Origin of the sequence: Micromonospora sp. NPDC047740 (genome assembly GCF_043204735.1) — a bacterium.
Classification (GTDB): Bacteria; Actinomycetota; Actinomycetes; order Mycobacteriales; family Micromonosporaceae; genus Micromonospora.
In genome coordinates this window covers 1-225,831 of the sequence record NZ_JBIDCT010000005.1, presented here as the reverse complement: position 1 = coordinate 225,831, position 225,831 = coordinate 1, and the positions used below count along the sequence as shown (strand labels likewise).

The window sequence follows — 225,831 nt, the reverse complement described above, 5'->3', positions numbered from 1 at the left end:
GACCGGCGCCTCCAGCAGCAGCCCGGCCACCCGCTCGGGGTGGTCGACCAGCAGCCGCATCGCCACCCCGCCGCCCAGCGAGTGCCCGACCACCACCGGCCGCGCGCCAGGGGCGAACAGCCCGGGGGCATCGAGCAGGGCGGCCACGTCGTCGGCGAAGTCGGCGAGGCCCCGGGTCGCGTCGACCGGGGCGGTGGCGGTGTCGCCGTACCCGCGCAGGTCGGGCGCGATCACGCGGAGCGTCTCCGGCAGCCGGCGCAGCAGCGGCTCCCAGAACGCCGACGACGAGACGTTGCCGTGGACCAGCAGCACCGGTACGCCGTCCGGCGGACCGGCCACCCGCACCGACTGGGTGATGCCGTTGGCCTGGACGGTGTGCCGTGTGCTCCGCATCCGCGCATGCTGGCACACCGGCCCGACCCGGTCCATGTGCCCGCTCCCCATCCCGGGCCGCTCCCCGGTGTGGACGGGCCCGGTGGTCAGGAGTGCGCGTCGACCGGCAGCGACCGGGCCTCGCGCGGCACGGGCACCCGTGGGGCCGACGGCCGGGGCAGCGGCACGGTCGGCCGGTGGCTCGGGACCGGGAGGCCGAAGCTCATCCCGACCGGGTCGGTCCGGGCCACGCCCGGGTCGAAGTAGCGCAGGTCGGTACGGCCGAGCCGGACCACGTCACCGTCGGAGAGCGGCACGCTACCGCTGATCCGCTGGTCGTTGAGCCAGGTGCCGTTGGTCGAGCCGAGGTCGGTCAGCCAGGCCCCCTCGGGGGTCAGCTGCACCGTGGCGTGCCGCCGGCTCAGATGCGCGTCGGCGAGCACGATGTGGGCGCTCGGCGCCCGGCCGATCACCAGCGGGTCCCGACCGACGCGGAAGCTGAGTCCGCGCATCGCCCCACCCGACACCGTCAAAAGCGGCATCAGCTCCGGATGTTCCTCCATTGACAGTCGCCCCTCCGGTCGCCCTGCGGCGTCAGCCTGCCAGCTCACCGTAATCGCCGTCACCACCGGGTGGTCACCCCCGCGACCCCGGCCGGTCAACTTCCGTTCGCCGTTTCGGCTTCATTCACCAGTCACGTCCGTCGATCCCCCGGACTTCCGGCGTCGCAGCCAGGGGCAGGTCACGCGGGACGCCGGACCTACCGGCGAGTAACGTTCGGGTCTAGACTTCGGCCATGACGGCTGTGCATGTCCCGGGGACCCCGATCATCGAGGACGGTCGGCTGGTGTCCACCAGCCCGGCCACCGGCGCTGAGGCCGGACGGCTCCCGGTGGCGACCGCGGCGGACGTACGGGACGCGGTCGAACAGGCGCGCGCCGCCAGTCAGTGGTGGGCCGGGCTGGGCTTCACCGGCCGCCGGCAGCGGCTGCTGCGCTGGCGCGGCGTCCTCGCCGGACGGATCGAGGAACTGGCCGAACTGGTGCACGCCGAGGGCGGCAAGCCGGTCGGCGACGCGGTCGTCGAGATCCTCACCGCGCTGGAGCACATCGACTGGGCCGCCCGCAACGCCCGCCGGGTGCTCGGGCCACGCCGGGTGCGCACCCGGCTGATCCTCGCCGAGTTCGCCGGACACCTCGAATACCAGCCGTACGGGGTGGTCGGGGTGATCGGCCCGTGGAACTACCCCGTCTTCACCCCGATCGGCTCCGCCGCGTACGCCCTCGCCGCCGGCAACGCGGTGGTGTTCAAGCCGAGCGAGTACACCCCGACCGTCGGGCAGTGGCTGGTGGACCGCTTCGCCGAGGTGGTGCCGGAGCAGCCCGTCCTCACCGCCGTGCACGGGCTCGGCGACGTGGGTGCCGCGCTGTGCCGCTCCGGGGTCGGCAAGCTCGCCTTCACCGGCTCCACCGCCACCGCCAAGAAGGTGATGGCGGCCTGTGCCGAAACCCTCACCCCGGTGCTGCTCGAGGCGGGCGGCAAGGACGCGATGATCGTGGACGCCGACGCCGACCTAAACGCCGCCGCCGAGGCATGCGTCTGGGGCGCGCTGACCAACGCCGGCCAGACCTGCATCGGCATCGAGCGGGTCTACGCCGTCGACCCGGTCTACGACGCCTTCCTCGACAAGGTGGTGGCGAAGGCCGGCCGGCTCACCGTCGGCCCGGAGGGTGCCGACATCGGCCCGATCACCATGCCCGCCCAGCTCGACATCATCCGCCGGCACATCGACGACGCGGTCGCCCGCGGCGGCCGGGCGGTGCTCGGCGGCCCCGAGGCGGTGCGACCGCCGTACGTGCACCCGACCGTGCTGGTGGACGTACCGGAGGACTCGGCCGCCGTCCGCGAGGAGACCTTCGGCCCGACCCTGACGGTCAACCGGGTCCGCGACGTCGACGAGGCCGTCGAGCGGGCCAACGCCCTCCCGTACGGTCTCGGGGGTTCGGTCTTCGGCCGGAAGCGGGCGGTGGCGGTCGCGCGGCGGCTGCGCTCCGGGATGGCCGCGATCAACTCGACGCTCACCTTCGCCGGCATGTCCACCCTGCCGTTCGGCGGGGTCGGCGACTCCGGCTTCGGCCGGATCCACGGTGAGGACGGGCTGCGCGAGTTCGGCCGGGCCAAGGCGATCACCCGCCGCCGGGGGCCCTCCCTGCTGCCGTCGATGACCTTCGAACGCACCCCGGCCGACGTCGCCCGCCTGGTCAAGGCCGCCAAGCTGAGGTACGGCCGGGGCCGCTGACGGTCGGCGGACCCGGAATCAGAACAGGGTCAGCTCGTCGCGCTCGATGCCGCGCAGCTTGTCGTAGTCGACCACGACGCAGCGGATCCCGCGGTCGGTGGCGAGCACCCGGGCCTGCGGCTTGATCTCCTGGGCGGCGAACACACCGGCGACCGGGGCCAGCAGCGGATCGCGGTTCATCAGCTCCAGGTAGCGGGTGAGTTGCTCCACGCCGTCGATCTCGCCGCGCCGCTTCACCTCGACCGCGACCGCACCCTGGTTGGCGTCCCGGCAGAGCAGGTCGACCGGGCCGATCGCGGTCATGTACTCCCGCCGGACCAGCGTGAAGCCCTCGCCCAGGGTCTCCGGGTTGGCGGCCAGCAGCTCCTGCAGGTGGGCCTCCACACCGTCCTTACGCAGGCCCGGGTCGACACCCAGCTCGTACGAGGTGTCCTGGAAGATCTCCTCCAGGGTGATGCGCAGCTCCTCGCCGGCCTTGTTGACCACCCGCCAGACGCCGGGGGCCTCCTCCAACCGGCACGGCGGGCTCATCCAGTTCAACGGCTTGTACGCCCGGTCGTCCGCGTGGATCGACACCGAGCCGTCCGCCTTCACCATGAGCAGCCGGGTGGCCGGCGGCAGGTGTGCCGAGAGCCGTCCGACGTAGTCCACCGAGCACTTCGCAATCACCAACCGCACCCGACGAGGGTAGCCGAGCACCCGACGCCCGCCGGCGAGCGCCACTGGCGTACCGGTGCGATATTGAGATCGTGCTCGAAGTCCTCACCGGTTCCGGCCTCGCCGCCTCGGCCGGCCTGAACGCCTACATCCCGCTCCTCCTCATGGGTCTGCTGGCGCGCTACACCGACCTGGTCGACCTGCCCGGCGGGTGGCAGTGGCTGGGCAACGGCTGGGTCATCCTGATCCTCGCCGTGCTGCTCACCATCGAGGTGGTCGCCGACAAGGTGCCGGTGGTCGACCACGTCAACGACGTGGTGCAGACGGTGGTCCGGCCGACCGCCGGCGGCCTGGCCTTCGGCGCCGGCTCCAGCTCGGAGACCGTCACGGTCAGCGACCCGGACACCTTCTTCTCCTCGCACCAGTGGGTGCCGGTGGTGGTCGGCGTCCTCATCGCGCTCGGCGTGCACCTGCTCAAGTCGGCGGCCCGCCCGGTCATCAACGCGACCACCGCTGGCTTCGGCGCCCCGGTTGCCAGCACCGCCGAGGACGCCACGAGCGCGGTGATGTCGGTGGTGGCGATCCTGCTGCCGGTGCTGGTGCTGGCGTTCCTGCTCGGGTTCGTGCTGTTCTTCGGCTGGTTCCTGCGGCGGCGCAAGGATCGGCGTCGGGAACGCGCGGCAGCCCGCGCGGCTGGGTTCCGGGTCTGATCCTTCCTGCGGCGGGCGCCAGCCAGGACTCGGGTATTCACACCAGATCGCGCAACCGGCGGTATCCGGCACGCTGCGATACCGCTATATCGCCGACACGGCGTCGATCACGGCCCGGCTGAGGAGGTGCCCGAGGCGTTGACCAGGGGCTCTCTCAGCTCAGGCCGTTGGCCTCGCGGATCACGGTGACGAGGTCGTCGATGATGCCGGTCAGCGCGAAATCCTTCGGGGTGAAGACTCGGGCCACACCGGCCGACCGCAGCGCCGCCGCGTCACCGCCGGGGATGATGCCGCCGACCACCACGGGCAGGTCGCCCCGCCCGGCGACGCGTAGCCCGTCCAGCACCGCCGGCACGGCGGCGAGGTGCGAGCCGGAGAGCACCGACAGGCCGACCAGGTCCACGTCCTCCTCGACCGCGGCGGCGACGATCTGCCCGGCGGTCAGCCGGATGCCCTGATAGATCACCTCGAAGCCGGCGTCGCGGGCGCGTACCGCGATCTGCTCGGCGCCGTTGGAGTGCCCGTCCAGGCCGGGCTTGCCGACCAGCAGCCGCAGCCGGCCGCTGCCCAGTTCGCGTGCCGTCGCGGCGACCCGCTCGCGGACCCCCGCCAGCCCCGCGTCCCCGCCCGACCCGGCGGCGCCGGAGAGGCCGGTCGGGGCCCGGTACTCGCCGAAAACCTCGCGCAGCGCGCCGGCCCACTCGCCGGTGGTCACCCCGGCCCGCACGCACGCCAGCGTCGCCGGCATCAGGTTCGTCGTGGTCGCGGCGTCCGCGCGCAGCCGAGCCAGTGCCGCGGCCGCCGCGGCCGCGTCCCGGCCGGCCCGCCATGCGCGTACGGCGGTCGCGGCGGCATCCTCGACGGCGGGATCGACCTGTTCGATCGCCTCGGCGCCGGCCGCGGTCAGCGGCGACGGCTCGGTCTCGGTGAACGTGTTGACGCCGACCACCACGTCGGTGCCGGCCTCCATCCGCCGCCACCGGTCGGCGAGCGAGGCCACCAGCGCGCTCTTCAGGTAGCCGGTCTCCACGGCGGCCACCACGCCGCCCATCTCCAGCACCTTCGCCAGCTCGACCCGGGCGCCGGCGACGATGTCGTCGACCAGCGCGGTCATCACGTGCGAGCCGGCGAAGAGGTCCGGGTATTCCAGCAGGTCCGACTCGTACGCCAGCACCTGCTGCATCCGCAGCGACCACTGCTGGTCCCAGGGGCGGGGCAGGCCGAGCGCCTCGTTCCAGGCGGGCAGCTGTACCGCGCGGGCCCGGGCGTCCCGGGAGAGCGTGACGCCGAGCATCTCCAGCACGATGCGCTGGACGTTGTTCTCCGGCTGGGCCTCGGTGAGGCCGAGGGAGTTGACCTGGACGCCGTACCGGAAGCGGCGCTGCGTCGGGTTCGCCACGCCGTACCGGTCGCGGGTGATCTCGTCCCAGAGCGCGCCGAACGCGCGCATCTTGGCGATCTCCTCGACGAAGCGCACCCCGGCGTTGACGAAGAAGGAGATCCGCTGCACCACCTCGCCCATCCGGTCGGCGGGCACCTGGCCGGCGTCGCGCACCGCATCGAGCACGGCGACCGCGGTGGCCAAAGCGAAGCCGACCTCCTGGACCGGCGTCGCCCCGGCCTCCTGCAGGTGGTACGAGCAGATGTTGACCGGGTTCCACCTCGGCATCTCGCGCAGCGTGTAGGCGATGACGTCCGCGGTCAGCCGCAGCGACGCCGCCGGCGGGAAGATGTACGTCCCGCGGGACAGGTACTCCTTGATGATGTCGTTCTGGGTGGTGCCGGCGCAGCGGGCCAACTCCGCGCCCTGCTCGGCGGCGACCGTACCGTAGAGGCCGAGCAGCCACATGGCCGGCGCGTTGATGGTCATCGAGGTGTTCAGCTCGGCCAGCGGGAGGCCCTCGAAGAGCGCCCGCATGTCGCCGAGGTGCGCCACGGGCACCCCCACCCGGCCCACCTCACCGGCGGCGAGCTCGTGGTCGGGGTCGTACCCGGTCTGGGTGGGCAGGTCGAAGGCGACGGAGAGACCGGTCTGCCCCTTCGCCAGGTTGCGGCGGAAGAGCGCGTTGGTGGCCGCGGCGGAGGAGTGCCCGGCGTAGGTGCGCATCACCCAGGGCCGGTCGCGCTCCGGCAACCGCCCCGAGGGAGCCTTCTCGTCCATGGCCGGAGTCTAAGTTACCGTTCAGTAAAACGGGCTGTGGAAAACCACACAGGTCCATGGAGCGGACCACCGGGCACGAGCGGCGCGACATGTCCGAGACCACCACCCCCCGCGCCGCCGGTGGGTGTGCCGGAGTCGCACACTGGACGTCATGGAAGACGAGCTGGCGATCTCGGTCCGGGGGCTGCGCAAGGCGTACGGCGACAACGTCGCGGTGGCCGGCGTGGACCTGGACGTCCACCGGGGCGAGGTGTTCGCCCTGCTCGGCCCGAACGGCGCCGGCAAGACCACCACCGTGGAGATCCTGGAGGGCTACCGGCAGCGCGACGCCGGCGAGGTGCGGGTGCTCGGCGTCGACCCTGAGCTCGTCTCCGGGTCGCGACTGCGGGGCTCGCAAGCTCGCTCCTCGCGCGCCCCGCGACACCCGGCCCGCGACTGGCGCTCGCGGGTCGGCATCGTGCTCCAGGGCACCGGCGAGTTCGACGAGTTGACCGTCGCCGAGGTGGTCCGGCACTTCGCCGGCTTCTACCCCGGCGCGGACGACCCGGACAAGGTCATCGAGCGGGTCGGGCTGGGCGCCAAGGCCAAGGCCCGTACGCACACCCTCTCCGGCGGGCAGAAGCGCCGACTGGACGTGGCGCTGGGCATCATCGGCCGCCCCGAACTGCTGTTCCTGGACGAGCCCACCACCGGCTTCGACCCGGAGGCCCGGCGCGAGTTCTGGGAGCTGATCCGGGACCTCGCCGCCGCCGGCACCACCATCGTGCTGACCACGCACTACCTGGACGAGGCCGAGGCCCTCGCGGACCGGGTCGGCGTGATCGCCGCCGGTCGGGTGGTCGAGGTGGCCCCGCCGAACCGGCTCGGCAACCGGCAGGAGGCCCTGACCACCGTCTCCTGGCGTACCCCGGAGGGAACGCTGGAGACCGCGGCGACCGCGACGCCGACGGCGCTGGTCGCGGAGCTGGCCGCGCGCTTCGGCGGCGAGGTCCCCGGGCTCACGGTGACCCGGCCGACCCTGGAAGACGTCTACCTGCGGATGATCGGACACTGATGACGACCACCACGAAGCCGGCGACCCCGGTCGCCGCCGCCCCCGGAGCGCGTCGGCCGGGTGCGGGCACCCTGGCGCTGCGGCAGGGCCGGCTGGAGATCACCCAGTTCCTGCGCAGCCGGGAGTCCGTGGTCTTCACCATGCTCTTCCCGGTCGTGATGATTGCCATCTTCGCCTCGATCTTCACCTGGGAGATCACACCCGGAGTGCGGTTCACCCAGTACTTCGTCACCGGCATGATCGCGACCGGGCTGATGACGGTGAGCTTCCAGAACCTCGGCATCTGGATCCCGATCGAGCGGGACCGGGGCGTGCTCAAGCGCTACCGGGGCACCCCGATGCCGAAATGGGTCTACTTCGCCGGCAAGGTGCTCATGGTGGTGGCGATCGGCGTCGCCGAGACCGTGCTGCTGCTCGCCGTCTCGGCCGTCTTCTTCGATCTGCACCTGCCCAGCACGGCGGGCAGGTGGCTGACCTTCGGCTGGGTCGCCGCCCTCGGGGTCACCGCCTGCACCCTGTGCGGCATCGCCATCTCGTCGCTGGCGCGGACCGCCCGCAGCGGCTCGGCGGTGGTCACCCCCGTGGCGCTGATCCTGCAGTTCATCTCCGGCGTGTTCTTCGTCTTCACCGGCCTGCCGGGCTGGATGCAGCAGGTCGCGGCGCTCTTCCCGCTCAAGTGGATGTGCCAGGGGCTGCGCGCCGTCTTCCTGCCGGACAGCTTCGGCGCCCAGGAGCCGGCCGGCTCGTTCGAGCTGGGCCGGGTCGCCCTGGTGCTGGCGCTGTGGTGCGTGATCGGCCTGGTCCTCTGCCTGACCACCTTCCGGTGGACCACCAAGCGCGACGGCTGAGCGGGACGCCCCCGGCCGCCTCGGCCGGGGGCGCCCTCCGCCCGACTCAGTACGGGTAGAAGCCCTGGCCGGTCTTGCGGCCCAGGTCGCCGGCGGTCGCCATGCGCTGGAGCAGCTCCGGCGGGAAGAACTTCTCGTCCGCGGTGTCGGTGTAGATGTTCTTCGTGGCGTTGAGCAGCACGTCCACCCCGGTCAGGTCGACCGTGGCCAGCGGGCCCATGGCATGACCGAAGCCCAGCTTGCAGGCGGTGTCCAGGTCCTCGGCGGAAATCACGCCGGACTCGACCAGCTTGACCGCCTCCATGGCCAGCGCGCAGATCAGCCGGGTGGTGACGAAGCCGGCGATGTCCCGGTTGACCACCACCACCGTCTTGCCCACCCCCTCGGCGAACGCCTTCGCGGTCGCCAGGGTCTCGTCGCTGGTCTTGTAGCCGCGGACCAGCTCGCAGAGCTTCATCATCGGCACCGGCGAGAAGAAGTGGGTGCCCACGACCGACTCCGGGCGCTCGGTGGCGGTGGCGATCTGGGTGACCGGGATGGCCGAGGTGTTGGTGGCCAGCACCGCGTCCGCCTTGCAGATCTTGTCCAGCGCGCGGAACACCTCGTGCTTGATCTCGATCTTCTCGAAGACCGCCTCGACCACGATGTCCGCGTCGGCCGCCGCCTCCAGATCGGTGGTCGGGGTGATCCGGGCCAGGGTGGCCTCGACCTCGGACGCCTCGATCTTCCCCTTCTCGGCGAACTTCTCCAGCGACTTCCGGATGCCGTCGACACCCCGCTTGGTGGCCGCGTCGTCCAGGTCCCGCAGCGTCACCTGCCAGCCCGCCTGCGCCGCGACCTGGGCGATGCCCGAACCCATCAGCCCAGCACCGACGACCGCGAGTCGACCCGCCATCTGCTTCTCCCTCGCCTGATTGAGTGTCTGCCAGCACCCTAGTCGGCGAGCCTGAACGAGTGCTAAGGCACGTCTTCGGGGCCGGGGCGAGGCGGTCGGTCTCGCGGGCGCCGCCGAGCGAGCGCCGTGCGAGCCGTCAGATGGCGAGATCCGGCTCCTCGGGCGCGGTGCCGCGGTCCACCTCCACGCCGAGCGCCCGCAGGTCGGCGACGAAGTCCGGATAGCCGCGGTCGACGTGGTGCACGTGGGAGACCTCGGTGACCCCCTCGGCGCAGAGCCCGGCGATGATCAGGCCGGCGCCGGCCCGGATGTCCGTGGCGCGGACCGGGGCGCCGGAGAGCCGCTCGCGGCCGCACACCAGGGCGTGGTGGCCGTCGGTCTTGATGTCCGCGCCCAGCCGCATCATCTCGTTGGCGAACATGAACCGGCCGTCGAAGATGTTCTCGGTGATCAGGGACGCCCCGTCGCTCACCGCGGCCAGCCCGATCGCCATCGGCAGCAGGTCGGTGGCGAAACCCGGGAACGGCAGGGTCACCACGTCGACGGCCGCGGGGCGGTCGTCGACGCGCACCCGGAAGGCGTCGGCCCGGGTCTCCACCAGGCCGCCGGCCGAGACCAACTTGTCCAGCGCGACCTCCAGGAAAGCCGGGTCGATGCCGGTCACCGTCACGTCCCCGCGGGTCATCGCGGCGGCGAACGCCCAGGTGCCGGCGACGATCCGGTCGCCCACCGTGGCGTGCCGCACCGGCTGCAGCTCGGGCACCCCGACGATGTGCAGGGTCGAACTGCCGGCCCCCTCGATCCGGGCGCCCATGCAGTTCAGCATGGTGCAGATGTCGACGATCTCCGGCTCCCGGGCGGCGTTGTCGATCGTCGTCGTGCCGCCGGCCAGCACCGCCGCCATCACCAAATTCTCGGTGGCGCCGACGCTCGGGAAGTCCAGCACGATGTCCGCGCCGTGCAGGCCGTCCGGGGCCTCGGCGATGACGAAGCCGTGCTCGCCGGAGATGTCGGCACCCATCCGGGTCAGGCCGGAGATGTGCATGTCCAGGCCGCGCGAGCCGATGGCGTCCCCGCCGGGATGGGCCACCCGCACGTACCCCCGCCGGGCCAGCAGCGGGCCGAGCACGCAGATCGACGCACGCAGCCGGCGGACCAGGTCGTAGTCGGCCTCCGCGCCGGGCTGCTCCGGCACGTCGATGACCACCGACCGGGAGCGCTCCACCCCGCCCCGCGCCACCATCGGGTCGACCGGGTCGTCCTCGGCGAACCGGACACCGCAGCCCAGCCGGCGCAACACCTCCCCCATGATGGCGATGTCGGTGATCCGGGGCACGTTCGTGATCACGCTGCGTCCGGGGGCGAGCAGCGCGGCGGCCATCAGCTTCAGCGCCGAGTTCTTCGCACCGACCACGTGCACCGTGCCCGCCAGCCGGGCCTCACCGAGCACCCGGATGACGTCGACGTCGTTGACCGCCGGGTCACCGGCGTCGCCCGGCCCGACCCCGGCCGGCCAGCCGGCCTGGCCTGGCCGCGCCGGGATGGTCAGGTCCGGTATCCGTAGGCTGTGCGTCATGGCCGTCCACCTCACGCGCATCTACACAAAGGCCGGCGACGCCGGCATGACCAGGCTGAGCAACAACGAGCAGGTGCCGAAGACCGATCCGCGGATCGCCGCGTACGCGGACGTGGACGAGTGCAACGCCGCGATCGGCGTCGCGCTCGCCCTCGGGCAGCTCGACGACGAGCTGCGGGCGGTGCTCGGGTCGATCCAGAACGACATGTTCGACGTCGGGGCGGACCTGGCGACCCCCGTGGAGCCGGAGCCGGCGTACCCGCCGCTGCGGGTGACCGAGGCGTACGTCGAGCGCCTCGAGGGCTGGTGCGACGAGTACAACGCGCGCCTGAGCAAGCTCGACTCCTTCATCCTCCCCGGTGGCACCGCTGGCGCGGCGCTGCTGCACGTGGCACGGACCATCGCCCGGCGCGCCGAGCGGGCGGCCTGGGCCCTGATCGCGCATGATCCGGACCGGACCAGCACGCTCCCGGCAAAGTATCTCAACCGGCTCTCCGATCTGCTCTTTATCCTGTCAAGAACGGCAAATCCGAACGGAGATGTGCTATGGGTGCCGGGCGGGAAGCGCTGACCGCCGGGACCCTGCACCACGTGGAGGTCTGGGTACCCGACCTCGCCGCCGCCAGACACAGCTGGGGCTGGCTCCTTGGCGAGTTGGGCTGGACGTCGTACCAGGACTGGCCGGCCGGCTGCTCCTGGCGGCTCGGCCCGACGTACCTGGTGATCGAGGAGTCTCCCGCGCTCTCCGGACGGGTGCACGACCGGCTCGCGCCGGGCCTCAACCACCTGGCCTTCCACGCCGGCCCGCCGGCCGCGGTGGAGCGGCTGGTCGCGGCCGCACCCGGGCACGGGTGGGAGCTGCTCTTCCCGGATCGCCACCCGCACGCCGGCGGCCCCGGAACGTACGCCGCCTACCTGGCCGACGGGCAGGGGTACGAGGTGGAGCTGGTCGCCGCACCCGACTGACCGGTCACCCCGGCCCGGCGTTCAGAACAGGGCACCCCGGCGGGCCGGCGCGCTGTGGCCGGCGCCGGGCCGGCGGGAACCACCCCGCCGGCCGCCGCGTTGGCGACTTCCCCGGACCGGACCGGAACAGGCCCGCCCGGCCGGGCGGCGCGCCCGGCGTACCCGGTGGCCGACCGCGGCGGCGACCGTCGCCGCGACCAGCACCCCCGCGGCGGCCGGCAGCGCCGTCGGCGCCGCGCCGACCGCCCAGCCGAGCAGCACCGTCCCCGGCACCCAGACCGCCACCGCCAGGCCGTCGAAGAGCACGAACCGGCGGTACGGCAGCCCGGCCGCCCCGGCGACCCGGGGCACCAGGGTACGGACGAACGCGGTCCATCGTCCGAGCAGCACCGCCGGGCCGCCCCGCGCGGCGACCAGGGTCTCGGCGCGCTGCCAGCGGCGCTCCCCCACCCAGCGGCCCAGCCGGCCGCGCCGCAGCCGGGGCCCGAGCAGCCGCCCCTCCAGGTAGCCGAGCTGGTCCCCGGCGAACGCGGCGAGCGTGGTGACGGCGAGCGCGAGGCCCAGGTCGAGACGACCGGCCCGGGCCAGCAGGCCGACCGTCAGCATGGTGGTGGCGGCCGGCAGCACCAGGCCGACCAGCAGGCCCACCTCGGCGGCGAGCACCGCCGCGGCGGCCAGCAACACGTAACCCGGCGGCAGGGTGTCGAGCCGGTCCAGCAGGGAATCCAGGAGGGTCACGTCAACCAGCGTGCCGCGCCGGGGCGGCCCCGCCGTCCTCCCACCGGCCGGCCCGGATCCTCCAGGTGGCCGGCGACCCCCTTACGGGCTGTTTCCCGAGGCACCCGGGAGGGGGTTGAAGTCGTCGTCGACCAGGCCGAGCCGGTGCGCCAGCACCGCCGCCTGCACCCGGTTACGCAGCTCCAGCTTCTCCATGGCGGCCGACACGTGCGTCTTCACCGTGGTCACCCCCAGGTGCAGCCGCACGCCGATCTCCGCGTTCGACAGCCCGGCACCGACCAGCGCCAGCACCTCCCGCTCCCGGGGGCTGAGCAGCCGCAGGCCCGCCGCGCGCGGGTCCGGGTGCGGCCGCCGGTCCCGGTCGTGGGCGGCGAGCGCCCGACGCAGTACGCGGGCCAGCACCGGCGGCGCCAGCAGGGTCTCCCCCCGCGCCGCCCGGCGTACCGAGTCGATCAGCTCCTCCGGGGCGCCGTCCTTCACCAGATAGCCGATCGCCCCAGCGCCGAGCGCCCCGTACACGTTGACGTCGTCGGCGAAGGTGGTCAGCACCAGTACCCGGGCGGACGGCTGCCGGTCCAGGATCCGCCGGGTCGCCTCGATGCCGTCCATCCGGGGCATCCGCAGGTCCATGAGGATCACGTCCGGCCGCAGCCGCTCGGCGAGGCGTACCGCGTCGTGGCCGTTCCCCGCCTCGCCCACCACCTCGAAACCACCGGCCGTCCGCAGCAGCAGGCCGACCCCGGCCCGGACGAGCGTCTGGTCGTCGACCACGAGCACCCTGATCATGCGTTCGCCCTGATCGGCAGCCGGGCCTGCACCCGCCAGCCACCACCCTCCGTGCCCGTCGCGGTGAGCGTGCCACCGAGCAGGCCGACCCGCTCCCGCATCCCGCTCAACCCGTACCCGGACACCGGCAGCGCCGGCCCCGGCCGGCCGCGGTCCGGCTCGACGAGCTGGTGCCGCACCGGCCCGCTGTCCAGCACCTCGAGCAGCAGCGCACCGTCGACGCCCCGGACGTCCACCGAGGCGATCGCCCCGGGCCCGGCGTGCTTGAGGGTGTTGGTCAGTGCCTCCTGCACCACCCGCGCGGCCGTCGTCCCCACCACCAGCGGCACCCCGGCCAGCGCGGACGACACGGTCACCTGGACCGCCACGCCCGCCTCGCGGACCCGCCGGGCGGCGTCCCGGATCAGCTGCTCCGGCTCCACCTGCGGGTCGGTCGGCTCGACCGCCTCCGGGTCCCGGAGCACCTCCAGCAGCTCCCGCAGCTCGTCCAGCACCTGCCCGGCCGTGTCGCGCAGCTCGCCGAAGGCGGACACCGCCTCGTCGGTGCGGCCGGTGTGCTGCACGGCGTACCGGGCCGCGCCGGCGCGCAGGGCGATCGCCGCGATGTGGTGGGCCACGATGTCGTGCAGGTCCCGGGCGATACCCGCCCGCTCGGCGAGGCGGGCCGCCCGGGTCTCCGCCGCGCGGCGCTCCTCCACCTCCCGGGCCCGCTCCTCGGCCGCCGCTGCGGCCTGCCGCACCCCGCGCAGGTACCGGCCGAACGCCACCGGCGCGGCGACGACCGCGGCCAGGATGACCAGGCGGATCACCCCCGTGCCGCCGGAGAGGACGCCCGCGTTTCCCCGGTACAGGACGTCGACCAGCGTCGCCCCGAGGTAGAGGGCGTACGCCGCCACCGTCGCCGACCGGCCGCACCAGTACGCGACGTAGCCCAGCGCGACCGCCCCGGCGAGCTGCGGGACGCCGCCACCGGCCAGCGTCACCGCGCCGCCGACGACCATCAGCGCCGACTCCGCGAGCAGCACCGGCCAGGGCCACCGCCGTACGGCCACCAGGGCGAGCCCGGCGAGGACCGCGAAGACCGCCGCCCACTCCTCGCGGGCCACCCCGGCCCGGGCCATCCAGCTGCCGGCCAGGCCCAGTCCGGCTGCGACCAACCCGAGCAGCAGCTCCCGCCACCAGCCGCGCCACCCACCCGTCACCTGGCCAACCATACGGAGGAGCAGTCCCGCCGGCGGCCCTCCCATCGGCCGCCGCACCTCCTCCAGGTGGCCGGTAAGCCGGCCGCCGGCACGAGGGTTGCCCCGCCGTCCCACGCCTAGCGTCGACCAGCGTGATCAGCGACGCGCCGACCTTCCTCACCCAGTTCGCCCGGCACCCACTCGCCACCGGCGCGGTGCTGCCCAGCGGGCCGACGCTGGCCCGGGACATCACGGCCGCGGTGCCGCGGGCGGGACATCCGCTGGTGGTCGAGCTCGGCCCCGGGACCGGAGTGTTCACCCGGGCGATCCAGCGACGGCTGGCCGGCCGCGGCCACCACCTGGCGGTCGAACTCAACCCGACGTTCGCCACCGGCCTGGCCCGCCGGCACCCCGCCGTCGAAGTGGTCCGCGCCGACGCCGCCGCGCTCGGAAAACTGCTGGCGGAACGCCGGCTGGTGTCGGCCGACGTGGTGGTCAGCGGGCTGCCCTGGGCCGCCTTTCCGGCCGGACGGCAACGGGCGATCCTCGACGCGGTGGTCGGGGCGCTCAACGTTGGCGGGGTGTTCACCACCTTCGCGTACCGCCACGCCCTGCCGACCCGCCCGGCCCGGCGCTTCCACCGGCTGCTGACCGGTGTCTTCGACGAGGTGACCGTGGGCCGGACCGTCTGGGCCAACCTGCCGCCGGCCCTGGTCTACCACTGCCGCCGCCCGCTCCGCCGTGAACTCTGACCGGCCGGGTGCTGCGCGTCTCGCGGTTGCTTCTTGGTTGCTGTTGGGGGCTGGGGGCGAGGGTGAGGGGCTTCGGGTTTGACCCCTGCTCTCCGCTGAGGCTGGGGGCGACCGTGCCCGGCTGGCTTGATCCCTGCTCTCCGCTTGGGGGCTGGGGGCGACCGTGCCCGGCTCCGGGCGGTCAGGCTTGATCCCTCCGCCGGTCACGGTCGCCCCCAGCCCCGTCGTGGGCCCTGCCCGCCCGTGCGTCGCGGTCTTCCAGGCGCCAGCATCCAGAGACACTGCTGGCCGGCACCCGTCTTGGGGTGCCGGCCAGCGGCGTGTTCACGTTCTTTCGGTTGTCAGCTGTGGTGCTCGGCTGTGTTGTCAGCTGTTCCAGTGCTGGGCGACGAGGTCGGCGGCCTGCTGTTCCCACTGGGCGTAGGCGTCCGGGTAGGCCGACACCTGCACCGTCTGGGCGGCCTTGGTCAGCGGCATGTCCTGCCAGCCGTCGACCTGCTTCAGACCCTTCTCGAACGCCAGGGTCGCGTACTCGGGGTTCGTGATCTGCTCCGGCGTACCCCAACCCGAGCTCGGGCGCTGCTGGAACAGGCCCAGCGAGTCATGGTCATTGGCGTCACCCAGGTGGCCCAGGTTCTCCAGCTTCGACTCCTGCAGACTCGTGGCGATCGAGATCACCGCGGCCCGCTCCGGCAGGCCCGCCTTCTTGGTGGCGGCGATGATCGCCTTCGCGTTCGCGGTCTGCTCGTCGTTCAGGGTGATCTTCGACTGGGCGCCCTGCACACCATGCGGCACCAGCTTGCCCATGTCCGGCTTGTCGGCCTGCACCGCCGCCACCGGCTTCCCAACAGCGGTGGCCGGGGCATCGGCGTGAGCGGCGATCGGACCGGCGAACACACCACCGGTGAAAGCCAGACCAGCAACACCAAGAACACTCTTACGCAGCATCGAGTTCATGACCAAAGCTCCATTCGGGGGATTGGCGCACACACCGATGGGGGTCGGCTACATGTGCGCAAGCACCGTCAGGCGCTCAAACAAGAGGGGGAAAAGTCTGTCGACCAGCGGCTCGCGGGGCGAGGGGGGTTCGCCTCTTCGCGGCGCCGGGACCATGTACAACGACCGGCGGCCCGCCAACATTCCGGGCCCGACCACCCCGCCACACGCGGGGGCGGCTTCCTCGGTCGCGAGTCATCTGCAACGACCGGCGGGCCACCAACATTCCGATCCGGGCCCACCCGGGCGACCCCGGCTCGCGGGGCACCTTCCTCGGCCGTGCACCCGTGTTCAACGCCCCCGAGCCGGCCGGCATTCCGGGCCGGGGATGCCCACCGGCCGCCCGCAAAACCGGACACCGCGCACCGCAATCCGGGACGGGCGGGAGTAGACGTGCTCCACGTCGCGGAAACGGCGGTATCGGACACCGCCCGATACCGCCACATCCCCGACCCGAAGTCGATCACGACCCCTACGCAACAACCGAGGCCGACACTTTTCGGGGAACGCGGCCCTTCGGACACCTTCGGGGAAAGTGGCCCTTCGACGCGCCAGGAGACCCCACTTTCGGCGAAACTGCGCCCCTGAACACACACGCGGCGAACCGAGGACAGGCCAGCCAGGCCCAACCAAGGGGAGCCGCCCGCAGCAGAGGCACGCACTACGCACCCCGACAATCCGGACGGCGGATGCCACGACGTACACCGGACACGGACCACGCAGGCCGCACAGCCGGACGGCGCAGGACCACGACGCGGGTGTGGCCCGCCGTGACCGGCGCAGGGATCAAGCCTGACCGCCCGGAGCCGGGCACGGCGGGCCACACCCCACACCGCAACCAAAGCCGCGGGGGTGCACGGCGGACCACACCCCCACACCGCAACCACAGTCGGCAGCGACCCATGACGGCGCAACGCGGGCCACACCCCGCTACACCGCAACCAAAGTCAGCAGCCACTCACGACGGGTGCACGGCGGGCCGCAACCCAGGAGCGACCAGAATCGGACCCGCCACGACCACCCGAGGCGGCGGCTCAGGCGGCGGGCCAGTCCTGGGAGGCCAGACGCGGCGAGACCGCCCCGGGCGGGGCGGCCTCGAGCCAGGAGAGGAAGCCGGTGACCGTGGATCGCGCCATGGCGATCTCCACCGGTGCGTGGTTGCTGGTACAGCGCAGGATCACCCAGTCGGCCGGCATGGAGAACCGTTCCTGCCCCTCGGGCAGCCGGCGGCGCTCCACGGCGAGCCGCTTACGGGAGAGCACCCGCTTGGGCCGCAGGGCGAAGCTGAACATGCGGTACCAGCGAAGTTCGTCACCGACGAAACGGCCGAAGCCGGGTGACCAGCCTCGGCCGTCAAGGATCGTGGAGACCCGGACACTGAGCCGGATGATGCCTCCGCTGCGGGTGAACAGGGCCCGCCGAACGAAGAGGATCAGAAGCGCGGCGAGCACGACCGCGAGGCCGATTCCGATCCCTTCCACGATCTCCATCGGCGGGTCGGCTCAGCGCGCCGGGGTGGCGGGGGTTGCGCTCTCGGCGAGGACGGTGACGCCCGCACCGGTCACCGACAGGAATCCGCCGGCGACGTCGTAGGCGAGCTGCTGGCCGCCGGCCTGCTTGATGCGTACCTGGCTGGGCTCCGCGAGCTGGCCGAGCAGGGGCGCGTGCCCCGCCAGCACACCCAGCTCACCTTCGGTCGTCCGGGCGACGACCATCTCGGCCTCGCCGGACCAGACCTTCTCCTCGACGGCTACGAGCTCGACGTGAAGCTGCTGTGCCACGCTGTCTCCTTGCTGCGGCGGCGGATTTCCGAAAGTCTAGTCGCGGCTCCGAGCCCCACCCAACGCGGGTGGCGAGAGCTGCGCCACGGTCACGTCAAACTGGACCCCGGCACCCGCCGGGGTCCGTTGGCGCTCAGGTTAGCTAGTCTTCTGCTTGAACTCGGGGTGCTCCAGCATGAACGCGTCGACCTGTTCGTTGCCGATCGCCGCGAAGAAGTCGTCGGCCGCCGGGAGCAGCCGCTCCCCCTTGTACGCCGAGCCGGTGCCGATGTTCGCGCCGGGCAGCTTGATCATCTCGATCGAGTCGGCGCGGATGCCCTTCAGGGCGAGCGCGAAGTCGACCACGCTGTTGCCGCGGCCGTTGAAGATGAGGGATTCGCCGGCGGCGCGGAGCACCCGGTCCAGCTTCACCGGGTTGGTCACCACGTCGGCGCTGAACGCCTGGCTCACCATCGCCTTGATGAACTGCTGCTGGTGCCGCTGCCGGCCGTAGTCGGCGTCCGGCACGCCGTTCTTCGGGTAGCGCTGCCGCACGTAGTCCAGCGCCTCCCAGCCCTTGAGGTGGGCGTTGCCCTTCTTGTACTCGGCCTGTGGGCCGAGGTAGCCGCCGCCGCCCGGCTTGAGCTGGCGCATGCTGCCGTCGGGCTGGCGGTGCTCCGACCTCACGTCCCGCTCGATGTACATGTCGACGCCGCCCATGGCGTCGACGATCTTCCGGAAACCGGTGAAGTCGATGATCGCGCCGGCGTCGAAGCGCTTGACCCCGGTGACCTGCTGGACGGTCAGCGCGAGCAGCTCGAAGCCCTGTACGGGGTCCGGGTTCCGCCCCGGAACCACGCTGCCCCGCGACATCGCCGCGTTCAGCCGGTCGGTGCCGCCCGAGTAGTCCGCCTTGGCGAAGGCCGGGATGTCGACCCGCAGGTCGCGTGGCAGCGAGAAGAGATAGCCCCGGTCCAGGCTGGCCGGCACGTGCAGGACCATGATCGAGTCGGACAGCGGCCGGTCCTCCGGCTTCCGGGTGTCGACGCCGACCAGCAGGATGTTCAGCGGGCCTTTGATGTCGCTCTTCTTCTCGGTGGCGCCGGCCGCCTGGTCGCCGAAGAGGTCCCCCTTGCCGACCGCGCCCTCGTAGCGGGCCACCAGCGCGTGGTAGCCGACCAGCACGCTGCCGCTGAGCACCATGAGGACCACACCGAAGATGGTGCACACCCGGGCCCACCGGGGCACGCCCCGCCACACGGACCGCTTGCCGCCGCGCGTGCCGGCCTTAGCCACGAGCTTCTCCAATCGTCGCGCCCACGACTGGTAGACGGGCGGGCGGATCCGTTTCGTTGCGAGAGATCAACGTTGATGACGTGAAGTCGTGTCACGAACGGTACCGCGCGGTCGAGCGAACCGCTTGCCGGGCAACCGGACAGCTGGTATGGGCCGGGCCTGAACAGGCGGAGGCCGCCCCGACATCTGTCGGGACGGCCTCCGTGGACTGCGGCAAGGGTCTCAGCCCTCCATCAGCTCCTTGGCCTTGTGCTCCAGGTCCTCAAGACCGCCGCACATGAAGAAGGCCTGCTCGGGGAAGTGGTCGTACTCGCCCTCGCTGATCTTCTTGAACGCCTCGATGGTCTCCTTGATCGGGACCGTCGAGCCCGGCACGCCGGTGAACTGCTCGGCGGCGTAGGTGTTCTGCGACAGGAAGCGCTCGATCCGCCGGGCACGCTGCACGGTGATCTTGTCTTCCTCGGAGAGCTCCTCGATACCGAGGATGGCGATGATGTCCTGCAGGTCCTTGTAGCGCTGCAGGATCCGCTTCACCTCGGTGGCCACCTGGAAGTGCTCCTGGCCGACGAACTCCGGGGCGAGGATCCGGGACGAGGACGCCAGCGGGTCCACGGCCGGGTAGATGCCCTTGTCGGAGATCGACCGCTCCAGGTTGGTGGTCGCGTCCAGGTGGGCGAACGTGGTGGCCGGCGCCGGGTCGGTGTAGTCGTCGGCGGGCACGTAGATCGCCTGCATCGAGGTGATGGCCTGGCCCCGGACGGAGGTGATCCGCTCCTGGAGCTCGCCCATCTCGTCGGCCAGGGTCGGCTGGTAACCCACGGCGCTCGGCATGCGGCCGAGCAGCGTGGAGACCTCGGAACCGGCCTGCGTGAAGCGGAAGATGTTGTCGATGAAGAGCAGCACCTCCTGCTTCTGCACGTCGCGGAAGTACTCCGCCATGGTGAGCGCGGAGAGGGCGACGCGCAGCCGGGTGCCCGGCGGCTCGTCCATCTGGCCGTAGACCAGCGCGGTCTTGTCGATGACGCCGGACTCGGTCATCTCGGCGATGAGGTCGTTGCCCTCACGGGTGCGCTCACCCACGCCGGCGAAGACCGAGGTACCACCGAAGTTCCGGGCAACGCGGGTGATCATCTCCTGGATGAGCACCGTCTTGCCCACGCCGGCACCGCCGAACAGGCCGATCTTGCCGCCCTTCACGTACGGGGCGAGCAGGTCGATGACCTTGATGCCGGTCTCCAGCATCTCGGTCTTCGGCTCCAGGTCCGCGAAGGCCGGGGCCTTGCGGTGGATCTGCCAGTGGTCGTCCGGGTTGAGCGTCTCGCCCTCGGTGAGGTTGAGGCACTCGCCGATCGCGTTGAACACGTGGCCCTTGACCGCGTCGCCGACCGGCACGCTGATCGGCGAGCCGGTGTCCCGCACCTCGGTGCCGCGGACCAGGCCGTCGGTCGGCTGCATCGAGATGGCGCGGACCAGGTTGTCACCCAGGTGCTGGGCGACCTCCAGGGTCAGCGTCTTCTCGCCGCCGGACAGGGTCACGTCGACGTGCAGGGCGTTGAACAGATCCGGCATGGCGTCGCGCGGGAACTCGGCGTCGACGACCGGGCCGATGACCCGGACCACGCGACCGGTGGCCGTCTTGGTCTCTACTGGGGCAGTCATCACACTTCACTTCCCGACGCGGCGAGCGCGTTCGCGCCGCCGACGATCTCACTGATCTCCTGGGTGATCCCGGCCTGGCGGGCCGTGTTCATCTCACGCGTGTACTTCTCGATCATCTCTTCGGCGTTGTCGGTGGCGCTCTTCATCGCCCGCCGACGGGCCGCCGACTCGCTGGCCGCCGACTCCAGCAACGCCGCGTAGATCCGCGTGTTGATGTACTTCGGCAGCAGCGCGTCGAGCAGCGCCTCCGCCTCCGGCTCGAACTCGTACGCCGGGAGCAGACCCTCGGACCGCGGCCGGTCCTCGACCTGCATCGGGCCGATGATCCGCGTGACCGGCGTCTGGGTCATCAGGGACTTGAACTCGGTGTAGACGATGTGCAGCTCGTCGATGCCGACAACCCCGTCCGGCCCGGCCCCGCCGTCCACGTCGTCCGCGCCGGCCGTGAACGCCTTGATCAGCGTCTCGCCCACCTCGCGGGCGTCGGAGAACGCCGGCTGCTCCGAGAAGCCGGTCCAGCTCGCCGCGATGTCCCGGTTGCGGAACCGGTAGAAGGTCACGCCCTTACGACCGATGACGTAGAGCACGGGCTCCTTGCCGTCGGCCGCGAGCCGGGCGATCAGCGACTCCGCGGTCCTGATCGCGTTGGAGCTGTAGCCGCCGGCCAGACCGCGGTCGCTGGTGACCAGCAGGACGCCCGCCCGCCGCACCCGCTCGCGCGGGGTGAGCAGCGGGTGGTCGATCCGCGCGTTGGACGCCAGCGCCGTGAGCACGTCCGTGATCGCCTTGGCGTACGGCAGGGACGCTTCCACCCGCGCCTGGGCCTTGGCGATACGGCTCGTCGCGACGAGCTCCATCGCCTTGGTGATCTTCTTCATCGACTTCGCCGAGCGGATCCGTTGACGAAGAACGCGAACCTGGGCGGCCATCGTCAGCTCTCAGCCGGGCGGTCGGTCGAGCCCTCGCGGAAGCGGGTCACCGTCTCGCGGGTCTCCTCGCCCTCCAGCGGCTTGGCCGGGGCCTCGTTGATCCGGACCTCGTCCTCCTTGCCGAGGAAGAGCTGCTTGAACTCGGTGATGGCCGAGTCCAGCGAGCCGATGATCTCGTCGTCCCACTTGTTGTCGGCGATCGCGGCCAGGACGCCCTCGTGCTTGTGCCGGAGGTACTGCAGGAACTCCGACTCGAAGCGCTTGATCTCGCCGACCGGGATGTCGTCCAGCTTGCCCTCGGTGCCGGCCCAGACCGAGACGACCTGCTCCTGCACCGGGTACGGCGAGTAGTTCGCCTGCTTGAGCAGCTCGACCAGGCGGGAGCCGCGCTCCAGCTGGGCGCGGGAGGCCTTGTCCAGGTCGGAGGCGAAGGCGGCGAACGCCTCCAGCTCGCGGAACTGGGCCAGGTTGAGCCGGAGCGAACCGGCGACCTTCTTCATCGGCTTCACCTGGGCGGCGCCACCCACCCGGGAGACCGAGGTGCCGACGTTGATGGCCGGCCGGACGCCCTGGTTGAACAGGTCGGTCTCGAGGAAGATCTGGCCGTCGGTGATCGAGATGACGTTGGTCGGGATGAACGCCGAGATGTCGTTCGCCTTGGTCTCGATGATCGGCAGACCGGTCATCGAGCCGCCGCCCAGCTCGTCGGAGAGCTTGGCGCAGCGCTCCAGCAGCCGGGAGTGCAGGTAGAAGACGTCACCCGGGTACGCCTCGCGGCCCGGCGGGCGGCGCAGCAGCAGCGACACGGCCCGGTACGCCTCGGCCTGCTTGCTCAGGTCGTCGAAGACGATCAGGACGTGCTTGCCGCCGTACATCCAGTGCTGGCCGATGGACGAGCCGGTGTACGGGGCGAGGTACTTGAAGCCGGCCGGGTCCGAGGCCGGGGAGGCGACGATGGTGGTGTATTCCATCGCGCCCGCCTCCTCCAGCGTCCCCTTGATGGAGGCGATGGTGGAAGCCTTCTGGCCGACGGCGACGTAGATGCAGCGGACCTGCTTCTTCGGGTCGCCGGAGCGCCAGTTGTCCCGCTGGTTGAGGATGGTGTCGAGGGCGACCGTGGTCTTGCCGGTCTTCCGGTCACCGATGATCAGCTGGCGCTGGCCACGGCCGATCGGGGTCATCGCGTCGACGGCCTTGAGACCGGTCTGCAGCGGCTCGTCGACCGACTTACGGGCCATCACGTTCGGGGCCTGGAGCTCCAGCTCGCGGTAGCCCTCGTTCGGGATGTCGCCGAGGCCGTCGATCGGCTGGCCGAGCGCGTTGACCACGCGGCCGAGGAAGGCGTCGCCGACCGGGACGGAGAGCACCCGGCCGGTGCGCTTGACGCGCTGCCCCTCCTCGATACCGCCGAAGTCACCGAGGACGACGACACCGATCTCCCGGACGTCGAGGTTCAGCGCCACGCCGAGCGTGCCGTCCTCGAACTCCAGGAGCTCGTTGGTCATGGTCGAGGGCAGACCCTCGACGTGGGCGATGCCGTCGCCGGCGTCGGCGACGGTGCCGACCTCCTCGCGGGAGACGTCGGCCGTGTAGGAGGAGACGTAGCGCTCCAGGGCGCCGCGGATCTCCTCCGTCGAGATGGTCAGCTCGGCCATCCTCTGCTTCCTTCAAGTATCAGGGGCCCGGGATACCTAGTACCGACCGGTCCGATGGCGTCGAATCAGGGCTGCGGAGACGCTGGTCAGCGCTTCGCGAGCGCGTTACGGGTCTCGTTGAGGCGGCGCAGGACGGTGCCGTCGTACAGGTCGGAGCCGACCCGCACGCTCACCCCACCGAGCACCTCCGGGTTCACCGTCTGCTTGACGGAAACCTCTCGACCGTACATCGCGGAGAGGCGGGCACCCAGGCGTCGCTCCTCCTCGTCACTCAGCGGGGCCGCCACGGTCACGTACGCGACCTGACGGTCCCGCCGGTCGGCGGCCAGCTCGACCAGCCGGGTGAGCGCCCCGATGAAGGAGCGCCCCCCGAAGCCGGCCAGCGCGGCCTCGACGAGACGGACGGTGACCGGCCGGGCCTTGCCGGCGAGCAGCTCGCGGGCCAGGGTGGCCCGCCGCTCGGCCGGGGCCATCGGATCGGAGAGCGCGTTGGACAGCTCGGCGGAAGCGGAGACGACCTGGCCGAAACGGAACAGCTCGTCCTCGACCTCGCCCAGCTCGCCGGCCTTGTCGGCGCCCGCCAGGAGCGCCTCGACGCCGAGCCGCTCGGTGCCGTCGAGCAGTTCCGACGGCGCCGACCAGCGGCCGGAGACCAGCGCGGTGAGCAGGTCGAGCGCATCGGCGCCGACCTTGCCGCTCAGGATGCCCGTGAGCAGGCCGGAGCGGTCCTCACCCGGACGCGCCGGGTCCGACAGCGCCCGGCGCAGCCGCGGCTCGCGCCGCAGCAGGGCGGCCACGGAGAGGATGTCGTCGGCGGTGGAGGCCACCGCCGACGGCTCCGTGCCGCGGGCGTACGCGTCGAGGCGCTCGGCCGCGACCTTGTACGACTCCCGGCTGGCGGCCTGCATCAGCGGGCCCCCGCGCTCTCGAGACCGCTCAGGAACCGGTCGACGGTGCCCTTGCGACGCGCCTCGTCGGCGAGCGACTCACCGACGATCTTGCTGGCCAGGTCCACCGCGATCGTGCCGACCTCGGCGCGGAGCTCGCGCACGATGGTGGCCCGCTCGGCGGCGAGCTGCTCCTTGCCGGCCGCGATGATCCGGTCGGACTCCTCCCGCGCCTTGGCGAGGATGTCCTGGCGGATCCCCTCGGCGTCGGCCCGGGCGTCGTCGCGGATCTTGGCGGCGTCGGTCCGGGCCTCGGCCAGCTGCGCGCGGTACTGCTCGAGCAGCTTGTTGGCCTCGGCCTGGGCGGCCTCGGCCCGCTTGATGCCACCCTCGATCGCGTCGACCCGGGCCTGGAACGTCTGCTCCATGCGGGGGAAGACGAACTTCATCAGCACGACGCAGAGCAGGATGAAGGCGATACCACCAACCACGAGCTCCTGCCAGGCAGGAAGGATCGGGTTGTGGTCCGCCGCACCACCACCCTCAGCGGCGAGGTAGAACATGGAAAACCTCCCGGTCTAAGGGCGGGATCAGGAGAGGGTGCCCTGCCAGATGAAGCCGAAGGCGATGCCCAGCAGCGCGAGCGCCTCGATGACGGCGAAGCCGATCCAGACGTACGGCAGGGTCATCCGGGACGACTCCGGCTGCCGGGCGGTCGACTGGATGTAGGCGCTGAAGACCAGGCCGACGCCGATACCGGGACCGATGGCGGCGAGGCCGTAGCCGATGGCGGCGGTGCTGCCGGAAACCGCGGCGAGAACGTCCATGGGTTTGGTTCCTCCTGGATATCACGCGTGACGATCACGCGGGACGACAACGGTTGGTGCGGTGGATCAGTGCTCTTCGGCGAGCGCGCCCTGCACGTAGCTGGCGGTCAGCACGGTGAAGACGTAGGCCTGCAGGACGATCACCAGGAATTCGAGGAAGGTGAGCGCGATGGTCATCACCCAGGACAGCACCGAGACCGGCGCCAGCCAGGCGTTCGCGCTGATCATCGCGAAACCGCCCAGCGTGAAGACCAGCAGGAGCATGTGGCCCGCGAACATGTTCGCGAAAAGACGGACGGCCAGCGAGAAGGGCCGGACCAGGAAAGTCGAGAAGAACTCGATCGGGATCAGCAGCGGCAGGATGTACCAGGGCGCCGGCGGGACGAGCGAGTTCTTGAAGTACTTCACGAAGCCGTGGTGCCGGATGCCGACGTAGTTGAACATCACGTAGGTGATCGCGGCGAGAAGCGCCGGGAACGCGATGTGCGAGTTCGGCGAGATCTGGAAGAACGGGACGATCGCGAAGAAGTTCGTCAGCAGGATGAAGCAGAACAGGGTGGTGAAGTACGGCGCGAACCGGACCCCCGCGTGCCCGATCATGTCGACCGCGATGTTGTTCCGCACGAAGCCGTAGATCGACTCGGCGAACCACTGCTTCTTCGTCGGGACGAGCTGCGGGTTCCGGTAGCTCGCCAGGAAGAAGATGATCAGGACGCCGACGGCGATCCAGACCATCGCGGTGATCTTCGTGAACCAGAAATTGTTCTCCGCACCCCAGGGCAGGATGCTGGGCAGGTAGAAATCCGACACGCTGGGTGGGAATTCCGCCTGGCCCTGAGCCAGGACGTTCGCCTGTCCGAACACCGCGTCCCTTCCTAAGTAGGTGTACCGAGTCGACGGACGACCAGGATGATGCCCCCGGCCATGCCGAGCACGACACCGATCCCGGTGGCGATGCCCCCGGTGTCGAGCCAGTGGTCGACCAGCCAGCCGATGAAACCCCAGACGAGCATGCCCCCGATGAGGTACGAGAGCGCCGTCCAACCCTGACCGGCACCGGACGGATAGTCGCCCGGGCCGCCAGCGCTGGGGGGTTTCTGGTCACCGGCCATGACGGGGCGAACGATATCAGTCGAGAAGACGAGGCTGTGCCTCACCCCCCGCACAACCTGGTTGTGTGGGACACGGGTGGGCGAAGTCGTCTGGAGGCACGCTACTCCCCTTCCGCCACTGAGAGAATGACCGATCGCGGACACATCGGCGCGCCGTCCGAAGGGTGGGACGGCGCGCCGGATCTCCGCAGGTCAGCGCCGGGAACGCCGGGCGTGCACAGTGGTCAACCACCAGATGTGCACCCCGGTCCAGACCAGCACGCCGGCGGCGATGCCGAGGCAGAACGGGATCAGCCCCGGCCAGCCGGTCGAGGCGACTCCCACCATCACCGCCCCGAGCAGGGTCACCTTGGCGACGTACGCGCCGAGCCCGAAGGGCAGCACGAGCTGCGGGTCACGGGCGTCGGCCCAGGCCAACGCGACCGTGGTGAGCGTGTAGCTGAGCGCGGTGACGGCCACCCCGGCCGCCGCACCGAGCGCGCCGTCCGCGCCCCGGGTCACCCCGCCGACCACGCCGGCCACCGCCGCCAGCACCGCCGTCGAGATCAGCAGGACCGGGAGGTGGCGCAGCCGCCAGCCGCGGTCCTCGAGCGCCTCCGCCGCGCGGGTCCCCGGCTCAGCCATGAGGGTACGCCGGGAACGCGGTGACCAGCTCGGTCACGTCGGTGGCGGTCCGGGCCAGCTCGTCCGCGCCGCCCGGGGCCGCCGGATCGGTGCGGACCGCCCGGGCGATCAGCGTGGCGATCCGCCGCATCTCGCCCTCCCGCATGCCCTGGGTGGTGACGCTCGGGGTGCCCACCCGGATGCCGGAGGCGACCATCGGCTTCTGCGGGTCGTACGGGACGGCGTTCTTGTTCAAGGTGATGTTGGCGGCGTCGCAGCGCGCCTCGGCGTCCGCCCCGGTCACCCCGACCTCGCGCAGGTCGATCAGCGCGAGGTGGGTGTCGGTGCCGCCGGAGACCGGCCGCATCCCCTCGGCGGCCAGCCCGTCGGCGAGCGCCTGGGCGTTGCTCACCACCTGAGCGGCGTACGCCCGGAACTCGGGCTGGGCGGCCTCGCGCAGCGCGACCGCCTTGGCGGCGACGGCGTGCATCAACGGGCCGCCCTGGGTGAACGGGAAGACCGCCTTGTCGATCCGGGCGGCCAGCGACTCCCGGCAGAGGATCATGCCGCCGCGCGGGCCGCGCAGCGTCTTGTGGGTGGTGGCGCAGACGACGTCGGCGTACGGCACCGGGGACGGGACCGCCCGGCCGGCGACCAGCCCGACGAAGTGCGCCGCATCCACCATCAGGTAGGCGTCGACCTCGTCGGCGATCTCCCGGAACCGGGCGAAGTCGATCAGCCGCGGGTACGCCGTCGCGCCGCAAATGATCATCTTCGGCCGGTGCGCCCGGGCCAGGTCGCGTACCTCGTCGTAGTCGATCAGCTCGGTGTCCCGCCGGACCGTGTAGCTGACCGGGTGGAACCACTTGCCGGAGAAGTTCACCCGGCTGCCGTGGGTGAGGTGGCCGCCGTGCGGCAGGTCCATCGCCAGCACGGTGTCGCCCGGCTGCACCAGGGCGGCGTACGCGGCCAGGTTGGCGCCGGCCCCGGAGTGCGGCTGGAGGTTGGCGTGCTCGGCCCCGAAGAGCTCCTGGGCCCGGGCGATGCCGATCTCCTCGGCCCGGTCCACCTCGGCGCAGCCGCCGTAGTAGCGCCGGCCCGGGTAGCCCTCGGCGTACTTGTTGGTCAGCGTGGAGCCGAGGGCCGCCAGCACCGCCGGGGAGGTGAGGTTCTCGCTGGCGATGAGTTGCAGGCCGCCGCGCAGCCGTGCCAACTCCCCCAGCACCACCCCGGCGATCTCCGGGTCCTCGGTGCTGAGCTGCTGGAAGTCCGGCCCCCAGAACGTGTCTCTGGTGTTCTCCACAGCGTAGGAGTCTACGGAGCCCCGCACCGGGAGCTGTGCCATGCCTCGGCACCGGCGCCACGGGCCACCCGGTCAGTTCCCCGAGCGGGGGCTGGTGCGCTCGAAGGCGACGGTCTGGCTGGGCGGGACGAAGTCGCGTACCGGCTGGTCGCGCAGCGCGTACGCCAGCACCCGGCCCACCGCGGCGATCTGCCGGGTCTGCACCCCACCGCCAACGGCGTCCCGGGGATTGTCCGGGTTCGCCGCGATGGTGGCGACGGCGAGCTGCGGGGTGAAGGCGACCACCGTCTCGGTCTCGTTCCGCTCCGCGCTGCCGGTCTTGCCGGCCACCGGCCGGCTCAGCCCGGGCGCCAACTCCTCGGCGGTGCCGCCGTCGCAACGGCGGTACATCGACTGGTCGCCGACCGGGCAGCGGGCCGCGTCCGCCGCCGCCCGGGCCACCTCCGTGTCGAGCGCCTGCCGGCAGTCCGGGTTTCCGGCGGCCAGCTTCCGTCCCGAGCTGTCGGTGATCGAGGCGACCGGGGTGGGCCGGCACCAGACGCCCTCGGCCGCCACCGTCGCGTAGGCGTTGGCCAGGTCCAGCGGCGTGGTGGCGACGACGCCCAGGGTGAACGGACCCCAGCTCTTCGCCCCCTCGCGAGCCAGCCGGGCGTCGTCGGCCGCGCGCAGCACGATGCCGAGCCGCTCGGCCATCTCCACCACCCGGTCCGCGCCCACCTGCTCGGTCAGCCAGGCGAAGTAGGTGTTCACCGACCGGCCGAACGCGCTCCACATGGTGCGCCGGCCGTCCATCCAGTCCGGGTTGGCGTTCGCCGGGCACCAGTGGCCGCCGCACGCCGCCGGTCCCGGTCCGGTGGCGTAGCGGGTGACGTAGACCGACGGGGCGTCGAACTCGGTGTCCAGCGGCAGCCCGGACTCCAGCGCGGCGAGCATCGTGAAGAGCTTGAACGTCGACCCGGCCTGGTAGCCGACGATGCCGCCGCCACCGGCGATGAGCTGGTTGACCGTGTTCGGGTAGTTCTCCTGCCCCTCCGGGTTGGCGGCCACGCTATAGTTCCGGTTCACCGCCATGGCCAGCACCCGACCGGTGCCCGGCTGGACCACGGCGGTCGGCGCGGCCCGTTTGTTGGTGACCGGGTAGATCTCCAGCACCTGCTCGGTCGTCTTGCGCTGCACGTTCGGGTCGAGCGAGGAGACGATCGAGAAGCCGCCGCGCCGGAGGGTGCGCTGCCGCTCCTCCGCGGACGCCCCGAAGGACGGCTGGCTGTTCCACCACTGGGTGAACCAGTCGCAGAAGAAGCCCCAGTCGTTGTGGTCCTTCGAGATCGCCGCGCAGTCGTTCGGGGTGGCGCTGGGCTTCAGGGCGAGCTGCTCGGCCTTCGCCCGGGCGGCGTCCTCGGCCGACACCTGGCCGGTCTCCACCATCCGGTCCAGCACGTACGCCCGGCGGTCCAGGGCCGCGTCGGCGTCCCCGTTGATCGGGTCGTCGGTGTCCGGCGAACGGACCAGCCCGGCGAGCAGTGCCGCCTGGGCCAGCGTCAGCTTGGCCGGGGTGGTGGAGAAGTAGCGCTTGCTGGCCGCGCCGACGCCGTACGCCCCGGCGCCGAAGTACGCGATGTTCAGGTAGCGGCTGAGGATCTCGTCCTTGCTCAGCTCCCGCTCCAGGGCCAGCGCGTACCGCATCTCGCGGATCTTGCGGCCCGCGGTGACCTCGGTGGCCCGGGCCCGCTGCGCCTCGGTCAGCCGGGGATCGCTGGCCAGCGCGTTGCGGACGTACTGCATGGTCAGCGTCGAGGCGCCCTGCCGGGTCCCGCCCTCCCGCTGGTTGACGGTGAAGGCCCGCACCACGCCGCGCACGTCGACGCCGTGGTGCTGGTAGAACCGGACGTCCTCGGCGGCCACGATGGCCTGCCGCATCACCGGCGCCACCTCGGCGGCCGGCACGTCCATCCGGTCCTCGACGTAGAACGAGGTGATCAGGGTACGGCCGTCGTTGGCGTAGAGGTTGGAGCGCTGGGCCGGTTCCGGCGTCCGCAGCGACTGCGGCAGCTCGGCGTAGGGCACCAGCCCCTTGAAGCCGAGCCCGAAGACCAGCGCGGCCGGCAACGCGGCCGCCGCCAGGGCCAACCCGGCGAGCACGCCGGCGAGCAGGATGGTGAACAGCTTGTCGAGATGGGCCCGGTTCATCAGCTCTCCCCGCAGGAGCCGGCTGTACGAGACCCATTCAGAATGACGCGAACAGGGCTTTTCTCCGCCACCTTCCCCAAAACACGCAGGAATTTCGCGAGGAAGGATGAAGGTGGACAGAAACCCCTACACGGAGCGGGTGGGGGGACTCAGGGCAGCAGCGCGGTGGCCAGCGGGTGGACCGTCTCCTCGATCTCGTCGGCCACCCGGCTGAAGCACTGGTCGCCCCGGCCCCACGGGTCGTCGAGGTCGTCGCCGGGCAGCGGTGCCGCGCCCTGCCGGGCCGCCTCCGCCGCCGCCACCAGGGCCACCCCGCGGGCGTACACCGCGTCCGGGGTGGCCGCGGCCGGAGGCAGGACGGACGCGTCCACCCCACCCAGCAGCCGGCCGAACTCCCCCAGCACGAAGGTGCGCGCGGCAGCGTCCGGGCGCAGCGCCACCACGTACTCCTGCTGGTCGGCGGTGGCGGTGAGGACCAGATCGGCGGCGTCGATCAGGTCGGAGCGGAGCTTGCGGGCGGCGAAGCCGGCCACGTCGCCGCCGCGGGAGATCACCTGCCGGGCCGCCGGCGGGTTCATCTCCTCGCCGGCGTGCCAGCCGCCGGTGCCGGCGCTGTGGCTGTGCAGCAGCTCGTCGGAGCGCTCCGGGTCGGCACCGAGCCGGCCCAGCCGCTCGCGGACGGCGAGCACCAGCAGCCGCTCCGCCATCGGCGACCGGCAGATGTTGCCCATGCAGACGTGCAGGACGGTAAACGGGGGCACTCAGAACCCCCGCTCGTCGAGCATGTCCGGCACCACGTCGCGCAGCTTCTCCAGCGACACGGCGCCCTGGCGCAGCACCCGGGGCACCTCGCCGGTGAGGTCGACGACGGTGCTCGGCACCGGGTCCAGGGCCGGGCCCGCCTCCAGATAGGCCCGCACGCCGTAGCCGAGCTGGTCGCGGGCCTCCTCGGCGGTGAGCGCGGCCGGCTGGCCGACCTTGTTGGCCGAAGCCACCGCCATCGGGCCGGTCTCCCGCAGCACCTCGAGGGCCACCGGGTGCAGCGGCATGCGTACGGCCACCGTGCCGCTGCTGTCGCCCAGGTCCCAGGACAGGCTCGGCGAGTGCTCCACCACGATGGTCAGCGCGCCCGGCCAGAACGCCTCGACCAGGTCGCGCGCCGCGCGCGGCAGCGAGAAGACCAGGCCGTCGAGGGTGTGCCGGGAGCCGATCAGCACCGGGGGCGCCTGCCGGGCGCCGCCCTTGGCGTCGGCGAGCGCCTTCACCGCGTACGGGGTGAAGGCGTCGGCGCCGATGCCGTAGACCGTATCGGTCGGCAGGACGACGAGTTCCCCGTTCTTGACCGCCTCGATGGCAGCGGCGATGCCGCGGTCCCGGTCGGCGAGCGACCGACAGTCGTAGAGCATCACGAGGAGCCAGTCTGCCACGCCGCGTCGGGCTCGGCGTGCTGGCCGTCCGCGCGGCGGGACGCGGTGGCGAACCGGGGCCGGCCGACCAGGTCCCGATGCTCCTCGACCCGCTCGTACCGGCCGTCCGCGGCGAGCAGCGCCGGCACCGCCGCGCCGTGGGTGTCGTCGTGCTCCACGCCGAGCGCGCCGCCGGGCCGGAGCAGCGCGGCGGCCCGGGCGACCACCGGCCGGATCACGTCCAGCCCGTCCGCGCCGCCGAAGACCGCCTCGTCCGGGTCGTACCCGGCTACCTCCGGGGACACGGCCACCGACCGCGGCACGTACGGCGGGTTGCAGAGCAGCACGTCGACCCGGCCCACCAGGTCGGCGAGGAGCTGCGGGTCGATGACGTCGGCGGCCACCACCTCGATCGGGGTGTCCCCGGCGGCGGCCCGGTCGGCGGCGTTCCGGCGCAGCCAGGCCAGCGCCGCCGGGGACCGCTCCACCGCCACCACCCGGGCCTGCGGCAGCTCCTGGGCCACCGCCAGGGCGATCGCGCCGGAGCCGCTGCACAGGTCCACCACCAGCGGCGAGCGGCGATCCCGGCCCTGGGCCACGCCCCAGCCGGCGAGCAACTCGGTCTCCGGCCGCGGTACGAAGACCCCGGGGCCGACCGCCAGCTCCAGGTGCCGGAACCCGGCGGTGCCGGTGAGGTGCTGGAGGGGTTCCCGGGCCACCCGGCGCGCCACCAGCGCGTCGAACCGGTCCCGTTGCCCGGGGGTGAGGCCCTCGGCCAGGGCCAGCCGGCCGCGCGGCACGTCCAGCACGTACGCGGCCAGCTGCTCGGCCTCCGCCCGGGGCGCCTCGACCCCCGCCGCCGCGAGGGTTCGGGCCGCCCGGGCGACCGCCGACGAAGGCCGCTCGCGTTCCGTCCCTTCGGACGGGTGTTGCGGGAGGTGGGTCACGACATAATCATGAAGCGTCGCGGGTCACATCACGAGCGGGTGCGTTCGGGCGCACACCACAGGGAGGTTTCGAGTGGGCTGGCTCGACCGGGTCGACGACCAGGTTGACGCCCTCCGGCGCGCCCGGGCGTTGCAGGAGGCGAGCCGCTCGGCGGAGGCGGTCGTCCTGCTCGACCGGGTCGTCCGCACCACGAACGATCCCTGCGCCCGCGCGGACGCGCTGGTCCAGCGCCTCTGTGCGGTGATCAATCTCGGTCGGACGGCGGAATACACCCGAGCCATCGAGGACGCCTCCGCCGCCGTCCGGGACCTCGCCGAGCCGTACCTGCACGGGCACCTCAACGCCCTGGCGGCGCTCGCCGCGCACCACCAGGGGGCGCTGGACCGTTGCGTCACCCACCTGGTCAAGGCCTCCCGCTGGCTGACCGCCGACGACGACCCGGACCGGGACACCGCCTGGGGCTGGCACGACCTGGCGATGGCCTACTCCTACCTCAGCTTCCACGGGCACGCCCTCGGCGCGATCGAGCGCGCCCGTCAGGTGGGGCTCGCCGCCGGCATCCCCGAGGAGACCTTCGCCGCCCCGGGCATCCGGCTGCGCAACGCGGTGGCCCTGGACCACACCGGCGACAGCGACGGCTGCCTGCGGGTGCTGCGCGACGTGGCCGGGGACTTCAACCGCTTCCTGCACAGCGGTCGGGCCGGCAACCTCCGGCCGAGCAGCCTGGCCGCGTACGGTTACGCCGTCGCCCGGCGGGCCGCCCTAGGCGACCAACTGGATCCCGGCGGCGACGCCGACCCCGACCGGCTGCTCGGGCACGGCGGCGACAGTGCCCGCGCGCGGGACATGCGCCAGCTCGGCCAGGTCTGCCTGGCCATCGCCGACGGCCGCCCGATCGAGGCGGTGACCCGGCTGGACACCTCCCGGGTCTCCGTCGAGACGCTGGGCGCGGCCGAGCCGCCCCGGCTGCGCAGCATCGCGCTGGCCCGGGCCGGCGACCACGCCGCCGCGCACCGGGCCGACCGGTACGCGTTCCGGCTGGCCGCGCAGCGCAACGACCGGCTGCGGGACGTCTACATCGAGGGCATCGCCGCCCGGATCGACCACGAAGAGGTGCGCCGCGAGGCCGCCCGGTACGAGGGCGAGGCGCTCACCGACCCACTCACCGGGCTGCCCAACCGGCGCCGGCTGGAGCGCTACATCGGCGCCGTGGTGTCCCGGGGCGAGCGGGTGGTGATCGGCGTCTGCGACCTGGACGGCTTCAAGGCGGTGAACACCCGGCACGGCCACCACTCCGGGGACCTGGTGCTGCAACGGATCGCCGGGGTGATCAACCGGGTGATGCGCCGTGGGGACTTCGTGGCCCGGTACGGCGGGGACGAGTTCGTCGTGGTGCTGCCCGAGGCGGGCATGTCCGAGGCGGCCGAGGTGGCCCGCCGCATCCAGGCGGCCGTCCGCACCGAGGACTGGGAGTCCCTGGTCCCCGGCACCCCGGTCGGGGTGAGCATCGGCTTCGCCGAGGTGAGCGGGGGCTCCGGGGCGAGCGTCCGGGAGGCGCTGGGCGCCGCGTTCGAGCTGGCCGACCGGGAGATGCTGCGCGCCAAGGACCGCCTCCGCGCCTCCTGACCCCACCCGCCCGCGCGGGCCGTGCGCCCGCGCCGGGCCCGTGGGGCCTAGTTCACGGAAGGAGTGGCCATCCGGCGCGGAATGGCCACTCCTTCCGTGAAACTGGCCCCAAGTCCGGGCGGCGCGGGCGAGCAGGGCGTCAGCGGCGGGTCAGTTCGGTTTCGCCGGCCAGGCGGGCGGCGCGGTCGGCCTCGGTGAGGGCGTCCAGGACCCCGTCCAGCTCACCGGCCAGGGCGAGATCCAGGTTGTACGCGGTGTAGCCGATCCGGTGATCGGTGATCCGGTTCTGCGGGAAGTTGTAGGTGCGGATCCGCTCCGACCGGTCCACGGTGCGGACCTGCGCCTTCCGGGCGTCCGAGGCGGCCGCGTCGGCCTGCTCCTGGGCGGCGGCGAGCAGCCGGGCGCGCAGGATGCGCATCGCCTGCTCCCGGTTCTGCAGCTGCGACTTCTCGTTCTGGCAGGAGACCACGATCCCGGTGGGCACGTGGGTGATCCGGACCGCCGAGTCGGTGGTGTTGACCGACTGGCCGCCGGGCCCGGACGAGCGGAACACGTCGATCCGCAGGTCGTTCGGGTCGATGGTGAGGTCGACCTCCTCGGCCTCCGGCAGCACCAGCACGCCGGCCGCGCTGGTGTGGATCCGGCCCTGCGACTCGGTGACCGGGACGCGCTGCACCCGGTGCACGCCGCCCTCCCACTTGAGCCGGGACCAGACGCCGTTGCCCCCCTCGGGCACGCCCTTGGTCTTGATCGCCAGGGAGACGTCCTTCACGCCGCCGAGGTCGGAGTCCTGCGAGTCGATCACCTCGGTGACCCAGCCGTGCCGCTCGGCGTACCGGGTGTACATCCGGAGCAGGTCGCCGGCGAAGAGGGCCGACTCCTCGCCGCCCTCCCCCGCCTTGATCTCGACGATGACGTCCTTGGCGTCGTGCGGGTCCCGAGGGATCAGCAGCTCCGCCAGCCTCTCCTCGAGCGCCGGCAGGGACGCGGCGATCGCCTCGGCCTCGGCGGCGAACGCCGGCTCCTCGGCGGCCAGCTCGCGGGCGGCGGCCAGGTCGGCCCGGGCCTGCTCCAGCTCGCCGGCGGCCTTGTGCAGCGGGACCAGCTCCGCGTAGCGCCGGCCGACCCGCCGGGCGGTGCCCTGGTCGGCGTGGATCGCGGGGTCGGCCAGCCGCTTCTCCAACTCGGCGTACTCGTCGAGGAGGGCGGCCAGGCGCTCACTGCTCATGCTGCGGATGCTCCTTGGACGACCGGATGGGGACAGGGACAAGCGGGCGGAAACGGACGAACGCCCGCGCCCGGCACGGAGCCGGACACGGGCGTCGTCGGAGCAGCTACTTGGCCTTCTTGGCCTGAACCTTGGCGTACTTCTGCTGGAACTTGGCGACCCGACCGGCGGTGTCGAGGACGCGCTGCTTACCGGTGTAGAACGGGTGGCAGGCGCTGCAGGTCTCGACGCTGATCTGACCGCCCTTGGCGGTGCTGCGGGTCGTGAACGTGTTGCCGCAGGAGCAGCGGACCTCGGTGGTCACGTACTCCGGGTGGATGTTGGGCTTCATCTCGCCTCGGTCCTTTCGTGGGTGGTCGCCGGGTCGCCGTCGTCGCTCCCCGCCGTCCGCGAGAGGCTCGGGCGTGAACCGGAACCGGTGGCCGATTGACCAGTGTGCCATGGGCCTCCGCCGACTCGGCGAGCGGGCCGCACCGGTGGTCCGGCAGGCGCAACGCTCACCACCCGGTACGCATTCCCGCGCGGCTCGCGGGCATTCGTGAACCGGTCCGGGGATGGACCGGGACGAACGGGAGGTGCGGGATGTTCTGCCTGATCGCGACCCGTGGGCTGCCCGCCTCCGGCAAGACCACCTTCGCCCGCCGGCTCCAACCCGGCGTGGTCCGGGTCAACCGGGACGACCTGCGCCGGATGATGCACGGCGAGCGGCTCTTCACCCAGTGGGCCGAGGGGCAGGTCACCCGGGCCCAGCGGGCCCAGGTGGAGGCGCTGCTGGCGGCGCGGGTGAGCGTCTGCGTGGACGACACCAACCTCCGCTCGCGCACGTTGCGGGACTGGGCCGAGTTGGCCGAGCGGTTCGGCGCCGCGTTCGAGGTGCACGACTTCACCGACGTGCCGCTGGAGGAGTGCCTGCGCCGGGACGCGGCCCGGCCGGAGGCCGACCGGGTCGGCGAGGCGGCGATCCGCCGGCTGCACGAGCGCTACCTTGCCAACCGGCCGTTACCGCTGCCGGTGCCGACCGCCCGCACCGGCACCCCGGCCCGGGTCCACCCGCCCCACCCCGAGCCGCCCGCGATCGTGCTGGTGGACATCGACGGCACGGTGGCGTTGACCGTCTCCCGCAGCCCGTACGACATGACCCGGGTCGGCGAGGACGCCCCGAACGAGGCGGTGATCGCGGCGGTCCGGGCGATGCACGCGGCCGGGCACGGGGTGGTCTTCTGCTCTGGCCGGGACGCGACCGCACGGCCGGCCACCGAGGCCTGGCTGGACCGGCACGTCAAGGTGCCCTACCTGGCGCTGCACCTGCGGGCGGTCGGCGACCACCGCAAGGACGCCGTGGTCAAGCAGGAGATCTACGAGCGGGAGATCCGGGACCGGTACCGGGTGGTCGGCGTCTTCGACGACCGGCAGCAGGTGGTCCGGATGTGGCGCTCGCTCGGCCTGACCGTCTTCCAGGTGGCCGAGGGCGACTTCTGACCGAGCACCCGCCGACGGGCTCCTCCCCCAGGTCACAGGGCCCGTCGGCGGGTGGCGGCCGGCCTCCGGGGACGCGGACCATGGCCGCGCCCCCGGGGGCGGCTCAGGCGGCGGGCGCCTCCGCCGCCGTCAAGTTGACCGTCGCCTGGGCGGGTACGCCGTTGACGGTGACCGCGAGCACCACCTGACCGCCGGGGCGCAGCGCGGTCAACTGCCCCGTCGCCGGGTCGAACCGGGCCACGTGCCAGGGCTTCACCCCGTCGGCCCCGCCGACGTGCAGGTTCGGCGACCCGGACCAGTCGGCGCTGACCGGTGCGGCGACCGGGACGGTACGGCCGCCGGGCTGGGTGAGCGTGGCCGTGACGGTCGCCGGGGCGCCCACCGCGACGCTGGCCGGAGCCGCCAGGGCGAGCCGGTCGACGTGGGCGTGGAACTCCGCCTCGACCCAGCGCGGCCCCTCGGCCAGCGGGTCACGCCGGGCCCGCTCCGCCTCCTGCGGGGTTACCGGGTCGACGCCGAACTCGGTCCAGCCGGTGAAGCCGCCGAGCTGCGGTGGAGTGGACGGGTTCTTGCCCGAGTTGCCGTTGATCACGTACGGGACGCCGTCCACCCGCTCGGCGTGGAACGTGCCGACGTGCCCGTTGACCAGGAGCGCGCCCTTGCCCGTGCGGTGCTGGAAGTCGGCCAGCCACTGCTCCACCAGGGCGGCCTCCTTCCGGTCGCCGAGCTGGCTGGCCTTGGCCGGGCTGGGGTCGCGGGGCGGGTGGTGGAAGAACACCGCGACCGAGCCGACGGCCGGGTCGGCGGCGGCCCGGTCCAGCGTGTCCCGCAGCAGCTTCACCTGGTCGAAGCCGCCGCCGCGCAGCGAGCCGCTGGCGGTGTTCAGCGTGACGAACCGGGTGCCCTCGTGGTCGAAGACCCGCGAGGTGTCGCCGAAGACGGCCTTGAAGTTGTCGATCGGGGCGCCCATGATCTCGTGATTGCCCGGGACGTAGTAGTAGGGCAGCTCGCCGCCCAGTTCCTCGTCGAGGATCCGCTTGGCCAGCGCGAAGTCCGCCGGGTACGCGGTGTCCACGAGGTCGCCGTCGATGATCACGAAGTCGGGCTTCGCCGCCTTGATCTCGCGGAGCGTACGGCGGGCCTGGGCGACCAGGTCACTGTCCGGGTCGGCGGCGACGAACTGGGCGTCGGACATCACCGCGAAGCGCCAGGGCGCGCCGTCCACCGTGCCGTCGCGCAGCACCACCCGGTCGGTCAGCGGTGACTCGGCCGGCGCGTCCAGGGTGGGTGGCACCTTGGCCACCAGGTCGTCGATGACCACCTCGCTCCGGTACTGCTTGGCCGGGTCCGTCTCCGCCACGTAGAACCGGCGCACCCGGACCGGATACTGCACGCCCGGCGGGACGGCGAACTCGACGTACCGCCACCCGGTCCAGGTGACGTACGGGCCGCGGAGCACGAACTGGGTGTCCTGGGCGTCGTGCAGGTGCAGGCTGGGCCACTCCCCGGCGCCGTTGCCCTTGATCCACATGCCGAAGGCCTGCGGCTGGCCGGGCACCGGGATCCAGGCCGGCGGGTCGGCGTACGCGGCGCGGGTGCCGGTGGACTGGCTGAAGTCGTACGACAGCTTCAGGCCGGTGCCGGTGTGGCCCGGCGCCGGCGCGACCGACCCGCTGGCCCGGGCCTGGCTGAACTTCCAGGAGGCGGCGTCGTCGAAGCCGGCCACCGGCGCGTCGGCCAGCCCGACGGTCACCGGCAGCACGGTGGTCCGCGCTCCGACGTGGACGGTGACCAGGGCGGAACCGGTGTCGTTGAGCGCCTTGACGGAGAGGTTGCCGTCGCCGGTCGGGGTGACCGCGAGGAGGTCGTGGTCGTAGTCCAGGCGCAGGTCGGCCGGCTCGATCGGCGCGGTGTTGCCCTCGGCGTCGTAGCCGACCACGCCGAACAGGCCGGTGTCACCCTGCCGGTTGAGGCCAAGCCGGTCCACGGTTGAGTCGATCCGCTCCAGGGGACCGAGCACGGTCAGGTCGAGGGTGCCCCGGGCCGCCTCGTGCCAGGCGGTGACGGTGCTGCGGCCGGGCCGACCGGCCCGGAACACGCCCTCGTCGTCGACCGTGCCCTGGGCGGCCGGGTTGGCCCGCCACTGCGGCGCGCCGGCCGCCGGCCCGTACGTCTCGTCGTAGCCGGCCGCGGTGAGCCGGCGGGTGAGCCCGGGGAAAACCCGGTCCGGCCGCCCGCCGCGGACCGGGGCGACCCCCGGCGCGGCGGTCGGGTCGCTCGCCGTCTCCAGCCAGTACCCGGTGAGCCGGCCGCTGCCCGGCGGGGCGTAGATGGCCAGGCCGTTCGGCACCGGCCGCTCGCTGCCGTCCGAGGGGCTGTTCTCCACCTGCACGGTGGCCGCGCCGGGCTCGCGGGCCAGCAGGGTCGAGGAGCCGCCGCCGTCGAGGTTCAGCGCGGTCCACGCGCCGAGCTCGCGCATCATCCGGCCCAGCTCGGTCTGCGTGACGCCCCGGCTGTCCACCTGCCGGCCGTCCACGGTCAGCATGATCATCCTGCGCCCGTCGGCGGAGAAGCCGACCGAGGTACGCGGGGCCAGGCTCTGGTCGGCGATCTGCTGCACCACGCCATCCCGGATCAGCACGTTGCCGCCGCCGACCGCGGCGCGCAGGCTGCTCCCGTCGGAGGCCTTCGGCCGCCAGCTCAGGTCGACCGGATCGCCCGGCCGCAGCACCGCGAGCGCGTCCGCGCCCGCCTCCCGGCCCAGCAGCACGGTGGTGCCGGCCGGGATCGGGCCCTCGCCCGCCGCGGTGGCCACGGCGGCCACCTTGCCGCCGGTCACCGTCACCTCGACCACCCGGGCGGCGCCCTCCACCGGGCGCTTGCGGGAGTACGTCCCCCAGAGCGGGGTGAAGACGCCGACGCCGTCGCGCTGCACCATGTTGTTGAACTGGGTCAGCGGCACCGACCCGGCCGGCAGGGTGGCGCTGCCCTCGAAGCCGACCTGGATCACCCGGCCCAGCCCCTCGGCGCTGATCGCGGCGGCGTTGGTGTGCCCGGCGATCGGCGACTGGACCAGTTCACCGAAGCGGATGCCGATGCCCTGCGCGGCACCGGAGTTGTTGATGTCGAAAAAGTCGCCGTTGACCGCGGCCACCGCCCGGGAACGGTCCACCGCGGCGCGCAGCGGCTCGTCCCGGGTCACCGCACCGGAGTTGACGTAGTCCACGGTGACGCCGCCGGACAGGTCGGCGGTGAGCGCGTCGGCGCGCAGCCAGCCGTCGGCGTCGTACCGGTCGAAGGAGGTCAGGTCGAGTCCGGGGGCGACCGGACGGGTGGTCTTCGCGGTCTCCAGGCCGCCGGCCGGTTCCAGGCCGGGGGCGTCGCCGGCGAGGGCGACGGCGGAGTCAGGGCGGGAGGAGGCGGCCGGGGCGTCCTCGGCCGCGGTGTGCGGCTCGCCTGCGGGCGCCGCGACCCCGGGTGGGACGGGACCGGCCAGGGTGAGCAGCGGCGTCAGCAGCAGGACGCCGGCGAGACGGGCAGATCGACTGCGGATACGCATGGACGACAGTCAACCGGAAACTGAATAGAAGTTTCAATACCTCTAGGCTTAACCGTAGAAAAACTTCAAGCCGGCTGTTCGGTGCGAGATCTCCCCGCTGATCGTGGCCCGCTTCGCGCCCGGCCCGGAACGCGGAAGAGGGGCACGACCCGCAGGCCGTACCCCTCTTCGCTCCGCCCCTGGCGGGATCACTCGCCCGGCGTGGACTTCGCGATCTGCATCAGGAACTCGATGTTCGTCCGGGACTGCTTGAGCCGGTCCAGCAGGAGGTCGAGCGCCGCCTGCGAGTCCAGCGAGTGCAGCACCTTCCGGAGCTTGTGGACGATCGCCAGCTCCTCCGGCGCGAGCAGGACCTCCTCCTTGCGCGTACCGGAGGGGTTGATGTCGATCGCCGGGAAGACCCGCTTGTCGGCGATCTTCCGGTCCAGCTTGAGCTCGGCGTTGCCGGTGCCCTTGAACTCCTCGAAGATGACCGTGTCGGCCATCGACCCGGTCTCCACCAGCGCGGTGGCGAGGATGGTCAGGGAGCCGCCGTTCTCGATGTTCCGCGCCGCACCCAGGAAGCGCTTCGGCGGGTAGAGCGCGGTGGAGTCGATACCACCCGACATGATCCGGCCGCTGGCCGGCGCCGCCAGGTTGTACGACCGACCGAGCCGGGTCACCGAGTCGAGCAGCACGACCACGTCGTGCCCCAGCTCGACCAGGCGCTTCGCCCGCTCGATCGCCAGCTCCGCCACCGTGGTGTGGTCCTGCGGCGGACGGTCGAACGTGGCCGCGATGACCTCGCCCTTCACCGACCGCTGCATGTCGGTGACCTCTTCCGGCCGCTCGTCGACCAGCACCACCATCAGGTGGCACTCCGGGTTGTTGCGGGTGATCGCGTTCGCGATCGCCTGCAGCACCATCGTCTTACCGGCCTTCGGCGGCGAGACGATCAACGCCCGCTGACCCTTGCCGATCGGCATCACCAGGTCGATCACCCGGGTGGTCAGGATGTGCGGCTCGGTCTCCAGCCGCAGCCGCTCCTGCGGGTACAGCGGAGTGAGCTTGTAGAACTCCGGCCGGCGCTTCGCCTCGTCCGGCTCCATCCCGTTGATGGTGTCCAGCCGGACCAGTGGGTTGTACTTGTCGCGCCGCTGCTCGCCGTCCCGCGCGGCCCGCACGGCGCCGGTGATGGCGTCACCGCGGCGCAGGCCGTACTTCTTGATCTGGGACATCGAGACGTACACGTCGTTCGGGCCGGCCAGGTAGCCGGTGGTCCGGACGAAGGCGTAGTTGTCGAGCACGTCGATGATGCCGGCGACCGGGACGAGCACGTCGTCCTCGCCGACCTGCGGCTCGCGGCCGCCGCCCTCGCCGCCCTCGGCCCGCTCACCGCGGCCCCGCCGGCGGTCACGGAACCGGCTGCGCCGGCCGCGCCGGCCGCCGCCCTCGCCGTCCTCGTCGCCGTCGTTGTCGCGCTCAGCGCGCTCGGCGCGCTGGCCACGGTCGTTGCGCTCGCCACGCTCGGCCCGCTCGCCCCGCTCGGCACGCTCGCCGCGCTCGGCACGCTCGCCGCGCTCAGCCCGCTCGGCCCGCTCGCCACGCTCGGCACGCTCAGTGCGCTCGCCCCGCTCGGCACGCTCAGTGCGCTCGCCCCGCTCGGCACGCTCGGTGCGCTCTGCCCGCTCGGCGCCACGCTCCCGGCCGCGGCTCTCGCCGCGCTCGGCCCGCTCACCGGTCTCGGCCGGGGCCTCCTCGGCACGCGGCTCGGCCGGACGCGCCTCGGCGGTCGCGGCGGCCCGGCCACGCCGGCTCCGGGTACGACCCTCGGTCACCTCGGCGGCCGGCGCCTGCTCGGCCGGGCGGCGCTCGGTCTCGGCCCGCTCCTCACGGACCTCGGCGTGCACCTCTTCCCGGGCCGGAGCGGCCGCGGCCGCGACCTCGGCCCGCGGTCGAGGGGTGCCGGCGGCGGCGCCGCCCTGCCGCTCGGTGATCGCGCTGATCAGCTCGCCCTTGCGCATGCGAGCCGTACCGGAGATGCCGAGCGACGCGGCCAGGCTCTGAAGCTCAGGCAGCAGCATCGCCGACAGGCCGGTACCGCTGCGCCGACGGCGCGTGGGAGCGGCGGCGGTGGCATCGCCAGCGACGTTGGAAACATCCGACGTCACGTCGGTGGTGTCGCTCAATGGATTCCTTCCCTCGATAGGCCGGGGCTGCCCGGAGTCGAAACCAGGTGGCCGGGCGGCCTCGGTGCACCCGCCTCGCATGGACGCGTCGCGGGAGTCTGTGACACAGCAGCCGGTCGGTTTCCCGACTCACCAGCGTCGGTGAGCAGGTCTCGCCGTCTGCGGCGACCTGTGGAAACTGCGGTGCGGCGTAGGCCTTTGGCAGGGGTGACGGGCTGACCGCCGAGAGCTTCGGGGGTGCGCCGCCCCGCAGGAGATCGCGTGCTTCGCGGCTGTGCTGAGTCTAGAGCGTAATCAACTCTTCCGACCTGCGGCAACAGGGTCCCGCTCGGCGTGTCCAAGTCTACCCCGGCTGACCCGGGCACCGCTGACATCTATGGGCAACTCCCAGCGCTGCCAATCTGTTCCCGCGTCGAACCCCGCCGGCACCTCGGTCAACGCCAGGACGGTCGGGCCCGCCCCACTGACCACAGCGGCCACATCCGCCTCACGCAGGGCGGCGACCAGGGCTGCCGTCCCCGGCATCCCCTCGGCGCGGTAGTCCTGGTGCAGCCGGTCGACCGTGGCCGGCAGCAGCAGCGCCGGATCGGTGGTCAGCGCGTGCACCAGCAGGGCCGCGCGTCCGGCGGTCAGGGCCGCGTCGGCGTGCGGCACGGTGGTCGGCAGCGCGGCCCGGGCGACGGCGGTCAGGCCGCGCTCGCCGGGCACGAAGACGGTCGGGCGGACGCCCTCCGCCACGGGCAGCGACACCGCCCGGGCACCGGCCGGCTCGGTCCAGGCGACGGTGAAGCCACCGAGCAGGCAGGGCGCGACGTTGTCGGGGTGGCCCTCGATCTCGGCGGCCAGCCGGAGCGCGGCGACGTCGTCCAGCAGCGCCGCGCCGTCGTCGGCCAGCGCCCGGGCCAGCAGCACCCCGGCGACGATGGCCGCCGAGGACGAACCGAGGCCCCGGGCCTGCGGGATCCGGTTGACGCACTCCAGGGCCAGCCCCGGCGGCTGCGTGCCCAGCACGTCGAAGGTGGCCCGCATGGCCACCACCACCAGGTGCTGGTCGCCGTCCGGCAGCTCGCCGGCGCCCTCGCCGGTCACCGCAACCCGGACCCCACCGGCGGTCACCTCGGCCGCCACGTCGTCGTACAGCCCCAGGGCCAGCCCGAGCGAGTCGAAGCCCGGCCCCAGGTTCGCGCTGGTCGCGGGCACCCGGACCCGCACGGGACCGGAGGCGAGAGTCATCGGCACCGGCTCATGCTAGGACCCGACACCGACAGCCCGCCGATTCGCCCGGACCGTGGGATGCGTGCCCACGCGCTCGGCGAAGCCCGCGTCGGTCGTGGGCGCCTCGCAGCCCCGATGGCGGGTGGGCGACGCCGCCGCGCGCACCGTGCGGGCCGGCGCGGGTCAGGACGCCCGGCTGGCACAGGGCTCCTCCGCCGGATCGGTGAGCGAGAGCCGCCGGGTGGCCAGCCGCCAGCCCAGCGCGTAGACCACGGTGACCAGACCGCAGCCGGCCAGCACGCTCCGCTCGCTCACCGTGTCGACCACCAGGGCGACGGCCAGCTGGCTGACCGAGATGGCCAGCGTCGCCAGCATCATGTCGGTGGCGAAGACCCGCCCCCGCAGGTGGTCCGGCACCTCGCCCTGCAGGGCGTAGTTGGACAGCACCCAGTTGCTGCCGCCGCCGAGGTGGGCCAGGAAGACCAACACCAGCACCAGCGGGAACCAGGCGACCACCGACACCCCGAGGTAGGCCAGGCCGTAGAGGGACATGGACAGCGCCAGGCCGGTGAGCAGCCAGGCCCGGTTGGCGAGCACCCGGCGCATCAGGATCGGGCCGACCAGCGCCCCGGCGCCCCGGGCGGCGAAGAGCAGTCCGGTGCCGACCGCCCCGACCCCGTACACCCCGGCGAGCAGCGGGAAGACGGTCAGCACGCCGTTGCCCAGGCCGACCGCCGACTTGACGGTGACCAGGCCGAGCACGCGCGGCTGGTGCGCGATGTAGCGCAGCGCCTCGCGGATCGCCGCCCAGGTGCGGGTGGGTGCCAGCGCCGGGTCGCGGGGGGCCTGCAGCGGCCGGCGGATCAGCGCGGCCAGGCCCGCCGCCACCACCAGGCTCCCCGCCGCCACCCAGAAGCTGACGTACGCGCCGGCGGCCGCGCTGAGCATGCCCCCGAGCGAGGCGCCGACGACCGTCATGGTGCCCCAGGCGGAGCCGGCCACGGCGTTGCCAGCGGCCAGGTCCGCCGGGTCGAGCACGTTGGGCAGGGCGGCCTGGGCGGCCGGCGAGTAGAACGCCTTCGCCACCGCCACGGCCGCGATCGCCACCAGGGCCAGCCAGGCCGTCCGGGAGCTGCGGACGCCGAGCAGCAGCAGGACCCCGGCCAGCGCGGCGAGGTTGGCCGCGATCATGGTCTTCCGCCGGTCGAACCGGTCGGCGATGGTGCCGGTGTACGGCAGCAGCAGCGCCAGCGTGCCGGTGTCCACGGCGAGCACCAGCGCCCCCCACACCCCGCTGCCGGTCAGCTTCGGCAGGAGCACCAGCAGCGGCACCATGACGAACCAGTCGGCGCCGAACACCACCAGCTCGGCGAGGAAGAGGTTGCGGAAGTCGCGATTGCGGACCAGGACCGAGACGGTGGGTGACACGCCGGCACACTACCGGGCCGGTCAGACCACGGCGGCGTGGCGGAGCATCTGGGAGACGGTCACGAAGGTGTAGCCGCGGGCCCGCAGCCCGGTGATCATGTCGGGCAGGCCGCGCAGCGCGACCAGCCGCCGCTCCGTGCCCACGTCATGGCCGAGCAGGATGGTGCCGGGCTGCACGTCGGCGACGATTCGCCGGGCGTGCCCGGCCGGGTCGTCGGGAAACTCACCCTCGACCATCTGCAACGTCCACAGCACCAGCCGGTAGTCCAGCCGAGCGGCGGCGTGCAGCACCGCCCCACCCAGGTGCCCCCAGGGCGGGCGGATCAGGCGGGGCGCGACCCCGGTGGCCTCGGTGATGGCCTCGTGGCTGCGCCGGAGGTCGTCGTACGCGGCGTGGGCGTCCATCCGGGCCAGGTCGTGGTGGGCCCAACTGTGATTGCCCACCTCGTGCCGCCCCAGCCGGCCCCGGACCAGGGCGGCGTGCTCCCGGGCCCGGACACCGACCAGGAAGAAGGTGGCCGGGACGGCGTACTTATCCAGGGTGTCCAGCACCATCGGCGTCCACTGTGGCAGCGGCCCGTCGTCGAAGGTGAGGGCGAGCAGGCGCTCCGTGGTGCGTACGCCCCAGACGACCTCGACCGTGCCCGAGCCGACCTCCTGGTGGCGGCTGCCCACGGTGGCACTGGCCGGCCCGCCGGCGATCGGGAGCCGGCGGTCGGCGATCCAGGTGCTCTGCGAGGTCGCGGCGGCGCCCAGCGCGGCACCCCCGGCCAGCAGCGCGGTGCGACGCAGCACCGCCCGCCTGTCCCACCGGCCCACGCCGTCCGCCATGGCCCCGCCCCCGCTCCGGCCGGCCATCCGCGACAGCGAGCCGACGACGCGCAGTAGGTGTCAACTCACCCACGGTACAGCCTGGCGTCGCCGTCCACGGTCCCCTCGCGCCGCCGTCCGCCACGAAGCGCCCGCTTCCCCGAAAAGAGTGGTCCCTCCTCCCTCCGCCCGGGGATGCTGGAGGGCCCTTTTCGCGGAAAGAGTGGCCAGCCGAGGCGGAATGGCCACTCTTTCCGGGCATTTGCCCGCAACCCGCCGGGGCGGCGGTGGCGGGTGGGGGTCAGTCGGCTGGTGGGAGGGGGGAACGCCGGCTCTTCGGGAGCCGGAGCACCTCGAACTGGTCCGTACCGTCGAGCAGCGCGGCCGAGGGGGCCGGCCGGGCCGGCGCCGGTGCGGCGGGCTCGACCGGCGGCTCGCCACCGCCGACGGTCGCCGGGACCGGCACCGGTGCGCCCCGGCGGCGGGCCCGAAGTGCACGCAGCGACTCCTTGGCGCGTTCCACCATGGTGTAGAGGGTCGGCACCAGGATCAGCGTCAGCAGCGTCGAGCTGATCAGGCCGCCGATCACCACGACCGCCAGCGGCCGGGAGATGAAGCCACCCTCGCCGGTGAGGCCGAAGGCCATCGGGAGCAGCGCGAACACCGTGGCGACCGCGGTCATCAGGATCGGGCGCAGCCGCCGGCGGCCGCCCTCGACCACCGCCTCGGTCACGCCCATCCCCCGGGCCCGGTACTGGTTGATCAGGTCGAGCAGCACGATCGCGTTGGTCACCACGATGCCGACCAGCATGAGCACGCCGATCAGCGCCGGTACGCCCAGCGGCGTCCCGGTGGCCAGCAGCAGCGCGATCGCCCCGGTGGCCGCGAACGGGACGGAGACCAGCAGGATCAGCGCCTGGGTCAGGCTGCGGAACGTACCGACCATGATCAGAAAGACGATCGCGATCGCGGCCAGCACGGCCAGCCCCAGGTCGGCGAAGGCGTCCTTCTGGTCGGCGCTCACCCCGCCGATGGCGAACGTCGCCCCCGGCACCTCCAGCGCGTCCAGCCGTTTCTGCAACTCCTGGGTGGTGGCGCCGAGGTCCGAGCCGGTTGCCGTGCCGGTGACCGAGACGCTCCGCTCGCCGTCGATCCGGGTCACCTGCTGCGGGCCCTCGACCTGGTTGACGTCGGCGATGTCGTCCAGCTTGACCGGGCCCACCGGCAGCGCCCGCAGGTCCGCCACGCTCAGCGGCGGCCGGGTCCCGGTGCTGAGCACCACGTTCAGCGGCCGGCCGTCCAGCGTGACCTGGCCCAGCGGGGCACCCCGGTACGCCTGCGCGACGAGCTGACCGACGGCCGCCTCGGTGAGCCCGGCCCGCGCCGCGGCGACCCGGTCCACGGTCACCTCGACCCGGGGCACCCGGGCGGCGAGGCCGGTGGCGACGTCGTCGACACCCGGCGTACCGGCCATCGCGTCCCGGACGGCCTCGGCGGCCCGGGTCAGGGTCTCCTGATCGGCGGCCTGCACGACCACCTCGAGCTGGCTGGCGGAGGCGCCGCTCTGTCCGGCGCCGAAGCTCAGCTCACCCACCTCCGGGCCGAGGGCGTCGAACTCCTCGCGGAGCGTGCGCCGGACCTTCGCGGCGTCGGTGTCCTCGGTGAGCGCCACCGAGTAGGAGGCGGTGTTGTTGCCACCGCCACCCGCCCACGGACTGTCCGTGCCGCCCGCGCTGACCTGGTATGTCTTCACCCCCGGCGTACCCCGGAGCACCTCCTCGACCCGCGCGGCGGCCTGGTCGGTGCCGGTCAGCCCGGTGCCCGCCGGCAGCTCCTGCCGGATGGCCAGTATGTCCTGGCCGGAGTCGTCCAGGAAGTTGGTCTCCAGCTTCTGGGCCAGGCCGAACGTGCCGAGCAGCACCAGCAGGCCCAGCCCCACGGTGGCCCAGCGGGTGCCCCAGGAGCGGGTGGCGAACCCGATGGCCGGTAGGTACGCCCGCTGCAGCGGGCTGCGCAGCTCCTTCTCCTCGGCCGCCCGCCGGGCTGCGGCGTCGTCCGCCCCGCTGCGGCCCGGCTTCAGGAACCAGTACGCCAGCACCGGGATCACGGTCAGCGAGACCAGCAGCGAGGCGAGCAGGGCCACCGTCACGGTGATCGCGAACGGTGCGAAGAGCTGCCCGACGAAGCCGCCCACCAGCGCGATCGGCGCGAAGACGGCGACCGTGGTGAGCGTCGAGGCGGTCACCGCGCCGGCCACCTCGCGGACCGCACCGAGGATGGCCTCCCGCTTCGGCTCGCCGTACTCCAGGTGCCGCTTGATGTTCTCGAGCACCACGATGGAGTCGTCGACGACCCGACCGACGGCGATGGTCAGCGCGCCGAGGGTGAGCAGGTTGAGCGAGTGGTCGCCGGCCAAGAGCACGATCAGCGCGACCAGCACCGACAGCGGGATGGAGACCGCGGTGACCACGGTGGAGCGGATCGAGAGCAGGAAGACCAGGATCACCACCACCGCCATCAGCAGGCCGAGCAGGCCCTCGGTGGTGAGGCTCTCGATGGACCGCTCGACGAACGGGGCCTGGTCGAAGACCACGGTGAGCGCGGCGCCGGAGGCGGCCGAGAGCGCGTCGAGCCGGTCCCGGATCTCGTGCGAGATCCGCACCGCGTTGCCGTCCGGGGTGGCGGTGACGGCGATGCCGAGACTGGGCTTGCCGTTGGTCCGGGTGAAACCGGTGGCCGGGGCGAGCTGCTGCTCCACCCGGGCCACGTCGCCGAGGCGTACCGGGGCGGCGGGGGCGGTGGTGAGCACGATGCCACGCAGGTCGTCCACGGTCCGGATCGGGGTGCCGACCTGGACCGGCAGCGATCGGCTGCCGTCGGCCACCGCGCCGGCCGGCACCGCGACGCCGTTGGTCTTGAGCGCCTGGCCGATCGCGGTGGGGGCCAGCCGCGCCGCGGCCAGCTTCACCGGGTCGGGGGTGACCAGCACGACCGGGTCGCGGGTGCCGGTCACCGCGACCGTCCGGACCCCGTCCAGTCCCTCCAGCTCGGGTACGACGTTGCGGCGCAGCTGCTCCGCCAGCGCCTGCTCGTCGTCGCCGCCGGTCGCGGCCACCACCACGGCGGGCAGATCGTCGGTGCTGCCGGCGATGACCTGCGGATCCACCCCCTGGGGCAGCTGCCCGTCGATGCGGTTCAACGCGGTCTGCATCTTGTTGACCACGTCGTCCAGATCGGTGCCGAACGCGTACTGCACCTGGACCGTGGTGGAGCCCTCGCGGGAGGTCGAGGTGATCTTCTCCAGCCCCGGGATGCCCTGCAGGCTGTTCTCGATCGGCTCGGTGACCTGGGACTCGACGATCTCCGGCGCGGCGCCCGGGTACGCCGCCACGATGAACGCGGCGGGGAACTCCAGCGACGGCAGGAGCTGCTGCTTCAGCGATGGTACGGCGAACGCCCCGAACGCCGCGGTCACCAGCGCGATGAGGGCGATCAGCCCTCGGTTGGCGAGGCTGAATCTGGCGAGCAGCGACATCGGCGTGGCTCACTCCTGGAATGGGGTCTGCGGGTGCCCAAAGTCTGCCCCACCCCGTCTGTCCACTCCGCACCCACCCACCCCTGCCCATCCCCGCCCCCCCTTCCGTTGATCATGAGGTTAGCGGCGAATGGGAGCGCTCCCCCTGCCGCTAATCTCATGATCGCCAGGCGGGACCGGCAGGGCGGCGGGGCCGGCGGGGCAGGAGGGGGTGGCGGTCAGGCCAGGTCTAGGGAGCGGGCGGCGGACAGGGGGTCGTTGGCGATGGTCACCGGGGCGGGGGCGGTGGAGATGGCCCACTCCGGGTCCTTGAGGCCGTGGCCGGTGACCGTGCAGACCACGGTGGACCCGGCCGGCACCCGGCCCGCGGCGCCCTGCTGGAGCAGACCGGCCACGCTGGCCGCGCTGCCCAGCTCGACGAACACGCCCACCTCGCGGGCCAGCAGCCGGTACGCCGAGAGGATCTCCCGGTCGGTGACCGCCGAGATCAGGCCGCCGGAGGCGTCCCGGGCGTCGACCGCCTTGGTCCAGCTCGCCGGGTTGCCGATCCGGATGGCGGTGGCGATGGTCGAGGGCTCCGGCACCACCTGCCCGGTGACGATGGGGGCGGCACCGGCCGCCTGGAAGCCATACATCTTCGGCGCCTTCGTGGCGTTGCCGGCCGCCACGTCCTCCGAGTAGCCCATCCAGTAGGCGGAGATGTTGCCGGCGTTGCCGACCGGCAGGCAGTGGATGTCCGGCGCGTCGCCCAGCGCCTCGACGATCTCGAACGCGGCGGTCTTCTGCCCGTGCAGCCGGTCGATGTTGACCGAGTTGACCAGGGCGACCGGGTAGTCCTGGGCGAGCTTGCCGGCCAGCGCCAGGCAGTCGTCGAAGTTGCCCTGCACCTGGAGCAGCCTGGCGCCGTGCACCAGCGCCTGGGCCAGCTTGCCCAGCGCGATCTTGCCCTGCGGCACCAGCACCGCGCAGGTGATCCCCGCGCGGGCCGCGTACGCTGCGGCGGAGGCGCTGGTGTTGCCGGTGGAGGCGCAGATGATCGCCTTGTCACCGGCCTCGACGGCCTTGGAGACGGCGACCGTCATGCCCCGGTCCTTGAAGGAGCCGGTGGGGTTGGCCCCCTCCACCTTCAGCCAGACGTCGGCGCCGATCCGGGCGGAGAGCACCGGCGCCGGCAGCAGCGGGGTGTTCCCCTCGTGCAGGGTGACGACCGGGGTGGCGTCGGTGACCGGCAGTCGGTCCCGGTACGTCTCGATCAGACCCCGCCACATGTCGCTCTCCTCGCCTCGACCGCCCCGGCCACATCGGGGCTTCTACCAGCGTGAACCAGCCTTTCGGACCGGCCGCCGGCACACCTGGGGTTAACCATCAGGCGGGACGGGAGCTACGCCCCGCCCTCGACCCGCAGCACGCTGGTCACCGAGCGGACGATCGCCAGCCCACGCAGCTCCCGGACGGTGGCCGCGAGCGCGGCGTCCGGCGCGACGTGGGTGACGATGACCAACTCGGCGTCCGCGCCCCCGCCGGCCGCGCCGCCACTCGCCGGGCCCTGCCGGACGGTGGCGATGGAGACCTCGTGCCCGGCGAACACCCCGGCCACCGCCGCCAGCACACCCGGCCGGTCGGTCACGTCGAGGCTGATGTGGTAGCGGGTGAGCGCCTCCCCCATCGGCCGCACCGACAGGTCGGCGTACGCCGACTCGCTGGGCGCGTGCACCCCGGCGAGGCGGTTGCGGGCCACCGCCACCACGTCGCCGAGCACGGCGCTGGCGGTCGGCGCGCCGCCGGCGCCGCGGCCGTAGAACATCAGCTGCCCGGCCGCCTCCGCCTCGACGAAGACCGCGTTGAACGCGTCGCCGACGCTGGCCAGGGGATGGGTCAGCGGAATCATCGCCGGGTGCACCCGGACACTGACCGTCTCGCGGCCCTGCGCGTCGGAGCCCCGGGCGGCGATGCAGAGCAGCTTGATGGTGCAGCCCATCGCCTTGGCGCTGGCGACGTCGGCGGCGGTCACCTCGGTGATGCCCTCCCGGTGCACGTCGGCCGCGGTGACCCGGGTGTGGAACGCCAGGGAGGCGAGGATGGCGGCCTTGGCGGCGGCGTCGAAGCCCTCCACGTCGGCCGTCGGGTCCGCCTCCGCGTACCCCAGCTCGGTGGCCTCCTCCAGCGCCTCGGCGAAACCGGCGCCGGTGGCGTCCATGGCGGAGAGGATGAAGTTGGTGGTGCCGTTGACGATGCCGGTGACCCGGTTGATCCGGTCCCCGTGCAGCGACTCGCGCAGCGGGCGCAGCAGCGGGATGGCCCCGGCGACGCTCGCCTCGTAGTAGAGGTCGGCGCCGCCCTCGGCGGCGGCGTCGTGCAGCGCGGCGCCGTCCTCGGCGAGCAGCGCCTTGTTGGCCGTGACCACGCTCTTGCCCGCGCGCAGCGCCTCGACGAGCCAGCTCCGGGCCGGCTCGATGCCGCCGACGACCTCCACCACGACGTCCACGTCGTCCCGCTTGATCAGCCCGAGCGGGTCGGTGGTGAACAGGGCGGGGTCGACCGGCAGGTCACCTCGGTCCCGGCCGAGCCGGCGTACGGCGATGCCGGCGATCTCCAGCGGGGCACCGATCCGGGCGGCGAGGTCGGCCGACTGCTCGTGCAGCAGCCGCACCACGTCGCTGCCGACCGTGCCGCAGCCGAGCAGCGCCAAGCGAACGGGTGAGGTCATCCGACATCCAATGCGAGCAGGTCCGCTTCGGTCTCCCGGCGGACGATCAGCCGGGCCCGACCGTCGCGGACGGCGACGACCGGGGGCCGCGGGACATGGTTGTAGTTGCTGGCCATGCTCCGGCAGTACGCCCCGGTGCCGGGCACCGCGACAAGATCTCCGGGCTGCACGTCAGCGGGCAGGAATTCATCCTTCACCACGATGTCCCCGGACTCACAATGCTTTCCCACCACGCGGGCGAGCAGCGGTTCCGCCGCCGAGGCCCGGTTCGCCACCGTCGCCGAGTAGGACGCGTCGTAGAGCGCGGTGCGGATGTTGTCGCTCATCCCGCCGTCCACGCTCACGTAGGCACGATGACCGTCGCCGCCGCCAGTGCCCAGCGGCACGGACTTGACCGTGCCGACCTCGTAGAGGGTGAACACGGCGGGACCGACGATGGCCCGGCCCGGCTCGATGGACAGGTGCGGCACCCGCAGCTTCTCGGCGAAGCACTCGGCGTCGACGATCTTGCGCAGCCGCTTGGCCAGGTCGCTCGGCGCGGCCGGGTCGTCCTGCGTGGTGTACGCGATGCCGAACCCGCCGCCCAGGTCCAGCTCGGGCAGTTCCACCCCGCGGGCGTCGCGGATCTGCGCCTGCAGGCCGAGCACCCGACGGGCGGAGACCTCGAAGCCGCTGGCGTCGAAGATCTGCGACCCGATGTGCGAGTGCAGCCCGCGCAGCTCCAGCACGCCCTCGTCGAGGATCTTGAAGGCGGCCGCCGCAGCCGCCCCGCCGGCTAGCGAGAAGCCGAACTTCTGGTCCTCGTGCGCGGTGGCGATGAACTCGTGGGTGTGCGCCTCCACGCCGACGGTGACCCGGACCAGCACCTTGGGGCGTACCCCACGCTCGCGGGCGAGCGCGGTGAGCCGGTCGATCTCGGCGAACGAGTCGACGATGATCCGGCCCACCCCGGCGTCCACCGCCCGGGTCAGCTCGGCCACCGACTTGTTGTTGCCGTGGAAGCCGATCCGCTCCGCCGGCATCCCCGCCGACAGCGCGGTGGCCAGCTCGCCGCCGGTGCAGACGTCGAGGAAGAGGCCCTCCTCGGCGATCATGCGGACCACTGCCCGGCAGAGGAAGGCCTTGCCGGCGTAGTAGACGTCGGCGTCCGGGAAGGCGTCCCGGAACTCGCGGCAGCGCGAGCGCAGGTCGTCCTCGTCCAGCACGTACACCGCGGTGCCGAACTCGGCGGCCAGCTCGCGGACGTCCAGGCCGGCGACCTCCAGCGCGCCGCCCGCCCCGCGCGCCACGTGGCGCGGCCACAGCTGCGGCACCAGGGCGTTGACGTCGACCGGGGTACGCAGCCAGGCCGGCCCGCGGTTGCCGATGTCGCCGTGCAGGGCACCGGCCTCGTGCGCGCGCATGGGACTACATCCTTTCCGGGGCGGAGACGCCGAGCAGCTGCAGGCCGTTGGCGATGACCACGCGGGTGGCGTCGTTGAGCCAGAGCCGGGCCCGGTGGGTGTCGGTGATCTCCTCCTCGCCCTGCGGGGTGACCCGGCACTGGTCGTAGAACCGGTGGAACGCCGGGGCCACCTCGCGCTCCAGGTAGTGCGCGAGCCGGTGCGGCTGGCGCAGCTCCGCGGCGGTGGCCACCACGGCCGGGAACCCGGCGAGGGCCTTGAGCAGCTCGTGCTCCTTCTCGTGGCTGAGCAGCTCGGGGCGGAAGTCCGCCGCCGCGCCCCGGGTCAACCCCGCCTCGGCGGCCTGCCGCGAGATGCCGGCGGTCCGCGCGCCCACGTACTGCACGTAGTAGACCGGGTTGTCGTTCTTGGCCCGGGTCCACAGCTCCACGTCGATGTCGATGGGCGAGTCGGCCGAGTAGCGGGCCAGCGCGTATCGGGCGGCGTCCACGCCGATCGCGTCGACCAGGTCCTCCAGGGTGACCACGGTGCCGGCCCGCTTGCTCATCCGCACCGGCTGCCCGTCGCGGACCAGGTTGACCAGCTGACCGATGAGGATCTCCAGGTTGCGGTCCGGATCATCGCCGAAACAGGCGGCCATGGCCTTCATCCGGCCGATGTAGCCGTGGTGGTCGGCGCCCAGCATGATCACCACGCGCTCGAAGCCGCGCTCGCGCTTGTCCAGGTAGTAGGCGCAGTCGGCGGCGAAGTAGGTCCACTCGCCGTTGGACTTGCGCAGCACCCGGTCCTTGTCGTCGCCGAAGTCGGTGGTGCGCAGCCAGGTGGCGCCCGCGGCCTCGTAGACGTGCCCCTGCTCGCGCAGCCGGGCCAGCGCCTTGTCCAGCTCGCCCCGGTCGTGCAGGTCCTTCTCGTTGAAGTAGGTGTCGAACTCGACGCCGAAGTCGCGCAGCGACGCCTTGATCTCTTCGAACATCAGCTGGACGCCCTCGACCCGGAACATCTCCTGGGCGGCGGCGTCGTCCAACTCCCGGACCTCCGGCCGGCGCCGGCACACCTCGTCCGCGATCTCGGCGAGGTACGCCCCGCCGTAGCCGTCCTCCGGGGTCGGCTCGCCCTTGGCGGCGGCGAGCAGCGAGCGGGCGAACCGGTCGATCTGGGAGCCGGCGTCATTGAAGTAGTACTCGGTGCCGACGTCGGCGCCGGTGGCGCGGAGCAGCCGGCTCAGCGCGTCGCCGACGGCCGCCCAGCGGACCCCGCCGATGTGCACCGGGCCGGTCGGGTTCGCCGAGACGAACTCCAGGTTGATCTTCTGGCCGGCGAGGGTCTCACTGCGGCCGTACTCCGGGCCGGCCTCGACGATGACCTTGGCCAGCTGGCCGGCGGCGGCCGAGTCGAGCCGGATGTTCAGGAAGCCCGGGCCGGCGATCTCCACCGACTTGATCCCGGGCGCCCGACCGAGCTGCTCGGCCAGGGCGGCGGCCAGCTCCCGCGGGGGTACGCCGACCTTCTTGCTCAGCTGCAGCGCCAGCGTCGAGGCGTAGTCGCCGTGCTCGGGGTTTCGGGGTCGCTCGACGGTGGTCTGCGCGGGCAGCGCGGAGCCGTCCAGGCGCCGGTCCTCGAAGACGGCGCGGGCTGCGGCAAGGACTACGTCGGCGAGTTCTGCGGGAGTCACCGAACCATGTTATCGGGGGTAGACTCGGGCACCGCGGCGGCGACCAGCATGTGAACCGGCCCGCCGGGCTCCCTGACCGACCGACCTGACGAGGCACGATGAGCATCAGCACCCCGGGCGGCCCGGAGCGCCGTCCGACCGTGGTCAGCACCGGCAAGAAGCCGGCCGCCGGCCGGCCGGCCGCTGCCGACAAGCCCGCCGGCGGCAAGGCCGGGTCCGGCAAGGGCAACCCGCGGCCGGCCGCGGGCGGCAAGGGCCGCAAGCCGGTCGCCCCGGTGAAGGTCAGCCAGGGTCGGTCCTGGGGCCCGATCGCCCTCTTCGTCGCGGTCGGCGTGCTCGCCGCCGGCATCATCGGCTACGGCGCCTACGCCGCCTTCCAGGGCTCGCAGCCGTGGCAGAAGCGGGCCGACGCCATCAAGGGCATCGTCGACTACCGCAAGAAGGACCCGGACCTGGTCAAGGGTGGCAACCACCAGCCGGGCCCGATCAAGTACGACATCCTCCCGCCGGTCGCCGGCCCGCACAACCAGGCCTGGCAGAACTGCATGGGCGACGTCTACGACGCCCCGATCGCCAACGAGCACGCGGTGCACAGCCTGGAGCACGGCACGGTCTGGATCACCTACCGCCCGGACCTGCCGGCCGACCAGGTGGCCAAGCTCAAGGCCAAGGTCGAGGGCAAGGAGAAGCTGATGCTCAGCCCGTTCGAGGGGCTGGACAAGCCGATCTCGCTGCAGGCCTGGGGCTTCCAGCTCAAGGTCGACAACGCCGACGACAGCCGGATCGACGACTTCATCAAGACGCTGAAGGTCAACGCCTCCATCGAGGGGCCGACCGCGCTCTGCGACCAGGGCGTCACCGCCACCGGCACCACGCCCCGGGACAACCTGAACAACCAGATGCCCGAGCAGCCGACCCAGTGAGGACGCCGCGATGACCGCCGCCGTGACGACGGACGCCGACCTCGACGAGGCCCCGGTCACCGGTGACGGTGCCCGGGGGGCCGCGCGTCGCTTCGGCGTCCTGGCGCTGGCCGCCGCCGTCGTGGTCGGTCTCCTGCTCGGGTACGCGGGCGGCCTGCTCACCCCGACGCTCACCCGTCCGGGTGACAACTCCGCCGAGGCGGGCTTTGCCCGGGACATGACCACCCATCACGCGCAGGCGGTGGCGATGGGGTTGCTGGCCTTCCAGCAGGGCCAGGACCCGGAGGTACGGCAGCTGGGCGTCGACATCGCCACGGGCCAGCAGGGCGAGATCGGCACCATGCAGACCTGGCTGCGCTCGTGGCACCTGGACCCGACCGGCGGCCAGCCGCCGATGGCCTGGATGCCGGACGGCGCCGGGCTGGTCAAGAACGGCCTGATGCCGGGCATGGCCACGTCGGAGGAGATGGCGAAGCTGCGGGCCGCCAAGGGCCGGGAGTTCGACGTGCTCTTCCTCACCATGATGCGGCAGCACCACCTGGGCGGGATCCACATGATCCAGGGGATCCTCGACCAGGGGCACGACGAGGACGTGCTGGCGGTCGCGCAGACCATGAAGAACACCCAGCAGACGGATCTGACCAACATCCAGGCCGCGCTCAAGCGGCTCGGTGGCTGAGCCACCGGCACGCCTGCTCTGGATGGGCCCGCGTCGTTCCCGACGCGGGCCCTTCCGCGTACCCGCCTCCCTGCCAGCCCGTTATGCCCGTTTATAACTTTTTGATGGAGTTCAACCCATAGTGCTCCTTGGAGACTTTTCTACCTACATATCGTGACCAGTTGCGATTCGGGCTCGTTGCGCAAGACGTGGGGGTTGCACTCAGAGACGCAGGCAGGTCGGTGACCAGTTGGTGCCGACGCCACACCATCGGCGGTGACGGGGCGGTGGCAGCCGTCCGTCGCGGACAGCGGCCGGGCGAGTCGGGAACGCTCAGCCGCGAACAGGAACTCGAACTGATCGACGTGCTGCGGGGCGTTCACCCCGACGGGTTCGGCCTGGACGAGGAGCTCTGGACGCGACAGAGCCTGACCACTCTCATCCAGCGCCGGTTCGACCTGACGATGGACCCCGGCACGGTCGGGGCGTACCTGCGGGCCTGGGGGTTGGGCCCGCGGGAGCCCCGGGAGCGGGCCTGCGGGCTCTGCGTGGGCGCGGTCGAGCGCTGGGTGCGCAGCGAGTACCCGGCGATCACCGGGGCCGCCCAGGAGCACGCCGCGGAGGTCTACTGGATCGGCCGGATACGCCTGCGCGGCACCATGCCGGCGGCCGACGTGATCTCCGCGGTCTCCTCCCGGGGCCGGGTCCGCTTCATGATCACCACACCGTCGGTCGACCCGCCGCTCCCGCGCGACTTCGTGCTGCGGCTCAGCGGCGCCGAGGAGCGCACCGTGCACCTGATCGTCGACGGCTCGTGGCCCCGCAACGAGTGGCCGCGCCGCCTGCCGCGCCGCATCGTCCTGCACCCGCTCCCCAGCTGCGGCCGCCCCCTGGCCGCCGCCTGACCCCGGCCGCCTTTCCGGTGATCATGAGGTTGACGGCGATGACGATCTCCGTCGCTGCCGCCAACCTCATGATCAGCGGCAACGGTGGACCTGGGGCGGCGCGCGGGATACCGATTGGGTGATCCGGAGGCGGGTTTGCTACTCTTCTCGGGTCGCTGAGCCCCCGTAGCTCAGGGGATAGAGCACCGCCCTCCGGAGGCGGGGGCGCAGGTTCGAATCCTGCCGGGGGCACAGACACAAGAAGCCCGGGCCGTCGGTCCGGGCTTCTTCGTATCTCCGGCGGGCACCTGCGGAAGCCACACCCGGACCGGTCAACCGGCCTCGCGGCGGGCCTTCGCGCGGCGCTTGCCCTCGTGCATGGCCTGCACCCGGGCCACCGGGATGGTCCGCCCCTCGGCGACCAGGTCGGCCGGGAGCCGTTGCGGGGCCGGCAGCGCCGCCGCCCACGGGTCCCGCTCGGCGACCAGCGCCGGCACGGTCCGCACGGTGAAGTCGGCGGGCATCGCCGACTCCAGGTCGTCCCAGCCAACCGGGTACGACACCGGCGTGCCCGGCCGCACCCGGGGGCTGTACGCCGCCACCACCGTCGCCCCGTACGCCCGGGTCGAGTCGACGAACACCCGGCCGCCCCGGTCCTCGACGATGAACGCGGTGGTGGCCAGCGCAGGGTCGAGGCGTTCGGCGCGGGCGGCGACGGCCCGGGTCGCGGCGGCCGCCTCCTCGGCCGTGGTCTCGGCGGCCACCGGCACGATCACGTGCACACCCTTGGCGCCGCTGGTCTTCACCGCGCCGGCCAGCCCGACGTCGGTCAGCGCCTGCCGGACCAGCAGCGCGGCCCGGACCGCCATCCCGAACGAGTCGCCCGGGGGCGGGTCGAGGTCGAGCACCAGCTGGGTGGGGTGCTCCGGCCGGCCCGCCAGGCCCAGCGTCGGGTGGTACTCCACCGCCCGCTGGTTGGCGAACCAGAGCAGCGTCCGCCGGTCGTCGCAGAGGGCGTACGAGATCCGCCGGCGGGACGCCTCCGCCCAGACCGAGGTGCGGCGCACCCAGTCGGGGGTGTACTTCGGCAGGTTCTTCTGCATGAACGGGTCCTGCCCGGGCCGCACCCGGACGACCGAGAGCGGCCGGTCGCGCAACTCCGGCAGGATCCGCTCATGGACGGCGTCCAGGTAGTCGACCAGATCGCGCTTGGTCGCCCCGGCCCCGTCGAACAGCGGCTGGTCCAGATTGGTCAGCGACACCCCGTCCCGGGTCTCGTCAGCGGCACCCATCCGCTCACCTTCCCGGGCCGAAGCCGTGCCGGCAACCCCGACACGGCCGCCGAGGGGGTCAGACCCAGAACGTGTCGTGCCGCAGAAAGAACTCCGTCCGTTCCTCCTCGGTCCGGCCGGCCAGGTCCAGCAGGCCCTCGAAGTAGCCCTCCCGGGGCGCGCCGGGGGCGAAGTGCAGCAGCATCGAGGCGGGCTCGCCGGACTCGTTGCGGAACGCGTGGACGCCACCCTCCGGGACGTGCACGAAGTCGCCGGGCACCGCATCGATCCACCGCCGGCCGTCGTAGATGCGGACCGTCCCGGACAGGATGTAGAACGACTCCGAGATGGATCGGTGGAAGTGCGGATCCGGGCCGCTCGGCTGCGGGCCCATCTCCCAGCGGTAGAGCCCGAACTGCCCGTTGGTCGACGCGCCGGTGGCCAGGTAGTGCGCCGTGCCGCCGCTGGGGTAGACCAGCTCGGGCGGCTGGTCGGCCGGGCGGTAGGTGGCGGTCGGCTCGCCCCAGTCTCCTGAGTAACGCGGCGGTGGGTAGGTCACCGTGCCTCCTCTCCGGTCGGGAACACCTCGTCGCCCGCCCGGATCGCGGCGAGCATCTCGACGGTACGGGCGCGGGCGGCCGCGTACAGCCCCTCACCGAAGCTGACCCGGGCCACGCCGAGCCCGGCCAGCTCGGCCACGGCCGGGGCGCCGGGGCGGGCCAGCACGTTGACCGGGGCGTCCACCTCGGCCACCAGGCTCCGGATGTCGGCGAGGACGATCGGGTAGACACAGTCCACCCCGGCGGCCCGATAGCGGCGGGCCCGGCGGACCGCCTCGGCGAGCCGCCCCTCCGGCGGCCCGTACGCCCGCAGGTCTCGCCGGGCTCGTGGCCGGCGCCTGAGCTCCAATTCCGCGCCGATGGACTGGGCCGATTTCGGCGTCGACCTGCACCTGGAACTGGACGCGAGCGGCGGCCGGCGGGCCGGGCTGGACGGGGCGCTGCGGGCGGCCATCCGCGACGGCCGGCTACCGCCGTCGGCCCGCCTGCCGGCCACCCGCACCCTCGGTGTCCGTCGGCGCCGGCACGCGAGGAGGCCAGCTCAGCGGACCGGGCAGGTCGCTGAGCGCCGGCCTGCCGGAGCCGTCGGGCGGGCTTCCTGGCGACGGGGCCGCCGGGCGGTGCGGAGGGCGACCAGCAGGGCGGCGACGACCAGCGCGGCGGCCACGGCGAAGGCGTACCGGTAGCCGGCGGCGAGGGCGCCGACCTGGTCGGCGCCGGCGGCGCGCGCCGCGTCGGTGCGGGCCGCGGCCAGGGTGGCGAGGGTGGCCAGCCCGAGCGCCCCGCCCACCTGCTGGGTGGTGTTGGCCAGCCCGGAGGCGAGCCCGGCGTCGACGGGCGCGGCACCGGCCATGGCGAGGGTGGTGACCGCCGGCAGGGTCAGCCCGCCCGCGACGCCGAAAACCAGCATGGCCGGGAGCAGGTCCCGCGCGTAGCCGGCGTCCACCGGGAGGCGGGCCAGCAGCAGGAAGCCCGCCACGGCGAGCGCCAGCCCGCCGACCAGCACCGTCCGGGCGCCGTACCGGGCCACCAGCCGGCCGGCCAGGCCCAGCGAGACCGCCGCGATCACCAGCGGGGTGGGCAGGAAGGCGAAGCCGGTGGTCGCCGGGTCCAGCCCGAGGACGAGTTGCAGGTGCAGCGCGAGCAGGAACTGGAAGCCGAAGTACGCGGCCACCATGAGGAACTGCACGGCGTTGGCGGCGACCAGGCCGGGCGCCCGCAGCACCCGGGGTGGCAGCAGCGGGGTCGGGGCGACCCGCTGCCGGGCCGCGAAGCCGGCCAGGAGCGCGATGGCCAGCCCGGCGGCGGTGAGGGTGCGCGCCGAGGTCCAGCCGTGTTCGCCGGCACCGACGATGGCCAGCACGGCGGCCATCAGGCCGGCGGTGGCCAGCACCGCGCCGAGCAGGTCCAGACCGGCCCGCAGGCCGACGCCGGGGTCCGGCGCGATCAGCCGTACGGCGGCGGCCAGGATCAGCGCGCCGATCGGCAGGTTGATCAGGAAGATCGACCGCCAGCCCGCCAGGTCGGTGAGCACTCCCCCGACCAGCAGGCCGATCGAGGCGCCGGCCGCGCCGGTGAAGCTGAACACGGCGATCGCCCGGGCCCGCTCGGCCGGCTCGGGGAAGAGCCGGACGATCATGCCGAGGCTGACCGCGGTGGTGAGCGCGCCCCCGACGCCCTGCGCGAAGCGGGCGGCGACCAGGATCGCCGGGCCGGCGGCCACGGCGCAGAGCAGCGAGGCGAGGGTGAACAGGGCCACCCCGGCCAGGAAGACCTGGCGCCGGCCGAGCAGGTCGCCGAGCCGCCCGGCCAGCAGGAGCAGGCCGCCGAACGCGACCAGGTAGGCGTTCACCACCCAGGCCAGCCCGGCGCCGTGGAAGCCCAGGTCGGCCTGGATGGCCGGGAGCGCCACGGCGACGATGCTGCCGTCCAGGATGATGATCAGGCTGCCGGCGCAGAGCACGAGCAGCGCCGGCCAGCGGTTGGTCCCCGTCATCGGGTACGACCTCCTTGGTGCATGGTTTGTTACCGAGGCCATCGTCTGTGACCATCAGACCGAGCGGAAGGAGGCACTTTCGTGTCCCAGGGGAACAGCTGTGTGTCCGTGACCGCCCAGCAGGCACGGGCCTGCACCGTCCGGGAGGCGCTGGATCGGGTCGGCGGCAAGTGGAGCATCGGCATCCTGATCGCCGCGTCACAGGGGCCGATCCGGTTCACCGAGTTGGAGCGGCAGGTCGAGGGCATCAGCCGGCGGATGCTCACGCTGACCCTGCGCAACCTGGAGCGGGACGGCCTGCTGCACCGGCACGTCTTCCCGACCGTCCCGCCGAAGGTGGAGTACACCGCCACCCCGATGGCCCTGGAGCTCTACGAATCACTGGTCGCGTTGACCGCGTGGGCGGAGCGGCACCGGACCGCGATCACGACGGCCCGGGCGGCGTACGACCAGGAGCACGGCGCTCCGGTCGGCTGAGGCTGTGGCGAAGACCACGCAATCCGTCTGACCGATCGGTCAGGTGCTGACCGATCGGTCAGGCATCCTGGAGGACATGGCACGGGCGGTACCGGAGACCCATGACGAGATCCTCGCGGCGGCGGCGCGACGCTTCGCCGTCACCGGCTACAAGGGCACCTCGCTGCAGGACATCGCCCGCGAGGTGGGCTGTTCCAAGGCCACCGTGCTCTACCACTTCGCCAACAAGGAAGCCCTGCTCAGCGAGCTGATGGCACCCGCCATCACGGTGCTGGAGGCGCTCGACGCCCGGATCGCCGCGCACCCCGGCGCGGACGCCCAGCGGGTCGCCGGCGAGGGCTTCGTCGACCTCGCGGTCCGCTTCCGGCGGGAGATCGCGCTGCTTCGCGGCGAGTTTCCCGACCTGCTCCAGCAGCCCGCGTTCGCGCACGTCCAGCAGATCTCCGAACGGCTGGTCGACGCGTTCGCCGGCCGGTCCGACCGCCCGTCCGCGCGGATCGCCGCGCTGGTCGTGCTCGCCGGGATCGCGGAGACGTGCGCCGAGTTCATCGCCATCCCCGACGAGGAGCTGCGGCCCGCGCTGCTGGCCGTCGTCCGGCGGGCCCTCGAGCCCGCCACCTGATCCCAGTTCACGACCCCGAGGACAAGGAAACCTCATGGCGACCCTGCTCTACCGGCTCGGCCGGGCATCCTTGCGCCGCCGGCGACTCGTCGCCGTCGTCTGGCTCGTCGTACTCGTCGGCCTCGGGGCCGCCGCGCTGACCCTCAAGGGCTCGACGGCGAGCAACTTCAGCATGCCGGGCACCGAGTCGCAGCGCGCGATCGACCTGCTCGCCGAGCGGTTCCCGGCGGCCAGCGGGGCCACCGGCACCATCGCCGTCAAGGCACCCCAGGCCGGCCAACTCGGCACGCCCGACGGGCAGGCCGTGGTCAAGCAGGTCACCGAGGAGGCGGCCGCCCTGCCCGGCGTGGTCGGCGCGGTCGACCCGTATCAGGTGCAGGCGCTGAGCCCGGACGGTCGGTACGCGCTGATCCAGGTGCAGTTCAAGGGCCGGGCGGACGAGGTGACCGACGCCCAGCGCACCGCGTACGAGCAGGTCGGCGCGCAGGCCGAGGCGCAAGGGTGGCAGGTCGCCCCGGGCGGTGAGGTGCTCAACGGCGAGCCGGAGGTCGGCTCGACCGAGGCGCTCGGTGTGCTGGTCGCGGCAATCGTCCTGATCGTCACCTTCGGCTCGCTGGTGGCGGCCGGCATGACCATGCTGAACGCGCTGATCGGCGTCGGCGTCGGCATGGCCGGCCTGTACGCGCTCAGCGGCGCGGTCGAGCTGACCAGCACCGCGCCGATCCTGGCGCTGATGCTCGGCCTCGCGGTCGGCATCGACTACTCACTGTTCATCACCTCCCGACACCGGCAGAACCTGCTCGACGGGCACTCCCCCGAGGAGGCGGTCGGTCGGGCCGTCGGCACCGCCGGCTCCGCCGTGGTCTTCGCGGGCGCCACCGTCGTCATCGCGCTCGCCGGCCTGGCGGTGGTGAACATCCCGTTCCTCACCGTGATGGGCCTGGCCGCCGCCGGCACGGTCACGGTGGCCGTCCTGGTCGCGATCACCCTGGCCCCGGCGCTGCTCGGCTTCGCCGGCCGCAAGGTACTGCCGCGCAAGCTGCGCAACCGCGAGGTGGTCGCCTCAAGTGCCGGCGAGAACCGCTCGGGCTTCGGGTTCCGCTGGGCGCGCTGGGTGACGAAGCTGCGGATCCCGGTCATCCTGGTCGGCCTGATCGGCCTCGGCCTGCTCGCGCTCCCCGCCCAGCACATGCGCCTGTCCCTGCCGGACGCCGCCACCGCGGCCGAGGGCACCCCGGCCCGGGTCAACAACGACCTGATCCAGGAGGGCTTCGGCCTCGGCTTCACCGGGCGCCTCGCGGTGGTCGTCACCGCCGACTCGCCGCAGGCCACCCAGGCCGCCGTGCCGCAGGTCACCGCGCTGGTCCAGAAGACGCGCGGCGTCCTGGCCGTGGCCCCGCCGCAGCTCGACCCGACCGGCCAAACCGCGTTGCTCGGCGTCATCCCGAAGACCGGCCCGACCGACGAGGCCACCGAGACCCTGGTGCACGACATCCGCGACCAGGTCAGCGGCATCCGGAACGCGGACGTGCTGCTGACCGGCGCGACCGCGATCGGCATCGACGTGTCCGAGAAGCTCTCCGCCGCCCTCCCGGTCTATCTGCTGCTGGTCGTCGGGCTGTCGGTGCTGCTGCTGATGCTGGTGTTCCGCTCGGTCCTGGTGCCGGTGAAGGCGGCGCTCGGCTTCCTGCTCACCGTGGCGGCCACCTTCGGCATCACGGTCACGGTGTTCCAGCAGGGCCACCTGGCCGGCCTGCTCGGGCTGGACACCCCCGGTCCGCTGGTCAGCTTCCTGCCGATCCTGCTCATCGGCATCCTGTTCGGCCTGGCCATGGACTACGAGGTATTCCTGGTCTCCCGGATGCGCGAGGACTTCGTGCACGGAGACAGCGCACGGCAGGCGACCATCAACGGGATGGGCCACGGCGCGCGGGTGGTCACCGCCGCCGCGCTGATCATGATCTCGGTGTTCGGCGGCTTCGTCTTCCTCGACGACCCGGTGATCAAGTCGATGGGCTTCGCGCTCGCGATCGGGGTCGCGATCGACGCGTTCGTGGTCCGGATGGCCGTCGTCCCGGCGGTGATGTCGCTGCTCGACACCGCCGCCTGGTGGATCCCCCGCTGGCTGGACCGGATCCTGCCGAACGTGGACGTCGAGGGCGAGGGCCTGCGCGCCCACCTCGCCGAGCGCGAGCCCGCCGGCGTGTGAGGAACGGGCCGTTGTCGCCCCGGCGACAACGAGGGGCGCCTACCTACCCGGCCGGTCAGACCCCGGCCGGGTAGGTCTCCATCTCGCCCGGTGCGCTCAGCGCCGGCAGCGGGTGCAGGGCGGTGGCCTCGTCGCACCAGATGAACGCGTCGTAGCGCTCGCCGAGCCGGGTGGGCACGTAGTTGCCCCAGGACTCGAAGCTCGGGTCGTAGACCACCCCGATGGCCCGGTGGTCGGCCGTCCCGGTCACCCACTCCGGCTGGTCGGGGCCGCCGAAGACCAGCACCGCCCGCTCCGGCATCAGCTCGTGCAGCCGCCGCTCCACCGAGCCCTCCCGGGCCGGCGGCACCACCATGGCCTCCGCCGGTGAGCCCCAGCGCGGCGCGGCGATCACCGTGCCCCGGTAGCTGCCGCAGCCGACCAGCGTCACCGCGTCCCCGCCGTGCCGCTCGCGGGCGAGTTGGCCGATGTTGACCATCCCGTCCGCCGCCATGTCGGTTGCCCGGGCGTCGCCGATGTGGGTGTTGTGCGCCCAGACGATGCCCCGGGAGGCCGGGCCGTAGTGGTCGAGCAGCCGGTCGAGGGTGTCAGCCATGTGGATGTCGCGGACGTTCCACGACTCCGGGCCGCCGCCGACCATCGCCCGGTAGTAACGCTCCGCGCCGGCCACCACCTCCGCGTTCTGCCAGGCCGAGAAGCGGTCCGCGCCGTCCGCGGCGGCGTGTTCCCGGGTACGCGCCAGCAGCCGGACGACCTCCTCCTCGCAGCGGGCGGAGACGAACCGGCTGGCCGTGCCGTACTCCTCGACCCGCTTGCCGTACGGCTCGAAGCAGCGGTACGCCTCCTGCGCCGCCTCCAGCGAGGTCGGCTCCTCCTCGCCCAGGTAGTCGAAGATCGCCTGCATCGACTCCCACAGGCTGTAGACGTCCAGCCCGTGGAAGCCGGCCCGGTCCCCCTCGGCGCGCTCCAGGTTCCAGGCCCGCAGCCAGCGGCAGAAGCGGGCCACCTCGGCATTGGCCCACATCCAGGTGGGCCAGCGTTCGAAGCGCTCCAGCGCGGTCTGCGGATCGGCCAGCCCGCCGGGGGCGGCCACCACCGAGCGGTGCACCCGGTCGCAGTCGGGCCAGTCCCCCTCCACCGCGACGAAGTCGAAGCCCTGCTCGGCGATGAGCCGCCGGGTCAGTTGCTCACGCAGCCGGTAGTAGTCGTAACTGCCGTGCGTCGCCTCCCCGATCATGACGATCCGGGCGTCCCGGACGCTGTCCACCAGCGGGTCGAAGTCGCTCGGCGCGCCGAGTCGCTGTACCAGCATGCCCGCGGCTACCCGGGGACCCGGTCGGGCAAACCGGCATGCCTGCCGGTGGAGCGGGTAGCCGCGGACATGACCGTGACCGGGGTGCAGTTGCAGGAGTTCCTGGCCGGGCTCGACTACCCGGTTTCCCGCGAGGACCTGGTCCGCTGGTGCCAGGAGAACGGCGCCAGCACCGAGACGTTGCAGCTGATCAAGGCCCTGCCGGCGGAGGAGTTCGACTCCCCCGCCGAGCTGGCCGACGCGCTGAAAACGCTCACCTGAGCCGGGTCAGACCCGCAGCAGCCGGAACAGGGTGAGCCACTGCTCCGGCCAGACCGCCCCGACCAGCGTCTCGGGCGGCAGCCGGAGAGCACGCAGCGCGCCGTCCACCCGGGTCCGGGGGTGGTGCCGGCGCAGCGAGGCGGCCAGCGAGCCGCCCACCCCGCCGAAACCGACCTCCACCAGCCGCCGATAGGCCGGCAGTTCGGCGGGGGACAGCAGCGGCTCCGGTCGCCGCTCGATCCGCAGGATGCCGGCGTCGACCCGCGGCACCGGGCGGAACGCCGTCCGGGGCACCGTGCCGACCGACCGCCAGGCGTACTCGGGCCAGGTCAGGATGGTCAGCCGGGTCCACCGGCCGCCGTGGCCGGTGCGCCGGCGGGCGTACTCCCGCTGGGTGAGCAGGGTGGCCGCGCGGAGCCGGTCGGCGGCCAGGCACCAGCGGACCACCGCGGCGGTCAGCGACCACGGGATGTTGCCGACCAGGTCGAAGGGCTCGGCGGGCGGCGCGGCGGCGAGGAAGTCGGCCCGGCGCAGCACCACCCGGGGCAGGCCGGCGCAGGCCGCCGCCAGGTCCGCGGCGGCCACCGGGTCGATCTCGTACGCGACCAGCCGCCCGCACCGGGTGGCCAGCGGCACGGTCAGCCGGCCCCGGCCGGCGCCCACCTCGACGAGGAGGACGTCCGGGTCGGGCCGGGCCGCCCGGACGATCCGCGCGACGGCGGCCGGGTCGGCGAGGAAGTTCTGGGAGAGCACGCGACGGGACCGGTCGCGTTCGGTGGGTCGGGGCGCCATGGCGTCGTCGTCCTGTCTGTCGCCGATCGGCGACGGGACGGACAGGCGGCCGGCGGGCAGCCGGCGATCGGGCCTGTCCGAGCGGATGGGGACTCGGACGGCCCACGGCACGGGCGGTACGCGGTCAGCACCCACCTCCCGACCGGCGGTTCCCGGCGCCGGGCACGGCGCGGGGCGGGTCGGTAGGGCGGGGTGAGGTCATCGCCGGCGGCCCTCGAGGGAGTCGCCGGCGAGCGGTCAGCAGCGGATCGCGTTCCGGCCGGCCGGGGCCGGACGCCGGGTCCGCGGACGGGCCACCAGCATCGGGGCCCAGGCGGCCGGCGTGCCGGCCACGTTGATCAGGGCGTGCGCCATGCGGCGAGGGTAGCCAGGGCAAGCCACCCGGTCGACCGGGTTTCGCCGCGTGCCCGGTCAGGCGGGCAGTTCGACGGTGCGCCCCTCGGTGCGGGCCCGCTCGGCGGCCGCCAGCACCGCCACCACCTCGCGGCCGAACCGGACGTCACAGCGGTGGTCCCGGGTGCCCGCCTCGACCTCCTCCAGCAGCTGGTCGATCGCCGTGCCGTACGCCTGCAGCGCGCTCCCGTCGCCGGGCGGGACGGTCTCGGTGCCGTTCTCGCCGAAGAAGACGAAATCCCGGGTCACCGCCTCGGCCGGCGCCTCCAGGGTGAGCGAGAGCGAGCTGGTGGCGCCGCCGTCGTGGGTGAGCAGCAGGTGCACCAGGCCGCTCGGGCCGTCCATCGCGGCGACTCGGGCGACCCGGCCGAGCACCGGCAGGATCAGCGACAACGCGTGCGGCCCGATGTCCCACAGCGCACCCCGGTCCCGCCGCCACTGCGAGTTCCCGTACGGGTTCCCCGGCTGGTAGATGGACGCGAACATGGTGGCCCGGGCGTGCTGCCAGCCGCCGGCCGCCGCGGTGGCGGCGAGGAAGCCGGTGACGTTCGGGTGGAACCGCTGGGTGAAGAAGACCACCGAGGCCACGCCGGACGCCTGCGCGGCGGCGACCACCCGGTCCGCCTCCGCGAGGCTCAGCGCCAGCGGCTTGTCGAGCAGCAGGTGCCGCCCGGCGGCGGCGGCCCGGACGGCGATCTCGGCCTGGATGTCCGGCGGCAGCGCGACGGCGATCGCGTCGCAGGCGCCGAGCAGCGCGTCGACGTCGTCGAAGGCCGGTACGCCGTGCCGGTCGGCCAGCGCCGCGACCTTCGCCGGGTCCCGGCCCCAGACCCCGGCCAGCTCGGCCCGTGGGTGCGCGTCGATGGCCGCGGCGTGCGTCTCCGCCGCCCAGTGACCGGTGCCGAACAAGCCGAACCGCACCACGGGTCCCCCTGCCCTCGTCGTCCGCCACGGCGTACGCCCGTGGCCGTGATCCACGCTAGTCGTCCGGCGGAGTCGGCGGGCCCCCGACCGGATGGGAGAGCCGGGCGACGGTGGTTACTACGACGCTTAGTAGTCTGTGCCGGTGACTCGGACTGCGCCGGGAGGGCGCCGATGACCAGCGCCGCGGCGGCCGGCTCGCCGGTGGACGGGATCCTCGCGACGGCCGCGATCGTGCTGTCGCTCGTTGTCGCGGCCTGGGCGCTGGTGGCCGCGCTGCGCCACCGGGCGCCGGACCGGCTCCAGTTCGTCGGCCTGGCGGTGCTGGAGGTGGCGCTGCTCGCGCTCGCCGTGCTGGCGCTGGTGGCGCTCGGCGGCGGTGAGCGGCCGGGCGAGCCGGGCGCCTTCTTCGGCTACCTGGTGACGCTGGTCTGCCTGCCGCCGCTGGCCTGGGTGCTGGCCCGGATGGAGCCGACCCGCTGGGGCTCGGCGATCGTCTGCGCGGTCTGTCTGGTCACCCCGGTGGTCGTGGTCCGGTTGCAGCAGACCTGGGAGGTCGTCGGTGGCTGAGACCCAGGTGCCCGAGCGCACCACCAACCGGGGGCCGGGGCGGCTGCTGATCGCCGTCTACATCCTCTTCGCCATCGCCGCGACCTCGCGGGCGGGCCTGCAGATCGCCACCAAGTTCGACCAGGCGCCGGTGGCGTACCTGCTCTCCGCGGTGGCCGCGCTGATCTACATCGTGGCCGCGGTCGGGCTGGCCCGGGCCGGGCACGCCGGCCGCCGGGTCGCGCTGGCCTGCTGCTCGGTGGAGCTGGTCGGGGTGGTCGCGGTCGGCATCCTCAGCCTGGCCGACCGGGCACTCTTCCCCGACGAGACGGTCTGGTCGGGGTTCGGCAGCGGCTACGGCTACATCCCGCTGGTCCTGCCGATCGTCGGCCTGTACTGGCTCTGGCGCACCCGCCGCGACGCGTCCCGCCCCTGATCGGGCGGGACGCGTCGGAGGGTCAGTCCTTGGGACCGCCGGCGACGTAGATGACCTGACCGGAGACGAACGACGCGCCCTCGCTGACCAGGAACGAGATGGTGTGCGCGACGTCCTCCGGCCGGCCGGTGCGGCGGACCGGGATCTCGGCGGCGGCATGCTGCTGCAGAGCCGCGAAGTCGACCTTCATCCGGGCCGCGGTGGCCGCGGTCATGTCGGTGACGATGAAACCGGGTGCGACCGCGTTGACGGTCACCCCGAACGGGCCCAGCTCGATGGCGAGGGTCTTGGTGAAGCCCTGCAGGCCCGCCTTGGCCGCGGCGTAGTTCGCCTGGCCCCGGTTGCCCAGGGCCGAGGTGCTGGAGAGGTTGACGATCCGGCCCCACTTCCGCTCGACCATGTGCTTCTGGGCGGCCTGGCTGAAGAGGAAAGCGCCCCGCAGGTGCACGCCCATGACCGTGTCCCAGTCGGCGTCGGTCATCTTGAACAGCAGGTTGTCCCGGAGCACCCCGGCGTTGTTGACCAGTACGGTCGGCGCCCCCAGCTCGACGGCGACCCGCTCGACGGCGGCCTCCACCTGGGCCCGGTCGGAGACGTCGGCGCCCACCCCCAGCGCCCGGCCGCCGGCGGCGACGATGGCGTCCACCGTCTCCTTGGTCGCCGACTCCTCGATGTCGACCACCGCGACGGTCATGCCGTCGGCAGCCAGCCGACGGGCGGTGGCCGCGCCGATGCCGCGCGCGGCTCCGGTCACGATGGCGACGCGGGGCTCCTCCGACATGATTACCTCCCGGTAACTTGGGCTCGATCGAAGGAGCTTAACCCAGGGGTATGCGGCGCCGGTCCGGCCGTCACAGGCCCCTGCCGCGGCAGATCCGGATCCACCGGTAGCCGTAGCCGGCGAGCTTGAGCCGGTCCAGCTTGCCGACCTCCTCGTAGTTGCGGTCGGCGAGCACGTCGATCGGCAGGTCCGCCTCGGGGGCGAGCATGCTCAGGTCGACCTCGACGTCCTCGGTGCCGAGGTTGTGCAGGAACACCATGGTCCCAGTCGAACCGTCGGCGCGGTGCGCGAGCACCCCGGGTGGCATCGGCACGTCGATGTGGGTGGTGCTGCCCGAGCCGATCTCGGGAGCCTCCCGGAGGGTGCGGATCATCCGCTCGAACCAGCCCAGCAGCGACCTCGGGTCCCTGCGCTGGGCGGTCACGTTGACCTTCTGGTAGCCGTACTCGCCCTTGTCGACCACCGGGCGGACCAGCTTCTCCGGGTCGGCCGTGGAGAAGCCGGCGTTCTCCTTGTACGACCACTGCATCGGGGTACGGATCGCCTCCCGGCCGGGCAGCGACAGGTCCTCGCCCATGCCGATCTCCTCGCCGTAGCGCAGCACCGGCGTGCCGCGCAGCGAGAACTGGAGCGCGTACGCCAACTCGATGCGCCGGCGGTCGTTGCCGAGCATCGGGGCGAGGCGGCGGCGGATACCCCGGCCGTAGAGGCGCATGTCCTCGTCGGGGCCGAACTGCTCGTACACCTGGTTGCGCTGCTCGGCGGTGAGTCGGGACAGGTCGATCTCGTCGTGGTTGCGCAGGAAGGTCGCCCACTGCCCGCCCTCGGGCAGGGCCGGGGTGTCCCGCAGCGCCTCGATCACCGGCTCCGGGTCCTGCCGGGCCAGGGCGAGCATCAGCCGACCGTTGAGCATGAAGTCGAAGAGCATGTGGATCCGGTTGGCCGAGCCGCCGCTGTCCCCGAAGTACGTCGGCAGCTGGTCGGGTTCGACGTTCGCCTCGGCCAGCAGGATCGCGTCGCCCCGCCGCCACTGCACGTGCTGGCGCAGCTCGGTGAGGAAGTCCATGTCCTTGGGCGAGTCCGGGTTGCCCGGCTCGGTCAGCTCGATGATGAACGGGACGGCGTCCATCCGGAATCCGGAGACGCCGAGCTGGAGCCAGAACGACACGATCTTCTTGATCTCGGCGCGGACCTCCGGGTTGGCGATGTTGAGGTCCGGCTGGAACTTGTAGAACCGGTGGTAGTACCAGGCCTTGGCGGTCCGGTCGTAGCTCCACGTCTCGTTCTGCTCACCCGGGAAGACCATGCCCTGGTAGCGGTCCGGCGGCTCCTTGTCCGACCAGACGTACCAGTCCCGGTACGGCGAGTCGGGCGACGAGCGGGCGGACTGGAACCAGGGATGCTCGTCCGAGGTGTGGTTGACCACCAGGTCGATGATCACCTGGATGCCCCGGTTCTGCGCCTGGTGCAGCAGTTCGGCGAAGTCGCCCAGGGTGCCCAGGCCCGGGTCCACGTTGTAGAAGTCGGTGACGTCGTAGCCGCCGTCCCGACGCGGGGACGGGTGGATCGGGTGCAGCCAGAGGCAGGTCACGCCGAGCCGGGCCAGGTAGTCCAGGCGGCCGAGGAGGCCCCGGATGTCGCCCACCCCGTCACCGTTGGAGTCCGCGAACGTGTCGATGTCGAGGCAGTAGACGACCGCCTCCTGATACCACCTGTCGCCCATGCCCGGCTTACTTCTCCGCTCCGCCGGTCCGGCAAACCCGGGTCCCGCCGGGCTCGCCCCGCCGGTACGGTGCCGGCATGAGCGCCGACACCCACCCCGTCGACTGGTCCGCCGGCACCTGGCTGAACCCGCCCGTCCGGGCCGCGGAGTCGGCCGACGGGCTGCTGGTCGAGCCGCGCGCGGGCAGCGACTTCTGGCGGCGGACCAGCTACGGATTCGTGCACGACGACGGCCCGGCGCTGCTCGCACCGTTCCCGGTGGACAGTGCGGTGGAGGTGAGCTTCCGGCTCGACTACGCCGCGCAGTTCGACCAGGCGGGGGTGCTGGTCCGGGTGGACGAGCGGCGGTGGGCCAAGGCGGGAGTGGAGGTCAGCGACGGCCAGCCGCAGGTCGGCGCGGTGGTCACCGACGAGCGGTCGGACTGGTCCGTCGCCCCGGTGCCGGAGTGGTCGGGGCGGGAGGTGACGGTCCGGGTCAGCCGGGCCGGGGACGCGCTGACCGTACGGGCCCGGGTGGCGCGGGAGCCGTGGCGGCTGGTCCGGGTGGCCCCGCTGGACCCGGTGGCCGAGGCGTCGGCCGGGCCGTACTGCTGCTCGCCGAGCCGGGGCGGCCTGGTGGTCCGCTTCACCGGATGGCGGCGGGGCCCGGCGGACGCCGCCCTGCACCCGGAGGGCTGAGCCCGGCCGCCGGTGGGGCAGGTCACCGGCAGGTGTGACGGACGGCCGCCGGGGTACCAACCTCGGATCCCCCGGCACCCGGCGAAAGGACGGCGATGGCTCTCGCCCGGAACGTCGACCCGAACCAGTTCACCGGGCTGACCGGGTGGGTGGCGGGCGTGCTCGACTCGATGGGCGCGCTGGGGGTGGCGCTGCTGGTCGCCCTGGAGAACGTCGTCCCGCCGATCCCGAGCGAGATCGTGCTGGCGATGGCCGGTTACCTCTGCGCCGAGGGCCGGTTCAACGTGGTGCTGATCGTGCTCGCCGCGACCGCCGGGTCGCTGCTCGGCGCGGTGCTGCTGTACTGGCTCGGCGCGGCGCTCGGCGAGGAACGGCTGAAGCGCTGGCTGGACCACGTCCCGCTGGTGGACCGGGACGACCTGGAGAAGGCCGACCGCTGGTTCGAGCGGTACGGCAGGTGGGCGGTGCTGGTCGGCCGGCTGGTGCCGGTGGTGCGCAGCCTGGTGTCCGTCCCGGCCGGGGCCAACCGGCTGCCCCTGGGCGAGTTCCTGCTGCTCACCACGCTGGGCAGCGGGGTGTGGAACGCCTTGATCGTCGGGCTCGGCTTCGCCCTCGGCTCCCGCTGGCAGCAGGTCGACCGGTACAGCAGCTGGTTCAACTACGCGATCTTCGCGGTCTTCGGCATCATGATCGCGAGCTGGGCGACGAAGCGGATCCGTCGTCGCCGCCGCCGCGCGCGGCGCGGCCGGCAGTCGGTGACCGCCGGCCGCTGACCGCGGCTCAGTACCTCGCGGTGATCGAGGTGAACTCCCAGGTGTTCTGGGCGATGCCGGAGCAGTTGGAGACCACGCCGCCGCCCGGGCAGGCCCGGTCCCGGTTCACCGACCAGAAGGTGAACCGGGACAGCCCGCGGGCCTTGGCCCAGTCCCGGATCTGGGTCCAGGTGGCCGGGGAGGTCAGCTCCTGCTGGTCGGAGAGGCCGTTCATGCCGGAGATGCCCATGTGGGCGTACGCGGTGGCGTCGGACCAACCGAACGCCGTCTTCAGCGCGTTCTTCAGCCCCTCGGCCGCGTTGACCGTGTTCTGGTACATGTTCGCCCCGCCGCCGAAGTCGAACGGCATGATCGTGAAGGTGTCGATGTTGGCACCGAGCGCGGCGGCCTGGTTGATCAGGCGGGTGCCCCACCAGGACGGCCCGGAGGTGGTGGTGCCAAAGGTGACGATCGTCTTGATGCCGGGGTTGTTCTGCTTGACGATCTTCAGCGCGCCGAGGATCCGGTCCTGCACCACCTCGTTCTCGAACTCGTCGCTGTTCTCGATGTCGATGTCGATCGCCTTCAGCCCGTACGCGTTGATCACCTGCTGGTAGGCGCCGGCCAGCGCGCTGGCCGAGGAGCAGTTCGGGCCGAGCTTGTTGCCGCTCCACCCGCCGAAGGACGGGATGACGTCACCGCCGGCCGCCCGGATCGCGGCGATGGTGCTGGCGTGCGTGCCGCCGGTGAGCGGGCCGTTGCCGTCCCAGGCCGGTGTGCAGCCGCCGCCGGAGAGCACGAACGCGATGGTGAACCACTTGATCCCGGTCGCGCCCATCACCGTCGACGGGGCGGGCGGGTCACCCCAGCCCGGGTAGAGGTAGGGCGCGGCGGCCATCGCGCCGCCCCCGCCGGTGCAGCCGGTGGTGCTGGCCGACACGGCCGCCGACTTCGCCGACTCCCCGTTGGCGTTGTAGGCGGTCACCGTGTAGCTGTGCGCCGAGCAGGCGGCCAGGCCGGAGACGGTGGCCGAGGTGCCGGTGACGGTGGCCTTCACGCTGGTGCCCTCGTACACCCGGTAGCCGGTGACCGTGCCGGAGACCGCGTTCCAGGCCAGCGAGACCGACGTGTTGGTGGTGCCGGTGACCCGCAGGCCGCCCGGTGTGGCCGGGGCTCCCGGGTTGCCGCCGCCACCGGTGCACGGACCGCCGTTGACGGTGCAGTTGGTCGGGTCACCGTTGCCGTTGACGTTGAAGCCGAAGGTGGTGCTGGCCCCCGGGGCGAGGGTGCCGTTCCAGGACTGGTTGACGGCGGTGACGTGCTGGCCGGAGGTGGTCATCAGGGCGTCCCAGAACGCGCCGACGGTGCTGCCGGCGGGCAGGTCGAACTGGACGTTCCACGAGGAGATGCTGGCCGAACTGTCGTTCTTGACGGTGAACTTCGCCTCGTACCCGCTGCCCCAGCTGGTGACGCGGACGAAGGCGGCGGTGGCGGCGGAGGCGGGTGGCGCGGCCACGACGGTGGCCGCTACCAGAGCGGCGGCGAGCGCGGCGGCGAACGTCGCCACCCGGGCGGAACGGAGTCTCACGGCGTCCTCCAGGGACCGTTGTGGTGGAGGGTGCCGGCCTGCGCGGACCGGCGTGGAGGGTATCCATGACCGTCGACGTCTGCGCCCATTATTAAGACTGTTAACTGTTTCTGTCCAGAGGAAATCCGGGACGTCGGGAGGGGCCCCCTCCGACGCGTGCGGCGTGCGGACGGGGCCCCTGCTTCCGGTCAGCGACGGAAGGTGAACCAGTTGACGTTGACGAAGTCGGCGGGCTGGCCGCTGCTGAACGTCAGGTAGACGGTGTGCCGGCCGGTCACCGGGCCGACGTTGCCCGGCACCGAGCGCCAGCTCTGCCAGCCGCCGGTGTTGGCGACCGCGAAGCTGCCGATCGGCGCGCTGGTCGGGCTGTCCACCCGGACCTCGACGAGTCCGCTGACCCCGGCCGGCGCGCCGGAGGCGATCCGGGCCACGAAGTCCCGCGGCGGCGTGGCGCCGAAGTCCACGTTGTCGTAGCGGGCCCAGTCACCGTTGCTCAGCCAGCCGATGTCCTGGCCACCCTCGGCGCACGCCTCCACCTGCACCCCGTTCTGGGCGTTGAAGGCCTCGGCCTGGATGGTCGAGTACGCGTCCACCGTGCCGCCCGGCGGCGGGGTGGTCGGTGGCGGGTTGCCACCGCCCCGGGTGTAGACGGCCACGTAGTCGACCAGCATCGGCCGGCCGGAGACGGTGGCCGAGGTGGGCGTGGCGTAGCCCGCCACCCCGTTCGGGAAGCCGCCCCCCATCGCCACGTTCAGCAGCAGGAAGTAGCCGCCGTGATTGGTCATCTGCCCCCAGTACGGTTCGCCGACCTGGGTCTGGGTGACGGTGTGGAAGAGCTGGCCGTCGACGTACCAGCGGAGCTGCTGGGGGCTGACCGAGGCGTCCCACTCGAAGCGGTACGTGTGGAACGCCGACTGGCAGGTGCTGCCCGGGCAGGCCCGGGAGCCGCCGATGCCGTTGAACTCGTTGCACGGCCCGCCGGGGGCGACGCCGCAGTGCAGCACCCCCCAGACCGAGTTAATCCCGTTGACGTTCTCCATCACGTCGAACTCGCCGACACCCGGCCAGTTCTGGTAGTTGCCCCGGTACGGCGAGCCGAGGGCCCAGAACGCGGGCCAGTAGCCGGCCGCCTCCGCGCCGGTGACGTTCGGCATCTGGATCCGCCCCTCCAGGGCGAGGACTCCCCCGGCCGGCGGCTTGAAGTTGGTCCGGACCGTCTCGATCCGGGCCGAGGTCCACCGGCCGGCGCCGTCCCGGAGCGGGGTGATCCGCAGGTTGCCGGCGCCATCCTGGCTGAGGTTGGCGGTGTTCGAGGTGTAGGTCTGGATCTCGCCGGTGCCCCAGTTGGCCGGACCGCCGGGGTAGCTGGTGCCGGTGTCGATGATCCAGTTGGCGGACGAGGGCAGGGTGCCGGCCGCACCGGTGAAGTCGTCGCTCCACACCAGGCTCCAGCCGGACGGGGGCGGCGGGACGGCGGCCTGGGCGGTCAGCGAGACGGTGGCCAGCGCGGTGGTGGTGGCGAGCACGGCCGCCAGGGCGAGCCGTCGGCGCGACGGGCGCACGGCGGAGGGGGCGGCGGACGCCGCCGGGACTGGGTTCATCGGGGTGCCTCTCTGCGGGGACGGGTGCCAGAGAGCGCTCTCTGAGTGCGATTTCTACGCGCCCGTCCCCGCATTTGTCAATGCACGTCGATGCCTGCCGGCTGCGGCCGGCGCAGCACCGCCTGCTCCAGCGCGGTCCAGCCGGTGGTGGTGACCAGGTAGAGCACCGCAGCCAACGGCACCACCAGCGCCACCAGCACCGTCGTGTAGGGCAACAACGGCAGCAGCCGACCCAGCACGGCGCCGGGCCCCTCGGTTGGCGTACCGGCGACCGTGGCCGCCCGCCGGGCCCGCCGCGAGGACCACCAGGCCAGCGCGAGCAGCGCCGCCAGCAGCACCCCGAAGACCGCCACCACCGGAGCGGAGAGCCCGTCCCCGAGGTGCCAGCCCAGGGGTACGCCGGCCAGTCGCTCGTGGAGCAACGTGGTGCTGCCGTCGCCGGTGGCGAAGAGGCGGTACATCACCAGGAAGAACGGCGCCTGCAACAGCGCCGGGAGGCAGCCCGCGACGGGGCTGGCCCCGGCCCGCCGGTAGAGCGCGAAGAGTTCGCTCTGCAGGCGGGCGGGGTCGTCGGCGTACCGCCGCTGGAGGTCGCGGACCTCGGGGGCGAGCGCCGCGCGGCGCCGCTCCCCGCGGACCTGTGCCACGGTGAGCGGCGAGATCAACAGCCGGACCCCGATGGTGAACAGGACGATCGCGGCGGCCGTGGCGGCCCCGCCGGTCAGCGGGACCAGCGTGTCGGCGAGCCAGGTGACGACGGTGGCGGCGGCGGACGCCGCGGTGTGCAGTGGTGCGAAGGCGAGCATGGGGAACCCCTCGGTCCGATTCCGGATGCCCCGACGGGACGACGCGTCCCGGCGGGACGGATGACGACGGAACCGGCCGCGTGACGGATTTCGTGGCCCGCGCCGGTGTCCCGACGCGGTGACGCGCTACGCGGCCGAGGGGCGCAGGCCGGGCGCTCGGGGGCGGGGCCGCCCGGGAGCGTCCGGGTCGACCTGGCGAGGCACCCGGCGGTGCCGGGCGCGGGCCCGCAGGGCGGTGGCGTGCCGTGCGCCGGGCTCGGGCAGCACCCCGACCCGGGCGGCGAGCAGGACGGCCAGCAGCAGCGCGGCGGCCACCGCCGCACCGGCGAGCAGTGCCGCCGGCCGGTCCGCGAGCACGGTGAGCTGGGCGAGCGCGTACGCCCACGCCCCCGTCACCGCCACCAGAATCCCCGGCACGCCGACCACCCTAGAACCCGGTGTCACGCCCCCGGCCGTGTCGCCGGCCACCCGGCGCGACCCACGCCCCACCAGGTCGGCGAAATGGCGGCATCCCACCGGCCCGACCCCACCAGGTCGGCGAAATGGCGGCATCCGGCCCCGGCGGGTCAGGAGGATTCGCGGACCAGGGGGAACGGGAGGGTCTCCCGGATGGAGCGGCCGGTCAGCAGCATGACCAGCCGGTCCACGCCGAGGCCGAGGCCGCCGGTGGGCGGCATGGCGTACTCCAGCGCGGTGAGGAAGTCCTCGTCCAGCTCCATCGCCTCCGGGTCGCCGCCCGCCGCCTTCAGCGACTGCTCGGTGAGCCGGCGGCGCTGCTCGGTCGGGTCCACCAGCTCGGTGTACGCCGTGCCCAGCTCCAGCCCGAACGCCACCAGGTCCCACCGCTCGGCCAGCCGCGGGTCGTGCCGGTGCTGCCGGGTCAGCGGGGACACCTCGGTCGGGAAGTCCAGGTAGAACGTGGGCCGCTCGGTACGCGCCTCGACCAGCCGCTCGTAGAGCTCCAGCAGCACCGCGCCGCGCCCCCAGCGCGGGTCGTACGACACCCCGGCGGAGTCGCAGAGCTTGCGCAGGCCGGCCAGGTCGGTGTCGGCGGTGACCTCCTCGCCCAGCGCGGCGGAGATCGCCTCGTTGACCGTCCGCACCGGCCACTCGCCGCCGATGTCCACCGGTTCGCCGCTGCCGGGCGGGCGGACCACCGGCGTGCCGTGCACCGCCACCGCCGCCGCCACGATCAGCTCCCGGGCCAGCTCCCGCATCACGTGATAGTCGGCGTACGCCTGATACGCCTCCAGCACGGTGAACTCCGGGTTGTGGCTGTGGTCGACGCCCTCGTTGCGGAACGCCCGGCCCAGCTCGTACACCCGCTCGACGCCGCCCACGGCCAGCCGCTTCAGGTACAGCTCGGGCGCGATCCGCAGGCTCAGCCGCAGGTCGTACGCGTTGCTGTGAGTGACGAACGGGCGGGCGTTGGCCCCGCCGTGCACCCGCTGGAGGATCGGCGTCTCCACCTCCAGGAAGCCCCGCCCGGCCAGCGTGGAACGCAGGGCGTGCAGGGTGGTGCCGCGGGCCCGCAGCAGGTCCCGCGCGTCGGGGTTGATGGCGAGGTCGAGGTAGCGCTGCCGGACCCGGGCCTCCGGGTCGGCCAGCCCGTGGTGCTTGTCCGGCAGCGGCCGCAGGCACTTGGCGGTGAGCCGCCAGTCGGCGACCCGCACCGACACCTCGCCGTGCCGGGTGGCGTACACCTCGCCGGTGGCCCCGACGTGGTCGCCGATGTCGACGGTGTTCCGCCACGGGTCCAGGTCGTGCTCGAGCATGAGCTGGAGGTCGCCGCTGCCGTCCCGGACCGTGGCGAAGAGCACCCCGCCATGGTCGCGGACCAGCATCACCCGGCCGGCCACCGCCACGGTCTCCCCGGTCCCGGTGTCCGGCGCCAGCCCGGCGTGCCGCTCCCGCACCGCCGCGCAGCTCACCGTGCGGGGATAGCCCACCGGGTACGGGTCGATCCCCTCGGCACGCAGCCGGTCGAGCTTGGCCACGCGTACCCGGACCTGCTCCGGCTGCTGCACCGGGGCCGGCTCCGGCGGGACGGCCCGGACCGTCGCGGCGGCCGGCGGCACGAAGCGGACGGCGCCCCCGGCCGGCGGCACCCCGTACAGCGGGGTGGGCCGCCCGCCGGGGAGGGCGAGGAAGCCCTCGGCGGCCACCGCGGCGAGACCCACCCGGGCCAGTTCCCGGCGCTCCCCGAAGCAGAGGTAGCGGGGCGTCCAGTGCGGCTGGTACTTGGCGTTCGACAGGTAGAGCGACTCCAGCTGCCACCAGCGGGAGAAGAAGAGCAACGTACGCCGCCAGAGCTGGATGATCGGGCCGGCGCCGATCCGCGCGCCCTGCTCGAACGCCGACCGGAACGCCGCGAAGTTCAGCGACACCCGCTCGACGCCGAGGCGCGGGCCCGCCTCCAGCAGCGCGGCCACCATGAACTCGATGACCCCGTTCTCGGCGGTGCGGTCCCGGCGCATCAGGTCCAGCGACAGCCCGTGCGCGCCCCACGGGCTCAGCGACAGCAGCGCCCGCACCCGGCCGCTGCCGTCCCGGGCCTCGGCCAGCACGGAGTCGCCGTCCGCCGGGTCGCCGAGCCGGCCCAGCGCCATCGAGAAGCCCCGCTCGTGCTCGGTGTCCCGCCAGGTGGTGGCCAGGCGCGCCAGCCGGGCCAGCTCCTCTGGAGGGATCTCCGCGTGCCGGCGTACCTGGGCGGTGTAGCCGGCCCGCTCCACCCGGTGCACCGCCTGGCGCACCGGGCGCATGTCGCGCCCGTTGAGGTCGAACTCGCGGGTCAGCAGGATCGCCTCGTCGCCGAGCTGCAGCACCTTGAGGCCGTGCCGCTGGTACGCCCGTGCCCCGGCCTCGCTGGCGCCGATCACCGCCGGGGTCCAGGCGTACTCGCGGGCCTGGCCGAGCCACGCCTCGATGACCGGGCCCCACGCCTCCGGATCGCCGATCGGGTCCGCGCTGGCCAGGCTGACCCCGTTGACCACCCGGTAGGTGATCGCCGCCTTGCCGCTGGGCGAGAAGAGCGCCGCCTTGTCCCGCCGGGTGGCGAAGTAGCCGAGCGAGTCCCGCTCGCCGTACCGGGCGAGCAGCTCGCGGATCCGCTCCTCCTCGCCGGGGTGCAGCACCGCGTTCGCCCGCTGGGAGCGGACCAGGGTGAACAGGCCGGAGACGAAGGAGATCGCGCCGAACCCGCCGAGCAGCAGGTTGACCCAGCCGGGGGCCTGGCCCTTCCGGGTCACGTCGACCATGACCGCGCCACCGAAGACCTTCTCGACCGCGTACCCGAGCCGGTCCGACCAGGTGTGCAGGCTGCCCGGCTCGAGCAGGAGCAGCAGGTAGCCGAGCCCGACGGAGACCGCCGCCAGGCCGAGGAGGACGCCGAGGGCCCGCCAGACGCTGCCGCTGCGCACCTTGGCGTAGAACTCCCGCCGGGCGGCGAGCAGCAGGGCGAGCGCGCTGGCGGCGAAGGCCAGGCCGACCCACACCCCGACCGTCTCCAGGGTGCCGAAGATCCGCTCACCCGCGTCGTTGGTGAGGTCGTTGCTGCCCACGGTCAGCAGCAGCCCCCCGGCCACCAGGCTGAACGTCAGGGTGAGGCTGAAGTACGCGACCAGCACCCAGTACGCGAGCCGCTTGCGGCGCAGCACCGCGGAGGCCAGGGTGCCGAGGAAGACGGCGTACGCCAGGTTGGCCGGCGCGGGCACCAGCAGGGCGTCGATCGCGGTGCGGACCGGCTGGATGCCGGTGCGGAAGGCACTGCTCACCGCAGCGAGCGCGCAGACCACCGCGACCACCCAGAGCAGGGTGGCGAAGCCCCGCGGCACCTGGCCGCGCCAGTCCCGGCCGGCGCGCCGGGCGTCGGTCACCGTCCGCGACGTGGTGCTCGGGGTCAACGTGGCCTCCCTCGCTGCCGGCGATGGGCGTCGAGCGGCCTCATCGTAGGCCCCCGAACCCGTTCCCCCGCCCCGTCCACGTCGGCCAGCCGGGCCGGGGATGCGCGCAGATTCCCGGAAAGACTGCCCATTCCGCCGGCCGAGGCCATGCTTTCCGGGAAATCGGTCGCACCCTCCGGCGCGCACCCCGCGACACGCCGGAGGGTGCGTTTCCGGCCGCCGACACGTTGGGTAACAGGGCGTCGACGGCGCGGCGCCAGGCCGCGGCCCGACGGATGGCGGTGGTGGCGATGGGTGGTTCGGTGGCGGAGCGGGAACCGAGCACCGCCGCGGGCGGGACCGACCTGCTGACGGTCGGCGTCGAGGAGGAGTTCCTGCTCGTCGACCCGCACACCGGCGCCGCCGTGCCCGCCGTCGACCTGGTGATGGAGCAGGTGCCGCCGGAGTTGCGCGGCCAGGTGGAACGGGAGTTCCAGACCAGCCAGATCGAGATCGGCAGCCCGCCCGGGCTGGAGCTGTCCTCCCTCCGGCACTCCCTCGGGATGCTCCGCGCCGAACTGGCCGACGCCGCCGAGCGGGCCGGCGTACGGCTGCTCGCCATCGGCACCGGGCCGGTGGACGGGCCGGTGCCGCCGGTGGTGGACAAGCCCCGCTTCGACCGGATGGTCGAGCGGTTCCAGCTGCTGGTGCCCGGCCCCGGCAACAACGGCATGCACGTGCACGTCGGCATCCCCGACCCGGAGGCCGGGGTGCAGGTGCTCAACCGCGTCCGCCCCTGGCTGCCGATCCTGCACGCGGTGACCGCCAACTCCCCGTTCGCCAGGGGCGCGGACACCGGGTACGCGAGCTGGCGCTCGGTCGAGTGGGAACGCTGGCCGTCGGTGGCGCCCACGCCCTACCTGGACTCGCACGAGCACTACGAGCGGCTGATCCGGCAGCTCATCGCCAGTGGCGTGATGCTGGACGAGGGGATGCTCTACTGGTACGCCCGGCTGTCCGCGAAGTATCCGACGGTGGAGCTGCGGATCGGCGACGTCTGCCCGTCGGTGGACGACGCGGTGCTGGTCGCCGCCCTGGTGCGGGCCCTGGTGGCGACCGCGCTGGCGGCGGTCGCCGAGGGACGGCCGGCCATCCGCACCGACCACCACCTGCTGGTCGCCGCGCACTGGCGGGCGGCCCACGACGGGCTGGAGGGCGACGGCGTCGACCTGACCGACGGCGAGCTGCGCCCGGCCTGGGAACTGCTGGACCGGCTCGTCGACCGGGTCCGCCCGGAGCTGGCGCGGCACGGGGACCTCGACCAGGTGACCGAACTGCTGGGCGGACTGCGCCGGCACGGCAGCGGCGCGGCGCGGCAGCGGGCGGTGTTCGCGCGTACCGGTCAGTTGGTCGACGTGGTGGCGGACGTGGCCCGGCAGACCCGGGGCTGACCGGCCCCGCCCCGGATCTTCGCATGACAGGATGGGCCCGTGGCGGAACGGCTGATCGTCGTCGGCGGGGACGCGGCCGGGATGGCGGCCGCCTCCCAGGCCCGACGCCGTCGCGACGGAGCCGACCTGGAGATCGTCGCCTTCGAACGCGGCCACTTCACCTCGTACTCCGCCTGCGGCATCCCGTACTGGATCAGCGGGCTGGTGCCGGACCGGGACGCGCTCATCGCCCGCGATGCGGTCACCTTCCGCGAGCAGTTCGACATCGACGTGCGGCTACGGCACGCGGTCACCGCCATCGACCTGGACCGCCGCGAGGTGGTCGCCCGCGACCTGGACGGCGGCGGCGAGGTCCGCGCCGGTTTCGACAGCCTGGTGTACGCCACCGGCGCGGTTCCGGTGCAGCCCGAATGGGCGCGCGGCGGCATCGCCGGGGTCTTCGGCGTGCAGACCCTCGACGACGGCGCGGCCCTGCTGGACTGGCTGGACCGCGAGCCGCGGCCCCGGCGCGCGGTGGTGGTCGGCGGCGGCTACATCGGCGTGGAGATGGCCGAGGCGCTGCTCCAGCACGGGCTCTCGGTCGACCTGGTCGAGCAGGGCGCCCAGCCGATGTCCACGGTGGACCCCGACATGGGTGAGCTGGTCGCCGCCGCCCTACGCAAGGTGGGCATCGACATCCGTAGCGGCCTGACGGTCACCGGCCTGCAGGAGCGGGACGGGCGGATCGCCGCGGTGGTCACCGCCGAGGGGCCGATCCCGGCCGACGTCGTGGTGCTGGGTCTCGGCGTACGCCCGAACACGGCGCTCGCCGCAGCGGCCGGCCTGCCGCTCGGCCCGACCGGCGGGATCCGCACCGACCTGCGGATGCGGGTGCCCGGGGTGCCGGGCGTCTGGGCCGCCGGCGACTGCGTGGAGACCCTGCACCGGGTCAGCGGCCTGCCGGTGCACATCCCGCTGGGCACCCACGCCAACAAGCAGGGCCGGGTCGCCGGGATCAACATCGGCGGCGGGTACGCGACCTTCCCCGGCGTGGTCGGCACGGCGGTGACCAAGGTCTGCGACCTGGAGGTGGGGCGGACCGGCCTGCGGGAGCCGGACGCCGCCGCGGCCGGGTTCGAGTTCGTCACGGTACGGGCCGAGTCGACCAACCGGGCCGGGTACTACCCCGGCGCCCGCCCCATGACGGTGAAGCTGATCGCCGAGCGGCCCGGCGGCCGGCTGCTCGGGGCGCAGATCGTCGGCTGGTCCGAGGCGGCCAAGCGGATCGACGCGCTGGCCGTGGCGTTGTGGAACCGCATGACGGTGGACGAGATGACCGCGCTGGACCTCGGCTACGCCCCGCCGTTCGCGCCGGTCTGGGATCCGGTCCTGATCGCCGCCCGCCGGGCCGTCGACGCGCTCTCCCGCGCCGAACGGTAGGGCGGCTGTCGGTTTCGGTGCAGTTGTTGTCGTCCCAGCGACAACAACTGCACCCAAAGTTTCTTGTCAGGGGGCGCGGTTAGCGTGTGCGCGCTGTCGCGGTGCCGGGTCCGGCGCCTTTTCCCCTCGGAGGCATCCCATGTCGCAGGAGACGACCTACCTCGAACTGTCCGAAGTGGACGGAGGAGCGCACAAGTTCTACGAGGTCGTGGTGGCGGACACCGCGATGACCGTGCGCTACGGCCGGATCGGCGACGATGGCCAGGTGAAGACGACCACCTTCCCGGACAACGCCCGTGCCCGGGCCGCCGCCGCGAAGAAGATCGGCGAGAAGGTCCGCAAGGGGTACGCCCCGGCGGTGCGGGGCGTACGCCAGAAGCGGGCGGTCTCCCGCCGGCAGATCGTGAGCACCCGCTCCACCGCCCGCACCGCCCCGGTCCTCTGGCGGTACGACTCGGGCGCGCCCGCGTTCGGCATCTTCATCGACGGGCAGAGCTGCATGGTGGGCAACGAGCGCGGGGTGATCACCACCCTGGGTCACGACGCCCGGGTGTTGAACCAGGTCCGGCTCCCCGACGGGGTGAAGTGCATCGTCGCCGACGACGCCTGGATCTACGCGGGTTGCGACGACGGCAACGTCTACGACCTCTCCGGCAAGGTGCCCCGGGTGGCGTACGCGATCGCCCCGGACATCGACATCTACTGGCTGGACATCCACGACGGCGTCCTGGGCGTCTCCGACCGCGAGGGCGGCATCGCCGCGATCGACCACGAGGACGAGTTCCTCTGGCGCCGGCCGGGGCGGGGCCGGTCCGCCTGGATGGTGCGCTGTGACACCGACGCGCTCTACCACGGCCACTCGCAGGGGGTGACCGGCTACGACTGGCGTACCGGGCGGGAGCTGTGGCACACCCGGACCGGGGCGGTGCTCTTCGGCTGGCAGGAGCGGGACAGCGTGTTCGCGGGCACGGGCACCCGCGAGGTGGTGCGGCTGCGCAAGGACGGGCGCGCCGAGCGGACGTACCGGTGCGACGCCGCGGTCTTCTCCTGCGCCACCGCCGAGGGCGGCCGGTACGTCTTCGCCGGCGACAGCGCGTCCTCGATCTACTGCTTCGACGCGGCCGGCAACCGGCTGTGGAAGCTCGGCACCGGCTGTGGCTCGGCGTACTCGATGCAGTACCACGAGGAGCGGCTCTACGTGGTCACCACCAGCGGCTACCTGGCCTGCATCGACGCCAGCGAGCCGGCCATCCGGGCCGCCGAGGCGGGCAGCGTGCCCGAGGTGGTCGACGTGAAGGCCCCGACCCGGCTGCCCGAGCCGGCCGCCTGGACCACGGTGGAGGTCACCACCGACGACCGGGCCGGCGTGGTGGTGGAGTGCGTCGAGGCAGGTGGCCGACTGCGCATCCACGTGCTGTCGGACGGCTACCGCCGGGACTGGTCGGTGCAGTTCCCCAAGGGCATCCGGGAGCCGGGCGCCCGCTACCTGGTCACCGACGTGCGGGAGGCCGGTCGGGGCGGCTTCTACCGGGCGTACGGCGACATCCGCCGCCTCCGCTGAGGGCTCCGGTCCGGGGGCGGGGCGGGACCGCTCCCGGACCGGTCATCGGCAGGTCCGACGCACCGCCCGCCTCCGCCCTGCCAGCCCGTTTCGGAGTCGGTTGTACGCGACCCGCCGACGTGGTCCAGGATGGCCGGATGGCCGGGTACCTGGAGATCCCCGAGGGGCTGGGCTGGGTCCGGCGGCTGCCGGCGGGCCGGGACTGGCTGGCCGAGCTGCCGGACCTGCTGGCCGAGTGCGTACGGCGGTGGGAGCTGCGGGTCGGGCCGCCCTACCCGTACGCGTTCGCCTCGCTGGCGATGCCGGCGGAGCTGCCCGACGGCACCGCGGCGGTGCTGAAGCTCCAGTACCCGGACGCGGACAGTGCGCACGAGGCGACCGCGCTGGCCCGCTGGGCCGGTGCCGGCGCGATCCGGTTGCTGGCCCACGACCCGCCACGGCGGGCGCTGCTGGTGGAGCGCTGCGTGCCCGGCACCCCGCTGCACGAGCTGCCCCTCGATGCGGCGCTGGACGTGGTGCTCGAACTGCTCCCCCGGCTCGGCGTGCCGGCCGGCCCGCCGTTCACCCCGCTCGCCGAGGAGGCGGCCGGCTGGGCGGAGCAGCTACCGGCGAACTGGGAGCGGGCCAACCGCCCGTACGAGCGGCGGCTGCTGGACGCCGCGCTCGGGCTGCTCGCCGACCTGGTGCCCAGCCAGGGCGAGCAGGTGCTGGTCAACCAGGACCTGCACGCCGGCAACGTGCTCCGGGCGACCCGGGCACCCTGGTTGGTCATCGACCCGAAGCCGTTGGTCGGCGAGCGGGAGTTCGCGCCGGTGCCGATGGTGCGCGGCGGGGAGCTGGGGCATTCGCCCGAGGCGGTCCGCTATCGGCTGGACCGGCTCAGCGCCGAGCTGGGCCTCGACCGGGAACGGGTCCGCGGCTGGACGATCGTGCACACCACGGCGTGGAGCATCGGCGGGGATCAGGTCTTCCCGAATCAGGTCGAGGTGATCCGCTGGCTGCTCGGCGAGGAGTGACCGACCCCGGGGAGGGATCGGTCACTCCACGAGGCCTGGCGCTCAGGCCGGGTACGGCGCCGCCTCCCGTGCCGTCCGCAGGGCTCCGGCCCACCAGGCGAGCTGGTCCAGCAGGGTCTTGGCGTATCCGGAAGCCTGGGGATCCAGCGGCCGGCCGTCCGCCCATCCGGTGAAGTAGTTCGGGAAGGCCAGGCCGTCGCGGATCGTCACCGCGTGCAGTTCGGTGAGGACGTTCTCCAGGTGCAGCACGGCGTGCCGGCCGCCGGCAGCCCCGCCGTAGCTGACAAAGGCGACCGGCTTGGCCGTCCACTGGGTGAAGTGCCAGTCGATGGCCGCCTTCAGGGCGGCGGGGTAGCTGTGGTTGTACTCCGGGGTGACCAGGATGACGGCGTCCGCGTCCGCGAGCCGGGAGGTCAGGGGCGCCATCCCCGCCGGGCGCGGGTACGCGTCGCCGGCGAACTTCGGCGACACCGCCGGCAACGACAGCGGGATCTCGATCTCAGCGAGGTCGACGACATCGACATCGAACCCGCCGTGCTCGCGCGCCCGCTCGGCGACCCAGGACGCGACGACCGGCCCGAACCGGCCCTCACGGACGCTCCCCACGACGATGACCAACTTGTGCTTCTCGTTCATGCGATCCACGGTCCGCCGTCGCGTCGACGGTAACCAGACCGGGCGCAGGCTGGCCCCCGTAGGGCCACGCTACGACGGCCGCGGCTGCCGGGAGCCGCCCTAGACTCTCGATCCATGAGTACGCCGTTGGGCGACTTCGTCCGGGCGAAGCGCGACAGCATCCAGCCGGAGTCCTTCGGTCTGCCCGATCGTGGCCGACGCCGCTCCCCCGGCCTGCGGCGCTCGGACCTGGCCACCCGTGCCGGGATCAGCGTGGAGTACCTCACCCGGATCGAACAGGGACGGGACCGCAACCCGTCCCCCGCCGTGGTGAACGCTCTCGCGGACGCCCTGAGCCTGGATGCCGGGGAGCGCCACCACCTGCGCTACCTGGCGAAGATCACCGGCGGGGCCTGCTCCGCGCACCGGCGACCGTCGCCACCCAACCGCGAGATCCGGCCCACCGTGCGGGAGACCCTCCGACTGCTCGAACCCGGCGCCGCGTTCGTCACCAACCGGCTGGGCGACGTACTCGCGTACACGAGCGGGTTCGAGCTGGTCATGCGCGACAGCGGGCTGCTCGACACCGAGTCGCCGAACCTGACGCGCTACGTGTTCACCGACCCGCGCGCCCGGACGTTCTTCCCTGACTGGGATCAGGTGGCCGACGAGCAGGCCTTCGACCTGTGGCTCGGGCCGTCCGCCGAGACATCCGAGTGGTTCAAGGCCGAGCTCGCCCCCGTCGCCGGGCAGGAGTTCACCCGACGACTCAACCACCACCTGCCCCCGCCGCAGGTCCCGCTGCGGCTCGACCATCCCGCCACCCGCGAGCTGCGCTGGCACCGGGAGCGGCTGGAGCTGCCCAGCACCGACGCGCAGCAGTTGGTCGTCCTCCTACCCGCCGACGGGACGACGGCGGAGGCCGTCGAGCGGCTCCGTCACCAGACCCGCGTCCTTCGCGCGGTCGGTTGACGCGACCGGCGGGCTGGGCGACACGGCCGGGGGTCGTCGGGCGGCAGCACCCGGGGCGGGCTGGGCACCGGACCCGGCGTCAGCCGGCCTGGCAGGTGGGGCACCAGTAGAGGTTGCGGCCGGCCAGCTCGCCCCGGCTGATCCCGGCACCGCAGACGTGGCAGGGTGCGCCGGGGCGGCGGTAGACGTACACCTCCCCACCGTGCCGGTCGACGCGGGGCGCACGGCCCATCGCCTCCGGCAGGTGCTCGTCCCGCACGGTGTCGATCCGGCCCCGCTCGACGGCCAGGGTCATCAGCGCCACCAGGTCGGCCCAGAGCTCCGCCCAGCCGGCCGGGGTGAGGTCCCGCCCGGGCAGGGTGGGCGGCAGCCCGGCGCGGAACAGCGCCTCGGTCACGAAGATCAGCCCGGTGCCGGCCACCACCGACTGGTCCAGCAGCAGCGCGGCGAGCGGGGTGGGGCTGCGCCGGATCCGCGCGTACGCCCGGTCGGCGTCGGCGTCGGCGCGCAGCGGGTCCGGGCCGAGCCGGCCGCGCAGGGCCGCCACCTCGGGCGGGGTGAGCAGCTCGCAGGCGGTCGGGCCGCGCAGGTCCAGCCAGTGCGTGTCGCTGGCGAGCCGGAGCCGGACCTGCCCGATCGGGGGCGGCGGCTCGCCGGGCCCGTCGGCGAACTTGCCGTACAGCCCGAGGTGCACGTGCAGGGTCAGCTCGCCAGCGTAGTGGTGCAGCAGGTGCTTGCCGTACGCCTCGGTGCCGTCCAGGACGGTGCCGGTGAGCCGCGCCGCACCCTCGGCGAAGCGGCCCTGCGGGCTGGCGGCGTGCACCTTGTCGCCGGCGAAGAGCTCGGCGTGCCGGGCCGCCAGGCGGTGGATGGTGTGTCCCTCTGGCACGCGGCAACGGTAGCCCGGGAGCCCGGCGACGCCGCCGAGGAGTCCGGCCACCCGTCGACAAGTGTCGACTTTCCGGCGGCCGGGTACCTCCTGGGTGTCACGCGTGGCTGCCACTGCGTTTCCCCCGGCCTCCACGCACCAGATCAGGAGGTGTCGAAATGAAGATCCTGTCCCGCCGGACCGGCCCGGCGCGCAATGAGGACGTGAACGGCGACGGCGTCGTGGACGCCCGCGACCGGACGGCCGTCGCGGACCGGGCGGACGCCCGGCCCGAGGTCACCGACCGCGACGAGGAGCGGACCGGGTACCGGAACACCGCGACCGACGGCGAACGGCGGGCGGACCGGGCCACCGCCGACGGGGCGCTCGCCACGAAGGCGCGGCGCACCGGCACGACGGTCGACCCGGAGCCGAGCCTGGAGCGCACCGTCGACCTGGACCGGGACGGCCGGCCGGACCGGCCGCTGGCCGACGCCGACGGCCGGACGGCTCCCGTGGCCCTCGGTCCGAAGCCCCGGGCCAGCCTGCTGGCCACCCTCGGCCTGATCGTCTCGGTGGTCGGCGCGCTGTTCGTGCTGAGCGGCGCCCTCGCCGGGTACGGCATCGGGCTCGCCGCGGTCGGCGCGGTGCTCGCCGTGCTCGGCCTGGTCGCCACCCGCCGGCGGCACGTGGCCGGCACCACCGACGCGCTGATCGGCGTGCTGGTCGGCCTCGCCGCCGTGGTGCTCGGCATCGTCGCCATGACCGGCCAGTTCGACTGGCCGACCACCGACGGCGAGTGGGTCGGCCGGTTCCGGGAGTGGCTTGATTCACAGTTTGCTGCGACGTTCTGACGGGCACTGATCGGCTCGCCGGCGGTGCGCCGGCATGCCTCAGCCTGGTGGTTCACCAGCAGGGCACATCCTTTTCGGGGGCGGCGGTTCGCCGCCCCCGAAGCGTTTCCGGCTCAGTCCGCCGCGACGACGCCCTCGCGCGCGTCGATCAGCTCGTCCCAGTGCTCCCGGGCCCAGGCGCAGGCGACCTCGATCGGGCCGAGCAGGCTGCGCCCCAGCGGGGTCAGCGCGTACTCGACCCGGCGGGTGGGTGCGACGTGGACCGTGCGCCGGATCAGCCCGTCCTGCTCCAGCTTCCGCAGCGACCGGGTGAGCACCTTGGGGGTGACGGCCCGCAGCGGCACCCGCAGCTCCGAAAACCGCCGGGGGCCGCTCTCCAGGCAACGGATGATCATCCCGGCCCACTTGTCTCCGAACCGGATCGGCGTCAGGTCCGTCGGGCAGACTTCGTCGAACATGTCCGGATCGAGCGGCGCACGCATGCCGCCCACCGTAGTCGGTATCCCGGTGGAAACCGGCCGCCCGGATAGCGTCCGCCCCGACCGGCCGGCGACCACGCCGGCCAACGGGTGATGAGGGGTACGTCGATGAGCAGGATCATCGTCTTCGGCGCCGGCGGCCGGGCCGGCCGGGCGGCCGTACGGGAGGCCCGCGACCGGGGGCAACGGGTCACCGCGGTGCTCCGCGACCCGGCCCGCCACCCCGACCTGTCCGCCGACGGGCAGGTGACGGTGGTCACCGGGGACGTCACCGACGCGGACCGGGTCGCCGAACTGGCCGCCGGGCACGACGGGGCGGTCCACGCGGCGGCCGACCTGGCCGCGCCGGCCGACGTCTTCTTCCCGGCGGCGGCGCGGGCGCTGCTGGGCGGGCTCGGCCGGGCCGGGGTGGACCGGCTGCTGGTGGTCGGGCTCGCCTCGGTGCTGCCGACCGTCGCCGGCGTGCCGCTGCTCGACACGCCGGACTACCCGCAGGAGTACCGGGCCTTCTGCCTGGGGCACGCGGCGGGGACCGAGGTGCTGCGGCAGGACGGCACGGCCGTCGACTGGCTGGTGCTCAGCCCGTCCGGGGACTTTGACCACGGCGGCGCGCCGACCGGCCGGTACCGGTTCGCGCCGGCCGAGGCCGCGAGCCGGATCACGTACGCCGACCTGGCGGTGGCGCTGCTTGACGAGATCGAGACGCCCCGGCACCGGCAGCTCCACCTCGGGGTGGAGCGGGCCTGAGCGGCGACGCAACGATCCACCGCGGGATGAGCGCCAGACGCAACGATCCGACGCCGAACGCAACTTCTTGCGGTGGATGTCGCCGGCCCGCGCCACCTAACGTTGGACTACGGCGCCAGCCCGTGGGCCGACCGTGGCCGGGCGCGCCCGACCCCTGGGAGCACGACATGACGATGGACGCCACCCGCCAGCGCTTTCTGATGTGCCGGCCGACGTACTTCGCGGTCGACTACGCGATCAACCCGTGGATGGATCCGACCGCGCCGGTCGACGCCGACCTGGCGATCCGGCAGTGGGAGCAGCTCCGCGAGACCTACCTCGATCTCGGCCACGAGGTCGAGCTGATCGACCCCGTCGCGGGCTTGCCGGACATGGTCTTCGCCGCCAACGGCGGCACCGTGATCGACGGCAAGGCCATGGCGGTGCAGTTCCGTGACCCGCAGCGCGCCGACGAGGCCCCCGCCTACCGGGCCTGGTTCGAGGCCGCCGGCTTCGAGATGTACGACCCGAAGCACGTCAACGAGGGCGAGGGCGACATCCTGCTGGTCGGCGACCACCTGCTCGCCGGCACCGGGTTCCGCACCGCGCACGCCTCGCACGCCCAGCTCCAGGAGGTCTTCGGCTACCCGGTGATCACCATGCAGCTGGTGGACCCGCGCTTCTACCACCTGGACACCGCGCTCACCGTGCTCGATGAGCGGACCGTCGCATACCTGCCGGAGGCGTTCTCGCCGGGCAGCCGGGCGGTGCTGCGCCGGCTCTTCCCGGACGCCGTCCACGCCACCATGGCCGACGCCGAGGTGCTCGGGCTGAACGCGGTCAGCGACGGCCGGTACGTGGTGCTGCCCGCCCAGGCCACCGACCTCGCCGCCAAGCTGCGCGACCGGGGCTACCAGACCATCGGGATCGACCTGTCCGAGCTGCGCAAGGCCGGCGGCGGACCGAAGTGCTGCACGTTGCGACTCCGTCAGGGAAAGGCAGACAAGTGATCATCGACGACATGCTGCGGACGCCATCCGCCGTACGGGACGCGGAGCGCCACACGGCGCACAACTACCACCCGCTGCCCGTGGTGATCTCGTCCGCCGAGGGCGCCTGGCTGACCGACGTGGACGGCCGCCGCTACCTGGACTGCCTGGCCGGCTACTCGGCGCTGAACTTCGGCCACCGGCACCCGAAGCTGATCGAGGCCGCGCACGCGCAGCTCGACCGGCTCACGCTGACCAGCCGGGCGTTCATCCACGACCAGTTCGCCGACTTCTGCCGGGAGCTGGCCGAGCTGTGCGGCAAGGACATGGTCCTGCCGATGAACACCGGCGCGGAGGCGGTGGAGACCGGCATCAAGGTCGCCCGCAAGTGGGGCTACCAGGTCAAGGGCGTGACCCCGGGCCAGGCGAACGTCGTGGTCGCCGAGGGGAACTTCCACGGCCGGACCACCACGATCGTCAGCTTCTCCACGGACGAGGACGCGCGCGCCGACTTCGGGCCGTACACCCCGGGCTTCACGATCGTCCCCTACGGCGACCTGGACGCGCTGACCGCCGCGATCGACGACAACACGGTCGCCGTGCTGCTCGAGCCGATCCAGGGCGAGCAGGGTGTCGTGGTGCCGCCGGAGGGCTACCTGCCGGGCGTCCGCCGGGTCTGCAGCGAGCGGAACGTCCTGTTCATCGCCGACGAGATCCAGTCGGGTCTGGGGCGCACCGGCGCGACGTTCGCCTGCGACCACGAGGGTGTCGTCCCGGACATGTACCTGCTGGGCAAGGCGCTCGGCGGCGGCATCGTGCCGGTCTCCGCGGTGGCCGCGAACACCGACGTGCTCGGCGTGCTCAAGCCGGGCCAGCACGGCTCGACGTTCGGCGGCAACCCGCTGGCCTGCGCCGTCGCCACCGAGGTGGTCCGGCTGCTCGCCACCGGCGAGTTCCAGCGGCGCTCGGCCGAGCTGGGCAAACGGCTGCACGCCGGCCTGCGCGGCCTGATCGGCAAGGGCCTGGTCGCCGTCCGGGGCCGGGGCCTCTGGGCCGGCCTGGACATCGACCCGGCGCTGATGACCGGCCGGCAAGCCTGCGAGCGGCTGATGGAGCGGGGCGTCCTGGCCAAGGACACCCACGGCTCGACCATCCGGCTCGCCCCGCCGCTGGTGATCACCGAGGAGGAGATCGACCACGCGGTGGCCCAGCTCGCCGGAGTGCTGGAGGGCTGACCCCCGTACGCGAAAGGGCGCCGGGACCGCGACGGTCCCGGCGCCCTTCGTCGTCGGCCTCAGGGGCGCGGCAGGCGCATCGCCATGGTGGGGGCCTCCGCCATCACCGAGGTGGGGCTGAACTTCGCGTCGCTGGGCAGCTCGTCGGCGCGGCCGACCTGCACGCCCGGGTAGAGCTCGACGATGTCGCCCGCACCCAGCACCCGGGACTGCTGCGGGGCCAGCGCGATCCGGTCCGACTCGGCCATCGAACCGCCCGGCCGTACGCCCGAGCCGTTGGTGCTGGTGTCGGTGACGATCAGCTCGCCTCGACCAGCCCGCAGCTCGAACCGGACGTGGCTGCGGCTGATCCAGCGCCGCGCCTCGTCGTTGAGCCACTGGCCGAGCACGATCCCGCCGGACGAGTCCGGTGCCCGGCCGACCAGCACCGGCTGGGACTCGGTGAGCACGAACCGCCGCCGGACCAGCCCGCCGATGCGTACCGCCAGCAGCTCCGTCCGCGGCCGCGGCCCGGCGTCGCCGAGCCGGACGCCGTGCCGGGGGCAGGTCGGCACCCCGTTGCGCAGCGTGGGCGGGGGCTGGCCGGCCGGGGCGCGGTCCACCCGGGCCAGGTCGGCGAAGGCCCCGCCGCCCCCACCGCCGCCGAAGAGCGCGCACCCGGGCTCGGGGCAGCGCCACTGCCGGGCCAGCAACTTCGCGCCCACCGGTGAGCGGCTGCCGGAAGCCGGGCTCTGCCCGCCGCCGACGTGCGCGATGAACACCGGGCCACCGGCGCCGGGCACCGGCGCGAGCACCCTTCCGGCCTGCCCGAGCCACGGGTAGCGGCCGCTCAGGCCGTCGAAGCGGCCCCGGCTGAGCACGGGCAGCCCGAGCAGGTCGGCCACCTCCAGCACCCGGTCGCCGGGGTGGTCCAGCACCTCCACCAGACCGTCGTCCGCCCAGCGCCGGACCACCATCCGCTCGTTGGAGGTCAGGTCCGCGTCGGAGAGCAGGGCCCGGTGCACGATGGCGTAGACCGGGACGCTGTCCTCCCCCAACTGCTGGGCCAGGGCGTCGATCACCATGCCGAGCCGCAGCAGGCTGGCCGGTCGGCCGCCGTCCAGGTTCTGCCAGCGGATCACCTCGGCCAGGTCCACCACGGCCCGGGCCAGTGCGGGGTCGGTGCAGACCCGCCCCTCGATGGCGTCGAGCACCTTGCTGATCTCGAATCTCATGCCGCGCTCCGGACGGTGCCGTCGATCCGCCGGGTTGGCACCCGCCCGCCCGGCTCGTTCCGCACCGCCGCCGCGGTGCGCACGTCTGTCATGACCCGACCCTACCGGCAGCGCTGATCGAGGCCGATCCACGCACGGCGGAAATCGACCTTCGCCGGTCGGCGGCGGGGCGCTGGGCCGCCTTCACCGGCGGTTCTTGAGCGGGTACCGGGCGGGGCCGCCGCCTCCGCCCGGCGCGGTCCCGCTCAGCCGGCCCGCAGCGGGCGGCCGACTTCGTGCAGGTGACCCAGGGCCTGCCGGTACGACTCGATCAGCCCGGTCTCGACATACGGGATGCCCTGCTCGGCGCAGTACGCCCGGACGATCGGCTGGGCCCGCCGCAGGTTGGCCCGGGGCATGTTCGGGAAGAGGTGGTGCTCGATCTGGTAGTTGAGCGCCCCCAGCGCCACGTCCACGAACCGGCCGCCCCGCACATTGCGCGAGGTGAGCACCTGCTTGCGCAGGAAGTCGAGGTCGTCGTCGGCGGTGGGCATCGGCATGCCCTTGTGGTTCGGGGCGAACGCGCAGCCCATGTAGAGCCCCCAGAGCCCCTGGTGAACGGCGACGAAGAGCAGCGTCTTGCCCGGCGACATCACCGCGAACAGCAGGCCGAGGTAGCCGACGGCGTGCGCGACGAGCAGCAGGCCCTCGACCGCGCGGTGCCGCACCGGGGTGCGCCACCGGCCGTCCGGCTCCCGGCCGACCAGCGCCTGGACGCTCGCCACGTGCAGCGCCAGCCCTTCCAGCAGCAGCAGCGGGAAGAACAGCCACGCCTGCCGCCGGGCCAGCCACCGACCCAGCCCCCGGGTCGCCGCCGCCTGCTCGTACGTCCAGACCAGCGCGCCCGCCCCGACGTCCGGGTCCTCGTCCTCGTGGTTCGGGTTGGCGTGGTGGCGGTTGTGCTTGTCCACCCACCAGCCGTAGCTCAGCCCGACCGCGAGGTTGCCGGCGATGAGGCCGGCGAACTCGCTCGGGCCGCGCCGGCGGAACATCTGCCGGTGGCCGGCGTCGTGCCCGAGGAACGCCACCTGGGTGGTGGCCACCGCCATCCCGACCGCCAGCAGCAGCTGCACCCAGGAGTCGCCGACCGCGGCCACCACGACCCAACCGGCCACGAAGGCACCCAGGGTGAGCCCGATCCGGGCCGCGTACCAGGCCGGTCGGCGATCGAACAGGCCCGCCTCGGCGACCCGCCGGGACAGCCGCGCGTATTCGCTGCCCCGCCGGGCCGGTGGTGCCGTCACTGCTGAGGTCATGCCGATCCCCGCTCCTCGGTCGGTACGTCACACCGGGCGGCGCGACTCTCCGTAACCAAGCATGCCTTGATCGACTGCGCTGGGTAATCCAGCCAACCCCCCAGCCGCGGGTGGTGCTATCCCTACCCCATCCGGCCCACCGCGGCCCGCAGCCGGGCCAGGTCGCGCCGGCGGCGCTCGTACGTCGCGGCGAGGGCGATCAGCGCCAGACCGCCCAGGCCCAGGTAGATCCACCGGGGCAGCAGGTCCCAGCCCCGCGCCAGCTCGTGCAGCGCCAGCGGGACCAGGGTCACCGCGCCGAGCACGACGGGCGCCTGCCAGCGCCGGGCCGCCCCGCCGAGCACCACGCCGAGCGCGACGACGCCGAGCGCCAGCCGGCGCCACGGCTGCGGGTCCGGCGCGGCCAGCACCGACACCAGGCTGGGCAGCAGCGCCGCCGCCAGCCCCGGGCCGAGCGCCAGCCAGCTGTTCAGGCCCGGCCGGGTGCGCAGCGCCACCAGGCCCGCGCCGAGGGCCAGCGCCGCCGCCGGCACGGTGTACGCCTCCAGCACCGCCACCCCGCCGGCGGCGAGCAGCAGCCAGCCGCCGAGCAACTCGCTGCCGCCCGCGACACCGGCGAGGACCCAGCGCCGGCCGGCCGGCTCGTCCCGCCGGAGCACGCGTACCGCCACGACCGCGCCCCACAGCGCGCAGACCGCCGCCGCGTGCCGCAGCGCACCGTTGGTGAGCAGCAGCGCCAGCAGGGCCACCGCGTGCGCCGCCGCCGCTACCGCAAGCGCGGCCCCTGGGGTCGCCGTCGCGGGGCGGAGCAGCGGGCCGGCGTGCAGGGCCGCCGCCGCCACGGCCAGGACCGCGAAGGCGGCGGTACGCAGCGGCAGCCCGCCGGCCAGCGACGCGGTCACCGCGAACCCGGTGGCCGCCGCCAGGGCCGACAGCCGGCCGGCGAGCCGGATCCCGTCCTCCCGGCCGACCGCGCCCACGACCGCCGCCGCCACGACCAGCGCGCCCAGCCCGGCGAGCGTCCCGGCCCGGGTGGCGAGCAGCCCGCCCAGCCCGGGCACGGTGAGCGCCAGCCCGAGCGGCACGGTGATCGGCAGCAGCGCCCAGCGCGGCCCGGCGAGCGCGGCCACCAGCAGCGCGGCCAGCCCCGCCCCGAACGTCAGCGCGGGGACCACCGGCCAGGGCGCGCCGATCGCCGCCAGCAGTACCGGCAGGGCGACCGCGCCGAACGGGAGCGCGGCCAGCGTGGGCAGCCGCCGCCCGCCAGTCGAAATCCGGCTCGGCGCCTCCGAGGCGGCGCCGCGATCCGGAGCCGTCGCGAGGCGGGCGTACGCGGCGGCGGCCGTGCCGAGCAGCAGCAGCGCCAGGCCGGCGGGCACCGCGCCGGGCACCGGCCCGCCGGCGGGCACTCCGGACCAGGGCCGGACCGGCAACTCCAGGAGCACCCGCAGGACCACCGGGGCGGCCGCGAGCAGCGCCAGGCCGGCCAGTCCGGCGCCGACCACCCGCGGGGCGACCGCCGGCCGGGCCGCCCCACCGGCGGCCACCGCCAGCAGCACGCCCGCCGCGGCGTAGAGCGACACCCGCTCGGTGCCCGGTACGACCAGCGGCGCGACCCCGACCGAGGCGAGCGCGACGGCGAAGCCGGTCGAGGCGTACCCGTGCAGGTCGGGCCAGTGTCGGCGGACCGCGAGGACGGCCACCACCAGCAGCACGACGGCGCCGGACGCACCGCGCAGCCGCCACCAGGGCGCCGCGCCGAAGCCGAGCAGCGCGACCGCCACCGCCGCCGGTCCGGCGAGCAGCGCACCGCCCAGCGCCACCCCGGCGACGGTCGGCTGGGCCCCCTCGCCCCGGCGGCCCCGCGCCGCGACCGCCACGCCGACGATCGCCAGGACCGCGAAGACCGTTCCCGCGCCGGCCGGATCGGCGCAGCCGACCAGCAGGGCGTGGCCGAGGAGGACCGCCGCCGCCAGGGCGGGGACCAGCACCGTCGGGTACCGGCGGCGCGGCCGGTACACCGCGCCGAGCAGCAGCGCGGTGGCCGCCGCCAGATCGAGGGCCACCACCAGCGGCCAGGAGGTGGCCACGGCGGCCGGCCCGGCGAGCACGGCCAGCGCGCCGCCGACGGCCCCCACCACCGGCCGCGCGGACGGGGGCACCAGCAGCGCCACCGCCCCGGCGGTGAGCAGCACGGCCACCGGCAACTGCCAGCCCCACGACGGGGCCGGGACCGGCTCGGCACCCTGCCAGGCCGGGAACGCGGCGAGCACGCCGGCCCCGGCGACGAGCCCGGTGAGGATCGCGGCGACCTGCCCCGCCCCGGCCGCCACCACCAACGCGCCCACCCGCGGCCCGGTACGCAGCCGCTGCGGTACCGCCCGCACGGCCCCGGCCAGCCCGGCCGCCACCAGCCCGGCCGCCACCAGCAGCAGCCCCGGGTGCAGCGCGGCGACCGGCCGGATCAGTGCGGTGCCCAGCACCGGCACCAGCAGCCCGGCGGCGATCGCCCGGTACGTCCGGCCACCGGCCGCCAGCGCGCCGGTCAGCAGGGCGAGCGCCACCACCAGCAACGGACCACCGGCCAGCAGCGGAGTGCCGGCCACCCGCCCCAGCCCGAGCGGGACCAGCGCGCAGCCGGCCGCGACGGCCAGCGCGACCCCGTGCCCGATCCAGCCCAGCACCCAGCCGGCCGCCACCGCCGCCGAGCCACCGGCGGGCACCGGCACGGAACGCGGGCCCACCAGGGGACCGGCCGGCGCCGGGCCGGGCGGAACGGCTCCCGGGGCGACGACGCCGGTGGGCGCGGCGGCCGGCCCCCCGCCGGCCGCCGCTTCCCCGTGCGGGCCGAAGTGGACCGGCCCCCCGCCGGCCACCCCGCCCCGCCCCGGGTCACCGCCACTGGCCGACGTCACGCCGTCCACCCCTGACGGCAGCGCGACGTGGGCCCGCGGGACCCGGTTCCGCAGGGCGATCACCACCACGAGATCGCCCAACGCCACCCCGGTGAACACCAGCGCCCAGCCGGCGGCGGACGGCTCGGCGGCCACCGCGGCCAGCGGCAGCACGGGCTGCGCGGTCAGCAGCGCCGCGAACCACGGCACGGTGAGCCGACTGAGCCGCGCGTACCCGGCCGCGACCGCCGCGCCGATCCCCCCGACCAGCGCCGCGTAGCGGCTTCCGGGCCAGCCCGCCACCCCGAACAGGTCCACCGACCAGGCGGCGTACCCGTCGAGGAGCACCAGCAGCAGCCCCACCGCGGCGAACGTCTCGGCGGTGCCGCGCAACCCGCGCCACCGGGCCACCAGCGGGGCAGCGAGGGCGAGCGCGGTGCAGCCGAGGAGGATCACCGCCCGCCCGGCGACCCCGAACGCGGCCCAGGCGACCGCCGTGAACACCACCGCCGCGGTGCCGAGCAGCAGTCCACCGAGGACGAACAGCAGGCCCTGCACGGTCCGGGTGGAGGTCTCCGCCCCACCGGGTCGTACCGGGACGGCCGGCGGCGCGGGCACCGGTGGCACCGGCCCGACCGGGCGCGGTGGCGGGATCTCCCGACGGATCCGGGCGGCCAGCTCCGCCCGGTGCTGCCGGGCGGCGCCGAGCCGGGCCGCCAGCTCCTGGTACGCGACCCGGGCCCGCTCCACCTGCGGCGTCAGCGCGGCGATCTCCCGGTCCAGCCGCACCACCTCGGCGGCCGGCGGGTACGGCGGACGACCGCAGCCGGGGCAGCCGGAGACGAGATCGGCGGGGGCGCCGCAGCCGGGGCAGGGGTAGCCGGTGTTCTCCACCCGGCCAGCATCATGACCGGCGGGCCGGCCGGACAGAGTAGGCGTACTCAGGGACGGGTGTGTTGGTGCACCCAGGCCGTGTAGTCCGGGTTGCCGCTCTCCACCCGGGTCACCAGGATCTCCGGCACCTCGTACGGGTGGTTGGCGCGGAGCTGGTCGATCAGCGCGTCCACCCGGTCCGGGGCGGTCTTGAGCTGCACCGACCACTCGGCGGTGGTCTGGATCGCGGACTGCCACCAGTAGGTGCTGTCCACCTGTCCGCTCACCTGGGCGCACGCCGCCAGGCGTCCGGCGACGGCCGCGGCCGCCAGGACGTCCGCGACCGCCCGCGCGTCCACCACCGTCGTCACCACGCAGATCTGCTCCACGAGCGCACCATACGTGCCGCCCGCGTCATCGAGGGTCTGGTGCGCCCGCCACCCCGTCCCGGTTGGCCGCGATCCACCGGTCGATCCGCGACCACCAGTCGAAGAGCCAGTCGATACGTTCCTGCCGCCCCACCGGGATGTCCTCCGGCGGCACCGACCAGAACCGCATCACGATCCGCTTGTCCATCGGCAGTTCCCGCCACACGTCGGTCACCGTGAGCATCCGGTCCAGCCCGGTGTGCGCGACGAAGACGACCCCGGCGTCCGGGGCGGCGTCCAGGGCGGCGAGCAGCCCGCCCGGCTGCGGGGCGAGCACGTGCTGCATCCGTTCGGCGCGCGACGCCATCCGGTCCAGTCCGAGCGCCCGCAGCCGGGAGATGGCCCGCAGCCGCCGGCTCGGGGTGAAGTTGCCGCCCTCCGGGAAGATCACGAACGCGTCGTCGTCGTCCAGGTCGGCGGCGAGGTGGCCGATCTGCTCGAGCATCGTCTCCCGGCCGTCCGCCCCGGGCGCGATGAACCGGTTGGGCAGCCGGTTGAGCAGGACGTCGATCGCCGGGTCCCACTGGAGGGTCGCCTTGAGCACGATCCGGGGCTCCCGGTGGAACCAGTTCACCAGCGCGTGGATCAGGATGAACGAGTCGCCGGGCCCGGCGTGCCGGCAGAGCACCAGCTCGGGGCGGCCGGGCAGGGCGGTGTCCGGGTCGGCGCCGACCACGTCGATGCGCAGCCGCAGCGCCCAGCGGGCCTGCCAGAACAGCACCCGCAGGAAGTGGCCGGCGAGCAGGTAGTGCGCCCGCTGGAAGGCCGGCGAGCGCTTGCGCGCCCCGAAGCCGGCGGCCACCCAGAGCACGAACAGGGCGAGCAGCGCGGCCGCGTCCCAGACCAGGTAGACGGTGACGATCCAGAGCAGCCGCAGCGGTCGCAGCCGCCCCGGCACCAGCGGCGAGGCGGCCAGCGCCAGCAACGCCCAGGCCGGCAGCGTGGTCAGCACCGTGACCGCGAGCAGCACCACGCCGGGGGCCAGCAGCAACCGGCGTACCCACCGCGGGGGCAGCGGCATCAGCGCTCCAGTCGGGTGTCCAGGTAGCGACGGGAGGCGGTGTACGCGCGGCTGATCCGCCGCCCCACCGCCGCCATGTCCCGGTACGCCCACGGGGTGTCGTCGCGCGGCTCCAGCCCGCCGGTGGGCAGCACGTGCACCTCCACCCCTTCGGGCAGCGCCGCCATCTCCCGGGCGAACCGGTGCCGGCGGGCGATCTCGAAGGCCACCTGAGCGATCTCCCAGGGCCGTCGGGGCGGGCTGAGCGCCCGCTCGATCCGGCCCACCTGGAGCACGAAGATCTGCTTCGCGCCGAGGGCGACCGCCTCCCCGACCGGGATGGAGTTCACCACCCCGCCGTCGATGTAGTGCTGGCCGTCGATCTCCTTCGGCGGCAGCAGCCCGGGCACCGAGGCGGAGGCGAGCACCGCCGGCACCACCGGCCCGCTGTGGAACCAGTGCTCGGCGGCCCGCTCGATGTTCGCCGCGCAGCAGCGGAAGGGGACCTTGAGGTCGGCGAAGGTGGTGTCCTCGCCGAGTTCGCTCTCCAGCAGCCGGCGCAACGGCCGGGGTGAGTGCAGGTGCCGACGGGCGGCGAAGCGGCGCAGTTGCCGGGCGACCGAGTCCCCGTACACCTCGCTGGCCTCGGGCGAGGCCCAGAGCCGGACCAGCCGGTCGGTGACGGCCTCGCTCGGGTCGGCGGCGACCAGGGCGCCGTTGACCGCGCCGATCGAGGTGCCGAGCACCAGGTCGGGCCGGATCCGGGCACGGAACAGCGCGCGCAGCATGCCGACCTCGACCGCGCCGAGCACTCCGCCACCGCCGAGCACGAACGCCACCGGACCCCCTGCCATGGCGTTCATCCTGGCACGAGGCGGAAAGGCGGCCGGCCGGAGCCGCCCCGCGTGACCCGCGCGGTCACCCGGCGTCAGAAGGGCCGCGCGCCGCGCGACCCGGGACCGGACAGCCGTTGACACGCCGGACACATTCCCGCAACCTGATAGCGCTCCCAAGCCCAGGCAGGTGCGAGGTGAAGGCGTCACTGCACGCCGGCACGATGCTGGCCCGCAGGTATCGGCTCATCGACCAGATCGGGGCCGGTGGCATGTCGGTGATCTGGCGGGCCCGGGACGAGGTGCTCGACCGGATCGTCGCGGTGAAGGTGCTCGCCCCGGCGCTCGCCGCCGACGCCCGGTTCCGGGGCCTGGTCCGCGAGGAGGCCCGGTCCGCCGCCCAGCTCGTGCACCCGCACGTCACCGCCGTGCACGACTACGGCGAGACGGTGGCACCCGACGGTGCCATCACCTCGTTCGTGGTGATGGAGCTGCTCGGCGGCGAGGGGCTGGAGCACCGGCTCACCGCAGGCCCGCTGCCCTGGACCGCGGCGGTGGAGGTCGGCGCCCAGGTGGCCGAGGCGCTGGCGGCGGCGCACCGGCTCGGCATCGTCCACCGGGACATCACCCCGGCGAACGTGATGCTGACCCAGGTCGGCGCGAAGGTGCTCGACTTCGGCATCGCCACCCGGATCGGCGCGCCGGACGAGGACGAGGACGGCGGCACCTTCGGCACCCCCGCGTACGTGGCACCGGAGCGGCTGGACGGCGCCCCGGCCCAACCGGCCACCGACGTCTACTCGCTGGGCGTGCTGCTCTTCGAGACGCTGAGCGGCCAGGTGCCGTACCCGGCGGACACCTGGGAGCAGCTCGGCGCGGCGCTGGCCGAGGACGGCCCGCCGGCGCTGGACGTACCCGGTCTGCCGTCCCCGGTCGCGGAGATCTGCCTGCGGTGCCTGGCCCACGACCCGCGCCGGCGGCCCACCGCGCACCAGGTGGCGGCCGCGCTGCGGGACCAGCTCCGGCCCCCCGGCCCGCAGGCCGCCGCCGTGCTGGCCCCGACCATGGCGCTCCCCACCCCGGCGCAGCCGCGGCCCGACCCGGGCCCCGCCGGGGACGCGAACGCCAGCGACCCGGCCGCGCCCCGCCGGGCGGTCGACCGTCGCCGGTCGAGAAGGCTCCTGGCGGCTGGCGGGGTGGTCCTCGGCGGTGCCGCGCTGCTGGCGCCCGCCCTGGTCCCGGACCGGGAACCCATGCCCCGGGTACTGCCGAGCGCCGGGCCGGTGGTGCCCGCGGCGCCGTCGACCCGCGGCACGGCGGAAACTCCAGCACCCCCGAGCCCGACAAGGCCAGCCCCCGCGACCAGCACCGTGCCCGTGCTGCCACCGGTCGGCGGCCTGGTCGACGTCGCGGGCCGGGTGGACGGGCTGATCGAGGCCGGGCTGGTGGCCGGGCAGATCCGCGACGACGTCGGCGTCGACCTGCGGAACCTGCTGCGCAACGCCACCGCCGCCAGCGGCGAGGGCGCGTTGACCGCCGCGGTGGACCGGCTCCGCGCGAAGATCGGCGAGCGTCAGCGCGAGGGCAGCATCAGCCCGGGGTACGCCCGCCAGCTCGACGCCGCCGCGGCGGAGCTGGTCGCGGCCCGCACCTGACGGCGAGCCCGCCGGCCGGGGCGGGTGCGGGGCCGCTCGCCGCCGACCGACCGGTCATCCCGCGGCGACCCGAGCGGCCTCCGGCTGGCCGGTCCGCCCGGCGGCGGCGATGAACCGGCGGTACACCGACTCGTAGCCGAGCGCCATCCGCTCCGCCGAGAAGTTCTCCGCGACGTGCGCCACACAGTCGGTCGGGTCCAGCCGGATCGAGTCGCGCAGCGCCGCCGGCAGCTCGTCGGGGTGTTCGCAGAGCAGCCCGGTCAGCCCGGGCCGGACCAGTTCCGGCACCGCGCCCCGGCGCAGCGCCACCACCGGCGTACCGGTCGCCATCGCCTCCAGCATGGCCATGCCGAACGGCTCCTCCCACTGGATCGGCATGACCAGGCAGCGGGCGTCCAGCAGCAGTTGCAGGGTGGCCTCCCGGTCGGCGTTCAGCACCAGACTGATGTCGTCGTCCAGCAGCGGCTCCACCACCTGCTCGAAGTAGCGGCGTTCGGCCGGCTCGTTGCACTTGCCGGCCAGGGTGAGCGGCAGCCCGGCCGTCCGGCAGGCGCGAATCGCCACGTCGGGCCCCTTGTCCGGGCTGAACCGGGCCAGCCACAGCACCGGCCCCTCGCCCGGGGTCCGCTTGCGCGGGAAGTCCCGCAGCGGCATCGCGTTGTGCACCGTGCCCACCCAGGGCAGTCCCGGGTTCGCCCGGCGCTGCGCGTGCGAGATCGCCACCAGGCCCACCCCCTCGTCGACGATGCCGAGCATGGTGCCGAACTCCCCCACCGGGTTGCCGTGCACGGTGGCCACAGTGGGCACCGACCGCCGGCCGGCGACCAGCGGGCCGATCGTGGTGTGGTCGTGGACGACGTCGAAGTCCGCCGGGTCCACCAGGCGGTTGACCTGAGCGAGGTGGGCAAGTTCGGGCAGCGACTCGCCCAGCCGGTCGTACTGGAGGTCCTCGCAGGTGGAGACGAACTCGGCGGCGGTGCCGTGGTCCCGGCCGGCGCCGAAGACGGTGACCCGGTGCCCCTGGTCGACCAGGCCGTTCACCAGCCCGGTCACCACCTGCTCCACGCCGCCGTAGCCGGGTGGCGGCAGCGACAGCCACGGCGGCACCACCATCGCGATCCGCAACGGCCGCCCCCGGGCCAGGTCCGGCTGATGATTCACGGCCACGAGTCCTCCCGATGGTCCCTGGCATCCGTGATCGGCGTCGCTTTCCCACCCCGATCGGCGGCAAACGGGCTCAGGCGGCCACCACGATCCGGTCGTGCACCTCGCGTACGCCGGGCATGGTCCACGCCGCGCGTTCCGCCTCCTCCCGCTGCCACCAGGAGCGGACCACCCCGTCGAGCACCACGGTGTCCCCGGTGACCCCGACCCTGATCCGTTCCGTGCCGGTCCGTCGGAGCAGCACCCGTTGCAGGTCCCGCCGGTTCTGCTCGTCGCTGGACGGGGCCGGCGGACGGACCTCGATCAGGTTGGTGACCCCGCGTACGCCACGCAGCCGGCGCAGTTCCCGCTCGGCGGTGCGCCGCTGGAAGCCGTACTCCACCTCGCCACGGAGCATGACCCAGCCGTTGGCGACGGTCACGTCCAGCCGGTCGGCGGGGACGAAGCTGTCCCACTCCAGCGCCCGGCTGGCCGCGATGGCGATGTCGGCGTCGGTACGCTCCTCCGCGGCGGGCAGCCGTACCTCGAGGTCGCTGGCGACCGCCCGGACCCCGCGTACCCGGTGCGCGCAGCGCTCCGCCGCCCAGCGCCGGGCGTAGCTGTCCACGTGACCGGTGAGCGTCACCACCCCGTCAGCGACGGTCACGCCGATCTCGGTCGGCTGGGTCTGCGCGTCCCAGTCCAGCTCCGCGAGCACGTCCCGCTGGATCTCCTGGTCGGTACGGACGGCGGTGGTGGTCGTCATGACGTCCCCTCCCGTGCGGTTCCCGGTGCGTCGAGGGTGCCGCCGGACGGGGTGAGCCCGGCTCACCCGGGGCGGGTGAGCGCAGGAAAATGGGCGGCGGGTGACGGAGCCAACCCCCTTGACTCCGGCACCCGCCGCCCGCGGAGGAGGCAGGTCTGTTGGTTAGGACGACTCGGCGAGCGTCACGGTTGCGTTCTGCGTCGAACCGTTGCGCTTGAACTCCACCTGGACGCGGTCGCCGACCTTGCCCGCCTGGACGGCGCCGACCAGGTCGTTCGAGTCGTTGATCACCTTGTCGCCGAACTTGGTGATCACGTCACCCCGCTGGATCCCGGCCTTCTCGGCCGCGCTGCCCGGGGTGACCGAGGCGACCATCGCGCCACCGGCCTCGGCGGCGTTCACGCTGACGCCGAGCGACGGGTGGCTGACCTTCTCGCCGCGCTGGAGCTTCTCGGCGACATCCTTGGCCTTGTTGCTCGGGATGGCGAAGCCGACACCGATGTTGCCGTTGCTGCCCTGCCCGGCGGTGGCGATGGCGGTGTTGATGCCGATCACCTCGCCCCGGGTGTTGACCAGCGCGCCGCCGGAGTTGCCCGGGTTGATCGGGGCGTCGGTCTGCAGCAGGCCGGAGATCGAGCTGGCGCCCTGCCGCGGGTCCATCTGCTGGCCGCCCTCGCCGGCCTGGATGGTGCGGTCGCGGGCGCTCAGGATGCCGGCGGTCACCGAACCCTGGAGGCCGAGGGGGCTGCCCAGGGCGAGCACCTGGTCACCGACCTGCATGGCGTCGCTGTCGCCGAACTTGGCCGCCTTCAGGTCGCTGACTCCGCTGGCCTTGACCACCGCGAGGTCGGTCTTCGGGTCGGTGCCGACGATCTTCGCCTGTGCGTTCTTGCCGTCGGCGAAGACCACCTTCACCGTGTCGCCACTGGCGGAGGCGACCACGTGGTTGTTGGTCAGCACGTACCCGTCGGCGCTGAGGATCACCCCGGAGCCCTCACCGCTGCCCGTCATGATCGTGACGATACTGTCCTGGACGGAGGCCGCGATCTTCGGCAGGTCGGCGCTGTTGATCACGGGCGCGGCCGAGTAGGTACGGGTGATCGTGTTCCCGTCATTCAGGGCGAGCGCGAGCGCCCCGCCGGCCACCCCGGAGCCGAGCATCAGCGCCAGGCCCAGGGCGGCGGCACCGATGAACTTCCCGGCCCGGCTCGGTCGCGGCGCCGGCTGGGGCGCGCCCCACGGCAGGCCCGGCTGGCCGGCCTGGTGCGGCTGCGCACCCGGGTACGGCTGGTGCTGCTGATATGGGGGAACCGGCCCGGTCATGTGCGGCGGGTAGGCCGGGCCGCCCTGGTGCGCCCCGGCGGACCAGCCGACCTGCTGCTGCCCCCCGGCCCACGGGCTGGGCTGCTGCGGCTGCCCGGAGGTGGGGTACGACGGCGCGTACGGGCTGGCGGGGGCGGCCGGCGCCTCGAAGCGACCGGCGTCGGCGGCCGACGCGTCAAAACGACCAGCGTCGGCAGCCGGTGCGCCGAGACGACCGGCGTCGACGGTCGGCCCGTCAGAGCGACCGGCGTCGGCGGCCGGCGCGTCGGAGCGACCGGCGTCGGCGGCGGCCAGGGTTCCGGCGGCCGGGGAGTCGGCCGGAACCGGCGCGGCGGCCGGGGTGACGGTGGAGTCCGGGTGCCCGCTCTCGGCACGGGGCAGCTCGGCGGTGGGGTGCGACGGCTCGGCGTCGGCGGGAGCCGGCGACCGCTGCGGATCGGTCTCGTGGTCGGTCATGGATCCACCTTCCCCCCTGGCACTGCGACCAGCCTGGAACGTGCCTGAATGTTCTCTGAAAGTCACTCGCCGGACTCGGGTGACTGCGGCAGCAGCGGCAGCTTCACCCGGAAGGTGGCCCCGCCGCCCGGCGTCTCGGCCACCTCGACCGTGCCGTGGTGCGCCGCCACCAGCGCGGCGACGATGGCCAGCCCGAGCCCGGTGCTGATCGGCCCGCCGGCCCGGCGGGTCCGCGCCGCGTCCACCCGGTAGAACCGCTCGAACACCCGCTCGGCCTGCTCCGGGGTGAGCCCCGGACCGGTGTCCGCCACCTCCGCCACGGCCAGGTTGCCCGGCTCGACGCGCAGCCGCAGCGTCACCGAGGCGTCCGTCGGGGTGTGGGTGAGCGCGTTGGTCATCAGGTTGCCGATCACCTGCCGCAGCCGGGCGTCGTCGCCCAGCACCACGAGCGGGCCGGCACCGGGCTCGATCTCCAGCTCGATCCGGCGCTCCGGGTCCACCGCCCGGGCCGCCTGCACCGCGTCGGAGGCCAGCACCGGCAGCTCGACCGGGGCGAGGGCGATCGGCCGCTCCCGGTCCATCCGGGCGAGCAGCAGCAGGTCCTCCACCAGCAGCCCCATCCGGGCCGCCTCGTCCTCGATCCGGCGCAGCAGGCCGGCCGTCTCCTCGGGCTGGCGGGCCGCGCCCTGCCGGTACAGCTCGGCGAAGCCCCGGATGGTGGTCAGCGGGGTACGCAGCTCGTGCGAGGCGTCCGCGATGAACTGCCGCATCCGCTCCTCGGAGCGGCGGGCCCGCGCCTCGGACGCCTGCGCCGCCGCGGCGGCGTCCCGGGCGCTCACCTCGGCACTGCGCGCCGCCGCCTCGGACGCGGCCCGGGCCGTGAAGGCGGCCTCGATCTGGGCGAGCATCGCGTTCAGCGCCCGGGACAGCCGGCCCAGCTCCGAGGTCGGCACGGCCCGGCCCTCCTCCGGGTCCGGCACCCGTCGGGTCAGGTCACCGCCGGCGATGGCCGCCGCGGTCCGCTCGATCTCCACGAGCGGCTTGAGACTGGTACGCACGATCCCCGCACCCACCGACGCCAGAATGATCAGCACCGATCCACCGACCAGCAGGTCGATCCAGATCAGCTGCTTGACGGCCCGGTCGACGGCCGTGAGGTGCTGCCCGAAGGCAATGACCTGACCGTCGCCGACATCCGTGTAGAGCATCCGCCAGCGCGTCCGGCCATCGATCGAGCGGACGGTGAACGGGTCACCTACCTTGGCCTGAAAGCCGGCGTAGTCCGTGGGGAAGGACGGCAGCTCCTCCGGGCTAAGCCCGTCATAGCGCACGGGTTCGGCCAGAACTTCCCCGGGAATGGCCCTGGAAGCCACATAATCCGAGGGGATGCCGACTTTCACCGGGTTCCCGCCGGCCCGTTCCAGCGCCTGGGCCACGCCGGCCGCGCCGCCGCTGAGCTGGTCGTCCACCTGCCCGATGAGGTAGTCGCGGAGGAAGTAGGCGGTGAGCGAGCTGATCACGAGAAGCGCGGCGGCGACCAGGGCCAGGACCGCGGCGACCAGCTTGACCCGCAACGGGACGGCCCGAAGCTGGCCCTTCGCGTCGTGGACGAGGTTCACGCCGCCGGCTTACGCAGCACGTAGCCGACCCCGCGCAGGGTGTGGATGAGCCGGGGCTCGGTGTTGTCGACCTTGCGCCGCAGGTAGGAGATGTAGGACTCGACGATGTTGTCGTCGCCCCGGAAGTCGTAGTTCCAGACGTGGTCGAGGATCTGCGCCTTGGAGAGCACCCGGTTGGCGTTGAGCATCAGGTAGCGCAGCAGCTTGAACTCGGTCGGCGAGAGCTGCACCCGCTGGCCGGCCCGGTGCACCTCGTGGGTCTCCTCGTCCAACTCCAGGTCGGCGAAGGTGAGCCGGGAGGGGGCGTGCTCGCCCGTGGCGGTACGCCGCAGCACGGCCCGGATCCGGGCGGTCAGCTCCTCCAGGCTGAACGGCTTGGTGACGTAGTCGTCGCCGCCCAGAGTCAGCCCCCGGATCTTGTCGTCGGTCGCGTCCCGGGCGGTCAGGAAGACCACCGGGGTACGCGTGCCGCCCTCGCGGAGCATCCGGATCACCTCGAAGCCGTCCAGGTCGGGCAGCATCACGTCGAGCACGACCAGGTCGGGCCGGTGGTCCTTGGCGGCGTTCAGCGCAGCGCTGCCGCTGGTCGCGGTGGCGACGTCGAAGCCCGCGAAGCGCAGGCTCGCGGAGAGCAGTTCGAGGATGTTGGGATCATCCTCGACGACCAGCAGTCGGGCCTCGGTCTGGGTAGCCACCATGCCCCCATCATCCGCGCTCTGCCTGCGGCGGTGCTGGGTGGATGCTGGAAACAACCTGTGAGCCGACCCGCCCCGGTGACGGCTCAGCGGAGCAGCCGGCGCAGCCCGTCCAGTGCACCGTCGAGCAGCCGGATCGCCGTCCGCAGCTGGGTGTCGGTGAGCCGCCCGGCGCGGACCAGCGCGCCGACCTCGACGGTGAACTCCGCCAGCCGCTGGTCGAACTCGGCGAGCAGCGGCGACTCGCCGGGCGCGCGCGGGCCACCGTCGGCGGCGGGCCGGGTGGGCGGCGGCTCCCAGTGCGTGCGCCGGGTCTGCCGGGTCGCCTCGCGCAGCTCCCGCTTGAGGTCGCGCACCGAGCCGCGCACCTCGGTGCGGATCTCGCCGGCCAGGGCGGAGAGGTCCTCGACGGAGGCGCTGATGTCCGATTCCAGGGCGGCCAGCTCGTCGGCGCGCTGCCGCAGCTCGGCGCGACCCGCCTCGGTGATCTCGTACACCTTCCGGCCGCCCGCGGCGGTGTGGGTGACCAGCCCTTCGACCTCCAGCCGTTGCAGGCGGGGGTAGATGGTGCCGGCGCTGGGCGCGTAGAGGCCGAGGAAGCGGTCCTCCAGCAGGCGGATCAGCTCGTAGCCGTGCTTCGGGCCGTCGTCGAGGAGCTTGAGCAGGTAGAGCCGGAGCCGCCCGTGACTGAACACGGCGGTCACGGCAGCTCCTCCAGGTCGTCGGCGTCCTCGACGGGCCGGGCGAGCAGGGCGATGCTGCCGGAGGTCGCGGACGCCCAGAGCTTACCGCCGCCCGTGCCCAGCACCCCGTGGCTGTCCTTCATCGCGCCGAGCCCGCCGCGGCCGCGCACCTGCGGGAAGCCACTGGTGATCCGGCCGGAGACGGTGTGCAGGTCGACGGTGAGGTCGCTGTCCTCGCGGACCCGGACGGTGATGCTGCCGGAGATCGCGCTGAGCCGGATCTCGCTGCCCCGGGGGTTGTCCAGGTCGCAGGTGATCGAGCCGGAGACGGTGTGCGCGTGCACCCGGCCGGGTGCGCTCTCGGCGAGGATCACCTCGCCGGAGACCGTCTCCAGGGAGAGGTCGCCGGCGACGCCGAGCGCCTCCACCGGGCCGGAGGTGACCTTGGCGGTGGTCCGGCCACGCAGCCCCATCAGGGTGATCTGGCCGGAGGTGACGTCGACCTGGGTGTCCCGGCGCAGGCCGGAGGCGACCAGCGAGCCGTCCACCAGCCGCAGGTCGGCCAGCACGTCGGCCGGTACGGCGACGGAGACCTCGGCCCGGAACCGGCGGCCGAGCTGGCCGAGCCACCAGAGGAACCCGGGCCAACGCGGGTGTCGCTCGTGCCCGACGAACAGCCGACCGTCGCGGTGCTCCACGATGACCGGCCGGCGGCTGACCCGGGTGACGTCGATCCGGGCCGGACCGTCGGTGGCGACCACGTTGAGCCGGCCGGTGACCAGCCGTACGTCGAGCCGGGTGACCGGCCCGTCCAGGGTGAGCCGCTGCGGGCTGTCGACCGTCCAGCTGGCCATGGTGTCCTCCCCTCGGTGACGTGCCGACCCGCGGCACGTCGAGCGACAGGAGGAGCATAACGCGATACATCGCGACTGAACAAGATAGTGTCGCGACTGTGTCAGGCAGCCCGGTCCAGCGCCACCTCCCGGGCGTCGAGCCCCGCGCCGGCCGCCACCACGGCCGCCCCGGCCCGGGCGGCGAGACCGGGTCCGGCCGGCACCGCGAGACCGCGGCCGGGCAGCGCCGCCGCTCCGACGGGCGCCGGCAGGAGGCCACCCAACGGGGCGGGCCGGCCGAGGGCCACCGGCCGGGCCGGCGTCAGGTGGACCACCGACTCGGCGGCGCGGGCCAGCAGCCGCCGGTCCGCGTCCTGGGCTGGGTGCAACGCGGCGGCCACCACCACCGACACGGTCAGGTCCCGGGCGGCGAGCACCCGGCACACCGAGGCCCAGAGCGTCTCCTCGCCGAGGAACGCGGCCAGGGTGGTCGGGTCGCCGGCGTACCGGTAGTCGATGCGGAGCGGGACGATCGGCGCGTCGGCGTCCACGGCGGCCTGGAACATGGCCGGCCGGAACCCGCCCCGCGGCCGGCAGTCGGCGGCCTCGCCGCACCAGGTCGTGCCCTCGGGGAAGACCGCCACCGGAGTCCCGGCGCGCAGCGCGGCGGCCACCCGGCCGACGGTGGCGGGCAGGTCGCGCGGTCGCGACCGGTCCACGAAGACCGCGCCGGCCGCGGCGGCCAGCGGGCCCACCACCGGCCAGTCCCGGACCTCCCGCTTGGCGAGCATCCGGGCCGGGGCCACCGCGAGCACCGCGAGGATGTCCAGCCAGGAGACGTGGTTGGCGACCAGCAGAGCCGGCCGGCGCGGCGCCCGGCCGCGGACCACCAGCCGCACGCCGAGGGCGCGCAGCGTCCCCCGGGCCCAGCCGCGCAGCGCGGCCTGGCGATCCCGGGCGGGCAGCACCGGCAGCAGCACGGCCAGCCCGACCCCGGCCAGGAGCATCCCGACCACGCCGAACAGCCGGGCCACCCGGCGCGGGCGCGACACGGTGGACCCGGTGGCGGCGGGCAGGCACCACGACCCGCAGCCCGAGGTCGGCCGCCACAGCTCCGCGGCGGTCACGAGATCCCCCCGCCCAGGAAGTGGCGCAGGTAGCGGGGGTTCATCCGGTCCAGCGAGAGCAGTACGTAGAAGTCGGCGCAGTCGAAGTCCGGGTCGTACGCCGGCTCGCCGCAGATCCAGGCGCCGAGCCGCAGGTATCCGCGGAGCAGCGGCGGGACCAGCGCGTGGCGCTCGGCCGGCGACAACTCCAGCTCGGCGCGCCTGTCGCCGCGCTGCGACCTGGAGCCCTCGGCCGTCAGGGTGGCCGGGTCGACGGCGGCCGGCGCCTCGGCGAACCACGGACGGCGGGGCGCGACCCGCAGCGGCGGCGGGGCGAGGTGGCGGGCGGTGGCCTGGGCCCAGACCTCGGCGACCGCCGTACCGCCGTCGGCCACCGGCACCGAGGCGCAGCCGCCGAGCCAGCGCGACCCGCGCAGGTGCAGGTAGCGGGCGATGCCGGCCCACATCAGGTTGATCACGGCGCCGGAGCGGTGGTCCGGGTGTACGCAGGAGCGGCCCGCCTCGACCAGGTCGTCCCGGAGCGGGGCGAGCGCGGTCAGGTCGAACTCGCCCTCGGCGTACCGGCGGTCCGTGCGGCCGGGCGGCAGCAGGCGGTACGTGCCGATCACCTCGTCGGTGCCCTCCCGCAGCACGACCAGGTGGTCGCAGTGGGCGTCGTACTCGTCGGTGTCGAGTCCGGCGGCCCCCGGCTGCAGGGTCGCGCCGAGTTCGGTGGCGAACACCTCGTGACGGAGGCGTTGGGCGGCCGCGACCAGCGCCGGGTCGTCGGCGATCAGCAGGGTGTATCCGCTGGTCGTGAGGGGTGCGCCAGCGGCGTGCAGAACAGCCATGGCTACCTGTGTAAGGGGCCCGGGTTGCCACCCCCGGGGACGAAGGGTGTCGATCCGGTGAACGCCAGCCCACCGCCTGCCACCAGCCGCACCGATCATGGCGTTGGCCGCACGTTTCGTCCGGTTCGTGACCGCCAACCTCATGATCGACGGGATGTGGCGGTGGGGCGGGTGGGGCGGCGTGGGAGGCTGGCCGGGGCGGGGTGGGCCAGGGGCCTGCGGGCGGGGGCTGGGGCAGGGTTGGAGGAATTGGATGATCATTGAGTCCCGCTTCCACGGGCCGGCCGGTTCGGGCAACGGCGGCTGGAGTGCCGGGGTCTTCGCGGCGGCGGTCGACGACCGGGGGCCGGTGGAGGTCACCCTGCGCAAGCCACCTCCGCTGGAGACCCCGCTGGCCGCGGTGGACGGCGAGGTACGCGCCCCGGACGGCCAGGTGATCGCGCAGGTACGCCGGGTCGAGGAGTTCACCGCCGTGGTCCCGCCGGTGGACCGGCCCACCGCGGCGGCCGCCGCGAAGGCGTACCCGGGGTTGGTGGAGCACCCCTTCCCCGGCTGCTACGTCTGCGGCCCGGAGAACCAGGACGGGCTCCGGATCTTCCCCGGCCGGTTGCCGGACGGCCGGACCGCGGCGCCGTTCCGGGCCCCGGCCGAGGTGGTGCCCGCGACGGTCTGGGCAGCGCTGGACTGCCCCGGCGGCTGGGCGGTGATCGCGCCGGGCCGCCCGTACGTCCTGGGGCGGATCGCGGCGGTGGTCGCGGCGCTGCCGCGTCCCGGCGACGAATGCGTGGTGACCGGGGCGATGGTCGGCGGGGAGGGCCGCAAGGCCGAAGTCCACTCCAGCCTCTACGGCCCGGACGGCGCCCTGCTCGGGTACGCCCGCGCCACCTGGATCGCCCTGCCACCGGCCTGACTCATCCCTGGGGATGATCGCCTCCTGCCCCCGAGGGAGGAGGCCGTACGCATCGCGCCTGATTGACCGGCTTGCACGGGGTTGCCAGGCTGTGCCACGGCGCCCCCGCAACGGCGTCCCCACCGGCGCGCCCGCGCGCCGTGCCAGGAGAGGAGAACGATGTCCGACGGGCAGTGGAGCCCCAGCACCGGGACCGGCCAGATCGTGGTGTCCGGACTGACGAAGCAGTACAAGAACGTCCGGGCGGTCGACAATCTGTCCTTCACCGTCGAGCCGGGGCGGGTGACCGGCTTCCTCGGCCCGAACGGCGCCGGCAAGACGACCACCCTGCGCATGCTGCTCAACCTGGTCACGCCGACCGCCGGCGAGGCCACCATCGGCGGCCAGCGGTACGCCAACCTGGCCGACCCGCTGCGCTCGGTGGGCGCGGTGCTGGAAGCGTCCAGCGCGCACAAGGGCCGCACCGGGATCAACCACCTGCGGGTGATCTGCGCCGCGGCCGGCCTGCCCCGGCACCGGGCCGACGAGGCGCTCGCGCTGGTCGGACTCACCCCGGCGGCGAAACGCAAGTTCAAGGGCTACTCGCTGGGCATGAAGCAGCGACTCGGGATCGCCGCCGCGATGCTCGGCAACCCACAGGTGCTGATCCTCGACGAGCCAGCCAACGGCCTCGACCCGGAGGGGATCCGCTGGATGCGCGGCTTCCTTAAGGGGCTGGCCGCCGAGGGCCGGACCGTGCTGGTCTCCAGCCACCTGCTCTCCGAGATGCAGCTGCTCGCCGACGACGTGGTGATCATCGCGGCCGGCCGGCTCATCCGACAGGGGCCGGTGGATCAGGTGATCGGCTCGATGACCCACGGCGCGCGGGTGCGGGTACGCACCCCGCAGGCCGAGGAGCTGACCGCGGCGCTGCGCGAGCAGTCGGCCACGGTGGACGCCGACGGCCAGGGCGGACTGCTGGTCACCGGGGTGGACGCGCCGACCGTGGGCCGGGTGGCCCTGGCCGCCAAGGTGGAGCTGCACGAGCTGACCACCGAGCGCCCCGACCTGGAGGGGGTCTTCCTCGAACTGACGGCCGGAAAGGCGGAGATCCGATGAACCTGGTCCGATCCGAGCTGCTCAAGATCCGTACGACCAGCACCTGGTGGTTGCTGGGGATCGGGGCGTTTCTCGCCACCGCGGTGGCCTTCGCGGTGAACGCCTGGCTCGCGCACACCACGCTGAGCGGCCGGGGCGAGGAGATCGGGGTCACCGGCGAACAGGCGACCGCAGCGGCGCAGGCGGCAAACGTCTACACCTCCGGCCAGTACCTCGGACTGCTCTTCGTGATGCTCATCGGCATCCTGATGGTCACCAACGAGTTCTTCCACCAGACGGCGACCACCACGTTCCTCACCACGCCACGCCGCACCTCGGTGATCCTCGCCAAGCTCGGCGCGGCGTCGCTGCTCGGCTTCGGCTTCTGGCTGGCCACCACGGTGCTCGACCTGCTCGCCGGGGCGACCTTCCTGTCCCTGGACGGCCACGGCACCCAGCTCGGCGAGTGGGAGGTGCAGCGCGCTCTGCTGCTCAACCTGCTGGCGTACGCGATCTGGACCAGCCTCGGGGTGGGCATCGGGACGCTGATCCCCAACCAGCTCGGCGCGGTGATCACCGCAGCGGTGCTCTACCTGGTCGGCACCCAGATCGTGCAGCTGCTCTTCTTCCTGGTCTCCAACTGGCTCGACAACGAGGCCGTGATCAAGTGGCAGGTCGTCTGGCCGGCCGTCGCCTCCCAGGTGATGATCAGCGGGCAACCCAGCCAGTTCACTCCCGCATGGTGGGTGGGTGCCCTGGTGCTGGTCGGCTACGCCCTGGTCAGCGGGGTCAGCGGCGTCCTGATCACCCGGCGGCGGGACATCGCCTGAGCCGGATCCGGGGAACGGCCCCGGTGGGTGACCAGGCGTCACCGACCGGGGCCGTTCGTCGCATATCAGGAGTCGGTGGGATACGCAGCGTTTGCCAAACTTCTGGCATCTTCTGTGAAACGGAACACCAGCCGGAGGCGAGAATGCCTACGCCATTCGTACGGCGTAGCCTGGGAGCCGTCTTCCGTGCCCGGATTCGGGCCCGGGATGACACCGCGTGACCTTACGAACCCGCGTGAAAGAGGCGATCAGCGGCCGTGTCGACCCAGCAGACTTCGCAGGAGAACCCACTGGCGGGTTTCGGCCCGAATGAGTGGATCGTCGAGGAGATGTACCAGCGCTACCTCTCCGACCCCTCGAGCGTGGACTCGGCCTGGCACGACTTCTTCGCCGACTACAAGCCGGCCCCCGGCGCCGCCACTGCGCGCCCCGACGGCCAGGCCAAGCCGGCCGCGACGCCGGAACCCGCCGAGCAGCAGGAGGCGGTGGCCACGGTGACCCAGCGGCCGGCCGCCGAGCGGCCCGCCGCGAAGCCGGCCGCCGCGGCCAAGGCCGCCCCGGCCCCCGCCAAGCCTGCCGCCGCCAAGCCCGCGCCGGCCGCCAAGGCCGCCCCGGCCAAGCCGGCCGCCAAGGCCCCGACCGTGAGCGCCGCCGGCACCACCCCGCTGCGCGGGGTGGCCGCCAAGATCGTGCAGAACATGGACGCCTCGCTGGCCGTGCCGACCGCCACCAGCGTGCGCGCGGTCCCGGCGAAGCTGCTGGTCGACAACCGCATCGTGATCAACAACCACCTGGCCCGCGGCCGCGGCGGCAAGGTGAGCTTCACCCACCTGATCGGGTACGCGCTGGTCCGGGCGCTGATCGAGCACCCGGAGATGAACAACTCCTACGCCGAGGTCGACGGCAAGCCGGCGATGGTCCGACCGGAGCACGTCAACCTCGGCATCGCCATCGACCTGGCCAAGCCGGACGGCTCCCGCAACCTGGTGGTGCCCTCCATCAAGGCCTGCGAGCAGATGGACTTCCGTCAGTTCTGGCAGGCGTACGAGGACGTGGTCCGGCGCGCCCGCCGCAACGAGCTGACCATGGAGGACTACGCCGGCACGACCATCTCGCTGACCAACCCGGGCGGCATCGGCACGGTCCACTCGATCCCGCGCCTGATGCAGGGGCAGAGCGCCATCATCGGCGTCGGCGCCATGGAATACCCGGCGCCCTACCAGGGCATGAGCGAGGCGACCCTGGCCGAGCTGGCGGTCAGCAAGATCATCACGCTGACCAGCACCTATGACCACCGGATCATCCAGGGCGCCCAGTCCGGCGAGTTCCTCAAGGTGATGCACGAGCTGCTGCTCGGCGAGCTCGGCTTCTACGACGAGATCTTCACCTCGCTGCGCATCCCGTACGAGCCGGTGCGCTGGGTGCGGGACGTGGCCGTCGACAGCGAGGGCCAGATCAACAAGACCGCGCGGGTGCACGAGCTGATCCACGCGTACCGGGTGCGCGGCCACCTGATGGCCGACACCGACCCGCTGGAGTTCAAGATCCGCAAGCACCCGGACCTGGACGTCCTCCAGCACGGGCTGACCCTGTGGGACCTCGACCGGGTGTTCCCGGTCAACGGGTTCGCCGGCAAGCAGCGGATGAAGCTGCGCTCGATCCTCGGCGTGCTGCGCGACTCGTACTGCCGCCGGCTCGGCATCGAGTACATGCACATCCAGGACCCGGAGGAGCGGCGCTGGCTCCAGGAGCGGGTCGAGCGCAAGTACGAGAAGCCGACCCCGGACGAGCAGAAGCACGTGCTCAACCGGCTCAACGCGGCCGAGGCGTTCGAGACCTTCCTGCAGACCAAGTACGTCGGCCAGAAGCGCTTCTCGCTGGAGGGCGGCGAGTCGCTGATCCCGCTCCTCGGCGAGGTGCTGGAGTGCTCCGCCGAGGCCGGGCTGGACGAGGTCGTCATCGGCATGGCCCACCGCGGCCGGCTCAACGTGCTGGCCAACATCGTCGGCAAGCCGTACGAGAAGATCTTCTCCGAGTTCGAGGGGCACCTCGACCCGCGCTCCACGCAGGGCTCGGGCGACGTGAAGTACCACCTCGGCCAGAACGGCAAGTTCACCACCCCGGACGGCGGGCACGCGGTCAAGGTCTCGGTGGTGGCGAACCCGTCGCACCTGGAGGCCGTGGACCCGGTGCTGGAGGGCATCGTCCGGGCCAAGCAGGACCGGATAGACCTCAAGCTGGAGGGCTACACCGTGCTGCCGCTGGCGGTGCACGGTGACGCCGCGTTCGCCGGTCAGGGCGTCGTCGCCGAGACGCTGAACCTGTCCCAGCTGCGCGGCTACCGCACCGGCGGCACCGTGCACGTGGTGGTGAACAACCAGGTCGGCTTCACCACCGCCCCGGAATACAGCCGGTCCAGCCTCTACAGCACCGACGTGGCCCGGATGATCCAGGCGCCGATCTTCCACGTCAACGGCGACGACCCCGAGGCCGTCGTCCGGGTGGCCCGGCTCGCCTTCGAATACCGCCAGGCGTTCAACAAGGACGTCGTGATCGACATGGTCTGCTACCGCCGGCGCGGGCACAACGAGGGCGACGACCCGTCGATGTCCAACCCGCAGATGTACCAGATCATCGACTCGAAGCGGTCGGTCCGGAAGCTCTACACCGAGGAGCTCATCGGGCGGGGTGACATCACCGTGGAGGACGCGGAGGAACTGCTGCGCGACTACCAGGCGCAGCTGGAGCGGGTCTTCAAGGCCACCCGCGACGCCGCCACCACGCCGCGGCAGCTCAGTCGGCCGCCCCGGCTGGTGGAGCCGGAGCCGCAGGTCGAGACCGCGACCGGCGCGGCCGTCGTCAAGGCGATCGGCGAGGCGCACGTCAACCTGCCGGAGGGCTTCACCCCGCACAAGCGGATCCAGCAGCTGCTGGACCGGCGGGCCCGGATGGCGGTCGAGGGTGGCATCGACTGGGGCTTCGGCGAGATCATCGCGTTCGGCTCGCTGCTGCACGACGGGGTCACCGTCCGGCTCGCCGGGCAGGACTCGCGCCGCGGCACCTTCGTCCAGCGGCACGCCTCGATCGTCGACTCGAAGACCGGCGACGACTACCTGCCGCTGAAGTCGCTCACCGGCGACGGCGAGCGGTCCCGCTTCTTCGTGCACGACTCGCTGCTGTCCGAGTACGCCGCGATGGGCTTCGAGTACGGCTACTCGGTGGAGAACGTCAACGCGCTGGTCTGCTGGGAGGCCCAGTTCGGTGACTTCGTCAACGGCGCCCAGTCGGTGATCGACGAGTTCGTCTCCTCCGGCGAGGTGAAGTGGGGCCAGCGCTCCGCAGTGACCCTGCTGCTGCCGCACGGCCACGAGGGCCAGGGCCCGGACCACACCTCCGGCCGCCCGGAGCGGTTCCTCCAGCTGTGCGCCGAGGACAACATGCGGGTGGCCATCCCGAGCACCCCGGCGAGCTACTTCCACCTGCTGCGCCGCCAGGCCCTCTCGCCGAAGCGGAAGCCGCTCGTGGTGTTCACGCCGAAGTCGCTGCTGCGGCACAAGCTCTGCGTGTCGCCGGTGGAGGACTTCACCACGGGCACCTTCCAGCCGGTCCTGCGGGACACCGCCGCCCCGGCGCCCGAGCAGGTGAAGCGGGTGCTGCTCTGCTCGGGCAAGGTCTACTACGACCTGTTCCAGGCCCGGCAGGAGCGGGGCGTCACGGACACCGCGATCATCCGGATGGAGCAGCTCTACCCGCTGCCGGTCGAGGAGATCCGGGCCGCGCTGGCGCAGTACCCGAACGCCGAGGACTTCGCCTGGGTCCAGGAGGAGCCGGCCAACCAGGGTGCCTGGTCGTTCGTCGCGCTCAACCTGCTGGAGCACCTGGACGGCGTCCGGCTGCGCCGCATCTCCCGCCCGGCCGCCGCCGCCCCGGCGGTCGGCTCGGCGAAGATGCACGAGGTGGAGCAGGGCGCGCTGATCGAGGCGGCCCTCCCCCGCCCGTGACCTGACCGCACCGCCAGCACCGGGGCAGCGACCGTACGACGGCCGCTGCCCCGGTCGCGTGGCGACCCTTTTCTTGTGAGAGGACGGATCATGTACTTCACCGACCGCGGCATCGAGGAACTGGTCGAGCGCCGGGGCGACGAGCAGGTCAGCATGGAGTGGCTGGGCGAACGGCTGCGCGACTTCGTCGACCTGAACCCGGAGTTCGAGACCCCGATCGAGCGCTTCGCCACCTGGCTGGCCCGGCTGGACGACGAGGACGAGGACTGACCGTGACGCATTGACGGTGGGCCGTTCCCTGGCGTCCACTGGAGAGCAGCGCGCAGGGTCCGCCGAGGACCCACGCCCCGCCCGACGCCAGGGAGGCGGAGATGGATCCCGAACTCCGCAAACCGCCGCAGGACGCGGTGACCGTACGCCACCTGCGTCTCGGCATCGGATCCGTCGGCATCGCACTGCCAGTCGTGCTGGTGGTCGGTCACCTGGTCGTGGCCCGCCGGCTCACCCTGCTCGACTCGCTCAGCGCCTACTACCACACCGAGATGCGCGACGTCTTCGTCGGCTCGTTGTGCGCCGTCGGGGTGTTCCTGATCGCCTACCGGTACCGCCGGCCGGACGACGCGCTGGGCAGCGTCGCCGGGGTCCTGGCGATCGCGGTGGCGCTCTTTCCCACCACCGTGGGTGCGCCGGCCGGCACCACCAGCCACAGCGATCGAACGGTCGGCGTGGTGCACCAGATCGCCGCCGCCGGGCTCTTTCTGCTCCTCGCGGTCTTCTGTCTCTTCCTGTTCACCCGCCCGGACCGGGTCGGGGTCCCGCCGTCCCGGTCGGCCGTCCGGTTCCACCGCCTCTGCGGCGGGCTCATCCTGCTGGCGATCACGTTCGCGCTGGCGAGCACCCGACTGCCCGCGGACCTGCGGCACACGCTCAAGCCGGTGCTGTGGTGCGAGACGGTCGCCGTGTTCGCCTTCGGGGCCGCCTGGGTGGCGAAGAGCGACGCGCTGTTCCGGGCCGCGGAGTCCATCGACGAGAGCGACGTCCGCCAGGACCCCCAGCCGGCCGCGCCAACCTCGTCCTGAGCGGGAAGGGGCCGTCGGCCCCGGGCACAAGGACCCGGGCGGGGGCCACCACGATCTTGTAGCGTGAGGTCGTGGCACGCAGCGTGTACCTGACCAGCGTGGGCTCGGGCGGGGGCAAGTCGACCGTCGCGCTCGGGCTGGCGGAGCTGCTGTCCCGGCAGGTCGAGCGGATCGGCGCGTTCCGGCCGCTGGTCGCGGGCCAGAGCCCCGACCAGATCCTGGCCCTGCTCACCGAGCGCTACCGGGTGGAGCTGCCGATCGACGCGCTGCACGGCTCGACGTACGCCGAGGCCACCGCGCTGGTCGCGGACGGCCGGCGGGAGGAGCTGATCTCCCGGATCGTCGCCCGCTACCGTGCGGTGGAGCGGCGCTGCCCCGCAGTCGTCGTGGTGGGCAGCGACTTCGCCGACGGGGACGGCGCCGGCCCGCGCGAGCTGGCGTTCAACGCCCGGCTGGCCACCGAGTTCGGCAGCGTCGTGGTGCCCGTGGTCGACGGGTTCGGCCAGCCGCCCGAGGCGGTCGCGGCGGCGGTACGCGGGGCGTACCACGACCTGGTGGACCTGGGGGCGACCGTGCTGGCGGTGGTCGCCAACCGGGTGCCCGGGCCGATGACCCTGCCCGACCTGCCCGTCCCCGCGTACGCGATCCCGGAGGTGCCGGCCGTGTCGGCGCCGACGGTGGCCGAGGTGGCGGCGGCGCTCGGCGCCACCCTGCTCGCCGGGGACGACGCCGCGCTGGACCGCGACGTGCTCGACTACGTGGTGGGCGCGGCGCACGTGCCCATCCTGCTGGACCACCTGACCGACGGCGCGCTGGTGATCACCCCCGGCGACCGGGCCGACCTGCTGGTGGCGGCGGGCGCCGCGCACGTGGCCGGGCAGGTCTCGCTGGCCGGGCTGGTGCTCACCCTCGGCGAGCAGCCCGACCCGCGGGCGATGCGGCTGGTCGAGCGGCTGAACACCGGGCTGGCCGTGCTGTCGGTGCCCAGCGACAGCTACGCCACGGTCGAGGCGTCCAGCCGGATCGAGGGCCGGCCCAGCGTGGCCAACCCCCGCAAGGTGGAGGCGGCGCTCGGCGCCTTCGAACGCTGCGTGGACACGGTCGACCTGGCCCGACGGCTCCGGGTCAGCCGCTCCACGCGGGTCACCCCGCTGATGTTCGAGAACGACCTGATCGACCGGGCCCGGGGGCAACGCCGGCGGCTGGTGCTGCCGGAGGGCACCGAGGAGCGCATCCTGCGCGCGGCGGAGATCCTGCTGCACCGGGGCGTCGCCGACCTGACCCTGCTCGGCCGGCCGGCGGAGGTCGCCCGGCGCACCCGCGAGCTGGGCGTCGACATCGGCGGCGCGCAGGTGGTCGACCCGGTCGCCAGCGAGTGGCGGGACGAGTTCGCCGCCGAGTACGCGCGGCTCCGCACGCACCGGGGCGTCACGCCCGAGCTGGCCCAGGACATCGTGGCGCAGCCCAACTACTTCGGCACGATGATGGTGCACTCCGGGCGTGCCGACGGCATGGTCTCCGGCGCCACCCACACCACCGCGGCGACCATCCGGCCGGTCTTCGAGATCATCCGGACCGTGCCGGGCGTCTCCGTCGCCTCCAGCGTCTTCTTCATGCTGCTGGCCGACCGGGTGCTGGTGTACGGCGACTGCGCGGTCAACCCGGATCCGGACGCCATCCAGCTCGCCGACATCGCCATCTCCTCGGCCGACACGGCGGCCCGGTTCGGCATCGAGCCCCGGGTGGCGATGCTGTCGTACTCGACCGGCGACTCCGGCTTCGGGGCGGACGTGGAGAAGGTCGCGGCGGCCACCAAGCTGGTCCGGGAGCGCCGGCCGGAGCTGCTGGTCGCGGGCCCGATCCAGTACGACGCGGCCATCGACCCGCAGGTCGCGGCCACCAAGCTGCCGGACAGCCCGGTGGCGGGCCGGGCGACCGTGTTCGTCTTCCCGGACCTGAACACCGGCAACAACACGTACAAGGCGGTGCAGCGCTCGGCCGGAGCGGTGGCGGTCGGCCCGGTCATGCAGGGCCTGCGGCGGCCGGTGAACGACCTGTCCCGGGGTGCCACCGTGCCGGACATCGTCAACACCGTGGCCATCACCGCCATCCAGGCCGCCGCGTCGTCGGAGGGGGTCGCGTGACCGATCGGGTGCTGGTGCTCAACTGTGGGTCCTCGTCGGTCAAGTACCGGCTGTACGACGGCGAGGAGGTCCGGGACAAGGGCAAGATCGAGCGGGTGGGTGAGCCGGGCGGCGGGCCGCCCGACCACGCGAGCGCGGTACGGGAGATCATCGACCGGCTCGACCTCGACGGGCTGGCCGCGGTCGGGCACCGGGTGGTGCACGGCGGCCGGCGGTTCAGCGAGCCGACGCTGATCGACGACCCGGTCCTCGCCGCCATCGAGGACCTGGTGCCGCTCGCCCCGCTGCACAACCCGGTCAACCTGGCCGGCATCCGGGTGGCCCGGGAGGTGCTGCCGGACACCCCGCAGGTCGCCGTCTTCGACACCGCGTTCCACCACACGCTGCCGGACGCCGCCGCCACCTACGCGATCGACCGGGACACCGCCGAGCGGTACGGCGTCCGCCGGTACGGCTTCCACGGCACCTCGCACTCGTACGTCTCCCGGCGCACCGCCGAACTGCTGGACCGGCCCTACGCGGAGCTGAACACGATCACCCTGCACCTGGGCAACGGGGCGAGCGCCTGCGCCGTCCGGGGCGGGCGGAGCGTGGCCACCTCGATGGGCCTGTCACCGCTGGAGGGCCTGGTCATGGGTACCCGCAGCGGGGACCTCGACCCGACGGTCATCTTCCACCTGCGCCGCGAAGCGGGGATGGGTGTGGACGAGATCGACGACCTGCTCAACCACCGCAGCGGCCTGCTCGGCCTGGCCGGGGCCAACGACATGCGCGAGGTGCTGGCCCGCCGAGACGCCGGGGATCCCGCCGCCGCCCTCGCCTTCGACGTCTACTGCCGCCGGATCACCGGGTACGTCGGCGCGTACTACGCGCTGCTCGGACGGGTGGACGCGGTCACCTTCACCGCGGGGGTCGGCGAGCACGCCTCGCCGGTCCGCGCCGCCGCGCTGGCCGGGCTGGACCGGCTGGGGATCGCCGTCGAGCCGGCCCGCAACGACGGCACCGGCGACCGGGTGATCTCCCCCGACGGGGCCGAGGTCACCGTCTGCGTGATCCGGACGGACGAGGAGCGGGAGATCGCCCGGGAGACCCGGGACGTGCTCGGCTCGCGCGGCTGAGGCGGCCGGCTGGCTGCCCGTCTTTTCGCTGGCCAGGGCGCGATCGATGCGGGGATCCCGGCCGTCTCGTCGGGCGCGGAATGTCGGACGGCTGCTGCCACGATCGCCGGCGAGGGCTCAGCTGAGCGCGAGCCAGGCCACCACGGCGACCACCACCACGGCGACGCCGATGCCAGCGATCAGCGGCAGCCGGGACGGCGCCTCCGCCGCCGCTGCCGTGTCGGGCGACTCGACGAAGGCACGGAACTGCGCGGTGTTGCCGCTCGGGTCGGTGTAGTTCTCAGCCATGCGCGTGACCCTAGCGAAGCTCGTCCAGCCGGAGGCTGTTCCGCCGGGCTGGCGACCACAACACGGTCCGGCCGGTGGAGGCGCGTCGGCCAGGTGGTGACTGTGCTCGGTCCGGACGTCCGGGCCGCACCGGCCACCCGGCCGCCTACCGTGAAGTGGTGAGGGTGCAGCGGCTGGTCGCCGCGCTGGTGACGGCGCTGCTCGCGGGATGTGGTCCGGCCACCGCGACGACCCGCGGTGCGGCCGCACCCGCCATCCCAGCCGCCCCCGAGCCGACCTACCCGGTCGGCGTGCGGCAGTTCGTCGTCGACGCGGGCGGTCCCCGGCCGCTGCCGGTCACCGTCTGGTACCCGGCATCGACCGGCCCGCTGTCGACCCCCACCGCCCTGCCGCCGACCTCGACCATCCCCCCGTCGACCCGCACCGCCGCGCCTAGCGCCCCGGGGGCGGAGACCGGGCCGAGCGTACGGGCCGGGGCGCCGGTGGCCGCCGGACGGTTCCCGGTGGTGATCTACAGCCACGGGCTGCGCAGCCTTCCCGAGCTGCACGCCCCGCTGACCACCCGCTGGGCCGCCGCCGGCTTCGTGGTCGCGGCGCCGACCTTCCCGCGTACCAACCTGCGGGCGCGGGACTTCACCCGGGCGGACGTCCGCAACCAGCCCGCCGACGGCTGGCGGCTGATCCGCCACCTGGTACGCCTCGACGCCCGCCGCGGCGACCCGCTCGCCGGGCACCTCGCCGTCAACCGGATCGCCGCGGCCGGACACTCGGCGGGCGGCTTCACCACGGCCGGCATGTTCACCTCGGGGCATCCGGCCCGGCTGCGCTCCGGGATCGTGCTCGCCGGCGGCGGGCTGGCCGGCAGCTTCGCCGGTCCGGTGGCGCCGCTGCTGTTCGTGCACGGGGCCGCCGACCCGATCGTGCCCGAGTCGGTCGGCCGGGCCGCGTATGCCCGCGCGGTCGGGCCGGCCGCCTTCCTGAGCCTTCGCGGTCAGGGCCACGGCGAGTACCTGATCCCGGGAAACCCCGGCTTCCCGCAGGTCCTCGCCACCACCATCGACTTCCTCCGGTGGACCCTCTACGACGACCGGGCCGCCCTACGCCGCCTCCCCACCGATGCCCGCCTCCCTGGCGTCACCACCCTGACCAGCCGCCTCCCCGGCTGACTGGGCCGCTCGCCGGGTGGGTAAGGCCCTCGGCCCACGCCGGCTCGGCGACATCGTGGTGTCGACCGGCCCCGGCCCCCGCCACATCGCCGACCTGACGTCGAGCATGACCAGGCCGAGCGGGCGCGGGCTGAGCGGGCGCGGGCTGAGCGGGCGCGGTCCGCCGCTGGGCGGTAGCGTCACCGCGTGGACGGGGACGGGCTGGCGGGACGGCAACTCGACGCGATCCGCGAGGTGACGGCGCTGGCCGGACGGGCCGGCATCGCGGTGTGGCTACGCGGCGGCTGGGCGATGGACTTCCACCTCGGCGTGGTGACCCGGCCGCACGTGGACGTCGACTGGTACTGCTGGCGGCACGACGCCGACGCACTGTCGGCCCTGCTCGCCGGGGCGGGCTGGCGACCCGACCCGCGGATGCCGGCCACCACCCAGCTCGACGTGGGCCGGGACGACGTCGAGCTGAGCTTCGCGTACCTGGACCGGGACGCCGAGGGCCAGGTGGTGGTCGGCGCCGGGCCGTGGGCCGGCACCCCGCTGCCCGAAGGGATGCTGGACGCCCGGCCGGGCCGCATCGGCCCGCTGGCCGCGCCGATCATCAGTGCCGCCGCGCAGATCGAGTTCAAGGAGATGTTCCCGGTCTGGATGCCCGCCCGGCCCCGCCGCGCCAAGGACGCCGCCGACCTGGCCCGCCTCCGGAGCAGCCGATCCGACGGCGGCGGGTGACGGCCAGCTCGACCAGATGCCGGCCGATCGGGCCGGATCGCGAGGCAGAATCGTCTTCATGCTCCGTCGCCGTGCCGCCCTGGTCGCCGCCGCCGTGCTCAGCGCGGGTCTGGCCGGCTGCTCCGGCGGGACCGTACTGCCCGAGCGAGCCGCACCGGCCCCGTCGCCCACGGCGACCACGCCGGCGCCGCGGGCACCCACCGGGCACGCCCCCACCGAGAGCTTCGCCGTCGGCGTACGCCAGCTCAAGCTGAACCGCGACGGCGACCGCGCCCTGCCGGTGACCGTCTGGTACCCGGCCCGGGGCGCGGCCGGCGGCGCGCCCGAGCGCTCGGCCGCGGCGGCGGCCGGGCGGTTTCCGGTGGTGATGTTCAGCCACGGGCTGGGTGCCCGGCCGGAGGACTACCAGCTGCTGCTTGGCCGCTGGGCGGCGGCCGGGTTCGTGGTGGCCGCGCCGCGGTTCCCGCACACCGGGGCGGGCGGCGACGGCAACGTGCTCGACGTGCTCAACCAGCCGGCCGACGTGTCGTACGCGCTGACCCAGGTGCTCGCCCTCGACGCGAAGGCGGACGACCCGCTGCACGGCCGGCTGGACACCGAACGGGTGGCCGCGGCGGGGCACAGCGCGGGCGGGGTGACCACGATCGGGCTGTTCACGGCGGGCCGGGACGACCGGCTCGACGCGGGCATCGTCTTCGCCGGTACGGCGCTCGGCGTCGGCACCGCCTTCGCCGGTGCGGCCGCCCCGCAGCTGTTCGTGCACGGCGAGGCCGACGAGGTGGTGAGCTACGCCTCCGGCAAGGCCGCCTACGACGCGGTGCCCTGGCCGAAGGCGCTGCTCAGCCTGCCGAAAGGCGACCATGGCCGAGCTCTGCTCACCGACGGCGCGGCGCTGCGGGTGGTCGCCGACACCACCGTCGAGTTCCTGCGCTGGACGCTCTACGGCGACGCGGCGGCGAAGCAGCGCCTCCCCGCCGACGCCACCCGCGGCGGCCTCGCCACCCTCGACGACCACCTCTGACGCATCCGCGCCGCGCCCCGTCAGGCGGTGTGGTCGATGACCACCTTGCCGAAGACGTCGCCGGAGGCGAGACGGGCGAAGCCGTCCTCGATCCGGCTGAACGGCACCACGCAGTCGACCACCGGTCGCACCTCGTGCTCGGCGCAGAACGACAGCAGTTCGGTGAGCTCGTCCGGGGTGCCCATCGAGGTGCCGAGGATCTCCAACTGCATGGCGAAGACCCGGCGCAGGTTGACCTTGGGCTCGTGCCCGGCGGTGGCGCCGGAGACCACGATCCGGGCCATCGGCGCGGCGGACTTCAGCGAGTGGTCGAAGGTGGCCGCGCCGACCGTCTCGATCACCACGTCGACCCGCTCGGGCAGCCGGGCGCCGGGCTCCAGCGCGGTCGCCCCCAGCTCGGTGATCCGTTCCCGCTTGGCGGCGTCGCGGCTGGTCGCGTACACCCGCTTGCCGAGCGCGACGCCGAGTGCGACGGCCGCGCTGGCCACCCCGCCGCCGGCCCCCTGGACCAGCACCGACTCGCCCTCGTCGACCCGCCCCTTGGTGGTGAGCATCCGCCACGCGGTGAGCCAGGCCGTGGGCAGGCAGGCCGCGTCGGTCGCCGACAGGCCCACCGGCAGCGCCAGCAGGTTCATCCGGGGTACGGCCACCCGCTCGGCGAACGTGCCGGGGAAGTGCTCGGAGAGGATGGAGACCCCGCGCGGGTCACCCGGGGTGGGCACCACCGGGTAGATGACCACCTCGTTGCCGTCCGGGTCGGTGCCGACCGCGTCGCAGCCCAGGATCATCGGGAGCTGGTCACCGCTGAGGCCCACCCCGCGCAGGGACCAGAGGTCGTGATGGTTGAGCGAGCTGGCCCGTACCTGCACGGTGACCCAGTCCGGCTCGGGTCGGGTCGGCTCGGGACGGTCGCCGACGGTGAGCGCGGCGAGCGGGCTGTCGGCGTCGAAGGCCGAGGCATAGGCGGCACGCATGATCGGCACGGTAACAAGCTGAGCGCCCGTTAAGAAGGGGCCCTTCCTGTGCGAAATGCAATAAGAAGGGCCCTTCCGTGGACTCAGCGGCGGGCCACCCCGTCCCGGCGGGCCGCCTCGGCGACGGCCTCGGCGACCGCCGGGGCGACCCGCGGGTCCAGCGGAGACGGCACGATCGCCTCCGGAGTCAGCGACTCGGCGACCACCCCGGCGATGGCGTCGGCGGCGGCCACCTTCATCCCGTCGGTGATCCGGGTGGCCCCGGCGTCCAACGCGCCCCGGAACACCCCCGGGAAGGCGAGCACGTTGTTGATCTGGTTGGGGTAGTCGCTGCGCCCCGTGGCGACCACCGCGACGTGCCGGGCCGCCACCTCGGGGTGCACCTCGGGCGTGGGGTTGGCCAGCGCGAAGACGATGCCGCCCGGGGCCATCCCGGCCACCGCCGCCTCGGGGATCTGCCCGCCCGAGACGCCGATCAGCACGTCCGCGTCGCGCAGCGCCTCGGTAATGTCGCCCTGCCGGCCGTCCGCGTTGGTGGTCTCGGCCAGCTCGGCCTTGGTCCCGGTCAGCTCGCGGTGCCGGCCGAGGATGCCCTTGGAGTCGCAGACCACCACCTGGTCCGGGTTCACTCCGCCGGCGATCAGCATCCTGGTCACCGCGACGCCAGCCGCACCGGCCCCGCTGACCGCCACCCGCAGGTCGCCGAGCTTGCGGTTGAGCAGGGTGGCCGCGTTGCGCAGCGCGGCCAGCACCACGATCGCGGTGCCGTGCTGGTCGTCGTGGAAGACCGGGATCGGTAGCGCCTCGTCCAGCCGGCGTTCCACCTCGAAGCAGCGTGGGGCGCTGATGTCCTCCAGGTTGATCCCGCCGAACGACGGGGCGAGCGCCCGGACCGTCGCCACGATCTCGTCGACGTCCTGGGTGTCCAGGCAGATCGGCACCGCGTCCACGCCCCCGAACTGCTTGAACAGCACCGCCTTGCCCTCCATCACCGGCAGCGCCGCGCGCGGGCCGATGTTGCCCAGACCCAGTACGGCGGAGCCGTCGGTGACCACGGCGACGGTGTGCGACACCCAGGTGTAGTCGTCGACCAGTTCGGGGTCGGCGGCGATCGCCTCGCACACCCGGGCCACCCCCGGGGTGTACGCCAGGGAGAGATCCTCCCGGCTGGTGAGCGGGACGGTCGAGGTGACGGCCATCTTGCCGCCGGCGTGCAGCCGGAAGACGGGATCGGCGGGGTCCGGAGGGGCGGAAGACATGGTGACTCCTGGATCTGTCGAGCAGACGGACCGGCCGGCTCGGCGCGCGGTGGTCAGCGGCCAGCGGGGCGGCGGTGCGGGGGTCACCCGGGCACTTTCCGAGCATAGTGGCGCACCCGTCACCGGGGTGTGAGCGGGGTCATATCCATTCCTGCCGACCTTTGACCAGCCCGGGATGCGGCCAGTAACGGACCACCACCCGACCCCGGACGTCCGCCACCCCGTACGCCCGGGAGTCGTCGGTGACCAGGTCGTTGTCGCCGCGTAGCCACCATCCGCCGTCCTGCGGGCGGACCGCGCGCTTGACCACGAGCAGGTCGGGGCGGCTCCGGAAGACCGCGACCACCACATCGCCGGGGCGGACCGGCCGGCCGCCGGTACGCACCAGCACCGCGTCGCCGTGCCGCAGGGTCGGGGCCATGGACGGGCCGGTGACCAGCACCGCCGCCAGTGGGCCGCGCAGCACGGTCGGGTGGGATCCGTTCACCGCTCGCATCGGGTTTCACCTCCCGCCCGCCGGGGAGCATGTCCAGGAGTAATGTCGTCTCGGATCATCGCAAACATCCCATGGAGGACCCTGATGCGCCTTCCCCGCATCCTCACGCCCCGGGTGACCGCCAGCGCCCACTGCGACCTGCCCTGCGGCGTTTACGACCCGGCGCAGGCCCGGATCGAGGCCGAGTCGGTCAAAATGATCTGCGAGAAGTACCAGGCCAACACCGACCCGGAGTTCCGCACTCGGGCGATCATCATCAAGGAGCAGCGGGCCGAGCTGGTCAAGCACCACCTGTGGGTGCTCTGGACCGACTACTTCAAGCCGGCGCACTTCGAGAAGTACCCGCACCTGCACCAGCTCTTCAACGAGGCCACCAAGATGGCGGGCGCCGCCGGCGCCAAGGGCGCCACCGACCCGGCCAAGGCCGACGAGCTGCTGTCGAAGATCGACGAGATCTCGAAGATCTTCTGGGAGACCAAGCAGGCGTGACCCCGCCGCCTCCGGCACCGACGATCCGGCCGGCGCGTCCCGAGGACGTGCCGGCCGTCGTCGCGATGGTGCACGAACTCGCCGACTACGAGCGGGCGCCCGAGCAGTGCCACCTCACCGAAAAGCAGCTCACCGCCGCTCTTTTCGCCCCCGCGCCCGCGCTCTTCGGCCACGTCGCGGTGGATCGGGCCGACCAGCCCATCGGCTTCGCCCTCTGGTTCCTCAACTTCTCCACCTGGGCGGGCGTGCACGGCATCTACCTGGAGGACCTGTACGTCCGGCCGGCCGCCCGGGGCACCGGCGCGGGTCGCCAACTGCTCGCCACCCTGGCCGCGATCTGTGTCGAGCGCGGCTACCGGCGGCTGGAGTGGTGGATGATCAACTGGAACCCGGCGGCCCGGTTCTACGCGTCCATCGGGGCGAGCCCGATGGACGAGTGGGTCCCCTACCGCCTCGCCGGCACGGCGTTGCACCAACTCGCCGCGCAGGCGACGGCCGTCACATCCCCCGACGCCTGACCGGGTAGAGTCCCGCACCAGGGGGATGAGGGTGACTCAACTGACCGGCCAGCCGACGAGCGACGACGTCGTGCACCTCACCGTGCCCGCCGACGGCGGGTATCTCGGCGTGCTCCGCACGGCCACGGCCGGGCTCGCGGCCCGGCTCCAGTTCGCCCTCGACGAGATCGAGGACCTGCGCATCGCGGTCGACGAGGCCTGCGCCATGCTGCTCGCCATCGCCACCCGCAACGCCGAGCTGGAGTGCCGGTTCGCGGTGACCGAGGACGCGCTCACCGTCGAGGTGACCGTGCCGACGGTCCGGGGCGCGACGCTGCCCGCCGAGTCGTCCTTCGCCTGGAAGGTGCTCACCGCGCTGACCACCGCGGCGTCCGCCCAGGCCGGCGACGGCCGGGCCACCATCTCCCTGCTCACCCGCCGCGCCTCCGGCTACTGACCGCGCCGCTCGCGCGGGACTGCGTTCAGGGGGCGGACTCCGGCGTCAGCCGACGCCGAGGGCCCGGTTGGTCGGCGAGCTGACCAGCAGCCCGGTGACCCCGACACCCAGCGCCATCAGCGGCAGCCCCAGCCAGCCCAGCCCGCCCTGGATCATGTACCAGCCGACCGGTAGCAGCATGAGCTGGAGCACGATGGCGGGTGCCCGGGCACCGGCCTTCCGACGTACCAGGGCGCCGCCGAGGGCCCAGAGCGCCGCGGCTCCACCGATCGCGAACACCGTCACCAGCAGCGCCGAGGTCAGGTCGGTGGTGGGCGCGGTCAGGTCGGACCAGACCAGCCAGGCGGCGACCAGGCCGAGCGCCACCGCCTCAGCCCGTAGCAGGTGCACCGCCCAGCGGAGCGGGGCGGGGACCGGGTCGGAGTCGATCGTCACGGCGCCACGATACCCGTGGGTAGGCGCGGTACAGTGCCGCCCATGCGGGCCGTCCTGGTGGTCAATCCGAAGGCCACCACCACCAGCGAACGCAGCCGTGACGTCCTGGTCCGGGCGCTGCGCAGCGAAGTCGACCTGTCGGTGCGGTACACCCGCCGGCGGGGGCACGCCGTGGACCTGGCCCGGGAGGCCGCCGAGGAGGGCGTCGACCTGGTGGTCACGCTGGGTGGCGACGGCACGGTCAACGAGGTGGTGAACGGCCTGATGAGCGCCGAGCCGCCGACCTTCCGTACCGGGGACACGTCGGCGGAGCGGCTGCCGGCGCTGGCCACCGTGCCCGGCGGTTCGACCAACGTCTTCGCCCGCGCGCTCGGCCTGCCCCGGGAGTGGCCCGACGGGACCAGCATGATCCTGGAGGGGCTGCGCCTGGGCCGGTCCCGGACGATCGGCCTGGGCCGGGCGGACGACCGCTACTTCACCTTCTGCGCCGGCTTCGGCATCGACGCGGCGGTGATCCACCGGGTGGAGCGGGCCCGCCGGCAGGGCCGGGTCTCCACGCCGGCGCTCTACCTCCGGTCGACGGTCAGCCAGTACTTCCTGGCGTCCGACCGGCGCCACCCCAGCATCACGCTGGAGCGGCCGGGCGAGACCGCGGAGGCCGAGCTGGCCACCGTCATCGTGCAGAACACCGCGCCCTGGACGTATCTGGGCGAGCGGGAGATCAACCCGAACCCGGGGGCGTCCTTCGACCTCGGGCTGGACGTGCTGGCGATGCGGCAGCTGCGAGTCGCCAGCACGGCACGTACCGTGACGCAGTTCTTCACCCAGCAGCCCGACCCGCACGGCCGGCAGGCGCTCCGGCTGCACGACGTGTCGGAGTTCACCCTGCTCTCGGCCCGTCCGCTGGCCTTCCAGCTCGACGGGGACTACCTGGGCGAGCGGGAGAAAGTTAGATTCGCATCCATTCCGGCCGCACTGAGAGTAATCTGCTAGGCCTCGGGTACTCCCGTCCGTTGACACGGTGACCCACCGCTCCCCCCGCGGTGGGCGACGGCTTCAGGTCGCGGCGCGGCGGTCAGACGCGCCGAAGCCGAACTGGAGTTTGTCGGAGCCACGCCGACGAAAGGGTGCCGGAAATGTCAGCAATGTCACGCAGACTGTACTATATTGATCCTCGACTGTGGCACACCGGGTGACCAGAGCGCTCTGAAACCCGGACAAAAGGGTGGTGAGCCCGCTCACTGTTCGGAGTTTTTCCGAGCGGCACCCTTGACATCGCAGCAGTTCGTGAAAGTATTCACAAGCGAAGTCGTGTTACCGGGACATTGCCTGGATATGCTCGGCAGGTTGAGCCGTTCCAGCAGGTCCCCGGGCCCGCAGCCTGCTCACGCAGCGCCGAATTGATGGATGCTGACCGTCACCAATCGGCAATGCGGATGCATATAGGAAAAGCAACGAAGCGTTATCTGGCCCCCACTTAAGAATGAGGAGTGTTGCCGCCATGGACTGGCGCCACGATGCCGTCTGCCGCGACGAGGACCCGGAGCTGTTCTTCCCGATCGGGACGTCCGGTCCGGCCCTCCTGCAGGTGGAGCAGGCCAAGGCCGTCTGCCGGCGCTGCCCGGTGACCGACCAGTGCCTGCAGTGGGCGCTGGAGTCCGGTCAGGACGCCGGCGTCTGGGGCGGGATGAGCGAGGAGGAGCGCCGCGCGGTGAAGCGCCGCGGCGGTCTCCGGGTGCTGCGCGCTCACTCCGCCTGATCGCACCGCACAGCACGCCCCGGCCGGGTCCACCCGCCGGGGCGTCTTGCTGTCCAGCCCCCGGCTCCGTCCCCGGCGATCATGAGGTTGACCGCGGCCCGGACCGCGCCGAGCGCCGGCAACCTCATGATCACCTGAGCTGGGCGGCGTCCGGCAAGCCGGGGCGGCGTCAGCCGAGCTGGGCGGCGGCGCGGCGGAGGACCAGGTCGGCCAGGTCGGGGACATCGGTGAGCGGCGCGGCGACCGCTGCCGCGCCGGCGTCCCGGGCGGCACCGCGCACGGCGTCGTGGAACAGGCCCGGTGCCAGGAAGTAGGCCGCCACCGCGACCCGGCGGGCCCCGCCCGCCCGCAGCTTCGCCACCGCGGCGCCGGCCGCCGGAGGCGCCGCCGAGGCGTACGACACGCGACACGGGACACCCAGCTCGGCACCGAGCGCCGCGGCGACCCGGCCCACCGAGCCGCGCGCGCGGGGATCCCGGGTGCCAGCCGCGGCCAGCACCAGGGCGTCGTACCCGCCCGGCTCCGCCTCGGCCAGCCGGCGGCACAGCCCGGCCAGCAGCCCGGCGTCCACCCGCCCGTCGGCCGGCCCCAGCACGTCGGCGACCCGTACCTCGATCGGTGGCCCGTCCGCGCGCGCGGCGGCGACGGCCGCCGGGATGTCGACCTTCTGGTGGTACGCGGCGGTCAGCAGCAACGGCACCAGCACCGCGCGGGAGTGACCGGCGGCGGCGAGCTCCCGCAGCACGGCGGCCGGCCCGGGCTCGGTGTGGTCCAGCCAGCTCGGCAGCACCGTGACGCCGGGGCGGGCGGCCGCCACGGCCCGGGCCAGTGCCCGGGTCGCCTCGGCCGCCCGCGGGTCACGACTGCCGTGCGCGACCAGCACCACCGGCGGGTCGGGCGTCAGGTGTGCAGGCCGCACTCGGTCTTCTCGAACATGGCCCACCGACCCGCCCGCGGATCCTCCCCCGCCGTCGTCCGGCGGGTGCAGGGCCAGCAGCCGATCGAGCCGTAGCCGCGACCGAACAGCTCGTTGACCGGGATGTCGTACCGGGCGATGTAGGCGTCCACGTCGCGCTGCGTCCAGGCGGCGATCGGGTTCACCTTGACCTTGCCGCGCCGGGCGTCGAAGGCCACCACCGGGGTGTTGGCCCGGGTCGGCGACTCGTCCCGGCGCAGCCCGGCGGCCCAGGCGTCATACCCGGTCAGCGCCCGCTCCAGGGGCTCGACCTTGCGCAGCTGGCAGCAGTCGTCCGGGGACCGATTGAACAACCGTGGCCCGTACTGGCCGTCCTGCTGCCCGACGGTCATCCGCGGCCGGATCGACCGGACGTTCACCGGCAGCCGCCGGGCCACCTCGTCGCGGACCCGGAGCGTCTCCGGGAAGTGCAGACCGGTGTCCAGGAAGACCACGTCGACGCCGGGGGCGACCCGGGAGACCAGGTGGGCCAGCACCCCGTCGGCCATCGAGCTGGTCACGCAGAACCGGTCGCCGAACGTCTCGGCGGCCCAGCGGGCGATCTCCAGCGCGGGGGCATCCGCCAGCTCCCGGCCGGCCGCCTCGGCCAGCGCGCGCAGCTCCTCGGGGTCGCGCCGGAGCGGATCGGCCGGGACCGGCCCGCCGATCCCGACCAGGCCCATGCCGGCGGCAGAGCGCAGCCCGCTCACCGGGTCACCGCCCGAGTGAGCAGGCCGGTGAACTTCACGGTGAAGACCCGCGCACACGCGTGGCACTCCCAGGCGCCGTGCCCGGCCTCGCTCGGCCGCAGGTCCTCCTCCCCGCAGTAGGGGCAGTAGAGAGGCGCAGATCGAGCATCGCTCATCGCGCCACCTCGCTTCGCCCGGCGCCACGATGAGTTGCACCGAGGTGCTTGATTCGCTCGCTACGCTCGCTCATCGGAGTTCCTCCTCGTCGACCCTGATCACCCAGTTGGCGAAGGTCTCGCCCGCCGCCCGGCCAGCCAGGTAGCGGCGGGCCAGCCGTTCCACGTACTCCGGAAGTTCCTCGGCGGTGGTCTTCAGGCCGCGCAGCTTGCGGCCGAAGCCGGCGGTCTGCCCCTGCGCCATGCCGAGGCCGCCGCCGAGGTGCACCTGGAAGCCCTCCACCTGCCGGCCGTCCGGGCCGACCACCAACTGGCCCTTGAGCCCGATGTCGGCGACCTGCGTGCGGGCGCAGGCGTTCGGGCAGCCGTTGAGGTGGATCGAGATGTCGGCGTCGAAGTCGCGCAGCCGCTCCTCCAGCCGGGCCACCAGCTCCTCGCCGCGCCGCTTGGTCTCGACGATGGCGAGCTTGCAGAACTCGATGCCGGTGCAGGCCATGGTGCCGCGCCGCCAGGCGGACGGCCGGGGCTCCAGGCCGATCCGGCGCAGCTCCGCCACCAGCGAGTCGGTCCGCTCCGGCGCCACGTCCAGCACCAGCAGCTTCTGGTACGGGGTGAGCCGCACCCGGTCGCTGCCGTGCGCCTCGACCACGTCGGCGAGCCGGGCCAGCTGCGGCCCGGAGACGCGACCCACCATCGGGGCCGCGCCGACGTAGTGGCGGCCGTCGCGCTGCGGGTGCACGCCGATGTGGTCGATCGGCTTGTCCGGCAGCTCCGCGGCCGGGCCGTCGAGCAGCGTCCGGCCCAGGTACTCCTTCTCCAGCACCTCGCGGAACTTCTCCACACCCCAGTCGGCGACCAGGAACTTCAGCCGGGCCCGGCTACGCAGCCGGCGGTAGCCGTAGTCGCGGAAGATGCCGACCACGCCGGCCCAGACGTCCGGCACCTCGGCCAGCGGCACCCAGACGCCCAGGCGCTTGGCCAGCATCGGGTTGGTGGAGAGGCCACCGCCGACCCAGAGGTCGAAGCCGGGACCATGCTCCGGGTGCTGCACGCCGAGGAAGGCGATGTCGTTCGCCTCGTACGGCGTGTCGACCAACCAGGAGATCGAGGTCTTGAACTTGCGGGGCAGGTTGGAGAACTGCTTGTCGCCGACGTACCGGCGGACGATCTCGTCGAGCGCCGGCGTCGGGTCGACCACCTCGTCCCGAGCCACCCCGGCGACCGGGCTGCCCAGCACGACACGGGGGCAGTCGCCGCACGCCTCGGTGGTCTGCAGGCCCACCTCCTCCAGGCGGCGCCAGATCTCCGGCACGTCCTCCACCCGGATCCAGTGGAACTGGATGTTCTGCCGGTCGGTGATGTCGGCCGTGTCCCGGGCGAACTCCCGGGAGATGTCGGCGATGACCCGCAGCTGCGCCAGGTTGAGCTCGCCGCCGTCCACCCGGACCCGGAGCATGAAGAACTCGTCCTCCAGCTCGTGCGGCTCCAGCACGGCCGTACGCCCGCCGTCGATGCCCGCCTTGCGCTGGGTGTAGAGCCCCCACCAGCGGAACCGGCCGCGCAGGTCCTGCGGGTCGATGGCGGCGAAGCCCCGGTGGGCGTAGATGTTCTCGATCCGGGCCCGCACGTTCAGCGGGTCGTCGTCCTTCTTGATCCGCTCGTTCGCGTTGAGCGGCTCGCGGTGCCCGACGGCCCACTGCCCCTCGCCACGGGCGCGGCGGGGCGCCCGCGCGGCGGGCTGGTTGTCGGCGCGGGTGGGGGTGCTGCTGACCGCCATCGCGGCGTCCTCCGTTGTCTGCTGTGCCTGGGTACGCAAACGCGGCGGCCGGCCCTGCCAAGGGCCGTGGACGGCGATGTCGATGACGGCCGGCGCGGTAGCGCGCCCGAGACGGATGGGTCGGGCGTCGTCAGTGGGCCGGACAGATCGCGCTGCGCACGCGGCCGTAGTCGACGTGGCGGCGGGCCACGAAGCGGCGGACGACAGCGGCGGTCATGCGCCATATGCTCCCACAACCCACGGTGGCCGGCCAACGGCCGAGTGTGTGATCCCACATCACGGGCATTGACGATGATCCACTACGGCCGAGCACCGCGCCGCTCACGTTGTGGCCGGCGCCGCGAATCGGCCGACCCGCGCGCCGGACCTGTGTGACGCTGCGACAGGTGAGCACTCCTGCGTCGCCCACACCGGCCGGGGCGATGGACGACCGCCCGAGGTGGTGGGTCGCGGCGGCGCCGGCGCTGCTCACGCTGGTGGTCACCCTCGCCGGGATCGGGCACGCGCAGCCGTGGCGGGACGAACTGGCCACCTGGAGCGCCGCCACCCGCCCGGTGGGCGATCTGATCCGGCTGGCCGGCACCATCGACGCCGCGACCGGGCCGTACTACCTGGCCATGCATGGCTGGACGACGCTGGCCGGGACCTCGCCGACCGCGCTGCGGCTGCCGTCCGCGCTCGCCATGGCCGGGGCCGCCGCGCTCACCGCCCGGCTCGGCGAACGGCTGGTCACCGCCCGGGTCGGGTTGATCGCCGGGCTGCTCTTCGCCGCCCTTCCGAGCACCGCCCGGTACGGCCAGGAGGCCCGCCCGTACGCCCTCGCCACCTTCCTCGCCGTGCTCGCCACGCTGCTGCTGGTCGGCGCGCTGCGCCGGCCGGCGGGGCGACGCTGGACCGGGTACGCCCTGGCCGTCGCCGCCCTCGGCCTGACCCATCTGATCGCCCTCACCCTGCTCGCCGCGCACGGGCTCGTGGTGCTGCTCGCCGCCTGGCGCGGCCCGGCGGCAGCCGGCCCCGGCGCGCCGACCTCCGATGCGGCCGGCAGCGGCGCGACCCGCGACCGGGCAGGCAACCGCAGAGCCAGCAACCGGGCGACCAACCGCGGGGCCGGCGACCGGGGGAGCGACCGCGCGACCCGCGACCTGGCAAGCAACCGCGGAGCCAGCAACCGGGCGACCAACCGCGGGGCCGGCGACCGGGGGAGCAACCGCGCGACCCGCGACCTGGCGGGCGATCGCGGCGCCGCCCGGGGCACAACCGGCAACCGCGCCGGCGGCGGCGCCGGTGGCGGCGCCGGTGGCGGCGATCCCAGTCGAGACCAGCGCTGCGGTGAGGGCGGCCGGACGAACGGGGAGCGGGCGGCGGGCGAACAGCCGGTCAGCGACGCACCGGCGGGCAGGTGGCGTGAGCCGCTGGGGTGGTGGGTGGTCGCGTTGCTGCCGACGGCACTGCTGGTCACCCCGCTGGTGCTGATCGCCGGCGGGCAGCGGTCCCGACAGCTCGACTGGGTGCACCTGGCCCGCCCCGCCGACCTGACAGCGCTGCCCGGCGGGTTGGCGCAGACCGGGGTGGTGGGCGGGCTGCTGGTCGGCCTCGCCGCGCTCGGCGCGGGGCGGCTCGGCCGCCGGGCGCTGCTCCCCGGCGCCGCCGTCCTACTGCCCGTACTGCTGCTCTTCGCCGCCGGGACGCTCGTGCCGCTCTGGGTGACCCGGTACCTCGTCTTCACCGTGCCGTTCGCCTGTCTGCTGGCCGGTGCGGCGTTGGCCGGAATACGGCTGCCGCCGGCGCTCGCCGTGGTGGCCCTGGCCGGGGTGCTCGGCCTGCCCGACCAGGCGGCGCTGCGCCGTACGCACGAATGGCCGCGCACCGCACCCGTCGACTACCGGGGCGCGGCCCGGATCATCGCCGAGCACCAGCAGCCGGGCGACGCGATCGCCTACTCGCCCCGGGAGAGTTGGCTCTTCCTCGACCTGGGCATGGCGTACCACCTGGGGGCACGGCGGCCCCGCGACGTGCTGGTGGTCAGCGACCAGCGGCAGCGCGCGGACCTCTGGGCCAGCGAGTGCGACCGGCCGGCGGAATGCCTGGCCGGGGTGGAGCGGCTCTGGCTGGTGGTGTCCGGGCGGCGGACCGATCCGGTGGCCGCAGTGCCGGGCCCCAAGGGAGGGGCGCTGCGCGACGGTTTCACCGTGCAACAGGTCTGGCCCCGCCCCGGCATCACCGTCGCCCTCCTCACCCGCTGAAGCCCTCGTCCTCGCGAAGATCCTCACAACTTCCCCGAAAGGGTGCCCTCGACGCGCCAGGAGGCACTCTTTCCGAGAACTAGTGCGGACCTTGCGCGAAGCGAGCAGGGGCGAGACGAGGCGGGGGCGAGACGCGCGGGGGCGAGAAGCGGCGGGACGTCAGGTGGTGAGGCGGTCGGTGGTGCCGCGGGCGAGCGGGACGACCAGCACGGCCTCGGTGCCGCCGGTGGCGCCGTTGCGCAGTTCGATGGTGCCGCGCAACTCGCCGGTGACCAGGGCCCGGACGATCTGCAGGCCGAGGTTGCCGCCGCGCTCGGCGTCGAACTGCTCGGGCAGGCCGCGCCCGTTGTCGGTGACGGAGACGTGCAGCTGCTTGCGGAACCGGTGCGCGGAGACCACCACCGCGGGCTCCGCCCCGTCCCGCGGGCCGGCGGCCCCCTCCTCGCCGGCCGGGAAGCCGTGCTCGACGGCGTTGAGCAGCAGCTCGTTGAGGATCATCACCAGCGAGGTGGCGATCTCGGCCGGCAGCACGCCGAAGCTGCCCTGCCGGCGCATGCCGACGGTCAACTCGGTGGCGGCGACCTCGGTGGCCGCGCTGGCCACCCGGTCCACGATCCCGTCGAACTCGACCGCCTCGTCGCTGGACATGGAGAGGGTCTCGTGGACCAGGGCGATCGAGGCGACCCGGCGTACCGACTCCTCCAGGGCGACCCGGGCCTCGGGCATGGCGACCCGGCGGGCCTGGAGGCGGAGCAGCGCGGCGACGGTCTGCAGATTGTTCTTCACCCGGTGGTGGATCTCCCGGATGGTGGCGTCCTTGGTGATCAGGGCGCGGTCCCGGCGGCGTACCTCGGTGATGTCGCGGACCAGCACCAGCGCGCCGATCGGCACGCCGGCCGGCATCAGGGGCAGGGCGCGGGTGAGCATGGTGGCGCCGCGGGCGTCGATCTCCCGCCGGGGCGGGGCCTCACCGCGCAGCGCGGCCAGCACCGCGTTGCCCGCGTCGGTGCCTTCGAGGGGGTCGCCGGCCAGCCGGCGGTGCAGCTTGGCCAGGTCCTCCCCCACCAGATGGGAGGCGTAGCCCAGCCGGCGGTACGCGGACTGCGCGTTCGGGCTGGCGTAGGTGACCTTGCCGTTGGCGTCGAGCCGGACCAGCCCGTCGCCGACCCGGGGCGCCGAGGTGGTCTCGCCCGGGTGCCGGGGCGGCGGGAAGGTGCCGTCGGCGATCATCTGGGCCAGGTCGTCGGCCGTAGTCAGGTAGTTCAGTTCGAGCTGGCTGGGCGTACGCGCGGTGGACAGGTTGGTGTCCCGGCCGACCACGGCGATGACCTCGCCGGCCTCCCCGTCGGCGGTCCGCAGCCGCACCGGGATCGCCTCGTGCCGGGCGGGCACGTCGCCGTACCAGACCGGGTCGCCCTCCCGCCAGATCCGGCCCTGCCCGTGGGCCACGTCCAGGTGCGCCACCTCCGGCCCGCCGACGATCCGCCCGACCTGGTCGTCGAGGTACGCGGTCGGCGCGGTCGTGGGCCGGACCTGGGCCACGCAGAGAAACGTGCCGTCGCCGTCCACCGGCACCCAGAGCAGCAGGTCGGCGAAGGACAGGTCGGACAGCAGCTGCCAGTCGCCGGCGATCCGGTGCAGGTGGTCGATGTCGCTCGGCCGGAGCTGGGTGTGCTCCTCGGCAAGGTCGCGCAGGGTGGACACGCTGACCAGCGTGCCACGCCGGGCGTCACATCGTCGCGGTGACCTTTTTCAACCCGCGCGGAGCGTCCGGGTCCTCGCCCCGGGCCAGGGCCAGCGCCAGCGCCAGCCGCTGCAGCGGCAGGATGTCCAGCAGCGGGGCGTACCGCTCGTCGACCTCGGGCACGGCCATCCGGGCGGTCACCTCGACATCGGCGGAGCCGACCACCACCACGTCGGCGCGGCGCTCCCCGAGCCGGGGCAGCACCTCGCGCATCGACTCGCCGCCGGGGCCGGAACCGACCACGGCGAGCACCGGCACGTCCGGGTCGGTCATGGCGAGCGGTCCGTGCAGCAGGTCCGCGCCGGAGAAGGCGAGCGCCGGCAGGTACGACGTCTCCATCAGCTTGAGCGCCGCCTCCCGGGCCGTCGGGTACGCGTACCCCCGGCCGGTGGTGACGAGCTGGGCGGCGAACCGGTAGCGCGGGGCGAGCTGCACCGGGGTGGCGTCGGACAGGGTGCGTTCGGCCAGCTCGGGCAGGCGGGCGAGGGCGGCCCGCTCCTCGGCGGGGAGCACCCCGTCGCCGGCGCGTACCCCCTCGATCAGCATGAGCAGCGCGAGCAGCTCGGCCGTGTACGTCTTGGTCGCCGCGACCGCCCGCTCGTGCCCGGCGGCGATGTCCACGCTCAGCTCGGCCGTGCCGGCCAGCGGCGAGTCGGGGTTGTTGGTGACGGCGAGGGTGAGCGCGCCCGAGGCGCGGGCCACCCGCAGCACCTCGGCCAGGTCCGGCGAGCCGCCGCTCTGGCTCACGCCGACCACGAGGGCGTCGGACAGGTCCGGCCGGGCGCCGAAGACGGTGATCGCGCTCGGTGAGGCGAGACCGGCGGGCAGACCGAGCCGGATCTCGCTCAGGTACGCGGCGTACAGCGCCGCGTGGTCGGAGGTGCCCCGGGCGGTGAAGACCACGTGACGGGGCCGGCGCTCGGCGATCACCGCCGCGACCCGGGCGATCGCCGCGGCGTGCTCGGCGGAGAGCAGGCGGTCGTAGCCGGCCGGCTGCTCCTCGATGTCGGCGGCCATACCGGCCCCTGGACGCGTCACGGAAGGCCCCCTTCTGCGCGATTGCCGCGCGATCCGTGCTCAGTCTTGCACCTTTCGGCCGTGACGAGCAATGGAACGCGCAGTAGTGCGCAGTAGATCACCACTCGGACCAGTGATCGCCTAGGCTTGCCCGGCTGGCGGACCGACCACCGAGAGGACGACGTGCCCGAGGACGACCCCGCGCTCGCCGCGCAGGAGGAGCTGACGCTGGCCCGGCTGGCGCTGGCCGACGGAAACCTCCCGCACGCCGCGGACCACGTCGCCGCCGCTCTCGTCCGGGCCCCGACGCTGCCCGAGGTGCACGAGACACTCGCCCGGGTGGCCGCGGCCAGCGGCGGTGACCTGGAGCTCTTCCCGCTCGGGCACCACGCCTTCGTCGGCGCGGTGGTGGCCCGCGCCCACCTGCTCGCCGCCGCCGGGCACCCCGCCGAGGGGCTCGACCTGCTGGCCGCCGCGACCGGCTACGCGCCCGGTGCCGACTGGGCCGGGGTGCCCTGGGTGACCGCACCTGACCTGCCCGAACGGCTCGACCCCGAACGCACCGCCCGGATCCTCATGCAGATCTGCGCGGCGGTGCCCGACCCGGTCCCCCGCCGCCTCCGCGACCCGCTGCGGCCGTACCTCGTGCTGGCCCGCAACGCGGTCACCGCGCACCCCGGGCACGCGCTGCTGCTGGGCGCGGCGTCCGCGCTGGCCCGGCGCCTCGGCGAGGTCGCCCTCGCCGTCACCTGGGCGGCCCGCGGGGTACGCGCGCAGCCGACCAAACTCGGCGAGGTGTGGCTCGGGTACGCGTACCGCAGCGCCGGCCGGACCCGGGACGCGCTCGCCGCGCTCGGCCGGGCGGTCGCACTCGACCCCGACGACCTCGCGGTGTACGCCGACATCGCCGGCACCCTGGCGGACCACGGCCGGCTCGACGAGGCGCTGGACTGGATCGACCGGGCACTCGCCAAGGACCCCACGTTCGACTGCGCGGTGCACACCGCGCACCGGCTGCGCTTCCAGCGCGACGGGGACGTCGCCCACCTGGTCGCCCTCGCCGACTTCGTCCGCGACCACCCCGACGACACCCACGAGCACGGCGACCTGGCCGAGTGCTGCCGCAGCCGCCCCTGGCTCGGGCAGGTGACCCCGGCCGGCGGGCCGGTGCTGGACGCGCTGCGGCAGGCCCTCGCCGCCGAGGGCGCCGCCCGGGTCGCCGTACGCCTCGACGCGCTGGAACCGCCGAGCGCCATGCGTACCGCAACGGCGGCCGTGCCGGGGCTGGACGTGGAGGTGCTCGCCGTCGCCGACCCGGACCCGCGGGAACCCCGCCGGGCCACCACCTGCCAGCTGTGGCGGTACGAGGGCACGATCGCCGCGCCCACCCTGCCCAGCCCGTCGCCGGAGGCGGCGGAACGGATCCGGCAACTCGCCCACCCGGCCTGGCCCCACCCGCCGGCCGCGTACGACGGCGCGGTCGGGCTGGCCACCCTGGAGCTGGCCGACCTGCTCGGCCTGCTGGTGCATCCACCCGAGCCGCCGGTCACCGCGCTGGGCCGGGTGCTCGCCGGTCAGGACCCGTCGCTCTGGGTGCGCTGTGTGCAGGTCTGGACCTGCCTCGGGCTGCTGCACCACCGCACCGACGAACCGTGGGCGGAGTCGACCCGCCGCCGGGTGCTGGTGGAGCTGGTCTGGGGGGTGGAGGACTGGATCACCGAGGCGGCACTGTTCGCCCTGGTCACCGCCGCCTGGGTCGACCCCGCCGTACGCTCCGACGTGGCCGCGGTGGTGGCCGAGCGGATCGCCGACGTGGCGGCCGTGGCCCGCGAACGCCGGGTGCCGATCGCCACCTCGCTGGCCCACCTGGCGCTGGCCACCCCGGACCTCGACCCGGCGACCCGCGACCTGGCCCGCGAGCTGATCCGCGGCCCCGCCGACGCCCCATCCCGGCCAGGTGTTTTTGCGCGTCTCCGCCGCCTCCTCGCCACCCTCTTCGGCCGCGCCTGACCCGCCACCTGGCTCGCCCGCTCGACTCGCCCGCCCGTCCGCCGGCAAGATCCACCACCTCGCCGGCCCGGCACGATCAACTCGCCCACGACACCCCCACCTCGGCGACCCGGAGTCGATCAAGGGGCCGGTACGCGGCGCGGCCACGCCGTACCCCGGGAAGGGGCCGGCGTGGCCGCGGCGCGTGCGTCAGGCGACGGGGGCCTTGCCGAGGGCGGCCTCGGCCTGGTCCTCGGGGGTGCCGTCCGCCGGCCGGACGTCGTTCGTCGAGCGGAGCGGGACCTCCTTGATGAACCAGGCGAGCACCGGCACCGCGACGGTGAGGAACACCGCCCAGACGAAGACGTGCGAGATGGCGTCGGAGAGCCCGCCGAGGACGAGCTCCCGCATCGGCCCGGTGAGCTGCTTGAGCTTCTCCAGGTCCATGGCGCCGCCCTCGCCACCCTGTCCGCCGGCGAACGCGGGACCGGCGGCCGAGTCGGCGAGCCGGTTCGCGAAGATCGCGCCGAACAGCGCGACGCCGAACGAGCCGCCGATCGAGCGGAAGAAGGTCGCCGCGCCGCTCGCCGCACCCAGGTCCTTCTGCTCCACGCTGTTCTGCGCGATCAGCATCGTCGTCTGCATGAGGAAGCCCATGCCGACGCCGAGCACGATCATGTAGAGCGAGGACTCGACCTTGCTGGTGCCGACGTCCAGCAGGGTCAGCAGGCCCATGCCGGCGGCCATCACCACGCCACCGATGATCGGGAAGGCGCGGTAGCGACCGGTCTTGGTGATGACCCGGCCGACCACCAGCGAGACCACGAGCATGCCGAACATCAGCGGGAGCAGCAGCAGGCCGCTGTTGGTGGCCGAGGCGCCCTGCACGGTCTGCTGGTAGAGCGGCAGGAAGTTCATCGAGCCGAACATCGCGAAGCCGAGCAGGAAGCCGATCACCGAGATGACGGCGAAGTTCCGGTTGGCGAAGAGCCCCAGCGGCAGGATCGGCTCGGGCGCCCGCCGCTCGACGAGGCCGAAGATCGCCAGGGTCACCGCGGCCAGCGCGGCGAGGCCGAGGATCTGCGGGGAGGTCCAGTCGTACTCGTTGCCGCCCCAGGTGGTGACGAGGACGATCGCGGTGATGCCGACGGAGAGCAGCGCCGCGCCCAGCCAGTCGATCTTGTGCTCGGTGCGGTACTTCGGCAGGTGCATCGTGGTGGCCAGCAGCAGCAACGCCACGCCGCCGAGCGGCAGGTTGACGTAGAACGCCCAGCGCCAGGAGAGGTGGTCGGTGATGAAGCCGCCGACCAGCGGGCCGGCCACCATGGCGATGGCCATGATGCCGGCGATCATGCCCTGGTAGCGGCCCCGCTCCCGGGGCGGCACCAGGTCACCGATGATCGCCATCACGCCGACCATCAGGCCACCGGCGCCGAGACCCTGGACGGCCCGGAACGCGATCAGCTCGATCATGCCGTCGTCGACGCCGCCGAGGATGCTCGAGCCGGACATGCCGCACAGCGCCGAGCCGATCAGGAAGATGACCACGGAGGTCAGGAAGACGGCCTTGCGGCCGTAGAGGTCGCCGAGCTTGCCCCAGATCGGGGTGGAGACCGTGGTGCCGAGCACGTACGCGGTGACCACCCAGGTGAAGTGGTCGGCCCCGCCGAACTCGAAGACGATCCGCGGCAGCGCGGTGCTGACGATCATGTTGTCGAGCATCGCGAGCATCATCGCGATCATCAGGCCGAACAGCACGACCCGCACATTGGGTCGCGCTATCGCCTCGGCTGATTGACTCATGGGTAAGCTCCCCCGAAGATTTGTGACCGACTTACTTGCCGCCCGGCTAGTTACCTTACTAGCCGCACGGTAAGTTGGTGTCGGAAAGTCGTCAAGCGAGATAGGTGGTCAGGGTGAGGGAGAGCACAGGCGGCACGCGGGAACGCATCCAGGCCGTCGCGCTGGAGCTCTTCACCGAGCAAGGGTACGAGAAGACCTCGCTGCGGGAGATCGCCGAGCGGCTCGGGGTGACGAAGGCTGCCCTCTACTACCACTTCAAGAGCAAGGACGAGATCGTCAACAGCTTCGTCGAGGACCGGCTACGCCGGATGGACGAGCTGATCGAGTGGGCGCAGAGCCAGCCCGCCACCCTGGCCACCCGCCGCGTCCTGATCGCCCGCTACGCGGACACCATGTTCGCCGGCGAACTACCGGCGGTCATGCGCTTCTTCGAGCAGAACCAGACCGTGCTGAAGAGCCTCGCCGCCGGCCAACAGATGCGGGAGCGGATGATGCGGCTGGCCAACGAGCTGTGCCGGGGCGACGAATCGCCGGCCGCCCAGCTCCGGGCCGCGCTGACCCTGTTCGCGGTGCACAGCAGCTGGTTCGCGGTACGCACGCCGTGCATCACCGACGCCGAACGCCGGAAGATCTCCCTCGAGGTGGCCGACGAACTGCTGGCGCGGATCGCCGACGGCGACTGACCGGCTGCGACCCCGGTCAGTCGCGTGCGGTGAGGTCCAGCCGCAGGCCCAGCAGCTGCACGCCGGGCAGCGGCGACCAGTCCTTCTCCGGCACCCGGACGAAGCCCAGCCGCTCGTAGAGCCGGTGTGCGGTGGCGGCCATGCCGCTGCGTACGCAGATCACCACGGCCGTGCAGCCAAGCTCGGTGGCCCGCGCCACGCAGGCCCGGACCAGGGCCGCCCCGGCCCCGCGCCCCTGCGCGGCCGGATCGACCGCGAGCATCCGGAACTCGGCCTCACCGGGCCCGGAGAGCTCCGCGTACGGGGAGCCGGGCAGCACGAACGTCACCGAGCCGAGCACCTCACCAGTGGCCTCGTCGACGGCGACCAGCACCTCGCCGGTCTCCGCCCGGGTGGCCACGTCGGCGAGCACCACGCCGTAGCCGTTCTCGCCCTTGAGCTGGCCGTCCGCCTCGTAGGCGGCGACCGTCAGGCGCGCCACCGCCGGATGGTCGGCCGGCTCCGCCCGGCGGACCAAGAGGCCGCTCAACCGATCACCGCGATCAGGTCGCCGTCCTGCACCACGTCACCCTCGTTGACCGCGATCTGCTGCACGACGCCGTCGGACTCGGCGACCACCGGGATCTCCATCTTCATCGACTCCAGGATCACCAGCGTGTCCCCTTCGGACACGGTGTCCCCGGCCGACGCGACGACCTTCCAGACGTTCGCCACCATCTCGGCGCGGATCTCCTCGGCCATCTCCAGGCCCTCCCTCTCCACCGGCTTCTGCGAACGGTATCCAATCATGACCGGGCCCGAGAGCGGGGCGACCCGTCGGTTCCGCCCCCACCGGACCCTGGCGACCGCCACCGGCACTAGCATCAGCGGGTCGGTCTCCGGCGCCCGGAGCACCGGTACGCGACCTCCGCCGCGCTCCCCGCGGCCGGACCGTGACCAGCACAAGGAGGCAGAGCATGGCGAAGAAGGCCCGCAAGAAGAAGGCCCGCAAGAAGAGCGGCGCGAACCACGGCAAGCGCCCCAACTCCTGATCGTCGGCGTACGCCGGATCAGCGACCGTGCCGGCCGGTGGCCGGACAGACCGAAGGCCCGGGTCCGATCGGACCCGGGCCACCGGTGTCTTCAGCTGGTCGCGATCGCTCAGTCGGCGAGTTCGCGGGACTCGGTGGTCTCGAAGACCACCAGCTCGGTCAGGCGGACCCGCAGTCGCTCGCGCAACTGCTCAGGCGCGGTCTCGTTGCCGCAGCAGCGGGCGACCAGCGCCTTCACCTCCTGCTCGATGCCGTACTCGCGCAGGCACGGCCCGCACTCGTCCAGGTGGTGCCGGATCAGCAGGCGCCGCTCCTCGGCGCACTCCAGGTCCAGGTAGAGGTAGACCTCCGCAAGCACTTCCCGGCAGTCCGTCTCGTGCGGATTTCCACAGCTCACGGTCACACCTCCCGGCTGGCGGCGGCGGTCGAACCCTTCGGCGCTGCGCTGAACCCACGCTCCGCCGCGTACTGCTCGAGCAGCTTGCGCAGATTACGACGGCCGCGGTGCAGCCGCGACATCACGGTGCCGATCGGGGTGCCCATGATGTCGGCGACCTCCTTGTAGGAGAAGCCCTCGACGTCGGTCAGGTAGACCGCCAGGCGGAACTCCTCCGGCAGCTGCTGGAGGGCCTCCTTGACGTCGCTGTCCGGCAGCCGGTCGAGCGCCTCGGTCTCCGCCGAGCGCAGCCCGCTGGAGGTGTGCGACTCGGCCTCGGCGAGCTGCCAGTCGGTGATCTCGTCGGTGGGCGCCTGGACGGGCTGGCGCTGCCGCTTCCGATAGGAGTTGATGTAGGTGTTGGTCAGGATCCGGTAGAGCCAGGCCTTCAGGTTGGTGCCCTGCTCGAACTGGTGGAAGGCGGCGTACGCCTTCAGGTACGTCTCCTGAACCAGATCTTCGGCATCCGCCGGGTTCCGCGTCATCCGCAGCCCGGCAGCGTAGAGCTGATCGACGAAGGGCATCGCGTCCCGCTCGAAGCGGGCCCTGCGCTCGTCCGTCTTCTCGGTGGTCAACCGCACGTCCCCTCGCGTCGGATGCTTCCCCGCCGAGGATACGCGTACCCGCCTGCCCACAGATTCACTTCCGGCCGGTGTGCTGGCACTCACCACCGCCGGCACTTCCGCGGGCCACTCCGGCGCGTCGAGCAGCTGCCTGAGCTGCCGCGCGTCCCGTTCGTCCCGCTCCCGGCTCCGCGTCTCGGTCGGCACCGGTCACCCCCCTCGGCTGGAAATGGCGTCCGAGGGTAGTAACGCGCGCCGTGGGTCGCCACATTCCGCCACCCGCCGTTCCTGGCCCCGGCGTCGACCGCGACCGACGCTGGGACCAGGAAGGGCCTGGGAGGATGGCCTCCGACGCCCGAACCGCGGGCGTCCGACACCATCCGATGCAACGACCCGCTGCCACCGACGGTCACGCCCCCGCAGACCCCGCCAATCCGGGAAGTAGTCCCCCAATCGGACGGGGAGGCCATGCTCGGGCCGGATCCGGGTGGCGGGCGACGTCAGGCGGGCGTCCAGCCTCGGGCGCGCAGCCAGTCGCGGACCACCGCGGCGGTGCCCGCCGGATCGACCCGCAGGTCGTGCCGCTCCCCTGGGCGGACCACCACGTCGACGCCGCGCGCCGGGGTGGGCACGCCGAACGGGTCCCGGTCGCCGTTGACCACCAGGGTGGGCAGACCGGTACGCAGCTCGTCGGCGCGCGAGCGCTCCGGGCGCCCCGGCGGGTGCAGCGGAAACGCCAGCGCGACGATCCCGGCCGCCCCGACGGCACCGGCCGTCCGGCAAGCGACCCGGGCGCCGCTGGAACGGCCACCCACCACCCAGCGGGCCACATCGGGATGCCGGGCCCGGAGGGCGGCCAGCACGACCGTCCACGCCTCGTCGAGGTGGCCGGCCGGGGCCGGAGCACGCCGCCCGGCGACCCGGTACGGCTGGGTCACCCGGATGACGCCCACCCCGGCCTCGGTCACCGCGTCGCGGACCGCCACCAGGTCGGGGGCGTCGACGTCACCGCCCGCGCCGTGCCCGAGCACCAGCAGGGTGTCCACCGGGCCGGCCGGCACGTCGGTGTCGGCGCGGGCCGGCCCACGGGGCGTCTCGATCTCGTCGCTGTGCCGCACCCGCCCATTCTCCGCGCGGCCGACGCCGCCCGCCCCACCCGGCGCGTTCTTCGCCGGTCCGGTCCGACCCGCGGCGGTTCGCCGCAGCGGGTTTCGCCGCACCGCGGGCACGTTCTACCCGCGCGCGCCGGCAGTCACCACCGTCGAGGGTGTAGCGGGTCGGCAGCACCCTGCCCGGCGGGTCCGTGGCCGTGGGCCACGGCTCACGCCGCCGCCCGCGCCCCGATGCGGGGAGCGCGGGCGGCGGTGCACGGCGTCAGCGGGACGGCACCAGGGTGAGCAGTTGATCCCGGACCGGCGGGCCGGCCTCGTCGGCCGCGTCCGGATCCGGCTGCACCTCGCTGCGCCAGGCGACGAGCATCGCCCGCCGCTCGCGCGGGGTCGTGCCACCCCAGACGCCGTGGCAGTCGCCCACCTCCAGCGCCCAGGCCAGGCAGGACCCCTGGACGTCACAACTGCGGCAGAGCGCAACGGCCGCGTCGGCCGGTTCGTTGGGTGCCGGAAAGAAGGTTTCCGGGTCCACACTCTGGCAGGTTCCTCTGGTCCGCCACGCGTCGTCCTGTCGCCGCTCGTGCAGAGCCCGCAGCAGTCGCGGATCTCGTCGTGCGGCGGCGACTTCGTGCGGGCGGGGCATACGCGCCCGTGTCAATACACCCACCTCCCCCGTGGGACCGGCAAATGATCATGGTGGATCGATGGGTGTCATCCGCCCCGTGCGAACAGACGCCCAACACCGGCGCTGTGTTTTATCGCACTTTCGGACACGGGGACAAGACTCTGCCGTAAACACGGCTAAACAACCGGGCGACGTTTCAGGCGCAACCCCGGCAAATCAGCACACGACAATGTGCTGACGATCATCAGAACAAGGTCATTTCCGAGCCGATCTCCTCTCGGCGCAGCGGCACCCGGGCAGTGAGTTCGGGACCGTCGTTGCGCACGTCGCCGACCGCCGGCGAGACCGGGCGGACCTCCAGCCCGGCGAGCCACTCCGGGGCGGGCGGGGCGAGCAGCGCCCCGGTCTCGCCGCCCGGAGCGAGCCAGGACGCCCAGCGCTCCCGGGCCAGCAGCAACGGCATCCGGTCGTGCACCTCGGCCAGCTCGCCGACCGCCGCGGTGGTCAGCACGCTGAAGGTGAGCAGGTCGTGCCCCGCCGACTCCCAGACCGACCAGATGCCGGCGAAGGCCAGTACCGAGCCGTCGGTCGGGGTCATGTAGTACGGCTGCCGGCGGCCACCCGGCTCGCGCACCCACTCGTACCAGCCGTCGGCCGGGACCAGGCAGCGCCGGCGGGCGAAGGACGGAGCGTACGCCCGGCTGGTGGCGACGGTCTCCGCCCGTGCGTTGATCATGCGGGCGGCGCCGGCGGCGGTGCGGGACCAGTGCGGGATCAGCCCCCAGCGGCCGACGGAGAGCACCCGGTGCCCCTCCGGCGTCAGCCGGACCAGCGGCACCGGGTCGGTGGGGGCGACGTTGAAGTCCGGGCCGACCCCGGCACCGGTCTCGTCGGACGACTCGAACAGCGCGCTCAGGTCGCCCGCGCTCCGGCTCGTCGCGTACCTCCCGCACATGGCGCACACGCTAACCCGCCGCCCGGGTTCCGGCTGTCCCGCCAACCGGGAGCAGGCAGAACGGGCGGCTCCACCGGTCCCGGGACTTGGCAGAATGTGAGCGTGGGGAACCTGACCGCGACCCGGCCGCCGCAGCCGTGGACCGCACCGACCGCCACCGACCCGGTCGGCGCCACGCTGCGCCTGCCGGGCTCCAAGTCCATGACCGCTCGGGCGCTGGTGCTCAGCGCGCTGGCCAGCGGCCCGTCGACGCTCGACCGGCCGCTACGCGCCCGGGACACCGAGCTGATGGCCGGCGCGCTGCGCGAGCTGGGCGCGCACGTGTCGACCTCCGACGACGAGAGCTGGCTGGTCCGGCCGCACCGGCTGGTCGGCCCGGCCCACGTCGACGTCGGCCTGGCCGGCACGGTGATGCGCTTCCTGCCCCCGGTGGCCGGGCTCGCCGAGGGCCGGGTCACCTTCGACGGCGACCCGCAGGCCCGGGTCCGCCCGCTCGGCCCGCTGATCGGGGCGCTGCGCACGCTCGGCGTACGCATCGACGCGCCGGCGGCGGGCAGCCTGCCGCTGGCGGTCCTCGGCGCCGGCCGGGTCGCCGGTGGCGAGGTGGTCATCGACGCCTCCGCCTCCAGCCAGCTCGTCTCCGGGCTGCTGCTGGCCGCGCCCCGCTTCGACCGGGGCGTGGTGGTCCGGCACGAGGGGCCGCCGGTCCCCTCCGCGCCACACCTGCGGATGACCGTGCAGATGCTCCGGGCCGCCGGGGCCGCGGTCGACGACGCCGTCCCGGACGTCTGGGTGGTCGAGCCCGGCCCGCTGACCGGGCGCGGCTGGGAGATCGAGCCGGACCTGTCCGGTGCCGTGCCGTTCTTCGCCGCCGCGCTGGTCACCGGTGGCGAGGTGACCCTCCAGGGCTGGCCGCGCAGCAGCATGCAGCCGGTCGAGCAGCTCCGCACGCTGCTGACCCGGATGGGCGGCGAGGTGACGTTGACCACCGCCGGGCTGACCGTCCGGGGCACCGGCAGCGTGCACGGCCTGGACGCCGACCTCTCCGACGTCAGCGAGCTGACCCCGGCGCTGACCGCGCTGGCGATGCTCGCCGACTCGCCGTCCCGGCTGACCGGGATCGGGCACATCCGGGGGCACGAGACCGACCGGATCGCCGCCTTGGCCAAGGAGTTCGCCTCGCTGGGCGCGGACATCACCGAGTCCGTAGACGGGCTGGAGATCCGGCCCCGCCCGCTGCGTGGCGGGACCTTCCGGACGTACGCCGACCACCGGATGGCGCACGCCGCGGCGGTCGCCGGGCTGGCCGTCCCCGGCATCGAGGTGGACGACGTGACGTGCACCTCGAAGACCATGCCCGAGTTCCCGGCACTATGGTCAGGGATGGTGACCGGCAAGAGCTGACCCGACGGGGGGATGTCCTGGCGAGCAGGCGACGGGAGTACGACGAGGACGACGTCCGGGTCCGGCCCGGGAAGTCCTCGCGCCCGCGTACCCGGACCCGGCCCCGGCACGAGAACGCGGTCGACGGGTTCGTGATCGCCGTCGACCGGGGGCGGTACACCTGCGTGCTCCCCGACGCCGAGCCGGACGCCCCGACCGTCACCGCGATGCGCGCCCGCGAGCTGGGCCGCAAGTCGGTGGTGGTGGGTGACCGGGTCGGGCTGGTCGGCGACACCTCGGGCGCGCCCGGCGCGCTGGCCCGGATCGTCCGGATCGCCGAGCGCACCTCCGTGCTGCGGCGTACCGCCGAGGACGACGCGACCACCGCCGAGGGGCGGCTGGAGCGGGTCGTGGTGGCCAACGCCGACCAGCTCGTGATCGTCAGCGCGCTGGCCGACCCGCCACCGCGTACCGGGTTCATCGACCGCTGCCTGGTGGCCGCGTACGACGCCGACATCGAGCCGCTGCTCTGCCTCACCAAGGCCGACCTGGCCGGACCCGAGGCGGTCCTCGACTACTACACCGAGCTGGAACTGCCGTACGTACTGATCCGGCCGGACTCCCCGCTGGACGCGCTGCGCGCGCTGCTCGCCGGGCGGGTCTCGGTGCTGGTCGGGCACTCCGGGGTGGGCAAGTCGACGCTGGTCAACCGCCTGGTGCCGGAGGCCGACCGGGCGGTCGGCACGGTCAGCGCGATCGGCCGGGGCCGGCACACCTCGACCAGCGCCGTGGCGTTGCGGCTGCCGGATGCCGCCGAGGGCTGGATCATCGACACCCCCGGGGTACGCAGCTTCGGGCTGGCGCACGTCTCCGCGGAGAGCCTGCTGCACGGCTTCCCCGACCTGGTGGAGGCGACTGTCGACTGCCCGGCGAACTGCCCACACACCGCCGACGAGGCGGACTGCGCGCTGGACGCCTGGGTGGCCGCCGGCAAGGCCGACCCGCGCCGGCTGGCCTCGTACCGCCGCCTGCTGGCCTCCCGCAGCGGCGAGGTCGACCCCCGGGAGCCGAACCGGCGGGGCCCCGCCGAGGAGTGAGCCGGGCAAATTATGGCTGCCGGTCCGGCGACCGATAGCGTGTCCGGCATGACCGGGTACGCCGACGACCTCACCCTCGCCCACCTGCTCGCGGACGCCGCCGACGCGGTCTCCACGGCCCGGTTCCGCGCCCTCGACCTGCGGGTCGAGGCGAAGCCCGACCTCACCCCGGTCTCCGACGCGGACACCGCCGTGGAGCGGAGCATCCGGGCCCTGCTGGCCGAGCACCGGCCGGGCGACGGCCTGCTCGGCGAGGAGTACGGCGAGCAGCCCGCCACCGGCCCGGACGGGCGACGCTGGGTGATCGACCCGATCGATGGCACCAAGAACTTCGTCCGGGGCGTACCGGTCTGGGGCACCCTAATCGCCCTGCTGGAGGGGGACCGCCCGGTCCTCGGCCTGGTCTCTGCCCCGGCGCTGGGCCGGCGCTGGTGGGCCGCGCTCGGGGCGGGCGCGTACGCCGGCCCCGACCTGGCCGCCGGCACGCCGATCCGGGTCTCCGCCGTCGGTGAGCTCGCCGACGCCAGCTTCTGCTACTCGTCGCTGACCGGCTGGGAGGAGGCGGACCGGCTGAACGCCATGCTCCAGCTCATGCGGGACGTCTGGCGCAGCCGGGCGTACGGCGACTTCTACGGCTACATGCTGCTGGCCGAGGGGGCGCTGGACGTGATGGTGGAGCCGGAGCTGTCGCTCTGGGACATCGCGGCGCTGGTCCCGATCGTCACCGAGGCGGGCGGGACGTTCACCGACCTGTCCGGGCGGCCGGCGCCGGCGGGCGGCGAGAACAGCGCGATCGCGACGAACGGCGCGCTGCACGACGACATCCTGGCCCGGCTCGGACGGCCGGCCGCGCGCTGACCCGCCGGTAGCCTCTATCCTCGCCAGGTGGTGTCCTCCGGTTGGTGCTTCCTCGCGGCCATGATCGTCGCGTACGGCTTCGCCAACCTGCTCCAGTCGGTGGCCGCGGCGCGGACCACCGTGCACCACACCTTCGACCCCGGGCTGCTGCTCCGGCTGGCCAGCCACCGCACCTACCTGGTCGGCCTGCTGTGCCAGGTCACCGGCTTCGTGTTCGCCTTCCTGGCCCGCCGCGACCTGCCGCTGTTCCTGGTCCAGGCCAGCGTGGCGGCCGGGCTCGGGGTGACCGCCCTGCTCGGCGTGCTGGTGCTCAAGTGGCGCCTGCCGGCCGCCGAGATCGCGCTGCTCGGGCTGCTCTTCGGCGGGATCACCGCGCTGGTGCTGGCCGCCCAGCCGGCGCCGTCGCGGCAGCTCGGCACCGCCGGGCTGATCGGCCTGGCCGGGGCGCTCGGGCTGATCGGCGTGCTCGGCTTCTTCGCCGCCCGGCTGCACGGCGCACCCGGCTCGGTGGCGCTCGGCTCGCTGGCCGGGATGGCGTTCTCCGCCGCAGCGGTGGCCGCCCGGCCGCTCGCCTCGGCCGACACCGCGGAGGCGTTCGTCCGCGACCCGCTGCTGTATCTGCTGGTCGCCCACTCGGTGGTCGGGCAGCTGCTGCTCGGCCTGGCGATGCAGCGCGGCTCCACCACCGCCGCGGTGGCCGCGATGGACGCCGCCGGGGCGGTGCCCGCGGCGATCATCGGCCTGCTGCTGCTCAACGACCGGATCTGGCCCGGGCGGGAGTGGCTGGCCGGGATCGGCTTCCTGGCCACGCTGGTGTCGGTGGTCGGCCTGACCCGGTACGCCGAGCCGCAGCACCACCACGCGGTCGCCCGCGACCGGGAGCGCCCGATGATCGGCGCCGGCGCCGCCGCCGAGTCAGGCCGCTAGGCCGCCTCCACCGGCTTGCGCCGGCCCACCACCCGTTCGTAGAGCCGCTCCAGCGCGCCGGCCGTCCGCTCCCAGGTGTAGCTGCACCGGACCCGGTCCACGGCGGCGTGCCCGTACGCGAACCGCCCGGCGTTGTCGGCGAGCAGCCGGCGCAGGGTGACCCCGAGGACGCGGACGTCGCCGGGCGGGACGAGCCGTCCGGTCACCTCGTCGACCACCGCGTCGGCGATGCCGCCCATCGCGTAACCGACCACCGGCACCCCGCAGGCCATCGCCTCCAGCGACACCCGCCCGGCGGACGAGTAGTGCGGGGTGCAGGCGACCACGTCGGCGGAGCGGTACCAGGTGGCCATCTGGTCGTGCGGTACCGCGCCCACCAGCTTCACCTGCTCGGCCACCCCGGTCTGCTCGGCCAGCTCGCGCAGCCGGCGCGCCTCCGCGTGGTCGGTGAGCCGCTCGGCGGGCGGGCCGCCGGCGATCACCAGCTCGGCGTCGCCGACCAGCCGCATCGCCCGGATCAGGTCCTCGTGGCCGTGCGCCGGCGAGAGCCCACCGACGGAGAGGATGCGGGAGCGCTGGTCCCGGGGCGCCGCCTCGCCGTCCGGGTGGAACTGCTCGGTGTCCACCCCGGTCGGCACCATCGCCACGGAGGTGCGCTGCAGCCCCATCCGGGTCAACTCGTCGACCTCGTCGTTGCACTGCGCGACCGCGATGTCCACCGCCCGGGTCAGCGCCCGTTCCAGCGGGATCCGCTCCCCCGGCCCGTCGTACCGCCGGCCGAGATGGCGCAGCTGCTCGACGCCGAGCGAATGGAAGGTCTGCACGACCGGTATGTCGGTCTCCCGTACGGCGTGCGCGGCGGCCAGGCCACCGACCCAGTAGTGACCGTGCACCACCTCGGGCGTCCAGTCACCGTGCCACCGCTGCGCCAGCCAGCGACCGAAGTCGGACACGTGCGGCACCAGCTCGACGGTGGGCAGCGGGCTGGGCGGACCGACCGGCACCCGCTCCAGCCGGTAGCCGTCCACCTCGACGCACTCGGGCTGCCCGGACTCGTCGCGGCGCTCGTAGACCCGGACGTCGTGACCCCGTGCGGCGAGCTCGGCCGCCACCCGCGCGATGTGCTGGTGGGTGCCGACGGTGGGACCGTCGACGGACGGGCCGGCGTGCGCACACACAAGGCCGACGCGCATGGTGCACCTCCATGCGTTCTACGGTGGGTCCTCCGGTCAGAGGGTCCCATTAACCCGGCCCTGGTGCGCCGAAACCTGGCAGATCGGGAGCGGACCGACGGACCGGCGCGAGGTGGGCCGGCCCGTGATCCGGGCGATCCCGGCGGCATGATCGCCCCCGACCGGGGGTACCGGCGAGGAATGCCGCTCACCCGCGACCTCGGCGACGCCACGGTGGTGATCACCGGCGCGTCCAGCGGCATCGGCGCGGCCACCGCGTACGAGCTGGCCCGGCGGGGCGCCGACGTGGTGCTGGCGGCCCGGACCGAGGAGGCGTTGCGCCGGGTCGCCGACCGTTGCCGCGGACTGGGCGGACAGGCGCTGGTCGTGCCCACCGACGTCACCGATCCGGTGGCCGTGGAGCGGCTCGCCGCGCGGGCGGCGGCGGAGTTCGGCCGGATCGACGCCTGGATCAACAACGCGGCGGTGGGCGTGGCGGGGCTGTTCGACGAGATCCCGGTGGAGGAGTTCCGCCGGGTGGTGGCGGTGAACCTCCTCGGCACGGTGTACGGGACGAAGGCGGCGCTGCCCTGGCTGGAGGCGGCGGGCGGCGGGGTCCTGGTCAACAACGCGTCGGTGCTGGCCGAGGTGGCGATGCCCTACCAGTCGGCCTACAACGCGACGAAGCACGGCATCCGCGGGCTGGCCGACACGGTCCGGCAGGAGCTGCGGGTCACCGGCCGGGCCAACATCTCCATCTGCACCGTGCTGCCCGCCAGCATCGACACCCCGATCTTCCGGCACGCCGCCAACCACAGCCGGCACGAGCTGACCCCGCCACCGCCGGTCTACCCGCCGGAGATGGTCGCCGAGACGATCGTGCGACTGCTGCGCCGGCCGCGCCGCGAGGCGTACGCCGGGGGCGCCGCAAGGCTCGTCGGGCTGCAGTGGCGGCTCGCGCCGGCGCTGGCCGAGCGCGCGCTCGGCTGGTACACCGCGCGCACCCAGTTCGGCCCCGGCCTCCGCCTGAACAGCACCGGCAACCTGTTCAACCCGCACGCGGAGGCCGAGCGGACCGGCGGCTGGCACGGCCGGCGCCGGCAGCTGGTCCGGATCACCGCGGCTTTCGGGCTGGCCGCGGCGGGCACCGCCGTGGGCACCCTGGCCGCCCTGACCCGGCGCGGACGGGCGGACCGCTGATGGACCGCGCCGACCGGTCGGATGCGTGGGCCGGGCCGGGCATGCACAATGGGACGATCATGCCGATGGACGTGCGCTGCCTGGTGGAGACGGACGAATCCTCCGCAGTCGTCAGGCTGAGCGGCGTGCTCGACCTGGCCGGCGTCGACGCCGTCCGGGAGGCGCTGCTCGCCCGGCTCTGGCAGCGGCCGGGGCCGGTGATCGTCGACCTGTCCGAGGTCCGGATCGCCCACCCTGGGGCCCGCGCCGCCATCGACGACGTGCACCGCACGGTGGCCGACTGGCCGGCCGCCGACGTGCTGGTGCTCGACCCGGCGGGCCGCGCCGGTGAGGCCGCCCCGGTCTATCCGTCCCTGGACGAGGCGCGGGCGGCGCTGGCCGGCGCGCCGCTCGCGGCCGTGCTGGCCACGGACCTGCCCCCGGCGGTGGGGGCGGCCCGCGAGGTCCGGGCGCTGCTCACCGACGGCTGTGCCCGGTGGGGTGTGCCGGAGCTGGCCGAGCCCGGGTGCATCGCGGTCACCGAGCTGGTGAACAACGTGGTCGCCCACGCCGGGACGCCGATGACCGTCCGGTTGGCCCCGCAAGTCAGCGCCCTGCACCTGGCGGTCCGCGACCATTCGGCCCGGTTGCCCGCGTACGCCGGGCTGGCCCCGCTCACCTCGACCGGTGGCCGCGGGTTGCTGCTCATCGACACGGTCGCCCGGCGCTGGGGCAGCACACCGCTGCCGGACGGCAAGGTCGTCTGGTGCGTCCTGCGCGCCGAGGACGAGGCCGCCTTCCGCGGTTGACCGGCGATCGGGCCGGACACCCCGGCCGTCGGCCCTTTTCTCCCCGTTCCTCCCGATCCACGCCGCCGGACCCGGTTAGTGCGGTCAGCTCGGCGGGTAGTGACCGGTCATGCGCGACGACGAGTACCCCACCCCCGTGTCCGACCCGGAGGCGGAGGGTCTGCCCGACACCGCCGACGACGACTCGACGGCCAAGGACGACGTGCTGACCGGGCGGGAGGCGGACGGCCCCGAGCCCGCCCAGCTCCCGGGCGACCGCGACCCGGTGGCCGTGGACCGGTACGGGACCACCGCCGAGGAACAGCTCGACGGCGAGTCGCTGGATTACAAGCTCCAGCGGGAGGTGTACGAGCGGCCCGCCGACGACCCACTCGCCGGCCCGGTCGACCCGGACATCGCCGCGGAGGCGGACAGCGACGAGGCGGCCGCGCAGGCCCAGTTCGACGCCGACGTGATCGACCCGGGCCCGACCTCCGACCCGCACTCGGCGGTCTCGATCTACGACCACGGCCAGCTCGGCGCGGTCGCCGACCACCAGGTGGGCCGGCTGGTCGAACCGGACGAGGGCGCGCACACCGACCAGGAGACCGACAACATCGGGTACGACGCGGGCGCGGCCGGTGGCGGGGCGACCGCCGAGGAGCTGGCCGTGCACGAGACGCGCCCGCCCGAGGCGACCCCGTGACCGGGCCGACCGCTCAGGCGTCCAGGCCCCGCTCGATGGCGTAGCGGGTCAGCTCGACCCGGTTGTGCAGCTGGAGCTTGCCGAGCGTGTTCTGCACGTGGTTCTGCACCGTCCGGTGGGACAGCCCGAGCCGCTCGGCGATCTGCTTGTACGACAGGCCCTTGGCCACCAGCCGCAACACCTCGGTCTCCCGCTCGGTGAGCCGGGGTGCCGGGTCGTGCGGGGCGGCGGCCAGCCGCCGGTACTCCCCCAGCACCAGCCCGGCCAGGCCCGGCGTGAAGACCGGCTCGCCGGCCGCCGTGCGGCGCACCGCGTCCAGGAACTCGGCCGGCGCGGCCGACTTGACCAGGTAACCGGTGGCACCCGCCTTGACCGCGTCCAGCACGCTCTGCGGCTCGCCGCTGGCCGACAGCATCAGCACCCGTACCTCCGGCAGCACGGCGCGCAGCCCGCGGATCACCTCGACGCCGGAGACGTCCGGCAGTTGCAGGTCGAGCACCACCACGTCGGGGCGGACCGCCGCAGCCACCCGGACCGCCTGCCGCCCCTCCCCGCTGGTCGCCACCACCAGGTGCCCGGCCTCGGTGAGGTCGCGGGCCACCCCCTCCCGCCACATCGGGTGGTCGTCCACCACCATGACCCGTACGCCGGTGCTCATCGGCCGCTCCTCGGCACGCTCAACTCGATCTCCGTGCCGGTCCCGGGGGCGGACACGATGCGTACCTCGCCGCCCAGGTCGGCCACCCGGCCGCGGATGGACTGCGCCACCCCGAGCCGGCCCTGCGCCGCGGCCTCGGCGAGCCGCCCCTCCGGGATCCCCGGCCCCCCGTCACGTACCGAGACGGTCACCGTCTCCCCTTCGTCCTCGATCAGCAACCAGGCCCGCCCGCCGGCGTGCCGGGCCACGTTGTCCAGTGCCGCCCCGACCGCGGCGGCCAGTTCGGCGGCCATCCTGGCGGGCAGCGGCACCGGGGTGGCCGGCGCGGCGACCTCGACCGTCGCCGAGGCGTACCCGTTGAGCAGATCGCGCAGGTCGCGGGTGTCCCCCTCGTCGGCCGGCGGGGTCCCGGCGCGGCCGATCAGGGCGCGCAGGGCGGCCTCCTGCTCACCGGCGAGCCGGGCCAGTTCGCCCGCCTCGCCGTCCAGGTGCGCGCCGCGCCGCTGCACCAGCGCCAGCACCTGGAGCACCGAGTCGTGGATGTCCCGGGCCAGCCGCTCCCGCTCCCGGGTGGCGGCCTCCAGCTCCACCGCCCGTTGCAGCCGCTCCTCGGCGGTGACGGCCAGGCGGGCCACGTGCCCGACCACCACCCCGGCGAGCAGCAACAGGATCACCCCGGTCAGCGAGGACTGGCTGATCCGGGTCCGGGTGGCCAGGTCGACCCCGCCGAGCGCCAGCGCGGCTATCGCGCCGCGTCGCCGGCCGCCGGAGACCGCCCAGGCCAGGACCGGCCCAGCCAGCCAGGCGACGGTCAGGGTGGGCACGCCGGCGGCGAGCGCCGCCCGGCCCACCACCCACGGGGTGGCCAGCATGAGCGCCAGCACCACCCCGAGGTCGGCCAGGAGCAGCGGCCAGCGCCGCCCGGCCGGACGCGCGTAGCCAGCCGCGGTCACCCCGGTCCAGGCCAGCATCCCGAGGAGTACGCCACCCGCGGCGATCGGGTGGGCATACCGGTGGGCATCGCGGAGCACCAGCAACCCGACGTACGCCAGCGAGGCGAACCGGAACACCGCGATGGACCGCCAGAGCGGGACCTCCAGGCCACCCGGGGACGACGGCATGCGCGACACCATGCCACAGTCCGGCGCGGGCAGGGTGACGGGTGCGGTCCCGGAAACCCTGACGTACGGTGGAAATGCCGCGAAAATCGCCGAGATCGACCGCCGGGACGGGGCCATGACAAACGCAGAAACCCCCGCACCGCGTACGGTTGTGCCCATCGAACCCACCCTCCTCATCGCCGAGGTCTTCGACCAGGCCCGGGTGACCCAGCTACGGCACTCGGTCACCTCCTGCGCGCACGCCTCGGGACTGAGCGGCCAGCGGCTGGACGACTTCGTGCTGGCGGTCAACGAGCTGATCACCAACGCCGTCCGGCACGGCGGCGGCCAGGGCCGGCTGCGGCTGTGGTGCCAGGACGGGGAGCTGGTCTGCGAGGTGGCCGACCACGGCCATGGGATCAGCTCCCAGCGGCTCAGCGACCGGAACCGGCCCGCCCCGGACATCGCCGGCGGCTGGGGTCTGTGGCTGGCCCGGGAGCTGAGCGACACCATGGCGGTCGAGACCGGCGAGGCCGGCACCGTCGTCCGGATCACCGCCGCCGTCGGCTGAGCCCGCCTCGACCGGGGAGGAACGTGCGGCCGCCCCGACGGCCCGCACCCGGACGCAGCGGTCAGGCGAACAGGGCGCTCACCGACTCGCCGTTGTGGATCCGCCGCATCGCCTCGGCCAGGGCCGGCGCCACCGAGAGCACCGCCAGCTTCGGCACCCGCTTCTCCGCCGGGATCGGCACGGTGTTGGTGCAGACGATCTCCAGCACTCCGTCCTGCTCGCTCAGCCGGTCGAGCGCCCCGCTGGAGAAGAGACCGTGGGTGCAGGCCAGCCGGATCGAGCGGACGTTCCGCTCGCGCAGATGGGCCATCAACTCGATCACCGTGCTGCCCTTGGCGATCTCGTCGTCCAGCACGATGACGTCCCGGTCCGCCACGTCGCCGATCACCGTACTGATCTTGACCCGGTCGTCGCTGAACCGCTGCTTCGCGCCGGCCGCGACCGGGGTGCCGAGCATCCGGGCGAACGCCGCCGCCTCCTTGGCGTTGCCCAGGTCCGGCGAGACCACCACGGCGTTGCTCAGGTCGTGGCCCCGGAAGTGGGCGGCCAGTTCGCGCAGCGCGTGCAGGTGATCCACCGGGACGCTGAAGAAGCCGTGCACCTGCGGCGAGTGCAGGGTCATCGCCAGCACCCGGTCCGCGCCGGCCGAGGTGAGCAGGTCGGCGACCAGCCGCCCGCCGATGGAGATGCGCGGGGCGTCCTTCTTGTCCGACCGGGCGTACGCGTAGTGCGGCAGCACCACGGTGATCCGGCCGGCCGACGCGCCCCGGGCCGCATCGGTCATGAGCAACAACTCGACCAGGTGCTCCTGCACCGGCGGCACCAGCGGCTGGATCAGGAAGACGTCCCGTTCCCGGCAGTTCGCCTGCAACTGCACCTCGAGGCAGTCGTTGGCGAATCGGGACACCCGCACCGGATGCAGCGGGACGCCCAGGTGGGCGCAGATCTCGGCGGCGAGCTCGGGGTGGGCGGTCCCACTGAACACGGCAATGTCACGCACGACTGCCGATCGTACGGGCTGGCCGGCTCAGGGTCGGCGATCCGATGGGCCGGCGGTGCAGCCGGCAGACGAGCGCATCAACCTTCCGGGTCAGCTCCAGGTGTTGCCGGTCAGCCGCTCGTACACCTCGACATAGCGGGCCCGGGTCGCCTCGACCACCTCGGCCGGCACCTCCGGCGCCGGCGGCTGCCGGTCCCAGCCGCTCTCGGTGGCCCAGTCCCGGACGTACTGCTTGTCGTAGGAGAACTGGGCACGGCCCGGCTGGTAGGACTCGGCCGGCCAGAACCGGGACGAGTCGGAGGTGAGCACCTCGTCGGCGAGGAGCAGGGTGCCGTCCGGCGTCCAGCCCAGCTCGATCTTGGTGTCCGCGATCAGCACGCCCTGCTCGGCGGCGATCTCCGCGCCACGCCGGTAGACGTCGATGGTGATCTGCCGCAGCCGCTCGGCGGTCTCCGCGCCGACCTTGTCGACCACCTGCGCGTACGTGATCGGCTCGTCGTGCTCGCCCTTCGGGGCCTTGGTCGACGGGGTGAAGATCGGCTCGGGCAGGATGGACGCCTCCACCAGTCCCCGGGGCAGCTCCACCCCGGAGACCGCACCGGTGCGCTGATACTCGGCGAAGCCCCCGCCGGTGAGGTAGCCGCGGGCCACGCACTCGACCGGGACCATGTCCAGCCGGCGGCAGCGGATCGCCCGGCCGGCGAACTCCTCGGGCACGTCGGTGGCGGAGATCACGTGGTTCGGCACCAGATCGGCGAGCTGCTCGAACCACCACAGCGACAGGGCCGTGAGCAGGCGACCCTTGTCCGGGATCGGGGTCGGCAGCGGCACGTCGTAGATCGAGATGCGGTCGGAGGCGACCAGGATCAGGTCGTCGCCGTCGGCGTAGACATCCCGGACCTTGCCCGAGTGCAGAAGTTCCACGGCGCCTAGTACACCACGCGCCGGATTCCCCGCCCGGCGCGGCCACCGGCCACCCCGCCGGTACGGCGTACGGCCCCGGCGTTGACACTCCCGCGTGGGGCCTGTGTAAATGATCCGTCCGCAGCAGCCGCCCGTCCCCCAGGGAGAACCCGTGCGCGCTCCGCAGTCCGTACCCCGCCGCGGCGTCGACCGGCGGCGGCTCCTCGGCGCGCTGGCGGGGGTGCCGCTGCTCGCCGGCGGGCTGGTCGGCTGCGGCCCGGAGGAGCAGCACCCGGTCGACGACGGGCCGGTCGAGCTGTCGGTCTTCTGGTGGGGTGGGACCGCGCGGACCGAGGCCACCGAGCGGGCGCTACGGCTCTACTCGGCCCGGCATCCGAAGGTGCAGTTCCGGGGCACCTGGCAGGGTCTCACCGGCTACTACGACCGGCTGGCCACCCAGGCCACCGGGGGAAACGTGCCCGACCTGTTCCAGATCGACGACACCGTGCTCACCGAGTACGCCCGGCGGGAGATCGTCCTCGACCTCAGCGGGTACGTCGCGGAGCGGCGGCTCGACCTGCGCGGCCTGCCGGAGAACCTGGCCCGGTACGGGCAGGTGGACGGCGACACCGCGGCCGTCCCCGCCGCGCAGACCTACGCCGCGCTGGTCTACAACCGCGACCTGCTGCGCCGCCTGGGGTTGCCCGAGCCGCGTCTCGGCATGCCGTGGCCGGAGTACGTGCAGTGGGCCGCCCGGCTCACCCGCGCCTCGGGCAACCGGGTGGCGGGCACCACCGATCCCTCCGGCGACTACCGGGCCCTCTGGCTCTGGCTGCGTGGCCGGGGCGGCGAGCTCTACCAGGGACGGCAGCTCGGCTTCGACTCCGGCGAGCTGCTCCGCTGGTTCGAGTTCTGGGAGGTGGCGCGCAACTCCCGCGCCACCGCGGGCACCGCGTTGACCGAGCTGGCGGACACCGGCGACCTCGACCGGCAGCTCGTGGTGACCGGGCAGGCGGCCGCCTCCTTCGCCTGGGCACACGAGTTCCCGGAGCTCCAGAGCCGCACCCGCGACGAGCTGGGCCTCACCAGTTTCCCCGGCAGCCCGGCCGCGCAGTGGCCCCGGGCGTCGATGTACTGGGCCGCGTTCCGGGGCACCCGGCACCCGGCGGTGGTGGCCGACGTGATCAACTTCCTGACCACCGACACGGAGGCGGGCCGCATCCTCGGCACCGAACGCGGGCTGAACCCGAGCGTCCCGGTCCGGCAGTCGGTCGTGGACGGACTGACCGACCCGGCCGCGAAGCAGTTGGCGAGCCTCGGCGTCGACCTGGACAGCGTCACCGGACCGGCGCCGGCGCCGCCACCCCGGGGTCACGCGCGGGTGCGTACCCTGCTCGTCGCCGCGGCGGGGAGCATCCGCGGCAAGCGGTCCGGGGCCCGGGCCGCGACCTCCCGGTTCATGGCGCAGGCGAACGCGGCGCTGGCCGGGTGACCGCCCGGCCCGGGCCGCGTGACGCGCGCCCCCAAGGCACGGCGGGCCGAGCACGCGGGCCGGGGGCGTGCGGCCGGCGGTCAGCGCGGCGGGCGGTTCCGCCGGCCGCGCGTCAGCAACAGCACCAGCAGCACGATCCCGCCGACCACCACGAGGCAGCAGAGCAGCCCGAGAAAGCCGAAGCCGCCCCGGGACCGCCGCCGGGCGGCCTCCACCACGAGCTCGCCGGTACCCGTCGACGCCCAGGCCGCGACCGGTACGAACACCGCGAGCACGACCCCACCGAGGACCGCGCCCAGCCGGCCCCACCACCTGTTCCAAGCAGACATGCCCCCATCCTCGCCCAGCAGCGCAACCGGGCAGGACGGCGGGGCCGAGAACGACGAAAGGCCCCGGAGCGAACTCCGGGGCCTTTCGTGACGAGTAGCGGGGACAGGATTTGAACCTGCGACCTCTGGGTTATGAGCCCAGCGAGCTACCGAGCTGCTCCACCCCGCGTCGGCTCGTACAGCCTATCGCATCCCCGCCGTGGAGATCAGCCCGGTCCCCGATCGCGGCGTTTCGCCCGTTGACGGCAGAAGTTTCGCCCGGCGGCAGAAGTTTCGCCCGTTGGGCGGCAGAAAGAGAACGGCCCCGAGGATCGGATCCTCGGGGCCGTTCTGGCGTGGTAGCGGGGACAGGATTTGAACCTGCGACCTCTGGGTTATGAGCCCAGCGAGCTACCGAGCTGCTCCACCCCGCGTCGGTCCGTAAACCGTAGCGCACCGACCCCAGGAGGCGCAAAACGGGGTCAGCCCAGCCACCTCCGGACCGCCTCGGTCGCCCGGCGGCTGTCTGCCTCGAACTGCGGCCGATCCGTCGACGTGCCCTCCCAGCCCTGCTCCCAGAGCACGGTGACCACGTCGCCGATCCGTACCGCCCGGACCAGGTGCACCTCGTCGCCGCCGGTCGGGTCGCCGTTGACGTCCCGGTACGGCGTACGGGTCTCGAACAGCACCGACTCGTCGCCGTACCCGGTGCCGGCGAGCAGCCGCTGGGTGACGGTCCCGCCCGGCGCGTCCGGGAGCGGCTGCTCAGGGCAGTCCCGGACCGCCTGCCGCAGCTCGCGCAGCGCGTCGTCGGCCCGGCCGGCCCGGTAGACCGTGACGCTCTGCCGGTAGCTGCCGTCCGGCACCGCTTCGGCCGGCGCCCCCGCGAGCTTGAACGCCAGCGTCCGCGCCCGGCGGGTGGCGATCTGCGCCTCGCCGGGCGTTGCGCCGCAGAGGTCCGGCAGCACCGGGCCGGGGACGAACTGACTGCCCGTGCCGGCGTCGTTGGCGGCCGGCAGGGTGAAGAAGGCCCGGCCCGGGATGCTGGTCGGGGTGGTGGCCGGAGGTCGGGCACTGGTCGTCGGGGCTGCGGGCGTACCGGACGGGGTGGGCGCGCTCTGACTCGGCGACGGCGGGCCGGAGCTGGCCGGCGTCGACGGCCCGGGGGTGGGGGTGGCGGCGGGTGGCCCGGGCGGGGTGTCCGGCCCGGCGGCGAGCACGAGCTGCGCGCCGACGGCCGTGCCGGCGACCAGCACGGCGACGGCCAACGCGCCCAGCGTGGCCTGGTAGCGCGCCCGGCGATCGGCCCGGCGGCGCACCTGGTCCGGGTCCGGCAGCGCCCGCGGGTCGGAGTCGGCGGCCAGCGCCCGGTAGAGGCGGGTCAGTTCACGCGACATCGTCGACCTCCAGCTCCGCGGTGGTGAGGCCGGGCAGCAGCTCGGCGAGGCGGGCCCGGCCGCGGGACAGCCAGGACTTCACCGTGCCGACGGGGACCCCCGCCTCCCCGGCGATCTCCGCCACCGACATGTCGAACAGGTAGTGCAGCGCGAGGGCCTGCCGGTGCCGGACCGGCAGCTGCCGGAGTGCGCCGACCAGCAGCACGCTGTCCTCCCCCGGAGGCCCGACGTCGTCCGGCGGGCCGGTCCGGCTGGCCGCCAGCCGCCAGCCGCGCAGGCGGCGCCACCGGTCGGTGGCCAGCCGGCTGATCACCAACCGCAGCCAGGCCTCGGGGGCCGGATGGGCGGCCAGCGTCGTCCACTGCCGCCAGGCCCGGGCGTACGCCTCCTGCACGAGGTCCTGGGCCTCGCCGGGATCGTGCGCCACGGCGTAGCCGTACCGCAGCGCCCGTGCCGACGTGCTCCGGTAGAAGTCGTCGAAACCGTTCGTGTCCCTCATCTGGAGATCCCGCCTCCCCTCGGTCCACCTGCATTGATGACGGGCGAAGCGGGTGCCGGGTTGCGAGCGTTCCGTCCGGTATGCGACAAAGCCCGTGGCCGGAGACCACTAGGGATCTCCAGACCACGGGCTCGCTGGTCGGGCCGGCGTCAGCCGTTCGCTGACGGTGAGGACGAGGGTGCGGCCGGCGGCGACGCGGACGGGCTGCCGCTGGCCGACGGGGCGGGCGACGGGTTGGCCGCCACCTGCGCCTCCTGGAACGCCGTCATCGCCTCGTCCAGCGCCTTCAGGGCCCGCCCGTACCGCTCGAAGTCGCCGGACGCCTGGGCGGCCTTGACCTCGGCGATGGCGCTCTGCACCTTGCCGGCGGCCTCGGCCAGCGCGCCGGTGAGCACCGGCGGGCTGGTGCCGCCACCCGTCGGCGGGTTGCCGCCGGTGCTGGGCGGCGTGGCCCCGGGCGCCCGTTTGCCCTGCTCGACGAGCTGCTTGATGCCGTCCGTGAGGTTGTTCGCCAGCACCACGTACGAGCCGCCGTCGCCGTACGAGAGCAGCACCTTCTGCAGGAGCGGGTACGCGTCCTGGTTGCTGCTCTTCACATAGACCGGCTCGACGTAGAGCATGCCGTCGGCGAAGGGCAGCGAGAGCAGGTTGCCGTACTGCACCTGCGCCTGGTTGGAGGAGAGCAGGTTGAGCTGCTGCCGGATGTCGCCGTTGTTGCTCATCTGCTGGTGCACCTGGACCGGCCCGGAGATCCGGGTCTGGTCCGGCAGCTCCAGCATCTCCAGCCTCGGCTGGCCGTCGACGTACGACCCGGAGATCAGCGCGGCCAGGTTCTGCCGGCCGTTCGGGGTGACCGCGGAGGTGAGCTGGAACCGCGGCGCCTCCTGCCCCGGGAACTGGGTGAACAGGTAGTACGGCGGCTGCTTCTGCCCACTGTCCGGCGCGTCCGGCACGTTCGGCACCTGCCAGAAGTCCTGCCCGGAATAGAAGTCGCCCGGATCGGTGACGTGGAACTTGGTGAGCAGGTTCCGCTGCACCTTGAACAGGTCCGCCGGGTAGCGGAAGTGCTCGGCCAACTCCGCCGGGATGTCGCCCTTCGGCAGCACCAGCTCGCCGCCGAACGCCTTGTTCCACGCCTTGAGCACCGGGTCGGTCTCGTCGAACGCGTAGAGCTTGACCGTGCCGTCGTACGCGTCGACGGTCGCCTTGACCGAGTTGCGGATGTAGTTGACGTTCTCCCGGGCGAGCTGGAACGTGCCCCGGCCGGTCAGCTCGTCCGCCGTCTCGGCCTGCAGGTTGACCCGCTCCGCGTACGGGTAGGTCGCGGCCGTGGTGTAGCCGTCCACGATCCACAGGACCCGGCCGTTCACCACCGCCGGGTACGGGTCGCCGTCCAGGGTGAGGAACGGCGCGACCTTCTCCACCCGGTCCCGCGGGTTGCGGACGTAGAGCAGCTTGGAGTCCTGGTTCACCGCCTCGGAGAGGAGGAAGTTCGACTCCTGCTCCTTGATCGCGTAGAGCAGCCGGCGGGTGAACGAGCCGATCTTGACGCCGCCCTCGCCGGTGTAGGTGTAGTACTGCTCGCCCCCGCTCGAGGTCGGGCGGTCGAACTCGACGTTGCGCTCCCCGGTCTGCCCGACGATGGCGTAGTCGTCCGCCTTCATCCGCTCGCCGTAGTAGATCCGCGGCTGCTTGGCCTGGATCTGCTCGGTCGCGGACGCACAGCCCTGGGCCTCCTTGCCGGAGTCACCGAGGAAGCCGGAGACGAAGTACGGCTGGCCGCCGCAGACCACCTGGTTGGCCGGGGCGGCCACCAGTCCGTAGCCGTGGGTGTAGACGGTGTGCCGGTTGATCCAGTTGCTCTGCTGCGGGGTCAGCTCGTCATAGTTGATCTCTCGGACGCCGACCACGTAGTCCGAGGTCTTGCCGTCCACGGCGTACCGGTCGATGTCCAGCTTCGGGCCGAAGTCGTAGAAGCCACGCACCTGCTGCAGCTGGGTGTACGTCTCGGAGACCAGTTGCGGGTCGAGCAGCCGGGCGTTCCCCACCACCGAGGTGTCGGTGGCCAGGCTGGGTGGCGGGGTGAGGTTGCTCGCCGCGTACCCGGCGGACTTGGTCCCGGTCAGCCCGTACGCGGCCCGGGTCGCCTCGATGCTGCGCTCGATGTAGGGCGCCTCCTTGTCCCGGGCGCTCGGCTTCACCTCGAAGGTCTGCACCGCCCACGGGTAGATGCCGCCGATCGCCACCGCCGAGACGCCGAGCAGGGCGAGCGAGATGCCGGGCCAGACCAGGTTCCGCATCACCGCGTTGGAGAACACGATGATCGCGATGGCCACCACGACCGAGATGTAGGCCAGGATCTCCTTCGCCGGGAGCAGCGCGTTCACGTCGGCGTAGCCGGCGCCGTAGAGCTTGGCGCCCTCGTTGTACTCCAGCAGCATCGCCCGCCGGTCCAGCACGTACGCGACCGCCTTGAGCAGGACGAAGACCGCGACCAGCGTGCTCAGGTGGGCGCGCGCGCCATTGGTCATCCGGTCGCCGATGCCCTGCAGCCGCACCCCGCCGAAGACGTAGTGCATGGCCAGGGCACCGAGCAGGGCGAGCACCACCGCGGTGAAGCCGACGCCGAGCAGGTAGCGCCAGAACGGCAGCTGGAAGACGTAGAAGCCGATGTCGACGCCGAACTCCGGGTCCTTGACGCCGAAGCTCCCGCCGTTGCGGAACAGCAGCCACTGGCTCCACCGGCTCTGCGCGGACAGCCCGGCGAAGAGCCCGATGACGGCGGAGACCAGCGCGATCCAGGTGCCGAGCCGGGGGCTCAGCAGCATCCGGTACCGCTCCAGGGTGGCCTGCTCGGCGGAGTGCGGGCGCAGCTGGGGCCGCAGCCGGTATCCCAGCCAGAGGTTGCCGGCGACGATCAGCGCCATGCCGAGCCCGATCACCAGGAAGAGCAGCAGCCGGGTGCCGAGCACCCCGGTGAAGATCTGGGTGTAGCGGACCTCCTCGAACCAGAGCCAGTCCGTCCAGGCGTTGACTCCCCACCCGAGCAGGGTGAAGAGCACGAACACCCCGATCAGGACCCCGATGGTGGCGCGTCCGCGCCGGCTCATCCTCGGCAGGGGACTGCTACGCATGACCACTGTTGGCTCCGCACGCTCGATGTGATCGGCTCCGACCAGGCACCCAGAGTACGGGGTGTTCCTGAATACGTCGGGTCAAGGTCACGCCACGATCCCCGCGCGGGCCGCCGGAGCCGGGTCAGCAGCGGGTCGGCTGCCCTCCAGCGCGGAGCGTCTCCAGCGCCTTCAGCGCGTCGTCGAGCGACGCCACCCGGAGCAGCGGCAGGTCGGGCTGCGGGTTGCGGACCGCCTCCGCGCAGTTGTCGGCGGGCACCAGGAAGACCTTCGCACCGGCCTCCTTGGCGCCGACCAGCTTCTGCGCGATGCCGCCGATCGGACCGACCCGGCCCTCGTCGTCGATGGTGCCGGTGCCGGCGATGATCTTCCCGCCGGTCAGGTCCGCCGGCTCCAGCTTGTCCACGATGCCCAGGGCGAACATCAGCCCGGCGCTCGGGCCGCCGATGTCCGCGAGGTCGATCTTGAGGGTGAACGGGTGCGGCTGCTGCTGGTCGATCTCGATGCCGATCCGCGGCCGGCCGTCCTGCTCCCGGCTGGTCACCGCGGCGGTGGCGGTCACCCCGTCGCGAACGTACCCGATCTTCAGCGCGCTGCCGGCCGGCTTGGCCCGGATCAGCTCGGTGAGCTTGGCCGCGCTGGTCACCTGCTGGCCGTCGACCGAGGTGAGCACGTCGCCGGGCCGGAGCACGCCGACCGACGGCCCACCGGCCGTGACCCCCTTCACCAGCACCTCGATCGGGTAGCCCAGCTTGCGCAGGGCCGCCGTCTCGGCGCTGGTCTGCGAGTTCTGGAAGTCCTCCACGTTGCGCTTCTCGATCTCCTGCTGCGACTCGCCCGGCGGATAGACCAGCTCGCGCGGCACCACCGCCTCGTCCCTGGAGAACCAGCCGGCCAACGCCGAACGGAGCCGGACGGTGGGCTGCACCCCGACCGTGGTGAGCCGCAACTGCCCGGCGGAGGTGGACGTCGGCCGCCCGGTGACCTGGATGATCTCCTTGCCGTCCTCGGCGCCGAGGGTGTTGACCGTCGGGCCGGGACCGAGCACCACGTACGGGATGGGCACGCTCAGCACCCCGACGCTGAGCAGGGCGGTGAGCAGTGCACCGAGGAGTACGGTCACGCCGCGACGTCTCATGCGGCAGAGCGTACCGATCCGGGCGCGGGCGTCCGGCGCAGCGACCAACGGACTTCGCCCTCAGCGCAACGCCAGCGGGCGCGACCTGCGGCAAGGCACGCGTACCGTAGACCTCGTGCCTGATATTCCGTTCGGATTCGCGCTCCCGGGTGGGCAACCACCAGACCCCAACGATCCCGCGCAGATGCAGCAGTTCATGGCGCAGTTGCAGCACCTGCTGTCGGCGCCGGGCAGCGGACCGGTCAACTGGGACCTCGCCCGGCAGGTGGCCGCGAGCCAGCTCGCCGCCACCGGCGACCCGGCGGTCTCGCCGTTCGAACGCAACGCGGTGGAGGAGGCGCTGCGCATCGCCGACCTCTGGCTGGAGCCGGCCACCTCGTGGCCCTCCGGCATCCGGGCGTCGGTCGCCTGGAACCGCAACGAGTGGATCTACAAGACCCTGGACGTCTGGCGCAAGCTCTGCGACCCGGTGGCCAGCCGGATGGTCGGCGCGATGGGTGACCTGGTGCCGCCGGAGGCGCGGGCCCAGCTGGGCCCGATGCAGTCGATGGTCGCCACGCTGGGTGGCGCGCTCTTCGGCGGCCAGCTCGGCCAGGCGCTCGGCTCGCTCGCCGCTGAGGTGCTCTCCGCCGGCGACATCGGCCTGCCGCTCGGCCCGGCCGGCACCGCCGCGCTCATCCCGGCCAACATCCGGGCGTACGGCGAGGGCCTGGAGCTGCCCGAGGACGAGGTACGCCTCTACGTCGCCCTGCGCGAGGCCGCCCACCAGCGGCTCTTCCAGCACGTGCCGTGGCTGCGCGGGCACGTGCTCACCGCGGTGGAGAACTACGCCGCGGGCATCCGGGTCAACCGGGAGGCCATCGAGGAGGCGATGGGTCGGGTCGACCCGACCGACCCGGAGTCGATGCAGGCGATTGCCCTGGAGGGCATCTTCACCCCGGAGGACACTCCGGCGCAGAAGGCGTCCCTGGCCCGGCTGGAGACCGTGCTCGCCCTGGTCGAGGGCTGGGTGTGCCACGTGGTCGACACCGCCGCCGGCGAGCGGCTGCCCAACGTCGTACGCCTCGGCGAGGCGTTCCGCCGGCGCCGGGCCGCGGGCGGGCCGGCCGAGCAGACCTTCGCCGCCCTGGTCGGCCTGGAGCTGCGCCCCCGCCGGCTGCGCGAGGCCACCGTGCTCTGGGCGGCGCTCACCGAGCAGCGGGGCATCGCCGGCCGGGACGCGGTCTGGGGTCACCCCGACCTGCTCCCCTCCGACGACGACTTCGCCAACCCGGAGGCGTTCGCCGCGACCAGCAGCGACCTGGACGAGGAGTTGGCCAGCTTCGACTTCACCGCCCCTGGCGCTCCCGAGGAGCAGCCCCCTGCCGAGGGCGACGACAAGTCCTCCTGACCGCACACCGCCAAGATCCGCACAACTTCACCGAAGTTGTGCGGATCTTGCTCGTCCGGGGGGTCAGCCGGGCTGGCCGGAGAGCAGGGCGCGGGTGGCCTCCCAGCCCTCAAAGGCCGGGTCGAGGCTGGCCAGGTCGGCCGGGCCGCGCAGCCGGCGCCAGCCGGCGGTGACGGCCACGTCCCCCGGGCGCGGGGCGGCGGCGCGCACCTCGGCCGGCGCGGCCGTCGCCAGGTCGACCGCCGGCAGCCATGCCGGTACGGGCAGCCGGGCGGCCACGCCGAGCAGGCCGGGGCCGCTCCCCTCCACCGGGGCCACGGCCACCGGCCGGCTGGAGAGGGGCCGCAGCAGCTTGCCGAGGGTGAGCCCGGGCACGTCGGGCGCGTCGGCGGCCACCACGGCCGCCTGGTCGTACCCGGCGCCGGCCCGCCCGGCATCGGCGGCGGTGGGCCGGTCGGTGCCGGCCAGCGCGGCGAACACCGCGTTGACGGTGGGTTCCGGCACCTCGTGGACGGCGGTGCCGGGCCACACCACGGCGTCGGCCAGCCACCGGTCCGCGGGCGTCACAGCCACCGCGGTCTCCACCTCGTTGAGGGTGGCGAGCAGGTCCACCACGTCCTCGGCGAGCGCCGTACGCCAGCGGGTCGGGTCGATCCCTGGCGGCGTCCAGCCCACCGGCGCGAGCAACGCCACCACCACACGTCGAGCCACGCTCCGACCCTAGCCCTCCGCCCGAGCCGCGGCGGGCCCGGCCAGCGCCCGGTCGAGCGGGTCACGACGCGACGAGCGCGCTTCGGCCCGCGCGGTCGCGCCGGCCGCGGCTCGGAGCCACCGCACTCCAGGTCGCCGGGCGGGAGGCCGACCGCGGGTGCGCTCGCCGGGGCGACCTCGGGAATCAGTCGGTGAGGGGGACGCCGGCGGTGGCGGCCACGCCCTCCAGGTAGCCCCGGGCCCGCTCGGTCTTCGGGTACCGCCCCACCAGGGCCCAGAAATCGGCGTTGTGACTGGGCACGATCAGGTGCGCCAGCTCGTGCAGCAGCACGTAGTCGATCACCCAGTCGGGCATGTCCTGGATCCGGTGGGAGATCCGGATGGTGCGGTCGGCGGGGGTGCAGGAGCCCCAGCGGCCGTTCTGGTTGGTGACCCAGCGGACGCTGGCCGGTGCCGCCGCGGCACCGTGCTCGGGCAGGTAGAGGTTGATCAGCCGGGTGGCCCGGGCGAGCAGCTCGGCGTCGGAGCGGGCGAGCCGGCCCTCGCGCGCGGCGAGCCGGGCCAGCATCCGGTCGACCCACTCGCTCTCCTCGGCGCGGGAGAACTGATCGGGGATGAGCACCACGACCCGTTCGCCGTCCCGGTACGCGGACACCGTACGTCGCCGGCGCTGACTGCGCCGTACCTCGACGACGGGCTTCCGCGTCCCGGCCATTACCGGTCCGCGCAGCCTCGGATGACTGTCACGACAGCAAGCTAATGCGTACTGACCAGGGGTCCGCAAGAGTCAACACGACGACACGCGTCCGGAAAATGGTGGTTGGTCGGCAGGAGTCCCAAAAAAAATCTTTGCGGCAGCCCGACAAGGGTCCTCGGTCACCCTTCGTGGCGACCCGGGCCGGGCCACGCCCGTCACCTGCCCGCCCCCGCACACGTTAAGTGATCTACGGACGGGCGTCGCGCGGGGGCGGCCCCAAGGGTGATCTGAGGGCATTCGCCCGGCGTGTCCCTGCGGAACTGACTTATCGGACGTGACTCGGCATGCACACTCTCGACGTCGACTAGCTCACAGTGTCGATGCTGAGCTGACATGGAACCGCCCAGACCTGGGTAGGGTCCGCCAACCAGCGGTCATGAGCGTGGCCGCAGAGAACGACCCAGCGCCGGTGCCCCGCGTGGCCCGCCGCCGGGGAACCCGCCGGGACGGCGTGTCCGGCGGACGAGACGAGGAGGGGCTACCGTGGCCGACCAGGCCCAGACCTACAACGGTTACTGCGTCAAGTGCAAGGAGAAGCGGGACTTCGAGGGGCGTATCGAGGTCTCCAAGACCGGCATGAACATGGCCAAGGGCAAGTGCCCGGTGTGCGGCACAACAGTGAACCGCATCCTGGGCAAGGCCAAGGTCTGACCGGTACGGATCAACGCGGGGAGGGGTGGCCGGCCGGCCACGCCTCCCCGCGTCCGTTCGGCCCCTACTGTCGGCTGCGTGACACCGGTTACCGCCCGGTTGTGGAAAAGCCGGCTTTTTCTGTGGACAGCCCTGGCCACAGCCCGGCGCACCTGTGGACAACGATCGACGGAACGCGCGGACACGGTCACGATTCGTGGCATGGCCGATCCGACGCCCCTCGCCCGCCCGACCCTCCTGCCGGGGCTGGCCCGCCTCTGGCGGGACCGGCACACCCTCCAGCTCGGGGTCGAGCCCGGCCGGGCCGTCCTGCTGGAGGTGGCGAACCCCCGCGCCGCCCGCCTGCTCGACCTGCTGGACGGCACCCGGAGCGAACGTGCCGTCCTCGCGTACGCGGCCACCGCGCGGGTCGCGCCGGACGAGGCGCGCGTCCTGCTCGACACGCTCCGGGCCGCCGGTCTCGTCGTAGCGGCGCAGAGCCTGCTCCCCCGGGACCTTGCCGGTCCGGCCCGGGCCCGGCTCGCCAGCGAGGCCGACGCCCTGGCGCTGGCCACGTCCGCACTGCCCGGCACCCCGGCCCAGGTGCTGCGCCGCCGCCGGGCGGCGCGCGTGCTGGTCACCGGCGCCGGCCGGCTCGGCGCCGCGATCGCAGTCGCGCTGGCGCAGGCCGGCGTCGGGCACGTCGTACCCGAGTTGCCCGGCCCGGTCCGTCCGGGCGATCTGGTCGGGACGGGCCTGGCCGCCGCGGAGGTGGGCCGACCGCTGGCCGCGACGGTCCGCGCGGCGCTGGGCCGGTCCGCCCCGGGGCACGGAGACCGGGCCGCTCCGCCGGGGCCGCGTCGACCTGGTGGTCCAGCTCGGCACGGACCGGCCGGCGTCCGTGCTGGCCACCGGGTACGCTCAGCGCCGCCAGCCCCACCTCCTGGTCGATCTGCGCGGCGGGGTGCCGGTGGTCGGCCCGCTGGTGCGCCCGCCGGCGGGTCCCTGCCTGAACTGCCTCGACCTGCACCGGGTGGACCGCGACCCGGACTGGCCCACGCTCGCCGCCCAGCTCGCCGCCGACGGCACCGAACGGGCCTGCGCCGCCACCACCCGGCTCGCGGCGGTGGCGTACGCGGCCGCGGAGGCGCTGGCCCACCTCGACGGCGGCACCCCGGAGACCCTCGGCTGCGCCGTCGAGATCGCCGGAGCCGGCCGGTTCCGCCGCCGCCAGTGGCCGCCGCACCCGTCCTGCGGCTGTTCCGGGCGTCGCCCAATCCGGGTCAGCCCCACCGGTACCGGCTTCGTAGCAGCAGCAGGCCCGTCGAGTCGGTAACAATGACCGGGTGACCGACATCCCGCGCCGGGCCGTGTCCCGGACCGCCAAGCTCGCCGCCCTGCCACTCGGCTTCGCCGGCCGGACCGTCCTCGGCATGGGCAAGCGAGTCACCGGGCTCGCGTCCGAGGTCATCTCCGCCGAGATCCAGCAACGCACCGCCGAGCAGCTGTTCAGCGTGCTCGGGCAGCTCAAGGGCGGGGCGATGAAGTTCGGCCAGGCCCTGTCGGTCTTCGAGGCGGCGCTGCCGGAGGAGATCGCCGGCCCCTACCGGCAGGCGCTCACAAAGCTCCAGGAGGCCGCCCCGCCGCTCCCCGCGGCCACCGTGCACAAGGTGCTCGCCGAGCAGCTCGGCCCGGGCTGGCGGGAGCGGTTCGTGGAATTCAACGACACCCCGGCCGCCGCGGCCAGCATCGGCCAGGTGCACCGCGCGGTCTGGCGGGACCCGGGATACGGCCCGAACGGCGCCCCGAACCACCGGGACGTGGCCGTGAAGATCCAGTACCCGGGCGCCGGCGACGCCCTGCTCGCCGACCTGAAGCAGCTCTCCCGGCTGGGCGGCATGTTCCGCGCGATCCAGCCGGGGCTGGACGTCAAGCCGCTCCTGGTCGAGCTGCGGGAGCGGATCACCGAGGAGCTGGACTACGAGCTGGAGGCCGAGTCGCAGCGCGCCTTCGCCGCGGCGTACGCCGACGATCCGGACATCTACATCCCCGGGGTGCTGGACGCCTCACCCCGGGTGCTGATCACCGAGTGGATCGAGGGCACGCCACTGGCGGCGATCATCCGGGAGGGCACCGAGGAGCAGCGCGACGAGGCGGGGCGGCTGATGGCCGAGCTGCACCTGTCCGCGCCGATGCGGGCCGGGCTGCTGCACGCCGACCCGCACCCGGGCAACTTCCGGCTGCTCCCGGACGGCCGGCTCGGCGTGATCGACTTCGGCGCGGTGGCCCGGATGCCGGACGGCACCCCCGAGCCGATCGGCCGGATCGCCGCGCTGGCGCTGCGCGGCGACGCCGAGGCGGTGGTGGCCGGGCTGCGGAAGGAGGGCTTCGTCAGCCCGACCGAGCCGATCGACGCCGAGGAGGTGCTCGACTTCCTCCGCCCGATGCTGGAGCCGATCGCCGCCGAGGAGTTCCGGTTCACCCGGGCCTGGCTGCGGTCCGAGGCGGCCCGCCTGGCCAACCCCCGCTCGCCGGCCTACCAGCTCAGTCGCCAGCTCAACCTGCCCCCGTCGTACCTGATGATCCACCGGGTCACGCTGGGCTCGATCGGGGTGCTCTGCCAGTTGGAGGCGAAGGCGCCCTACCGGGCGATCCTGGAGCGCTGGCTGCCCGGCTTCGCCCCGGTGGGCTGAGCGCGGCGGCCGCCCGCAGGCGCGGCCCCGCCTGTGCCACCTCGGTGGGCCGAGCGCGGCGGCCGTCCACAGGCACGCCACGGGGGCGGCGGCCATCCGGCCGCCGCCCCCGTGCAGGTGGGTAGGGATCTAGAGAACGCCCAGGTCACGAGCCGACTGGCGCCGGCTCTTCATCGCGACGGTACGGGCGGAACGGGCTGCCTCAGTGCTCGTGGTGGTGCGACCGGCCTGAGGCCGGGGCATTCGAGCCCGGGACAACGCTTCGTGAAGTAGTTGCATCTCGGTTCCGTTCGGCAGGTGCAGCATCGGTTTCGTCTTTCTCGCGGCCGGTGGGCTCACCGGCGGGACGTATGGAACGGGGTGTGTCAGGCCGCCAGCCGGACCGCGTTACGCGACTCGGACAGCCCACTGGCCGCCAGTCGCGCCTCGGCCTCGACCCGGAGCTGCGCGTCGCGGGCGAGGTCCTCCTTGCGCGGACGGCCACGGGGCCGCTTACGCGGGACGACCGCGCCACGCTCGAAGATCTCGCCGCCCCAGACGCCCCAGGGCTCGGCCCGCTCCACCGCACCGGCCAGGCACTCGACGCGCAGCGGGCAGTCCCCGCAGAGCGACTTGGCCAGCTCGAGCTCGGTGGGCGAGTCGGAGAACCACAGGTCGGGGTCGAACTTCCGGCAGGGCAGGTTCGCCTCCACCTCGACGCTCACGTCGAGCGGGGCCAACGCCAGACTCATCCTCCGGTCACCTCTCTCTCACTTCGATCTCGTGGATCGCATTTCCGACGTACTTCGGCGGTGCAAAAACACTGAGGCCGCGGATCCCTTGTGCGGGTTCCGCGGCCTCGAGGTGAGCCGGTGGTCTGATGGATCAGACCGGTCTACCTCGAGGTGGAACACCGCGGACATCCGTGCGCTTCTTGGCGCCATCGATGCCCATGCCCGTGAAGCCACTGGTCCCCTCGATCCCCGCCAGCGGCGCAACGGTCAGGTTCAGCTCGGCCTGAACCTGGACCTGGTGCACCTGCGGGACCGACGGTCGAGCGGCAAGGGCCACCCGGACAGCCGACAGCGGAGCGCAGGCAACTGGCATCGCCAGCGGACGCTCGTAGATGTAGGTCTCCATTGATGCCACCTCCCTGACTTTCCTCGTGCCGACTATGGACTCGCCCCCCGTGAGCAGCCGGAATGGCGCCGCTCGCGAGGTGTGTCCTGAGGCTATTCCTCGCCTCGGGGCGAGGGCAAACGATTTACGGCTAGATTTCGAAACTTTTCTGCGGGCAGACATCGTCCACCGCCGCGCCCCCCACCAGGGCCAGCACCGTATCGCCGTAAAGTCCCAGTTTGCGGGGGCCGATCCCGGCGATCGCGATCAGTTCCTCGCTGCGTCCCGGCCTCCGCTCGGCCAGCGCGGTGAGCGTGGCGTCGGTGAAGACGACGTACGCCGGCACCTTCTGCGCCTCGGCCACCCGCTGCCGCCACTCGCGCAGCCGCTCGTACAGTTCCTGGTCGAGGTCGGACGGGCAGGTGGGGCAGCGGCCCAGCTTGCGGTCCGCCCCGGCGAGCAGGGTGGCACCGCAGATCCGGCAGGAGACCACCTGGGCGCGCCGCCGCTCGGTGCGCCGGGCCGCGCCGGCGCCGGCCCGCTCGGTGCCCCCCGAGCGGTCGAGCTGCGGCAGGAACCGGCAGGGCCGCCGGGCCCGACCGCCCGGCGAGCGAGCCGCGGCGTACGACAACCAGAGCCACTCCCGGGCCCGGGTGATCCCGACGTAGAGCAGCCGCCGCTCCTCCTCGACCTGCTCCGGGGTCTTCGCGTACGTGGTGGGGAGGGTGCCCTCGGCGAGCCCGACCAGGAAGACCGCGTCCCACTCCAGCCCCTTGGCGGAGTGCAGGGAGGCGAGCGTCACCCCCTCCACGGTGGGTACGTGCTGCTGGGCCGACCGTCGGGCCAGTTCCTCGGTGAAATCGGCCAGGGTCACCGGGCGCTCGATGGCGGCGGCCTCGCCGACCGGCACCACCTCGGGGGTCGCCGCGTACTCTTCGGCGAGCTGGACCAGGGCGGCGAGCGCCTCCCACCGCTCACGCGCGGCACCGCCGGCCGGGGGTGCGTCGGGCGCCCAGCCCACCGCGGCGAGCCCTTCCACCACGGCCGCCGGCAGCGGGGTCTCCCCCGGGATCGACCGGGTGGCGGCGCGCAGCGCCACCATCGCCTGCCGGACCTCGGGCCGCTCGAAGAACCGCTCGGCCCCCTGCACCACGTACGGCACCTGCGCCTCGGTGAGCGCCTTCTCGTACGCCTCGGACTGCGCGTTGGTGCGGAACAGCACCGCGATCTCCCGGGCCGGAGTGCCGCCGGCGATCAGCGCCCGGCAGCGGGCGGCGACCGCGTTGGCCTCGGCCGGCTCGTCCGTGAAGATCCGCAAGTCGGGTTCGGGGCCCGGCGGGCGCTGGCCGTGCAGTTCCAGCCGCAGCCGGGCCTCGGTGCCCCGGGCTTGCGAGATCACCGCGTTGGCCAGCCCGACTACCTGCGGAGTGGAACGGTAGTCGCGGACCAGCCGGACCACCGTGGCGGTCCGGTGGAGGCGCGGGAAGTCGACCAGGTACGACGAGGTCGCCCCGGTGAACGAGTAGATGGTCTGGCTGGCGTCGCCGACCACGGTGAGGTCGTCCCGGCCGCCGAGCCACGCCTCGAGCAGCCGTTGCTGGAGCGGGTTCACGTCCTGGTACTCGTCGACGACGAAGTGCCGGTACTGGCCGCGGACCTGCTCGGCGACGTCGGCGTGCTCCTCGATCCCCCAGACGGCGGCGCGCAGCAGGTCCTCGAAGTCGATCACCCCGGTGCCGCGCTTGAGCCGCTCGTACGCGGCGAAGACCTCGGCCACCTTCGCCGGCTCGTACGCGGTCTCGCGCAGCGCCTTGGCCGCGGCCACCACGTACTCGCCCGGCTCGACCAGCGACGACTTGGCCCACTCGATCTCGCCGGCGAGGTCGCGGGCGGCGGTCCGGTCGGCGCGCAGGCCGACCTTGGCGGCGGCCAGGGTGACCACCCGGACCTTGCTCTCCATCAGCTCCGGCATGGCGCGCCCCTCGAGCAGCCGGGGGGCGAAGTAGCGGACCTGGCGCAGGGCCGCCGCGTGGAAGGTGCGTGCCTGGACGCCCGGCACCCCGAGGACGGCGAGACGGCTGCGCATCTCGGCGGCGGCGCGGGCGGTGAAGGTGACCGCCAGCACGTGCCGGGCGGCGATGTCACCGGTGAGCGCGCGGTGCGCGATCCGGGAGGTCACTGCGCGGGTCTTGCCGGTGCCTGCGCCGGCCAGGATGCAGACCGGGCCGGCCGGGGCGGTCACCGCGGCCCGCTGCTCCGGATCCAGCCCGGCCAGCACCCGTTCCGCCGTTGAGTGAACCGCCACAGCCAGGAATCATCTCAGCCCCCGGCGATGTTGCAGCGATTAGCCTGGCCTGACTGGACCGGGCGCGCCACCCCTTGGAGGAGTTGACCATGTTGACGATGTATTCCACCCCGTGGTGCGGCTACTGCCACCGGCTGAAGTCGCAGCTCGACCGGGAGGGCATCGCGTACGAGGTGGTCGACATCGAGCAGGACGCGAAGGCCGCCGAGTTCGTGATGGGCGTCAACGGCGGCAACCAGACCGTCCCGACCCTGCGCTTCGCCGACGGCAGCGCGCTCACCAACCCCTCCATCACCCAGGTCAAGCAGCACCTCGCCACCATCTCCGCCTGACCCACCCGCCCGGAAAGAGCGGCCGCCCACCCGGGCCGGCCGCTCTTCCGCGTCCGCGCCAGCCGTCGATGATCATGAGGTTAGCGGTCTCGGGATCGGCGTGTCGCCACGGCAACCTCATGATCGACGGACGGCGGCGGGCGGCGCGGGGCAGGGATGCGGGCGGGCGCAGACGGCGGGGGTGGGCTGAGGTGGCGGGCGCGCCAGAGGTAGGCGCCGGCGGCCATGGTGATCATCCCGACCAGGGCGAAGAGCAGGCGGTAGTCGAGGACGCCGACGAGCAGCGCACCGGCCCCGATGGAGACCGCCTGCGGGCCGCTGACCAGCGCCTCCGAGGCGGCGGCGACCCGGCCGAGCAGGGCCGGCGGGGTACGCCGCTGGACCAGCGTGTTGAGCCCGACCATGGTCAGCGGCAGCGACAACCCGGCCAGCAGCAGCGCCACCACGCCCAGCCAGAGCCGGGGGTACGCCAGCGCCAGCGCGGCCGGCCCGAAGAGGGTCACCCCGGCGGCGAGGGCCCCCACCTCGCCGGTCCGACGTACCACGGTCGCCGAGAGGAGCGCGCCGACCAGCCCGCCGACCCCCTGCACGGTGACGAGCACGCCGACGAAGGCGACCTCCCGGCGCAGCCCCTGGTCCACGTACGCGAAGATCAGCGACTCGGTGAAGCCCATCACCAGCGAACCCAGCCCGTAGCCGAGCAGGGCCCGGCGCAGCGCCGGCTCGCCGGCCAGGTGTCGCAGCCCGGCACCCAGTTCGGCCGGCCAACGCAGGTCGGCCCCGGAGGGCGGGGCCTCGGTGACCCGGAGCAGGCCGACGACGGCTGCGGCGGTCAGGAAGCCGGCCATGGCGAGCGCGGCCAGCAGCCAGCCGCCGACCGCGGCGTACAGCCCGGCCCCGGCCAGCGGACCGACCAGCCGAAGGCCCTGCCGGACGGTCTGCAGCACCGCGTTCGCGTCGGCCAGCAGTTCGCTCGGCACGAGGTGCCGGATCAGCCCGCTCAGCACCGCGGTCAACGTGATGTACGACAGGCCGTAGAGCGCCGCCACCACGTAGATGACCCACACGTCGGCCCGGCCCCGGACCGCGAAGAGCGGGCTGAGCAGCACCGCCGCGCCCAGGTTGGCGGCCACGAAGAAGGGCCGGCGACGGTACCGGTCGACGAACCAGCCGACCAGCGGCGCCAGCGTCATCGGGGCGATGATCGCGAAGATGGTCGCGCCGGCCATGCCGTCCGAGCCGGTCAGGTCCTTCACCCAGACGGCGAGGGCCAGCAGCAGGATCGACTCGGCCGCCATGCTGGCCAGCACGGCGACGAAGAGCAGGCGGAAGTCGGGGCGGCCCAGGACGGTGCGCATCAGGTTCCTCCGGCGGGGGTGCGCCCGAAGGCGCGACGGGGCGGGTGCCGGGCCTTGGACGTCCTCGTCCGGGCCGGTCGGACCACCTCCACGGTCCTCTTTTTGTCTCGAGACACGCCCTCGCCGGGACCTCCGGCACCGGCCGCGGCGTCCATACTGACCGTGGGGGGCGAATTCCATACAGTTACCGTCGCGCCCGCGACGGTCGACGGAAAGAGGGCACCGTGCCTCCTGCCGCACCAGGCCCGATCCTGCGCCGTCGCAGGCTCGGCACCGAGTTGCGCCGGCTGCGTGAGCAGGCCGGCCTCACCGGAGACCAGGTCATCGAGCGGATCGGCTGGGCCTCCGCGTCCAAGCTGTCCCGTCTGGAGAACGGGCGCAGCCGCCCCGACCCGGACGACGTCGACATCCTGCTGGCCCTCTACGGCGCCGACGACGAGCTGCGCGAGGAACTGCTGGGGATCACCCACGAGGCCGGCGACATGCGCGGCTGGCTGCGGAACTTCCCGGTGATGACCCAGCAGCAGCGCGGCTTCGCCGAGCTGGAGGCGGGCTGCGCGGAGATCTCCGAGTACAACCCGGTGCTGGTGCCCGGGCTGCTGCAGACCCCGGGGTACGCCCGGCACCGGATCCTCTCGGCGACCCAGGTGGCGGCGGAGGCCGGCGACCCGGACACCGAGGACCCGGACACCGAGGTACGCGCCCGGCAGGCCCGCCAGTCGCTGCTGACCCGCTCCCCCGACGCGCCCCGCTACACCGCCGTGCTGGAGGAGGCCGCCCTCGGCCGCCGGGCCGGCCCACCCGAGGTGCTGCACGAGCAGATCGTCCACCTCTGCGAGCTGGCCATGCTGCCGAACGTGACGCTGCGTCTGCTGCTCCGCGACACCCGGGTCGGCGACTGGTATCTCCCACCGACTGCCTTCTCGGTCTACCGGTTCGCCGATCCGCTCGATCCGGAGACGTTGGCCATCGAAGGTGGGTTCACCGACGTCATGTCGACCGAGGTAAACACCCTAAATCGCTATAAAGTGGTGTTCGAGTGGCTATGCTCGGCGGCGCTCTCCGCATCGGACACCCTCTCCTGGCTCATCGAGGCGACGGGACGGCTGACCGATACGGCGGCCGAGTCCACAGTGGCGTTCGGGCCGGCAACGGCGCCGGCCCAACGCCGCCGCGACCCGGGGCGCCTGGCGACGGACCGGTGATCCACGGGGACCTCGCCGTCCGGCCTGCGGCGCCACTCGTCCCCATCGGAGCACTCCAGACCAGGAGCAGAACCATGAACGAGATCCGCAACAACTCGTCCGACCTCGCGCCGCAGCTCGTCGGCGCCCCCTGGCGCAAGAGCACCCGGAGCCAGACCTCGAACTGCGTGGAGGTCGCGCCGCTGCGTACCGGGCCGGCGGCGGTGGCGCTGCGGGACAGCAAGGACCGGAGCGGGCCCGTGCTGCTGTTCAACCGGGCCGGCTGGCTGGGCTTCATCGCCGGTGCGAAGAACGGGCAGTTCTCGTTGAACTGATCCACCGAACACCAGGGGCCGTCGGCGTCGCGCCGGCGGCCCCGCCGCCTGTCCACCCGGCCACGTCACCCCGGGCCGACGTCACCGTCCTCCCGACAACCGTGCTGACCTGGGGTCAGCCGATCGGTCGGCGTGCGCGAACGACAGTCGGGTTTCACTTGCTGGGACGACCGCCAGGCGTAACATGTCGAATGAGTGACGTGGAAGTTCCATTGCGTATCCGTCCATCCGTATCCGGGGGACACCCATGCGGTTTCTGATCGTCCGCACCGAGATCCGAGCCGCCGCCGACATCGACATCGCGGCCGCCTGGGCCGACGGTGGCCGGCTGCGGGACGAGACCACCGCGCCGGAGCCGCGCCGCCAGGTCGTCCACGCCGAGGACCGGGACGCCGCCCTGCTGCTGGCCCGGGCGCTGGCGTCCGTCGGAGCGGTACGCGCCGGGCGGCACCGGGTGAAGGTGCTCCCGATCGAGGACCCGGCCCCGGCACACCCGTACCGATGGGACACCACGAGCACCTGACCGGACGTCCGTCGTGGTCGGACCGGCTCCCCCGCCGCGTTCCTTGCCTCACCCGGCCACGACGGTCCGTGTTCCCGGCCCGTGACCGCCGCGGCAACGACGGTCACGGGCCGGGACCGCATCTGCCGGTGATCAACGCCACGTCGGCGAAGTGGCGGTATCCCGCTGGCCGCAACCCCGCCACGTCGGCGAGGTGGCGGTGACCCACCCGCCACGTTGGCGAGGTGGAGACGACCCATCCGCCGTGTCGGTCAGGTGGCCCGACCACTCAGCAGAGGCCGTCGAGCCAGCGGTGGATCAGGAACAGGGCGATGGAGGAGGGTGGCGGGAGGGCCAGCCGGTGACCGTCGACGTCGACCGCCTCCCCGGCCAGCGCGGCGCCGATCTCCCGCCGGGTGAACCAGCGCGCGTAGGCGATCTCGGCCGGGTCCACCCGGACCGGCTCGTCGGCGTCGGCGCGGGCCAGGAAACCGAGCATCAGCGAGCCCGGGAACGGCCAGGACTGGCTGCCCGCGTACGCGATCTCCTCGACCCCGACGCCGACCTCCTCGCGGACCTCGCGGTGCACGGCGGCCTCGGCCGACTCCCCGGGCTCGACGTAGCCGGCCAGGCAGGAGAAGCGGCGCTCGCCGGGGGTGCGTGCCCAGGCGGCGTTGTTACCGAGCAGGCATCGCCCCACCGGGCCGGCCACGCCGTCGTGGACCAGCACGATCATGGCCGGATCGGTACGCGGCCAGACCCGCTCGCCACCCGGGTCCACCCGGGACCAGCCGGCCTCGTCGACCTGCGTCGGCTGCCCGGTGACCGACGAGTAGCCGTGCCGGACGTGCCAGTTCAGCAGGGCGAGGGCGGTGGTGAAGAGGCCCGCGTCCCGGTCAGCCAGGAGGTGTCCCACCTCGCGCAGGTTGGCCCGCCGGGTGTCCGGCAGCTCCGGCAGCGGCGCGTCCACCGCGAAGACCGGTACGCCGTCGGGCTCGACGCCGAGGAACATCGGCACCGACCGGGGCACGTCGGGCAGCTCGGCGGGGCCGACCAGCACCAACTCCGGCGCAGCCGACGCGCCACGGACCAGGGCCCGCCCGCCGTCGGCCGAGTCCAGCACCAGCACCCGGGCCCGCTCCCACGCCTCGGCGAGCCAGTCCGGGTCGGTACGCCGGTGCGCGGCCCGGTCCAGCGTGGACCGGGCCAGCGGCGGGCCGGCCTCGCCGGTCACGCGCGACACACCCCGGTGCTGAGCCAACTGGTTCGCTCGCTCACGCCGACTCCGTCCGCACCGGCCCGAGCGTGGCCAGCGAATCCGCGATCCGCTCCGCGTCACCGAGCACCACGGTGACCGCCTTCGCCGGGGCGAGGTAGCGCGCCGCCACCTCCGCCACGTCGTCCACGGTCGCCTTGGCGAGCCGGGCGGCGTGCTCGGCGAGGAAGTCCAGGCGCAGCCCGTTGCCGGCGTACGCGCTGGTCAGCGAGGCCAGCCCGGCCTGGGTGGACATGCCGAGCTGGAGCGTGCCGAGCGCGTACTGGCGGGCCTGCTCCAGTTCCTCGGGCTTCGGCGGCAGCGACGCCAGCCGGCCCAGTTCGTACCCGGTCTCCAGCAGGGCGGGGGCCGTCACCTCGGTGGCCACCTCGGCGGCGGCGATCAGCACCGACCCGGCCACCGAGTGCTCGACCAGCGAGTGCGGCCCGTACGTGTAGCCCTTGTCCTCCCGGATGTTCTCCACCCAGCGGGAGGAGAAGTAGCCGCCGAAGACCAGGTTGGCCAGTTGCAGCGCGGCGTGGTCCGGGTGGGTACGGGGCACCGCCGGCAGGGCGATCCGGAGCGACGACTGGACCGAGCCGGGACGGTCGACCAGCAGCAGCGGGCCGGGCTCCAGCGGCGGGGCCGGCGGCAGCTCCTCGGCGCCCCCGGTGCCGTTCCACCCGGACAGCGCCTGCTCGGCGGCGTCCACGGCCCGCTCCGGCTGCACGTCGCCGACCAGCACCAGCACCGCACCGGCCGGGTGCACCCGGTCCGCGTGCAACCGCCGCAGCGCGGGCGGGCGGACCGCACGCACCTGGTCGGGCTCCGGGGTCTGGACCGCGTACGGGTGCTTGCCGTAGACCCGCTTGAGCAGCGCGGTCCGGGCCAGGTGGGCGGGTTGGCTCTGGGCGACCTGGATCCGGTCGACCAGCCGGTCCCGCTCGGTCTCCACCCAGTCACCCGGGTAGGTGGCCCCGGTCAGCACGTCGGCGAGGATCTCCAGCATCCGGTCCAGGCCGGTGACCAGGCTCGCCCCGGAGAGCATGAGCCGGTCCGGGTCGAGCCCGGCGGACAGCCCGCCGCCGACCTTCTGCAGCTCGGCGGCGATCTGCGTCGCGGTGAGGGTCGCCGTGCCGGCGAGGATGGTCTGGGCCAGCATCGCGCCCCGGGCCAGGTGGGTACGCCCGGCGGGCATCCAGAGCCGCAGCTCGACCAGCGGGACCGCGGGTCGGCGTACGGCGATCACGGTGAGCCCGTTGGCGAGCGTGCGCTCGGCCTGCTTCGGCAGCTTGAGCCGGCGGTTCGGGCCGAGCGGCGGCAGCGGCCGGGTCCCGGTCTCCACGGTTGCCGTCACCGGCCTTCCTCCGTTCGCGACTGCGGGGCTCGCAAAACCGGCTCACTCCTCGCGCTCACCGGGCACCTCCGGCGATGACCTCGATGGACGCGCGGCGCTCCGGCCGCAGGGTGGCGGCGGCGGCGAGGACCTGCTCCTCGGTCACCTCGCCGACCAGCCGGGGCAGCTCGTTGAGCAGGCCCGGCTCGCCGCGTTGCTGTTCGAGGACGGCCATCCGCAGCGCCCGGCCGAGCACCGCGTCGGTGTCCCGCAGCAGATGGGTGGCCATCCGGGCCTGGGTACGCGCCAGCTCTCCCTCGGTCAGCCCGTCGGTGGCGAGCCGGTCCAATTCCTCGTCGATGGTGCGCAGCACCTTGTCCACGTCGCCCCCGGGCGGCAGGTGTGCCTGGAGCAGCAACGCCGTGGGGTCGCGCACGTCGAACGGGTCGCCCATGAAACCGAGGTAGCCGCCGAGGCTGGTGACCGTGCGGTCCCGCTGGACCAGCCGTTCGACCAGCCGGGACGCGTCGCCGTCGGTGAGCACCTCGGCCAGCACCACGTACGGCAGGTAGCCGGCGAAGTCGGTCACCGGGTCGGGCACCCGCCAGGCGCCGGCCACCGCCGGCAGCGGGGCCAGCTTGTCGGTGTAGGACCGGCGGCGTTCGGCGGTCAGGTCGGGCTCGGCGAAGTCGGGCCGCGCCGGGGCGGGGCGGGCGGGCACGTCCCCGAAGTGCCGCTCGATCAGCTCCGTCGCCTCGGCCACGTCGATGTCCCCGCTGACCGCCAGCACCGCGTTGCCGCTGGCGTAGTAGCGCCGGAAGAAGTCGGTGGCATCCGCCACGGTGGCCGACTCCAGGTCGTCGAAGGAGCCGTAGCCGTCGTGCGCGTTGGGGAAGGTGTCGAACATCACCGGCGGCAGGGTCAGCCAGGGAAACCCGCCGTACGGCCGGTTGAGCACGTTGACCCGGATCTCCTCCTTGACCACGTCGACCTGGTTGCGCAGGTTCTCCTCGGTCAGCCGGGGGCCGCGCATCCGGTCGGCCTCCAGGAAGAGCGCCCGTTCCAGGGCGTTGCTGGGCAGCGTCTCGAAGTAGTCGGTGTAGTCCAGGTGGGTGGAGCCGTTGAAGGTGCCGCCGGCGCCCTGGACGTGCCGGAAGTGGGCCAGCTTCTCCAGGTTCTCCGAGCCCTGGAACATCAGGTGCTCGAAGAGGTGGGCGAAGCCGGTGCGCCCCTCCGGCTCGGACCGGATGCCGACGTCGTAGACCACCGCCACCCCGATCACCGGGGCGCTGCGGTCGGGGGTGAGCACCACCCGCAGGCCGTTGTCGAGGCTGAACCGCTCGACCGGGTACTTCGTCGCTGGAATTTTCGTTCTCCGCGTCGGCACGAGATCGACCCTAACGCGTCGGCAACTCCCGCACCGCCGGTGTGGCCCGCCGCCCTGGACGGTCGTTCCGGTGGTGGGCCGACCGGCACCGCTTATTCCACCGAACAGGTGGGAATTACCGGGAATACCCAGGTTGCCCGTCCCGGATCGTGGATGGGTCTTGACGCCGACTCCAGCCTGCCCCACTCTTCCTACCAACTAAGTAGGAATACTGTGGATTGGACACACGATGAGACGGCTCCCCTTCCGTCGGCTGGTCTCCCTGGCCACCCTCGCCGTGGTCGGCGCGGCCACCCTGGGCACCACGGCGGCCTGCGGCGGCGGCACCGACGACGCGGCCGGCACGTCCGGTCCGGTGACCCTGCGCCTCGGCTACTTCCCCAACATCACCCACGCGCCCGCCGTGGTCGGGGTGGAGAAGGGGATCTTCAAGGAGAAGCTCGGCAGCGACGTCACGCTGGAGACCAAGACCTTCAACGCCGGCCCGGCGGCCATCGAGGCGGTCTTCTCCGGCGCGCTCGACGCCACGTACATCGGCCCGAACCCGACCGTGAACGCCTTCTCGAAGTCCAAGGGTGAGGCGGTCCGGGTCGTCTCCGGCGCCGCCTCCGGCGGCGTCGCCCTGGTGGTCAAGCCGGACATCACCTCGCTCGAGCAGCTGCGCGGCAAGAAGATCGCCACGCCGCAGCTCGGCAACACCCAGGACGTGGCGCTGCGCTACTGGCTGCGAGAGAAGGGCCTCAAGACCACCAAGGAGGGCGGCGGCGACGTCAAGGTGGTCCCGCAGGAGAACGCGCAGACGGTGGACACCTTCGCCAGCGGTGCGATCGACGGTGCCTGGGTGCCGGAGCCGTACGTCTCCCGGCTGGTCAACGCCGGCGGCAAGGTGCTGGTGGACGAGCGCGACCTCTGGCCGGACCGGAAGTTCGTCATCACCAACCTGCTGGTCAGCACCAAGTTCCTCAAGGCCCACCCGGACGTGGTGAAGAAGCTGGTGGAGGGGCAGGTCGCGGCGAACGAGTTCGTCAACGGCAAGCCGGACGAGGCGCAGCAGGCCATCTCCGACCACATCGGCAAGATCACCGGCAAGCCGCTGGACGTCAAGCTGATCAAGCAGGCCTGGCCCACCCTGGAGTTCACCAACGACCCGATCGCCGCCTCGCTGAAGACCGGCCTGGACCACGCGGTCGCCGTCGAGCTGACCCAGCCGGTGGACCTCAACGGCCTCTACGACCTGTCCTTCCTCAACGAGGTGCTCAAGGCGCAGGGCAAGCCCGAGGTCACCCAGCCGTGACGTCGACCACGACGACCCCGCGCAGCGCGACCGGCGCGGTCGCGCTGCGCGGGGTGACCAAGGTGTACGGCCAGGGCGAGCAGGCCGTCCTGGCGCTGGACGGGGTGTCGCTGGACGTCGCACCCGGCGAGTTCGTCTGCCTGGTCGGTGCGTCCGGATGCGGCAAGAGCACGCTGCTCAACCTGGTCGCCGGGCTGGATCGGGCCAGCGGCGGCCAGATCGAGCTGGGCGAGGCGGTCAACCCGGGCCTGATGTTCCAGGAGCCGGCCCTGTTCCCGTGGCTCACCGTCGAGGCCAACGTCGAGGTGCCGCTCAAGCTGCGCGGGCTGCCCCGGGACGAGCGCCGGGCGAAGGTGGCCGACCTGCTGCGTACGGTCCACCTGGCCGAGTTCGGCCGGAAGCGCCCGCACGAGCTTTCCGGCGGCATGCGGCAGCGCGTCGCGCTGGCCCGCACCCTCGCCCTGGACACCCCGGTGCTGCTGATGGACGAGCCGTTCGGCGCGCTCGACGCGATGACCCGGGACATCCTGCACGACGAGCTGGAACGCATCTGGTCCGAGCGCCGGCTGACCGTGCTCTTCGTGACGCACAACGTCCGCGAGGCGGCCCGGCTCGCCGACCGGATCATCCTGCTCTCCAGCCGGCCCGGCCGGATCATCTGGTCCACCCGGGTCGACGTGCCCCGGCCCCGGCGGATCGACTCTCCGGAGATCGCGACCATCGCCGCCGAGGTCACCGACCGGCTGCGTACGGAGGTGGGCCGCCATGGCCAGTGACACGCTCGCCGGATCCGCGCGTACCGACGCGGAGATCTCCGGCCTGGACGCCCTGGAGACCGCCGGCCGCCAGCGCGGGCCGTCCCGGGTACGCCGCGCCTGGTCGGCGCTGTGGCCGAAGCTGGCCGCCCTGGCCCTGGCCGTCGCCGTCTGGCAGGTCGTGGTCTGGACCGGGTGGAAGGACCCGTGGGCGCTGCCCGGGCCGGCGACGGTGTTCGAGGACCTCGGCCACTACCTGGTCAGCCCGGCGCTCTGGGACGGCCTGGCCACCACCGGCCGCCGGGCCGCCGTGGGCTTCGCCGCCGCGGTCGCCGTCGGGCTGGTGCTCGGCCTGGCCGTGGCCCGGGTGGCGGTGCTGCGGGCCGCGCTCGGCTCGATGATCACCGCGCTGCAGACCATGCCGTCGATCGCCTGGTTCCCGCTGGCCATCCTGCTCTTCCAGCTCAGCGAGCAGGCGATCTTCTTCGTGGTGGTGCTCGGCGCGGCGCCGTCGGTCGCCAACGGCGTCATCCACGGCGTCGACTACGTACCGCCGCTGCTGGTGCGGGCGGGCCGCAACCTCGGCGCCCGCGGCCTCAACCTCTACCGGTACGTGATCGCGCCGGCCGCGCTGCCCGCCATCGTGGCCGGGCTCAAGCAGGGCTGGGCGTTCGCCTGGCGCAGCCTGATGGCCGGCGAACTGCTGGTGGTCATCGCCACCCGGACGTCGATCGGCGCGCAGCTCACCTACGCCCGGGAGCTCAACGAGGCGCCCCGGCTGATGGCGATCATGATCGTCATCCTGGTGGTGGGGCTGCTGGTGGACGCCGCCTTCGGCGCGGCGGACAAGGCGATCCGCCGCCGGTGGGGCGTGCTGGACCAGGCCGGCAACTGACGCCGTGTACGTCTCCGCGCGCGCCGACTACGCGCTCCGGGCCATGCTCGCCGTCGCCGACGCCGCCGGGTCCACCGGCGACGGCGGGCTCAGCGGCGGCGAACTGGTGAAGGCGGCGAGCCTGGCCGAGCGCCAGGACATCCCGCTCAGCTTCCTCCAGGGCATCCTGCTCGACCTGCGTCGGGCCGGGCTGCTGCACAGCCATCGCGGCACCGAGGGCGGGTACGCCCTCACCCGGGCCGCGGGCGAGATCAGCGTGGGTGACGTCCTGCGCGCGGTCGGCGGCGCGCTAACCAGCGTCCGGGGCATGCCCGCCGACCGGACCGGCTACCACGGGGTGGCCAGCGGGCTGCGGGACGTCTGGCTGGCGGTCGACGGCGCGATCGCGCTGGTGGTGGACCGCACCACGCTGGCCGACCTGCTGGCCGACCGCTCCGCCACGCGCTGACCTCGGCTGTCGACCCTTCCGGGGTCAGCTCGCGACGGGATCGGTGTCCCACCCGGCCGGGCTGTGCAACTCGACCAGCCCGGCCCGGGCGGATCCGTCCGACGTCGGATGCCAGGGACCGAACGCCACCGCCATGGCTAGCAGCAGCCCCGCCCCCGCGACCGCGAGGACCAGCAGCAGCTCGCGCACCTCCGCCGAGCCGGCGTCGCTCGCCATGGTCCCCCCCTCCGCGCTCGGCCGGTTCGCCCAGCCTCATTCCCCGAGAGGCGAGTATCGCGGGAACGACGGCTGCACGCAGTCGCCCATCGGACTGATCCCCGACCCAGGGGCGGGCCGTCACTCCGGCATCTCGACCGGACCGTGGCCGCCCCGGGACTTTCCGCCGGCGTAGGAGGGTGCGGCGCCGGGACGACCGGGGAGGTTCCCTGCTGAGTGATCAGGCGGATCGGGGACGACGCGGACGGCGCGAGCGGCTGGAGGTGCGGTGCGGGGAGCGGGTGCCGTCAGCCCCGCCCGCCCGATGGGGCCGCGAGGTGGGAGCCGGCTGCGGGGCGGTGATCGTCACCGGCACGCCGGACGGCTCGCGGGCACCGGTCACCTGGGCGAGGGCCTCGTCGCCGGGGTGAACCTGCCTCGACTGCGGCCTGATGCCAGCCGCGCTCATCAAGCGGGCCACGTCCCGGCGTTGCTCGGGTAGGACCAGGGTGACCACCGTGCCGGACTCCCCCGCTCGAGCGGTACGCCCACCCCGGTGCAGGTAGTCCTTCGCCTCCGTCGGGGGATCCACGTTGACGACCATGTCGAGCCCGTCGACGTGGATGCCGCGGGCCGCCACATCGGTCGCCACCAGCGCGGTCACCTGACCGGTACGGAACTGCTCGAGGATCCGGGTGCGCTGCGGCTGCGACTTGCCGCCGTGCAGCGCGGCGGCGCGTACCCCCTTGGCCAGCAACTGGCGGGCGAGCCGATCGGCGCGGTGCTTGGTTCCCATGAACAGGATGGTGCGGCCCTCGCGGGCGGCGATCTGGGCCAGCGCGGCCGGCTTGTCGACGGCGTCGACGTGCAGCACGTGGTGCGTCATCCCGGTCACCGTGGCGGTGCCGGGGTCGACCGAATGCGACACCGGGTTGGTCAGGAAGCGGCGGACCAGCTTGTCGACACCGCCGTCCAGGGTGGCGGAGAAGAGCATCCGCTGGCCGTCCGGTGCGACCTGCTCCAGCAGCTTGACGACCTGCGGCAGGAAGCCCATGTCGGCCATCTGGTCGGCCTCGTCGAGCACGGTGATCGCGACCTGGTCGAGCCGGGCGTCACCCCGGTTGATCAGGTCGTGCAGCCGGCCCGGGGTGGCCACGACCACCTCGGCACCGGCGCGCAGCGCGTCCGCCTGACGCTGCATGGAGAGGCCACCGACCACGGTGGCGCAGCGCAGCCCGACGGCGCGGGCGTACGGGGCGAGTGCCGTGTTGACCTGCTGGGCGAGCTCACGGGTCGGCACCAGCACCAGGGCGAGTGGACGGCCCGGGCGGGCCCGGCGACCGGCGGTGCGAGAGAGCAGCGCAAGCCCGAAGGCAAGCGTCTTGCCGGAGCCGGTACGGCCCCGGCCGAGCACGTCCCGGCCGGCGAGCGAGTCTGGCAGGGTCGCCGACTGGATCGGGAACGGCTCGGTGATGCCCTGGGCGGAGAGTTCGGCGAGCAGCACCGGAGCCAGGCCGGTATGGGCGAACGACGGAATGACGGTGGTCATGCGAAAGACCTTCCTCGACGCGGCACGTGTCGAGGGAGGGCGCCGGGAAGCGGCGCTGTCCGGGCGGACTCGTCCGCCGGGACTCACAAGCACGAACCGAAGGGGTGCGGACCGGTCCGCCGCAGCGCGCCGCGCCCGCGGTACGGGTGGGCGGCGCGGCGGACCGGTCGGTCACCACACCCGGTGGGCGTGGTGGGTGTTACTGGTCGATCCGAAGATCAGAGCGGGCGGATGTTCTCCGCCTGCGGGCCCTTCTGGCCCTGGGTCACCTCGAACTCGACCCGCTGGTTCTCGTCCAGGCTCCGGTAGCCGGAGGACTGGATCGCCGAGAAGTGGGCGAAGACGTCGGCGCCGCCGCCGTCCGGGGTGATGAAGCCGAAGCCCTTGTCAGCGTTGAACCACTTGACGGTGCCAATAGCCATTTGTTTCGTCTCCTTGACGGAACGTTCGAACCCGCACCTGTTGCGGGCCGAAAAGGAGCGCCCCACGCGTCTGATGCGTGGACCGCCTGTCGCTTCTGGTCGCCCCGCCCGGAGAACTCCGGACACAACAAAGAGCGCCTGGGGCCACAATCCGCCAGGCGCACACAGAGTCTCTGGAAACCAAAACTGCAACGCGCCTAACCTATCACGGATTGGGCAACGCCGGGACGTCCGGAGAAATTTCCGGCACCCCGGCGACCAGCGCGGTCAGCCCGGCGACGTCGAGCAGGTCGGTGGGGCGGACGGTGACCCCGTCCCGGACGTAGTGGAAGGCGGCGCCCACCCGCTCGACCGGTACGCCGGCCAGCTCGGCCCAGGCCAGCCGGTAGACGGCCAGCTGCACCGCGGCCGCGTCGGCCTCCCGCCCGCCGGGCTGCCGGCCGGTCTTCCAGTCGACCACGTCGTACCGGCCACCGGGGCGGGCGAAGACGGCGTCCATCCGCCCCCGGACCACCACCCCGGCGATCACCGTGGCGAACGGCACCTCCACCTCCACCGGCATCCGGTCGGCCCACTCGCTGGCCAGGAAGCGCTGCTGGAGCTCGGTGAGCGCCTCGTCCGGGGCGGCGTCGTCGTCCGCCGCGCCGGGCAACTCGTCCACGTCGAGCAGCCGGTCGGCACCGAAGCGCTGTTCCAGCCAGGCATGGAACGCGGTGCCGCGCCGGGCGTACGGGTTCGGCTCGGCGGGCATGGGTCGGCGCAGCGCCCGGGCCAGGGCCTCCGGGTCGCGCCGCAGCGCCACCAGCTGGGTCACCGACAGATGGCCTGGCAGTTCCACCTCGACCGCCTCGGCGCGGCGGGCCAGCTCGGCCCGCTCGGCAAGGAGCAGGTCGGCCTCCCGCCGCCAGCGGACCACCTCGGGGTCCTCGGCGGACGGCTCGGCGGCTCCCCGGGCCCGCTCCTCGGCCAGGCCGGCGGTCGGGGCGGGCTCCGGCGACACCGCGGCCTCACGGCTGGCCGGGGCGACCCCGGCGGTCGGGGCGGGCCCCGGCGACAGCGCGGCCTCGCGGCGGGCCGCCTCGGGATCGGCGAGGTAGCGGCGGACCAGCACGGCGGCCTCGGCCAGCGCCGGGCGGCGGGCACCGAGCGGGTCGGCCGGCCACTCGGCCCGGAGCACCGTCTCGGTGGTGGGGTTCACCGCGTCGCCGGCCGGCTCGGGCGCCCACTCGTCGACCAGGTGCCCGTCCGCGCCGGCCAGGCCGGCGTCGTGCACCTCGCGCAGGAACACCGAGGGACCACGGAACTTCTTCGTGCCCTCCCCCCACCAGTAGCCGGAGCAGAGCAGCAGCCGCCGGGGCCGGGTCACCGCCACGTACGCCAGCCGGCGCTCCTCCCGCTCGTCGTGCGCCCGCCAGGCGTCGGTGAAGTCCTCCAGCGCCCGGGCCACCCCGCGCTGGTCCTCCGCCCCGGCCAGGCCCAGCTCGGGCAGCCCGTCGGCGTCGCCGCGCAGCGGGAACGGCAGCACGCCCAGCCCGCCCAGCCAGTGGTCGGAGTTGCGGACCGGCCCCGGCCAGACCCCCCGGGTCAGCCCGGCCACCGCCACCACGTCCCACTCCAGGCCCTTGGCGGCGTGCGCGGTGAGGATCTGCACCGCGCCCTCCACCACCTCGACCTCGCCGGGGGTGAGGCCACGCTCCTCGTCCTCGGCCGCGGCCAGGTAGGCGAGGAAGCCGGCGAGGGTGGCGCCGGGCGTCTCGCCGGAGAACCGGGCCGCCACGTCACCGAGCGCGTCCAGGTGGCCGCGGGCCAGTCCGGCGTCGCCGGTGCCGTCCCGGCCGGCCCGGACCGCCACCTCCACGTCCAGGCCGATGGTCCGCTCGATGTCCGCGATCAGCTCCGGCAGGGACTGGTCCAGCCGGTAGCGCAGCAGCGCCAGCTCCATCCCGTAGGACCGCAGCCGGGCATACCCCTCCGCCGAGTACGCCTGCGCGGGCCCGAGATCGGCGAGCGCCTCGACCAGCGTGGCCTCGTCCAGCGCGTCCACGGTAATCTCCGGCCCGTCCTCGCCGGCCAGCTCCCGGCGCGCCTTCGCGATGGCCTTCGCCCGCCGGTGCAGGGCGACCAGGTCACGCGGCCCGATCCGCCAGCGCGCACCGGTGAGCAGCCGCAGCAGCGCCGCCCCGTCGGTCGGGTCGGCGAGCACCCGCAGCGTGCAGACCACGTCCCGGACCTCGGGGGTGTCCAGCAGGCCACCGAGCCCGACCACCTCGACCGGCAGGCCCCGGGCACGCAGCGCCGACTCGATGGCGGGGATCTGGCTGCGCAGCCGGACCAGCACGGCGGTGGTGGGCCGCCGGGGCACCGGGATGTGCTCGGGCAGCGCGCCCGGCATCCCGGCCGCCCCGCGCCAGGCGGCGAGCACGCTGTCGGCGATCCACTCGGCCTCGTCGGCGTACGTCTCGAGGAGCGCGCAGTGCACGGTGCCGGCCGCCTGCCCGCGGGGGCTGCGGTGCGGGATCGGTTCGCGGACGCTGAACGCGGCGTGCAGCTCGGGCACCCGGGCGCCGGCCGCGCGCAGCGGCACCGACAGCGCGTTGGCCACGCCGAGGATCTCCGGCCGGTTGCGCCAGCTCGTGGTGAGGCTGAGCACCTGGGCCGGGGTGCCGTCGGTGCGGGCGAACTCGGTGGGGAACCGGTCCAGCGTGCCGGCGCTGGCGCCGCGCCAGCCGTAGATGGACTGGCAGGGGTCGCCCACCGCGGTGACCGGGTGGCCGCCGCCGAAGAGCGCGTTGAGCAGCACGACCTGGGCGTGGCTGGTGTCCTGGTACTCGTCGAGCAGCACCACCCGGAACCGGTCCCGCTCGATCACCCCGACGCCGCGGTGGTCCCGGGCCACCCGGGCGGCCCGGGCGAGCTGGTCGGCGAAGTCCATCGCCTCGAAGTCGTCCTTGCGCCGGGCGTACGCGCGGACCAGCGGCAGCAGCTTCAACCGGGTCCGCTGGAACTGCAACGCCTTCCGCACGTCGGCGTAGACCCGGCCGGGGCGGGACTGCACCTCGGCGTAGAACCGGCCGGTCCAGGCGGCCAGCTCGTCCGGGTCGACCAGGTGCTCGTCCAGCTCCCCGGCCAGCGCCAGCACCGCGTCGGTGATGGTGCTGGGCATCCGGTCCACCTCGGACATGTCCCCGTCGTAGTTGCGCACCAGCAGGTCGACGAGCTGCCAGCGGGACGCCTCGGTGAGCAGCCGGGTGGTCGGCTCGTACCCGGCGCGCAGCCCGTGCTCGGTGACGATCCGCCCGGCGTACGAGTGGTAGGTGGAGACGGTCGGCTCGCCCGCGAGCGGGTCGTCGTGCGGGTCCCGGCCCCGCCGGCCGAGCCGGCGGATGAGCTGGTCGAGCCGGGTCCGCACCCGGTGCGCCAGCTCGCCGGCGGCCTTGCGGGTGAAGGTGAGGCCGAGGATCTGCTCCGGTCGCACGTACTGGTTGGCGACCAGCCAGACCACCCGGGCGGCCATCGTCTCGGTCTTGCCGGAGCCGGCACCGGCGACCACGAGCAGCGGCTCGACCGGTGCCGCGATGATCGCCGCCTGCTCCCGGGTGGGTGCCGGCAGCCGCAACAACTTCGCCAGCTCGACCGGGGTGTAGCGCGGGCCGGAGTCGGCGGTCCGCGGCGCCGGGGTGGTGGCGGCGCCGAAGAGCGCGGGCTGGGTCACGGCATCGTCCTCGCGCTCACTCTTCCCGGGGCGCTGGGTTGGTCGGCGGTTCCACTACCTGGCGCCCCTGGCCGGATACCGGGCAGCTCGTCCGGACCGGGCAGACCCGGCACTTCGAGTTGGCGACCGCGGCGAAGGTGGCCGCGGCCATGGTATCCGCGGTACGCCGGACCAGCGCCGTCGCCCAGCCGGCCGCCGGTCCCTCCCCGGCCGCGGCCTGGGCCTGCTCCTTGGCGTCCTTGGCCGACGTGCCGAGCTGCACGAGAGCGGCGCCCCCGGACTCGGCGCCGAACTCGGCGAAGCCCCCCGCCTCGACCGCTGCCTGGTACGCCCCGAGCTGCGGATGCTCGGCCACCTCCCGCTCGGTGACCGCGGTCGACTTGCCGGTCTTCAGGTCGATCACCACGAGCCGCCCCTCGGCGTCGACCTCCAGCCGGTCCACCCGGCCGGCCAGCTCGACGGGCCGGTGCGGGTCGTCGAGGCGTACCGCGAACTCGTGCTCGATGGCGAGCAGCCGGCGCGGGTTGCCGGCCAGCCAGCGGAGCAGTTTGTCCACCATGGCCTCGGCGCGGGCGCGTTCCGGGCCGACCATCCAGCGGGCGGCCAGCTCGATCGCGTCGAACCGGGCGGCCACGTATTCCAGCAGGGTGGTCCGGTCGACGCTGGCGTCCTCGGCCAGCATCGCGGCGGCGTGCACCAGGTTGCCGACGCCCTGCGCGGCGCTGGCCGGGGCGCTGCCGCCGTGCCGTTCGAGCAGCCAGCGCAGGCTGCACCGGAGCGCGCTCTCCATCGCCGACGGGGTGACCCGGACCGGCTCGCCCTCGTCGACCAGCGGCCGGTCGTCGGAGAGGCCGCGCAGCCCCCACCAGTCGTCGGGGTGGGCGCCGGGCACCCCGGCGGCGGCCAGCCGGGCCAGTTCGGCCGCCGCCGCGTGCCGCCGGGTGGGCGGTGCCGCCGGGTCGGTGACCGCGGTGCGCAGCTCCGCCACCAGCGCGGACAGGGTGAGCCCGCGCGGCGGCAGGGTGACCGGCAGGGCGGCCGGCGGCGCCTCCTGCGGGTCCTCGTCGACGGTCGGCACCGGCCCGTCGTCGGGCGGTGCGGTGCCGGGACCGGCCGGCTTCGGCGCCGGGTCGGGGCCGGCGGGGGCCGTGCCGCCACCGGTCGCCGGCGGCTCGGTGGCACCCAGCTCGTGCAGGAAGCGGCTGGGCTGTTCCTCGTGGTCGTCGCCGCCCACCGCCGCGGACGCGACCGCGGTGACCAGCAGTCGACGCCGGGCCCGGCTGACCGCGACGTGGAACAGCCGCCGCTCCTCGTCGAGCAGTGCCGAGGTCTGCCCGACCAGGCTGGCCCGGACCCCGGTGTCGTCGGCCCGGCCGGCGAGCACGTCGACCAGCCGTTCCGAGCCGAGCAGGCTGCCCCGCAGCCGCAGGTCCGGCCAGACGCCCTCCTGCACCCCGGCGATCGCGACCAGGTCCCACTCCAGGCCCTTGGCGGCGTGCGCGGTGAGCAGGCGTACCGCCTCGCCCCGGTCGGCGCTGGCGGCCAGGGTGTCGGCCGGCAGGTCCTGCCCGAGCACGTGGTCGAGGAAGACCTCGGTACGCGCACCGGGCAGCCGGTCGGTGAACCGGGCCGCCGCGTCGAAGAGCACCAGCACCGCGTCGAGGTCCCGGTCGGCGGCCTCCGCCCGCCAGCGCTGCGCGGTCTCGTGCTCGCCGGTGGCCGCCCGGCCCCGGGTGATCGCGCCGGCCCAGCGCTCGGCCAGCCCGCTCTCCCGCCACACCGCCCAGAGCACGTCCTCTGCCGTGGCCCCGGGCGTGGCGGCGGCCTGCCGGGCGGTCGCCAGCAGGTGGGCCACCGCCTGGGCGGGCGCTGCCCAGCGCCGCTCGATGGTGGCCAGCTCGGCCGGGTCGCCCAGCGCCTCGACGATCAGCTCGCCGGACGGGCGGCGGTCGCCGGCGGCCAGCGCGAGCGCGCGCAGCCCCTGGCGCAGCCGCCGCTCGGCGAGCGGATCGGCGCCACCGAGCGGCGAGTGCAGCAGGGCGACCGCGGCCTCCTCGTCCAGCCGGTCCGGCTCAAGGGCGCAGCGGAGCAGGAGCAGCAGCGGGGCCACCCCGGGCTGGAGGTGCAGCGGCAGGTCCTCGCCGTGCACCACGGTCGGCACGCCGGCGGTGTGCAGGGCGCGTTGCAGCGACGGCAACTGCCGGCCGGTGGCGCGGACCAGCACCGCCATCCGGGACCAGGGCACCCCGCCGAGCAGGTGCGCCTCGCGCAGGGCGTGGGCCAGCCAGGCGGATTCGCTGGTCGCCGAGCGGAAGGTGCGTACCTCGACCGTGCCGGGCGGCGCGTCGGGCAACGGACGCAGCCGCCGGTGCGCAGCCGGGCCGCGCAGCCGGCGGGCCAGCCGGGCGGTCGCGGCCAGCAGCTCCGGACCGGCCCGGTAGGAGGTGGTCAGCGTGACCTGCGCGGCCGGCGCCCCGGAGGCGGTGCGGAACCGGTGCGGGAAGGTGGTCACGCCGGCCGGGTCGGCGCCCCGGAAGGCGTACGTGGAGGAGTCCGGGTCGGCGAAGGCGACCAGAGACTTGCCCCCGCCGGCGAGGACGGCGAGCAGCTCGAGCTGGGCGGGGTCGGTGTCGGCGAGCTCGTCGACGTAGATGTGGGCCAACCGGCGGCGCTCGGCCGCCAGCAGCTCCGGGTCGTCGCGCAGCATCCCGGTGGCGGCCCGGACCAGCTCCGCCGGGTCGTACGCGATCGAACCCCGGTTGCTCACGTCGCGCAGGGCGAGCACGGCCACGTACTCCCGGAGGAAGCGGGCGGCGGCCGGCCAGTCGGCGCGGCCCAGCTTCTCCCCCAGGCGGGCCAGCTCGACCGGGCCGACGCCCCGCTCGGCGGCGCGCATCAGCAGGTCGCGGAGCTGCTGCGCGAACGCCCGGGTCCGCAGCGCGGGGCGCAGGTCCGCCGGCCAGCCGACGGGGTCGTCGTCGGGCTCCTCGCCGACCACGTCGAGCAGCTCGCGGATGATCAGATCCTGCTCGGGACCGGTGAGCAGCCGGGGCGACGGCTCGCCCCGCTCGGCGGCGGCCCGGCGGAGCAGGCCGAACCCGAACGCCGGGAAGGTGCGGACCAGCGGCTCGCGGACCACCCGGGCGGGCCGGGTCGCGGTGCTGCTCGCCGCGGACGGGCTGCTGACAGCCTGCCCGCTCTGGTGAGGCTGGCCCGCGCCGGCGATCCGCGCCTCGATCCGGTGGCGCAGGTCGGTGGCGCCCCGCCGGCTGAAGGTGAGCACCAGGATGCGTTCGGGCTCGACGCCCTCCGCCACCCGCGCGGCGACCGCCTCGATGAGCGTGTCGGTCTTGCCGGTGCCCGGGCCGCCGACCACCAGCATCGGCCCGTCGGTGTGCGCGACCACCTCGGCCTGTGCCGGGTCGGGCCGGCGCGGTGGCGGGTAGGCGGCATCGTCCGCCGACCCCCCGGATCGCGGCTCCGCCAAGGTCGCCCCAATACCGGGCCGACCGACCCCCTGCCCCGCCCCGCCGGCACGGCCGACCCCCGTCGCCGCCCCGCCAGGCCGGCGCACCAACCGGTACGCCTGCACCGCCTCATCCCACCACGCCGGTACGACACCCCACCGCCCCCACCCGCCCTTCTGCTTGATCATGAGGCGCAGAGATCAACTTCGCGGTCAACCTCATGATCAACGGGTGGCCTGGCCCGGCTGGGGTGGGGGTGGTCAGGTGAGGTGGGTGTCGAGGAGGTCCAGGGCGGCGGGGACGGTGTCGGCGACCAGGAGGAGGTCGAGGCCCGCCGGCTTGAGGAAGTGGTGGTCGGCGAGGGTGCGCAGCCAGTCGAGCAGCGGTCGGTAGAAGCCGTCCGCGTCGACCAGCACCATCGGCTTGGTGTGCAGGGCGAGGGTGGCCGTGGTCCACACCTCGAACAGCTCGTCGAGGGTGCCGAGCCCGCCGGGCAGCGTGATGAAGGCGTCCGACTTGTCGATCATCAGGGTCTTTCGGCTGGCCATCCCGTCGGTGACCAGCAGCTCGTCGGCGGCCAGGTCGGCGACCTCCAGGTCGACCAGGGCCTGCGGGATCACCCCGAGGGTGTAGCCGCCGGCGGCCCGCGCGCCGTCCGCCACCGCGCCCATCATGCCGACGCAGCCGCCGCCGCTGACCAGGGTGTGCCCGCGCCGGGCCACCTCCGCGCCGGTCTCGGCCGCCAGGTCCAGCCAGCGCTGGTCGAGGGTACGGGAGGAGGCGCAGAACACGCAGATCGCGGCCACGGTCAGCCCCGCTCCGCCGGGCGTTCCCCGGGCTGGCCCCCGGCCGGCCCCTCGGGCGCGGGCTCGGGCGCGGCCTCGGCGGCGGCCTGCTGGTCGGCGGCGCCCCGGGCGACCGCCTCCTCACGGATCGCCTCCTGCTCGGCGGAGAGCACCGCCTCGGCCTCCACGATGTGCCGGACCGCCTCCTCGACGTCGTCGGTGAGGCAGATCAGCTCCAGGTCGGTCGGGCCGATCTTGCCCTCGCCGGCCATGCTGTCCCGCAGCCAGTCGATCAGGCCCCGCCAGTAGTCGATGCCCATCAGCACCACGGGGAAGCGGGTGACCTTGCCGGTCTGCACCAGGGTGAGTGCCTCGAACAGCTCGTCCATGGTGCCGAAGCCGCCGGGCAGCACCACGAACGCTTGGGCGTACTTGACGAACATGGTCTTGCGGGCGAAGAAGTAGCGGAAGTTGATGGCCAGGTCGACCCACTCGTTGATGCCCTGCTCGAACGGCAGCTCGATGCCGAGCCCGACGGAGAGCCCGCCCGCCTCGCTGGCCCCCCGGTTGGCCGCCTCCATCACCCCCGGGCCGCCGCCGGTGATCACCGCGTAGCCGGCGCGGGCCAGGGCGGCGCCCAGCTCCTCGGCGAGCCGGCACTCGGGGCTGTCCGGCTTGGCGCGGGCCGAGCCGAAGACACTGACCGCGGGCGGCAGGTCGGCGAGAGTGTCGAAGCCCTCGACGAACTCGGAGAGGATCCGCAGCGCCCGCCAGGCGTCCCTGGTCTTCCAGTCTCCCCGGCCCCGGGAGTCCAGCAGCCGCTGGTCGGCCGTGCTGGTCGGGATGGCCCGGTTGCGCAGCGTGACGGCACCCCGGTGCCGTTCTCCCCTCGGCCCCCGGCCGGGTTGCCGCCCGTTGCTCTGGCTCATGGAGCCACCGTAGTGGAGCCACCGCGGTGTGGTGCGGAGCCGGGCGAGCCGGAGAAATTCTTGGCGATCTTGGGCAACTAATTCGCTCGCTCGGACGTCTTACTATTCACATACGGGGTATGCCCTGGGCGCGACCTTCGGGGGAGGGAGCCAGCGTTGATCAGCAACACCGAGATGATCCGGATCCGCCGGCAGATGCAGCGGCGGATCCGCGACGTGGTGGCCGAGCGCCGCCGCGCCCGCATGATGGAAGCCCACCACACCGACCTCACCGGTGAGACCACCGAGCCGGACTCCTCGCTGACGACGGCCGGCTGACCGTCCGCCGGAACGACCCCGGGGGGTCCGCGTCACCGACGCGGGCCCCCCGATCGCGTACCCGGGTCAGGCGGCGAGCCAGCGGTGCAGCGTCGCCGCGCCGTCTCTGATCTTGGTCAGCTCGACGTGCTCGTCGGGGTGGTGGGCCAGGTTCGGGTCACCGGGACCGAAGTTCAGCGCCGGGATGCCCATGGCCGCGAACCGGGCCACGTCGGTCCAGCCGAGCTTGCCGATCGGGGCGGCGCCCACCGCGGCGAGGAACTCCTGCGCGGGGGCGGCCGTCAGGCCGGGCGGCGCACCCGCCGCCGCGTCGGTGATCGCCAGCTCGAAGCCGGCGAAGACCTCGCGCAGATGCGCCTCGGCCTGCTCGGGCGTCCGGTCCGGGGCGAAGCGGTAGTTGACCTCGACCGCGCACCGGTCCGGCACCACATTGCCGGCCACGCCGCCGTGGATGCGGACCGCGTTCATGCCCTCCCGGTAGTCACAGCCGTCGATGGTGACCCGCCGCGCCTCGTACGCCGCCAGGCGCCGCAGCACCTCACCGGCCGCGTGGATGGCGTTCACCCCGTGCCAGGAGCGCGCCGAGTGGGCGCGTACGCCGGTGGTCGACACGATCGCCCGCATGGTGCCCTGGCAGCCGGCCTCGACGATCCCGTACGTCGGTTCCAGCAGCACCGCGAAGTCGGCCTGGAGCCACTCGGGGTGGGCCTGGGAGACGAGGGTGAGGCCGTTGTACTTCGACTCGATCTCCTCGGCCTCGTAGAAGAAGTAGGTGACGTCGTAGCGCGGGTCCGGCAGGGTCACCGCCAGATGCAGCGCGAAGGCCACCCCGGACTTCATGTCGGAGGTGCCGCAGCCGTACATCAGGTCGCCGCGCATGGTGGACGGGAAGTTGTTGTTGAGCGGGACGGTGTCCAGGTGGCCCGCGAGCACCACCCGCTGCGCCCGGCCCAGGTCGGTGCGCGCCATCACCGTGTTGCCGTGCCGGAACGTGGTCAGGTGCGGTACGCCCCGCAGCACATCCTCGACGCAGTCGGCAATGGCCTTCTCGTTGAGGGAGACGGACTCTATGTCGACCAGGGCGCGGGTCAGCGCCACCGGATCAGCCAAGACCTCGGGGGTCAGCGGGTTCTGCATGGTTGGCACGGTACCGTCATCTGCGGTGAGCACGAGGAGCGAGCGTTCCTGGGCGGCTCGCGTGGGACGCGGTCGCGCGGGAATGGGAGACGAGCTTGCGAGCCCCCAGCCGCGAACGAAAGGTGCAACTGTGACGTCCTCAGAACCAGCCTGGGGCATCGGACTGGCCACCGTCACCGCTGACGACCAGGTGCTCGACACCTGGTACCCGACCGGCAAGCTGGGACTCGGCGAGCTGCCGCTGGTCCCCGGGGAGGACCAGGCCGACGTGCTCGACCTGCCGCCCGGCGCGGTCGGCGGGCGGGCACTGCCCGGCCTGCGTACGGTCGAGGTGGTCACCGTGATCGGCTCGCTGGACGATCCGATCAAGGACGCGGCCGACGCGTACCTCCGGTTGCACCTGCTCTCCCACCGGCTGGTGCGGCCCAACGAGCTCAACCTCGACGGCATCTTCGGCAAGCTGGCCAACGTGGCCTGGACCTCGGCCGGGCCGTGCCCACCCGAGCGGGTGGACGAGCTGCGCGTCATCGAGCGGGCCGCCGGCCGCCACCTCGCCGTCTACGGCGTGGACAAGTTCCCCCGGATGACCGACTACGTGGTCCCCTCCGGCGTGCGGATCGCCGACGCGGACCGGGTCCGGCTCGGCGCGCACCTGGCCGCCGGCACCACCGTCATGCACGAGGGCTTCGTCAACTTCAACGCCGGCACCCTCGGCACCTCCATGGTCGAGGGGCGGATCGTGCAGGGCGTGCTGGTCGGCGACGGCTCCGACATCGGCGGCGGCGCCTCGATCATGGGCACCCTCTCCGGCGGCGGCACCGACAAGGTGCGGATCGGCGAGCGGAGCCTGATCGGCGCGAACGCCGGGGTGGGCATCTCGCTCGGCGACGACTGTGTGGTGGAGGCCGGCTGCTACATCACCGCCGCCTCCAAGATCACCCTGCCGGACGGCCGGGTGGTCAAGGCCCGCGAGCTCTCCGGGGTGGACGGGCTGCTCTTCTGGCGCAACTCGGTCACCGGAGCGCTGGAGGCGAAGCCGCGTACCGGCCGGGGCATCGAGCTGAACGCGGCCCTGCACGCCAACAACTGACGCGGAACGGGCCGGGGCGGTGGCCGCCCCGGCCCGTCCGCCGTCCGGTCCGCGGCGGGGAGACCGCAGACCCGGACGACTCACCGCAGGCGGTACGCCTGGATGATCCGCTGGGACACGGTGTTGCCGGCGCTGTCCCGGGCGGTGGCGCGCAGCGATACGTACCCCGGGCCGGCCGGGTGCCGGACGCTGGCCGCCCAGCCCGCGCCCGTCCGGTGCAGGTCCGCCTTCCGCCAGGTCTTGCCACCGTCGTACGAGACGTCGACGGTGAGCGCCGCGACCGTGGCGGCCGGCGCGCCGGGCTGCCGTTCCACCGTCACCGGGAAGGTGAAGGGCCGGCCGGCCGGTGCGCTCTGGTCGGTCGACAACGACGGCGCGAAGCGCACCGCCATGGCGGGCAGCCGGGCCCAGTCGTCACCCGGGACGTGCGTCGAGCGGAACGTCCAGGCGGCCGACATCTCGGTGCTCAGGTCGGTGAAGCTCCGGGCGCCGGAGACCTCCAGCCGGTAGTCCGCCGCCCCCGGCGGGACGGCGAATTCCCCGTACCCGGCGTACGGCTGCGCCCCGACGAGCTTGCCGTTGCGGTACAGCGCGGTCTGCTCGGTGTCGTGTCGGGAACCACCGGGGTGACCGGCGGCGTCGCTGTACACCGGCAGGTTGACGGCGATCGTGTCGCCGTTGCGCGTGATGCCCTGCTCCGGCCAGCGCGGCTGCGGGAAGGACGGACCGTACGGCGCGGAGCCCCACTCCTCACGGTAGGTCCGGCCGGCCCGGTACCGGGTGTCCACCGACTGCAGCACGGCCTGCACCTCCAGCCACCCGTCTTCGCCGCGGGCGCCGAAGTCCAGCTCGGAGCTCCACTGGGTCCGCGACGTGCTGTAGTGCTCGATCCGCCGGCCGGGCAGGACGACCGGCACGACGATCGCCGAGCCGCCGATGTTGTAGTCCGACTCGGGGAAGACGATCCGCTCGTTCGCCAGCCCCGGGTAGCCGCCACGGAACTGGTGCACGACCGTGGCCAGGTCGGCCGGCCGGTAGTGCCGGACGTACCCGGTCGGCCAGCGGCCGGGGAACAGCTCGTTGAGCGCGTAGAAGTACGGGCTGGTCTCCGGGGCCCGCGGCTCGGCCCACTGGCTGGCCAGGGCACCCACGAACTGCGCGTCGGGGACGTCGCGGCCGAGTTGGGCGGTGTACAGCCCGTCGAAGCTGAACGTCCAGAGCCCGAAGCCGAAGTAGTAGTCCCCGACGCCCCAGTTCGCTGAGAGGTCGATCAGCAGCGGGGCTGCCCCGCGCTGCGGCACGGTGCTCCGGACCGGCTTCGCCTGCCGGGCGTCGATGGTGAGCCGCAGGTCGCGGTCCACCACCAGCTCGGGCTGGACCAGCATGGACACCTCGGACCAGCCCTCGTCGCCGGGGACGTAGAGCAGGCTGCTCATGCCGTAACGGCCCTTGTGGACGCGGACCCGCGCCTCGCCGTCCGGGTCGTACACGTCCCGGTACGCCGAGCCGTCCAGGCCGATCAGGCTGGTGAAGTAGTTGCCGGTGGACGCGCCGGCCCGGTCGCGGTGGACGACCGTCAGGTCGTAGCTCTCCACCTCCCGGTCGACGGCCAGCGGGGTGACCGCCACCGCCGCCCCGGCGCGGGCGACCAGCCGCCCGGTCCAGTAGCCGTCCACCCCGCCGAGCCGGGTGTCCGCGGTGACGGTGACCTGGGCGGTGCCGCCGGCCGGCACGGTGAGCCGGGACGCGCTGAGGGTGAACATTCCGGCCGGCGCGGGGCGTCCCTCCGGCCCGGTGACCTCGGTCGCGAGGTCGAGGGTGAGCGGTGCGCTGCCGCCGTTCCGGTAGGTCACCGTCCGGGCGATCGGCTGGTCGTCGCCGTGCGGCCAGGCCGCCACCCCGAACGAGACGCCGACCGGGTCGCTGGTGACCTGCTGGGTGATCGCGTGGGCCACGTCGACCCGCCCGGCGCCCTGCTGGAACGCCGTCTGGTCCGGGTGCGGCTTCGCGGCGGCCATCAGGGTGGCCTTGTACTGCCCGGCCGTCCAGCCGGGGTGCTGCTGGGCCAGCAGCGCCACCGCGCCGACCACGTGCGGAGTGGCCATGGAGGTGCCGGAGAGGGTGACGTACTTCTCCCCCACCGGGTCGCCGATGACGCCGTTGGTGGCCCGGGCGGCCACGATGTCGACGCCGGGGGCGGTGATGTCCGGCTTGAGGCCGCCGTCGCCGACGCGTGGCCCGCGGCTGGAGAAGTCGGCCAGGGCGTCGTTCCGGTCGACCGCGCCGACGGCCAGCGCGGCGTCGGCGGTGGCCGGCGAGCCGACCGAGCCGTCGAAGCCGTCGTTGCCGGCCGCGACGACGAAGAGGGTGCCGGTCTGCGCGGTCAACGTCCCGACCGCCTGCTCCAGCGGGTCGACCTCGGGGGTGTCCCCGCCGCTGAGACTCATGTTGACCACGTCGGCGTGCTTCTCGGCCGCGGCCCACTGCATGCCGGCGAGGATCGCCGATTCGGTGCAGCCCTCGTTCTCGCAGACCTTGCCGGAGAGCAGGGTGGCGTCGGGGGCGACGCCCCGGTACCTGCCGCCGGAGGCGGCCCCGCTGCCGGCGATGATCGAGGCGACGTGGGTGCCGTGCCCGATCACGTCGTCCGCCTCGGTCGCCTTGCTGAAGTTGCGCGAGTCGGCGACCTTGCCGGCGAGGTCGGGGTGGCTGAGGTCGACGCCGGTGTCGAGCACCGCGACCGTGACGCCCTTGCCGGTCCAGCCGGCGGTCCAGGCGGCCGGAGTGCCGATCTGCGGCACGCTGTGGTCGAGGGTCACCCGCCGCCGGCCGTCCAGCCAGACCCGGTCGACGCCCTCCGCCGTGTCGACCCGGGCACCGGTCCGGCCGGCGGCGACCGCACCCCAGACCGCGCCGGCGTCGGCCTTCGTCGCGACCAGCGCCGCGCCGCCGATCGCCGGCAGCTCGCGGGTCACCCGGGCGCCCGCGACCGGGGTCGCCGCGCGCCGGGCCATCCCGGGCCGGTACGACACCAGCAGCGGCAGCGTGTCCCGGTGGGCGTCGTCGTAGCCGGCCGCGATCAGCTCGGTGACGTCGAAGAGCCGCCGGTCGACCCGGCCGGCCCGGACCAGCGGCAGGGCGTCCTGCGGCAGCACGGTGAGGTGACCGCGGTCCCGCCCGACCAGGAAGCCGACGCCGGCCCGGCCGGCGCCGGGGCGAACCGCGGCCTGTCCGGACGTGGTGACGATGACCTGGTCGCCGGTGATCAGGGTGACGGTGACCGGCTTGCCGGCGGTCGTCGGGGCGGCGGCGCGGGCGCCCGCGGTGCCCGGGGCCGCCGCGGGAGCGGCGGACGCCGGCACGGGTACGCCGAGCGCGAGGCCCAGGGTGAGGCCGAGCCCGGCCAACTTTCTTCTGTTACGGCGCAACGTTCCTCCTTCGGGAAGCGTCGTCATCGATGAGAGACACATCGACGACCGCCAGAATTACATACCGCGTATGCAATCGAATGTCAGGAACGCGACTGTCGCCGCCCCCGGCCGGGCACCCCACCGGGGCATGATTTCGTCGTGACCACCATGAAGGAACGCATGCTCGCCGGCGAGCTGTACATCGCGGACGATCCCGAGATCGCCGCCGATCTGGACCGGGCGGCCCGGCTCACCGAACGGTTCAACAGCAGCTCGGCCGACGACCCCGAGGGACGGCTCGCCGCACTACGCGAACTGCTCGGCACGGTGGGCGAGGGTGCCTGGGTCCGGCCACCGTTCTACTGCGATTACGGCTGGCAGACCCACCTCGGCCCGCGCACCTTCGTCAACTTCAACGCGGTCTTCCTCGACGTCGCCCGGATCACCATCGGCGCGGACGTCCAACTGGGACCGAACGTGCAACTGCTCACCGCCACCCACCCGGTCGAGCCGGAGCCCCGGCGGGCCAAGTGGGAGGCGGCGAAGCCCATCACGATCGGGGACAACGTCTGGCTCGGGGGCGGGGTCATCGTCCTGGCCGGAGTCACCATCGGGGAGAACACCGTGGTCGGCGCGGGTGCCTTGGTGACCCGGGACCTGCCCGCCAACGTGGTGGCCGTGGGTGACCCGGCGCGACCCGTACGCACCCTCGGCTGAGCGGCGGGCCCGTCACCGCGGCGGCGGTTCGGCCAGCCGGACCACCAGATCGGCGTACCCGGCGGTACCGGTGACCAGGGCGGCGTTCGACTCGTCGCTGCCGAGCGCCCAGGCTCGCGCCTGCTCCGGGGTCTTCCCGTACGCCTCGTGCCGGGCGGTCAGCCGGCGCACCCGCAGCTCGGCGTCCAGGTCGAGGAACCAGACGTCGTGCAGCAGGGTGCGTACCTCCTCCCACGGGTCGTCGCGGAGCAGCAGGTAGTTGCCCTCGGTCACCACCAGCCGGACCTCCGGCGGCACCTCGATCGACCCGGCGATCGGCTCCTCCAGGTCGCGCCGGAACGCCGGCGCCCAGACCGAGGTGGGCTCGATCCGGCGCAGTCGACGCAGGGTGGTGACGAACCCGTTGACGTCGAACGTGTCCGGGGCCCCCTTGCGTCCGTCGCGGCCCAGCCGGACCAGCGCCGACTGCGCCAGGTGGAAGCCATCCATCGGCACCAGCCGGGCGAGCGGCCCGACCTCGGCGACGATCCGCTCGGCCAGGGTGGACTTGCCCGCCCCCGGCGCACCGGCGATGCCGAGCAGCTGCCGCGGGCCGGCGTCGGCGAGGGCGCGCGCCCGGGCCACCAGCTCCTCGACGGGGAGCACCTGCGCCGGAGCGTCCGCCATGCTTCTCACCCTAGTGGCGTGGCGGCCGGAAGGTGCGCCGTGTAGGTGACCGCCCCGGCCGCCACCCGGCAGCCCGTCAGGTGGCCGCCGGCCGCCCCCAACTCCCGCAGGTACGCCAGCTCGCCCGCGTGCTCCGCGCCGGCCGGGAACTCGCACCGGTGGGTGGTGAACGAGCGCTCACCCAGCGCCGCCCGGGCCGCCCGTCCCTCGTCGAGCCGGCCGGTGAGGGCCCCGGCGTCCCCGGCCCGCAACGCGTCGGCGAGCTCGTCGAGGACGGCCCGGACCGCACTCAGCTCGGTCAGCACCCGCTCCCGGTTGCCGAGCAGCATGTTCGCGGTCCGCTCGGGCGGGCCGCCGGCCACCCGGGTGCCGTCGGAGAAGCTGCCGGCGGCGAGCGACAGCACCGCGTCACGCAGCGCGGCCCGCTGCACCGCCCCGGCCAGCGCGCCGGCGAGCAGGTGCGGCACGTGGGAGGCGAGCGCCGCGGCGGTGTCGTGCTCCGGGGCGGACATCGGCACCACCCGGGCGTGGAAGACGTCGATGACCAGCGCGGCGAGCCGCCGGAACGCGTCCAGCCCGGTCGGCCCCGGGCAGAGCACCCAGGCGGCCCCGTCGAGCAGCGTCGGACTGGCGGCGGCGAGGCCGGCCCGGTCGGCGCCCGCCATCGGATGGCCGGGCACGAACCGGTGCCCGAGCCCGTGCAGCATTGCGGCGGTGGCGACGTCCGACTTGGTGCTGCCCACGTCGGTGAGCACGCACTGGTCGTCGGTGGCGGCAGCCACCCGGGCCAGCGTCCGGGGCAGCGTGGGCAGCGGGCCACAGAGGAAGACGACGTCCCGGCCGGCGACCGCCTCCTCCACCGTGTCCGAGGCGAGGACGCCCTGCCGCTGGGTGTACTGCCGGGTCGCCGGGTCCGGGTCCCAGCCGGTCACGTCGAGCCCGGCGTCCCGGAGCCGGAGCAGCACCGAGCCACCGATCAGGCCGGTGCCGACCACCGCCGCCCGCGCCAATCCGCCGGTCCCGCCCGTCATCGACCCACCTCGGCGTCCCGTCGTACCGGGGCCGGGTCGGCCCCGCTGGAAGTCCCGCCGAGGATAACGTCCGGGCCGCAGCCCCGACCCCCGGTCACCGTGCGCTGCCAGCGGCGGCCACCTGCGCCGCCCTCCCCCATGATCGTCGCCGCGGCTCGCAGGGGCCGGTCGGATGGGGACGGAAGGGGGTTGTCCGAGCGGCGCTCACGTCGTACGGTCCCCGGCGACCCGCCCGGCATCGACGCCGGGCGCTTCTCACGGGGAAAGGAAACACATGTCCGCGACGTACCGGGCACTCGCCTCGGTGGTCATGTTGATCGGCTTCTACGTCGTCGCGCTGCTGCAGCTCGCCGCGGTGGCCGCGCTCGGCGTGTGGTTGTTCCACCACACCACTGGCGTGCTGACCGTGAAGCTCCTGCTCCCGCTGCTACTCGCCCTCGGTGCGGTGGCCGTCGGGCTGTGGAAGGCGATCAGGGTCAAGAGCGAGCCGGCGCCCGGCCTGATCCTGACCGAGCAGGGGGCGCCGCTGCTCTGGGCGACCGTACGGGAGCTGGCGCAGGCGGTCGGCACCCGGGCGCCGGACGAGATCCGCCTGGTGCCGAACGTGAACGCCGCGGTCACCGAGCAGAGCCGCCTGCTCGGTCTGCTCGGCGGCCGGCGCACCCTCTACGTCGGCCTGCCGCTGCTCCAGGGGATGCGGGTCGACCAGCTCCGCGCGGTGCTCGCGCACGAGCTCGGCCACTACTCGGGCAGCCACACGCGCCTGGGTGGGGTCGCCTATCGGGGCCGACTGGCCATCGAGGAGACGATCGAGCGGATCAGCCCGCGCAACCCGATCGGGTGGGTCTTCAAGGGGTACTCGAAGCTCTACCTCCTGGTCGACCGGGCCAACGTACGGCGACAGGAGCTGGAGGCGGACCAGGCGGCCGTACGCCTCGCCGGCCACGAGGCGATGACCTCCGCGCTGCGTACGCTGCCCGCGATCGGCGCGGCCTGGAACTTCTACGAGAGCCGGTACATCGAGCCGGGCTGGGCGGCCGGGCTGGCGCCGGACGACTTCTTCGGCGGTTTCGGCCACCTGCTCCAGGCGCGCCGCGACGAGATCGACGAGGTGCGGGAGAACGCCCCGGACCGGGAGCCGTCCCGCTGGGACACCCACCCGCCGGTCGGGGTCCGGGTGGCCGCGATCGCCCAGATGCCACCGGTGCCGGTGGCGCCGGACGACCGGCCCGCATGGATCATGCTGGCCGATGTGGCCGCCGCCGGCCGCGCCCTGCAGGGCGCCGTCGTCGCGTACGGATCCCGGCGGCTGCTGCCCTGGGCCGAGTTCACCGCGGAGTCGGTGGCCGCCTCGGTGCAGGAGCAGGCGGACCACCTCTACCGGGCGGCCGGCCGGTTCACCGGCACGCCGTCGCCGGGCCTGCCGACCATCCTGGAGCTGGTCCGCGACCGCCGGCTCGGCGAGTTCGCCGAGCAGTTCTTCCCCGATGCCACCCGCAAAGAGGCCGCGGCGGCCTTCGCCGGGCCGATGGAGACGCTGTTCGACAACGCGGCGGTGCGCTCGGGGCAGGCGTACTGGCAGCTCTCCTGGTCCGGTCCGGCCCGGCTGGTCGGCCGCTCGGGCGAGCCCTGGGACCTGGCCGAGATCGCGAAGCTGGCGGTCTCCCCGGAGACCCTGGACGAGGCGCTGGCGCGCCTGGCCGAACGCGGTGTCGACGTACGGCAGTCGACGGTGGTGCAGGCCCGCGCCTCCGCGCGCAACGCCGACCTGATCGGCGCCCTCGCCAACATCAAGATCGACGGCCGGGAGCACGACGTGTTCGTGCTCGACAACGGGCTGGTCCTGGTCCCCGACCCGGGGAAGTCCCACGAGGGCGAGAATCGGCTCAAGCAGGTGCTCGGCGCGACGCCGATCGCCGAACTGGCCGCCCACAACCCCTACCTGCCGTACGAGGAGATCCGCTCGGTCGAGGTGACCAAGCAGGTGCCGCTGAAGGCGACGCTGACCCTGCACGACGGCCGGACGGTGCAGGTGCAGGAGTTGATGGCCAGCGAGCTGCTGGAGAAGCACAGCCGGGACACCCTGCTGCGGGTGTTCGCGCAGATCAACGACTGACCCGACGCGGCGGCCGGCCCGCAGGGGCCGGCCGCCGCGTGGATCCCACCTGGCCGGCCGGCACGCGAGGGCGGCCGGCCGCGGTGCGGGCCCCCGGGCCGACCGCCGCCCGGCGAGGGTCAGGCTTGGGCGAGCCGGCCGGCGACCGCCGCGATGTGCTCGTCGGACTCGGTCAGCGCCGCCCGGACGTGCCGGGCACCGGCCGGGCCGTAGAAGATCCCGGCGGCGACCAGGATGCCCCGCCGGGCCAACCAGTCGACGGTGTCCCAGCAGTCCTCGTCCCGGGTCATCCACAGGTAGAGCCCGGCCTCCGAGTGCTCGACCGTGAAGCCGGCGCCGGTGAACGCCGCGTACAGCCGCTCGCGCCGGGCGCGGTAGCGCTCCCGCTGCGCGTCGGCGTGCGCCTGGTCGCCCAGCGCGGCCACCATCGCCGCCTGCACCGGGGCCGGCACGATCATGCCGGCGTGCTTACGGATCTTGAGCAGTTCGGCCACCAGCGCCGGGTCACCGGCGACGAACCCGGCCCGGTAGCCGGCGAGATTGGAGCGCTTGGAGAGCGAGTGCACCGCCAGCACGCCCTCGTACGACCCGCCGCAGACCTCCGGCGAGAGGATCGAGACGGGCTCGGCGTCCCAGCCGAGCGGCAGGTAGCACTCGTCACTGGCGACCACCGCGCCGCGCTCGCGGGCCCAATCGACCACCTTGCGCAGGTGGGTGGCGGGCAGCACCCGCCCGGTCGGGTTGCCGGGCGAGTTGACCCAGACCAGCCGCACCCGGGGGGTGGGACCGACCGCGGTCAGCGAGTCGGTGCGCATCGTGGTGGCACCGGCCAGCCGGGCCCCGTCCTCGTACGTCGGGTAGGCGATGGACGGCACCACCACCACGTCACCGGGGCCGACGCCGAGCAGCGTGGGCAGCCAGGCGACCAGTTCCTTGGAACCGATCGTCGGCAGCACCCCGAGCCCGTCGACGCCCGCGCCGCAGGCCCGGGCCACCCAGGCCGCGATGGCGTCCCGCAGCGCGGGGGTGCCCGCGGTGAGCGGGTAGCCCGGGGCGTCCGACGCGTCGGCCAGCGCCCGCCGGATCAGCGGCGGCACCGGGTCGACGGGCGTGCCCATCGAGAGGTTGATGAGACCGTCCGGGTGCGCCGCGGCCGTCGCGGCCGCGGCGTCCAAGGTGTCCCAGGTGAAGTCGGGCAGCCGCGACGAGACCGGCGCGGGCCGGTTCAGTGGCCCTCTCCGCGCGGCGGCTGGGCGGCCACGAACGTGGCGTCCTTCTCCACCTTGCCGATCTTGGAGGCGCCGCCGGGCGAGCCCAGGTCCTCGAAGAACTCGTAGTTCGCCCCGGTGTAGTCCTTCCACTGCTCCGGGACGTCGTCCTCGTAGAAGATCGCTTCGACCGGGCAGACCGGCTCACAGGCACCGCAGTCGACGCACTCGTCGGGGTGGATGTAGAGCATCCGGTTGCCCTCGTAGATGCAGTCGACCGGGCACTCCTCGATGCATGCCTTGTCGAGCACATCCACGCACGGCTCGGCGATGATGTAGGTCACCGGTCTTCTCCTCCGCAAGACTCATCGCGATCACCCGCGACGGTAAGAGCCTAGTATCTCGCCGGGGAGGGGGTCGATCGTGCTCCGACAGCAGGACGTAGGACACCGGATCGTGGTCCGCCGGATTGTGGGGATTCGCGAGGGCAGACCGCTCTTCTCCGACGCGCTCGGTGATCTGGTCGAGCTGAGCGAGACCCACATCACGCTGGCCACCGACCATGGGCGGTTACGGGTCCCCGTCGGCGAGGTGCACCGGGCCAAGCGGGTCCCGGCGGCCCGCCGGCCCACCGCCACCGCGGTGGCCGCCCTGGAACTGGCCGCCGACGAGGCCTGGCCCGCCCCGGTACGCGGCCGGCTCGGCGACTGGCTGCTGCGCAGCGCCGCGGGCTGGACCGGCCGGGCCAACTCGGCACTGCCGGTCGGCGACCCGGACCGCCCGCTGCCCGCCGCGCTGGACGCCGTGCAGCGCTGGTACGCCGATCACGGCCAGCCCGCCCTGGTGAACACCCCGCTGCCGCTGGCCGCGCCGGTCGGCGCGGAGCTGGACGCCCGGGGCTGGGCCGCCCGGCCGCCGGTGCTGGTGCAGACGGCCGCGCTCGCCGCGCTGGCCGCGCCGCCTGCCGGGCGAGCGGGCGCCGACCTGGCCCCGGGGTCGCGGCCCGGGCGGGGCGAGCCCCCGGTCGAGCTCACCCCGGCCCCCTCCGACGACTGGCTGGCGATCGCCGCGGGCCGCAAGGGCGGCCTGCCGGACGCCGCCCGGCACGTGCTCACCGCCGTGGACCGGATCCGCTTCGCCCACGTGTACGCCGACGGCCGGCTGCTCGCCGCTGGCCGGGGCACGGTGACCGGCGGCCGCTGGCTGGGGCTGACGTCGATCGAGGTGCTGCCCGAGGCGCGCCGGCAGGGACTGGCCGGCCGGGTGATCTGGTCCCTGGTCCAGTGGGGCCTGGCGGAGGGCGCCACGCACGCGTTCCTCCAGGTGGAGCAGCGCAACACCCCGGCCGTGAACCTCTACCGGGGGCTCGGCTTCACGACCCACCACACCTATCTGACCCGGGTCGCCCCGGCCTGACCGGGGCGGGGCGGGGCACCGCCAGGATCAGCGACGGACCACCTTGCGCGGCTTGGCCGCCTTCAGCTCGGCGAACCGCTTGAGCTGCTGGGAGCGGTAGTCCCGGCCGAGCGCGGTGAGGCTCAGGTAGCCCACCAGCACGCCGGCCGCGGTGGCCGCCAGGTAGAGCCAGATCTGGGCGAAGAACAGCCCGGCGCCCCCGCCGAACGGGTTCTCGCCGACCAGCAGCGGACCGACGAACACGGTCAGCGCCAGCGCCACAGCGACCGCGGCGGCCAGGTCACCGGCCAGGCGGCCCAGCGGCCGGTCGGCGCCCCAGCGGAAGCCCAGCACGGCGAGGATCAGCCCGATCACCAGGAACATCGCCAGGGAGACGCGGTCACTGGCGGTGTCGTTGTCCGGAAAAGCGAACTTGATCAGCAACCGGGCCACCACGTTGACCACGAACAGCGCCGCCGCCAGCACGCCGACCGCGCGCCACCGCTCCCTCATCGCACGCCTCCCGCCGTAGCGCCCGCCCCCACGGCGGACTCCTTGGCAGGAATATCTACCACCGTAACCTATGCGGCGTCTGCACCGTGGCACCGAGGCCGGGGCGCAACCGGTCCTCGGGCCCGGCCCGAGTCGGGACCCAGGCCTGTCCTGCCCGCCGGTTCGGCCGCAACGGTCACCATGTTCGACTACGCAGCGCGACAGCCTGGGGTCAATCACTCTGCGTGCGCGCCCGCGTCGCCGCCGGTGGGACCTCTCGGCGCTTTGCTCTGCAGCCACGGACGCAGCACCGTATTGAGCTGGCCGTTCGTCGCGCACACGGGCACGCCTCAGCCCCGGCTGAGACCACGCTACGTTACTGGTGCGTGGATGGCTGCAGAGCAAAGGCAGCGACAAGCCGCCACCTCGGCCAGCCCTTCATCACCGTGGGTCATCGACGTGCGCCCCGCGCCCGGTCCGCCGGATGCGCCCACCGGGACGCCGCTCAACCGCATGGGATGCGCGGTCGTCCTGCTCGTGGCGGCCGTGATTGCGGGCTGGCCCAGGGGCGACCCGGGGCGCATCGCGTCACGCGGTCCATCCCGCGCGGTGCCAGCCTCAGTGGGCGGCGTTCGGCGGCACCACGAGCTGCCGGAAGCCCAGCACCGCGAAGGTGATCGCGCCAGCCACCACCAGCCCTAGGCCGAGCAGGTTGTCCCCGCTCAGCGCGAGGTCACCCTCGGCGGTCCGGATCCCGCCCGCGACGATCACCACGAACCAGGGCAGGGCGGGCAGCGCCGCCGCCCAGCGCGTACCGACCGCGACGTGGGCGAACCAGCCCACCAGGATCGTCAGCACCACCACCGCGGCGATCCCGCCCACTGCGAGGGAGGTGCCGACCACCGCCTTGACCGCGCCACCGGGCCGACCCTTGACCACCTCCCAGGCCCAGGTGGCGAAGAGCAGGTCCAGCACCGCGGCCAGCACGCCCGCCCAGACCGCCACCACCCCGCCGGCGACCCGCAGGGCGAGGTCCAGCACCCGCGCCGGCCGCGCGGGCGGCGGAGCGGGCTGCTGCTCGGGGGCGACCGACATCGGTACGGCCGGCACCGTCACCGGAGACCGGCCGCCGCGACCGGGGACCGGTCCGGCCCGTCCACTGGCAGCCCGGCGAAGAGGTCGTCCTCCCAGCCGTACGGGCCGCTGCCCGGGCCTTTCTCGCCGACCGCGAGGGTGAAATATTCCACGCCCATGAACTCGGCGCCGAAGTTGCCGGCGATCGAATAGAGCCAGGAGGTGGCCGGGATCTGGGTGGCGTGGGCCCGCATCGCCGCCTCCTTGGCGACGTGCCGCTCGGTGGCGTCGATCCGCGCGGCGATCTCCGGGTCCGGCGTGCCGAACGGCAGGTCGTCGACGCCGTCGATGCCGGCGAACGGGTTGTCCGAGGTCTCGGTGAACGCGTCCAGGCCGGCCTCCAGCACGCTGCGCGGCATCGCCGTCCAGTAGACCTTCGCCGGGGCGATCCCCTCGGCGACGGCCAACTCGTGGGCGCGCATCGCCACCCGGTGGGCCTGGATGTGGTCGGGGTGGCCGTAGAAGCCGTTCGGATCGTACGTGATCATGACCTGCGGCCGGATCTCCCGCATGATCTCCAGCAGGTGGCCGGCGGCCTCGTCGACGTCGGCCCCCCAGAAGGCCCTTGGGTGCTCGTTGGTGGGCAGGCCCATCATGCCGGAGTCGCGGTAGCGGCCGGCACCGCCGAGGAAGCGGTGGTCGGTGACGCCGAGCGCGGCGCAGGCGGCGGCCAGCTCGCCGATCCGGTACCCGCCGAGCTGGTCGGCCTCGGCCGCGGCGAGCTGGGCCAGCTCCGGTACGTGGATCTCACCCTCCTCTCCCAGCGTGCAGGTGACCAGGGTGACGTGGGCGCCGGTGGCGGCGTAGTGCGCCATCGTCGAGCCGGTGCCGATGGACTCGTCGTCCGGGTGCGCGTGGACCAGCAGGAGGCGTCGATCGGGCAGCTTCGTCACGACCGTCACTCTAACCGGCGGTCCTCTTCCCCCGACGCTTACGCGTCCGCGCAGGTCGGCCACATCACGCACGACACGCCTCTACGATCCGAGGCGTGGACTATCCCGAGCTGGCCGCCCGTACCCGTCGGTTCAGCCACGGGGCGCCGCGCGCCGTCTCCGTCGCGGACGACGGTTCCCGGGTGATCTTCCTGCGCTCCTCCGGACCGGAGGACCCGGCCGACGCGCTCTGGCTGCTGGACGTCACCTCCGGCGAGGAGCGGCTGGTCGCCGACCCGGCGGTGCTGCTCGGCACGGAGGGCGACCCGACCGCGCTGGCCCCGGGCGAGCGGGCGCTGCGCGAGCGGCTGCGGCTCGCGGCCGGCGGGATCGGCTCGTACGCCCTGGACGCCGCCGGCCGGGTGGCCGCGTTCGCGCTGGCCGGCCGACTGTTCCGGGCCGACCTGGTGCACGGCGACGTGGTCGAGGTGACCGCGATCGGCCCGGTGATCGACCCCCGCCCCGACCCCACCGGCGAACGACTGGCCTACGTCACCGACGCCGCCGAGGGGGTACGCCGGGGCCAGCTCCGGGTGGTCGAGCCGGACGGCACCGACAACCTCCTGGCCGGCGAGGACAGCGGCGTGACCTGGGGGCTCGCCGAGCACATCGCGGCGGAGGAGTTCGACCGGTTCCGCGGCTACTGGTGGGCTCCGGACGGGCGCTCGGTGCTGGCCGCCCGGGTGGACGAGTCCCGGCTGCCGCACTGGCACCTGCACGACCCGGCCGACCCGGCGAGCCCGCCGACGACCGTCGCGTACCCCCGGGCGGGTGGGCCGAACGCCGAGGTCAGCCTGCACCTGCTCGACCTCGACGGCGGCTGGGTCGACGTGCACTGGGACCGGGAGACCTACCCCTACCTGACCTCGGTCGACTGGGCGGACGGCGGGCCCCTGATCACCGTGCTGCGCCGGTCGCAGCAGCACGGGCTGGTGCTCGCGGTGGACCCGCGTACCGGGGAGACGCAGGTGCACGCGGAGCTGGCCGACCCGCGCTGGGTGGAGCCGATCCCGGGTACCCCGGCACACCTGCCGGACGGTCGGGTGCTGGTCGGCGGCGAGCTGGCCCACGACGGGTACGACGCGCGGTGCCTGTTCGCCGACGGGACCCTGCTCACCCCGCCCTCGCTCTACGTGCGCCGGGTGGTGGGGCGGCTGCCGGCCAACGGCGGCGCCCCGACCGACCTGCTGGTCGAGGCGAGCGAGGGCGAGCCGAGCCAGCGCCACCTCTACCGGGTCCGCACGGTGATCGGCGGCGGGGTGGACGCCCGCCGGATGGGCAGCGACCCGGGCTGGCACACCGCCGCGGTCGGCGGCGCCACGCTGGTGGTCGGCATCGCGTCGCTGGAGCACCCGGGCACCCGCTGGACGGTGTGGCACGGCGACCGGGCGGTGGGCGAGCTGCGCTCGCGCGCCGCGACCCCGCCGTACGCGCCGCGGCCGACCATGGTCCGGGTGACCGACCGGCGGCTGCCGAGCGCGGTGCTCTATCCCGGCGAGCACGTCAAGGGCACGAAGCTGCCGGTGCTGCTGGACGTCTACGGCGGGCCGGGGCACCAGGAGGTGATCGCCGCCCGGGCGGTCTGGCTGGAGCGGCAGTGGTGGGCGGAGCAGGGCTTCGCCGTGGTGACCATTGACAACCGCGGCACCCCGGGCATCGCGCCGTCGTTCGAGAAGGCGATCCACCGCCGGGTGGCCGACGTGATCCTGGCCGACCAGGTGGACGCGCTGACCGCGCTCGCCGGCAAGCACCCGGACCTCGACCTGGCGCGGGTGGCGGTGCGGGGCTGGTCGTTCGGCGGCTGGCTGGCCGGGCTGGCGGTGCTGCGTCACCCGGAGCTGTTCCGCTGTGCGGTCGTCGGCGCCCCGGTCACCGACTGGGCGCTGTACGACACCGCGTACACCGAGCGCTACCTGGGCATGCCGGACGACGGCATGGATGTCTACGCCCACCACTCGCTGGTCGAGTTGGCCGCCGAACCGGTCGGCGACCCGGCGCAGGCCCGGCCGATGCTGCTGGTGCACGGCCTGGTCGACGACAACGTGGTGGCCGCGCACACGCTGCGGCTCTCGGCGGCGCTGCTGGCCGCCGGCCGGCCGCACGCGGTGCTGCCGCTCACCGGGGCCAGCCACATGGCCGCCGGGGGCGTCGCCGAACGCCTGCTCCGCCTGGAGCTGGACTTCCTCCGCCGGAACCTGTAGGGAAGGGCACCTGGTGTCGCCCACGCGAGAGCGCAAGAGCCCCTGCTCAACGCGCGGCGCGTTGAGCAGGGGCCCCTTGCGGTCAGGCCGTCACTGCTTCACGTAGGCGTCCACGAAGCTGGGCCAGCCGAAGATGCTGCCGATGAAGACACCACCGGCCTTCTCGCCGTGCGCGATGGAGATGACCTCGTTGTACAGCGGCACCGCGGGCGCCGATTCCTTCATGAGCCGCTCGTCCAGGTTGCTCCACTCCTCGGCCTGCTTCGCCGGGTCCTCCGCGAGCACCCGGTCGAACTCGGCGTTGATGGCGTCGTTGTTGAGCTGGGAAGTGTTGTTGCTGCCCTCGGCCTTGATGGCGCGGCCGTCGAAGAGCACCGGCAGGATCGCCGCGCCGCTGGGCCAGTCGGCCGCCCACGAGTCGACCCAGATGTCCCACGGGTTGCTCTTCTTCTTCACGAAGTCGAGGTAGCCGTCCGCGGGGATGGGCTTGATGGTGACGGTGAAGCCGGCCTTCTCCAGGGCGGCCTTGACCTGGGTGGCGGTCTCCTGCTGCCAGGTCTCGTCGCCGGTGCCGAGCACCAGGTTCACCGACTTGCCGGCGAGCAGCTCCTTGGCCTTGTCCGGGTTGCCGCTCTCGCCGGCCGGGTACGCGTCGAACTGCTTGTAGCCGAGCGTGGTGGGCGGCAGCAGGGTGGTGAGCGGCACGGCGCCGTACGGGCCGCCGAGGTTCTTGGTGATGCTGCTGCGGTCGATCGCGTAGTTGATCGCCTGCCGCACGGACAGGTCGGTGACCCGCGTCGTGTTGATGCTCAGCCGGAACGCGTTCGGCGTCGCCGCGACGATCATGCGCGCCTTGAGGGCCGGGTCACCGGTAACCTTCGCGATCAGCTCGGACGGCACGCCGCCGGTGGCCACCGCCGCCGCGTCGTTGCCGGTGCCGGCGAGGACTCGGTTGGTCTGGGTGGCCTGGTCCGAGCCGAGCGACCAGACGAACTTGTCCGGGTACGCGTGCCGCACCGGGTCCGTGGCCGGATCCCAGTTCGGGTTGCGTTCCAGCACCATCTCCACGCCGGGCTGGTTCTTGGTGAACTTGTAGGGCCCGGACGAGAACGGCTGGTTGTCCAGGTTGACGCCGGTGTCCTTGTCCGGCGGCAGCGGCGCGGTCGCCGGCAGCGACACGGCGAACGGCAGGTCACAGCGCGGCTTGTTGAACTCGAAGCGCAGCGTCTGCGCGTCCGGGGTGCTGAGGCCCGGCGGCAGCGAGGTCTTGTTGGCCTTGAAGTTCCACTTGGTGTCGTACTGCGGGCTGTCGGCCAGCCACTCCTGCAGATAGGTGGGGCCGCCGGTCAGGTCGGGGTCGAACGAGCGCGCGATGCCGTACGCGATCTCCTTGGAGGTGATCGGCCGCCCGTCCTCGAACTTGACGCCCTGCTTGATCTTGAATTCCCAGACCTTGCAGTCGTTGTTGACGTTCTTGCCGGGGGTCTCGGCCAGGTCACCGACCAGGGTCACGTTGCCCTTGCCGTCGTCCTTGAACGTGGTGAGGAACCGGGCGTAGAGCTGGCTGCCCATCAGCCCGGCGAACGAGTAGACCCGCTGCGGGTCCAGGTGGGAGATCTTGTTCTCCCGCAGGATGTAGAAGGTGCCGCCCTTGGCCGCGCCGGGCACCTCGGCCGCCGGGCCGAGCGAGTCCTTGGGGTCGGTCGCGATGGCGCCGCTGCGGGGCTTGTTGGTGTCCACCTTGTCGGCGTTGTCGCCGGTGTTCTTGCTGCATGCACTGAGGGCGACCACCAGTGCCATCGCACCGCCCATGGCGGTGGCGAGTCTTGCTCGCATACTCACTCCTCCGGGTCCGATGAAGGAAAGCTTCGCTCAGCTTTCATCCGCGGTAAATTTCGAGCAGATAACGAATCGACGGCGACACGCGAGCTCAGCCGAGGCGTACCCGCGGATCGATGTACGCGTAGAGCAGGTCGACCACGATGTTCGCGACGACCACGAAGAGCGCGGAGATCAGCACGGTGGCCATGATGGTCGGCAGGTCACCCTGGCGGACCGCCTCCACGGCGGTACGCCCCAGCCCCTGGATGCCGAACGTCGTCTCGGTGATGACCGTGCCGCCGAGTGCCGCGCCCACGTCGATGCCGGCGATCGTCACGATCGGGGTGATCGCCGCCCGCAGTGCATGCCGCCCGTAGACCTTCCGCTTCGCCACGCCCTTGGCCCGGGCCGTCCGCACGAAGTCCTCGGAGAGCGTCTCGAGCATCTGGGCGCGGGACAGCCGCGCGTAGATCGCGGAGAAGAGCAGGGCCAGGGTCACCCAGGCGAGCACCAGCCCGCGCGCCCACTCCACCGGATTCTCGAAGATCGGCGTGTACCGCGGCGTCGGCAGGATCTTCAGCGAGTAGACGAAGATCAGCAGGAGCACGGCCCCGACGAAGTAGAGCTGCAACGAGGCGAAGGTCAGCGTGAGCCCGATCGAGACGCGGTCGAGCAGCGAGCCTCTCCGGAGTGCCGAGATCATCCCGAGCCCCACCCCGATGGCCAGCCACAGCACCGCCGCCGGGAGCACGACGTTCAACGTCACCGGCAGCACCCGGGCGAAGGTGTCGCTGACCGCCTCGCTGTTGACGTAGGAGTAGCCGAGACAGGGTGCCTCGCATTTGCCGCCCTGCGCGCTGCCCAGGTCGCGGCCGACGAAGATGCCCTTCATGTAGTTGACGTACTGCTGGGGCTTCGGGTCGTTCAGCCCCAGCTCGGTACGCACCCGCTCCAGGCGTTCGGCGTTGCAGTTCTTCGGGCACATGCCGGTCACCGGGTCGCGGGGCAGCGCGAAGAACATCAGGAAGCTGACGACGCTCACCGCGAGCAGCACCGAGACCGCCAGCAGCAGCCGCTTCAGCAGGAACCGCACCATGTGCCGAACCCCTTACCGTGACGACTTCGGGTCGAGCGCGTCGCGCAGCGCGTCGCCGAAGAGGTTGAACGCGAGCACGAGCGCGAAGATGGTGATGCCGGGGAAGAAGACGTACGCCGGGTCGGTCTGCAGGTAGTCGATGCTGCGGTAGATCATCCGGCCGAAGCTGGGCACCGACTCGGGCAGCCCGACGCCGAGGAAGGACAGCGCCGCCTCGCCCGTCACGTACGACGGCACGGCGAGCGAGAACGACACCAGGATCGGGGCCCAGATGTTCGGCAGCAGTTGCCGGAAGAGCATGTGCCCCAGCCCGGCCCCGCTGGCCCGGGCCGCCTCCACGAACTCCCGCTCGCGCAGCGACACCACCTGCCCGCGGACCAGTCGGGCGGTGCCGGTCCAGCCGAACGCGGCGAAGACCACGATCAGCGTGGTGATTGCGAACCAGGTCGGGATCGCGTCGCGGGGGCCGTAGAAGCGCAGCGAGAACGTCGGCACCACGGCCAGCGCGAAGACGAGGAACGGCATCGCCAGGGCGACGTCGGTGAACCAACCGATCACCGAGTCGACCACCCCGCCCAGGTAGCCGGCGACGATCCCGAGCACCACGCCGATCGTCGTGGTCACCAGGGCGGCGCCGAGCGCGATCAGCAGGGAGGTGCGGATGCCGTAGATCATCCGGATGAAGATGTCCCGGCCCAGGCCGGGTTCGAGCCCGAACCAGTGGTCGCCACTGACCCCGCCGACGTAGCCGAGCGGCATGCCGGTGGCGTCCAGCAGGTCCCCGAACTGCTGGCTCGGCGACGTCCCGTAGAGCCGCGAGATCAGCGGCGCCGCCAACGCCGCCAGGATGAGCACGGCCAGCACGATGCCGCTGACCAGCGCGGTGCGGTCCCGGCGCAGCCGGCTCCAGACCAGTTGGCCGGGCGAGCGCCCGACGAGCCCCTTCTCCTCGGGACCCGCACCGGTGGACTCGATCTCGGCGAGGGCCACGCCCTCGACCGGGGACAGGCTCACTTCGACACCTCCTCGGCGGTCGCGCCGGCCGGCCCGGAGTCCTGGCTGATCGTTCCGGTCTCCGGGAAATGGCAGGCGGTGAGCTGCCTACCGCCGTCGCGGGTGATCAGGGCGGGTTCTTCGGTGGCGCAGTGGTCCTGGGCTTTCCAGCAGCGGGTGCGGAAGCGGCAGCCCGATGGTGGG

General features: G+C 73.5%; 203 protein-coding genes, 3 tRNA genes and 3 pseudogenes (1 of these 209 only partly in view). 78 read left to right on the top strand and 131 right to left on the bottom strand.

The window, feature by feature from the left end:
- Both ACGF4F_RS12055 and ACGF4F_RS12050 read right to left on the bottom strand, forming a co-directional pair.
- Window positions 1-393, bottom strand: partial view of an alpha/beta hydrolase gene (locus tag ACGF4F_RS12055; protein WP_357440752.1) — the beginning only. It extends 672 nt beyond the left edge of the window; only the first 393 of its 1,065 coding nucleotides appear in the window; its start codon is at window positions 391-393; the stop codon falls past the left edge of the window.
- 86 nt (window positions 394-479) lie between these two features.
- Entirely contained in the window at window positions 480-884 is a 405-nt protein-coding gene (locus tag ACGF4F_RS12050) for an FHA domain-containing protein (protein ID WP_393077009.1), read from the bottom strand.
- A gap of 284 nt (window positions 885-1,168) precedes the next feature.
- Here ACGF4F_RS12050 and ACGF4F_RS12045 point away from each other — a divergent pair, with 284 nt between their 5' ends.
- A complete protein-coding gene (locus ACGF4F_RS12045; RefSeq protein ID WP_357440747.1) occupies window positions 1,169-2,671 on the top strand; it encodes an aldehyde dehydrogenase family protein in 1,503 nt (500 codons plus the stop codon).
- An 18-nt stretch (window positions 2,672-2,689) separates the two neighbouring features.
- Here ACGF4F_RS12045 and nucS read toward each other — a convergent pair whose 3' ends face one another.
- Window positions 2,690-3,349 carry an endonuclease NucS gene (nucS, locus tag ACGF4F_RS12040; RefSeq protein WP_076472317.1) on the bottom strand — a complete coding sequence of 220 codons (660 nt, stop codon included), beginning with the start codon at window positions 3,347-3,349 and terminating at the stop codon, window positions 2,690-2,692.
- A gap of 71 nt (window positions 3,350-3,420) precedes the next feature.
- Here nucS and ACGF4F_RS12035 point away from each other — a divergent pair, with 71 nt between their 5' ends.
- Window positions 3,421-4,038: a DUF4126 domain-containing protein gene (locus ACGF4F_RS12035; RefSeq protein WP_073835941.1), complete on the top strand. Its 618-nt coding sequence runs from the start codon at window positions 3,421-3,423 to the stop codon at window positions 4,036-4,038.
- A 154-nt stretch (window positions 4,039-4,192) separates the two neighbouring features.
- Here the strand turns inward: ACGF4F_RS12035 and ACGF4F_RS12030 are convergent, their stop codons facing one another.
- Window positions 4,193-6,199 carry a protein meaA gene (locus ACGF4F_RS12030; RefSeq protein ID WP_357440744.1) on the bottom strand — a complete coding sequence of 669 codons (2,007 nt, stop codon included), beginning with the start codon at window positions 6,197-6,199 and terminating at the stop codon, window positions 4,193-4,195.
- A 151-nt stretch (window positions 6,200-6,350) separates the two neighbouring features.
- Between ACGF4F_RS12030 and ACGF4F_RS12025 the strand changes: the two genes are divergently transcribed.
- Together ACGF4F_RS12025 and ACGF4F_RS12020 are read left to right on the top strand one after the other, a co-directional pair.
- Entirely contained in the window at window positions 6,351-7,253 is a 903-nt protein-coding gene (locus ACGF4F_RS12025; RefSeq protein WP_357440742.1) for an ABC transporter ATP-binding protein, read from the top strand.
- Window positions 7,253-8,101 (top strand): ABC transporter permease, encoded by an 849-nt coding sequence (locus ACGF4F_RS12020; RefSeq protein ID WP_357440740.1) that lies wholly within the window; start codon window positions 7,253-7,255, stop codon window positions 8,099-8,101. Before ACGF4F_RS12025 ends, ACGF4F_RS12020 begins: the two co-directional genes overlap by 1 nt.
- Before the next feature lie 46 nt (window positions 8,102-8,147).
- Here the strand turns inward: ACGF4F_RS12020 and ACGF4F_RS12015 are convergent, their stop codons facing one another.
- A complete protein-coding gene (locus ACGF4F_RS12015; RefSeq protein ID WP_357440737.1) occupies window positions 8,148-8,996 on the bottom strand; it encodes a 3-hydroxyacyl-CoA dehydrogenase family protein in 849 nt (282 codons plus the stop codon).
- 136 nt (window positions 8,997-9,132) lie between these two features.
- The gene (murA, locus tag ACGF4F_RS12010) at window positions 9,133-10,572 is read right to left on the bottom strand and encodes a UDP-N-acetylglucosamine 1-carboxyvinyltransferase (protein ID WP_357440734.1); all 1,440 of its coding nucleotides are present in this window, start codon (window positions 10,570-10,572) and stop codon (window positions 9,133-9,135) included.
- Here murA and ACGF4F_RS12005 point away from each other — a divergent pair.
- Window positions 10,571-11,143 (top strand): cob(I)yrinic acid a,c-diamide adenosyltransferase, encoded by a 573-nt coding sequence (locus ACGF4F_RS12005; protein ID WP_357440728.1) that lies wholly within the window; start codon window positions 10,571-10,573, stop codon window positions 11,141-11,143. The two genes, murA and ACGF4F_RS12005, sit on opposite strands and share 2 nt — an antisense overlap.
- Window positions 11,119-11,538 (top strand): VOC family protein, encoded by a 420-nt coding sequence (locus ACGF4F_RS12000; protein ID WP_357440725.1) that lies wholly within the window; start codon window positions 11,119-11,121, stop codon window positions 11,536-11,538. Before ACGF4F_RS12005 ends, ACGF4F_RS12000 begins: the two co-directional genes overlap by 25 nt.
- Window positions 11,539-11,559: 21 nt before the next feature.
- Here ACGF4F_RS12000 and ACGF4F_RS11995 read toward each other — a convergent pair whose 3' ends face one another.
- The 3 genes from ACGF4F_RS11995 to ACGF4F_RS11985 all read right to left on the bottom strand — a co-directional run bounded on the left by ACGF4F_RS11995 (window position 11,560) and on the right by ACGF4F_RS11985 (window position 14,264).
- A complete protein-coding gene (locus ACGF4F_RS11995; protein ID WP_393077001.1) occupies window positions 11,560-12,276 on the bottom strand; it encodes a DedA family protein in 717 nt (238 codons plus the stop codon).
- A gap of 81 nt (window positions 12,277-12,357) precedes the next feature.
- Window positions 12,358-13,062 carry a response regulator transcription factor gene (locus ACGF4F_RS11990; protein WP_357440721.1) on the bottom strand — a complete coding sequence of 235 codons (705 nt, stop codon included), beginning with the start codon at window positions 13,060-13,062 and terminating at the stop codon, window positions 12,358-12,360.
- Window positions 13,059-14,264: a sensor histidine kinase gene (locus tag ACGF4F_RS11985; RefSeq protein WP_393076998.1), complete on the bottom strand. Its 1,206-nt coding sequence runs from the start codon at window positions 14,262-14,264 to the stop codon at window positions 13,059-13,061. The genes ACGF4F_RS11990 and ACGF4F_RS11985 overlap by 4 nt, the downstream gene beginning before the upstream one ends.
- 131 nt (window positions 14,265-14,395) lie before the next feature.
- Between ACGF4F_RS11985 and ACGF4F_RS11980 the strand changes: the two genes are divergently transcribed.
- Entirely contained in the window at window positions 14,396-14,995 is a 600-nt protein-coding gene (locus ACGF4F_RS11980; RefSeq protein ID WP_357440717.1) for a methyltransferase domain-containing protein, read from the top strand.
- A 366-nt stretch (window positions 14,996-15,361) separates the two neighbouring features.
- Here the strand turns inward: ACGF4F_RS11980 and ACGF4F_RS11975 are convergent, their stop codons facing one another.
- The 18 genes from ACGF4F_RS11975 to prmC all read right to left on the bottom strand — a co-directional run bounded on the left by ACGF4F_RS11975 (window position 15,362) and on the right by prmC (window position 32,562).
- Window positions 15,362-15,952: a hypothetical protein gene (locus tag ACGF4F_RS11975; protein WP_393076995.1), complete on the bottom strand. Its 591-nt coding sequence runs from the start codon at window positions 15,950-15,952 to the stop codon at window positions 15,362-15,364.
- A 1,073-nt stretch (window positions 15,953-17,025) separates the two neighbouring features.
- The gene (locus ACGF4F_RS11970; protein WP_357440164.1) at window positions 17,026-17,481 is read right to left on the bottom strand and encodes a DUF2550 domain-containing protein; all 456 of its coding nucleotides are present in this window, start codon (window positions 17,479-17,481) and stop codon (window positions 17,026-17,028) included.
- 12 nt (window positions 17,482-17,493) lie between these two features.
- Window positions 17,494-17,772, bottom strand: a complete 279-nt coding sequence (locus tag ACGF4F_RS11965) for a F0F1 ATP synthase subunit epsilon (protein ID WP_073834631.1) — start codon at window positions 17,770-17,772, stop codon at window positions 17,494-17,496.
- 138 nt (window positions 17,773-17,910) lie between these two features.
- Complete coding sequence (locus ACGF4F_RS11960) at window positions 17,911-19,047, bottom strand: LCP family protein (protein WP_357440160.1); 1,137 nt, start codon at window positions 19,045-19,047, stop codon at window positions 17,911-17,913.
- Between the two features lie 222 nt (window positions 19,048-19,269).
- Window positions 19,270-20,706 (bottom strand): F0F1 ATP synthase subunit beta, encoded by a 1,437-nt coding sequence (atpD, locus tag ACGF4F_RS11955; protein ID WP_357440157.1) that lies wholly within the window; start codon window positions 20,704-20,706, stop codon window positions 19,270-19,272.
- On the bottom strand, window positions 20,706-21,635 hold the full coding sequence (locus ACGF4F_RS11950) for a F0F1 ATP synthase subunit gamma (protein WP_357440154.1): 930 nt from the start codon (window positions 21,633-21,635) through the stop codon (window positions 20,706-20,708). The genes atpD and ACGF4F_RS11950 overlap by 1 nt, the downstream gene beginning before the upstream one ends.
- Before the next feature lie 2 nt (window positions 21,636-21,637).
- Window positions 21,638-23,290 (bottom strand): F0F1 ATP synthase subunit alpha, encoded by a 1,653-nt coding sequence (gene atpA / locus ACGF4F_RS11945; RefSeq protein ID WP_357440151.1) that lies wholly within the window; start codon window positions 23,288-23,290, stop codon window positions 21,638-21,640.
- A gap of 86 nt (window positions 23,291-23,376) precedes the next feature.
- Window positions 23,377-24,198, bottom strand: coding sequence for a F0F1 ATP synthase subunit delta (locus ACGF4F_RS11940; protein WP_357440149.1), 822 nt, complete (start codon window positions 24,196-24,198; stop codon window positions 23,377-23,379).
- On the bottom strand, window positions 24,198-24,740 hold the full coding sequence (locus ACGF4F_RS11935) for a F0F1 ATP synthase subunit B (RefSeq protein ID WP_073834636.1): 543 nt from the start codon (window positions 24,738-24,740) through the stop codon (window positions 24,198-24,200). The genes ACGF4F_RS11940 and ACGF4F_RS11935 overlap by 1 nt, the downstream gene beginning before the upstream one ends.
- A 27-nt stretch (window positions 24,741-24,767) precedes the next feature.
- A complete protein-coding gene (locus tag ACGF4F_RS11930) occupies window positions 24,768-25,004 on the bottom strand; it encodes an ATP synthase F0 subunit C (protein ID WP_073834637.1) in 237 nt (78 codons plus the stop codon).
- Between the two features lie 66 nt (window positions 25,005-25,070).
- Window positions 25,071-25,868, bottom strand: coding sequence for a F0F1 ATP synthase subunit A (gene atpB / locus ACGF4F_RS11925; RefSeq protein WP_357440146.1), 798 nt, complete (start codon window positions 25,866-25,868; stop codon window positions 25,071-25,073).
- Between the two features lie 11 nt (window positions 25,869-25,879).
- Window positions 25,880-26,116: an AtpZ/AtpI family protein gene (locus tag ACGF4F_RS11920; protein ID WP_073834639.1), complete on the bottom strand. Its 237-nt coding sequence runs from the start codon at window positions 26,114-26,116 to the stop codon at window positions 25,880-25,882.
- Window positions 26,117-26,308: 192 nt separating this feature from the next.
- Complete coding sequence (locus ACGF4F_RS11915; RefSeq protein WP_393076988.1) at window positions 26,309-26,740, bottom strand: hypothetical protein; 432 nt, start codon at window positions 26,738-26,740, stop codon at window positions 26,309-26,311.
- Window positions 26,733-28,064, bottom strand: coding sequence for a serine hydroxymethyltransferase (glyA, locus tag ACGF4F_RS11910; protein WP_357440141.1), 1,332 nt, complete (start codon window positions 28,062-28,064; stop codon window positions 26,733-26,735). Before glyA ends, ACGF4F_RS11915 begins: the two co-directional genes overlap by 8 nt.
- Before the next feature lie 30 nt (window positions 28,065-28,094).
- Entirely contained in the window at window positions 28,095-30,209 is a 2,115-nt protein-coding gene (locus tag ACGF4F_RS11905; protein WP_357440138.1) for a transglycosylase domain-containing protein, read from the bottom strand.
- Between the two features lie 149 nt (window positions 30,210-30,358).
- Window positions 30,359-30,970 (bottom strand): phosphotyrosine protein phosphatase, encoded by a 612-nt coding sequence (locus ACGF4F_RS11900; RefSeq protein ID WP_357440135.1) that lies wholly within the window; start codon window positions 30,968-30,970, stop codon window positions 30,359-30,361.
- Complete coding sequence (locus tag ACGF4F_RS11895) at window positions 30,971-31,615, bottom strand: L-threonylcarbamoyladenylate synthase (protein ID WP_073834939.1); 645 nt, start codon at window positions 31,613-31,615, stop codon at window positions 30,971-30,973.
- Entirely contained in the window at window positions 31,615-32,562 is a 948-nt protein-coding gene (prmC, locus tag ACGF4F_RS11890; RefSeq protein ID WP_357440132.1) for a peptide chain release factor N(5)-glutamine methyltransferase, read from the bottom strand. Before prmC ends, ACGF4F_RS11895 begins: the two co-directional genes overlap by 1 nt.
- 73 nt (window positions 32,563-32,635) lie before the next feature.
- Here prmC and ACGF4F_RS11885 point away from each other — a divergent pair, with 73 nt between their 5' ends.
- Window positions 32,636-34,189 carry a GGDEF domain-containing protein gene (locus tag ACGF4F_RS11885; protein ID WP_357440129.1) on the top strand — a complete coding sequence of 518 codons (1,554 nt, stop codon included), beginning with the start codon at window positions 32,636-32,638 and terminating at the stop codon, window positions 34,187-34,189.
- A gap of 139 nt (window positions 34,190-34,328) precedes the next feature.
- Here ACGF4F_RS11885 and prfA read toward each other — a convergent pair whose 3' ends face one another.
- Both prfA and rpmE read right to left on the bottom strand, forming a co-directional pair.
- Complete coding sequence (gene prfA / locus ACGF4F_RS11880; protein WP_357440126.1) at window positions 34,329-35,417, bottom strand: peptide chain release factor 1; 1,089 nt, start codon at window positions 35,415-35,417, stop codon at window positions 34,329-34,331.
- Window positions 35,418-35,523: 106 nt separating this feature from the next.
- Window positions 35,524-35,748: a 50S ribosomal protein L31 gene (gene rpmE, locus ACGF4F_RS11875; RefSeq protein ID WP_073834647.1), complete on the bottom strand. Its 225-nt coding sequence runs from the start codon at window positions 35,746-35,748 to the stop codon at window positions 35,524-35,526.
- Window positions 35,749-35,999: 251 nt separating this feature from the next.
- Between rpmE and ACGF4F_RS11870 the strand changes: the two genes are divergently transcribed.
- Window positions 36,000-36,896 (top strand): AAA family ATPase, encoded by an 897-nt coding sequence (locus ACGF4F_RS11870; RefSeq protein ID WP_357440122.1) that lies wholly within the window; start codon window positions 36,000-36,002, stop codon window positions 36,894-36,896.
- A 103-nt stretch (window positions 36,897-36,999) separates the two neighbouring features.
- Here ACGF4F_RS11870 and ACGF4F_RS11865 read toward each other — a convergent pair whose 3' ends face one another.
- The 10 genes from ACGF4F_RS11865 to argS form a co-directional block, all read right to left on the bottom strand.
- Window positions 37,000-40,455: a phosphodiester glycosidase family protein gene (locus ACGF4F_RS11865; protein WP_393076982.1), complete on the bottom strand. Its 3,456-nt coding sequence runs from the start codon at window positions 40,453-40,455 to the stop codon at window positions 37,000-37,002.
- Between the two features lie 188 nt (window positions 40,456-40,643).
- Window positions 40,644-42,623, bottom strand: coding sequence for a transcription termination factor Rho (gene rho / locus ACGF4F_RS11860; RefSeq protein WP_357440116.1), 1,980 nt, complete (start codon window positions 42,621-42,623; stop codon window positions 40,644-40,646).
- 294 nt (window positions 42,624-42,917) lie between these two features.
- The gene (gene thrB, locus ACGF4F_RS11855; RefSeq protein WP_357440202.1) at window positions 42,918-43,856 is read right to left on the bottom strand and encodes a homoserine kinase; all 939 of its coding nucleotides are present in this window, start codon (window positions 43,854-43,856) and stop codon (window positions 42,918-42,920) included.
- A 165-nt stretch (window positions 43,857-44,021) separates the two neighbouring features.
- Window positions 44,022-45,266, bottom strand: a complete 1,245-nt coding sequence (locus ACGF4F_RS11850; RefSeq protein ID WP_357440113.1) for an MFS transporter — start codon at window positions 45,264-45,266, stop codon at window positions 44,022-44,024.
- 21 nt (window positions 45,267-45,287) lie between these two features.
- Window positions 45,288-46,097 (bottom strand): polysaccharide deacetylase family protein, encoded by an 810-nt coding sequence (locus ACGF4F_RS11845; protein ID WP_357440110.1) that lies wholly within the window; start codon window positions 46,095-46,097, stop codon window positions 45,288-45,290.
- A 280-nt stretch (window positions 46,098-46,377) separates the two neighbouring features.
- Window positions 46,378-49,611 carry an efflux RND transporter permease subunit gene (locus tag ACGF4F_RS11840; RefSeq protein ID WP_357440107.1) on the bottom strand — a complete coding sequence of 1,078 codons (3,234 nt, stop codon included), beginning with the start codon at window positions 49,609-49,611 and terminating at the stop codon, window positions 46,378-46,380.
- A gap of 218 nt (window positions 49,612-49,829) precedes the next feature.
- Window positions 49,830-50,879 carry a threonine synthase gene (gene thrC, locus ACGF4F_RS11835; RefSeq protein ID WP_357440104.1) on the bottom strand — a complete coding sequence of 350 codons (1,050 nt, stop codon included), beginning with the start codon at window positions 50,877-50,879 and terminating at the stop codon, window positions 49,830-49,832.
- A 113-nt stretch (window positions 50,880-50,992) separates the two neighbouring features.
- Entirely contained in the window at window positions 50,993-52,318 is a 1,326-nt protein-coding gene (locus ACGF4F_RS11830) for a homoserine dehydrogenase (RefSeq protein ID WP_357440101.1), read from the bottom strand.
- On the bottom strand, window positions 52,315-53,721 hold the full coding sequence (lysA, locus tag ACGF4F_RS11825) for a diaminopimelate decarboxylase (RefSeq protein ID WP_357440099.1): 1,407 nt from the start codon (window positions 53,719-53,721) through the stop codon (window positions 52,315-52,317). Before lysA ends, ACGF4F_RS11830 begins: the two co-directional genes overlap by 4 nt.
- A 4-nt stretch (window positions 53,722-53,725) precedes the next feature.
- Window positions 53,726-55,393 (bottom strand): arginine--tRNA ligase, encoded by a 1,668-nt coding sequence (gene argS / locus ACGF4F_RS11820; RefSeq protein ID WP_357440097.1) that lies wholly within the window; start codon window positions 55,391-55,393, stop codon window positions 53,726-53,728.
- Between the two features lie 98 nt (window positions 55,394-55,491).
- Between argS and ACGF4F_RS11815 the strand changes: the two genes are divergently transcribed.
- The 4 genes from ACGF4F_RS11815 (at window position 55,492) to ACGF4F_RS11800 (ending at window position 58,110) form a co-directional block, all read left to right on the top strand.
- On the top strand, window positions 55,492-56,316 hold the full coding sequence (locus tag ACGF4F_RS11815) for a DUF3105 domain-containing protein (RefSeq protein ID WP_357440095.1): 825 nt from the start codon (window positions 55,492-55,494) through the stop codon (window positions 56,314-56,316).
- A gap of 10 nt (window positions 56,317-56,326) precedes the next feature.
- A complete protein-coding gene (locus ACGF4F_RS11810) occupies window positions 56,327-56,995 on the top strand; it encodes a DUF305 domain-containing protein (RefSeq protein WP_357440092.1) in 669 nt (222 codons plus the stop codon).
- Window positions 56,996-57,183: 188 nt separating this feature from the next.
- Window positions 57,184-57,879, top strand: a complete 696-nt coding sequence (locus tag ACGF4F_RS11805; protein ID WP_357440089.1) for a winged helix-turn-helix domain-containing protein — start codon at window positions 57,184-57,186, stop codon at window positions 57,877-57,879.
- Window positions 57,880-58,038: 159 nt separating this feature from the next.
- Window positions 58,039-58,110, top strand: a tRNA-Arg gene (locus ACGF4F_RS11800).
- 80 nt (window positions 58,111-58,190) lie between these two features.
- On the opposite strand, the gene ligD is transcribed toward ACGF4F_RS11800, so the two are convergent.
- From ligD to ACGF4F_RS11780, 4 genes are all read right to left on the bottom strand, one after another.
- The gene (gene ligD, locus ACGF4F_RS11795; protein WP_393076975.1) at window positions 58,191-59,150 is read right to left on the bottom strand and encodes a non-homologous end-joining DNA ligase; all 960 of its coding nucleotides are present in this window, start codon (window positions 59,148-59,150) and stop codon (window positions 58,191-58,193) included.
- A 58-nt stretch (window positions 59,151-59,208) separates the two neighbouring features.
- Complete coding sequence (locus ACGF4F_RS11790) at window positions 59,209-59,688, bottom strand: cupin domain-containing protein (RefSeq protein ID WP_357440084.1); 480 nt, start codon at window positions 59,686-59,688, stop codon at window positions 59,209-59,211.
- Window positions 59,685-60,038 carry an isocitrate lyase/phosphoenolpyruvate mutase family protein gene (locus ACGF4F_RS11785; protein ID WP_357440081.1) on the bottom strand — a complete coding sequence of 118 codons (354 nt, stop codon included), beginning with the start codon at window positions 60,036-60,038 and terminating at the stop codon, window positions 59,685-59,687. The genes ACGF4F_RS11790 and ACGF4F_RS11785 overlap by 4 nt, the downstream gene beginning before the upstream one ends.
- 192 nt (window positions 60,039-60,230) lie before the next feature.
- The gene (locus ACGF4F_RS11780; RefSeq protein WP_393076971.1) at window positions 60,231-61,685 is read right to left on the bottom strand and encodes an MFS transporter; all 1,455 of its coding nucleotides are present in this window, start codon (window positions 61,683-61,685) and stop codon (window positions 60,231-60,233) included.
- Between the two features lie 81 nt (window positions 61,686-61,766).
- Here ACGF4F_RS11780 and ACGF4F_RS11775 point away from each other — a divergent pair, with 81 nt between their 5' ends.
- The 3 genes from ACGF4F_RS11775 (at window position 61,767) to ACGF4F_RS11765 (ending at window position 64,993) form a co-directional block, all read left to right on the top strand.
- Window positions 61,767-62,162, top strand: coding sequence for a helix-turn-helix domain-containing protein (locus ACGF4F_RS11775; protein ID WP_357440075.1), 396 nt, complete (start codon window positions 61,767-61,769; stop codon window positions 62,160-62,162).
- Between the two features lie 76 nt (window positions 62,163-62,238).
- Window positions 62,239-62,784 (top strand): helix-turn-helix domain-containing protein, encoded by a 546-nt coding sequence (locus ACGF4F_RS11770; RefSeq protein ID WP_357440072.1) that lies wholly within the window; start codon window positions 62,239-62,241, stop codon window positions 62,782-62,784.
- Between the two features lie 34 nt (window positions 62,785-62,818).
- Window positions 62,819-64,993, top strand: coding sequence for an MMPL family transporter (locus tag ACGF4F_RS11765; protein ID WP_357440069.1), 2,175 nt, complete (start codon window positions 62,819-62,821; stop codon window positions 64,991-64,993).
- A gap of 55 nt (window positions 64,994-65,048) precedes the next feature.
- Here ACGF4F_RS11765 and ACGF4F_RS11760 read toward each other — a convergent pair whose 3' ends face one another.
- Window positions 65,049-66,305 (bottom strand): erythromycin esterase family protein, encoded by a 1,257-nt coding sequence (locus tag ACGF4F_RS11760; RefSeq protein ID WP_357440066.1) that lies wholly within the window; start codon window positions 66,303-66,305, stop codon window positions 65,049-65,051.
- Window positions 66,306-66,374: 69 nt separating this feature from the next.
- On the opposite strand from ACGF4F_RS11760, the gene ACGF4F_RS11755 reads away from it, so the two are divergent.
- Window positions 66,375-66,566 carry a DUF2795 domain-containing protein gene (locus tag ACGF4F_RS11755; RefSeq protein ID WP_357440199.1) on the top strand — a complete coding sequence of 64 codons (192 nt, stop codon included), beginning with the start codon at window positions 66,375-66,377 and terminating at the stop codon, window positions 66,564-66,566.
- Between the two features lie 6 nt (window positions 66,567-66,572).
- Here ACGF4F_RS11755 and erm read toward each other — a convergent pair whose 3' ends face one another.
- Together erm and ACGF4F_RS11745 are read right to left on the bottom strand one after the other, a co-directional pair.
- On the bottom strand, window positions 66,573-67,358 hold the full coding sequence (gene erm / locus ACGF4F_RS11750; RefSeq protein ID WP_357440064.1) for an ErmE/ErmH/ErmO/ErmR family 23S rRNA (adenine(2058)-N(6))-methyltransferase: 786 nt from the start codon (window positions 67,356-67,358) through the stop codon (window positions 66,573-66,575).
- Window positions 67,359-67,769: 411 nt separating this feature from the next.
- Window positions 67,770-68,675 (bottom strand): Gfo/Idh/MocA family oxidoreductase, encoded by a 906-nt coding sequence (locus tag ACGF4F_RS11745; protein ID WP_357440061.1) that lies wholly within the window; start codon window positions 68,673-68,675, stop codon window positions 67,770-67,772.
- Window positions 68,676-68,846: 171 nt separating this feature from the next.
- On the opposite strand from ACGF4F_RS11745, the gene ACGF4F_RS11740 reads away from it, so the two are divergent.
- Window positions 68,847-69,242 (top strand): hypothetical protein, encoded by a 396-nt coding sequence (locus ACGF4F_RS11740; RefSeq protein WP_357440058.1) that lies wholly within the window; start codon window positions 68,847-68,849, stop codon window positions 69,240-69,242.
- Window positions 69,235-69,707 (top strand): annotated as a pseudogene (locus ACGF4F_RS11735) (hypothetical protein). The gene ACGF4F_RS11740 and the pseudogene ACGF4F_RS11735 overlap by 8 nt, the downstream one beginning before the upstream one ends.
- Here the strand turns inward: ACGF4F_RS11735 and fabG are convergent.
- A complete protein-coding gene (gene fabG, locus ACGF4F_RS11730) occupies window positions 69,680-70,438 on the bottom strand; it encodes a 3-oxoacyl-ACP reductase FabG (RefSeq protein WP_357440053.1) in 759 nt (252 codons plus the stop codon). The pseudogene ACGF4F_RS11735 and the gene fabG sit on opposite strands and share 28 nt — an antisense overlap.
- Window positions 70,439-70,508: 70 nt before the next feature.
- A complete protein-coding gene (locus ACGF4F_RS11725) occupies window positions 70,509-72,161 on the bottom strand; it encodes an alpha-amylase family protein (RefSeq protein WP_357440050.1) in 1,653 nt (550 codons plus the stop codon).
- A gap of 77 nt (window positions 72,162-72,238) precedes the next feature.
- Between ACGF4F_RS11725 and ACGF4F_RS11720 the strand changes: the two genes are divergently transcribed.
- Both ACGF4F_RS11720 and ACGF4F_RS11715 read left to right on the top strand, forming a co-directional pair.
- Window positions 72,239-72,838, top strand: coding sequence for a DUF1349 domain-containing protein (locus tag ACGF4F_RS11720; RefSeq protein ID WP_357440048.1), 600 nt, complete (start codon window positions 72,239-72,241; stop codon window positions 72,836-72,838).
- Between the two features lie 95 nt (window positions 72,839-72,933).
- Window positions 72,934-73,611 (top strand): DedA family protein, encoded by a 678-nt coding sequence (locus ACGF4F_RS11715; RefSeq protein ID WP_357440046.1) that lies wholly within the window; start codon window positions 72,934-72,936, stop codon window positions 73,609-73,611.
- A 7-nt stretch (window positions 73,612-73,618) separates the two neighbouring features.
- Here ACGF4F_RS11715 and ACGF4F_RS11710 read toward each other — a convergent pair whose 3' ends face one another.
- The 5 genes from ACGF4F_RS11710 to lysX all read right to left on the bottom strand — a co-directional run bounded on the left by ACGF4F_RS11710 (window position 73,619) and on the right by lysX (window position 81,487).
- The gene (locus ACGF4F_RS11710) at window positions 73,619-75,178 is read right to left on the bottom strand and encodes a cellulose binding domain-containing protein (protein WP_357440042.1); all 1,560 of its coding nucleotides are present in this window, start codon (window positions 75,176-75,178) and stop codon (window positions 73,619-73,621) included.
- Between the two features lie 188 nt (window positions 75,179-75,366).
- The gene (locus ACGF4F_RS11705) at window positions 75,367-76,779 is read right to left on the bottom strand and encodes a carbohydrate-binding protein (RefSeq protein WP_357440041.1); all 1,413 of its coding nucleotides are present in this window, start codon (window positions 76,777-76,779) and stop codon (window positions 75,367-75,369) included.
- 77 nt (window positions 76,780-76,856) lie between these two features.
- Window positions 76,857-77,585 carry a YidC/Oxa1 family membrane protein insertase gene (locus tag ACGF4F_RS11700; RefSeq protein ID WP_393076961.1) on the bottom strand — a complete coding sequence of 243 codons (729 nt, stop codon included), beginning with the start codon at window positions 77,583-77,585 and terminating at the stop codon, window positions 76,857-76,859.
- A gap of 126 nt (window positions 77,586-77,711) precedes the next feature.
- Complete coding sequence (locus ACGF4F_RS11695) at window positions 77,712-78,002, bottom strand: DUF6412 domain-containing protein (protein WP_357440035.1); 291 nt, start codon at window positions 78,000-78,002, stop codon at window positions 77,712-77,714.
- A 149-nt stretch (window positions 78,003-78,151) separates the two neighbouring features.
- Window positions 78,152-81,487 carry a bifunctional lysylphosphatidylglycerol synthetase/lysine--tRNA ligase LysX gene (lysX, locus tag ACGF4F_RS11690; protein ID WP_357440033.1) on the bottom strand — a complete coding sequence of 1,112 codons (3,336 nt, stop codon included), beginning with the start codon at window positions 81,485-81,487 and terminating at the stop codon, window positions 78,152-78,154.
- A gap of 290 nt (window positions 81,488-81,777) precedes the next feature.
- On the opposite strand from lysX, the gene ACGF4F_RS11685 reads away from it, so the two are divergent.
- The 4 genes from ACGF4F_RS11685 (at window position 81,778) to ACGF4F_RS11670 (ending at window position 86,913) form a co-directional block, all read left to right on the top strand.
- On the top strand, window positions 81,778-82,917 hold the full coding sequence (locus tag ACGF4F_RS11685) for a glutamate--cysteine ligase (protein ID WP_393076958.1): 1,140 nt from the start codon (window positions 81,778-81,780) through the stop codon (window positions 82,915-82,917).
- Window positions 82,918-82,956: 39 nt separating this feature from the next.
- Entirely contained in the window at window positions 82,957-84,336 is a 1,380-nt protein-coding gene (locus ACGF4F_RS11680; RefSeq protein WP_357440028.1) for an FAD-dependent oxidoreductase, read from the top strand.
- A gap of 139 nt (window positions 84,337-84,475) precedes the next feature.
- The gene (locus ACGF4F_RS11675; RefSeq protein WP_357440025.1) at window positions 84,476-85,897 is read left to right on the top strand and encodes a WGR domain-containing protein; all 1,422 of its coding nucleotides are present in this window, start codon (window positions 84,476-84,478) and stop codon (window positions 85,895-85,897) included.
- 137 nt (window positions 85,898-86,034) lie between these two features.
- On the top strand, window positions 86,035-86,913 hold the full coding sequence (locus tag ACGF4F_RS11670; protein ID WP_357440023.1) for an aminoglycoside phosphotransferase family protein: 879 nt from the start codon (window positions 86,035-86,037) through the stop codon (window positions 86,911-86,913).
- Between the two features lie 42 nt (window positions 86,914-86,955).
- Here ACGF4F_RS11670 and ACGF4F_RS11665 read toward each other — a convergent pair whose 3' ends face one another.
- Window positions 86,956-87,549 (bottom strand): NADPH-dependent FMN reductase, encoded by a 594-nt coding sequence (locus tag ACGF4F_RS11665; protein WP_393076953.1) that lies wholly within the window; start codon window positions 87,547-87,549, stop codon window positions 86,956-86,958.
- 114 nt (window positions 87,550-87,663) lie between these two features.
- Between ACGF4F_RS11665 and ACGF4F_RS11660 the strand changes: the two genes are divergently transcribed.
- Complete coding sequence (locus ACGF4F_RS11660) at window positions 87,664-88,500, top strand: helix-turn-helix transcriptional regulator (RefSeq protein WP_357440019.1); 837 nt, start codon at window positions 87,664-87,666, stop codon at window positions 88,498-88,500.
- Between the two features lie 79 nt (window positions 88,501-88,579).
- On the opposite strand, the gene ACGF4F_RS11655 is transcribed toward ACGF4F_RS11660, so the two are convergent.
- Window positions 88,580-89,389, bottom strand: a complete 810-nt coding sequence (locus ACGF4F_RS11655) for a DNA-formamidopyrimidine glycosylase family protein (RefSeq protein ID WP_357440016.1) — start codon at window positions 89,387-89,389, stop codon at window positions 88,580-88,582.
- A gap of 158 nt (window positions 89,390-89,547) precedes the next feature.
- Here ACGF4F_RS11655 and ACGF4F_RS11650 point away from each other — a divergent pair, with 158 nt between their 5' ends.
- Window positions 89,548-90,222, top strand: a complete 675-nt coding sequence (locus tag ACGF4F_RS11650) for a DMT family transporter (protein WP_357440013.1) — start codon at window positions 89,548-89,550, stop codon at window positions 90,220-90,222.
- A 113-nt stretch (window positions 90,223-90,335) separates the two neighbouring features.
- Here the strand turns inward: ACGF4F_RS11650 and ACGF4F_RS11645 are convergent, their stop codons facing one another.
- Window positions 90,336-90,704: a helix-turn-helix domain-containing protein gene (locus tag ACGF4F_RS11645; protein WP_357440010.1), complete on the bottom strand. Its 369-nt coding sequence runs from the start codon at window positions 90,702-90,704 to the stop codon at window positions 90,336-90,338.
- A 105-nt stretch (window positions 90,705-90,809) separates the two neighbouring features.
- Here ACGF4F_RS11645 and ACGF4F_RS11640 point away from each other — a divergent pair, with 105 nt between their 5' ends.
- The 3 genes from ACGF4F_RS11640 (at window position 90,810) to rocD (ending at window position 93,651) form a co-directional block, all read left to right on the top strand.
- Window positions 90,810-91,448 carry an NAD(P)H-binding protein gene (locus ACGF4F_RS11640; RefSeq protein WP_357440008.1) on the top strand — a complete coding sequence of 213 codons (639 nt, stop codon included), beginning with the start codon at window positions 90,810-90,812 and terminating at the stop codon, window positions 91,446-91,448.
- Window positions 91,449-91,621: 173 nt separating this feature from the next.
- Window positions 91,622-92,437, top strand: coding sequence for a dimethylargininase (gene ddaH / locus ACGF4F_RS11635; protein WP_357440196.1), 816 nt, complete (start codon window positions 91,622-91,624; stop codon window positions 92,435-92,437).
- Window positions 92,437-93,651 carry an ornithine--oxo-acid transaminase gene (gene rocD / locus ACGF4F_RS11630; protein WP_357440193.1) on the top strand — a complete coding sequence of 405 codons (1,215 nt, stop codon included), beginning with the start codon at window positions 92,437-92,439 and terminating at the stop codon, window positions 93,649-93,651. Before ddaH ends, rocD begins: the two co-directional genes overlap by 1 nt.
- A 59-nt stretch (window positions 93,652-93,710) precedes the next feature.
- On the opposite strand, the gene ACGF4F_RS11625 is transcribed toward rocD, so the two are convergent.
- The 6 genes from ACGF4F_RS11625 to ACGF4F_RS11600 form a co-directional block, all read right to left on the bottom strand.
- On the bottom strand, window positions 93,711-94,865 hold the full coding sequence (locus ACGF4F_RS11625; protein ID WP_357440005.1) for an FHA domain-containing protein: 1,155 nt from the start codon (window positions 94,863-94,865) through the stop codon (window positions 93,711-93,713).
- A 245-nt stretch (window positions 94,866-95,110) separates the two neighbouring features.
- On the bottom strand, window positions 95,111-96,160 hold the full coding sequence (locus tag ACGF4F_RS11620; protein WP_357440002.1) for an acyl-CoA desaturase: 1,050 nt from the start codon (window positions 96,158-96,160) through the stop codon (window positions 95,111-95,113).
- 122 nt (window positions 96,161-96,282) lie between these two features.
- Window positions 96,283-99,948 (bottom strand): SCO7613 C-terminal domain-containing membrane protein, encoded by a 3,666-nt coding sequence (locus ACGF4F_RS11615; RefSeq protein WP_393076947.1) that lies wholly within the window; start codon window positions 99,946-99,948, stop codon window positions 96,283-96,285.
- A 47-nt stretch (window positions 99,949-99,995) separates the two neighbouring features.
- On the bottom strand, window positions 99,996-100,316 hold the full coding sequence (gene cutA / locus ACGF4F_RS11610) for a divalent-cation tolerance protein CutA (protein WP_357439995.1): 321 nt from the start codon (window positions 100,314-100,316) through the stop codon (window positions 99,996-99,998).
- Between the two features lie 25 nt (window positions 100,317-100,341).
- Window positions 100,342-101,376 (bottom strand): 1-acyl-sn-glycerol-3-phosphate acyltransferase, encoded by a 1,035-nt coding sequence (locus tag ACGF4F_RS11605; protein ID WP_357439992.1) that lies wholly within the window; start codon window positions 101,374-101,376, stop codon window positions 100,342-100,344.
- A complete protein-coding gene (locus tag ACGF4F_RS11600; RefSeq protein ID WP_357439990.1) occupies window positions 101,376-102,209 on the bottom strand; it encodes a patatin-like phospholipase family protein in 834 nt (277 codons plus the stop codon). The genes ACGF4F_RS11605 and ACGF4F_RS11600 overlap by 1 nt, the downstream gene beginning before the upstream one ends.
- Window positions 102,210-102,385: 176 nt before the next feature.
- Between ACGF4F_RS11600 and ACGF4F_RS11595 the strand changes: the two genes are divergently transcribed.
- Entirely contained in the window at window positions 102,386-103,843 is a 1,458-nt protein-coding gene (locus ACGF4F_RS11595) for a protein kinase (RefSeq protein ID WP_357439987.1), read from the top strand.
- A gap of 54 nt (window positions 103,844-103,897) precedes the next feature.
- On the opposite strand, the gene ACGF4F_RS11590 is transcribed toward ACGF4F_RS11595, so the two are convergent.
- From ACGF4F_RS11590 to ACGF4F_RS11550, 9 genes are all read right to left on the bottom strand, one after another.
- Window positions 103,898-105,010 (bottom strand): glycosyltransferase family 4 protein, encoded by a 1,113-nt coding sequence (locus tag ACGF4F_RS11590; RefSeq protein WP_393076942.1) that lies wholly within the window; start codon window positions 105,008-105,010, stop codon window positions 103,898-103,900.
- A gap of 70 nt (window positions 105,011-105,080) precedes the next feature.
- The gene (locus tag ACGF4F_RS11585) at window positions 105,081-105,752 is read right to left on the bottom strand and encodes a BON domain-containing protein (RefSeq protein WP_393076939.1); all 672 of its coding nucleotides are present in this window, start codon (window positions 105,750-105,752) and stop codon (window positions 105,081-105,083) included.
- A 162-nt stretch (window positions 105,753-105,914) separates the two neighbouring features.
- A complete protein-coding gene (locus ACGF4F_RS11580) occupies window positions 105,915-107,531 on the bottom strand; it encodes a trypsin-like peptidase domain-containing protein (RefSeq protein ID WP_357439982.1) in 1,617 nt (538 codons plus the stop codon).
- A 62-nt stretch (window positions 107,532-107,593) separates the two neighbouring features.
- Window positions 107,594-109,150: an ATP-binding protein gene (locus ACGF4F_RS11575; RefSeq protein WP_357439979.1), complete on the bottom strand. Its 1,557-nt coding sequence runs from the start codon at window positions 109,148-109,150 to the stop codon at window positions 107,594-107,596.
- Window positions 109,147-109,848: a response regulator transcription factor gene (locus ACGF4F_RS11570; protein WP_357439976.1), complete on the bottom strand. Its 702-nt coding sequence runs from the start codon at window positions 109,846-109,848 to the stop codon at window positions 109,147-109,149. The genes ACGF4F_RS11575 and ACGF4F_RS11570 overlap by 4 nt, the downstream gene beginning before the upstream one ends.
- Before the next feature lie 83 nt (window positions 109,849-109,931).
- Window positions 109,932-110,549, bottom strand: coding sequence for a PadR family transcriptional regulator (locus ACGF4F_RS11565; protein ID WP_357439974.1), 618 nt, complete (start codon window positions 110,547-110,549; stop codon window positions 109,932-109,934).
- Window positions 110,546-111,382 carry a DUF4097 family beta strand repeat-containing protein gene (locus tag ACGF4F_RS11560; RefSeq protein ID WP_357439971.1) on the bottom strand — a complete coding sequence of 279 codons (837 nt, stop codon included), beginning with the start codon at window positions 111,380-111,382 and terminating at the stop codon, window positions 110,546-110,548. Before ACGF4F_RS11560 ends, ACGF4F_RS11565 begins: the two co-directional genes overlap by 4 nt.
- A 101-nt stretch (window positions 111,383-111,483) precedes the next feature.
- Window positions 111,484-112,488: a lysophospholipid acyltransferase family protein gene (locus tag ACGF4F_RS11555; protein ID WP_357439968.1), complete on the bottom strand. Its 1,005-nt coding sequence runs from the start codon at window positions 112,486-112,488 to the stop codon at window positions 111,484-111,486.
- Entirely contained in the window at window positions 112,485-113,318 is an 834-nt protein-coding gene (locus ACGF4F_RS11550; protein WP_357439965.1) for a GNAT family N-acyltransferase, read from the bottom strand. The genes ACGF4F_RS11555 and ACGF4F_RS11550 overlap by 4 nt, the downstream gene beginning before the upstream one ends.
- Before the next feature lie 253 nt (window positions 113,319-113,571).
- Between ACGF4F_RS11550 and ACGF4F_RS11545 the strand changes: the two genes are divergently transcribed.
- From ACGF4F_RS11545 to ACGF4F_RS11510, 8 genes are all read left to right on the top strand, one after another.
- A complete protein-coding gene (locus ACGF4F_RS11545) occupies window positions 113,572-114,228 on the top strand; it encodes a hypothetical protein (protein ID WP_357439962.1) in 657 nt (218 codons plus the stop codon).
- Window positions 114,229-114,387: 159 nt separating this feature from the next.
- Complete coding sequence (locus ACGF4F_RS11540; RefSeq protein ID WP_357439961.1) at window positions 114,388-115,326, top strand: ABC transporter ATP-binding protein; 939 nt, start codon at window positions 114,388-114,390, stop codon at window positions 115,324-115,326.
- Window positions 115,323-116,135 (top strand): ABC transporter permease, encoded by an 813-nt coding sequence (locus ACGF4F_RS11535; protein ID WP_357439958.1) that lies wholly within the window; start codon window positions 115,323-115,325, stop codon window positions 116,133-116,135. Before ACGF4F_RS11540 ends, ACGF4F_RS11535 begins: the two co-directional genes overlap by 4 nt.
- Before the next feature lie 257 nt (window positions 116,136-116,392).
- The gene (locus tag ACGF4F_RS11530; protein ID WP_357439956.1) at window positions 116,393-120,136 is read left to right on the top strand and encodes a multifunctional oxoglutarate decarboxylase/oxoglutarate dehydrogenase thiamine pyrophosphate-binding subunit/dihydrolipoyllysine-residue succinyltransferase subunit; all 3,744 of its coding nucleotides are present in this window, start codon (window positions 116,393-116,395) and stop codon (window positions 120,134-120,136) included.
- Between the two features lie 90 nt (window positions 120,137-120,226).
- The gene (locus ACGF4F_RS11525; protein ID WP_357440187.1) at window positions 120,227-120,406 is read left to right on the top strand and encodes a DUF6104 family protein; all 180 of its coding nucleotides are present in this window, start codon (window positions 120,227-120,229) and stop codon (window positions 120,404-120,406) included.
- A gap of 101 nt (window positions 120,407-120,507) precedes the next feature.
- Entirely contained in the window at window positions 120,508-121,215 is a 708-nt protein-coding gene (locus tag ACGF4F_RS11520) for a DUF998 domain-containing protein (protein ID WP_357439954.1), read from the top strand.
- Window positions 121,216-121,286: 71 nt separating this feature from the next.
- Window positions 121,287-123,359: a phosphate acetyltransferase gene (gene pta, locus ACGF4F_RS11515; protein ID WP_357439951.1), complete on the top strand. Its 2,073-nt coding sequence runs from the start codon at window positions 121,287-121,289 to the stop codon at window positions 123,357-123,359.
- Entirely contained in the window at window positions 123,356-124,477 is a 1,122-nt protein-coding gene (locus ACGF4F_RS11510; RefSeq protein WP_357439948.1) for an acetate kinase, read from the top strand. The genes pta and ACGF4F_RS11510 overlap by 4 nt, the downstream gene beginning before the upstream one ends.
- Before the next feature lie 117 nt (window positions 124,478-124,594).
- On the opposite strand, the gene ACGF4F_RS11505 is transcribed toward ACGF4F_RS11510, so the two are convergent.
- Entirely contained in the window at window positions 124,595-124,765 is a 171-nt protein-coding gene (locus ACGF4F_RS11505) for a hypothetical protein (RefSeq protein ID WP_357439946.1), read from the bottom strand.
- Between the two features lie 158 nt (window positions 124,766-124,923).
- Here ACGF4F_RS11505 and ACGF4F_RS11500 point away from each other — a divergent pair, with 158 nt between their 5' ends.
- The 3 genes from ACGF4F_RS11500 to ACGF4F_RS11490 all read left to right on the top strand — a co-directional run bounded on the left by ACGF4F_RS11500 (window position 124,924) and on the right by ACGF4F_RS11490 (window position 127,675).
- Window positions 124,924-125,931: an alpha/beta hydrolase gene (locus ACGF4F_RS11500; protein ID WP_357439943.1), complete on the top strand. Its 1,008-nt coding sequence runs from the start codon at window positions 124,924-124,926 to the stop codon at window positions 125,929-125,931.
- Window positions 125,932-126,117: 186 nt separating this feature from the next.
- Entirely contained in the window at window positions 126,118-126,654 is a 537-nt protein-coding gene (locus tag ACGF4F_RS11495) for a nucleotidyltransferase domain-containing protein (protein ID WP_357439941.1), read from the top strand.
- Between the two features lie 58 nt (window positions 126,655-126,712).
- The gene (locus ACGF4F_RS11490; RefSeq protein ID WP_357439938.1) at window positions 126,713-127,675 is read left to right on the top strand and encodes a chlorophyllase; all 963 of its coding nucleotides are present in this window, start codon (window positions 126,713-126,715) and stop codon (window positions 127,673-127,675) included.
- Window positions 127,676-127,695: 20 nt separating this feature from the next.
- Here the strand turns inward: ACGF4F_RS11490 and ACGF4F_RS11485 are convergent, their stop codons facing one another.
- The 3 genes from ACGF4F_RS11485 to ACGF4F_RS11475 form a co-directional block, all read right to left on the bottom strand.
- Window positions 127,696-128,658: a zinc-binding dehydrogenase gene (locus tag ACGF4F_RS11485; RefSeq protein ID WP_357439936.1), complete on the bottom strand. Its 963-nt coding sequence runs from the start codon at window positions 128,656-128,658 to the stop codon at window positions 127,696-127,698.
- Window positions 128,659-128,732: 74 nt separating this feature from the next.
- Complete coding sequence (locus ACGF4F_RS11480) at window positions 128,733-129,908, bottom strand: NADP-dependent malic enzyme (RefSeq protein WP_357439933.1); 1,176 nt, start codon at window positions 129,906-129,908, stop codon at window positions 128,733-128,735.
- 139 nt (window positions 129,909-130,047) lie between these two features.
- Window positions 130,048-130,404, bottom strand: a complete 357-nt coding sequence (locus ACGF4F_RS11475) for a S24/S26 family peptidase (protein WP_393076926.1) — start codon at window positions 130,402-130,404, stop codon at window positions 130,048-130,050.
- A gap of 84 nt (window positions 130,405-130,488) precedes the next feature.
- Between ACGF4F_RS11475 and sodN the strand changes: the two genes are divergently transcribed.
- The 3 genes from sodN to ACGF4F_RS11460 all read left to right on the top strand — a co-directional run bounded on the left by sodN (window position 130,489) and on the right by ACGF4F_RS11460 (window position 131,847).
- Window positions 130,489-130,893 carry a superoxide dismutase, Ni gene (gene sodN, locus ACGF4F_RS11470; protein WP_073834713.1) on the top strand — a complete coding sequence of 135 codons (405 nt, stop codon included), beginning with the start codon at window positions 130,489-130,491 and terminating at the stop codon, window positions 130,891-130,893.
- A gap of 65 nt (window positions 130,894-130,958) precedes the next feature.
- Window positions 130,959-131,411: a GNAT family N-acetyltransferase gene (locus ACGF4F_RS11465; protein WP_357440184.1), complete on the top strand. Its 453-nt coding sequence runs from the start codon at window positions 130,959-130,961 to the stop codon at window positions 131,409-131,411.
- A 31-nt stretch (window positions 131,412-131,442) separates the two neighbouring features.
- Window positions 131,443-131,847, top strand: a complete 405-nt coding sequence (locus tag ACGF4F_RS11460) for an ATP-binding protein (RefSeq protein ID WP_357439927.1) — start codon at window positions 131,443-131,445, stop codon at window positions 131,845-131,847.
- A 45-nt stretch (window positions 131,848-131,892) separates the two neighbouring features.
- Here the strand turns inward: ACGF4F_RS11460 and ACGF4F_RS11455 are convergent, their stop codons facing one another.
- Complete coding sequence (locus tag ACGF4F_RS11455) at window positions 131,893-132,282, bottom strand: hypothetical protein (RefSeq protein WP_357439926.1); 390 nt, start codon at window positions 132,280-132,282, stop codon at window positions 131,893-131,895.
- Window positions 132,283-132,324: 42 nt separating this feature from the next.
- Here ACGF4F_RS11455 and ACGF4F_RS11450 point away from each other — a divergent pair, with 42 nt between their 5' ends.
- Window positions 132,325-133,275: a diacylglycerol kinase family protein gene (locus ACGF4F_RS11450; RefSeq protein ID WP_357439923.1), complete on the top strand. Its 951-nt coding sequence runs from the start codon at window positions 132,325-132,327 to the stop codon at window positions 133,273-133,275.
- A gap of 508 nt (window positions 133,276-133,783) precedes the next feature.
- Complete coding sequence (locus ACGF4F_RS11445) at window positions 133,784-134,041, top strand: WhiB family transcriptional regulator (RefSeq protein WP_073834718.1); 258 nt, start codon at window positions 133,784-133,786, stop codon at window positions 134,039-134,041.
- Between the two features lie 169 nt (window positions 134,042-134,210).
- On the opposite strand, the gene ACGF4F_RS11440 is transcribed toward ACGF4F_RS11445, so the two are convergent.
- The 4 genes from ACGF4F_RS11440 to ACGF4F_RS11425 form a co-directional block, all read right to left on the bottom strand.
- The gene (locus ACGF4F_RS11440; RefSeq protein WP_357439921.1) at window positions 134,211-134,960 is read right to left on the bottom strand and encodes a CbiX/SirB N-terminal domain-containing protein; all 750 of its coding nucleotides are present in this window, start codon (window positions 134,958-134,960) and stop codon (window positions 134,211-134,213) included.
- Window positions 134,942-135,706, bottom strand: a complete 765-nt coding sequence (locus tag ACGF4F_RS11435; RefSeq protein ID WP_357439918.1) for a phosphoadenylyl-sulfate reductase — start codon at window positions 135,704-135,706, stop codon at window positions 134,942-134,944. Before ACGF4F_RS11435 ends, ACGF4F_RS11440 begins: the two co-directional genes overlap by 19 nt.
- The gene (locus ACGF4F_RS11430) at window positions 135,703-135,861 is read right to left on the bottom strand and encodes a hypothetical protein (RefSeq protein ID WP_357439915.1); all 159 of its coding nucleotides are present in this window, start codon (window positions 135,859-135,861) and stop codon (window positions 135,703-135,705) included. Before ACGF4F_RS11430 ends, ACGF4F_RS11435 begins: the two co-directional genes overlap by 4 nt.
- Before the next feature lie 70 nt (window positions 135,862-135,931).
- Complete coding sequence (locus tag ACGF4F_RS11425; protein WP_357439912.1) at window positions 135,932-137,638, bottom strand: nitrite/sulfite reductase; 1,707 nt, start codon at window positions 137,636-137,638, stop codon at window positions 135,932-135,934.
- A 422-nt stretch (window positions 137,639-138,060) separates the two neighbouring features.
- Here ACGF4F_RS11425 and ACGF4F_RS11420 point away from each other — a divergent pair, with 422 nt between their 5' ends.
- On the top strand, window positions 138,061-139,881 hold the full coding sequence (locus ACGF4F_RS11420) for a glycosyltransferase family 39 protein (protein ID WP_357440181.1): 1,821 nt from the start codon (window positions 138,061-138,063) through the stop codon (window positions 139,879-139,881).
- A gap of 159 nt (window positions 139,882-140,040) precedes the next feature.
- On the opposite strand, the gene ACGF4F_RS11415 is transcribed toward ACGF4F_RS11420, so the two are convergent.
- Complete coding sequence (locus tag ACGF4F_RS11415) at window positions 140,041-141,585, bottom strand: histidine kinase N-terminal domain-containing protein (RefSeq protein WP_357439910.1); 1,545 nt, start codon at window positions 141,583-141,585, stop codon at window positions 140,041-140,043.
- A 25-nt stretch (window positions 141,586-141,610) separates the two neighbouring features.
- The gene (locus ACGF4F_RS11410) at window positions 141,611-142,642 is read right to left on the bottom strand and encodes an SIS domain-containing protein (RefSeq protein ID WP_357440179.1); all 1,032 of its coding nucleotides are present in this window, start codon (window positions 142,640-142,642) and stop codon (window positions 141,611-141,613) included.
- A gap of 183 nt (window positions 142,643-142,825) precedes the next feature.
- Between ACGF4F_RS11410 and ACGF4F_RS11405 the strand changes: the two genes are divergently transcribed.
- Window positions 142,826-144,652: a tetratricopeptide repeat protein gene (locus ACGF4F_RS11405; protein WP_357439907.1), complete on the top strand. Its 1,827-nt coding sequence runs from the start codon at window positions 142,826-142,828 to the stop codon at window positions 144,650-144,652.
- A gap of 189 nt (window positions 144,653-144,841) precedes the next feature.
- On the opposite strand, the gene ACGF4F_RS11400 is transcribed toward ACGF4F_RS11405, so the two are convergent.
- On the bottom strand, window positions 144,842-146,434 hold the full coding sequence (locus ACGF4F_RS11400) for an MDR family MFS transporter (RefSeq protein WP_357439904.1): 1,593 nt from the start codon (window positions 146,432-146,434) through the stop codon (window positions 144,842-144,844).
- Window positions 146,435-146,547: 113 nt separating this feature from the next.
- On the opposite strand from ACGF4F_RS11400, the gene ACGF4F_RS11395 reads away from it, so the two are divergent.
- Window positions 146,548-147,117, top strand: a complete 570-nt coding sequence (locus tag ACGF4F_RS11395; protein ID WP_357439901.1) for a helix-turn-helix domain-containing protein — start codon at window positions 146,548-146,550, stop codon at window positions 147,115-147,117.
- Window positions 147,118-147,133: 16 nt separating this feature from the next.
- Here ACGF4F_RS11395 and ACGF4F_RS11390 read toward each other — a convergent pair whose 3' ends face one another.
- Window positions 147,134-147,646, bottom strand: coding sequence for a GNAT family N-acetyltransferase (locus tag ACGF4F_RS11390; protein WP_357439899.1), 513 nt, complete (start codon window positions 147,644-147,646; stop codon window positions 147,134-147,136).
- The gene (locus tag ACGF4F_RS11385; RefSeq protein ID WP_198940289.1) at window positions 147,643-147,864 is read right to left on the bottom strand and encodes a biotin/lipoyl-binding carrier protein; all 222 of its coding nucleotides are present in this window, start codon (window positions 147,862-147,864) and stop codon (window positions 147,643-147,645) included. The genes ACGF4F_RS11390 and ACGF4F_RS11385 overlap by 4 nt, the downstream gene beginning before the upstream one ends.
- A gap of 209 nt (window positions 147,865-148,073) precedes the next feature.
- On the opposite strand from ACGF4F_RS11385, the gene ACGF4F_RS11380 reads away from it, so the two are divergent.
- The gene (locus ACGF4F_RS11380; protein ID WP_369700219.1) at window positions 148,074-148,148 is read left to right on the top strand and encodes a 50S ribosomal protein bL37; all 75 of its coding nucleotides are present in this window, start codon (window positions 148,074-148,076) and stop codon (window positions 148,146-148,148) included.
- Between the two features lie 109 nt (window positions 148,149-148,257).
- On the opposite strand, the gene rsrA is transcribed toward ACGF4F_RS11380, so the two are convergent.
- From rsrA to ACGF4F_RS11355, 5 genes are all read right to left on the bottom strand, one after another.
- A complete protein-coding gene (rsrA, locus tag ACGF4F_RS11375) occupies window positions 148,258-148,545 on the bottom strand; it encodes a mycothiol system anti-sigma-R factor (protein WP_357439896.1) in 288 nt (95 codons plus the stop codon).
- Between the two features lie 2 nt (window positions 148,546-148,547).
- Window positions 148,548-149,354, bottom strand: a complete 807-nt coding sequence (locus tag ACGF4F_RS11370; protein ID WP_073834729.1) for a sigma-70 family RNA polymerase sigma factor — start codon at window positions 149,352-149,354, stop codon at window positions 148,548-148,550.
- A gap of 293 nt (window positions 149,355-149,647) precedes the next feature.
- Entirely contained in the window at window positions 149,648-150,265 is a 618-nt protein-coding gene (locus tag ACGF4F_RS11365; RefSeq protein WP_357439893.1) for an alpha/beta family hydrolase, read from the bottom strand.
- Window positions 150,266-150,521: 256 nt separating this feature from the next.
- On the bottom strand, window positions 150,522-150,914 hold the full coding sequence (locus ACGF4F_RS11360; protein ID WP_073834731.1) for a WhiB family transcriptional regulator: 393 nt from the start codon (window positions 150,912-150,914) through the stop codon (window positions 150,522-150,524).
- Window positions 150,915-151,125: 211 nt separating this feature from the next.
- Window positions 151,126-151,836, bottom strand: coding sequence for an SOS response-associated peptidase (locus tag ACGF4F_RS11355; protein WP_357439890.1), 711 nt, complete (start codon window positions 151,834-151,836; stop codon window positions 151,126-151,128).
- Window positions 151,837-151,938: 102 nt separating this feature from the next.
- Between ACGF4F_RS11355 and aroA the strand changes: the two genes are divergently transcribed.
- From aroA to ACGF4F_RS11335, 4 genes are read left to right on the top strand one after another with little or no spacing between them, the layout of a single operon-like run.
- Entirely contained in the window at window positions 151,939-153,240 is a 1,302-nt protein-coding gene (aroA, locus tag ACGF4F_RS11350) for a 3-phosphoshikimate 1-carboxyvinyltransferase (RefSeq protein WP_357439887.1), read from the top strand.
- Window positions 153,210-154,316, top strand: coding sequence for a ribosome small subunit-dependent GTPase A (rsgA, locus tag ACGF4F_RS11345; RefSeq protein ID WP_357439884.1), 1,107 nt, complete (start codon window positions 153,210-153,212; stop codon window positions 154,314-154,316). Before aroA ends, rsgA begins: the two co-directional genes overlap by 31 nt.
- A 48-nt stretch (window positions 154,317-154,364) precedes the next feature.
- A complete protein-coding gene (gene hisN, locus ACGF4F_RS11340) occupies window positions 154,365-155,174 on the top strand; it encodes a histidinol-phosphatase (RefSeq protein ID WP_357439882.1) in 810 nt (269 codons plus the stop codon).
- 60 nt (window positions 155,175-155,234) lie between these two features.
- Complete coding sequence (locus tag ACGF4F_RS11335; RefSeq protein ID WP_357440176.1) at window positions 155,235-156,101, top strand: hypothetical protein; 867 nt, start codon at window positions 155,235-155,237, stop codon at window positions 156,099-156,101.
- On the opposite strand, the gene ACGF4F_RS11330 is transcribed toward ACGF4F_RS11335, so the two are convergent.
- Window positions 156,098-157,294: a glycosyltransferase gene (locus ACGF4F_RS11330; RefSeq protein WP_357439879.1), complete on the bottom strand. Its 1,197-nt coding sequence runs from the start codon at window positions 157,292-157,294 to the stop codon at window positions 156,098-156,100. The genes ACGF4F_RS11335 and ACGF4F_RS11330 overlap by 4 nt on opposite strands.
- Before the next feature lie 180 nt (window positions 157,295-157,474).
- Here ACGF4F_RS11330 and ACGF4F_RS11325 point away from each other — a divergent pair, with 180 nt between their 5' ends.
- The 3 genes from ACGF4F_RS11325 to ACGF4F_RS11315 all read left to right on the top strand — a co-directional run bounded on the left by ACGF4F_RS11325 (window position 157,475) and on the right by ACGF4F_RS11315 (window position 159,946).
- Window positions 157,475-158,473 carry an SDR family oxidoreductase gene (locus ACGF4F_RS11325; RefSeq protein ID WP_357439876.1) on the top strand — a complete coding sequence of 333 codons (999 nt, stop codon included), beginning with the start codon at window positions 157,475-157,477 and terminating at the stop codon, window positions 158,471-158,473.
- Window positions 158,473-159,261, top strand: a complete 789-nt coding sequence (locus tag ACGF4F_RS11320) for an ATP-binding protein (RefSeq protein WP_357439873.1) — start codon at window positions 158,473-158,475, stop codon at window positions 159,259-159,261. Before ACGF4F_RS11325 ends, ACGF4F_RS11320 begins: the two co-directional genes overlap by 1 nt.
- A 109-nt stretch (window positions 159,262-159,370) precedes the next feature.
- Window positions 159,371-159,946: a DUF5709 domain-containing protein gene (locus ACGF4F_RS11315; RefSeq protein WP_357439870.1), complete on the top strand. Its 576-nt coding sequence runs from the start codon at window positions 159,371-159,373 to the stop codon at window positions 159,944-159,946.
- Between the two features lie 13 nt (window positions 159,947-159,959).
- On the opposite strand, the gene ACGF4F_RS11310 is transcribed toward ACGF4F_RS11315, so the two are convergent.
- Entirely contained in the window at window positions 159,960-160,604 is a 645-nt protein-coding gene (locus tag ACGF4F_RS11310; protein ID WP_073834739.1) for a response regulator transcription factor, read from the bottom strand.
- On the bottom strand, window positions 160,601-161,725 hold the full coding sequence (gene macS, locus ACGF4F_RS11305) for a MacS family sensor histidine kinase (RefSeq protein ID WP_357439866.1): 1,125 nt from the start codon (window positions 161,723-161,725) through the stop codon (window positions 160,601-160,603). The genes ACGF4F_RS11310 and macS overlap by 4 nt, the downstream gene beginning before the upstream one ends.
- 115 nt (window positions 161,726-161,840) lie before the next feature.
- Between macS and ACGF4F_RS11300 the strand changes: the two genes are divergently transcribed.
- Entirely contained in the window at window positions 161,841-162,275 is a 435-nt protein-coding gene (locus tag ACGF4F_RS11300; RefSeq protein WP_357439863.1) for an ATP-binding protein, read from the top strand.
- Between the two features lie 61 nt (window positions 162,276-162,336).
- On the opposite strand, the gene ACGF4F_RS11295 is transcribed toward ACGF4F_RS11300, so the two are convergent.
- Both ACGF4F_RS11295 and ACGF4F_RS11290 read right to left on the bottom strand, forming a co-directional pair.
- The gene (locus ACGF4F_RS11295) at window positions 162,337-163,275 is read right to left on the bottom strand and encodes a ribose-phosphate diphosphokinase (protein WP_393076908.1); all 939 of its coding nucleotides are present in this window, start codon (window positions 163,273-163,275) and stop codon (window positions 162,337-162,339) included.
- A 90-nt stretch (window positions 163,276-163,365) separates the two neighbouring features.
- Complete coding sequence (locus tag ACGF4F_RS11290; RefSeq protein ID WP_357439861.1) at window positions 163,366-164,199, bottom strand: phosphoribosylaminoimidazolesuccinocarboxamide synthase; 834 nt, start codon at window positions 164,197-164,199, stop codon at window positions 163,366-163,368.
- A 151-nt stretch (window positions 164,200-164,350) separates the two neighbouring features.
- Here ACGF4F_RS11290 and ACGF4F_RS11285 point away from each other — a divergent pair, with 151 nt between their 5' ends.
- Window positions 164,351-165,670 carry an ABC transporter substrate-binding protein gene (locus ACGF4F_RS11285; protein ID WP_393076905.1) on the top strand — a complete coding sequence of 440 codons (1,320 nt, stop codon included), beginning with the start codon at window positions 164,351-164,353 and terminating at the stop codon, window positions 165,668-165,670.
- A gap of 80 nt (window positions 165,671-165,750) precedes the next feature.
- Here the strand turns inward: ACGF4F_RS11285 and ACGF4F_RS11280 are convergent, their stop codons facing one another.
- From ACGF4F_RS11280 to ACGF4F_RS11250, 7 genes are all read right to left on the bottom strand, one after another.
- Window positions 165,751-165,999, bottom strand: coding sequence for a hypothetical protein (locus ACGF4F_RS11280; RefSeq protein ID WP_357439856.1), 249 nt, complete (start codon window positions 165,997-165,999; stop codon window positions 165,751-165,753).
- A 95-nt stretch (window positions 166,000-166,094) separates the two neighbouring features.
- Window positions 166,095-166,168: transfer RNA gene (locus ACGF4F_RS11275), tRNA-Met, on the bottom strand.
- Window positions 166,169-166,335: 167 nt separating this feature from the next.
- Window positions 166,336-166,412 (bottom strand) — tRNA-Met (locus ACGF4F_RS11270).
- Between the two features lie 48 nt (window positions 166,413-166,460).
- Window positions 166,461-167,375 carry a hypothetical protein gene (locus ACGF4F_RS11265; RefSeq protein WP_357439854.1) on the bottom strand — a complete coding sequence of 305 codons (915 nt, stop codon included), beginning with the start codon at window positions 167,373-167,375 and terminating at the stop codon, window positions 166,461-166,463.
- Window positions 167,365-167,874, bottom strand: coding sequence for a SigE family RNA polymerase sigma factor (locus ACGF4F_RS11260; protein ID WP_357439852.1), 510 nt, complete (start codon window positions 167,872-167,874; stop codon window positions 167,365-167,367). Before ACGF4F_RS11260 ends, ACGF4F_RS11265 begins: the two co-directional genes overlap by 11 nt.
- Window positions 167,875-168,023: 149 nt before the next feature.
- Window positions 168,024-171,008 (bottom strand): UPF0182 family protein, encoded by a 2,985-nt coding sequence (locus ACGF4F_RS11255; protein WP_357439849.1) that lies wholly within the window; start codon window positions 171,006-171,008, stop codon window positions 168,024-168,026.
- 124 nt (window positions 171,009-171,132) lie between these two features.
- Entirely contained in the window at window positions 171,133-172,146 is a 1,014-nt protein-coding gene (locus tag ACGF4F_RS11250) for a PDZ domain-containing protein (RefSeq protein WP_357439846.1), read from the bottom strand.
- A 184-nt stretch (window positions 172,147-172,330) separates the two neighbouring features.
- On the opposite strand from ACGF4F_RS11250, the gene ACGF4F_RS11245 reads away from it, so the two are divergent.
- Window positions 172,331-173,536, top strand: coding sequence for a zinc-dependent metalloprotease (locus ACGF4F_RS11245; RefSeq protein WP_357440173.1), 1,206 nt, complete (start codon window positions 172,331-172,333; stop codon window positions 173,534-173,536).
- Between the two features lie 63 nt (window positions 173,537-173,599).
- On the opposite strand, the gene ACGF4F_RS11240 is transcribed toward ACGF4F_RS11245, so the two are convergent.
- Both ACGF4F_RS11240 and ACGF4F_RS11235 read right to left on the bottom strand, forming a co-directional pair.
- Window positions 173,600-174,247: a hypothetical protein gene (locus ACGF4F_RS11240; RefSeq protein ID WP_357439844.1), complete on the bottom strand. Its 648-nt coding sequence runs from the start codon at window positions 174,245-174,247 to the stop codon at window positions 173,600-173,602.
- A gap of 184 nt (window positions 174,248-174,431) precedes the next feature.
- The gene (locus ACGF4F_RS11235; RefSeq protein WP_357439841.1) at window positions 174,432-174,962 is read right to left on the bottom strand and encodes a M48 family metallopeptidase; all 531 of its coding nucleotides are present in this window, start codon (window positions 174,960-174,962) and stop codon (window positions 174,432-174,434) included.
- Window positions 174,963-175,487: 525 nt separating this feature from the next.
- Between ACGF4F_RS11235 and ACGF4F_RS11230 the strand changes: the two genes are divergently transcribed.
- From ACGF4F_RS11230 to ACGF4F_RS11220, 3 genes and pseudogenes are all read left to right on the top strand, one after another.
- The gene (locus ACGF4F_RS11230) at window positions 175,488-175,655 is read left to right on the top strand and encodes a DUF5679 domain-containing protein (RefSeq protein WP_165945332.1); all 168 of its coding nucleotides are present in this window, start codon (window positions 175,488-175,490) and stop codon (window positions 175,653-175,655) included.
- A gap of 201 nt (window positions 175,656-175,856) precedes the next feature.
- Window positions 175,857-176,970 (top strand): annotated as a pseudogene (locus ACGF4F_RS11225) (TOMM precursor leader peptide-binding protein).
- Between the two features lie 10 nt (window positions 176,971-176,980).
- On the top strand, window positions 176,981-178,327 hold the full coding sequence (locus tag ACGF4F_RS11220) for an AarF/ABC1/UbiB kinase family protein (protein ID WP_357439839.1): 1,347 nt from the start codon (window positions 176,981-176,983) through the stop codon (window positions 178,325-178,327).
- A gap of 365 nt (window positions 178,328-178,692) precedes the next feature.
- Here the strand turns inward: ACGF4F_RS11220 and ACGF4F_RS11215 are convergent, their stop codons facing one another.
- The 3 genes from ACGF4F_RS11215 to ACGF4F_RS11205 all read right to left on the bottom strand — a co-directional run bounded on the left by ACGF4F_RS11215 (window position 178,693) and on the right by ACGF4F_RS11205 (window position 181,730).
- The gene (locus ACGF4F_RS11215; RefSeq protein WP_089005380.1) at window positions 178,693-179,058 is read right to left on the bottom strand and encodes a WhiB family transcriptional regulator; all 366 of its coding nucleotides are present in this window, start codon (window positions 179,056-179,058) and stop codon (window positions 178,693-178,695) included.
- Between the two features lie 133 nt (window positions 179,059-179,191).
- Window positions 179,192-179,446, bottom strand: coding sequence for a hypothetical protein (locus ACGF4F_RS11210; RefSeq protein WP_357439837.1), 255 nt, complete (start codon window positions 179,444-179,446; stop codon window positions 179,192-179,194).
- Between the two features lie 130 nt (window positions 179,447-179,576).
- Window positions 179,577-181,730 (bottom strand): ATP-dependent DNA helicase UvrD2, encoded by a 2,154-nt coding sequence (locus ACGF4F_RS11205; protein WP_393076897.1) that lies wholly within the window; start codon window positions 181,728-181,730, stop codon window positions 179,577-179,579.
- An 89-nt stretch (window positions 181,731-181,819) separates the two neighbouring features.
- Between ACGF4F_RS11205 and ACGF4F_RS11200 the strand changes: the two genes are divergently transcribed.
- Entirely contained in the window at window positions 181,820-182,062 is a 243-nt protein-coding gene (locus ACGF4F_RS11200; protein ID WP_357439833.1) for a mycoredoxin, read from the top strand.
- A gap of 80 nt (window positions 182,063-182,142) precedes the next feature.
- Here the strand turns inward: ACGF4F_RS11200 and ACGF4F_RS11195 are convergent, their stop codons facing one another.
- Window positions 182,143-183,420, bottom strand: a complete 1,278-nt coding sequence (locus tag ACGF4F_RS11195; RefSeq protein ID WP_357439830.1) for an MFS transporter — start codon at window positions 183,418-183,420, stop codon at window positions 182,143-182,145.
- A 224-nt stretch (window positions 183,421-183,644) separates the two neighbouring features.
- Between ACGF4F_RS11195 and ACGF4F_RS11190 the strand changes: the two genes are divergently transcribed.
- The 3 genes from ACGF4F_RS11190 to ACGF4F_RS11180 all read left to right on the top strand — a co-directional run bounded on the left by ACGF4F_RS11190 (window position 183,645) and on the right by ACGF4F_RS11180 (window position 185,462).
- Complete coding sequence (locus ACGF4F_RS11190) at window positions 183,645-184,625, top strand: helix-turn-helix transcriptional regulator (RefSeq protein ID WP_357439827.1); 981 nt, start codon at window positions 183,645-183,647, stop codon at window positions 184,623-184,625.
- A gap of 74 nt (window positions 184,626-184,699) precedes the next feature.
- Entirely contained in the window at window positions 184,700-184,939 is a 240-nt protein-coding gene (locus ACGF4F_RS11185; protein ID WP_357439824.1) for a DUF397 domain-containing protein, read from the top strand.
- Between the two features lie 247 nt (window positions 184,940-185,186).
- Window positions 185,187-185,462: a hypothetical protein gene (locus ACGF4F_RS11180; RefSeq protein WP_357439821.1), complete on the top strand. Its 276-nt coding sequence runs from the start codon at window positions 185,187-185,189 to the stop codon at window positions 185,460-185,462.
- A 268-nt stretch (window positions 185,463-185,730) separates the two neighbouring features.
- Here ACGF4F_RS11180 and nudC read toward each other — a convergent pair whose 3' ends face one another.
- Genes nudC through ACGF4F_RS11165 form a run of 3 tightly spaced genes read right to left on the bottom strand, consistent with a single transcriptional unit; the run spans window position 185,731 to window position 189,419 of the window.
- Window positions 185,731-186,675, bottom strand: a complete 945-nt coding sequence (gene nudC, locus ACGF4F_RS11175) for an NAD(+) diphosphatase (protein ID WP_357439819.1) — start codon at window positions 186,673-186,675, stop codon at window positions 185,731-185,733.
- A gap of 40 nt (window positions 186,676-186,715) precedes the next feature.
- Window positions 186,716-188,053 (bottom strand): pitrilysin family protein, encoded by a 1,338-nt coding sequence (locus ACGF4F_RS11170; RefSeq protein ID WP_357439816.1) that lies wholly within the window; start codon window positions 188,051-188,053, stop codon window positions 186,716-186,718.
- Between the two features lie 55 nt (window positions 188,054-188,108).
- Window positions 188,109-189,419, bottom strand: coding sequence for a pitrilysin family protein (locus ACGF4F_RS11165; RefSeq protein ID WP_357439813.1), 1,311 nt, complete (start codon window positions 189,417-189,419; stop codon window positions 188,109-188,111).
- Between the two features lie 229 nt (window positions 189,420-189,648).
- Between ACGF4F_RS11165 and ACGF4F_RS11160 the strand changes: the two genes are divergently transcribed.
- The 4 genes from ACGF4F_RS11160 to ACGF4F_RS11145 are packed head-to-tail and all read left to right on the top strand — an operon-like array spanning window position 189,649 to window position 192,811.
- Entirely contained in the window at window positions 189,649-190,713 is a 1,065-nt protein-coding gene (locus ACGF4F_RS11160) for an ABC transporter substrate-binding protein (RefSeq protein WP_393076890.1), read from the top strand.
- Window positions 190,710-191,489, top strand: a complete 780-nt coding sequence (locus ACGF4F_RS11155) for an ABC transporter ATP-binding protein (protein WP_357439808.1) — start codon at window positions 190,710-190,712, stop codon at window positions 191,487-191,489. Before ACGF4F_RS11160 ends, ACGF4F_RS11155 begins: the two co-directional genes overlap by 4 nt.
- Window positions 191,479-192,363, top strand: coding sequence for an ABC transporter permease subunit (locus ACGF4F_RS11150; RefSeq protein WP_357439806.1), 885 nt, complete (start codon window positions 191,479-191,481; stop codon window positions 192,361-192,363). Before ACGF4F_RS11155 ends, ACGF4F_RS11150 begins: the two co-directional genes overlap by 11 nt.
- A gap of 4 nt (window positions 192,364-192,367) precedes the next feature.
- Window positions 192,368-192,811 carry an Rrf2 family transcriptional regulator gene (locus ACGF4F_RS11145; protein WP_357439804.1) on the top strand — a complete coding sequence of 148 codons (444 nt, stop codon included), beginning with the start codon at window positions 192,368-192,370 and terminating at the stop codon, window positions 192,809-192,811.
- Between the two features lie 24 nt (window positions 192,812-192,835).
- Here ACGF4F_RS11145 and ACGF4F_RS11140 read toward each other — a convergent pair whose 3' ends face one another.
- The 7 genes from ACGF4F_RS11140 to ACGF4F_RS11110 all read right to left on the bottom strand — a co-directional run bounded on the left by ACGF4F_RS11140 (window position 192,836) and on the right by ACGF4F_RS11110 (window position 203,870).
- A complete protein-coding gene (locus tag ACGF4F_RS11140; RefSeq protein WP_073834767.1) occupies window positions 192,836-193,027 on the bottom strand; it encodes a hypothetical protein in 192 nt (63 codons plus the stop codon).
- Between the two features lie 220 nt (window positions 193,028-193,247).
- Window positions 193,248-194,555, bottom strand: coding sequence for a DEAD/DEAH box helicase (locus ACGF4F_RS11135; protein ID WP_357439799.1), 1,308 nt, complete (start codon window positions 194,553-194,555; stop codon window positions 193,248-193,250).
- 218 nt (window positions 194,556-194,773) lie between these two features.
- Entirely contained in the window at window positions 194,774-194,977 is a 204-nt protein-coding gene (locus tag ACGF4F_RS11130; protein ID WP_007464836.1) for a cold-shock protein, read from the bottom strand.
- A 205-nt stretch (window positions 194,978-195,182) separates the two neighbouring features.
- A complete protein-coding gene (locus ACGF4F_RS11125; protein ID WP_393076885.1) occupies window positions 195,183-198,689 on the bottom strand; it encodes an ATP-dependent helicase in 3,507 nt (1,168 codons plus the stop codon).
- A gap of 16 nt (window positions 198,690-198,705) precedes the next feature.
- Entirely contained in the window at window positions 198,706-202,281 is a 3,576-nt protein-coding gene (locus ACGF4F_RS11120) for an ATP-dependent helicase (RefSeq protein ID WP_393077174.1), read from the bottom strand.
- 135 nt (window positions 202,282-202,416) lie between these two features.
- Complete coding sequence (locus tag ACGF4F_RS11115; protein ID WP_393076882.1) at window positions 202,417-202,962, bottom strand: TIGR00730 family Rossman fold protein; 546 nt, start codon at window positions 202,960-202,962, stop codon at window positions 202,417-202,419.
- A 2-nt stretch (window positions 202,963-202,964) separates the two neighbouring features.
- Entirely contained in the window at window positions 202,965-203,870 is a 906-nt protein-coding gene (locus ACGF4F_RS11110) for a TIGR00730 family Rossman fold protein (RefSeq protein ID WP_393076879.1), read from the bottom strand.
- Window positions 203,871-204,026: 156 nt separating this feature from the next.
- Here ACGF4F_RS11110 and ACGF4F_RS11105 point away from each other — a divergent pair, with 156 nt between their 5' ends.
- Window positions 204,027-204,188 carry a hypothetical protein gene (locus tag ACGF4F_RS11105; RefSeq protein ID WP_357439789.1) on the top strand — a complete coding sequence of 54 codons (162 nt, stop codon included), beginning with the start codon at window positions 204,027-204,029 and terminating at the stop codon, window positions 204,186-204,188.
- Window positions 204,189-204,254: 66 nt separating this feature from the next.
- Here the strand turns inward: ACGF4F_RS11105 and dapE are convergent, their stop codons facing one another.
- Window positions 204,255-205,325: a succinyl-diaminopimelate desuccinylase gene (gene dapE, locus ACGF4F_RS11100; protein WP_357439786.1), complete on the bottom strand. Its 1,071-nt coding sequence runs from the start codon at window positions 205,323-205,325 to the stop codon at window positions 204,255-204,257.
- An 82-nt stretch (window positions 205,326-205,407) separates the two neighbouring features.
- Between dapE and dapD the strand changes: the two genes are divergently transcribed.
- Window positions 205,408-206,415, top strand: a complete 1,008-nt coding sequence (gene dapD / locus ACGF4F_RS11095; protein ID WP_393076875.1) for a 2,3,4,5-tetrahydropyridine-2,6-dicarboxylate N-succinyltransferase — start codon at window positions 205,408-205,410, stop codon at window positions 206,413-206,415.
- Between the two features lie 80 nt (window positions 206,416-206,495).
- On the opposite strand, the gene ACGF4F_RS11090 is transcribed toward dapD, so the two are convergent.
- The gene (locus tag ACGF4F_RS11090) at window positions 206,496-209,843 is read right to left on the bottom strand and encodes a S8 family serine peptidase (protein WP_393076872.1); all 3,348 of its coding nucleotides are present in this window, start codon (window positions 209,841-209,843) and stop codon (window positions 206,496-206,498) included.
- Window positions 209,844-209,984: 141 nt separating this feature from the next.
- Here ACGF4F_RS11090 and ACGF4F_RS11085 point away from each other — a divergent pair, with 141 nt between their 5' ends.
- Window positions 209,985-210,542, top strand: a complete 558-nt coding sequence (locus ACGF4F_RS11085) for a sugar O-acetyltransferase (protein WP_357439778.1) — start codon at window positions 209,985-209,987, stop codon at window positions 210,540-210,542.
- Between the two features lie 12 nt (window positions 210,543-210,554).
- Here the strand turns inward: ACGF4F_RS11085 and ACGF4F_RS11080 are convergent, their stop codons facing one another.
- The gene (locus tag ACGF4F_RS11080) at window positions 210,555-211,208 is read right to left on the bottom strand and encodes a nucleoside/nucleotide kinase family protein (RefSeq protein ID WP_357439776.1); all 654 of its coding nucleotides are present in this window, start codon (window positions 211,206-211,208) and stop codon (window positions 210,555-210,557) included.
- Window positions 211,209-211,213: 5 nt separating this feature from the next.
- The gene (locus tag ACGF4F_RS11075; protein WP_357439774.1) at window positions 211,214-212,239 is read right to left on the bottom strand and encodes a prephenate dehydrogenase/arogenate dehydrogenase family protein; all 1,026 of its coding nucleotides are present in this window, start codon (window positions 212,237-212,239) and stop codon (window positions 211,214-211,216) included.
- Window positions 212,240-212,513: 274 nt separating this feature from the next.
- Here ACGF4F_RS11075 and ACGF4F_RS11070 point away from each other — a divergent pair, with 274 nt between their 5' ends.
- The gene (locus ACGF4F_RS11070) at window positions 212,514-214,355 is read left to right on the top strand and encodes a M48 family metallopeptidase (RefSeq protein ID WP_357439771.1); all 1,842 of its coding nucleotides are present in this window, start codon (window positions 212,514-212,516) and stop codon (window positions 214,353-214,355) included.
- A 119-nt stretch (window positions 214,356-214,474) separates the two neighbouring features.
- On the opposite strand, the gene dapC is transcribed toward ACGF4F_RS11070, so the two are convergent.
- Window positions 214,475-215,584, bottom strand: a complete 1,110-nt coding sequence (gene dapC, locus ACGF4F_RS11065) for a succinyldiaminopimelate transaminase (RefSeq protein ID WP_357440167.1) — start codon at window positions 215,582-215,584, stop codon at window positions 214,475-214,477.
- Window positions 215,581-215,907 carry a ferredoxin gene (fdxA, locus tag ACGF4F_RS11060; RefSeq protein WP_007464872.1) on the bottom strand — a complete coding sequence of 109 codons (327 nt, stop codon included), beginning with the start codon at window positions 215,905-215,907 and terminating at the stop codon, window positions 215,581-215,583. The genes dapC and fdxA overlap by 4 nt, the downstream gene beginning before the upstream one ends.
- A gap of 79 nt (window positions 215,908-215,986) precedes the next feature.
- Between fdxA and ACGF4F_RS11055 the strand changes: the two genes are divergently transcribed.
- Window positions 215,987-216,979, top strand: coding sequence for a GNAT family N-acetyltransferase (locus ACGF4F_RS11055; RefSeq protein ID WP_393076867.1), 993 nt, complete (start codon window positions 215,987-215,989; stop codon window positions 216,977-216,979).
- 27 nt (window positions 216,980-217,006) lie between these two features.
- Here the strand turns inward: ACGF4F_RS11055 and ACGF4F_RS11050 are convergent, their stop codons facing one another.
- The 3 genes from ACGF4F_RS11050 to mshB all read right to left on the bottom strand — a co-directional run bounded on the left by ACGF4F_RS11050 (window position 217,007) and on the right by mshB (window position 219,486).
- Window positions 217,007-217,471 (bottom strand): hypothetical protein, encoded by a 465-nt coding sequence (locus ACGF4F_RS11050; RefSeq protein ID WP_357439764.1) that lies wholly within the window; start codon window positions 217,469-217,471, stop codon window positions 217,007-217,009.
- 597 nt (window positions 217,472-218,068) lie between these two features.
- On the bottom strand, window positions 218,069-218,545 hold the full coding sequence (locus ACGF4F_RS11045; RefSeq protein ID WP_357439761.1) for a hypothetical protein: 477 nt from the start codon (window positions 218,543-218,545) through the stop codon (window positions 218,069-218,071).
- Window positions 218,546-218,562: 17 nt separating this feature from the next.
- On the bottom strand, window positions 218,563-219,486 hold the full coding sequence (gene mshB / locus ACGF4F_RS11040; RefSeq protein WP_357439759.1) for an N-acetyl-1-D-myo-inositol-2-amino-2-deoxy-alpha-D-glucopyranoside deacetylase: 924 nt from the start codon (window positions 219,484-219,486) through the stop codon (window positions 218,563-218,565).
- An 86-nt stretch (window positions 219,487-219,572) separates the two neighbouring features.
- On the opposite strand from mshB, the gene ACGF4F_RS11035 reads away from it, so the two are divergent.
- Window positions 219,573-221,717 (top strand): prolyl oligopeptidase family serine peptidase, encoded by a 2,145-nt coding sequence (locus ACGF4F_RS11035; protein WP_393076862.1) that lies wholly within the window; start codon window positions 219,573-219,575, stop codon window positions 221,715-221,717.
- Window positions 221,718-221,807: 90 nt separating this feature from the next.
- On the opposite strand, the gene ACGF4F_RS11030 is transcribed toward ACGF4F_RS11035, so the two are convergent.
- The 4 genes and pseudogenes from ACGF4F_RS11030 to ACGF4F_RS11015 form a co-directional block, all read right to left on the bottom strand.
- Entirely contained in the window at window positions 221,808-223,553 is a 1,746-nt protein-coding gene (locus ACGF4F_RS11030) for an ABC transporter substrate-binding protein (protein ID WP_357439754.1), read from the bottom strand.
- A gap of 94 nt (window positions 223,554-223,647) precedes the next feature.
- The gene (locus ACGF4F_RS11025) at window positions 223,648-224,634 is read right to left on the bottom strand and encodes an ABC transporter permease (protein WP_387278939.1); all 987 of its coding nucleotides are present in this window, start codon (window positions 224,632-224,634) and stop codon (window positions 223,648-223,650) included.
- A gap of 12 nt (window positions 224,635-224,646) precedes the next feature.
- Window positions 224,647-225,648: an ABC transporter permease gene (locus ACGF4F_RS11020; protein WP_357439748.1), complete on the bottom strand. Its 1,002-nt coding sequence runs from the start codon at window positions 225,646-225,648 to the stop codon at window positions 224,647-224,649.
- Window positions 225,645-225,831: pseudogene (locus tag ACGF4F_RS11015) on the bottom strand (dipeptide/oligopeptide/nickel ABC transporter ATP-binding protein); the annotation flags it as partial. The gene ACGF4F_RS11020 and the pseudogene ACGF4F_RS11015, both read right to left, overlap by 4 nt.

Excerpts from the sequence above, each read along its gene's own strand:
- ACGF4F_RS12050 (WP_393077009.1), bottom strand. The coding sequence starts at position 884 with ATGCGCGGACTCAGCTTCCGCGTCGGTCGGGACCCGCTGGTGATCGGC.
- ACGF4F_RS12045 (WP_357440747.1), top strand. The coding sequence starts at position 1,169 with ATGACGGCTGTGCATGTCCCGGGGACCCCGATCATCGAGGACGGTCGG.
- ACGF4F_RS12030 (WP_357440744.1), bottom strand. The coding sequence starts at position 6,199 with ATGGACGAGAAGGCTCCCTCGGGGCGGTTGCCGGAGCGCGACCGGCCC.
- ACGF4F_RS12025 (WP_357440742.1), top strand. The coding sequence starts at position 6,351 with ATGGAAGACGAGCTGGCGATCTCGGTCCGGGGGCTGCGCAAGGCGTAC.
- ACGF4F_RS12020 (WP_357440740.1), top strand. The coding sequence starts at position 7,253 with ATGACGACCACCACGAAGCCGGCGACCCCGGTCGCCGCCGCCCCCGGA.
- ACGF4F_RS12015 (WP_357440737.1), bottom strand. The coding sequence starts at position 8,996 with ATGGCGGGTCGACTCGCGGTCGTCGGTGCTGGGCTGATGGGTTCGGGC.
- ACGF4F_RS12005 (WP_357440728.1), top strand. The coding sequence starts at position 10,571 with ATGGCCGTCCACCTCACGCGCATCTACACAAAGGCCGGCGACGCCGGC.
- murA (WP_357440734.1), bottom strand. The coding sequence starts at position 10,572 with ATGACGCACAGCCTACGGATACCGGACCTGACCATCCCGGCGCGGCCA.
- ACGF4F_RS12000 (WP_357440725.1), top strand. The coding sequence starts at position 11,119 with ATGGGTGCCGGGCGGGAAGCGCTGACCGCCGGGACCCTGCACCACGTG.
- ACGF4F_RS11990 (WP_357440721.1), bottom strand. The coding sequence starts at position 13,062 with ATGATCAGGGTGCTCGTGGTCGACGACCAGACGCTCGTCCGGGCCGGG.
- ACGF4F_RS11975 (WP_393076995.1), bottom strand. The coding sequence starts at position 15,952 with ATGAACTCGATGCTGCGTAAGAGTGTTCTTGGTGTTGCTGGTCTGGCT.
- ACGF4F_RS11970 (WP_357440164.1), bottom strand. The coding sequence starts at position 17,481 with ATGGAGATCGTGGAAGGGATCGGAATCGGCCTCGCGGTCGTGCTCGCC.
- atpD (WP_357440157.1), bottom strand. The coding sequence starts at position 20,706 with ATGACTGCCCCAGTAGAGACCAAGACGGCCACCGGTCGCGTGGTCCGG.
- ACGF4F_RS11950 (WP_357440154.1), bottom strand. The coding sequence starts at position 21,635 with ATGGCCGCCCAGGTTCGCGTTCTTCGTCAACGGATCCGCTCGGCGAAG.
- atpA (WP_357440151.1), bottom strand. The coding sequence starts at position 23,290 with ATGGCCGAGCTGACCATCTCGACGGAGGAGATCCGCGGCGCCCTGGAG.
- ACGF4F_RS11940 (WP_357440149.1), bottom strand. The coding sequence starts at position 24,198 with ATGCAGGCCGCCAGCCGGGAGTCGTACAAGGTCGCGGCCGAGCGCCTC.
- ACGF4F_RS11935 (WP_073834636.1), bottom strand. The coding sequence starts at position 24,740 with ATGTTCTACCTCGCCGCTGAGGGTGGTGGTGCGGCGGACCACAACCCG.
- ACGF4F_RS11930 (WP_073834637.1), bottom strand. The coding sequence starts at position 25,004 with ATGGACGTTCTCGCCGCGGTTTCCGGCAGCACCGCCGCCATCGGCTAC.
- ACGF4F_RS11920 (WP_073834639.1), bottom strand. The coding sequence starts at position 26,116 with ATGGCCGGTGACCAGAAACCCCCCAGCGCTGGCGGCCCGGGCGACTAT.
- ACGF4F_RS11915 (WP_393076988.1), bottom strand. The coding sequence starts at position 26,740 with ATGGCTGAGCCGGGGACCCGCGCGGCGGAGGCGCTCGAGGACCGCGGC.
- glyA (WP_357440141.1), bottom strand. The coding sequence starts at position 28,064 with ATGGCACAGCTCCCGGTGCGGGGCTCCGTAGACTCCTACGCTGTGGAG.
- ACGF4F_RS11905 (WP_357440138.1), bottom strand. The coding sequence starts at position 30,209 with ATGAACCGGGCCCATCTCGACAAGCTGTTCACCATCCTGCTCGCCGGC.
- ACGF4F_RS11895 (WP_073834939.1), bottom strand. The coding sequence starts at position 31,615 with ATGCTCTACGACTGTCGGTCGCTCGCCGACCGGGACCGCGGCATCGCC.
- prfA (WP_357440126.1), bottom strand. The coding sequence starts at position 35,417 with ATGAGCAGTGAGCGCCTGGCCGCCCTCCTCGACGAGTACGCCGAGTTG.
- rpmE (WP_073834647.1), bottom strand. The coding sequence starts at position 35,748 with ATGAAGCCCAACATCCACCCGGAGTACGTGACCACCGAGGTCCGCTGC.
- ACGF4F_RS11870 (WP_357440122.1), top strand. The coding sequence starts at position 36,000 with ATGTTCTGCCTGATCGCGACCCGTGGGCTGCCCGCCTCCGGCAAGACC.
- ACGF4F_RS11865 (WP_393076982.1), bottom strand. The coding sequence starts at position 40,455 with ATGCGTATCCGCAGTCGATCTGCCCGTCTCGCCGGCGTCCTGCTGCTG.
- thrB (WP_357440202.1), bottom strand. The coding sequence starts at position 43,856 with ATGACTCTCGCCTCCGGTCCCGTGCGGGTCCGGGTGCCCGCGACCAGC.
- ACGF4F_RS11845 (WP_357440110.1), bottom strand. The coding sequence starts at position 46,097 with ATGGCGGACGGCGTGGGCCGGTGGGACAGGCGGGCGGTGCTGCGTCGC.
- ACGF4F_RS11840 (WP_357440107.1), bottom strand. The coding sequence starts at position 49,611 with ATGTCGCTGCTCGCCAGATTCAGCCTCGCCAACCGAGGGCTGATCGCC.
- thrC (WP_357440104.1), bottom strand. The coding sequence starts at position 50,879 with ATGTGGCGGGGTCTGATCGAGACGTACCGGGACCGACTGCCGGTCACC.
- ACGF4F_RS11830 (WP_357440101.1), bottom strand. The coding sequence starts at position 52,318 with ATGACCTCACCCGTTCGCTTGGCGCTGCTCGGCTGCGGCACGGTCGGC.
- lysA (WP_357440099.1), bottom strand. The coding sequence starts at position 53,721 with ATGCGCGCGCACGAGGCCGGTGCCCTGCACGGCGACATCGGCAACCGC.
- ACGF4F_RS11815 (WP_357440095.1), top strand. The coding sequence starts at position 55,492 with ATGAGCATCAGCACCCCGGGCGGCCCGGAGCGCCGTCCGACCGTGGTC.
- ACGF4F_RS11810 (WP_357440092.1), top strand. The coding sequence starts at position 56,327 with ATGACCGCCGCCGTGACGACGGACGCCGACCTCGACGAGGCCCCGGTC.
- ligD (WP_393076975.1), bottom strand. The coding sequence starts at position 59,150 with ATGGGTGCCGCTGACGAGACCCGGGACGGGGTGTCGCTGACCAATCTG.
- ACGF4F_RS11780 (WP_393076971.1), bottom strand. The coding sequence starts at position 61,685 with ATGACGGGGACCAACCGCTGGCCGGCGCTGCTCGTGCTCTGCGCCGGC.
- ACGF4F_RS11770 (WP_357440072.1), top strand. The coding sequence starts at position 62,239 with ATGGCACGGGCGGTACCGGAGACCCATGACGAGATCCTCGCGGCGGCG.
- ACGF4F_RS11765 (WP_357440069.1), top strand. The coding sequence starts at position 62,819 with ATGGCGACCCTGCTCTACCGGCTCGGCCGGGCATCCTTGCGCCGCCGG.
- ACGF4F_RS11760 (WP_357440066.1), bottom strand. The coding sequence starts at position 66,305 with ATGCTGGTACAGCGACTCGGCGCGCCGAGCGACTTCGACCCGCTGGTG.
- ACGF4F_RS11755 (WP_357440199.1), top strand. The coding sequence starts at position 66,375 with ATGACCGTGACCGGGGTGCAGTTGCAGGAGTTCCTGGCCGGGCTCGAC.
- erm (WP_357440064.1), bottom strand. The coding sequence starts at position 67,358 with ATGGCGCCCCGACCCACCGAACGCGACCGGTCCCGTCGCGTGCTCTCC.
- ACGF4F_RS11740 (WP_357440058.1), top strand. The coding sequence starts at position 68,847 with ATGACCAGCGCCGCGGCGGCCGGCTCGCCGGTGGACGGGATCCTCGCG.
- fabG (WP_357440053.1), bottom strand. The coding sequence starts at position 70,438 with ATGTCGGAGGAGCCCCGCGTCGCCATCGTGACCGGAGCCGCGCGCGGC.
- ACGF4F_RS11725 (WP_357440050.1), bottom strand. The coding sequence starts at position 72,161 with ATGGGCGACAGGTGGTATCAGGAGGCGGTCGTCTACTGCCTCGACATC.
- ACGF4F_RS11720 (WP_357440048.1), top strand. The coding sequence starts at position 72,239 with ATGAGCGCCGACACCCACCCCGTCGACTGGTCCGCCGGCACCTGGCTG.
- ACGF4F_RS11715 (WP_357440046.1), top strand. The coding sequence starts at position 72,934 with ATGGCTCTCGCCCGGAACGTCGACCCGAACCAGTTCACCGGGCTGACC.
- ACGF4F_RS11705 (WP_357440041.1), bottom strand. The coding sequence starts at position 76,779 with ATGAACCCAGTCCCGGCGGCGTCCGCCGCCCCCTCCGCCGTGCGCCCG.
- ACGF4F_RS11700 (WP_393076961.1), bottom strand. The coding sequence starts at position 77,585 with ATGCTCGCCTTCGCACCACTGCACACCGCGGCGTCCGCCGCCGCCACC.
- ACGF4F_RS11685 (WP_393076958.1), top strand. The coding sequence starts at position 81,778 with ATGGGTGGTTCGGTGGCGGAGCGGGAACCGAGCACCGCCGCGGGCGGG.
- ACGF4F_RS11675 (WP_357440025.1), top strand. The coding sequence starts at position 84,476 with ATGTCGCAGGAGACGACCTACCTCGAACTGTCCGAAGTGGACGGAGGA.
- ACGF4F_RS11670 (WP_357440023.1), top strand. The coding sequence starts at position 86,035 with ATGGCCGGGTACCTGGAGATCCCCGAGGGGCTGGGCTGGGTCCGGCGG.
- ACGF4F_RS11665 (WP_393076953.1), bottom strand. The coding sequence starts at position 87,549 with ATGAACGAGAAGCACAAGTTGGTCATCGTCGTGGGGAGCGTCCGTGAG.
- ACGF4F_RS11660 (WP_357440019.1), top strand. The coding sequence starts at position 87,664 with ATGAGTACGCCGTTGGGCGACTTCGTCCGGGCGAAGCGCGACAGCATC.
- ACGF4F_RS11650 (WP_357440013.1), top strand. The coding sequence starts at position 89,548 with ATGAAGATCCTGTCCCGCCGGACCGGCCCGGCGCGCAATGAGGACGTG.
- ACGF4F_RS11645 (WP_357440010.1), bottom strand. The coding sequence starts at position 90,704 with ATGCGTGCGCCGCTCGATCCGGACATGTTCGACGAAGTCTGCCCGACG.
- ACGF4F_RS11640 (WP_357440008.1), top strand. The coding sequence starts at position 90,810 with ATGAGCAGGATCATCGTCTTCGGCGCCGGCGGCCGGGCCGGCCGGGCG.
- ddaH (WP_357440196.1), top strand. The coding sequence starts at position 91,622 with ATGGACGCCACCCGCCAGCGCTTTCTGATGTGCCGGCCGACGTACTTC.
- ACGF4F_RS11625 (WP_357440005.1), bottom strand. The coding sequence starts at position 94,865 with ATGAGATTCGAGATCAGCAAGGTGCTCGACGCCATCGAGGGGCGGGTC.
- ACGF4F_RS11620 (WP_357440002.1), bottom strand. The coding sequence starts at position 96,160 with ATGACCTCAGCAGTGACGGCACCACCGGCCCGGCGGGGCAGCGAATAC.
- ACGF4F_RS11605 (WP_357439992.1), bottom strand. The coding sequence starts at position 101,376 with ATGCCGCTGCCCCCGCGGTGGGTACGCCGGTTGCTGCTGGCCCCCGGC.
- ACGF4F_RS11600 (WP_357439990.1), bottom strand. The coding sequence starts at position 102,209 with ATGGCAGGGGGTCCGGTGGCGTTCGTGCTCGGCGGTGGCGGAGTGCTC.
- ACGF4F_RS11585 (WP_393076939.1), bottom strand. The coding sequence starts at position 105,752 with ATGACGACCACCACCGCCGTCCGTACCGACCAGGAGATCCAGCGGGAC.
- ACGF4F_RS11580 (WP_357439982.1), bottom strand. The coding sequence starts at position 107,531 with ATGACCGACCACGAGACCGATCCGCAGCGGTCGCCGGCTCCCGCCGAC.
- ACGF4F_RS11570 (WP_357439976.1), bottom strand. The coding sequence starts at position 109,848 with ATGGTGGCTACCCAGACCGAGGCCCGACTGCTGGTCGTCGAGGATGAT.
- ACGF4F_RS11560 (WP_357439971.1), bottom strand. The coding sequence starts at position 111,382 with ATGGCCAGCTGGACGGTCGACAGCCCGCAGCGGCTCACCCTGGACGGG.
- ACGF4F_RS11550 (WP_357439965.1), bottom strand. The coding sequence starts at position 113,318 with ATGGCTGTTCTGCACGCCGCTGGCGCACCCCTCACGACCAGCGGATAC.
- ACGF4F_RS11545 (WP_357439962.1), top strand. The coding sequence starts at position 113,572 with ATGATCATTGAGTCCCGCTTCCACGGGCCGGCCGGTTCGGGCAACGGC.
- ACGF4F_RS11540 (WP_357439961.1), top strand. The coding sequence starts at position 114,388 with ATGTCCGACGGGCAGTGGAGCCCCAGCACCGGGACCGGCCAGATCGTG.
- ACGF4F_RS11535 (WP_357439958.1), top strand. The coding sequence starts at position 115,323 with ATGAACCTGGTCCGATCCGAGCTGCTCAAGATCCGTACGACCAGCACC.
- ACGF4F_RS11525 (WP_357440187.1), top strand. The coding sequence starts at position 120,227 with ATGTACTTCACCGACCGCGGCATCGAGGAACTGGTCGAGCGCCGGGGC.
- ACGF4F_RS11520 (WP_357439954.1), top strand. The coding sequence starts at position 120,508 with ATGGATCCCGAACTCCGCAAACCGCCGCAGGACGCGGTGACCGTACGC.
- ACGF4F_RS11505 (WP_357439946.1), bottom strand. The coding sequence starts at position 124,765 with ATGGCTGAGAACTACACCGACCCGAGCGGCAACACCGCGCAGTTCCGT.
- ACGF4F_RS11490 (WP_357439938.1), top strand. The coding sequence starts at position 126,713 with ATGCTCCGTCGCCGTGCCGCCCTGGTCGCCGCCGCCGTGCTCAGCGCG.
- ACGF4F_RS11480 (WP_357439933.1), bottom strand. The coding sequence starts at position 129,908 with ATGTCTTCCGCCCCTCCGGACCCCGCCGATCCCGTCTTCCGGCTGCAC.
- ACGF4F_RS11475 (WP_393076926.1), bottom strand. The coding sequence starts at position 130,404 with ATGCGAGCGGTGAACGGATCCCACCCGACCGTGCTGCGCGGCCCACTG.
- sodN (WP_073834713.1), top strand. The coding sequence starts at position 130,489 with ATGCGCCTTCCCCGCATCCTCACGCCCCGGGTGACCGCCAGCGCCCAC.
- ACGF4F_RS11465 (WP_357440184.1), top strand. The coding sequence starts at position 130,959 with ATGGTGCACGAACTCGCCGACTACGAGCGGGCGCCCGAGCAGTGCCAC.
- ACGF4F_RS11450 (WP_357439923.1), top strand. The coding sequence starts at position 132,325 with ATGCGGGCCGTCCTGGTGGTCAATCCGAAGGCCACCACCACCAGCGAA.
- ACGF4F_RS11445 (WP_073834718.1), top strand. The coding sequence starts at position 133,784 with ATGGACTGGCGCCACGATGCCGTCTGCCGCGACGAGGACCCGGAGCTG.
- ACGF4F_RS11430 (WP_357439915.1), bottom strand. The coding sequence starts at position 135,861 with ATGAGCGATGCTCGATCTGCGCCTCTCTACTGCCCCTACTGCGGGGAG.
- ACGF4F_RS11425 (WP_357439912.1), bottom strand. The coding sequence starts at position 137,638 with ATGGCGGTCAGCAGCACCCCCACCCGCGCCGACAACCAGCCCGCCGCG.
- ACGF4F_RS11420 (WP_357440181.1), top strand. The coding sequence starts at position 138,061 with ATGGACGACCGCCCGAGGTGGTGGGTCGCGGCGGCGCCGGCGCTGCTC.
- ACGF4F_RS11410 (WP_357440179.1), bottom strand. The coding sequence starts at position 142,642 with ATGGCCGCCGACATCGAGGAGCAGCCGGCCGGCTACGACCGCCTGCTC.
- ACGF4F_RS11400 (WP_357439904.1), bottom strand. The coding sequence starts at position 146,434 with ATGAGTCAATCAGCCGAGGCGATAGCGCGACCCAATGTGCGGGTCGTG.
- ACGF4F_RS11355 (WP_357439890.1), bottom strand. The coding sequence starts at position 151,836 with ATGTGCGGGAGGTACGCGACGAGCCGGAGCGCGGGCGACCTGAGCGCG.
- rsgA (WP_357439884.1), top strand. The coding sequence starts at position 153,210 with ATGGTCAGGGATGGTGACCGGCAAGAGCTGACCCGACGGGGGGATGTC.
- hisN (WP_357439882.1), top strand. The coding sequence starts at position 154,365 with ATGACCGGGTACGCCGACGACCTCACCCTCGCCCACCTGCTCGCGGAC.
- ACGF4F_RS11335 (WP_357440176.1), top strand. The coding sequence starts at position 155,235 with ATGATCGTCGCGTACGGCTTCGCCAACCTGCTCCAGTCGGTGGCCGCG.
- ACGF4F_RS11330 (WP_357439879.1), bottom strand. The coding sequence starts at position 157,294 with ATGCGCGTCGGCCTTGTGTGTGCGCACGCCGGCCCGTCCGTCGACGGT.
- ACGF4F_RS11325 (WP_357439876.1), top strand. The coding sequence starts at position 157,475 with ATGCCGCTCACCCGCGACCTCGGCGACGCCACGGTGGTGATCACCGGC.
- ACGF4F_RS11320 (WP_357439873.1), top strand. The coding sequence starts at position 158,473 with ATGGACCGCGCCGACCGGTCGGATGCGTGGGCCGGGCCGGGCATGCAC.
- ACGF4F_RS11315 (WP_357439870.1), top strand. The coding sequence starts at position 159,371 with ATGCGCGACGACGAGTACCCCACCCCCGTGTCCGACCCGGAGGCGGAG.
- ACGF4F_RS11310 (WP_073834739.1), bottom strand. The coding sequence starts at position 160,604 with ATGAGCACCGGCGTACGGGTCATGGTGGTGGACGACCACCCGATGTGG.
- macS (WP_357439866.1), bottom strand. The coding sequence starts at position 161,725 with ATGCCGTCGTCCCCGGGTGGCCTGGAGGTCCCGCTCTGGCGGTCCATC.
- ACGF4F_RS11300 (WP_357439863.1), top strand. The coding sequence starts at position 161,841 with ATGACAAACGCAGAAACCCCCGCACCGCGTACGGTTGTGCCCATCGAA.
- ACGF4F_RS11280 (WP_357439856.1), bottom strand. The coding sequence starts at position 165,999 with ATGTCTGCTTGGAACAGGTGGTGGGGCCGGCTGGGCGCGGTCCTCGGT.
- ACGF4F_RS11265 (WP_357439854.1), bottom strand. The coding sequence starts at position 167,375 with ATGTCGCGTGAACTGACCCGCCTCTACCGGGCGCTGGCCGCCGACTCC.
- ACGF4F_RS11260 (WP_357439852.1), bottom strand. The coding sequence starts at position 167,874 with ATGAGGGACACGAACGGTTTCGACGACTTCTACCGGAGCACGTCGGCA.
- ACGF4F_RS11255 (WP_357439849.1), bottom strand. The coding sequence starts at position 171,008 with ATGCGTAGCAGTCCCCTGCCGAGGATGAGCCGGCGCGGACGCGCCACC.
- ACGF4F_RS11250 (WP_357439846.1), bottom strand. The coding sequence starts at position 172,146 with ATGAGACGTCGCGGCGTGACCGTACTCCTCGGTGCACTGCTCACCGCC.
- ACGF4F_RS11245 (WP_357440173.1), top strand. The coding sequence starts at position 172,331 with ATGCAGCAGTTCATGGCGCAGTTGCAGCACCTGCTGTCGGCGCCGGGC.
- ACGF4F_RS11235 (WP_357439841.1), bottom strand. The coding sequence starts at position 174,962 with ATGGCCGGGACGCGGAAGCCCGTCGTCGAGGTACGGCGCAGTCAGCGC.
- ACGF4F_RS11215 (WP_089005380.1), bottom strand. The coding sequence starts at position 179,058 with ATGAGTCTGGCGTTGGCCCCGCTCGACGTGAGCGTCGAGGTGGAGGCG.
- ACGF4F_RS11210 (WP_357439837.1), bottom strand. The coding sequence starts at position 179,446 with ATGGAGACCTACATCTACGAGCGTCCGCTGGCGATGCCAGTTGCCTGC.
- ACGF4F_RS11200 (WP_357439833.1), top strand. The coding sequence starts at position 181,820 with ATGTTGACGATGTATTCCACCCCGTGGTGCGGCTACTGCCACCGGCTG.
- ACGF4F_RS11195 (WP_357439830.1), bottom strand. The coding sequence starts at position 183,420 with ATGCGCACCGTCCTGGGCCGCCCCGACTTCCGCCTGCTCTTCGTCGCC.
- ACGF4F_RS11185 (WP_357439824.1), top strand. The coding sequence starts at position 184,700 with ATGAACGAGATCCGCAACAACTCGTCCGACCTCGCGCCGCAGCTCGTC.
- ACGF4F_RS11180 (WP_357439821.1), top strand. The coding sequence starts at position 185,187 with ATGCGGTTTCTGATCGTCCGCACCGAGATCCGAGCCGCCGCCGACATC.
- ACGF4F_RS11160 (WP_393076890.1), top strand. The coding sequence starts at position 189,649 with ATGAGACGGCTCCCCTTCCGTCGGCTGGTCTCCCTGGCCACCCTCGCC.
- ACGF4F_RS11150 (WP_357439806.1), top strand. The coding sequence starts at position 191,479 with ATGGCCAGTGACACGCTCGCCGGATCCGCGCGTACCGACGCGGAGATC.
- ACGF4F_RS11140 (WP_073834767.1), bottom strand. The coding sequence starts at position 193,027 with ATGGCGAGCGACGCCGGCTCGGCGGAGGTGCGCGAGCTGCTGCTGGTC.
- ACGF4F_RS11135 (WP_357439799.1), bottom strand. The coding sequence starts at position 194,555 with ATGACCACCGTCATTCCGTCGTTCGCCCATACCGGCCTGGCTCCGGTG.
- ACGF4F_RS11130 (WP_007464836.1), bottom strand. The coding sequence starts at position 194,977 with ATGGCTATTGGCACCGTCAAGTGGTTCAACGCTGACAAGGGCTTCGGC.
- ACGF4F_RS11110 (WP_393076879.1), bottom strand. The coding sequence starts at position 203,870 with ATGAGCCAGAGCAACGGGCGGCAACCCGGCCGGGGGCCGAGGGGAGAA.
- dapE (WP_357439786.1), bottom strand. The coding sequence starts at position 205,325 with ATGCAGAACCCGCTGACCCCCGAGGTCTTGGCTGATCCGGTGGCGCTG.
- dapD (WP_393076875.1), top strand. The coding sequence starts at position 205,408 with ATGGGAGACGAGCTTGCGAGCCCCCAGCCGCGAACGAAAGGTGCAACT.
- ACGF4F_RS11080 (WP_357439776.1), bottom strand. The coding sequence starts at position 211,208 with ATGGCGGACGCTCCGGCGCAGGTGCTCCCCGTCGAGGAGCTGGTGGCC.
- ACGF4F_RS11075 (WP_357439774.1), bottom strand. The coding sequence starts at position 212,239 with ATGACGGGCGGGACCGGCGGATTGGCGCGGGCGGCGGTGGTCGGCACC.
- ACGF4F_RS11070 (WP_357439771.1), top strand. The coding sequence starts at position 212,514 with ATGTCCGCGACGTACCGGGCACTCGCCTCGGTGGTCATGTTGATCGGC.
- ACGF4F_RS11050 (WP_357439764.1), bottom strand. The coding sequence starts at position 217,471 with ATGAGGGAGCGGTGGCGCGCGGTCGGCGTGCTGGCGGCGGCGCTGTTC.
- ACGF4F_RS11045 (WP_357439761.1), bottom strand. The coding sequence starts at position 218,545 with ATGTCGGTCGCCCCCGAGCAGCAGCCCGCTCCGCCGCCCGCGCGGCCG.
- ACGF4F_RS11030 (WP_357439754.1), bottom strand. The coding sequence starts at position 223,553 with ATGCGAGCAAGACTCGCCACCGCCATGGGCGGTGCGATGGCACTGGTG.
- ACGF4F_RS11025 (WP_387278939.1), bottom strand. The coding sequence starts at position 224,634 with ATGGTGCGGTTCCTGCTGAAGCGGCTGCTGCTGGCGGTCTCGGTGCTG.